General features: G+C 50.3%; 184 protein-coding genes (2 of these 184 cut by a window edge). 98 read left to right on the top strand and 86 right to left on the bottom strand.

Annotated features, from left to right (window positions below):
• From K3T82_RS23565 to K3T82_RS23545, 5 genes are all read right to left on the bottom strand, one after another.
• Window positions 1-432, bottom strand: the beginning of a protein-coding gene (locus K3T82_RS23565) for a universal stress protein (protein ID WP_220196002.1). 588 nt of this gene lie to the left of the window's left edge; only the first 432 of its 1,020 coding nucleotides appear in the window; it begins with the start codon at window positions 430-432; the stop codon falls past the left edge of the window.
• 219 nt (window positions 433-651) lie between these two features.
• On the bottom strand, window positions 652-1,686 hold the full coding sequence (locus K3T82_RS23560; RefSeq protein ID WP_220196001.1) for an LLM class flavin-dependent oxidoreductase: 1,035 nt from the start codon (window positions 1,684-1,686) through the stop codon (window positions 652-654).
• A 270-nt stretch (window positions 1,687-1,956) separates the two neighbouring features.
• Window positions 1,957-2,349 (bottom strand): response regulator, encoded by a 393-nt coding sequence (locus K3T82_RS23555; protein WP_220196000.1) that lies wholly within the window; start codon window positions 2,347-2,349, stop codon window positions 1,957-1,959.
• A 212-nt stretch (window positions 2,350-2,561) separates the two neighbouring features.
• Window positions 2,562-2,867, bottom strand: a complete 306-nt coding sequence (locus K3T82_RS23550; RefSeq protein ID WP_220195999.1) for a TrkA C-terminal domain-containing protein — start codon at window positions 2,865-2,867, stop codon at window positions 2,562-2,564.
• Window positions 2,855-3,613, bottom strand: coding sequence for a potassium channel family protein (locus tag K3T82_RS23545; RefSeq protein ID WP_220195998.1), 759 nt, complete (start codon window positions 3,611-3,613; stop codon window positions 2,855-2,857). The genes K3T82_RS23550 and K3T82_RS23545 overlap by 13 nt, the downstream gene beginning before the upstream one ends.
• 153 nt (window positions 3,614-3,766) lie before the next feature.
• Between K3T82_RS23545 and K3T82_RS23540 the strand changes: the two genes are divergently transcribed.
• Entirely contained in the window at window positions 3,767-4,540 is a 774-nt protein-coding gene (locus K3T82_RS23540) for an acyl-[acyl-carrier-protein] thioesterase (protein WP_220195997.1), read from the top strand.
• Window positions 4,541-4,715: 175 nt separating this feature from the next.
• On the opposite strand, the gene K3T82_RS23535 is transcribed toward K3T82_RS23540, so the two are convergent.
• Window positions 4,716-5,600 (bottom strand): alpha/beta fold hydrolase, encoded by an 885-nt coding sequence (locus tag K3T82_RS23535; protein ID WP_220195996.1) that lies wholly within the window; start codon window positions 5,598-5,600, stop codon window positions 4,716-4,718.
• Between the two features lie 85 nt (window positions 5,601-5,685).
• Here K3T82_RS23535 and K3T82_RS23530 point away from each other — a divergent pair, with 85 nt between their 5' ends.
• The gene (locus tag K3T82_RS23530; RefSeq protein ID WP_220195995.1) at window positions 5,686-6,765 is read left to right on the top strand and encodes a DUF4037 domain-containing protein; all 1,080 of its coding nucleotides are present in this window, start codon (window positions 5,686-5,688) and stop codon (window positions 6,763-6,765) included.
• A gap of 69 nt (window positions 6,766-6,834) precedes the next feature.
• Here K3T82_RS23530 and K3T82_RS23525 read toward each other — a convergent pair whose 3' ends face one another.
• Window positions 6,835-7,797 (bottom strand): LLM class flavin-dependent oxidoreductase, encoded by a 963-nt coding sequence (locus K3T82_RS23525; RefSeq protein WP_220195994.1) that lies wholly within the window; start codon window positions 7,795-7,797, stop codon window positions 6,835-6,837.
• Between the two features lie 159 nt (window positions 7,798-7,956).
• Here K3T82_RS23525 and K3T82_RS23520 point away from each other — a divergent pair, with 159 nt between their 5' ends.
• The 8 genes from K3T82_RS23520 (at window position 7,957) to K3T82_RS23485 (ending at window position 15,790) form a co-directional block, all read left to right on the top strand.
• The gene (locus tag K3T82_RS23520; protein WP_220195993.1) at window positions 7,957-9,174 is read left to right on the top strand and encodes a threonine synthase; all 1,218 of its coding nucleotides are present in this window, start codon (window positions 7,957-7,959) and stop codon (window positions 9,172-9,174) included.
• A gap of 505 nt (window positions 9,175-9,679) precedes the next feature.
• Entirely contained in the window at window positions 9,680-10,642 is a 963-nt protein-coding gene (locus K3T82_RS23515; protein WP_220195992.1) for an aryl-sulfate sulfotransferase, read from the top strand.
• A 36-nt stretch (window positions 10,643-10,678) separates the two neighbouring features.
• Window positions 10,679-11,248 carry an adenylyl-sulfate kinase gene (gene cysC, locus K3T82_RS23510; protein ID WP_220195991.1) on the top strand — a complete coding sequence of 190 codons (570 nt, stop codon included), beginning with the start codon at window positions 10,679-10,681 and terminating at the stop codon, window positions 11,246-11,248.
• Between the two features lie 51 nt (window positions 11,249-11,299).
• Entirely contained in the window at window positions 11,300-12,466 is a 1,167-nt protein-coding gene (gene sat, locus K3T82_RS23505; protein WP_220195990.1) for a sulfate adenylyltransferase, read from the top strand.
• Between the two features lie 37 nt (window positions 12,467-12,503).
• Window positions 12,504-13,556 carry an ABC transporter substrate-binding protein gene (locus K3T82_RS23500; RefSeq protein WP_220195989.1) on the top strand — a complete coding sequence of 351 codons (1,053 nt, stop codon included), beginning with the start codon at window positions 12,504-12,506 and terminating at the stop codon, window positions 13,554-13,556.
• A gap of 117 nt (window positions 13,557-13,673) precedes the next feature.
• A complete protein-coding gene (locus K3T82_RS23495; RefSeq protein WP_220195988.1) occupies window positions 13,674-14,519 on the top strand; it encodes an ABC transporter ATP-binding protein in 846 nt (281 codons plus the stop codon).
• Window positions 14,512-15,336: an ABC transporter permease gene (locus tag K3T82_RS23490; protein WP_220195987.1), complete on the top strand. Its 825-nt coding sequence runs from the start codon at window positions 14,512-14,514 to the stop codon at window positions 15,334-15,336. Before K3T82_RS23495 ends, K3T82_RS23490 begins: the two co-directional genes overlap by 8 nt.
• 13 nt (window positions 15,337-15,349) lie before the next feature.
• The gene (locus tag K3T82_RS23485) at window positions 15,350-15,790 is read left to right on the top strand and encodes a hypothetical protein (protein WP_220195986.1); all 441 of its coding nucleotides are present in this window, start codon (window positions 15,350-15,352) and stop codon (window positions 15,788-15,790) included.
• 113 nt (window positions 15,791-15,903) lie between these two features.
• Here K3T82_RS23485 and K3T82_RS23480 read toward each other — a convergent pair whose 3' ends face one another.
• The 4 genes from K3T82_RS23480 to K3T82_RS23465 all read right to left on the bottom strand — a co-directional run bounded on the left by K3T82_RS23480 (window position 15,904) and on the right by K3T82_RS23465 (window position 21,185).
• Window positions 15,904-17,307, bottom strand: a complete 1,404-nt coding sequence (locus K3T82_RS23480) for a GH1 family beta-glucosidase (protein WP_220195985.1) — start codon at window positions 17,305-17,307, stop codon at window positions 15,904-15,906.
• Window positions 17,308-17,357: 50 nt separating this feature from the next.
• Window positions 17,358-18,359 carry an ABC transporter permease gene (locus tag K3T82_RS23475; RefSeq protein WP_220195984.1) on the bottom strand — a complete coding sequence of 334 codons (1,002 nt, stop codon included), beginning with the start codon at window positions 18,357-18,359 and terminating at the stop codon, window positions 17,358-17,360.
• Between the two features lie 3 nt (window positions 18,360-18,362).
• Window positions 18,363-19,358: an ABC transporter permease gene (locus tag K3T82_RS23470; RefSeq protein ID WP_220195983.1), complete on the bottom strand. Its 996-nt coding sequence runs from the start codon at window positions 19,356-19,358 to the stop codon at window positions 18,363-18,365.
• A 108-nt stretch (window positions 19,359-19,466) separates the two neighbouring features.
• Window positions 19,467-21,185 (bottom strand): ABC transporter substrate-binding protein, encoded by a 1,719-nt coding sequence (locus K3T82_RS23465; protein ID WP_220195982.1) that lies wholly within the window; start codon window positions 21,183-21,185, stop codon window positions 19,467-19,469.
• Window positions 21,186-21,534: 349 nt separating this feature from the next.
• Between K3T82_RS23465 and K3T82_RS23460 the strand changes: the two genes are divergently transcribed.
• From K3T82_RS23460 to K3T82_RS47805, 3 genes are all read left to right on the top strand, one after another.
• A complete protein-coding gene (locus tag K3T82_RS23460; RefSeq protein ID WP_220195981.1) occupies window positions 21,535-22,389 on the top strand; it encodes an ATP-binding protein in 855 nt (284 codons plus the stop codon).
• Window positions 22,373-24,748 (top strand): tetratricopeptide repeat protein, encoded by a 2,376-nt coding sequence (locus K3T82_RS23455; protein WP_476630040.1) that lies wholly within the window; start codon window positions 22,373-22,375, stop codon window positions 24,746-24,748. The genes K3T82_RS23460 and K3T82_RS23455 overlap by 17 nt, the downstream gene beginning before the upstream one ends.
• Window positions 24,749-24,985: 237 nt before the next feature.
• Window positions 24,986-26,686 (top strand): LuxR family transcriptional regulator, encoded by a 1,701-nt coding sequence (locus tag K3T82_RS47805; RefSeq protein WP_236031462.1) that lies wholly within the window; start codon window positions 24,986-24,988, stop codon window positions 26,684-26,686.
• 16 nt (window positions 26,687-26,702) lie between these two features.
• Here the strand turns inward: K3T82_RS47805 and K3T82_RS23445 are convergent, their stop codons facing one another.
• The 5 genes from K3T82_RS23445 to K3T82_RS23425 form a co-directional block, all read right to left on the bottom strand.
• The gene (locus tag K3T82_RS23445) at window positions 26,703-27,533 is read right to left on the bottom strand and encodes a GNAT family N-acetyltransferase (protein ID WP_220195979.1); all 831 of its coding nucleotides are present in this window, start codon (window positions 27,531-27,533) and stop codon (window positions 26,703-26,705) included.
• 110 nt (window positions 27,534-27,643) lie between these two features.
• Complete coding sequence (locus K3T82_RS23440) at window positions 27,644-28,861, bottom strand: MDR family MFS transporter (RefSeq protein ID WP_220195978.1); 1,218 nt, start codon at window positions 28,859-28,861, stop codon at window positions 27,644-27,646.
• A 251-nt stretch (window positions 28,862-29,112) separates the two neighbouring features.
• Window positions 29,113-29,439 (bottom strand): hypothetical protein, encoded by a 327-nt coding sequence (locus tag K3T82_RS23435; RefSeq protein ID WP_220195977.1) that lies wholly within the window; start codon window positions 29,437-29,439, stop codon window positions 29,113-29,115.
• A 119-nt stretch (window positions 29,440-29,558) separates the two neighbouring features.
• Window positions 29,559-29,870: an AzlD family protein gene (locus K3T82_RS23430; RefSeq protein ID WP_220195976.1), complete on the bottom strand. Its 312-nt coding sequence runs from the start codon at window positions 29,868-29,870 to the stop codon at window positions 29,559-29,561.
• On the bottom strand, window positions 29,860-30,597 hold the full coding sequence (locus tag K3T82_RS23425) for an AzlC family ABC transporter permease (RefSeq protein ID WP_220195975.1): 738 nt from the start codon (window positions 30,595-30,597) through the stop codon (window positions 29,860-29,862). The genes K3T82_RS23430 and K3T82_RS23425 overlap by 11 nt, the downstream gene beginning before the upstream one ends.
• 113 nt (window positions 30,598-30,710) lie before the next feature.
• On the opposite strand from K3T82_RS23425, the gene K3T82_RS23420 reads away from it, so the two are divergent.
• On the top strand, window positions 30,711-31,265 hold the full coding sequence (locus K3T82_RS23420) for a CGNR zinc finger domain-containing protein (RefSeq protein ID WP_220195974.1): 555 nt from the start codon (window positions 30,711-30,713) through the stop codon (window positions 31,263-31,265).
• Between the two features lie 121 nt (window positions 31,266-31,386).
• Window positions 31,387-33,126, top strand: a complete 1,740-nt coding sequence (locus K3T82_RS23415; RefSeq protein WP_220195973.1) for a PAS domain-containing sensor histidine kinase — start codon at window positions 31,387-31,389, stop codon at window positions 33,124-33,126.
• Here the strand turns inward: K3T82_RS23415 and K3T82_RS23410 are convergent.
• Window positions 33,123-33,947 (bottom strand): hypothetical protein, encoded by an 825-nt coding sequence (locus tag K3T82_RS23410; protein WP_220195972.1) that lies wholly within the window; start codon window positions 33,945-33,947, stop codon window positions 33,123-33,125. The genes K3T82_RS23415 and K3T82_RS23410 overlap by 4 nt on opposite strands.
• 382 nt (window positions 33,948-34,329) lie before the next feature.
• Between K3T82_RS23410 and K3T82_RS23405 the strand changes: the two genes are divergently transcribed.
• A complete protein-coding gene (locus tag K3T82_RS23405; protein WP_220195971.1) occupies window positions 34,330-35,916 on the top strand; it encodes a beta-N-acetylhexosaminidase in 1,587 nt (528 codons plus the stop codon).
• 77 nt (window positions 35,917-35,993) lie between these two features.
• Here K3T82_RS23405 and K3T82_RS23400 read toward each other — a convergent pair whose 3' ends face one another.
• On the bottom strand, window positions 35,994-36,950 hold the full coding sequence (locus K3T82_RS23400; RefSeq protein WP_220195970.1) for a DUF4383 domain-containing protein: 957 nt from the start codon (window positions 36,948-36,950) through the stop codon (window positions 35,994-35,996).
• 126 nt (window positions 36,951-37,076) lie between these two features.
• Here K3T82_RS23400 and K3T82_RS23395 point away from each other — a divergent pair, with 126 nt between their 5' ends.
• From K3T82_RS23395 to K3T82_RS23370, 6 genes are all read left to right on the top strand, one after another.
• Window positions 37,077-37,442 (top strand): DUF952 domain-containing protein, encoded by a 366-nt coding sequence (locus K3T82_RS23395; RefSeq protein WP_220195969.1) that lies wholly within the window; start codon window positions 37,077-37,079, stop codon window positions 37,440-37,442.
• Window positions 37,443-37,477: 35 nt separating this feature from the next.
• Complete coding sequence (locus K3T82_RS23390; RefSeq protein ID WP_220195968.1) at window positions 37,478-38,554, top strand: hypothetical protein; 1,077 nt, start codon at window positions 37,478-37,480, stop codon at window positions 38,552-38,554.
• 199 nt (window positions 38,555-38,753) lie between these two features.
• The gene (locus K3T82_RS23385; protein ID WP_220195967.1) at window positions 38,754-39,389 is read left to right on the top strand and encodes a TetR/AcrR family transcriptional regulator; all 636 of its coding nucleotides are present in this window, start codon (window positions 38,754-38,756) and stop codon (window positions 39,387-39,389) included.
• Between the two features lie 28 nt (window positions 39,390-39,417).
• Window positions 39,418-41,148, top strand: coding sequence for an MDR family MFS transporter (locus K3T82_RS23380; protein WP_220195966.1), 1,731 nt, complete (start codon window positions 39,418-39,420; stop codon window positions 41,146-41,148).
• Window positions 41,149-41,553: 405 nt separating this feature from the next.
• Window positions 41,554-41,928 carry a hypothetical protein gene (locus K3T82_RS23375; RefSeq protein WP_220195965.1) on the top strand — a complete coding sequence of 125 codons (375 nt, stop codon included), beginning with the start codon at window positions 41,554-41,556 and terminating at the stop codon, window positions 41,926-41,928.
• 14 nt (window positions 41,929-41,942) lie between these two features.
• Entirely contained in the window at window positions 41,943-43,013 is a 1,071-nt protein-coding gene (locus K3T82_RS23370; RefSeq protein WP_220195964.1) for a DUF4097 family beta strand repeat-containing protein, read from the top strand.
• 55 nt (window positions 43,014-43,068) lie between these two features.
• Here K3T82_RS23370 and K3T82_RS23365 read toward each other — a convergent pair whose 3' ends face one another.
• Together K3T82_RS23365 and K3T82_RS23360 are read right to left on the bottom strand one after the other, a co-directional pair.
• Window positions 43,069-43,497, bottom strand: coding sequence for a DoxX family protein (locus tag K3T82_RS23365; RefSeq protein ID WP_220195963.1), 429 nt, complete (start codon window positions 43,495-43,497; stop codon window positions 43,069-43,071).
• 76 nt (window positions 43,498-43,573) lie between these two features.
• Window positions 43,574-44,338 carry a TIGR01457 family HAD-type hydrolase gene (locus K3T82_RS23360; RefSeq protein ID WP_220195962.1) on the bottom strand — a complete coding sequence of 255 codons (765 nt, stop codon included), beginning with the start codon at window positions 44,336-44,338 and terminating at the stop codon, window positions 43,574-43,576.
• A gap of 407 nt (window positions 44,339-44,745) precedes the next feature.
• On the opposite strand from K3T82_RS23360, the gene K3T82_RS23355 reads away from it, so the two are divergent.
• The 7 genes from K3T82_RS23355 (at window position 44,746) to K3T82_RS23325 (ending at window position 49,002) form a co-directional block, all read left to right on the top strand.
• Window positions 44,746-45,663 carry a cation diffusion facilitator family transporter gene (locus K3T82_RS23355; RefSeq protein ID WP_220195961.1) on the top strand — a complete coding sequence of 306 codons (918 nt, stop codon included), beginning with the start codon at window positions 44,746-44,748 and terminating at the stop codon, window positions 45,661-45,663.
• A gap of 376 nt (window positions 45,664-46,039) precedes the next feature.
• Window positions 46,040-46,204, top strand: coding sequence for a lmo0937 family membrane protein (locus tag K3T82_RS23350; protein WP_220195960.1), 165 nt, complete (start codon window positions 46,040-46,042; stop codon window positions 46,202-46,204).
• 264 nt (window positions 46,205-46,468) lie between these two features.
• Window positions 46,469-46,963: a hypothetical protein gene (locus K3T82_RS23345; RefSeq protein WP_220195959.1), complete on the top strand. Its 495-nt coding sequence runs from the start codon at window positions 46,469-46,471 to the stop codon at window positions 46,961-46,963.
• Window positions 46,936-47,238, top strand: a complete 303-nt coding sequence (locus K3T82_RS23340) for a hypothetical protein (protein WP_220195958.1) — start codon at window positions 46,936-46,938, stop codon at window positions 47,236-47,238. Before K3T82_RS23345 ends, K3T82_RS23340 begins: the two co-directional genes overlap by 28 nt.
• A gap of 19 nt (window positions 47,239-47,257) precedes the next feature.
• A complete protein-coding gene (locus K3T82_RS23335) occupies window positions 47,258-47,476 on the top strand; it encodes a hypothetical protein (protein ID WP_220195957.1) in 219 nt (72 codons plus the stop codon).
• A gap of 92 nt (window positions 47,477-47,568) precedes the next feature.
• Window positions 47,569-48,201: a Chromate resistance protein ChrB gene (locus K3T82_RS23330; RefSeq protein WP_220195956.1), complete on the top strand. Its 633-nt coding sequence runs from the start codon at window positions 47,569-47,571 to the stop codon at window positions 48,199-48,201.
• Window positions 48,202-48,411: 210 nt separating this feature from the next.
• Window positions 48,412-49,002: a hypothetical protein gene (locus K3T82_RS23325; protein ID WP_220195955.1), complete on the top strand. Its 591-nt coding sequence runs from the start codon at window positions 48,412-48,414 to the stop codon at window positions 49,000-49,002.
• A gap of 80 nt (window positions 49,003-49,082) precedes the next feature.
• Here K3T82_RS23325 and K3T82_RS23320 read toward each other — a convergent pair whose 3' ends face one another.
• Window positions 49,083-54,524, bottom strand: a complete 5,442-nt coding sequence (locus K3T82_RS23320; RefSeq protein WP_236031460.1) for a type I polyketide synthase — start codon at window positions 54,522-54,524, stop codon at window positions 49,083-49,085.
• Window positions 54,525-54,839: 315 nt separating this feature from the next.
• Between K3T82_RS23320 and K3T82_RS23315 the strand changes: the two genes are divergently transcribed.
• Entirely contained in the window at window positions 54,840-56,003 is a 1,164-nt protein-coding gene (locus K3T82_RS23315; RefSeq protein ID WP_220195954.1) for a hypothetical protein, read from the top strand.
• Between the two features lie 157 nt (window positions 56,004-56,160).
• On the opposite strand, the gene K3T82_RS23310 is transcribed toward K3T82_RS23315, so the two are convergent.
• Both K3T82_RS23310 and K3T82_RS23305 read right to left on the bottom strand, forming a co-directional pair.
• A complete protein-coding gene (locus tag K3T82_RS23310) occupies window positions 56,161-56,697 on the bottom strand; it encodes a hypothetical protein (protein ID WP_220195953.1) in 537 nt (178 codons plus the stop codon).
• Window positions 56,698-57,527: 830 nt separating this feature from the next.
• Window positions 57,528-58,559: a LacI family DNA-binding transcriptional regulator gene (locus K3T82_RS23305; RefSeq protein WP_220195952.1), complete on the bottom strand. Its 1,032-nt coding sequence runs from the start codon at window positions 58,557-58,559 to the stop codon at window positions 57,528-57,530.
• Window positions 58,560-59,055: 496 nt separating this feature from the next.
• Between K3T82_RS23305 and K3T82_RS23300 the strand changes: the two genes are divergently transcribed.
• From K3T82_RS23300 to K3T82_RS23290, 3 genes are all read left to right on the top strand, one after another.
• A complete protein-coding gene (locus tag K3T82_RS23300) occupies window positions 59,056-59,670 on the top strand; it encodes an NUDIX hydrolase (RefSeq protein ID WP_220195951.1) in 615 nt (204 codons plus the stop codon).
• A gap of 127 nt (window positions 59,671-59,797) precedes the next feature.
• Complete coding sequence (locus K3T82_RS23295; RefSeq protein ID WP_220195950.1) at window positions 59,798-61,606, top strand: glycoside hydrolase family 2 protein; 1,809 nt, start codon at window positions 59,798-59,800, stop codon at window positions 61,604-61,606.
• Window positions 61,607-61,912: 306 nt separating this feature from the next.
• Window positions 61,913-62,794: a sensor histidine kinase gene (locus tag K3T82_RS23290; RefSeq protein WP_220195949.1), complete on the top strand. Its 882-nt coding sequence runs from the start codon at window positions 61,913-61,915 to the stop codon at window positions 62,792-62,794.
• An 8-nt stretch (window positions 62,795-62,802) separates the two neighbouring features.
• Here the strand turns inward: K3T82_RS23290 and K3T82_RS23285 are convergent, their stop codons facing one another.
• On the bottom strand, window positions 62,803-64,395 hold the full coding sequence (locus K3T82_RS23285; protein ID WP_220195948.1) for a Na+/H+ antiporter: 1,593 nt from the start codon (window positions 64,393-64,395) through the stop codon (window positions 62,803-62,805).
• Between the two features lie 114 nt (window positions 64,396-64,509).
• Window positions 64,510-65,061, bottom strand: a complete 552-nt coding sequence (locus tag K3T82_RS23280) for a DUF4334 domain-containing protein (RefSeq protein ID WP_220195947.1) — start codon at window positions 65,059-65,061, stop codon at window positions 64,510-64,512.
• Window positions 65,062-65,443: 382 nt separating this feature from the next.
• On the opposite strand from K3T82_RS23280, the gene K3T82_RS23275 reads away from it, so the two are divergent.
• The 9 genes from K3T82_RS23275 to K3T82_RS23235 all read left to right on the top strand — a co-directional run bounded on the left by K3T82_RS23275 (window position 65,444) and on the right by K3T82_RS23235 (window position 75,920).
• Window positions 65,444-66,697 (top strand): MFS transporter, encoded by a 1,254-nt coding sequence (locus K3T82_RS23275; protein WP_220195946.1) that lies wholly within the window; start codon window positions 65,444-65,446, stop codon window positions 66,695-66,697.
• 108 nt (window positions 66,698-66,805) lie between these two features.
• The gene (locus tag K3T82_RS23270; RefSeq protein ID WP_220195945.1) at window positions 66,806-67,219 is read left to right on the top strand and encodes a MarR family winged helix-turn-helix transcriptional regulator; all 414 of its coding nucleotides are present in this window, start codon (window positions 66,806-66,808) and stop codon (window positions 67,217-67,219) included.
• A gap of 86 nt (window positions 67,220-67,305) precedes the next feature.
• Window positions 67,306-68,277 carry a ring-cleaving dioxygenase gene (locus tag K3T82_RS23265; protein WP_220195944.1) on the top strand — a complete coding sequence of 324 codons (972 nt, stop codon included), beginning with the start codon at window positions 67,306-67,308 and terminating at the stop codon, window positions 68,275-68,277.
• 472 nt (window positions 68,278-68,749) lie between these two features.
• Window positions 68,750-69,394 (top strand): RNA polymerase sigma factor, encoded by a 645-nt coding sequence (locus tag K3T82_RS23260; RefSeq protein ID WP_220195943.1) that lies wholly within the window; start codon window positions 68,750-68,752, stop codon window positions 69,392-69,394.
• Window positions 69,395-69,645: 251 nt separating this feature from the next.
• Window positions 69,646-70,710, top strand: coding sequence for a WD40 repeat domain-containing protein (locus K3T82_RS23255; protein WP_420799318.1), 1,065 nt, complete (start codon window positions 69,646-69,648; stop codon window positions 70,708-70,710).
• 164 nt (window positions 70,711-70,874) lie between these two features.
• A complete protein-coding gene (locus K3T82_RS23250) occupies window positions 70,875-72,266 on the top strand; it encodes an ABC transporter substrate-binding protein (protein ID WP_220195941.1) in 1,392 nt (463 codons plus the stop codon).
• A gap of 201 nt (window positions 72,267-72,467) precedes the next feature.
• A complete protein-coding gene (locus K3T82_RS23245; protein ID WP_220195940.1) occupies window positions 72,468-73,373 on the top strand; it encodes a carbohydrate ABC transporter permease in 906 nt (301 codons plus the stop codon).
• Window positions 73,370-74,296 (top strand): carbohydrate ABC transporter permease, encoded by a 927-nt coding sequence (locus K3T82_RS23240; protein ID WP_220195939.1) that lies wholly within the window; start codon window positions 73,370-73,372, stop codon window positions 74,294-74,296. Before K3T82_RS23245 ends, K3T82_RS23240 begins: the two co-directional genes overlap by 4 nt.
• Window positions 74,297-74,678: 382 nt before the next feature.
• Window positions 74,679-75,920 (top strand): MFS transporter, encoded by a 1,242-nt coding sequence (locus tag K3T82_RS23235; protein WP_220195938.1) that lies wholly within the window; start codon window positions 74,679-74,681, stop codon window positions 75,918-75,920.
• Window positions 75,921-76,101: 181 nt separating this feature from the next.
• Here K3T82_RS23235 and trmB read toward each other — a convergent pair whose 3' ends face one another.
• From trmB to K3T82_RS23220, 3 genes are all read right to left on the bottom strand, one after another.
• Complete coding sequence (gene trmB / locus K3T82_RS23230) at window positions 76,102-76,707, bottom strand: tRNA (guanosine(46)-N7)-methyltransferase TrmB (RefSeq protein ID WP_220195937.1); 606 nt, start codon at window positions 76,705-76,707, stop codon at window positions 76,102-76,104.
• Window positions 76,708-77,606: 899 nt separating this feature from the next.
• Window positions 77,607-78,338 carry a DUF2071 domain-containing protein gene (locus K3T82_RS23225; RefSeq protein WP_220195936.1) on the bottom strand — a complete coding sequence of 244 codons (732 nt, stop codon included), beginning with the start codon at window positions 78,336-78,338 and terminating at the stop codon, window positions 77,607-77,609.
• Window positions 78,339-78,356: 18 nt separating this feature from the next.
• Window positions 78,357-79,088, bottom strand: a complete 732-nt coding sequence (locus tag K3T82_RS23220) for a TetR/AcrR family transcriptional regulator (RefSeq protein WP_220195935.1) — start codon at window positions 79,086-79,088, stop codon at window positions 78,357-78,359.
• A gap of 260 nt (window positions 79,089-79,348) precedes the next feature.
• Here K3T82_RS23220 and K3T82_RS23215 point away from each other — a divergent pair, with 260 nt between their 5' ends.
• The 3 genes from K3T82_RS23215 to K3T82_RS23205 all read left to right on the top strand — a co-directional run bounded on the left by K3T82_RS23215 (window position 79,349) and on the right by K3T82_RS23205 (window position 82,826).
• On the top strand, window positions 79,349-79,858 hold the full coding sequence (locus tag K3T82_RS23215; RefSeq protein ID WP_220195934.1) for a DinB family protein: 510 nt from the start codon (window positions 79,349-79,351) through the stop codon (window positions 79,856-79,858).
• A 142-nt stretch (window positions 79,859-80,000) separates the two neighbouring features.
• Window positions 80,001-81,956 (top strand): FAD-binding oxidoreductase, encoded by a 1,956-nt coding sequence (locus tag K3T82_RS23210; protein ID WP_220195933.1) that lies wholly within the window; start codon window positions 80,001-80,003, stop codon window positions 81,954-81,956.
• 117 nt (window positions 81,957-82,073) lie between these two features.
• Window positions 82,074-82,826, top strand: a complete 753-nt coding sequence (locus tag K3T82_RS23205; protein WP_236031457.1) for a YqjF family protein — start codon at window positions 82,074-82,076, stop codon at window positions 82,824-82,826.
• Window positions 82,827-82,828: 2 nt separating this feature from the next.
• Here K3T82_RS23205 and K3T82_RS23200 read toward each other — a convergent pair whose 3' ends face one another.
• A complete protein-coding gene (locus K3T82_RS23200; RefSeq protein WP_220195932.1) occupies window positions 82,829-83,728 on the bottom strand; it encodes a LysR family transcriptional regulator in 900 nt (299 codons plus the stop codon).
• A gap of 166 nt (window positions 83,729-83,894) precedes the next feature.
• Between K3T82_RS23200 and leuC the strand changes: the two genes are divergently transcribed.
• Together leuC and leuD are read left to right on the top strand one after the other, a co-directional pair.
• Window positions 83,895-85,328 (top strand): 3-isopropylmalate dehydratase large subunit, encoded by a 1,434-nt coding sequence (leuC, locus tag K3T82_RS23195; protein WP_220195931.1) that lies wholly within the window; start codon window positions 83,895-83,897, stop codon window positions 85,326-85,328.
• A 76-nt stretch (window positions 85,329-85,404) separates the two neighbouring features.
• A complete protein-coding gene (gene leuD / locus K3T82_RS23190; protein WP_220195930.1) occupies window positions 85,405-86,022 on the top strand; it encodes a 3-isopropylmalate dehydratase small subunit in 618 nt (205 codons plus the stop codon).
• Between the two features lie 137 nt (window positions 86,023-86,159).
• Here leuD and K3T82_RS23185 read toward each other — a convergent pair whose 3' ends face one another.
• The 3 genes from K3T82_RS23185 to K3T82_RS23175 all read right to left on the bottom strand — a co-directional run bounded on the left by K3T82_RS23185 (window position 86,160) and on the right by K3T82_RS23175 (window position 89,046).
• Window positions 86,160-86,795, bottom strand: coding sequence for a hypothetical protein (locus K3T82_RS23185; protein ID WP_220195929.1), 636 nt, complete (start codon window positions 86,793-86,795; stop codon window positions 86,160-86,162).
• A 95-nt stretch (window positions 86,796-86,890) separates the two neighbouring features.
• Window positions 86,891-87,550, bottom strand: coding sequence for a response regulator (locus K3T82_RS23180; RefSeq protein ID WP_220195928.1), 660 nt, complete (start codon window positions 87,548-87,550; stop codon window positions 86,891-86,893).
• Between the two features lie 53 nt (window positions 87,551-87,603).
• Window positions 87,604-89,046, bottom strand: coding sequence for a HAMP domain-containing sensor histidine kinase (locus K3T82_RS23175; RefSeq protein ID WP_220195927.1), 1,443 nt, complete (start codon window positions 89,044-89,046; stop codon window positions 87,604-87,606).
• Between the two features lie 282 nt (window positions 89,047-89,328).
• Between K3T82_RS23175 and K3T82_RS23170 the strand changes: the two genes are divergently transcribed.
• Window positions 89,329-89,910 carry a TetR/AcrR family transcriptional regulator gene (locus K3T82_RS23170; RefSeq protein WP_220195926.1) on the top strand — a complete coding sequence of 194 codons (582 nt, stop codon included), beginning with the start codon at window positions 89,329-89,331 and terminating at the stop codon, window positions 89,908-89,910.
• 73 nt (window positions 89,911-89,983) lie between these two features.
• Complete coding sequence (locus tag K3T82_RS23165; protein WP_220195925.1) at window positions 89,984-90,712, top strand: SDR family oxidoreductase; 729 nt, start codon at window positions 89,984-89,986, stop codon at window positions 90,710-90,712.
• Window positions 90,713-90,831: 119 nt separating this feature from the next.
• On the opposite strand, the gene K3T82_RS23160 is transcribed toward K3T82_RS23165, so the two are convergent.
• A complete protein-coding gene (locus tag K3T82_RS23160; RefSeq protein WP_220195924.1) occupies window positions 90,832-92,007 on the bottom strand; it encodes a YCF48-related protein in 1,176 nt (391 codons plus the stop codon).
• A 270-nt stretch (window positions 92,008-92,277) separates the two neighbouring features.
• Between K3T82_RS23160 and K3T82_RS23155 the strand changes: the two genes are divergently transcribed.
• A complete protein-coding gene (locus tag K3T82_RS23155; RefSeq protein WP_220195923.1) occupies window positions 92,278-93,378 on the top strand; it encodes a diacylglycerol/lipid kinase family protein in 1,101 nt (366 codons plus the stop codon).
• 5 nt (window positions 93,379-93,383) lie between these two features.
• Here K3T82_RS23155 and trhA read toward each other — a convergent pair whose 3' ends face one another.
• The 4 genes from trhA to K3T82_RS23135 all read right to left on the bottom strand — a co-directional run bounded on the left by trhA (window position 93,384) and on the right by K3T82_RS23135 (window position 96,949).
• Window positions 93,384-94,079, bottom strand: a complete 696-nt coding sequence (trhA, locus tag K3T82_RS23150; RefSeq protein ID WP_220195922.1) for a PAQR family membrane homeostasis protein TrhA — start codon at window positions 94,077-94,079, stop codon at window positions 93,384-93,386.
• 187 nt (window positions 94,080-94,266) lie between these two features.
• Window positions 94,267-95,625, bottom strand: a complete 1,359-nt coding sequence (locus tag K3T82_RS23145) for a serine hydrolase domain-containing protein (protein WP_220195921.1) — start codon at window positions 95,623-95,625, stop codon at window positions 94,267-94,269.
• A gap of 38 nt (window positions 95,626-95,663) precedes the next feature.
• Entirely contained in the window at window positions 95,664-96,212 is a 549-nt protein-coding gene (locus K3T82_RS23140) for a hypothetical protein (RefSeq protein WP_220195920.1), read from the bottom strand.
• A 128-nt stretch (window positions 96,213-96,340) separates the two neighbouring features.
• Complete coding sequence (locus K3T82_RS23135) at window positions 96,341-96,949, bottom strand: transglutaminase-like domain-containing protein (RefSeq protein ID WP_220195919.1); 609 nt, start codon at window positions 96,947-96,949, stop codon at window positions 96,341-96,343.
• A 135-nt stretch (window positions 96,950-97,084) separates the two neighbouring features.
• On the opposite strand from K3T82_RS23135, the gene K3T82_RS23130 reads away from it, so the two are divergent.
• Window positions 97,085-97,930, top strand: a complete 846-nt coding sequence (locus tag K3T82_RS23130; RefSeq protein WP_220195918.1) for a hypothetical protein — start codon at window positions 97,085-97,087, stop codon at window positions 97,928-97,930.
• A 323-nt stretch (window positions 97,931-98,253) separates the two neighbouring features.
• On the opposite strand, the gene K3T82_RS23125 is transcribed toward K3T82_RS23130, so the two are convergent.
• The 4 genes from K3T82_RS23125 to K3T82_RS23110 form a co-directional block, all read right to left on the bottom strand.
• Window positions 98,254-98,874, bottom strand: coding sequence for a lysophospholipid acyltransferase family protein (locus tag K3T82_RS23125; protein WP_220195917.1), 621 nt, complete (start codon window positions 98,872-98,874; stop codon window positions 98,254-98,256).
• Entirely contained in the window at window positions 98,871-100,028 is a 1,158-nt protein-coding gene (locus K3T82_RS23120; RefSeq protein WP_220195916.1) for a glycosyltransferase family 2 protein, read from the bottom strand. The genes K3T82_RS23125 and K3T82_RS23120 overlap by 4 nt, the downstream gene beginning before the upstream one ends.
• Window positions 100,029-100,155: 127 nt before the next feature.
• Window positions 100,156-101,190 (bottom strand): NAD(P)/FAD-dependent oxidoreductase, encoded by a 1,035-nt coding sequence (locus tag K3T82_RS23115; protein WP_220195915.1) that lies wholly within the window; start codon window positions 101,188-101,190, stop codon window positions 100,156-100,158.
• Between the two features lie 131 nt (window positions 101,191-101,321).
• Window positions 101,322-102,095 (bottom strand): class I SAM-dependent methyltransferase, encoded by a 774-nt coding sequence (locus K3T82_RS23110; protein WP_220195914.1) that lies wholly within the window; start codon window positions 102,093-102,095, stop codon window positions 101,322-101,324.
• 147 nt (window positions 102,096-102,242) lie between these two features.
• Here K3T82_RS23110 and K3T82_RS23105 point away from each other — a divergent pair, with 147 nt between their 5' ends.
• Window positions 102,243-102,788 carry a hypothetical protein gene (locus tag K3T82_RS23105; RefSeq protein ID WP_220195913.1) on the top strand — a complete coding sequence of 182 codons (546 nt, stop codon included), beginning with the start codon at window positions 102,243-102,245 and terminating at the stop codon, window positions 102,786-102,788.
• On the opposite strand, the gene K3T82_RS23100 is transcribed toward K3T82_RS23105, so the two are convergent.
• The gene (locus tag K3T82_RS23100) at window positions 102,746-103,279 is read right to left on the bottom strand and encodes a hypothetical protein (protein WP_220195912.1); all 534 of its coding nucleotides are present in this window, start codon (window positions 103,277-103,279) and stop codon (window positions 102,746-102,748) included. The genes K3T82_RS23105 and K3T82_RS23100 overlap by 43 nt on opposite strands.
• Window positions 103,280-103,750: 471 nt before the next feature.
• Between K3T82_RS23100 and K3T82_RS23095 the strand changes: the two genes are divergently transcribed.
• The 4 genes from K3T82_RS23095 (at window position 103,751) to K3T82_RS23080 (ending at window position 109,485) form a co-directional block, all read left to right on the top strand.
• Window positions 103,751-104,617 (top strand): GNAT family N-acetyltransferase, encoded by an 867-nt coding sequence (locus K3T82_RS23095; RefSeq protein ID WP_220195911.1) that lies wholly within the window; start codon window positions 103,751-103,753, stop codon window positions 104,615-104,617.
• Window positions 104,618-104,758: 141 nt separating this feature from the next.
• Entirely contained in the window at window positions 104,759-105,646 is an 888-nt protein-coding gene (locus tag K3T82_RS23090) for a cyclase family protein (RefSeq protein ID WP_220195910.1), read from the top strand.
• A 211-nt stretch (window positions 105,647-105,857) separates the two neighbouring features.
• The gene (locus tag K3T82_RS23085) at window positions 105,858-108,302 is read left to right on the top strand and encodes a sensor histidine kinase (RefSeq protein ID WP_220195909.1); all 2,445 of its coding nucleotides are present in this window, start codon (window positions 105,858-105,860) and stop codon (window positions 108,300-108,302) included.
• A 265-nt stretch (window positions 108,303-108,567) separates the two neighbouring features.
• On the top strand, window positions 108,568-109,485 hold the full coding sequence (locus tag K3T82_RS23080) for a class I SAM-dependent methyltransferase (protein ID WP_220195908.1): 918 nt from the start codon (window positions 108,568-108,570) through the stop codon (window positions 109,483-109,485).
• A gap of 64 nt (window positions 109,486-109,549) precedes the next feature.
• Here the strand turns inward: K3T82_RS23080 and K3T82_RS23075 are convergent, their stop codons facing one another.
• From K3T82_RS23075 to K3T82_RS23055, 5 genes are all read right to left on the bottom strand, one after another.
• Window positions 109,550-111,298 (bottom strand): peptide ABC transporter substrate-binding protein, encoded by a 1,749-nt coding sequence (locus K3T82_RS23075; RefSeq protein WP_220195907.1) that lies wholly within the window; start codon window positions 111,296-111,298, stop codon window positions 109,550-109,552.
• Window positions 111,299-111,717: 419 nt separating this feature from the next.
• Window positions 111,718-112,878 (bottom strand): glycoside hydrolase family 172 protein, encoded by a 1,161-nt coding sequence (locus tag K3T82_RS23070; protein WP_220195906.1) that lies wholly within the window; start codon window positions 112,876-112,878, stop codon window positions 111,718-111,720.
• Between the two features lie 163 nt (window positions 112,879-113,041).
• Window positions 113,042-114,553: an FGGY-family carbohydrate kinase gene (locus K3T82_RS23065; protein ID WP_220195905.1), complete on the bottom strand. Its 1,512-nt coding sequence runs from the start codon at window positions 114,551-114,553 to the stop codon at window positions 113,042-113,044.
• Between the two features lie 46 nt (window positions 114,554-114,599).
• Entirely contained in the window at window positions 114,600-116,012 is a 1,413-nt protein-coding gene (locus K3T82_RS23060) for an L-fucose/L-arabinose isomerase family protein (RefSeq protein ID WP_220195904.1), read from the bottom strand.
• An 81-nt stretch (window positions 116,013-116,093) separates the two neighbouring features.
• Window positions 116,094-117,110, bottom strand: coding sequence for a LacI family DNA-binding transcriptional regulator (locus K3T82_RS23055; RefSeq protein WP_220195903.1), 1,017 nt, complete (start codon window positions 117,108-117,110; stop codon window positions 116,094-116,096).
• A 742-nt stretch (window positions 117,111-117,852) separates the two neighbouring features.
• On the opposite strand from K3T82_RS23055, the gene K3T82_RS23050 reads away from it, so the two are divergent.
• The 4 genes from K3T82_RS23050 (at window position 117,853) to K3T82_RS23035 (ending at window position 121,910) form a co-directional block, all read left to right on the top strand.
• Entirely contained in the window at window positions 117,853-119,232 is a 1,380-nt protein-coding gene (locus K3T82_RS23050; protein WP_220195902.1) for an ABC transporter substrate-binding protein, read from the top strand.
• A complete protein-coding gene (locus K3T82_RS23045; protein ID WP_220195901.1) occupies window positions 119,229-120,185 on the top strand; it encodes a carbohydrate ABC transporter permease in 957 nt (318 codons plus the stop codon). The genes K3T82_RS23050 and K3T82_RS23045 overlap by 4 nt, the downstream gene beginning before the upstream one ends.
• 103 nt (window positions 120,186-120,288) lie before the next feature.
• A complete protein-coding gene (locus K3T82_RS23040) occupies window positions 120,289-121,020 on the top strand; it encodes a carbohydrate ABC transporter permease (protein WP_420799337.1) in 732 nt (243 codons plus the stop codon).
• A gap of 200 nt (window positions 121,021-121,220) precedes the next feature.
• A complete protein-coding gene (locus K3T82_RS23035) occupies window positions 121,221-121,910 on the top strand; it encodes a type II toxin-antitoxin system HicB family antitoxin (protein WP_220195899.1) in 690 nt (229 codons plus the stop codon).
• Between the two features lie 55 nt (window positions 121,911-121,965).
• Here the strand turns inward: K3T82_RS23035 and K3T82_RS23030 are convergent, their stop codons facing one another.
• From K3T82_RS23030 to K3T82_RS23000, 7 genes are all read right to left on the bottom strand, one after another.
• On the bottom strand, window positions 121,966-123,078 hold the full coding sequence (locus K3T82_RS23030) for an S-adenosylmethionine:tRNA ribosyltransferase-isomerase (protein ID WP_220195898.1): 1,113 nt from the start codon (window positions 123,076-123,078) through the stop codon (window positions 121,966-121,968).
• Between the two features lie 2 nt (window positions 123,079-123,080).
• Complete coding sequence (locus tag K3T82_RS23025) at window positions 123,081-123,791, bottom strand: SDR family NAD(P)-dependent oxidoreductase (RefSeq protein WP_220195897.1); 711 nt, start codon at window positions 123,789-123,791, stop codon at window positions 123,081-123,083.
• A gap of 282 nt (window positions 123,792-124,073) precedes the next feature.
• The gene (locus tag K3T82_RS23020) at window positions 124,074-124,430 is read right to left on the bottom strand and encodes an ester cyclase (protein WP_220195896.1); all 357 of its coding nucleotides are present in this window, start codon (window positions 124,428-124,430) and stop codon (window positions 124,074-124,076) included.
• Between the two features lie 18 nt (window positions 124,431-124,448).
• Window positions 124,449-128,060 carry an adenylate/guanylate cyclase domain-containing protein gene (locus tag K3T82_RS23015; RefSeq protein ID WP_220195895.1) on the bottom strand — a complete coding sequence of 1,204 codons (3,612 nt, stop codon included), beginning with the start codon at window positions 128,058-128,060 and terminating at the stop codon, window positions 124,449-124,451.
• Between the two features lie 147 nt (window positions 128,061-128,207).
• Entirely contained in the window at window positions 128,208-130,097 is a 1,890-nt protein-coding gene (locus tag K3T82_RS23010) for an ABC transporter ATP-binding protein (protein WP_220195894.1), read from the bottom strand.
• Window positions 130,094-131,821 carry an ABC transporter ATP-binding protein gene (locus tag K3T82_RS23005; protein ID WP_220195893.1) on the bottom strand — a complete coding sequence of 576 codons (1,728 nt, stop codon included), beginning with the start codon at window positions 131,819-131,821 and terminating at the stop codon, window positions 130,094-130,096. Before K3T82_RS23005 ends, K3T82_RS23010 begins: the two co-directional genes overlap by 4 nt.
• 30 nt (window positions 131,822-131,851) lie before the next feature.
• Entirely contained in the window at window positions 131,852-132,304 is a 453-nt protein-coding gene (locus K3T82_RS23000) for a MarR family winged helix-turn-helix transcriptional regulator (RefSeq protein WP_236031566.1), read from the bottom strand.
• 417 nt (window positions 132,305-132,721) lie between these two features.
• Between K3T82_RS23000 and K3T82_RS22995 the strand changes: the two genes are divergently transcribed.
• Window positions 132,722-134,959 carry a serine/threonine-protein kinase gene (locus K3T82_RS22995; RefSeq protein WP_220195891.1) on the top strand — a complete coding sequence of 746 codons (2,238 nt, stop codon included), beginning with the start codon at window positions 132,722-132,724 and terminating at the stop codon, window positions 134,957-134,959.
• Between the two features lie 128 nt (window positions 134,960-135,087).
• Here K3T82_RS22995 and K3T82_RS22990 read toward each other — a convergent pair whose 3' ends face one another.
• Together K3T82_RS22990 and K3T82_RS22985 are read right to left on the bottom strand one after the other, a co-directional pair.
• A complete protein-coding gene (locus K3T82_RS22990) occupies window positions 135,088-137,010 on the bottom strand; it encodes an endo-1,3-alpha-glucanase family glycosylhydrolase (protein WP_220195890.1) in 1,923 nt (640 codons plus the stop codon).
• A gap of 231 nt (window positions 137,011-137,241) precedes the next feature.
• Entirely contained in the window at window positions 137,242-138,294 is a 1,053-nt protein-coding gene (locus K3T82_RS22985; RefSeq protein WP_220195889.1) for a RodZ family helix-turn-helix domain-containing protein, read from the bottom strand.
• Between the two features lie 959 nt (window positions 138,295-139,253).
• On the opposite strand from K3T82_RS22985, the gene uraD reads away from it, so the two are divergent.
• From uraD to K3T82_RS22940, 9 genes are all read left to right on the top strand, one after another.
• On the top strand, window positions 139,254-139,784 hold the full coding sequence (gene uraD / locus K3T82_RS22980) for a 2-oxo-4-hydroxy-4-carboxy-5-ureidoimidazoline decarboxylase (protein ID WP_220195888.1): 531 nt from the start codon (window positions 139,254-139,256) through the stop codon (window positions 139,782-139,784).
• A 52-nt stretch (window positions 139,785-139,836) separates the two neighbouring features.
• The gene (gene pucL / locus K3T82_RS22975; protein WP_220195887.1) at window positions 139,837-140,793 is read left to right on the top strand and encodes a factor-independent urate hydroxylase; all 957 of its coding nucleotides are present in this window, start codon (window positions 139,837-139,839) and stop codon (window positions 140,791-140,793) included.
• Window positions 140,790-141,152, top strand: coding sequence for a hydroxyisourate hydrolase (gene uraH / locus K3T82_RS22970; protein ID WP_220195886.1), 363 nt, complete (start codon window positions 140,790-140,792; stop codon window positions 141,150-141,152). Before pucL ends, uraH begins: the two co-directional genes overlap by 4 nt.
• A 128-nt stretch (window positions 141,153-141,280) precedes the next feature.
• On the top strand, window positions 141,281-142,549 hold the full coding sequence (locus K3T82_RS22965) for an allantoate amidohydrolase (protein ID WP_220195885.1): 1,269 nt from the start codon (window positions 141,281-141,283) through the stop codon (window positions 142,547-142,549).
• Window positions 142,542-143,891 (top strand): allantoinase, encoded by a 1,350-nt coding sequence (locus K3T82_RS22960; RefSeq protein WP_420799336.1) that lies wholly within the window; start codon window positions 142,542-142,544, stop codon window positions 143,889-143,891. The genes K3T82_RS22965 and K3T82_RS22960 overlap by 8 nt, the downstream gene beginning before the upstream one ends.
• 80 nt (window positions 143,892-143,971) lie before the next feature.
• Window positions 143,972-144,847, top strand: coding sequence for an FAD binding domain-containing protein (locus K3T82_RS22955; protein ID WP_220195883.1), 876 nt, complete (start codon window positions 143,972-143,974; stop codon window positions 144,845-144,847).
• A gap of 8 nt (window positions 144,848-144,855) precedes the next feature.
• Window positions 144,856-145,365, top strand: coding sequence for a (2Fe-2S)-binding protein (locus K3T82_RS22950; RefSeq protein ID WP_220195882.1), 510 nt, complete (start codon window positions 144,856-144,858; stop codon window positions 145,363-145,365).
• On the top strand, window positions 145,362-147,572 hold the full coding sequence (locus K3T82_RS22945; protein ID WP_220195881.1) for a xanthine dehydrogenase family protein molybdopterin-binding subunit: 2,211 nt from the start codon (window positions 145,362-145,364) through the stop codon (window positions 147,570-147,572). The genes K3T82_RS22950 and K3T82_RS22945 overlap by 4 nt, the downstream gene beginning before the upstream one ends.
• Before the next feature lie 13 nt (window positions 147,573-147,585).
• Window positions 147,586-148,002, top strand: coding sequence for a DUF3830 family protein (locus tag K3T82_RS22940; RefSeq protein WP_220195880.1), 417 nt, complete (start codon window positions 147,586-147,588; stop codon window positions 148,000-148,002).
• A gap of 98 nt (window positions 148,003-148,100) precedes the next feature.
• Here K3T82_RS22940 and K3T82_RS22935 read toward each other — a convergent pair whose 3' ends face one another.
• From K3T82_RS22935 to K3T82_RS22915, 5 genes are all read right to left on the bottom strand, one after another.
• Window positions 148,101-149,462 carry a sigma-70 family RNA polymerase sigma factor gene (locus K3T82_RS22935; RefSeq protein WP_220195879.1) on the bottom strand — a complete coding sequence of 454 codons (1,362 nt, stop codon included), beginning with the start codon at window positions 149,460-149,462 and terminating at the stop codon, window positions 148,101-148,103.
• 285 nt (window positions 149,463-149,747) lie between these two features.
• Window positions 149,748-150,623: an alpha/beta fold hydrolase gene (locus K3T82_RS22930; protein ID WP_220195878.1), complete on the bottom strand. Its 876-nt coding sequence runs from the start codon at window positions 150,621-150,623 to the stop codon at window positions 149,748-149,750.
• Window positions 150,624-150,667: 44 nt separating this feature from the next.
• Complete coding sequence (locus K3T82_RS22925; RefSeq protein WP_220195877.1) at window positions 150,668-151,498, bottom strand: ABC transporter permease; 831 nt, start codon at window positions 151,496-151,498, stop codon at window positions 150,668-150,670.
• Between the two features lie 110 nt (window positions 151,499-151,608).
• Window positions 151,609-152,595 (bottom strand): ABC transporter ATP-binding protein, encoded by a 987-nt coding sequence (locus tag K3T82_RS22920; protein ID WP_220195876.1) that lies wholly within the window; start codon window positions 152,593-152,595, stop codon window positions 151,609-151,611.
• Window positions 152,596-152,847: 252 nt separating this feature from the next.
• Complete coding sequence (locus tag K3T82_RS22915; RefSeq protein WP_220195875.1) at window positions 152,848-156,075, bottom strand: winged helix-turn-helix domain-containing protein; 3,228 nt, start codon at window positions 156,073-156,075, stop codon at window positions 152,848-152,850.
• Window positions 156,076-156,530: 455 nt separating this feature from the next.
• Between K3T82_RS22915 and K3T82_RS22910 the strand changes: the two genes are divergently transcribed.
• The 4 genes from K3T82_RS22910 to K3T82_RS22895 all read left to right on the top strand — a co-directional run bounded on the left by K3T82_RS22910 (window position 156,531) and on the right by K3T82_RS22895 (window position 165,383).
• Window positions 156,531-157,997 carry an AAA family ATPase gene (locus tag K3T82_RS22910; protein ID WP_220195874.1) on the top strand — a complete coding sequence of 489 codons (1,467 nt, stop codon included), beginning with the start codon at window positions 156,531-156,533 and terminating at the stop codon, window positions 157,995-157,997.
• 195 nt (window positions 157,998-158,192) lie between these two features.
• The gene (locus K3T82_RS22905; protein ID WP_220195873.1) at window positions 158,193-161,207 is read left to right on the top strand and encodes a winged helix-turn-helix domain-containing protein; all 3,015 of its coding nucleotides are present in this window, start codon (window positions 158,193-158,195) and stop codon (window positions 161,205-161,207) included.
• Between the two features lie 116 nt (window positions 161,208-161,323).
• On the top strand, window positions 161,324-162,988 hold the full coding sequence (locus K3T82_RS22900) for an FAD-dependent monooxygenase (protein ID WP_220195872.1): 1,665 nt from the start codon (window positions 161,324-161,326) through the stop codon (window positions 162,986-162,988).
• Window positions 162,989-163,400: 412 nt separating this feature from the next.
• Complete coding sequence (locus K3T82_RS22895) at window positions 163,401-165,383, top strand: aldo/keto reductase (RefSeq protein ID WP_220195871.1); 1,983 nt, start codon at window positions 163,401-163,403, stop codon at window positions 165,381-165,383.
• A 110-nt stretch (window positions 165,384-165,493) separates the two neighbouring features.
• On the opposite strand, the gene K3T82_RS22890 is transcribed toward K3T82_RS22895, so the two are convergent.
• The 5 genes from K3T82_RS22890 to K3T82_RS22870 all read right to left on the bottom strand — a co-directional run bounded on the left by K3T82_RS22890 (window position 165,494) and on the right by K3T82_RS22870 (window position 170,880).
• The gene (locus K3T82_RS22890) at window positions 165,494-165,997 is read right to left on the bottom strand and encodes a ClbS/DfsB family four-helix bundle protein (RefSeq protein WP_220195870.1); all 504 of its coding nucleotides are present in this window, start codon (window positions 165,995-165,997) and stop codon (window positions 165,494-165,496) included.
• Window positions 165,998-166,518: 521 nt separating this feature from the next.
• Window positions 166,519-167,457 (bottom strand): threonine ammonia-lyase, encoded by a 939-nt coding sequence (locus K3T82_RS22885; protein ID WP_220195869.1) that lies wholly within the window; start codon window positions 167,455-167,457, stop codon window positions 166,519-166,521.
• A 156-nt stretch (window positions 167,458-167,613) separates the two neighbouring features.
• Window positions 167,614-168,189 carry a GNAT family N-acetyltransferase gene (locus K3T82_RS22880; protein ID WP_220195868.1) on the bottom strand — a complete coding sequence of 192 codons (576 nt, stop codon included), beginning with the start codon at window positions 168,187-168,189 and terminating at the stop codon, window positions 167,614-167,616.
• Window positions 168,190-168,296: 107 nt separating this feature from the next.
• Entirely contained in the window at window positions 168,297-169,412 is a 1,116-nt protein-coding gene (locus K3T82_RS22875) for a D-alanine--D-alanine ligase family protein (RefSeq protein WP_220195867.1), read from the bottom strand.
• 37 nt (window positions 169,413-169,449) lie between these two features.
• On the bottom strand, window positions 169,450-170,880 hold the full coding sequence (locus tag K3T82_RS22870) for a UDP-N-acetylmuramoyl-tripeptide--D-alanyl-D-alanine ligase (RefSeq protein ID WP_220195866.1): 1,431 nt from the start codon (window positions 170,878-170,880) through the stop codon (window positions 169,450-169,452).
• Window positions 170,881-171,313: 433 nt separating this feature from the next.
• On the opposite strand from K3T82_RS22870, the gene K3T82_RS22865 reads away from it, so the two are divergent.
• Window positions 171,314-172,486, top strand: a complete 1,173-nt coding sequence (locus K3T82_RS22865) for an alpha/beta hydrolase family protein (protein WP_220195865.1) — start codon at window positions 171,314-171,316, stop codon at window positions 172,484-172,486.
• 72 nt (window positions 172,487-172,558) lie between these two features.
• On the opposite strand, the gene K3T82_RS22860 is transcribed toward K3T82_RS22865, so the two are convergent.
• The 5 genes from K3T82_RS22860 to K3T82_RS22840 form a co-directional block, all read right to left on the bottom strand.
• Entirely contained in the window at window positions 172,559-174,835 is a 2,277-nt protein-coding gene (locus K3T82_RS22860) for a WD40 repeat domain-containing serine/threonine protein kinase (RefSeq protein WP_220195864.1), read from the bottom strand.
• A gap of 4 nt (window positions 174,836-174,839) precedes the next feature.
• The gene (locus tag K3T82_RS22855) at window positions 174,840-175,346 is read right to left on the bottom strand and encodes a WD40 repeat domain-containing protein (RefSeq protein ID WP_220195863.1); all 507 of its coding nucleotides are present in this window, start codon (window positions 175,344-175,346) and stop codon (window positions 174,840-174,842) included.
• A gap of 302 nt (window positions 175,347-175,648) precedes the next feature.
• A complete protein-coding gene (locus K3T82_RS22850) occupies window positions 175,649-177,016 on the bottom strand; it encodes a serine/threonine-protein kinase (RefSeq protein WP_220195862.1) in 1,368 nt (455 codons plus the stop codon).
• Between the two features lie 3 nt (window positions 177,017-177,019).
• Window positions 177,020-179,410: a WD40 repeat domain-containing serine/threonine protein kinase gene (locus tag K3T82_RS22845; RefSeq protein ID WP_220196505.1), complete on the bottom strand. Its 2,391-nt coding sequence runs from the start codon at window positions 179,408-179,410 to the stop codon at window positions 177,020-177,022.
• Between the two features lie 28 nt (window positions 179,411-179,438).
• Window positions 179,439-181,625, bottom strand: coding sequence for a WD40 repeat domain-containing serine/threonine protein kinase (locus K3T82_RS22840; protein WP_220195861.1), 2,187 nt, complete (start codon window positions 181,623-181,625; stop codon window positions 179,439-179,441).
• A 250-nt stretch (window positions 181,626-181,875) separates the two neighbouring features.
• Between K3T82_RS22840 and K3T82_RS22835 the strand changes: the two genes are divergently transcribed.
• The 4 genes from K3T82_RS22835 to K3T82_RS22820 all read left to right on the top strand — a co-directional run bounded on the left by K3T82_RS22835 (window position 181,876) and on the right by K3T82_RS22820 (window position 187,408).
• Window positions 181,876-182,418 carry an RNA polymerase sigma factor gene (locus tag K3T82_RS22835; RefSeq protein ID WP_220195860.1) on the top strand — a complete coding sequence of 181 codons (543 nt, stop codon included), beginning with the start codon at window positions 181,876-181,878 and terminating at the stop codon, window positions 182,416-182,418.
• Window positions 182,415-184,052: an outer membrane protein assembly factor BamB family protein gene (locus K3T82_RS22830; protein ID WP_220195859.1), complete on the top strand. Its 1,638-nt coding sequence runs from the start codon at window positions 182,415-182,417 to the stop codon at window positions 184,050-184,052. Before K3T82_RS22835 ends, K3T82_RS22830 begins: the two co-directional genes overlap by 4 nt.
• Before the next feature lie 243 nt (window positions 184,053-184,295).
• Window positions 184,296-185,357, top strand: coding sequence for a nicotinate-nucleotide--dimethylbenzimidazole phosphoribosyltransferase (gene cobT, locus K3T82_RS22825; RefSeq protein ID WP_420799335.1), 1,062 nt, complete (start codon window positions 184,296-184,298; stop codon window positions 185,355-185,357).
• 359 nt (window positions 185,358-185,716) lie between these two features.
• Window positions 185,717-187,408: a S8 family serine peptidase gene (locus K3T82_RS22820; protein WP_220195857.1), complete on the top strand. Its 1,692-nt coding sequence runs from the start codon at window positions 185,717-185,719 to the stop codon at window positions 187,406-187,408.
• Window positions 187,409-187,509: 101 nt separating this feature from the next.
• Here K3T82_RS22820 and K3T82_RS22815 read toward each other — a convergent pair whose 3' ends face one another.
• Complete coding sequence (locus K3T82_RS22815; RefSeq protein WP_220195856.1) at window positions 187,510-188,649, bottom strand: enolase C-terminal domain-like protein; 1,140 nt, start codon at window positions 188,647-188,649, stop codon at window positions 187,510-187,512.
• A gap of 190 nt (window positions 188,650-188,839) precedes the next feature.
• A complete protein-coding gene (locus K3T82_RS22810; protein WP_220195855.1) occupies window positions 188,840-190,450 on the bottom strand; it encodes a penicillin-binding transpeptidase domain-containing protein in 1,611 nt (536 codons plus the stop codon).
• A 271-nt stretch (window positions 190,451-190,721) separates the two neighbouring features.
• Between K3T82_RS22810 and K3T82_RS22805 the strand changes: the two genes are divergently transcribed.
• Window positions 190,722-191,729, top strand: a complete 1,008-nt coding sequence (locus K3T82_RS22805; protein WP_220195854.1) for an alpha/beta hydrolase — start codon at window positions 190,722-190,724, stop codon at window positions 191,727-191,729.
• A gap of 112 nt (window positions 191,730-191,841) precedes the next feature.
• Here K3T82_RS22805 and K3T82_RS22800 read toward each other — a convergent pair whose 3' ends face one another.
• The 5 genes from K3T82_RS22800 to K3T82_RS22780 form a co-directional block, all read right to left on the bottom strand.
• Window positions 191,842-192,375, bottom strand: coding sequence for a GNAT family N-acetyltransferase (locus K3T82_RS22800; protein ID WP_220195853.1), 534 nt, complete (start codon window positions 192,373-192,375; stop codon window positions 191,842-191,844).
• Between the two features lie 118 nt (window positions 192,376-192,493).
• The gene (locus K3T82_RS22795; RefSeq protein WP_220195852.1) at window positions 192,494-193,456 is read right to left on the bottom strand and encodes a D-alanyl-D-alanine carboxypeptidase family protein; all 963 of its coding nucleotides are present in this window, start codon (window positions 193,454-193,456) and stop codon (window positions 192,494-192,496) included.
• A 96-nt stretch (window positions 193,457-193,552) separates the two neighbouring features.
• A complete protein-coding gene (locus tag K3T82_RS22790) occupies window positions 193,553-194,848 on the bottom strand; it encodes a phospholipase D-like domain-containing protein (RefSeq protein ID WP_220195851.1) in 1,296 nt (431 codons plus the stop codon).
• Between the two features lie 261 nt (window positions 194,849-195,109).
• Window positions 195,110-196,330 carry a 6-phosphofructokinase gene (locus K3T82_RS22785; RefSeq protein ID WP_220195850.1) on the bottom strand — a complete coding sequence of 407 codons (1,221 nt, stop codon included), beginning with the start codon at window positions 196,328-196,330 and terminating at the stop codon, window positions 195,110-195,112.
• 346 nt (window positions 196,331-196,676) lie between these two features.
• On the bottom strand, window positions 196,677-197,591 hold the full coding sequence (locus K3T82_RS22780) for a DUF4097 family beta strand repeat-containing protein (RefSeq protein ID WP_220195849.1): 915 nt from the start codon (window positions 197,589-197,591) through the stop codon (window positions 196,677-196,679).
• Window positions 197,592-197,915: 324 nt separating this feature from the next.
• Here K3T82_RS22780 and K3T82_RS22775 point away from each other — a divergent pair, with 324 nt between their 5' ends.
• Together K3T82_RS22775 and K3T82_RS22770 are read left to right on the top strand one after the other, a co-directional pair.
• Complete coding sequence (locus K3T82_RS22775; RefSeq protein WP_220195848.1) at window positions 197,916-198,248, top strand: PLD nuclease N-terminal domain-containing protein; 333 nt, start codon at window positions 197,916-197,918, stop codon at window positions 198,246-198,248.
• Between the two features lie 135 nt (window positions 198,249-198,383).
• Complete coding sequence (locus K3T82_RS22770; protein ID WP_236031455.1) at window positions 198,384-198,920, top strand: PLD nuclease N-terminal domain-containing protein; 537 nt, start codon at window positions 198,384-198,386, stop codon at window positions 198,918-198,920.
• Window positions 198,921-198,941: 21 nt separating this feature from the next.
• Here the strand turns inward: K3T82_RS22770 and K3T82_RS22765 are convergent, their stop codons facing one another.
• The gene (locus K3T82_RS22765; protein ID WP_220195847.1) at window positions 198,942-199,829 is read right to left on the bottom strand and encodes a tetratricopeptide repeat protein; all 888 of its coding nucleotides are present in this window, start codon (window positions 199,827-199,829) and stop codon (window positions 198,942-198,944) included.
• Window positions 199,830-200,052: 223 nt separating this feature from the next.
• Here K3T82_RS22765 and K3T82_RS22760 point away from each other — a divergent pair, with 223 nt between their 5' ends.
• Together K3T82_RS22760 and K3T82_RS22755 are read left to right on the top strand one after the other, a co-directional pair.
• Window positions 200,053-200,649, top strand: a complete 597-nt coding sequence (locus tag K3T82_RS22760) for a TetR/AcrR family transcriptional regulator (protein WP_220195846.1) — start codon at window positions 200,053-200,055, stop codon at window positions 200,647-200,649.
• A gap of 218 nt (window positions 200,650-200,867) precedes the next feature.
• Window positions 200,868-202,493, top strand: a complete 1,626-nt coding sequence (locus K3T82_RS22755) for a thiamine pyrophosphate-binding protein (RefSeq protein WP_220195845.1) — start codon at window positions 200,868-200,870, stop codon at window positions 202,491-202,493.
• 65 nt (window positions 202,494-202,558) lie between these two features.
• On the opposite strand, the gene K3T82_RS22750 is transcribed toward K3T82_RS22755, so the two are convergent.
• The gene (locus tag K3T82_RS22750) at window positions 202,559-203,332 is read right to left on the bottom strand and encodes a YjbE family putative metal transport protein (protein WP_220195844.1); all 774 of its coding nucleotides are present in this window, start codon (window positions 203,330-203,332) and stop codon (window positions 202,559-202,561) included.
• A gap of 147 nt (window positions 203,333-203,479) precedes the next feature.
• Entirely contained in the window at window positions 203,480-204,625 is a 1,146-nt protein-coding gene (locus tag K3T82_RS22745; protein WP_220195843.1) for an AI-2E family transporter, read from the bottom strand.
• A gap of 377 nt (window positions 204,626-205,002) precedes the next feature.
• Here K3T82_RS22745 and K3T82_RS22740 point away from each other — a divergent pair, with 377 nt between their 5' ends.
• The 7 genes from K3T82_RS22740 to K3T82_RS22710 all read left to right on the top strand — a co-directional run bounded on the left by K3T82_RS22740 (window position 205,003) and on the right by K3T82_RS22710 (window position 214,888).
• The gene (locus K3T82_RS22740; RefSeq protein WP_220195842.1) at window positions 205,003-205,404 is read left to right on the top strand and encodes a DUF3224 domain-containing protein; all 402 of its coding nucleotides are present in this window, start codon (window positions 205,003-205,005) and stop codon (window positions 205,402-205,404) included.
• Window positions 205,405-205,962: 558 nt separating this feature from the next.
• Window positions 205,963-206,457 carry a hypothetical protein gene (locus K3T82_RS22735; RefSeq protein WP_220195841.1) on the top strand — a complete coding sequence of 165 codons (495 nt, stop codon included), beginning with the start codon at window positions 205,963-205,965 and terminating at the stop codon, window positions 206,455-206,457.
• 1,365 nt (window positions 206,458-207,822) lie between these two features.
• Complete coding sequence (locus K3T82_RS22730; protein WP_220195840.1) at window positions 207,823-208,680, top strand: hypothetical protein; 858 nt, start codon at window positions 207,823-207,825, stop codon at window positions 208,678-208,680.
• A gap of 128 nt (window positions 208,681-208,808) precedes the next feature.
• Window positions 208,809-210,881 (top strand): hypothetical protein, encoded by a 2,073-nt coding sequence (locus K3T82_RS22725; RefSeq protein WP_220195839.1) that lies wholly within the window; start codon window positions 208,809-208,811, stop codon window positions 210,879-210,881.
• Between the two features lie 79 nt (window positions 210,882-210,960).
• On the top strand, window positions 210,961-212,556 hold the full coding sequence (locus K3T82_RS22720; protein WP_220195838.1) for a tetratricopeptide repeat protein: 1,596 nt from the start codon (window positions 210,961-210,963) through the stop codon (window positions 212,554-212,556).
• A 14-nt stretch (window positions 212,557-212,570) separates the two neighbouring features.
• Window positions 212,571-214,097 carry an amidohydrolase family protein gene (locus tag K3T82_RS22715; protein WP_220195837.1) on the top strand — a complete coding sequence of 509 codons (1,527 nt, stop codon included), beginning with the start codon at window positions 212,571-212,573 and terminating at the stop codon, window positions 214,095-214,097.
• 113 nt (window positions 214,098-214,210) lie between these two features.
• Window positions 214,211-214,888 carry a hypothetical protein gene (locus tag K3T82_RS22710; protein WP_220195836.1) on the top strand — a complete coding sequence of 226 codons (678 nt, stop codon included), beginning with the start codon at window positions 214,211-214,213 and terminating at the stop codon, window positions 214,886-214,888.
• Window positions 214,889-215,020: 132 nt separating this feature from the next.
• On the opposite strand, the gene K3T82_RS22705 is transcribed toward K3T82_RS22710, so the two are convergent.
• The 3 genes from K3T82_RS22705 to K3T82_RS22695 form a co-directional block, all read right to left on the bottom strand.
• Window positions 215,021-215,980: an NAD-dependent epimerase/dehydratase family protein gene (locus K3T82_RS22705; protein ID WP_220195835.1), complete on the bottom strand. Its 960-nt coding sequence runs from the start codon at window positions 215,978-215,980 to the stop codon at window positions 215,021-215,023.
• 65 nt (window positions 215,981-216,045) lie between these two features.
• Window positions 216,046-216,663, bottom strand: a complete 618-nt coding sequence (locus K3T82_RS22700; protein ID WP_220195834.1) for a TetR/AcrR family transcriptional regulator — start codon at window positions 216,661-216,663, stop codon at window positions 216,046-216,048.
• A gap of 235 nt (window positions 216,664-216,898) precedes the next feature.
• A complete protein-coding gene (locus K3T82_RS22695) occupies window positions 216,899-218,686 on the bottom strand; it encodes a peptide ABC transporter substrate-binding protein (RefSeq protein ID WP_220195833.1) in 1,788 nt (595 codons plus the stop codon).
• A gap of 454 nt (window positions 218,687-219,140) precedes the next feature.
• Between K3T82_RS22695 and K3T82_RS22690 the strand changes: the two genes are divergently transcribed.
• Entirely contained in the window at window positions 219,141-219,431 is a 291-nt protein-coding gene (locus tag K3T82_RS22690) for a SoxR reducing system RseC family protein (RefSeq protein ID WP_220195832.1), read from the top strand.
• Window positions 219,432-219,549: 118 nt separating this feature from the next.
• Here K3T82_RS22690 and K3T82_RS22685 read toward each other — a convergent pair whose 3' ends face one another.
• Window positions 219,550-220,023 (bottom strand): DUF1579 family protein, encoded by a 474-nt coding sequence (locus tag K3T82_RS22685; protein ID WP_220195831.1) that lies wholly within the window; start codon window positions 220,021-220,023, stop codon window positions 219,550-219,552.
• 395 nt (window positions 220,024-220,418) lie between these two features.
• On the opposite strand from K3T82_RS22685, the gene K3T82_RS22680 reads away from it, so the two are divergent.
• The gene (locus tag K3T82_RS22680) at window positions 220,419-221,720 is read left to right on the top strand and encodes a hypothetical protein (protein ID WP_220195830.1); all 1,302 of its coding nucleotides are present in this window, start codon (window positions 220,419-220,421) and stop codon (window positions 221,718-221,720) included.
• A gap of 178 nt (window positions 221,721-221,898) precedes the next feature.
• On the opposite strand, the gene K3T82_RS22675 is transcribed toward K3T82_RS22680, so the two are convergent.
• On the bottom strand, window positions 221,899-222,666 hold the full coding sequence (locus K3T82_RS22675; protein ID WP_220195829.1) for an SDR family oxidoreductase: 768 nt from the start codon (window positions 222,664-222,666) through the stop codon (window positions 221,899-221,901).
• A gap of 2,190 nt (window positions 222,667-224,856) precedes the next feature.
• Between K3T82_RS22675 and K3T82_RS22670 the strand changes: the two genes are divergently transcribed.
• From K3T82_RS22670 to K3T82_RS22650, 5 genes are all read left to right on the top strand, one after another.
• Complete coding sequence (locus tag K3T82_RS22670) at window positions 224,857-226,953, top strand: hypothetical protein (RefSeq protein WP_220195828.1); 2,097 nt, start codon at window positions 224,857-224,859, stop codon at window positions 226,951-226,953.
• Between the two features lie 166 nt (window positions 226,954-227,119).
• Window positions 227,120-227,971 (top strand): ATP-binding protein, encoded by an 852-nt coding sequence (locus K3T82_RS22665; RefSeq protein ID WP_220195827.1) that lies wholly within the window; start codon window positions 227,120-227,122, stop codon window positions 227,969-227,971.
• 11 nt (window positions 227,972-227,982) lie between these two features.
• Complete coding sequence (dnaB, locus tag K3T82_RS22660; protein WP_220195826.1) at window positions 227,983-229,368, top strand: replicative DNA helicase; 1,386 nt, start codon at window positions 227,983-227,985, stop codon at window positions 229,366-229,368.
• Between the two features lie 102 nt (window positions 229,369-229,470).
• Window positions 229,471-229,770 carry a hypothetical protein gene (locus K3T82_RS22655; protein WP_220195825.1) on the top strand — a complete coding sequence of 100 codons (300 nt, stop codon included), beginning with the start codon at window positions 229,471-229,473 and terminating at the stop codon, window positions 229,768-229,770.
• Window positions 229,771-230,109: 339 nt separating this feature from the next.
• Window positions 230,110-230,686, top strand: the 5' portion of a protein-coding gene (locus tag K3T82_RS22650) for a ParA family protein (protein WP_220195824.1). It continues 182 nt past the right edge of the window; only the first 577 of its 759 coding nucleotides appear in the window; the start codon lies at window positions 230,110-230,112; its stop codon lies off the right edge, out of view.

The following is a 230,686-nucleotide window of genomic DNA, read 5'->3' as shown; positions in this document are numbered from 1 at the left end:
CGTGACCAGGGTAGGGATCGGGCTATAGCGTACAACATGCTGGGCAACACTACCCAGAAGCCAGCGTGCATGCGCAGCCTGCCCATGACTGCGCATGACGATCAGTTGCGCCATATGCTCCTGGGCAGCGCGCAGGATCATGTCACCGGGATTACCAATAACAGCGCTGGCAGTGGTTGGGATACCTCGCAGTTGTCCCTCTTCGCCGATGCGCTTAAGATAATTCAGGGCCTCTTCAAGACATGTTTCACGTAGATGCTCGACCTTGTGACTCTCTACATGCGCGCGTAAATGCATATGCATCTCCTCGGGTAGCAGCACTCGCAACAGAATCAATGAGGAATTCATCGCGCGCGCGAGTCGAGCTGCCAGTGGTAGCGCTTCCTCCGCGCGAGTCGAGCCATCAAGCGGGACGAGAATGGACTGAAACATACGTAGGCTCCTTTCAAACTCAGCCAATCGGCAAGTGAGTAGAGATAGATGCATTACTACTTCTAGAGTACCTACTACCTCTACACATGAGCTCTCAAGGAGGCGCAACGTCAGCTAAAATTCAAAGCCTGCATATGAGGGATTGGGCTTGAATGAGTATTTATGGCGCTAGGAGATGCTAGCAAAGGAAGGGGTTGACGTCAACTCCTTCCCTTATCATTACTTTGCGGGAATGGGTGATTTTAGATCGAAAGCCTTGGCAAGCAGCTCATAGGTGCGGGCCCGGTTCTCGTAGCCGTAGATCATTGCGGAGATCATCAGTTCGTCGGCCTCAGTCTCCTCTACGAGATTGATAAGCCGCTCGCGAACGACTTCGGGACGCCCAACCATCTGTCGCCGATTGTGGTACTCACGGAGAATCTGTTGCTCAAAGGCGCTATAAACATGAGCCTTCGCCTCTTCAGGGCTGGGCAGGGGCGCGGGCTTACCGCTGCGCAGGCGCACCCAGGCTAGCGCCATTGAAGCCGACAAATCCTCAGCCTCTTCATCCGTCTCGGCACACACAACCGTCGTCGTCAGGATAACCTTCGGCTCCTTGAGGTGCTCGGAAGGCTCGAACGCCGTGCGATAGAGAGAAATAGCAGGAACGGCAAAATTGGGGTTGATGTGGTGCGCGAAGGAAAAACCAACACCCAGCAGCGCTGCCGCCTGGGCGCTAAAGTCACTGGAACCCAGGAGCCAGAGGGGAGGAAGTTCAACATCATCAGGCGTTGCCTTCACCGAACGGAAGGGATGGCCCTCTGGGAACTCATCTCCGGCATTGGCGAAAGCGCGCAACTCGGCGAGCTGCTCAGGGAAGTCATCGGCGTTCATGGCATCGCGCGAGCGGCGCAAAGCCAGGGCGGTCTTAGGATCAGTGCCTGGCGCACGACCAATTCCCAGGTCGATGCGTCCGGGGTGAAGCGCTTCCAGAACGCGAAAGGATTCAGCCACCCTGAGCGGCGAATGATTGGGAAGCATCACGCCACCGGAGCCAACACGAATATGCTCCGTAGCTTGTGCTACATGCCCAATCATAATCTCTGGCGATGAGCTTGCCAGCATATTTGTATTGTGATGCTCCGCCAACCAGTAACGCGTAAAACCTAAACGATCCGCCAATTGTGCCAGCTTAATTGTGTTGTATAGTGCCTGAGTGCTATTGGAGCCGGAATCAATCATAGAGAGATCCAGCACAGAAAGTGGGAATGCCATAGCTTCTATCCTTCAAGATGTTGTAGATATATTCCGTCACTATACACAACAAACGCCAAGCATAAATTATTCGTGTCTGTGGAGAAGCGCTGCACTGGCCAATGGAGTGAAAGCGTGGCTACAACCTATGGAGGTAGGGCAGGATATTGCAAGAAGCATCATTTAGAATGACGATATTAACGAAGTGCAGGAGGGCTCCCATATGAACTTATGGCATGTAGGAACCCTCCCTTGTACCCATGATATCAAGATGCATGAAGAAGCAAATGATTACACGTGATTATATTTAAGCAGGGCACCAATAGAGGTTAGTAGCGCCTGCTCCTTGAAAGGCTTCTGGAGAGAAACAGCGCTCCGTGGGAAAGGAAAACAGAGTGAATTGTCATCTGACAGGAAGATGATCGGAATTCGCTCACGAAGCGACAGCAAACGCAGGTGCTTGATGAATGAATTTCCATCGCTGCCAGTAAGATGAGCATTCACCAGAAAGAGGTCGGGCAAAGTGGTCCCTATGATCTTAAACGCTTGAAGCGCGCTGGTAGCGAAGATAACCTGACAGGTAGGCTCGGCTTTCAATGTTTGCACAAGAGCAAATCCCGCATCAATATCCTCTTCTACTACCAGGACCTTTTTACCTGCGAGAGCGATGTCTATTGTAGCCATACTATAGCCTCCCTCAAAGTTCTAGAGAATCGCATAGCCTACCTGCCTTTCAAACAATAACGCTCCACATATCAGCACCAAGGACCCTCGCACCCATGCTCAATTTTGATATTCTTGATCTACAATATCAACTTATAACTATAATAACGCGTCCAGGGTAGTTTTGTCAAGAAGAGAACAGACAAAAACGGCGGGGCGATCGTGAGGCGATACTAGCTAGCGCCTTGCTTGGAGCGAAAGGTAGCCAACTGGTCTGGCAAGCCGGTTATCACCCCCACGTCGCCTCGCTTGATAGTGAGATCAGCGGCGGTCCTCATCAACACTTGCTCTCCACGCTTGAGCGCGACAAGAACCATACCGCTATGCAAAAGCTGGTTTTGCGCATCCGTCATAGCCATGCCAATAAGGCGCGAGTGGGGCGAAAGCGCGATCTCTTCCACCTCTAAATTAACTCGACCGCCACTCATTACCGTATCAAAAAGCTCAAACATCGCGGGTTCAAAAGTCATATGAGCCATATAGTGCCCACTGATAGCATAGGGGAGAGGACGCGATCAGCGCCAGCGAGCTTAAGTTTGATCACCGTCTCGTCATGGTTAGCGCGCGCGACAATCAGGAGTTTATTGTTGAGATGTCGTGCGGAAAGGGTAATAGAGATATTATGCGCGTCATTATCGGTCGCCACCAGCACACACTGCGCATGAGCAATCCCCGCCTCACGCAGTAAATCATCGCGTGTAGCATCACCTTGCAGGGCCAGATAACCGCGCCGCAGACACAAGTCAATATTGCGCTCATCACCATCGAGCACAATAAAGGATCTCTGCTCACTGACAAAGTCTTCCGCGATTTGCACGCCGACGCGCCCGAAGCCACAAATAATATAATGCTGACGCAGTTCCGCGATCTTCTTATCCATCAAACGCCTCCTGACCGCCTGATTAAAATGCCCTTCTAATAAATACTCCATGCCAACCGCGAAGGTATAAAGCATTGCACCAACGCCTAATACAATAATCAGAAGCGTAAAGATCCGACCCACATCAGTAGTAGGGTAGGTACCACTACCAATCGTCGTCATCATATCGACCGTGGTATAGAGCGCGACAAGAAACGAGAGATGCTCGATGAGCATATAACCAATTGTGCCAATAACCAGGACACTCAATACCAGTGCGGTCGCAATGCGCAGATGGCGAAATGAGGTTGGCTCAAGCGTGGATGGAGTGCCTCCCTGTTCAGATGGCAGAGGTTTCTTAATCATGGCATTGCTTGAAAGCTGTGTGACATAGCGCTTCTCTCTGAGACTTAACATCCTCACAGTTGTAATACTACAGCCAGCGCCAAACGCGGGGCCGCATCCAGATTAATGCTATAATCTGAAACAGAACAAAAACTAAGGATAAAGGACGGGGGAATGAGACGCGAGTTTCATCAAACACACACTGTACGCTATGACGAGTGCGACTGCTATGGGAATCTCACACCGGCGGCATTCTTGCGCTATATGCAAGATATCGCGGCCCTGGATACAGAAGATGTGCAGCTAGAGGCAGAGGGTTACTGGATTGTAAAGCGGACCATTATCTCTTTCACAGCTCCAATTAAGATCCATACCAGGCTTGATCTGAAGACGTTCGGCATTGGCTTTACACGCATCACAGCCCAACGCGGTTATGAAGCCTATATCGCGGGGGAAGCACAAGAAGAACCAGTTGTGAGCGCGAACTCACTCTGGGTCTTCGTTGATAAAAATGGGCGACCGAGGCGTCTACCAGAACGCACCGCTGAGATCTGGCATCTCGACAACGCGCGTCCCCAGGAACCTCTGGTCGCTATGCCGCCAACACCTGAGAGCGAGCCATATACAACCGAAGCTACGGTTCGCTTCTCGGACATGGATGTCGCCATGCATATGAACAATGCCGCGTATGTCGAGGTGCTTGATAACGCAGCCTGGGAGGCATATGCACAGAACGGATTGAAGCCCGAAAAGACTATACCAACCGCGCGCTACTATGACATTGAGTACGCGGAGAGCATGCGCTTTGGCGAGAAGCTTGAGATCCAGAGTTGGTTCGAGCCTCAACCCACGACAGGGCAGGAAGCGAGCCGTATACAGAGCATCACCCATAATGGCAAGGTCGCCGTACGCGCTCATTCACGTTGGCACTGGCAGGGTGAGGAGTAGCGCATAATTGAAGGACATTCGCCAGGACGACCTCTTGGCAGCTTGTTCTGAAAAGCATTTGCCAGCGCCGCCTATGCGGCGGCTAGCTTCGCCGCCACATAATTCCTCTTCAGACTGAGTTGGTGTTATGTGATATCTGAGCATCTCAGGCGCCTACGCTCAGGCAAATGAATGGCTAGCTATGAGCATGAAGCCAGGAGGCGAGATCGGCGTCCATTTGGGAGCGGTCCGCTTCGAACTGGCTGTCATGATGGTAGTCTGGATAGTTCTTCCAGTTCTTATCTTTGCTCGCAAGACGCTCAAAGAGAGTTCGATTAGTCTGGATAGAAACGGCGGCATCGTCGTCAGCCTGAATCACCAGAGCAGGCAGGCTGATTCCACTCGCCTTACCAAGCGCGGCAAGGCGCATCATAAGGACCTGGAAGAGCATACTCGCTGTCTGCCGTTTCCCCCAGAGAGGATCGGCTTGCAACATCTGTATCGCTTCAGGATTGGTGGTCATGGTACGAGTATCGGCGGCAACTGTCCAGTAGCGGCGAGAGCGCATAAGACCACCAATGGCGATCCCAAGCGCGATAGAGAGAGGGATGCTTGACGTGTCCTGAATCCAGGCGTTGAGCAGGATCAGGCTAGAAAGTTTTGAGCCATAGCGAGTAGCTGTATGAACGGCGAAGAGGCCCCCCATGCTATGCCCAAGCAAGTGGAGACGCGCATTTGGATGGCGCTGGCGAATAGTATCTAGCACAAAGATAATATCGTCAACATAAGTAATATAACGGTCGATGTGTCCTGACATGCCACCAGAGCGTCCAAAGCCCCGGTGATCCAGCGCGTAGACCGTGATGCTCTGTTGAGAGAGCACGTTTCCCAGATCGTTATACCAGGCGCTATGCCCACCTAATCCATGCATAATCAGGAGGACACATTCCGCATCTGTAACCCAACTACGCACAAAGTGAGAGCAACCATCGGGTGTAGTTAGCTCTTCGGTCCCTACGCGCACACCTGGAGTTGCCCGCATCTCGCCCCAATCGCCAGGGGCCTCCGTTTGGTACAACATACACATCTCCTGAAGTGACGATACTCGCGACAATCATGCACTTTATCATATGCTTTCGGTCACCACCGCCGCAAGAGGAGTAGATATGCCTGCATTTATCACAGGGATTGACTTGAGCCGCCGTTTCTATAAAGAGGCTGTGCTCCCTCTGCTGGACACATCCTTTCCCAGCCTACGCTATGCCACTGCGCTGATCGGTCCAGGAAGCGAAGTCCTTGGCTTCGACACCGAGATGTCAATCGATCATGACTGGGGTCCACGCCTGTTCCTCTTTCTCAAAGAGGAGGACATGAAGCTTGGTGACGCCATCGCGGATATGCTAAGCCATAAACTACCAGCAACCTTCGCCAGCTTCTCCGTTGCTTTCACTATGTCAAAAGAGCCACGAATCGCAAGGCGACCACTAACAGGGCCAATCAAACATCATGTTATTCCTATCACCGTGCGCAACTTTGTACGCGTCCAGCTTGGCTATGATCTTAACCAGCCACTAGAGGTCGCTGACTGGCTAACCTTTCCATCGCATGCTCTCGGCGAACTCACCGCTGGCGAAGTCTATCATGATAGCGTTGGAGAGCTTACCAGGATACGGAAGCGCTTCTCCTGGTATCCTGCTGATATCTGGCTATACCTGATGGCTGCGAGCTGGCAGAGAATCGGGCAGGAAGAGCATCTGATGGCCCGCTCAGGATACGTAGGAGACGAGCTGGGGTCAACACTCATCGGCACGCGCCTGATTCGCGACGTGATGAATCTGGGCTTCCTGATGGAGAAGCACTACGCTCCTTATGCCAAGTGGTTTGGCACAGCCTTCAAGCGCCTTCAATGTGCGCCAGAGCTCTCTCCTCTACTCTGGCAGGCTCAACAGGCGGTTTCCTGGCGGGAGCGCGCAGAGGCTCTAGCGCGAGCGTATGAACAAATGGCACGCATGCATAATGCTCTGGGAATCACAAATGCACTACCGGAACACTGCTCAGACTTCTATGACCGCCCCTTCCCAGTCATTCATGGAGAGATCTTCGCACGCTCACTGGTAGAGCAAATCAGTGACCCAGAAATGAAACGGATAGCTGAGAAATGCCTCATAGGCAACATCAACCAGTGGAGCGATAACACAGACATTGAGGGGATTGAACGGGAGAGGCTGCGCCAGTTATACAAGTAGTCTGCGACTATCATAGGTTTGCGCGACAAGATGATATACTACCTTGTCGCGCAAATCTATAATGGAAGGTTAGAGTTGCCCTATGAAGCGCATCAACTGAACCTGTTCAGCACTAACATCTTTGATCGTAATGGGGAAGAGCATAACCTCATCCAGGCCCGCATCCAAGTACCCACGCACACGTTCAGCAATAGTCGCATCATCGCCAGAGAGGACCAAACTCTCAACTAGATCCTCCGGTAGTTCGCCACTTGACGGAATGGTAAAGCCTGCGCTCGCGAACATTTTCACATAGAAGGGAAGCTTCCCATAGCGACCTAGCTGCTGGCGAGTAGCAGCAAGGACAGCCTGCTTATCTTGGCTGAACGCAACAGGAATATGCGCGACCAGGGGAGGCACTGAGCGTCCCACTTCAGCAGCTCCAGCACGCTGAGCTGGCAGAGACTTCTCTAACAGATAAGGTGGCGGACATACCCAGGAGAGCGATCCATCAGAAATCTCACCCGCGAGATGAAACGCATTCTCGCGTAGCGCAGAAACGAGGATAGGAATACGTGGAGGGCGAGGAAATGTAGATTTAACAGTGTAGTATTTTCCCTGGAAATCAACCTTTCCATCCCAGAGGAGAGCGCGCAACACAGCTACATATTCGCGCAAATGCTCATGCGGGCTCTCCATAGAGAGGCCATATACGCCTTCCATCACAGGACGATGGCTCGGGCCAACACCCAGACGTAAGCGATCAGGAGCTAAATCAGCGATGGTCAGTGCCTGCTGCGCCAGAGCTAGAGGGTGCCGGGGATAGGTTGGCACAATGGCAGTCCCCATACGAATACTGCTTGTTTTCATCGCCGCTGCTGTAAAGATACCCAGTGTATCGGGTAAGGGGGTGGATTGGGTCATCCAAATTTGGCGCACACCTGCTGACTCAGCCTTCCCAATCGCGTCGACCGCTGACACAGTATCTGAGCCAGCCAGAGCCAATCCAACTCGCTCACGCGTTGATACTGAAGATTCATTATTGGTTTGCATAGTAAGCCCTTTCGTCAAAAATGACAGCTTCTTCTATCCAGGGAACACCATGTCGTTTCGGGTTATTCCACTTGCTCTATAGTGTAGCTTTGTTGTATGTGTGATAGATTGACAATACTATTTCATGTACACGCCTAGATAGAGAGGATGGTTCTCAACTTGCCCTTCAGTTACCTACAGCACCTCGAATGCCCTCGTTGCCACGCAACCTACAATGCCGATACCCAGGCACACTTATGTACCTGCGGTTCGCCACTCCTGGCTCGTTATGATCTTGAAGCCGCGCGTGAAGGCTTCACCAAGGAAGAGCTTCAAACGCGAGAGCCCTCACTGTGGCGTTACCATGAACTGCTGCCAGTTCGCGCGCCAGAGAGTATCATCACACTAGGCGAGGGCATGACACCACTGGTACCAGTTCCACGAATGGGAGAAAGCATAGGAATACCAGGGCTCTACGTCAAGGACGAAGGAGTCATCCCAACTGGCAGCTTCAAGGCGCGAGGAGCCGCCGTGGGCGTCTCACGGGCTCGCGAGTTGGGGGTCAAAACGCTCGCCATGCCAACCAATGGCAACGCCGGGGGAGCATGGGCGACATACTCAGCGCGTGCTGGAATCAAGGCCGTGATTGTCATGCCTGAGGGCGCGCCAATGATCACCCGCAACGAATGCGCGATCAATGGAGCTCAGCTCTTTCTCGTCAATGGGTTAATCAATCACGCTGGAGCGATTGTCGCCCGTGGGGTGCAGGCTCACGGGTGGTACGATGCCTCAACGCTCAAAGAGCCATACCGCATCGAAGGCAAGAAGACTATGGGCTTTGAGATCGCGGAACAATTCCACTGGAACGTACCTGATGTGATTCTTTATCCAACCGGGGGCGGTGTGGGTATTATTGGCATCTATAAAGCCCTGCGCGAGTTACAGAGCCTGGGCTGGATTGGGAAACGCTTGCCCAGGCTGGTAGCTGTCCAGGCGACAGGGTGCGCACCCATTGTCGAGGCATGGCGCGATGGTAAACTCGATTCGCAACTCTGGCCCAACTCGCATACCGTTGCCTTTGGCATCAATGTCCCCAAAGCACTTGGTGACTTCCTCGTACTTGAAGCGGTTCGCGCAACTGATGGCTGTGCCATCGCCGTCGACGATGAAGAGTTGCTGCAGGCACAGGCTCGACTCGCTGCTCACGAAGGACTATTTGCCTGCCCCGAGGGTGCCGCCACACTGGTAGCGGCTGAGCGCTTGCGCGCTGAGGGCTGGATAAAAGAGGACGAACGAGTTGTCCTCCTGAATACTGGCAGCGGCCTTAAATATCCAGATACGGTACAGATCGATGCCCCAATACTCCAACCACAGGATGACTTGCCTGGTACACTGTAAATTATACACAGGTCGATTGAGTTGCCAGCCTTGCGCAGGCTTAAGCTCTGCGCTTACATATAAAACTTTTTGTCAATTACATCCGGAGGAGGAGCAATTAAGGCTCTACGCCTCCGGATACAACCACTAGTCCCCATTAAACCCATTCTCCCACTATGTACATGTCTTATACCATATATTCCATTTTCTTTATATAACCGACGCATGTTCGCAGCATCCACCAATCCTCATAAGTAGCCGTAACGCTCTATCTTCATCGTTAGCAATACTCAGGTTGCGATAGGCTCCTTAGTGGCTAATCTGCTTTTTCGTGCATTTGACATTGCTCAGGTTCGTAGGGTATAGTTAAATTGACGCTCTACTATGTTGATCAACTAAATCAACTTTAATCGGCGACAATGGCTATCTTTCCATAAGTATAACGGTCATAACACAGGTCAAATGAAAAGTCCCAGGTGGGTCATATTGATGACCGACTATATGCACAACGACATGAGAGGTTGACATGAAACTGCTGCTCAGTTGTATTTCAACTCAGCATTCTAGCTTGAAAAAGCACTGGAAAGAGACGCGGGAGCAGACTTCATGCCCGCTAACTGTGATTGGGAGCATGCGTAAACCCGATGGAGATCCTGGTGGTTTGCTCTGCCTTATTGATGATCTGGGAGCTTCTCGTAAGGAACTTGCACTGAGCCTGGCTGCCGGGATTACTCCATACGACCAGGAGCATATGCTAGTTACGGCGTTCAATGGTATTCACCGAGTTGGCATTGACTTAGAGTCAATTCATTATGATGCCATCAGTTCCCCGCTCTTCAACGCTTTACATTCGCTCTCGCGGACACGCAGTGGCTATCTTGTCGCCAGCACCGGTCTTGATCTGCTCATCGAATTTAGTCCAGCAGGGGATGTGCTCTGGACATGGTGGGCAACCGATCATGGCTTTACGCATACGCCAACTGGTGAGATCCGCGAGCTAGACAAAGGAGCCGACCATCGCGACATCAAATATGGCACGCTCCAACAAACCACACATGTCAACTCGGTCGCCGAATTGCCGGACGGTCGCATCCTGGCAACCCTCTTCCACCAAGGAACCGTTATCGCCATTGACCGCGAAACTGGCAGATGGGAGACGCTACTTGAAGGGCTGGATCATCCTCACTCGGTACGCATTTTGGATGAGCAATACTTCACCGTCGCAGACACCGTTCACGGAAAAGCGCTACTCGCGCAGTTCAAGCCTGACGGCAAGAGCGTCAGCGTCGTGGAAGAGGTCGATGCCGAGACAAACTGGCTTCAGGATTGCAGCTATGACCCACACCATAACACCTGGGTTCTGGTAGATGGAAAGAACACTCGCGTCACACTTCTTCCCGGACGCGCCAACGGTGAGACTGCCAGGCATAGCATCACACAGTTTAACTTTGATCCAGAGTGGCGACTATACGAGGCCTATACTTTTTAGCTGATTGTTTGTTTAGCGAGAGGGAACACAAGCACAATGGTAAGTACGGGGCAAACAGGTTTCACAATCTGGTTTACAGGCTTGTCGGGGGCAGGCAAAAGCACGCTTTCAGAGGCGGTAGAGCAGCGCTTCAAGCAGCATGGGCGCAATGTTGAAATTCTCGATGGAGATATTGTACGCACACACCTCAGCAAAGGATTAGGCTTCAGCCGCGAGGACCGCGACACGAATATCAAACGTATCGCCTTTGTGTGTGGGCTCCTCACGCGCAATGGAGCCGCCTCGATCTCCGCCGCCATCTCACCCTATCGTGAGGCACGGGAGTGGGCTCGTCAGGAGATTGGTAATTTCGTAGAAGTGTATGTTAAATGTCCCCTCGATGTGTGCCGCCAACGCGATGTGAAGGGTCTCTACAAGCTGGTTGATGAAGGGAAGATCAAGAATTTCACAGGTGTAGATGATCCCTATGAGGAGCCAGAGCATCCCGAACTTATCATTGAAACAGACAAAGAGACAATCGCGGAGAGTGTGCAACGCCTCGTAAGCAAGCTTGTTGAGCTAGGGTACCTCGATCCCACCTATCTCGAAGAGCCAGTCCAGGCTTGATTGAAAACGGTATTTACTCTTTATAGAAGAATAAGCAAAGGAAGTATAAACATGACAGATGGCCTGATCGCGCCTCATGGTGGTCGCCTGATCATCAATCTTGCAACCCCTGAAGAACGAGAAACGCTTTTGGAACGAGCGCCTACCCTTCCCCACATTGTACTTGGTTCGCGCCAGCTAGCCGACCTTGAACAGCTCGCAAATGGCGCATATAGCCCCCTAACGGGCTTTCTTACGCAAGCCGATTACCTCAGCGTTGTAAACAATATGCACCTGGCAAATGGTCTCCCCTGGTCAATTCCCATTACACTCTCAATAAATGAGCTGGAGGCCGCATCTCTCAACGAGGGGCAGGAAATTGCTCTGGTGGACCAGACAGGCGATGTACAGGCTGTACTTACGTTACAGGAGAAGTATCACTACGACAAGCACCACGAAGCCCGGCAGGTCTATCGCACCGAGGATGAGGCCCATCCAGGCGTCAGAGTTATCTATCAACAAGGCGAGATCCTCCTGGGTGGTCCAGTGCGTATTCTGGCAGTGCAAGAGCAGCATTTCGCACGCTATCGCTACACACCTACCCAATCTCGTCAACACTTCGTCGAGCGAGGATGGAAGCGTATCGTTGGCTTCCAGACGCGCAATCCCGTCCATCGCGCGCATGAGTATATCCAGAAGTGCGCTCTGGAAACCGTTGATGGACTTTATCTACATCCGCTGGTCGGAGACACCAAGAGCGACGACATCCCCGCCAATGTGCGCATGCGCTGCTATGAGGTATTGCTCGCGAACTACTATCCGGCTAATCGCGTCTTGCTGGGTGTTCTTCCTGCCTCGATGCGCTACGCGGGACCGCGTGAAGCCATCTTCCATGCTCTCATGCGTAAGAACTACGGCTGCTCGCACTTCATCGTAGGGCGCGATCATGCCGGTGTAGGAAACTATTACGGAACTTACGACGCACAACACATCTTCGCCGAATTCGATGCCGCGCAACTTGGCATCACACCAATGTTCTTTGACAACACATTCTTCTGTCGTTCCTGCCAGTCGATGGCATCGAACAAAACATGTCCGCATGATAGCGAGCATCACGTCACCTTGAGCGGAACCAGAGTACGCCAGTTGCTCCGCGAGGGTACATTACCCCCACCTGAGTTCTCGCGACCAGAGGTCGCACGTATTCTGATCGATGCCTTACGCGAACCCGTTGCCTGATTAAGTCTTCGATTATTTTAAGGAGTTTTCGCACGATATGAAACTCGCGCTCTCGAAGTATTGGAGCTTGCTCGCGCTCTTCGCGCTGCTCGCCGTGAGCCTCATTAGTTGCAGCAATCCCGCCAGCGCTGATAGCAATGGCAAAGTGACTGTTCACCTTGGCTATTTCCCCAACGTCACTCATGCCGTGGCTCTCGTAGGTGTGCAGAGAGGCACATTCGCCCAGGCATTCGGGGACAAGGTTTCGCTCAAGACAACGACGTTCAACGCGGGTCCCGCACTGATCGAGGCACTTTTCGCCAACAGCATCGACATCGGCTATGTTGGCCCCAATCCAACTATTAATGGTTACACCCAGAGTAAAGGAAGCGCCCTACGCGTTATAGCTGGAGCCGCTAGCGGTGGAGCAAGCTTTATTGTCAATCCGCAAGTCATTAAGACGCCTGCCGACCTCGCGAATAAAAAGCTTGCGACACCACAGCTCGGCAACACTCAGGATGTCGCGTTGCGCTTCTACTTGCAACAGCACGGCTTGAAGACCTCAGATAAGGGTGGCAATGTCCAGGTTGTACCAACCGACAATGCCAATATCCTGAATCTCTTCAAGCAAGGCAAAATCGATGGTGCCTGGGTTCCCGAACCCTGGGCGACGCGTCTGGTAGACGAAGGCAAGGGTAAGGTTTTCCTCGATGAGCGCACGCTCTGGCCTAATGGGCAATTCGTTACCACCAACGTGGTTGTACGCAAGGCCTTCTATGACCAACATCCTGATATCGTAAAGAAGTTCCTTGAAGCGCACGTCGATACCGTCACCTATATTCAAAATAATCCGGATGACGCGAAGAAGATTGTGAACAACGAAACCAAGCGCATCACGGGTAAGGGGCTAGCTCAGGAGGTACTTGATCAGGCGTATCAGAACCTCAATATCACCTATGATCCATTGCCAAGCGCGCTCTTCCAGGCCGCTGACCAGGCATACGCGCTTGGCTTCCTGAAGGAGAAACCCGATCTCAAGAACCTGTATCAACTCAATGATCTCAACACGATCTTGAAAGCGAAAGGGCTAAAGCCCATCGCCGTTCCATAATACACATAGCGATTACTACGGTGTGAGGACGCTATTAAAAGCCCTCATGCCGTAGCAAGCTATGGGCATTCCATGTTGTTCGTGATAGCAAAAGCGCATGTTGGGAGGAGACTATCCATGCCTCACCACTCGACAGTTATAGAAAATCAGAACTCTATAAAGGATGAGCACCGCACTCATAACGGTATTCCGCTCAGGATTACGGATGTAAGCAAAATCTATAGAGGACGCACCCAGGACGTTGAAGCACTGCTCCCGGTAAGCCTGGACGTGGAGGCGGGCGAGTTTGTCTGTTTTGTAGGACCGAGTGGATGTGGCAAATCAACGCTGCTCAGTATTGTCGCGGGTCTGGAAACAGCAAGCGGAGGCGAGGTGCAGGCTAATGGGCAGATAGTTAGCGGACCTAGTTCAGACCGGGTTCTGCTCTTTCAAGAAGCGGCCCTCTTCCCCTGGCTTGATGTGCGCGGCAATATCGAATTCGGCCTGCGCCAGATTGGAGTACCGAGACAGCAAAGGGCGGCAATCACGCAACACTTTATCAACCTTGTACATCTGACCGGCTTCGAGAAAAGCTATATTCACCACCTCTCGGGCGGAATGCGTCAGCGGGTTGCAATCGCGCGCGCCCTGGCGACCAATCCCTCGGTACTCCTGATGGATGAACCATTCGGCGCGCTTGACGCTCTAACGCGCGACCGCATGTATGCGGAACTTGAGGCCATCTGGTCCTCAACTGGCAAGACTATTCTTTTCGTCACCCATAATGTGTATGAGGCCGTAGCGCTTGGGGGCCGCGTAGTTGTCTTCTCACCCAGACCCGGCGAGATTGTGCGCGACTTCCGTATTGACCTGCCCAGGCCACGCTCACTTGAGGATCATCGACTCGTCGACCTCTCAGCCGAAATTCTCTCGGTACTCAAGGAGGCAATGGGCGAGGTGCCACAGGAGGTAAGTAATGGCTAGAGCCGTAGCAAATATACCTACACCCGCCCGACCCACACGACTGCGCTCAACCTATAGTGTACTCAGTGCCTGGCTCAGGCGCTTCATCTTTTACGCGCTTCTCTTACTAGTCTGGCATATCGTCGCCAACCTGAATATCTGGCCCTCCTATGCCTTGCCAGGTCCGCTCACAGTCCTGGCAGCCCTCGCCGATGGCTTTCAGAGTGGTCAATTTGGGCTTGGAGCCTTAGCAAGCCTGCAAAGCCTTGTCATCGGCTATGGCATCTCGCTAATCATTGGTGTTGTTCTCGGCTCACTCATCGGACGCTTTAAGCTCCTGGAAGAGACCGTAGGTTCGCTTATCCTGGGTCTACAGGCTCTCCCAAGCGTGTGCTGGCTACCACTCGCTGTCCTCTGGTTCGGGCTGGGCGAAGAGGCCATTCTCTTTGTGGTCGTTATGGGCGCGCTCTTCTCAATTACCCTGGGAGTGGTCAACGGTATCAAAAACACACCACCACTCTATCTCAAGGCCGCGCGCTCACTCGGCACGCGTGGTCTCGCGCTGGCAACTGACGTCATCTTACCCGCCGCCCTACCATCCATTCTAGAAGGGCTAAAGCAGGGCTGGACCTTCGCATGGCGCTCGCTGATGGCAGCGGAACTACTCTACATCACGCTCAGCCTGGGCAATCTGCTCAACACCGGGCGCGATCTCAACGACGCCTCGCAGGTCATGGCGGTCATGCTCATCATCATCGCCATTGGGGTCGCCATCGATACATTCATATTCGCGACCATCGAGCGCCGCATACGCGAACGACGAGGGCTCCAGAGCTAACGAGGATGATGATATGAATCAAACATTCAATATCGTTCGCGTCGTCCGCGACTGGTATGTCGCGATAAGCGCTGTGCTCACATTCGCCTTTGCCATCAGCTTGCGCTTTTTCGCAGCATCTCCGGAAACATGGTTCAACCAACCAGGGCATATTATTGGCACCCTGATCTTGATTGATAGCTTGCTTGTCTGCTGGCAATTCACCGAAGGCATCGCCCATGAGCGGCGCGAGGCACAGGCCGGGCTTCTCTGGCCCTCGGTTGCGCTGGTTCTCGGAGCGCTGTTAGCCATGATTGGAGTCGCACTCACGCTATATACCGCACCGATAACCTGGACAAGCATGCTCTTTATCATGGGAGCATCCAGGCTCCTTGTTATTGTTATCCCCTTCCTTTTATTCGCGCTCCAACGTCGCGTAGAGCAAGGTTTCACCTCACAAAGGAAGAGTTCATAACCAAAGATAAACAGAGAAAAAGCGCTTCCCAAAGCAGGGTAAAACTGCCAGGGAAGCGCCATCTCATAAACCGGCAAAATCGGAGGGGAAATAATGTATATTACCTCCAAGCCTTACAACGTTGAGGCATCTCGATGAGCACTGAGGAGCGCTTTGTACCAATGACCGCTATCCTTGATAATCCGTCTCTGCGTTTGATAATCGACATAGACAATACCAAAGCGCTTGCTATATCCCTCGGCCCACTCAAAATTATCCAGCAGTGACCACGTAAAGTAGCCACGTAAAGGCACACCCTGCTCTACCGCTTCAGCGGCGGCTTGTAAGTATTCTTGTATATATGCGATACGGCGAGGATCGTGTACAACCCCATCGCCATTCCAAGTATCCTTGAAGGCTGCGCCATTCTCAGTAATGTACAGCGCCTGCATGCCGTATTCATGATATAGACGTAGCAGCAGTTCATTGAAGGATTGCGGATGGATCTCCCAACCCATCTCGGTATAGCAAGCGCCAGGAACAGGGCCGACCTTTACTGACTCATCTGGACGCGCCGGTATAGTACCACCACGTATCACATCGCGAGTGTAATTATTGACACCCAGGAAGTCGATAGGAGCGCCTATCAACTCTAAATCGCCATCCTGCATAGGTGGAGGAGTAACTTCCAACGCTTCAAACAGGCCCTCAGGATAGCGGCCGTGCGCGATTGGTGAGATAAACCACTGATTGACGAAGAGATCTGTCAGTTCAGTATCGCGCTTTGTCTCCTCACGCTCATCAGAGGCATAGGTTGGCGTAAAGTTCAGCGAGAGGCCCACCTGAGCGACAGACTTGATGTTCGCGCGCATACGAGGGAGGGCCAAGCCATGCGCCAGAAGGAGATGATGTCCCGCCACAAAGGCCGCCTGCCGATCCTGAATACCAGGGGCATGGATGCCACAACCGTATCCCAGATAGGCTGAACACCAGGGCTCATTGAGTGTAATCCAGTTCGCGACCCGATCTCCCAGGCGTTTTGTCACGATATCGGCGTAGTCCGCGAAGGCATAGGCCGTGTCACGATTGGTCCAGCCTCCAACCTTATGCAATGACAAAGGCAAATCCCAGTGATAGAGTGTCACAAACGGGGCAATACCATGCGCCAGTAACTCATCAACGAGGCGTTCGTAGAAGTCCAGTCCAGCGGCATTGATAGCTCCACGTCCTTGAGGAAGCACACGCGGCCACGCGATAGAGAAGCGATACGCGCTCAAGCCAAGTTCCTTCATTAATACGATATCTTCTGGTACACGGTGGTAATGATCGGTCGCCACTTCACCTGTGTGTCCCTGGAAGACCTTTCCAGGGGTTGCCGAGAACTCGTCCCAGATAGACGGACCGCGCCCATCTTCCTTGATGGCACCTTCAATCTGATAAGACGCGGTCGCCGCACCCCAGAGAAAGCCTTTTGGGAACGCCCGAACTAGATCCAGATCGGCGCGCGAAATTGGGTATATCTCTTCAATACTACTCATGCCAACTCCCGTTTTTCTTCGCATGGCCCGTGCCATCCAGGTCTGCCACACTAGATAATCGCTTTTGTCTTCTTTATATGTTTGAGCAATTTGCGCATCCCCCGCTCGGTACGCAGGGATGGATTAGCGATCTCATCAATGCCGAAATTGATAAAGGTCAGACCCGCGCACAGTACCGCGACACAGAGGCCTGGAGGGATAAACTGCCACCAGCCACCCGCGAGTAGCGCGTTCTGCGACTGCGCCCAGTAGAGGATGACTCCCCATGACGGCTTGCTTGTATCGCCCAGACCGAGGAACTCAAGCGCGACCTCGGTGAGCGCGGCATAAATGAAGGTACCAACGAAGCCTGAAGAGACAATCGCGATCTCATTAGGCAGAATCTCAGTAAAGATGATGCGTAAGGGATTCTCACCCATCAATCGTGACGCACTCACAAACTCACGCTGGCGTACCGTGAGCGTCTGTGCGCGCAAGACACGCGCGCCCCAGGGCCAACTGGTAAACAGAAGGACCGCGATCACAGTCCAGACACCTTTGACAGCGAACGACGCAATTACAATTGCTAATGGCAATCCCGGCAAGACCAGAAACACATTCGTAATGAATGACAGCACATCATCTATCCAGCCACTAAAGTAGCCAGCCGTGAGGCCAATAATCATCGAGAGCAGTGTCGAGCCAATTGCGGCGGCAAAGCTGACAAGGAGCGAGGTGCGCGTTCCATAGGCCAGTTGTGAGAAGATATCTTCTCCCCTCGGCGTAGTCCCAAGCCAGTGTGTCGCGTTAGGGGCCTGAAACAGGTCATTGGTGAGAGTCGAAGGATCATAGCGCGCCAGGAGAGGCCCTACCAGGCCAAGCAAGACAAAGAAGCCAAGGATACAGAAACCCGTTAGCATTCTGGGATTGGCTGTAATAACGGACTTAAATGTCTCCCACGCACTCTGCTTATGCGCTGGAACTACCGCCGCGTCCGCTGAGGTCATCACGCCCGGCGCGACAGGCTGTTGCACATCTCGCGTGGATATCGGCATCTGTGGTTCAAGACCCATCGACTAGCCCCTTTCATTCCTTACACGCGGATCCAGCAACATATAGGCGATTTCGGACAGAAAGTTCGCCGCTAGCATCGCGACAGCGATAAACAGGAAGATACCCTGAATGAGGCTGTAATCCAGATGGTGAATAGCATTAAAAAGGTCGAAGCCGACGCCCGGATAAGAAAAGACCATCTCGGTCAAGAGCGAGCCTCCGACGACATAACCTAACGACATGCTAAAGCCAGTGATGTTAGGCAGAATGGCGTTACGCGCGGCATATGCTATCATCACCCGGCGCTCCGTCAGGCCCTTAGCCCGCGCCATATGCACATAGTCTTCAGAGAGCGTGGTTACCATCGCATTACGCATACCAAGCATCCAGCCAGCGACGGAACTGATGACAATTGTCGCTGCTGGCAGGATCGCATGTTGAATAACGCTCAACATAAAGTCTGGGCTCCACTCGGGCACAATGCCGCTCAGGGTATCGTAGCCATCACCAAGTGGGAAAAAGCTTTGCTGAAATGCCAGTAGATAGATTAGACCCAGCGCCAACCAGAAGTAGGGAATCGCGGAGAAGAAGGTAAGCAATGGGGCCGCGACTGTATCCAGAATGGAGCCACGCCGCCAGGAAACTACAATCCCCAGGAGCGTTCCCAGCACAAAGCTAATCACCGAGGCAACACCAACCAGACCAAGCGTCCAGGGAAGATCTGAGGCCAGCACAGCCGTCACATTAAGAGGATAGTGGGAAATTGAAGTCCCCAGAGAGCCATGCACAAGATTCCCTAGATACTGAAAATATTGGACCAAAAATGGCGCGTCACTGACTCCGAACTGCGCGCGAATAGACTGTACGGCGGCCTCAGTAAGATTCCCCTGCCCACGTAATGAAGTGATATACGCCTGAACGGGGTCGCCCGGCATCAACCTGGGCAAAATAAAATTGATCGTTACCGAGGCCCACAACGCTGCTACATAGAAGATGATGCGGCGAAGTAGGTGGCGCATCGTCTCCCTCTCTTTCTAGGCTAGGTGCAAGAGTGGTGAGAGCATAGCGTACCCATTAGTGGTAGGCATACACCTTCCTCTCACCATTCATTGCAAGCTCTGTCAGGCTTAGCTATTTGCTGGCGTCAGGTGGAGAACGATATTCTCACAGTCTGGAGCATCGAACGGCGAACCGTACGCGTAATCGTTGCTCTTTTCGGGCCAACCAACAGCATTCTTCGTTGTATACTGGAACCAGCCTACGTTGTAGTCCAGCGGAATGACTGGCAACTGCTCAACCATGATCTTCTGCAAGCCATAGATGGCTTCCTTCTGCTTCGCCACATCACTGGTAGAAACATACTGATCCAGCAATTTGTCGGTAGCAGCGTCCTTCCAGTGCTCCCAGTTCGTGGAACCGGCGAGAATGGTCTTGCCTGTATCCCAGGTCTTGGTGCTGCGCAACAGATCATTGAACGGGAAGTATGGCGTTGGGCCCTTATCCGTCCAGGAGATAGCCGCATCGTAGTTACCAGAGTTGAGAGCCTGGGTATAGACATCCGGGGTCGCCAGAGAATCAGGCTTGGCGTCAATACCTACCTGTTTCAGGTTATCGGAGATCACCGAGAGGGTCGACTCCCAGTCAGCCCAACCACTAGGAACGATCATCTTAAAGGAGATCTTTTTGCCTCCCTTTTGATAGATTCCGTCGCTCCCCTTGGAAAAGCCCGCCTGCTCTAGCAGAGAAGCCGCTTTCGTCAGGTCTTGCGTGAACTTGGCGCTCTGATAGTCTGGCGAGAGCCAATCCTTCTGGTTAGAAGGCAGGACAGCCGTTGGATGCGCTGGCTCCGCATAAAGAGCGGCCTTCTGGTGAATCTCGTCGCGGTTGATAGCCAGACTAATTGCCTGACGAACCTTTAAATCATCAAATGGTGCATGTGTAAGATTTAGGTATAGATTGACCGTATTATTACCAGGGTACCACTGATGATTATGCGCAGGGTCTTTCTTGGTAAAGTTGGCATCATACTTGGGATCCCAGCCCACACCTGCCCAGTCAATTTCGCCTTTGGAGATCTTCAACTGAGCGGCGGTATTATCGCTTGTCGCGATATAGCGTAACTGGTCGATCTTTGGTAGGCCAGCCTGCCAATACTTGGTATTCTTCTTCAGGGTATAAACCTGAGTCGAGAACTTATCAAGCATGTAGGGTCCGGTGCCAACTGGCTTGTCATTGGCGTACTTCGCAGGATCAGAGACAGTCGACCAGATATGTTTCGGGACGATGTACAACTGACCGAGGTATACGGGAGCCGTGGATGTTGGCTGCTTAAAGGTGATCTTGATGGTGTCCGCGTCAGGGGTGGCAACATCCTTGATCACGCTCGACCATAGGCCCTGCGAATCGAGAGCAGGAAATTGTTTCAGTAGGTTCAGTGTAAAGAGAACGTCGTCCGCCGAGAAAGCCTGACCATCGTTCCACTGAACGTTCTTGCGGACAGTAAAGGTAATGTTCGTCGCATCATCCGCAAGCTTATAATCGGACGCGAGCATGTTCGTGACCTGACCATTGTAGCGATTCACATAGATCAAGGATTCGTAGATCATGCCTTGTGCCCCAAACATCGAGCCGTTATTTGGATCGATATAGGGGTTAAAGTTCGCGGCCTTAAAATTGCCATTCGGCGATGCCAGAATGTTCAGGCTCGATGTCTTAGAGCCCGAACTACCAGAACCGCCACAGGCCGCAAGGAGCATGGCAACAATTGCCAGCAGGGAGAAAACAACCATCCTGGTTTTGCCTCTGCCCGCTTTACGCCTGGCCTTCGGCAACGAATTGGGAGTCATACAACCTCCTCACACAAAATAAATCAACACTGATTTTGAGCACTGTTTGGGAAAAGTCTGTGCTGCGATGAAATTGGTAGAGATAGTGTAACCTGAGGGCTAAGGGATACACAGGAGACAAAAGTAGTATATAGGGGTTTATTTTTGCGGCGTACTTCTCGCCATCAACATAACAACAAAAGCGGTTCGCAAAGTGCATAAATGCGCTTTAGATGCCAAATTACAGCCAACTAGACAGATCTATGGATGTGTATTATAGTATACAGGTGTTAGGTAACCGTACAAGCCCCTCTATCATGCGGCAATACATTGGTCAAATCATAATAGTATTTACGATAGGTAGCCCATCATGCCTGATCCTTCTACTTCAGCAGCCGCGAAACTGAATAGAGCGCTACCCGAAACGGAGAGCAGAGATGCTTTCCTGATGCATGTGACCCCTCTGATTGGACGTGAAAACGAGGTAGCAACGGCTTCAGCACTCCTTCGAGAGCCAGATGTACGCCTGCTAACTATCATTGGTCCAGGTGGAGTAGGTAAGACCCGCCTTGCCTTGCAGGTCGCGCAAGTACTAGAAGACGCCTTCCCAAATGGCGTGCGCCGCATCGCTCTCTCTTCGATTACCTCACCGGGACTGATCATGCCTACCATTGCTCAGGCACTTGGCCTCGTAGAACTTGACGATATAACACTTTTCGAAAGCGTGAAGCGCCACTTACGCGATAGGCGCGAACTCCTGCTACTCGACAACTTCGAACAGATCGCTTCAGGATCACCTCTGATTGCCGAATTATTGGGAGCCTGCACCTCACTCAAAATCCTGGTCACCAGCCGCGAAGCTTTACATATCCGTGCTGAATATGAATTCGCCCTCCATCCGCTGGCCCTTCCTGACCTCAAACAGGCAGCAAATCTGGATACGCTATCACATAACGCGGCGGTCAACCTCTTCCTGCAACGGGCTCGATCCGTGAAGAATGACTTCCAACTTACCGAAGAGAACGCGCTTACAATTGCGGAGATTTGCACGCGGGTAGACGGCCTTCCCCTGGCTATCGAGCTAGCAGCGGCACGTATTAAGCTCCTCACCCCAAAAAAAACTACTTGCGCGTCTAGAGCACCGTCTACAGGTACTCACCCAGGGCGCGCGCGACCTTCCTCGGAGACAGCAAACGTTACGAGAGACCCTGACGTGGAGCTATGATCTCCTCGATCAGCGTGAGCAAAAGCTCTTTCGTAGCCTCTCTATCTTTGTGGGTGGCTGTACACTCGAAGCGGTCGAGTACCTCTGCCGGGTCATTCACTTTGATGAGGTCGATTCCCTGACTCTGGTTTCATCACTTGTGGATAAGAACCTGCTGCAAATCGTCGAGCGTTCAAATGACGAAGCACGCCTATTGATGCTTGAAACGATCCGCGAATATGGCGAAGAATGCTTGCATACCTCCGGTGAGTTTCAGGCCGTCCGCGAGGCACACACCAAGTATTATCTACAATTGGTCGAAGAGGCCGAGCCAGAGCTTCGTAAGGCGAATCAGGCTCAATGGCTCGAACGCCTGGAACAGGAGCACGATAACTTACGCGCAGCCCTCAAAGGTTTACTTGAACGGCAGCATGCGGAGAAAGCTTTACGCCTGGCTAGCTCGCTCTGGAACTTCTGGCTTATCCGCGCCCATCAGAGCGAAGGTTATCAATGGCTTGAGGATGCCTTGAATCTAGCGATATCCAATGAAGTGCCTCCACCTGTTATCGCTCGCTCCTACTACGCAACTGGTATTCTCGCTGAGAGTCAGGGCCTCTATCAACGCAGTACCGAATGCTGGGAAAGGGCATTGGAGCAATATCGCGCCGTCCAGGATCAGCACGGCATCGCTGCGACACTTAATAAGCTTGGCGGTGCCTACGCGCGCACGACTCCCACAGAAGCTCATGCTCTATTCGAGCAGAGCCTCGCTATCGCCCGGCAGGAGCAGGACCTCTATATTATCTCCGACGTGTTAGCTTTCTTTGCTGCCGAAGAATTCGCGCAGGGCTATCATCTTGAGAAGGCCCGCGCCTACTGTGAAGAAAGCCTTGAGATTGTAAGGAACTTGCAGGATCGCCGCAGTATCGCTTACCGCCTAAGTGACCTGGGCCAGATTCTCACGCACCTGGGCAAATATTCAACTGCCTATCAATATCTCACTGAGAGCCTGAGCATTTATCGCGAGGTGGGAGACCGTGTGAGTATGGCCTTTGTCATGATCTCATTGGGCATGGCGGCTCTCTATCTTGGTGATTATTCAGCCGCGCAAACCTGGCTCTCCGAGAGCTTTACCGTTTCCCGCGAACTGGGTAACCAGAACAAGCTCGCGCAATACCTGGGTACTCTGGGAGAGGCCGCGCTCTATCAGAAGGGAGAAGAGCCGCCAGCTCGTGCTCTGATTGAACAGAGTTTGGCGATCTTCAGCGAGACGGACAACGAGGAGGGTATCGCCTCTAAGCTTCATAGCCTGGGCTGCATCGAGTTCAACCAGGGCAACTATATGCTCGCACGTACACTCCTCTCCGAGAGTCTAACGATCATGCGCCGCCTGGAAAACCGCGCTATGACCGCGGCCTCGCTCCATATGCTTGGACAAGTGGAGGCACATATGGGCAACCATGCCATAGCACGCACATCTATGGAAGAGAGTCTGGCGATTTCCCGCGCCCAAAGCGACCGTCAGGTGCTACCCACACGCTGTATCCAACTTGCCCTCGTTGAACTAAACGATGGCAAGAACGAGCGTGCTCGGGAACTCTTCAATGAGGGAATTCAGGTTGCCAAAGAGATTGGCGACCGCAGGCAACTCGCGGACGCGCTCTGTATGCAGGCCCTACTCTATCTGAGTGAAGAAGACTATACGACAGCTCAGAAATTGCTTGAGGAGGGCTACAACGATACTGATATTCAGACCAGCTTCTACCGACTGGCGGATATGGGGCGGCTCGCCCTTATTCAGGGGGACCTCACCAAAGCACGCCAGTTGATCGAGGAGAGCCTGGCTACCTCACTTCAAATTCGCAACCGTTGGTTCGTCGCCTCATGCCTGGAGCGCCTGGGGGAGGTCTTCGTAGCCCAGAGCCGCTATACACAAGCCGCTCGCTTCTGGGGTGCGGCATCGGCCATTCGCAAGGCCATTCAAGCCCCCATTCCCCCTATTGAAGTCAAGCAATATGAGCGTGCCCAGGTCCAGACACGCCAACAACTAGGAGAGGCTCGCTTTCAGGCCGCATGGCTTGAAGGGGAGCAGATGACCCCTGAAGAGGTGCTTTCTCAGGAAAAACAGGATGAAGCCCACAAGCACAATAACGAGAAGGCCGCTCCGACTCCTGAATCTGCGCAACTCGACGACTTGACCGAGCGCGAGATCGAGGTCCTGCGCTACGTGGCAACTGGTCTGACAAACGCGCAAATCGCGGAACAACTCATCATCAGTCCGCGCACTGTTCAAGCCCACCTTACCTCAATCTACAGCAAGATAAGTGTCACCTCGCGTAGCGCCGCCACTCGCTATGCGCTCGAACACCATCTCACCTGAAGCGCATAAATGCTTAGCTTAACCCCTTACCGCAATATCCATTTTCCGCGCGTAAGCATTTATGCGTATATGCTCGTTCGCGCGCCCTTATTGTCCACGCCACAGAAGATACGCATATTGTCTGATGCCTCATAGCCCCATCATCGACTATAGTTTATGTAACGACTTCGAACTGTAGCAATGACACCCGTGGTTATCTCAGTTCCCAGCTTCTTCATAGATGAGGAGTTGCAGGCTATGATGCACATGCCCATCCCCCAGGTCCTGGGCGACCATTTGCTCTTACATGAAAACTCTCAGGCTACTCCATCCGTTCCTGTAGGCTCATCTCACTGGTATACCTGGCTCGCGGATGCTCAGAACCGATCATTTTCCTTTAGAAGTCATGCAGGGGCTTTTACCGCTCGCCATGAACGCCAACGTAACAATTGGTATTGGTATGCTTACCGCAAACATCAGGGCAAAATTTATAAAGCCTATCTGGGGAAGCCACAGGAACTCACCGCTAATCGGCTGAATATCGTTGCCAGCACCCTCTCCAGAAAGCGCCCCTGCCAGCGAAGCCAGCAAACCATCGTCTCTAAGCTGACCATACCAGCCTTACCGTCTCACGTGCTCGCACGCCCACGCCTGATTATGCGACTACAAGAAGGAGTTCAAGGTCGTTTGACGCTGCTCTCGGCTCCTGCAGGTTGGGGCAAAACGACACTTCTACGCCAGTGGTGTGGCGAGCGCATTACTCAACATTTGGCGCTTAGCTGGCTTTCACTCGACACAGAAGATAATCAGCTTACTCGCTTCTGGTCACACCTGATCGCAGCCCTTGATACCCTTGTGCCAGGGTTGAGCGAGGCTGTGTCGCCAGACCTATTCACACTATCGTCACTCCCTGAGCAGGGCTTGCAAACCCTGCTGAACAAGCTTTCCAGTCTCTCGAAGCACGCAACACTGATTCTTGATAACTATCAAGCACTCACAAATCCTGCTATTCACCATGCGCTTACAATACTTCTCGAACTGATGCCTGCTCAACTGCACATTGTAATAGCTTCACGCATAGATCCACCTTTGCCCCTGGCTCGATTTCGAGCTCAGCGCCAGCTTACAGAAGTGCGGCTAAAAGACCTGCGTTTCTCGCTACAGGAAATTATCCAGTTCTTACCACAAATTACGAAGAGCCCCTTTACTTACAACCAGTATGCGAAGTTAAGCACGCGTACTGAAGGCTGGATTACGGCACTACATCTCATCACCTCTGCCATCAATGAGGGGGTAGCTATCGATGAGGCAATAGAGTTACCACAACGCTACATCACAGACTATATCCTCGAAGAGGTATTGCCACAACAACCAGAACCAGTACAGAGCTTCCTGCTCTCAACTTCAATCCTCGATAGCTTCTTTGATGCCTCCAGCGCGGAGGCTATCAGTGAACAGCCCGATTGTCAGGCGATCCTTGAGATGCTCGCCCACGCCAATCTGTTCATTGAGAAGCCCGAACTGCCAGGGGATCAGTATCGCTACCACACACTCTTCGCGGAGGCTCTACGCGTGCGGTTAGGCCAGGCCCACCCCACGCTCCTCCCCGCGCTATATCTGCGCGCATGTAGCTGGTATCAGCAAAATGGCTTACTCAATGAGGCTCTACAATACGCGCGTAAGGCCACTGGCGATGATACACCCATCGTACACCAATCCGTTCCTATATTACAGCAGGAAACGCCAACACCCTCAGTGCTCGATGGCGTATTTACCCAACGTGAAAACGACGTTATCCAGTTCTTACTACATGGCGCGTCTAACCGTGAGATTGCTTCACATCTGGTTATTAGCGAGGGAACTGTGAAAAAGCATGTTTCTAATATCTGCGGAAAACTTGGGGTCAGGAGCCGCACACAGGCTATCACACATATTATCAATGCAAGTATTCCAGCGTGATAGCCTGGAGCAGGTCTTACAAGCGGATAAACATTTCGTGCTGGGTAAAGAACTCTGTAAAACCAAGCCTGAGATAGCGCTTCAACAATGGGCTATCCTCAGGCTCATTGTAGATCTGAATACCACTACAATCGCCTGCGACTTCTCGCAGCAAACCAAGCAATTCACTATCGGTTAGCGCACTCTGAACTACCGCAGCCTGAATGCGAGCTTTACCTCCGCCGCGTTGTATGACCAGGCCGTTCATCCCGCCACCAGGGCCTGGTGCGACAAAGGTCTCAACCTCCTGTACAAACAACGTCGCTAACTCGCGCTGCCAGGATTGTGTGACATCATTTTGACCTAGCCAGGGAAGCAGCGTCTCCAATGGAACGCGCTCCACATGCAAAACCGGCGCTTCTGGCAATTTCTCTAAAGCGACCTCCAGCCCTAGCAAGCGCCGTCGCGTGGTAAATCCAGCCTTTTCATAGGCCTTAATGGCGGGTGTGTTCTGTGTCAGAACCTCAAGTTGGAGCGTCTCCAGGCCAGCCTCACGCGCCGTCTCTAACATGCGCTTCGCCAGCAACCCACTCAAACCACGCCCCCGAAAGGCAGGCGCAACACCAAAGCCCCCGCACCAACCTCGCTTACCACGCCTCGCGAGTCGGACCTGTCCCACGAAAGCCCCCTCCTGGTCATGCATATTCACAGAGCTACAAGCGTCAACTTGATATATGCGCCAGAAATCGGCAAAAACCTGAGGAGTAGCCTGATTTGGCACAAAGTAGCCACTAAAACTACTATTATGCATCTCACAGAGTTGCGCCAGAGTATAACCTGTAAAGTCAGTAAATAGATATTCGCTCATGTTATCTTCCCCATTGTGTACGCATTCGAATCGCTCGTGTTAGTGTAGCACACGAACATAGCTGGTGTCTGGGATGCGCATCCTAACCCTGTCACACTCTCTGTTAAGGCTTATTCCCGCACACCCACATCTACCAGAGAGGCAGGTGAATCATTGTTAGCCTGCTCCGGCGCTATCTTAGAACGCACGGTGAGCAATACAATCATGGCTGCTACCATTCCTAGCAGAGCGCAGAGAAGCCAAAAACCGCTCGCGCTCCAGGTGTAGACAAAGGCTCCAAGCAGAGGAGCAAGAACCAGACCAAGGCTCCAGGTCATTCCCCATGCACCTTGATAGCTCCCTCGTAAATGCTCAGGTGAGAGATCCGCCACATAGGCTGACGCGACTGGTCCCTGCACCATTTCACCAAGCGTCCAGACGATAACCGCAAGAGCGAGCAATGGTATTGTGGACGCGAACGCGAACATCCCAAAGCCCAGGCCAATCAATAGAAAACCTAGTGCGGTCATGGTTGCTCTGGAGAAGCGGCTTGTCAAAGCACTAATTGGTAGTTCAAGAAACACAACAGCGAGGCCATTGATTGAGAGCAACAAGCCATAGACAGTATTTGATAAACCAAGCGCCTTTACCTGGAGTGCCAGGGTAGAGAGCTGTTGCAAATAGACAAAGGCTACAGCAACACCCGCCACCAGGAAAAGGAGAAAGCGGCGATCGGGCAACACTGCCTGGAAAAAATTACTCTGCCTGGATGATAACTCGACCTGTTTGCGCCTATCGGAGGGGAGCGCGAAGAGGATGAGCAGACCAAAGATCGCTGAAGTCAAGGCATCACCAAGAAAGAGCATAAGAAATGAGCTGCTAGCAAGGATACCCGCAACCACTGAGCCTACAGTCACACCCAAATTAATTGCTAATCGATACAGAGCAAAAGCCCCTACCCGCTGCTCAGGTGGAACAAGATCGGCAATCAATGCGCTGGATGCAGGTCGATAAAGTTCTGTTGCCAAACCCGCAAAAACCACCAGAACAATAATCAGCCACAACACATTGGCTTGCGAAAGCGCCAGCATAGCGACGGCTGATGAAAACATCGAGAGCATAATTGTATTGCGCCGTCCCAGGCGGTCAGCAAGATAACCACCAAGCGCGGCGGCGCTAATGCTACCAATACCATAAGCGCTGGCTGCAATACCTGCCTGAGCAGGAGTATAGCCTCTGCTCGTCATATAAAGAACAAGAAAGACACTAACAAATCCGCCAATGCGGTTGAAAAAGGTCCCAATACAGAGAACCCAAAGAGAACGGGGATAGTTGAGCGCTTTTTGCATTTAAAGATATTTCCTCAATTCTCTATTGCTATCGTGTACATGATCAATGAGAATATGCTACATAGCTGAAACATGCGCATAAATATGCATGCCAATCAGGCGACATTGAGGGTTGGTATACCCTCTTCCATGAATTGCCCAGGTTAGTGTAACACATGAACACGGTGATCATCTGGAACAGGGTGCCGCGGTTGAAGCGACACGGCTACATATGAGCACTGAGAGTAAGGTGGTTGCATTATCCTATGAGGCTATGCTTCAATTTGAACTTGGTCAGCCTGGGATACCAGTGGAGATTCCTCTGTCATCTCTATACTTGCGCGGTCAGGCAATGTACGCAGATTGCGTATACGTGCGCCTAGCACCCAGAGAACACCAAAGAGCAGGCCAATGGCCTCACAAACCAGCGTCCAGCGTAAGCCTATCAGACCTTGTAAAGCGCCAGCGGCTGCGGTGTCAATAGGCACCGCTCCCAATATTAACCAGGAAGTACTCGCGGTAACACGCCCCAGGTAGGCATCTTCAGCCAACGCCTGCCGTAAACTCGGATAGTAGATATTCGTGCACGCTAACCCCAAACCATTCCCTAGGAAAACTCCCACCAGGGATACAACCTTTAATACAAAGGGGCCAGCAATAAAGGGATTTAAGTGTGAGGCCCTAGCCCGCGCCACACCCTCCACTATAAAGCTCTATATCAGAAGTTCCCTTGTAACCAGCGAAATCCTAGCACAGAGATCCATCCGACCAGCATTGCCAGTAATACATTGCGCGTCTTCACAGCTATAAACAGAGTCACCAGGGCTGCTCCCATATCCGCGATGTTCGTTGTAAACACCGACGGCGCGATAAGAGCAACGAGGATAGCTCCTGGTAGAGCATTCATCCAGCCCTTCAGCCGTCCAGACAAACGTATGTATGTCATTAGCCAGATACCACCAATGCGCGTCAGGTAAGTAGCCACTCCCATGCCCAGGATTGTGAGAAACGAGATCAAACTAATCTCCATTGCGTACACCTCCCACAAGACTTCCAGCCAGCGCGCCCAGTAAGATATACCATTTCCCAGGTAGGAAGTGTGCGGATACTACAGCTACAACAGCCGCGACCCCCCAGGGGAATAGATCGCCTTTACCTTTCCAGAAGCCCGCTAACAAGGCAATAAAGACAGCCGTGGTCAGAAAATCGAGACCCCAGCGTGCTGGATCGCTTATACCTCCCCCCAGGATTCTCCCCAGGGCAGTGGAGGTTATCCATGATAGAACCATCACCACCCCACTACCAAACAGAAAGGCTGCGTCCCGCTTCCCCTGCACAAATTCGTTTATGGTCAGAGCCCAGCTTTCATCATCCATAAAATGAAGCAAGGGATATAATAGAAGCGGTGGGAGGCGCTTGAACCAGGGACTTAGAGCCACTCCCATGAGTATATGACGCGAATTTACCAGCAATGTCGTAAAGATGATCGGCCATACAGCGAGAGGCAGACTCCACATACTTAACACTATAAGCTGAGATGAGCCCGCACTGACTAATCCACTCGTCAAGATTACTTCTAGCAAACTCAGGTGAGCCTGACCCGCCAACATGCCATAAACAAGGCCAAAAGCACTACCTCCCGCTGCCAATGGAAGCGCCTTCTTCATCCCATCCAGAAAACCAGCACGGCTAAAAGTAACCAGTTCTTGATCCTGCTTCTGCTGGATCGGCTCCGCCGTTAGAATATCCTCAGACATAGATCACCCCCCTGACCTTTTCAGTTACTCGTATGTAATGGTATCATAGTTAATGATACCATTACATACGTTACAATAGCAAGCATAAAAACAAGTTATTGGGAGAACTGGCGATGGATATGTCCTGGGAAACACTTATCAACACGGATTGGCACGACTATCGCGGAGTAGCAAAAGACGAGGATCGGCTTCTCAACCTCCTCAAACCAGGCTGGAAAACGCTACTAAGAGAATGGTGGAATATTGAGGGGCTAGATCAACCTACGCCGGAGGCTATTGAAGCACTGCAAATGTTGCGCACGCTCCTGCAACGAATCACGAGAGATATTATTAGTGAACGACAGATTGCAGAGCAGGATCTTGAAGAACTTAACTCGTACCTGGAACACTCACCCTCACGCCTTCTACTCACTCAAAACGAAAATGAGTTTACCCTACAACGAATTCCATGTACTTTTGACTGGTCATGGCTACAGGCCCAGATCGCAGCCTCGTTCGCAACACTACTGGCTGAGTACGATCTCACGCGTGTCAAACAATGTGCGAACCCCGATTGCCGTTGGACGTACTACGATGAAAGTAATAGCAAGCGCCGTCGCTGGTGTGACGAAGATTGCGCTAATATCATGCGCGTACGACGCTTCCGTGAACGCCACCACTATCCATAGAACATAGTACTTCTATCCATATTCCAGTATGTCTATGCTCATCTGCCGATACTTATAGCTACAGGACGAAACACATCAGGAAAACGCATGGAGAGCGTGAGGAAAAAGGAAGACATACCTAATGATTACATCACGCAAGCGCGATGGAACTTCAACACATATACAACAATACACGATCTTTCCTGCTCCCAGTCAAGAGCCTGATCATAAAACAGGAAACCCATTCCAGCGACGAATTCAATCTTTCTTGGGCACGTCCTCTTTTTCGCCTGAGTTTTTACCATCTATACTGCGCTGTCGTGGCATAGGCTACATAATTGCCATCATGTTGCCACTTATCACTCTTTTCTTCGAGTATATCCTTAAGGATATTTCGCCATATTTTACCTTCGCCAGCGCTCCTATCATGCTTATCATAGTTGTGGTCTCGCTCTGTTGGGGAGCTATCCCCGGCCTCATCTCAACTATCATTAGTACAATTATATTGGTAGCGATGGTACTGCCTGCTTATGCGCCAACGACACTTGATCACGACGCCTATCTGTACAGCACAACGATGCTTGGTCTGACAGGCATTGGCCTTTGCCTGCTCAGCACGCGCTTGCAACATGCACGTCTGCAAGCACTTCAAGCACAGAAAGAAGGGGAGAACGCCCGCGCAAACCTATTCCGTGTACTCATGCAAGCCCCTATTCCCATCAGCGTTGTGGATGGGAAAGAGTTTCGCTTTGTTCTGGTCAATCCTTATGCACAATGCTTTACAAGTGGACGCGCACAGTTGGGACAAACTATATATGAGTCCGTACCCGAGTTCGCGGAACAAATTACTTATATGCTCAAGCGAGTACAAGAGACAGGCATTGAGCAGTCCATTTCAGAAAAGAGAATTCTACTCAATTGCGGGCAGGGGGAAGCGCCTATCGAGAAGTTTGCGAACGTTGTGCATCAGCCCATGTTCTCTGCTAATGGAGAGATTGATGGCATCATCATAATTGCGACTGATGTCACCAAACAGGTACAGGATCGCCAGAAGATAGAAGGCCTTTTGTCCGAGCTTGACAACTGTGTCAGTGTGGTCGCACATGAATTGCGCACCCCAATTACCGCCGCGAAGACGAGTACCCAACTTTCACAACGTAGAATGAGACGCATCCTCGATATTCCGCACTCAATCGAGCCCGAAGATTGGACGAAAGTGTTAGCTTCTATTATGAAAAACTTGGAGCGCACTGGGCAACAGCTTGAAATGCAAAACCGCCTGGTTCATGATCTACTCGATGCGTCGCGTGTGCGCGCCGATAGCCTGGCTCTCCAGCCCAAACGCTACGATCTGCTACCCGATATCACGGAAAGCATCGAGGTACAACGCAGCCTAAATCCTGGTCGTGTGATCAATTTGAACCATTCGCAGGCAACCAATATGGTCATCGAAGCCGACCCTGATCGTGTGCAACAGGTCGTGATTAACTATCTGACCAATGCGCTCAAATACTCTGACCTGGAGAAGCCCGTGAATATTGAGGTTTCGACGCGAGAACACGAAATCTATGTCGCGGTACACGACAAAGGTCCAGGCTTGAAACCTGAGCAGCAGCAACGTGTCTGGGAGCGCTTTTATCGTGCCCCTGGAATCCATGTACTGAGCGGATCTGGTATGAGTCTGGGTCTTGGCCTTTTCATCTGCCGCTCGATTATTGAGCGACAAGGTGGGCGCGTAGGCGTTGAGAGCACTCCCGGTCATGGCTCAAGCTTCTGGTTCACTCTACCACTAGTTGACATAGGAATAGGCCCCTCCGCTCCTCTGAGCCATGTTGATGGCTCAGAGGAGCGGAGCAAAACTCACGCTCTCATAACATCCTAATCATCATCGCTGTGATCATGTCGCTTCATGATGCGTTCATTCGATTTCATGACCTTCTCAACCTCCTCCTCGTCGGCGACTACCTGATAGCCACCATACAAGAAGGGTTGCACGAAGAAATCTTGAGCCAGCACATGATGAATACCATAATTGGGATGACGGTGATGAATATCGCATAGGACCATCATATTCTCTTCCGAGTCAATGAATTCCTCCAAGGAATCGTAATCCTTCACCTGGGGAAAGATATGGTGCACCTTCCGAGGATCGCAGGCATTAAGCAAGCTACGCTCAATCGGATAATGATGCGTCTCCAGAGCTTTCGCGCCATAGGGATTCTCTTTCGGGTCATCTATGGTCGAGTGACGTACACCGCAGATCGCGCATGGCGTATCGAGCTTAAAGATCAAATGGTTATGAGTCCTTTGATAAATGGGCGTATCCTCACGTGGGTCATGAGGCGGCGTCATCTCCACACGCGTAACATCTATCATGGTAGCATGCACATGCATTAATGTTTCGCTAGGCTTATCGTCGTCATCACGCTCAACCTTCTTCACTCTCACATCTTCAGTGATGCGCTCATGCACTTCAGTTGTTGTGCGACCCCTCTTCTTCTCTACCGAGACATCCTTGTGGATGTTCTCACGTACATGCGTCTCTTTGATCCCCTTCTCCGTCTCTTCCACGCGCTCAACATCTATCTCCTCATCCACATGAACGCGCTTCTTCGCGTGATGCGCTGCTTGAGGAGTCAAACGCAGGTGAGAGAGACCAGGAATCGCCTTGAGGATCGGGTCAAAACGTAGCGGTTTAAACATGTTACCTTCTCCATAAGTCACCACACCTCACGCCAATAGACATATATCTATACATTGACGTGCAACTGGTAATAGTGAACAGTTATGTATCAAAGCTTAAAAATAATAAACGACAGGCTCATCTATCATAGGGTGATTGGATAAGCCTGTCAAGAAATTCATGCTTTGATTTTTCAAGGCAATGTGAAGGTAGGTGAAATCCATACGCCATTGACAAGCAGACATTTAACCTTCTACAATTTCAGGAATGGAGCGCCAAAGAGGTCGCGATACTCCTGCTTCGAAAACCTGAATCCGCGCGAGCCGCGAACAGCGGCGCCGTACCCTCGAATGAGGGTTGGTTTTCGTATAAGGCCTTAATCAAGGAATGGAGCCAACTTAGATGAACGATCAGGGCACACTGACCCAACCAGTACTCGCCATCCTGCCACGCCCGGCAAGTATCAGCTATGGAAGCGGAAACTTCTCACTGACACATGAGACACTCATCATTACAAATCAGGAAACAGCCAATATAGGCAAATGGCTGGCAGGCGAACTGCTTCCCGGTTCTACGCTGCAAATGTTCATAGACAAACCTTCCTCGAACCAGCCTGCTATTTCGCTACATCTCGATCCTAATGACGGACAATTTGGGCAGGAAGGCTACGCTCTAACAGTTGCGGAAGAAGGCATAGAGCTTCGAGCCGCTACGCCTGCGGGTATATTCTATGCGGCACAGACGCTCAAGCAAATGCTACCCACTGGAAGCACAGAGAATTCTTCGTGGTCTATTCCAGCTGCTGCTATCAACGATGCTCCACGCTTCCCCTGGCGCGGTTGTATGCTCGACCCTGCGCGCCATTTCATTCCCAAAGCCGAAATCTTGAAGTACATTGATATTCTGGCATTGCACAAAATGAATGTGCTACACCTCCACCTTACGGATGACCAGGGCTGGCGTATCGAGATCAAGCAATATCCCGAACTGACGAAGGTGGGAAGCCAGCGTAAAGAGACTATAATTGGGCATGCCCGCAACTCAAATGCGTACGATGGCAAGCCGCACGGAGGGTTCTATACGCAAGATGAGTTGCGCGAAATCGTGTCTTACGCGGCGGAGCGCTTCATTACGGTAGTACCAGAGATTGATATGCCGGGCCATGCTCAGGCGGCGGTGGCATCTTACCCTGAAGTTGGCGTCTTGCAAGAGCCTGTCGAGGTAGCAACAACCTGGGGCATTCATCCCTACCTGTATAATCCAACAGAAGAAGTGCTTCAATTTCTGCGCAATATCCTGGACGAGGTTCTGGCGATCTTCCCAAGCATCTATATCCATGTGGGTGGCGATGAAGCACGGAAAGATCAATGGCAGGCAAGCCCAGCAGTGCAGGCCCGTATTAAAGAATTGGGTCTAAAAGACGAAGACGAACTGCAAAGCTGGTTTCTCTCGCAAATCGGGGCATACCTTGAGAGCAAAGGGCGACGCATGCTAGGCTGGGATGAGATTCTAGAAGGTGGGCTACCCGCCGGAGCGACGGTCATGTCCTGGCGTGGGATAGAAGGCGGTATCGCTGCCGCCCAGGCTCACCACGACGTGGTAATGACGCCTCAATCGCATGTATATCTAGATCACTATCAATCAAACGATCCAGCGGAACCGCTTGCTATTGGTGGTTATTCACCTCTGGGCAAAACCTATGCCTTCGAAACAGTACCAGATGTGCTCACCTCTGATCAGAAGAAGCATATTCTTGGTGCTCAATGTAATATCTGGACCGAATATATTCCCTCAGTCGAGCACCTGGAGTATATGACGTTCCCACGCCTGATCGCCCTGGCTGAGGTCGTGTGGACGCCAGAAGCGCAACGCGACTTCTCTGATTTTTGCCAGCGCCTCGCGTTACATGAACCCCGTCTCACAGAGCATAACATTAGATTCCGCCCTGTAGCCACTCTGACACAAGAAGCGTCCTTCCCTCTACGCTAGCCAACTTTACTATATAGAACACAAGGGAGCCAGAGCGCGCTGAATGCGTACTCTGGCTCTCATTTCCAAACCATTGCTTACAAATTCGGATGATCTCGGTCCCTGCCGTGATCTATTTTGTCTTCCGCGCGATTGATCCCGCGTTCCAGATCATCTTTCGCTTGATTGATTCTACGATCAATCTTGTCTGACAAGCGGTTAGACTCACTAGGCCGATCCCGATCAAGAGGATTGGGGCGATCTGTACTCCCATATTTATCGCGGTCCATATTGGTCGAAGGCTCTGTCTTACCATACAATGGCTGATCACGATCTACTCCAGTAGGCCTATCAGTCCTACTATACTGATCACGATCCAACTGCGAGGATGGCGGTTCCGTCTTGCCAAACTGTTGTTGATCCCGATCAACTCCTGTCGGGCGATCAGCTCTACCATACGTTGACTGGTCTCGATTAGCCTGAGTAGAGCGACCATAGGGCGGCTGGTCCCGATCAGTAGAGGTAGAACGACCATAGGGCGGCTGATCTCGATTGACCTGAGTTGACTGCTGTGTACGGCCATGCGACGACTGATCTCGATCAGCGTACGGAACCCTATTTCTGTCAGCCGTAGCAGTCATTGGCTCACCTGTGTAATCACGCACAAAGTAACCGACGCACGCCGCAATTGCACCAGTCACCAGATGTAATATGTGGTCTCCCACATTATTGTGCATCATACTCAGGAATAGACCGCGTGAATAGAGACCTGGATAAACTAATCCCGCCAGTCCTATTATCAGGTACACGACACCGAAGATCTGGTTAAAGAGGCGCGACCAACCGGTGAAGGCAGCGATCAGCCCAAGTAACCCTGTGACAAGGTGAAAGATGCTGTGTACAATGTCAACATCAAAGCCGAGCATATTCCTTACAGCCATAGTTGGCGTAAGAATCAGGCCAGCGATGCCAAGAATCGTAAACACGATACCAATGATAAGCGCGATTGTACGATTGGCTGTCCAGGCGGTTCTCTGAACCATAGGTGCTGCCATACGTTCTCCTCCCTCCTAGAAGGGTTATCTATAACGACACACTTTACCGAAAACACACGCCTGACAACAGCAGAAAGTTGACTGTGCTATATAGCTCACATTTTTGAACAGGGAGGCTATGTTATAATGGCTGACAATTACGATGAACATCAGGGGAAAGACCCAATGCCAGTGATCTATCATATTACGACCGCTACTGCATGGAACACCGCTCAGGCAGTGGGAATCTATCGCAGTCCATCGCTCGACATGGAGGGCTTTATCCATGCCTCATTTGAGCATCAAATAGACGAGGTGAGACAAAACTTTTACCGCTCTGCCTCAGACCTCGTACTCCTTTCTATTGATCCACAACGCCTGACAGCAGAGGTACGCTACGAGCCTGGAACAGGCCGAGATATCAGAGATCCCCAACTGTTTCCCCATGTTTATGGCCCACTCAATCTCGAAGCAATCATAGATGCCGCTCCCTTGCCCTCAATAGAAGCATAAGAGGGCCAAACTTTACCCACAGAAAGGATTCGCTTATGAACGGAAAAGAACGCTTCGTCGCCTTCCTACAACAGCCAAGCACTCTACAGGAATTACGCGAGGGACAGGAGATATTTAGAGCAAAGGAGATACAGGACTACCTCTATTTCGTGCGCGACCCAGACACAGCTCTGCGAGAGATGGCACCCCTCCTAAACACTATTGATGGCTTCCATGCAGGCGCATTAGCGCTGCTTTGTGGTTCGCGCGTGGAGAATGGAGGCGATGTCTCTATTCCTTTGGATGCAACACTGACGCTGATGATCCGTCAGTTAGAGCAGGCCTTTAGCTATCAGAAAGTTTGCCGTGAACTAAGCGACGAAGAGCTCATTCAACACTTTCCCGAAGCCACACAAGCGCATTATGGGCTTCCCTATACTCTACTGGCAGCCATGACAATGCTCTCACGCGATGTACAGGCACGTCAGCAACTGCAGCAACGTCAGGACGTGCGGAAACTCATCAACGAGCTAGAAGAGCTAAGCTCCGACTATGAAACTCTCTACTATATCAAAGAAGCGCTAGCTCTACTGGATAACAAGGAACTTCTAGTGCTCGATCCCACAAACGAGCGCGGTTTTCTGACACGCCTGGTTGGCGTGCAAGATCGCATGTACCACTGCTATGCCCTGCTTCAACATGCCATTTTAGAGCATACTGGTCCCGGCTATCTTAACGCCGACCCAACCGTTCCTGACGCAGTACGCTACGCGCAGAACCGCGATCTGACGCGTGACGATTACCAGAGCCTCAAGGATATTCATGATTATCAACGCTTCTCGTTCTGTTATCCTGCTGTATCCAGATCAGAAGACGGTCATTACTCCTTCGAACCACTTGGCTTTTTTCCTGGTTCCGCAAGCTTTTATGACAATCCAGCAGTAGCACTCTACGATCCACCAGTAATCCTCATTGGCGAAAAATTTATGACCTTCAATTGGACTCCCTCTAATATGTATCCTGTTCTACATAGCGCGTTAAACTCAAGCGTCGAGATCATACGTGAGTTATCAAGCGAAGAAGTACAAAACTGGCTTCAAAAGCTCTCTCAGAGGAACAAATCTCCTCACTAATAGATCCCATCGCTTCGCCCAATCGGAAGGTCTGGGTGTAGAAATCCCCCTCTTGACAAGCGAGTGACCATAGCGTAAAATAATGACTGTAAAGTCATAAAAATAGTAACGAGTCATAGAACATCTTAATGGTCAGACTTTTACTATGGCGTCGAAAGACAGAGCGGTCGCTCGACATTAGCTACTCCGAGAACCATTTATGCAGACACAATCATCGCACCTTACATTAAAAGAGCGCCAGCGGATGGAGCGAGAGGACTTAATTCTTCAAGTTGCCGAAGACGTGTTGGAAGAAAAAGGCTACTATGATACCTCGATGGAAGAAATAGCCACACGGGTTGGTATCGCCAAAGGCACCATCTATACGCACTTTTCCAGCAAAGAAGAACTGGTCGCTAGCATTTTCGCGCGCGATATGAACAAGTTCATCCAGGGCATTGACAAGCTTCTAGACTCGGGGCAATCACCCCGGAGCCGTTTGGAAAGCCTACTGAACTACTTCTACGACGGCCTCTACAGCCGAAGAGCAAAGTTGCTCACTTCTACATTTACCGGAGTGGATTTAAAACGGTTGATTAGCTCAAAAAATGGGTCAGTTCATCAAATGTGGGATTGTATCGTCTCGAAGGTTGCCAAACTCATCGAAGAGGGAAAGGTAGCGGGAGAATTTAGAAACGACGTATCCACACAGGCCATGATCTTTATGATACTCAGCATCATTTCGCCACGCGTCTATGACCACGTTCTGATAGGAGATAATTTCACGGCCAAAGAACTGCATCAACAACTTATATCCCTATGTTTCAATGGAATAATATCGCCTGAAGACAAGTAATAACCTCTAACGAAGAGAAGGACACCGTATGGAGACTATCGCTTACGACGAGCAACAATCCGAAGCCATACAGAACACAGCCCAGAATGATGACGCGCCCCAATTTACGCGCCGCGAGACCATTCTGACCATGGTTGGCGTTTTGCTGGTCATGCTTCTAGCCTCGCTTGACCAAACTATCGTTTCAACGGCTATGCCACGCATCATCTCAGACTTGCAAGGCATTGATCGTTATACCTGGGTTACTACCGCTTACCTGCTTACCTCGACTATCATGGTACCTATCTATGGTAAGCTTTCAGATCTGTTTGGACGCAAACCAATCTTCCTGGTTGGTGTCGTCCTCTTCCTGGTTGGGTCCGCGCTATGTGGTGCCTCGCAATCTATGACAGAGCTTATCCTCTTCCGCGCCTTCCAGGGCCTGGGAGCGGCGGCCCTGATGCCTATCGCTATTGCTGTCATTGGCGACCTGTTCAGCCCGCGTGAGCGCGGTAAGTGGCAGGGTATTACCGGCGGCGTCTTTGGTCTCTCCTCAATTCTAGGGCCAACAGTCGGCGGCTGGATTACCGACAATGCGACCTGGCGCTGGGTCTTCTACGTCAACCTGCCTGTTGGTATCGTCGCACTGCTGGTGCTCATCTTCTTGATGCCAGCACTCAAATCCAAGGCTACCAACGCGCGTATCGATTATATCGGTGCGGCTCTGCTCGTACTGGGTACGGTGCCCTTGATGCTTGCCCTGACCTGGGCTGGCAATGACTATGAATGGCTTTCCTGGCAAATTCTGGGCCTCTTCGCGGTCTCTCTGGTCTTCCTGGTCTCTTTCTTCGTCTATGAGTCCGTGCTGGAGAAACGAGAACTACAGCCCATCATTGAACCAAGCATGTTCAAGGGCAGCATCTTCTCTGTATCTATCGCGGTCACGATGATTATCAGCGTCGCGATGTTCGGCTGCATCCTCTTCCTACCACTCTTCGCACAGGGTGTCCTGGGAATCACAGCCACTAATAGCGGTCTGTTGCTCTCACCCTTGATGCTGTCACTCATCGCTTCCAGCGTCATCTCTGGTCTGCTAGTCTCGCGCTTCGGTAGATACAAATGGGTTGCCTTACTTGGTATGGCGGTCACGATTGTAGGCATTCTACTGCTAGTGCGCCTGGATGTGCATTCTACCGAGACCGACCTGGTCCTGGCAATGATCGTGCTTGGGCTTGGGCTTGGCTTCGGTATGTCACTCTACACTCTGATTGTGCAGAACTCTGTGCCGAACAGCAAGATTGGTCAGGCAACCTCGTCACTGACCTTCTTCCGCCAGATTGGCGCATCAATCGCGAGCGCGGCTTTAGGTTCAGTAATGCTAAACACCTATAAGCCAGCCTTCCATGACGCCATTCCAAATGATGCCAAGCTCTTCTTCCAGATGATCGACGGTCAGGCCAACGGTGCAGGTCAAAAGATCCTCTCGGGCTTCGACAATCCAAATATCTTGCTCTCAGAGGAGGCGCGTCAGCAGGTAAGCCACTTCTTTGGGCAGTTTGGAGCACCAGGCACCACTGTCTACAATCAGGTACTTGAAGCGGTTAAGGTGGGTCTAACACAGGGCATTCACAACCTCTTCGTTATATCGGTTGGCCTAGCAGTTGTGGGCTTCATCCTGATCTTCTTCCTGAAGGAAGTGCCACTACGCACACGTAGCAAGCCTTCCGCGCAGGCAGTAGAGGCAGCGGATGAGATCGTTAGCCCCGTACCTATGCACTAAACGATACTCTCATCCATAGGTTGGGCATAAACAGAACAGGAGAGCGATGACACATGTGTCATCGCTCTCCTGTTCTGTTTATGCCATTGAATTACGCAGATGAAGGTGAGAAATTGAAAGAAATCCTAACTTTTGCAGTGCCAGGAACGTAAGACTTTATGTAGCCTCAGTTACAGTGTGCCCAAAGGGAGGACAATACTCTCTAATACATAGCAATAATGTTGTTTGACTTCTGGTGGTAGCAAGCGTCAAAGGGGTCAATAAGCAAAATATTTTGGATGTACTGTCGCTAAAGATAATCAACGAGGGAAAGGGTATAATATCGGTTAGTGGTCACACATGAGTTACATATATCATCATATACCCCCGAGTTGGAATAAAAAAATAAAACGATGAGGAGCGAACATGAGTCAGGAACAGACCTTCGGATTTCTACGCACCTGTATGGATAAGCGCTTTGTCGCCGCTACACGCGTAGCCTTTGAGCGCGCCAGCGGACTGAGCGAAACAGGCTACTGGCACGAATCGTACGCTGGTGGATCGGCGGTCCCGCCTGTGAGCGGCATCGGAGAAGAGTATGCCGCCGCGCATGGCGCGCGCGTATTTGGCTGGCAGGCCCACATCAACAACTGTGGTGGACAGCCCGGAGCCAGTGATGAGGAGATCGCGAGTCACCTGGATAGCGTTATCGCGACCAAACTCAAACAATACCCTAACGCACGACACTTCCGCATCCTTGCTTCAGAGCAAGGCATTGATATTCGCGAGGTCACACCATGAGCAGCCAGGAATCCATGTATCAACCTCCTGAGCAATCACAAGAGCGACGACCATATAATGACGATCCCTACGAACAGCCCCAGGCTTCCTACGAAGCGTATAAGTCGCCAACGCCTGAGCAGCCAACTCAGGGGCAAGAGCAGGCCTATCAAAAGGGTTATGGAGGCGCAAGCTACTACCAGCAAAGTCAGGGAACATATACGCCTCCTACGTCCTTCCCGCGCCAACGCCTCTCTAGTAAACAGATTTTTCTGCTCATCATCGGTATTATCATTGCAGTTAACATTCTGGGAGGCCTGATCGCAAGCACTGGCGGTATCTTCGCTCTGCTGATTATAGCCGTAATAGCTATCACTGTTCTCAAATTTGGCTTCGATCAGGCCACACCTGTAGCGCCCCAACAGTTTGCTGTCTCGGAGCAGTCCACAATTAATATTACCAATCCCTTCGGGCGCATTCGTGTCCTACGTGGGGAAGGTGACAAAGTTGTGGTTCAGGGAGTCAAACATATCAGCAGTGTGCTTGGTAAGCAAGAAGATATGGTCATTGATTGCCGACAGAACGATAATACGATTAGTGTCAATAGCCGCAATATCGCGACAGGTGGCATCAGATCAGGCCATATGGATATTACCGTTTTTGTACCCGAGAAGTGCAATCTAATCATTAACAGTGCTGCAGGCACCATAGACATTCAAGGCATTCATGGGCAGGCCAATGTCATGACCAATGCAGGCTCGATTAGCGCTGGTCAAAGCACATTCACGGCGGGAACAAACCTGCACACAAATGCGGGTACGCTACACATGGAGCAGGTGAAACTTGAGGGCAGTGCGAGTCTGGACACAAACGCAGGCACCATCCATTTCGAGGGTGAGTTGGATGGCGCACACGACTATATGATGTCCACCAACGCGGGTACCATCCATGTCGAGCTACCTACCACCAGTAATATTGCTTTGCAAGCAAAGACAGACCTGGGTACTGTCAGTAATGATTTCGCGCAGCCTCCCACAAGTGATGGTCAACAGGCACGCCTCAATCTGCGCACCAATCTAGGCACCATCGCCGTCCGGCGCGTATAACAAAATGAAAGAACGGGGTCATGCCTTCGCATTCTTCCCCGTTCTCTACTAACTTTTATGCACCTACAGATCTGCGCCGCTTCCAGCCTCGGTTTCGCCTGCCAAGATTTGGTTGCCACAATGTCCATTTTCCCGGCCCGGAGAGAAACAAAGACACCAGGGCCGCGATTATCAGCAAATCAAACTCATAGCCACCGACAAAGCCTGCGTTACGTTTGGCGGTCCATATCGCTACGATCATCATAATCACCAGCAGGATCGTGAAGATATTCACGGCAAAACCCGCCAGCAGCGCCAGCCCACCGATAACTTCTAGAGACGCGACCGCGGGAGTAGCGACGGCAGGCAAGGGGATACCAAGCTGAGCGAAAACTCGGGTAGACATCCCCAGGTTCAGCAACTTTATCGTTCCATGAACGATAAAGATCAAACCGAGCAGCAAGCGCAATGCCAGAGGTGCCAGACGTACGGTTGATGCTAACACGTCTTGCTACCTCCCTTTCTACTTCCAGCATAGTCCCCTCCCTAACATATATGCGTCAACGTCAATAGAGCAATTACTAGATTTCGATGTCAGCGACAGACTCACGCACCCAGGTGGGACGATAGGGAAAACGCTCAATCTGCTCGCGCGATGTGACACCGGTGAGCACAAGAATGGTGTGCAAGCCACTCTCGATGCCAGCCACCATATCGGTGTCCATACGATCTCCGACCATAACCGTCTCCTCGGAATGAGCATTCAGAGTACGCAGGGCACTACGCATCATCAGGGGATTTGGCTTACCAATGAAATAGGGTTGCACACCAGTTACCGCGCTAATAAGGGCCGCGACAGCGCCAGTCGCAGGAACGGTCCCCCCCTCTCCTGGTCCCATCACATCAGGATTGGTGGCGATAAAGCGCGCTCCGGCAGCGACAAAGCGGCTAGCACGCGTGATACGCTCGAAACTATAAGCCGTTGTCTCACCAATGACAACGTAGTCCGGTTCCTGGTCAGTGATAATATACCCGATATCGTGCAATGCGGTCGTAAGGCCCGATTCACCTATGACATAGGCTCGACCTCCTGGGCGCTGGGAATGGAGAAACTGGGCCGTCGCCAGGGCCGAGGTAAATATCGATTCCGCACTGACATGCAATCCCATATAGTTGAGGCGCATTTGAAGGTCACGTGGCGTATACTGTGAATTGTTTGTCAGGACCAGGAAAGGAATACCCTGATCTCTCAGGCGCTTGATAAATGCGTCCGCGCCAGGAACCAGGGTCGATCCCCTCACCAGCACGCCATCCATATCTGTCAGATAATTCTTTATACCTTCCATTAGAGAAAGACTCCAATCTGCAACGAATTGCCATTTTCCTATACGCTACCAATACCACACTTTGCCAGATATTACTAGTAGCTCAGCAACATCCCTTGCTATCAGCGGCGACTCGATTGGAGGTCATAAAATCAACCTATAGCATAGTAAAAAAACTATGAAAGTAATGCGTTATACTTGGCAGTCCAAACGTTTCATGTTATGCTGTCAAAAACACTCATCAACACCGCTCTATCGAGGCTAGAGGTAATTTCATCAGGGCAAATCTTTCTGAACTCGAATGCTGATCAGGGCGGAGGGCAGATTGAGCTTGGGCTTTGCGCAGGCAAAAACACCGCGCCTACATCTAAAGCCCTCAAGCCATCTTAAACGTTCCGTAAATAGCATGCATCATTGCTGGGGAAGAGATGAAACAACAGTCGCCGCGCTTCTACATCATACTCTCAATCATTGCCGCGCTCGTCACGATGACAGTCAAATTTATAGGCTATTTTCTCACGGGCTCTGTTGGCCTCTTTTCAGATGCCGCCGAATCAATTGTGAACCTGGTCGCAGCCCTCGTTGGCTTCTGGGCACTCACACTCGCCGCCCGACCAGCGGATGATGATCATGCCTATGGTCATACAAAATCGGAATACTTCGCCAGCGGCGTAGAGGGCGCTCTGATCCTGGTCGCAGCCATAGTGATTATCTTTGAGGCAATTCCACGCCTCCTTCACCCTGAACCAATTGAGCAAGCATGGCTGGGATTGAGTTTCTCAGTGTTTGGCGCGCTCATCAATGGCGCGTTAGCCTGGTTTATGTTACGCGCGGGTAAGCGTCAGCGCTCCATTACGCTTGAGGCCGACGCTCATCACCTCTTCGCAGATGTAATTACCACAGTGGGTGTGCTGGTTGGTATTGTCCTGGTTGCGCTGACCGGATGGTACATCCTTGATCCAATCATCGCGATTGCCGTAGCAATCAACATCATCTGGACGGGCATTAAGCTGCTGAGAGAGACAGGCCTTGGCCTTCTTGATACAGCGCTACCAGAGGAGGATCAGGATATCATTCACCAGGTAATGAAGAGATACGAAGAGCAGGGAGTCGCCTTCCATGCCTTACGAAGTCGAGCGGCGGGCCATCGGCGCTTTGTCTCTTTCCATGTCCTGGTACCAGGTAGTTGGAGCGTACTCAAAGGACATACCCTTTGTGAAGAGATCGAAAAGGCTCTACGTTCGGAACTGGTCGACACCACCATCTTTACTCACCTCGAACCCAAGGAAGATCCTATTTCCTGGCAAGATACAACCCTTGATAGACTCGATAGCGCCCCACGCTAACAGCTATTTATCTTGCCATCCAAGCCCATGAAGCGTACCAGATTGGTACGCTTCATGGGCTTCGCAAGGATATCAGTTTTGCATCCTCTCTGATCACTGATATTAAGTTGCAAATGTTGCCTCCCATCGTCATTTAGAAATGGCGAGCATTTTTCTTCTTATCTAAAATTTATCCATTATTTAGCAAATACTTATCCTTAAGCGTATCCTCAATTCATGTTTAACTCGTGTACATACTAGAAGATCAAGGCATGATCTCGCTAGCAATTACAGCTATTATTAGTAATTCGAGCAAAGATCACGTTTGAATCTATTTGGGAATAGCAGGCAAAGCGCCAGAGCCATCCCATAAGTTTGAAGAAAGAGGTGCACTGTTATGGTAAACATTCTTTGGGGAATCGTCGTCATCCTGTTCGTGCTCTGGTTATTGGGCTTCGCGCTTCATATGGCAGGTGGTTTCATTCACATTCTGCTCGTAGTAGCGCTTGTCGTCTTACTATATAACCTTTTCGTAGGGAGACGCTCACGCGGAACCCTCTAAGGCATATCCAATAGAGAACCCAAAACAGAAAGCGAGATCCCACCGATTTGAAACTGGTGGGATCTCGCTTTCTGTTTTGTTCATTGCTAACTCCTTTTTCAGCAAACCTCTCTCAAGAATGTGCTAATGTAACAAGCGCCAATTTGTAACACTTGCTACTAAGATAAACATGTTACATAATTTAGGTAGAGGAGAGAAGCGCCAACCAGGAAACCTTTATTAAAAAGCGTTCATTATGAGCAGCACGCATGAAAGGGACTCACTATGCAACTGGCCGTCACTATCTCGGCATTTCTGGCTTCAGCGGTTGAGTTTGTCGAAGCATTTACTATTGTCCTTGTCGTTGGTGTCACTATTAACTGGCGAAGCGCACTCATGGGTACACTGATCGCTATCATTGCTCTGGCGGTTGTCATCGCTATCTTTGGGGTTACGCTCGTTCAATATATTCCTCTAGATATCTTACGCCTTGTTGTTGGCTGTATCTTAATCCTATTTGGCCTTAAGTGGCTCAAGAAGGCTCTGTTACGCTATAGTGGCCTCAAAGCGTTGCATGATGAAGAGGCAATCTTCGAGGAAACTATGGCGGAACTGAAGGCCAAGGGAGAGGGCATCGCATCGCGTCTTCAGCCTACAGCGGTCGCCCTAGCCTTTAAGTCCGTCTTTCTTGAGGGCTTGAGGTGGCCTTCATTGTCATTACCTTTGGCAGTAGCGCCACTACCCAAGGTGGCATGGGGGGTATCGCATCAGCAACCATAGGGGCCACCTGCGCGGGCTTACTGGTTATCATCGCTGGAGCGCTCATTAAGGCTCCATTGACACGCGTACCCGAGAACACTCTCAAATTCATAGTAGGCATCATGCTCACCACCTTTGGTACTTTCTGGGCTGCCGAAGGTTTTGGCTTTAGTTGGCCCCTTTCCGACACGTTCATTATTATCCTGGCAGCACTTTATTTGCTAGCCTCGCTTCTGATCATCCTCTGGCTCAAGAGTATCCGCCAGCGTCAGTTAGCCACAACGTCCGCCAGTTAGCCGCACAGGAGGTTAGTTTATGTTTATCGTCAACGCTATCAAGGCTATTTATAACTTTATTGTCGGCGATATGATCATATTGCTAGGCGTCCTGATCGTCATAGCACTGCTCACACTTATCTATGGCATTAGTGCCCTGGAACCATTACGTGCCATAAGTGGCTACATTCTAATTGCTGCCACGCTTATCGTGCTCATTGCCACGCTCAGTCGCGAAGCATACAGCCGCCACCGCTAGCCTGTGATACAATGATGGGTAGTCATGCCAGGGCACGGCTACCCAACTCACGTCTCGCCCATACTGTGACTTCAGCTAGAGAGAATGTATCTATGGCTTCCCACCTGTATACCCTGCTCATCTACCAGGTCCCCAGTCAACCCTCGGCGGCAAGGGTCGGCGTGTGGCGTGAACTCAAACGGACAGGCGCGCTCTATCTACAACAAAGTGTCTGCATCCTTCCACAAACTGAGGCATTGCTGGCAACCCTGCACAAAACCTGCGAGCGTATCACAGAACTGGGTGGCAACTACCATCTACTCCCTATTCATTCTCTTCCCGAGGAGGAAGAGGGTAAAATCATCGATGGTTTTCTAGCGCAAAGCAATCTACAATACGATGAAATCATCGAAAACTGCCGGGTCAACTTCACGAAAGAGATCGAGTTCGAGACCTTCCGTCAGAACTTCACCTACGCCGAAGCCGAGGAGATACGCCAGGAACTCGACAAGATCCGTCGCTGGTATGATCGCGTCGTTGAGCGGGACTGGTTCGGTGCAGTAGGACGAGATGAGGCATTGCGCTGTATTGAGAATTGTGAGCGCCTGCTTGAGGCTTTCGAGGAGAAGGTCTTCCTTAAGCAAGAAGAAGATGAAACCCATGATGCGCCACTCATGGAGGGTAAGAGGCGCCTACACCCGCGCCGCCTCGAACGCCGCCCCACGCCACCAATATCTGAGCAGTAGTACTACGACATAATGGCACTTGATATCTTTACATATTAGCGAAGTAGGGCATTCCCAAAACCATCTACTAACGACTCCGCTGCCAATAAATAGTGGTCGCGGACCACTCATCGAGAGCACCCAGAATCTAGACGGTAGAAATACATATCGACTATGCTACTCCTAGGAAGCAATGATGGTACTACTTATGGCAATAGCAGGAGGAATTTGATGCTCAAAACTGTGCTCAAGCATTGGTTACTTGCGGCGCTGATTGTGACAGCGCTCTCGGGCCTTATTTATGTTGTAGCACAACAGGGGCTTCGTCAGGGAGCAAACGATCCCCAGATACAGCTTGCTGAGGATACAGCAAACAGATTAGCTCAGGGACAAACAGCGCAGCAGGTCATACCTACCGAAAAAGTTGATATCGCGCATAGCCTGGCTACATATCTTATCGTATATGATCGCGACGGCAAGGCAGTTGCTTCATCGGCACAACTCAATGGCAAAATTCCAACCGTTCCTTCTGGAATCATTGCCAACGCCCACCTGAATGGCGAGGATCGCATTACATGGCAGCCACAGCCTGGTGTTCGCAGCGCAATCGTTGTGGTACCTATTCAAGGTGGTAATCAGGGCTTTGTACTTGCAGGTCGCTCACTTCGCGAGGTAGAGATGCGTACAGAGAACCTTTTTCAGCTTACGCTCCTTAGCTGGGGTGGGACACTACTCATTACCCTCATCGCTTGCGTGCTTCTCTTCTGGCGCAGACCTTTACGCATCACGCACCATTCAAACAAGCAGCAAGTCGCAGCATAACCTCTTGTAGAATAAACTACGATCAGCCTCGCACATCAAAGACTGCGAGGCTGACCATGCCTGATTACCAGACTTATACCTTAAAGTTGCTCATCAACAGATGTGATAAGGTACTTAAAGGGAACACTTTGTAAGAAAGTAGACACAGGTATCGTCACACCTAGATCGGCAACAATGCGATTCTTAAGCTCGACGGCCATTAGCGAATCAATGCCGAGGCGATTGAGGGGCTGGTCAGCCTCAAGTGACAATGAAGTATGGCCCAGAACACGCGCGATCTGGTCGCCCAGGTAGCGCGAGAGGGCTGAAGGGCGTTCATCAATATCCATCTCAGCGAGCATATCCCGCGTGAGGCGGAATGCTCGCGCCTCGCTCTCCTCATGAATCTCAACTTCAGCAAACAACCGAGCGAAAAGTGATGAATCTTTGAGATTAGGATAGAACTGGCTCCAACTAGGCAGATTAAACGACATGACACCTATCTGAGTCGGGCTCTGCCGCAAAAGGCTTCCCAGAATTGCCAGGCCATCCTTTGGCTTCATACTCGCAAAACCTCGCGCATCTAGACGCTCACCTCGATCTCCTTTCATAGCCTGCCCAACCTCTCCCCAGCGGCCCCAGTTGATACAGAGCGCGGGGTATTCTTGCTGCTGACGATAAAAGGCCAACATATCCATGAAAGCGTTCGCGGCAGCATAGTTGCCCTGCCCAGGAGAACCAATCAAGGACGCCGCCGAGGAGAAGAGTACAAAGTAGTCCAACGAATCAGTAAGTGTCAGGCGATGCAAATTCCACGCCCCATCTACCTTAGGCGGCATCACGCTCAGGAAGCGCTCGCGGTCAAGTTGAGAGAGCGTTCCATCATCCAAGACGACCGCTGAATGGAAGATGCCTCGCAAGGGTGGCATCTTTTGGCGAATCTCTGCCAATACAGACGCCAGTTGTTCCTCACAGGCAACATCGGCTTGCATCACACGCACATCAACACCTGTCGAGCACATGACATCAATGGCTTGCTGTGCTTCCGGGCTCGCGCCGCGCCTGCCGAGCAACACAATTGAGCGCGCTCCTTCATCCACCATCCATTGCGCAGTGCGCAGACCTACTCCTCCCAATCCACCCGTGAGCAGGTAGGTTCCATCCTCACGGAAGAGTGGTTGTTGACCCAATACCTCTTCCTCCGGCAATACCTGATGCGCAAGTCGTGCCACATAACGCCTATCGCCACGTAGCGCGACTTCATCGGCAATATTGTCAGCACGGATTTCACGTGCCAGGGCCTCAATTCCGCGTGTAGTTGGCGCGGTCTCCAGGTCAATCAGCGAGCAATGCAAATCTTGATATTCATAAACCGCGACGCGCCCAAGGCCCCATAGTTGAGCCTGTGATAACGCAAGGGTTCGATCATGCTCCTCGATACTCTGCACACCATTAGTAACCAGCCAGACGCGCGGTGCTGGCTCAGACTTGAGCGCCGCCACAGCCTGGAACATATGGAGCGCGCCTACGCCCACTAGTTCAAGATTATCGCTCAACGTGCGCGTTGTGCTCTCACTAGTAAATGTCGTAGCCATCCCCCAGAGATAGACAACTCCCCAGGATTCGGAAGCATCACCAATACTAGCAAGTTCACTCAAGAGTTGTTGAAAATCCTGTGGCGAGCCAGGGTGAAGCACAAAATCCCGCTCCGCGAGGCGGCTATAAGCCAATCCTGGCATTACGTTAACAACGGTATCGCCGGAGGTCCGCAGTTGTTCGGCGAGCCAGGGACCCAGACCCCTCGGCTCACTCAAAAGTAGCCATTTCCGACGCGTTGGAGAGGGTGAGGCTATTTCGCCGAGATCCTGGCGCTCCCAGTCAACCGCGTAGAGCAACTGATTGAGGCGCTGACGTAGCATATCATGTGTGCCGCTCTCAAGCGATTGCAGGCGTAAGCCCAGCACCTCAAGCATAACCTGACCATCCTCATCAAGCAGGAAGAGATCGCCCTCAAGTATTCCGGGAGCATCAGACGTCTGAGGATTTACCAGAGCATGCGTCCACAGTGTCGCTCCGGGCATAGGTTTCTGATGATACTTCACCCGCCTCACGCCAACTGGCACATAGCTATCATCATTCTCTTCCGGTAGGAAAGGCGTAATGCCCTGCCAGAAAGCATCCATGAGAGCCGGGTGTACCTGATAACCATGCATATTAGAAGCCACATCATCCGGAATCGTCAGGCGCGCCACAACCTCACCTGCCCGCCGCCAGACATGCGTGATCCCCTGGAAGAGTGGGCCATGTTGAATACCTCTAGCACGCAGACCAGCATAATAAGCGGAAGCCTCTAACGCCAGTTCCCATGAATCTGCTACCTCGGCGAACACAGGATGAGCTATCTGCTCTGGCTTCAATGCTTCCCCAATACGCTGAATTCTCACGCTGGCATGCTGAATCCAGGCACCACTCTGCTTCTCCTGCCCAAGCGGCGCACTGAAGAAGCGCAGAGTCATATGCTCGATGTCAGGCTCAGGTGTCATGATTAACTGAAGTGTCTGCGTAGCTCCTCCCGGTGGGAAGAAGAGCGTCTTTGTGAGTTCCAGATCAGAGACCACAAAGTGATGTGTCCCAAATACCTCGCTTGCCGCAGCCAGAGCCAGTTCGACATAGGATGCTCCCGGCAGAACCGGCACATCATAGACACAATGCTCACTCAGGTAAGAAAAGAGCCGTGTATCTACGCTTGTAGTCCAGAAATGGGTAGAGGGATGGAGCGCTGATTGCGTACTCAACCCAAGCATAGCGTGTGCCTCCAAACCGTCGGCATGCTGAAGCAAACGCGATGGTGAGGCCAGGGCATGCGCGCGCTCAAGGCTCACATTCCAGTGGCGTTGGCGCTGCCAGGGATAGGTAGGCAATTGGACATATCTCTCATTGCCCTGGAGGAGCACACGCCAATCCGGCTCAAGACCAGCAGTAAAGAGCACACCAAGCGTGTTGAAGAGCGCTGAAGACTCATCCTCTTCGCGCCGGAGCGAGCCCAGCGTCACCCCTATGCGACCATCCTCCTGTAGTGTCTGCCTGAGCGCACCAACCAGCACAGGATGAGGGCTCATTTCCATGAATATATCAATACCCTCATCTGAGAGTGTGCGAGTAGCATCTAGAAAGAGCACTGGCTCACGCAGATTTTTGACCCAGTACTCAGCCATCAACTCGCGACCATCCGCATAGGAGTTGGTGACGGTTGAAAGCATCGGGACACGTACCTGACGCGGCTGAATCCGCTCCATAAGGGCAAGAAGATCATCATGCAGTGGGTCCATTTGCGGGCTATGCGAGGCGATATCTACCCGCACAAGACGCCCAAAGATGCCATTCTGCTCAAGCAGCACGAGTATTTCGTTCAGCGCCTCTGGTTCGCCCGAGATGACCGTTGAGTGTGGACTATTATTCACTGCCACAGAGACGCGGCCCTGATAATCGCGTATCAGCGCTTCAGCCTGTGCAGTCGAGAGTTCGACAACAGCCATAGCCCCTTTGCCGCTCACATTCAAGAGGAGTCGACTACGCGCACAGATAATCCAGGCCGCATCCTCCAGGCTCAATACCCCGGCCACATAAGCGGCTGCAACCTCACCCATTGAATGACCTACCACAACATCGGGCTTGATGCCCCACGAACGCCAGAGAGCTGCCAGAGCAACCTCAATGGCAAACAGCGTTGGCTGAACAACATTGATGTCGTTCAGATGAGAGTGGGCTTCATCTGCCTGAAGTTCCTGCAAGAGCGACCAGTCCGTATGCTTATAGATCGCCGCGTCGCACTCCTCAATGGCGGCACGGAAGACTGGTTCGCTTACTAGCAGCTCACGTCCCATACCCAACCATTGTGATCCCTGTCCCGGAAAAATCCAGGCAATCCGTCGCGCCTGCTCGCTCTTTCTGCCATAAGCTACATGTGAACTAGTCTCACCACGCAAATAGGTACGCAGGCCAGCACACACATCTTCACGTGAACGACCGACAAGAGCCAATCTATGCTCAAAACGCGCGCGGCGCAAGCTGGTGCTATAACAGAGATCGCGTAGCTCCTGATCGAAATGGTGCTCATCTTCTAGATGACGCAGGTAGCTCGCAGCCAGTTCCTTCAAAGCCTCTGGCGAACGGGCGGAGAGAGGGAACAGATGCATAGCACCTGGCTCGGCTTCTCGACGCACACCTGACTGGCGCGGAGCTTCCTCCACAACCACATGGGCATTGGTACCCGCGATACCAAAACTACTCACACCAGCCAGGCGCGGACCTTCGCACTCCGGCCAGTGTTGTAGACTAGTTGGAATCGATAGCGCATACTCGTCCCAGGGAATACGCGGGCTAGGCTCATGAAAATGCAGGTTCGGCGGAATCATGCCGTACTTGAGGCTGAGCGCGACCTTAATCAAGCCCGCAAGCCCAGCGGCTCCCTCGGTATGACCAATATTCGTCTTTACAGAACCCACCAGCAGCGTGTGCTCACGCGTACGACCAGCGCAGAGTACACCTCCCAGGGCATTAATCTCGACAGGATCACCTGCCAGCGTACCAGTACCATGAGCCTCCACATATTGCACGCGACGTGGATCAATACCGGCATCCTGATAGGCCAGCACCAGGCCAGCCTTCTGCCCCTCAACACTTGGAGCCATAAAGAGATCACAATGCCCATCATTATTAGATGAACTGCCACGGATCACCGCGTAGATAGGATCGCCATCGGCAAGCGCACGCGTGAGTGACTTCAGCACAACCACACCAGCGCCCTCACTCCGCACGTAACCATCGGCACGCGCATCAAAAGTTTTACAATGTCCATCCGCAGCCATCATGCGCCCCTGCGAGAAGCCAATCGTATGATCAGGATTGAGAATAATATTCACGCCACCCGCCAGCGCCATCGAACACGAACCCGTACGCAAGCTTTGACATGCCAGATGGACCGCCACCAGTGAGGAAGAACAAGCAGCATCTACCGCTACGCTCACGCCCTTGAGACCAAGCGCATACGATATGCGACCCGCCGCGCCACTACGCGCGCTACCAGCCGTACTATAAACATCTAGATCAGCCGGATTATGGAATTGCCGATCCCAATAATCACCGGTAATCACACCGATAAATACACCAGCGACCTCACTTGAGAGCCGATCCACGACCAGGCCAGCATCCTCAATAGCCTCCCAGGCCACTTCAAGCAAGAGGCGATGCTGTGGATCCATACGCGAAGCTTCTCGTGGCGAGAGGCCAAAAAAAGACGCGTCAAACTGGTCTACGTGATCGAGAAAGCCGCCAAAACGGCTCATTACCTTGCCTGGAGTAGCAGGGCGTGGATCATAGACCGCGTCAACATCATACCTATCAGCCGGCACTTTGGTGATCGCATCGGTACCATTACACATCATTTCCCAGAACGCGCGAGGATTAGGCGCGCCCGGAAAACGACAGCCTATACCCACAATGGCAATAGAGTCTTCGCTTTTCCTGGCCGAAATAGTGCTCACTCTCTTCTACCTCCCAAATTCTGCAAATCCACTTGACAACTACCATTTCTACAAGACAAATGCACTACTATGCACTACACAACATGAATGAAATGTAATGTTATTTTTACGATATTTTTATAGCTAAATGCATGCATGTGTGTTACTGTGTACATACAATAGATTTAGGTAATCATAACATATCATACAGGAGAAATAAACTTCTCACGCCAAAACATTTCAAATACTTTTTTGTTGGTAGGGTAACATACTACATGTTTTGAGGAGACTTTTGTGCTTCTTTTCAGGCATGTATGCAACGACGAGGAGGTTGTCGTGTCGATCACCACTAAGAGTTCGTCAGCTCGCAATCGTTGGTCGCCTTCGGACCTGATGGAACCTCAGAAGCGGCAAGGAAACGGTTTGATCCAACGCTGGAACGAACTTACCGCCATTCCAGAATCTAGATCCAATGCAGACTTTGCCCAGCGCGAAACGGCGCGCAAGTCTCAAATGAGCAGCAACATACTCTTCTTCTTCACCATTATGGTTGTCTTTCTCTTACCAGCCTGCTACTTCGCGCCTTATCCATCATACTTCTGGCTCGATCTGGGATTGGCTATCTCCTGTGTCATCGCGCTAATACTAAATCGTCAGGGACAGACACTCGCGGCTGGTATTCTGGTAAATGTCGCTGGCTTCATTGCTCTCACAGTGGCTCTCTTTTCAACTGTCCCTTTTGATGAGACAACGTTACAGGGCTACGATATGTATGTGATCGTAGAATTGCTGGCGGTCTCGCTGTTACCGACACGAAGCGTCTTTATCGTTTTCGTAGCCAGCGTTGGCTGCATTCTGGGCACCTTGCTCTATATGCCCCATACTGTGGTCCTACAAAACGATTTACACGAACGTTTCTTGATTATCGTAGCTCGCCCCATAGGCACTCTCCTGCTTGTCGCAGGGGTAGCCTATATCCTGGCAACCACAATGACAAACGCGATCAAACGCGCTGGTCAGGCTGAGATGATCGCGACTCTGGAACATGAACTAGCTGACCAGAAGCAGGAGCTTGAAGAGGGTATTCAGCAAATCCTTAGCACCCATGTCGCCGTTGCTAATGGTAATCTGAGCGCTCGCGCCCCTCTCAATAAGGACAATATGCTCTGGCAGATCGCTCGCGCGCTGAATGTGCTCCTGGTAAGGCTCCAGAGAGCATCACAGGCCGAAAAGGAACTGCAAATGGTGGAGCAAGCAATCGGACACTATGTCGGGACCATTCAACAGGCAGAGGCACATCACCAGGCCCCTAATCTGACTCTGGGTCATACGAAGCTCGATCCGTTGATCGCCGCGCTTCAGGGTCAGACCATCAACCGCGCGCAGCTTCCACCACCACCACTACCCTCACAACGCTCATCCCAGGACGGTGGGGGCACCCGTCCCTTCCCTGGACTCAATAGCTCCAACCCTCTCTATAAGGCCACTCCCCGTAGATAAACAATATTAGTAGCGGAATATAAATAAGGCGAAAAAGTCATGCGCATGACTTTTTCGCCTTATTTAGCATTATGAAGACCATTCCATTGCCTCCATGAGAATGAAGGGGACGAGGTTGCATGTACAACCTCGTCCCCTTCATTCTAAGAAATATACGTTAATCAATACTCACAACTTGCAGTGAAAGCAAAATACGTATGGCCTCCTCAGTGACATTAGGCGCAAGCGGAACCTCTTTTTTGATAGTCTCGATATCCTTCATACCATTGATCGTTTCATATACTGTCGATAGCATCAATTTCTGTCTGGAGGTCCAACCCCGCAATAAATCAATATCTAATGGCGCTATGATCCGCGGAATAGGCGTACTCTCCTCCACATGAACGAAGGTATCGGGCCGCAACGCCGGTGATGGGGGCGTAGGAAGGGCCATCAAATGCCAATCAAAAGGGCCTCGCTCATTGTCCACTGCAACAAGAACACTAGGCGAAATCTGGTGGCGTCGACCATCCTTATCTTCAACATAGCAAGTAGTAACTTTGCCTTCAACCAACTGCAAAAAACCCTTACAACGACCGCGTATACCCGGCACATGTGTAAGCTCTGCCTGAAGGAGGCCGTTTTTTCGATATCTCTCAAAGAGCGTAAGACTAAAACCCAGGCCAACGCTTGCGTCAAAATGTTCCTTACCCATACCAAACCCTCAAACCCAAACTTTTCATCACTACAAACCAGTCTGTACCACAGATATGTTTCCTGACAGCAAAGTGTCTAATGCTGCCTGCTTCCCCTGAACAGACATCAATAGTATTGAGGCTAGCTCTTCGATAGGCACTTTTCCAGTCTCGCCTACGATGAGTAAGTTCTATCATTGTTAGCCGCCATGCTAGCGGCGTTGGCAAATGCTGAGCCACAGCATGCCAACTAACTTATTTGCACAGAATGTAACACATTTGTATGTATAAGTCCATTAAACATTGATGAATTCAGCGTGACCACTATTCATTCAGAGCACTTTAAGAAAATAAAAACAAACTATTTGATAGCAATATCGCATAATCTATAACCTTATCAATCCTCTCTACAAGCCATTTCACCTATATTGCTACACCCCATTGAGCTCTATCCAGACCAATACAACCACCTGTAAAAAATTTCATTTAAACACTTTATGAAATGCCAAAAACTGTTTCCCATCTCTTACAAAAATAGCAAAAAGGTACCTTTAATTGAATTGCTCTTCAAGTGTATTTCCTGTTTAACATCAAAAGCTCTTATCGTGTCAAAATCTCCTATAAGAAAAGCTGATTTTGTCTTACAATGTTCATAATTATGAATATTCTGTAATAAAAAACAGAATTTGCGCCATGAAGATTAAAAATGCAGGTGCAGGGGTTGAACTTGTAACATGGACATACAGGCGTTTACCTCGAATCCACGGAAATTCTTCCATGAATTCCTCTGACGCTTTTCCGAAAATTCATGCTCTTGATTTGAATTGATGCTCTACAGTGAAGATGAACTTCACATCGCGGTAGAGTTTCGTGGGGCAGCGGTCGATGAGCGTACTCGAAGTTCAAGGGGCATAACTTCACGATGAGGCTCATGGGGAATCTGGAAGTCCGCCAGGAGTATCTCAGTTGCACGCCGACCAAGCGCGGTTGCTGGAACCGCTACGGTTGTGAGAGCGGGTGTGAGTGTCTGAGCAATAAGGCCATCGTCAAATCCAACCACAGAAAGATCGTCCGGTATCTTTAACCCGGCTTCCTGGGCTGCCTTATACGCACCTATCGCCAGAATATCATCGTCACAGAAAATGGCCGTGGGCGGATCTGCGACCTGAAGCAGAGTTCGTGCCGCCCGTTGAGCAGCACCAGACTCCAGCGCCGCGTATGCTGTATAATCATCTCTTACCAACAGGCCCGCACCCAACAATTCCTGCTTATACGTATCTCGCCGCTGATGAAAAGTCTCGGCGTCAACTGTTGTTGCCAGATGCGCGATCTTACGGTGACCCAGGCCAAGCAAGTGGCGCATTGCTGCCCGCGTTCCGCCAACAATATCCAGAAGCATGGATGAGATTTCAGGATGCGTTACATCAACCATTACAGCCCGATATCGTAATAGCGTGAGGTCAACATCCTCGGAAGGACGTACCGAACATAATACAAATCCTCCAATGGAGTGTGCAGTCAATGCATCCATCACAACTCCCTGCCAGCTCAAATCATCCTCTATGTTGACCAATACAACGGCGTAATTCTGCTGGCGCGCGGCCTGCTCCGCTCCCTTGAGAACAGCAGCAAAGAAGGGATTACTCACATCGGGAATGACCAGGGCAATAATGTTGGTGTGCCCCAGGCGTAGCATACGCGCAACTGTATTAGGTCGATAGCCCAACTCCTGCGCAACACGCAAAATCTCACGCTGAGTCTGCGCTGAAACACGCCCCTCAGCTTTACCTGCGAAGACGAGTGATACCGCCGATTGTGATACGCCAGCCTTCCTTGCAACGTCAACACTGGTAACGCTTCGGTTTCCTTTTCCCAACTCCATAAATTCCCCTTCGTCATAACAGATTCACTTCCAATACAAAACCTCAGCACATCATAGCTCATCATGACACACGACGGCGTTGTTCCTTATAGAAATCTCAGGCTCATTGTATCGCAACTGCGCAACATCCTCTCTATTGGATTCCGCCACGTTCAAGATTTAGGCATCAAGAATGTAACAAAATGCAAAGACAAACGATTATATAGATGTGGTGTGTTGAGCGAAGGGAAATAACATAAGAACTGATATTGTGGGCACTAGCTGTTCTTATGCCCTGCGCCTACACGTCACCCTTCCTTTTAAATATTTCCACCAACCCAGAGGCTAACCTTCTCAATCTACCACACCTCCATTTGCTTGCTTAAGATCTTTCTACTTATGCCAATGCTCTGTGAAGTGTCAAATGGAGCCACATCCGCTAGAATATGATAGTCACCACTGTGCGACGCCACTAGATAGTTAGAATTCAAGCAGAAAGCATTTGGGAAAGTAAGATATGGATCAAGAGTTACTGACAATATTCAATGAAGAAAGGCAAATATTGGGCACACGCTCTCGCGCCGAGGTACACACGCATGGCTACTGGCATGAAACCTTTCATTGCTGGTTCTTCCGCCGCGAAGCTGATAAGATATACCTCTTATTTCAGTTGCGAGCAGCCAGCAAGAAAGACTACCCCCTCAAACTCGATATCACTGCCGCTGGACACTTGCTCGCGGGCGAAACCCCGGCTGATGGCATTCGCGAGATCACGGAAGAATTGGGCGTGGTTGTGAACTACGATGATTTGCTACCAGTGGACATTATCCCTGTCTCATTTGAGATGGAAGGTTTTATCGACCGAGAATTTTGCCATATCTATCTCTACCACTATCAAGCTCCGATCCCTGGCTTCGTTCTGCAAGAAGAGGAGGTTGCCGACGTCGTCTCAGTCGAGATCAACACCCTGACAGCTTTATTGAGCGGCGAGAAACCTCGCATCAATGGGCTTAGTTGCGTGCGCTCATTCTCCTCAGGTCAGCTCATAACATTTGACGAGCATGACCTTGCTCCATACACACACACATACATCACAAAGTTATTACAAGCGCTCAGACAATACCAGATTTAAAAGCTCTTCGCAAACACCAGCTAATCAATAAGTGGTATAACATGAGGGCAAAGTCAACTTTTACAACGTTGTAATTACTTGACACAAGATTGCTTACAAAGCAAGAGAGGATCAACACATTTCACGCATGAACGAAAACATCCATCCACGCCCACAACTGGCACGCGGACAGTGGCTCGATCTGAACGGGCCATGGGATTTCGCCTATGATGACCAGAACGAGGGCCTTGATAAATGCTGGCAGCTTCGCGAAGATATCTATAATAAAACCATTCAAGTGCCTTTCCCGCCCGAATCTCAGGCAAGTGGCATAGCGGATACAGGCTACCATCCCTATCTCTGGTATCGGCGCACCCTTAACTTACCCGCTGCCTATAATGGCAAGCGACTCATTCTGCACTTCGGAGCAGTCGATTACAGCGCTCAAATCTGGGTCAATGGTCAGCTTGTCGCGACCCATGAAGGCGGGCATACTCCTTTCAGCGCGGACATCACCTCGGTCATTCAAAAAGAAGGCAAGCAAACCATCGTGGTGCGCGCCGAAGATCAACCTAAAGATCTCGCGCAACCTCGTGGCAAGCAAGACTGGTTAGAACAGACGCATGATATCTGGTACAAACGTACCAGTGGTATCTGGCAGCAGGTCTGGCTTGAGCCAGTCTCACAGGATTACATCACGAACGTACGCTGGACTCCTAATTTGAGCCAAAACACACTCACCCAGGAAATTACTATCCAGAGTCATACGAAAACACCTCTACGTGTACGTACACAACTCTTTTTACGCGGAGAATTACTGTTAGACGATACCTATCTCTTACAGGGTCAAACACTCAAGCGCGACTTATCGCTCGCCTTCGCGAATATCGAGCGTGGCGACCTCCTCTGGTCCCCTGAGCATCCCAATCTGCTCGACGCCACAATCACATTACTAGAAGACGACAAGATTGTGGATCAGGTTCAGAGCTACGCAGGAATACGCGGAATTGGCACGCAGAACGGTCGCTTCCTGCTCAATGGTCATCCCTACTATCTACGCCTGGTTCTACAGCAGGGCTACTGGCCTCAATCCCATCTGGCCTCTCCCAGCCAGGAAGCACTTCGACGCGAGGCGGAACTGGTCAAAGAGCTTGGCTTCAATGGTGTACGCATCCACCAAAAGATCGAGGACCCACGCTTCCTTTGCTGGTGTGACCGATTGGGTATTATCGTCTGGGGCGAGATTGCCAATGCATACACTTTCACACGCGAATCACAGCTTCGCCTGACACATGAATGGTTGGAAGCAGTAGAACGCGACTATAGCCATCCCTGCATTGTGGCCTGGGTGCCTATTAATGAGAGTTGGGGCGTTCCGAACCTCCTCAACGATCCAGCACAGCGCCACTTCTCTCAGGGTCTCTATCACCTCACGCGTGCCCTAGATCCTACGCGTCCAGTTATGGGCAATGAGGGCTGGGAACATGTCGAGAGCGATATCCTTGGCATCCACGATTACGCCTTCTTCGGCGAGACTCTCCAGAAACGGTACGGCGACGAGGAAGCTATAGATAATACATTCGCCAGCGACCAACCTGGAAATCGCGTGCTCCTCTTCGCCAATGAGCGAAACTCCGATGCCCCCATCATGCTCACGGAATTCGGTGGCATCAGCTACAGACCCCAGGAGGGTGAAGCCTGGTACGGCTATGGTACGGTGACGACCAGAGAGGCATATCTAGCAAAGTATCGAGAACTGATTAACTCGGTCCTGACCAGCCCGGCTATCGCGGGCTTCTGCTACACCCAGTTCACTGATACAGAACAGGAACGCAACGGACTCTTGACCGAACAGCGCGAATCGAAGTTTGATATTTCAACAATCAAACAAATTAATCAGCAGCCAGCGGCACAGCTTTCTGGTGATGCCCCCATTCGTTTACGCGAAAATCAATAATATGCTTGCCAGAGAGCTATGGTGAGTGCACTAACTATAGCTCTCTAGCGCCTTCGTAACCTTTCCATAAGAGTATTCGTGCCATTCTATACACTTAAATGAAAATTACTTCTTATACGGAAACCCTAGCGCGCCGTGCCCCTGCATGGGGTCAGCGCTAGCCGCTCTCAGTGGCATTAGTTTTCAAGTAAGACCTTTGTTGATATCGTCAGATGATCCTTCTGTCTGCCCACTTCTCGCCCGAGGGACGCCCCCTGAGAGAGAGCATTTGCAAGCAGACATACCATAAACGAATGCGAGGATACTATGGGTAGTTCCCATAAAAGACGTACTGGCACCAAAACCCTAGTGCAAGCCATCGAACAAGAGCCAGCACAGAATGGGGCATCCGAAGAGATAGCGCTGCAAACCCTTGAGCGTGCTCTACAGGAGACACGCGAGCGCTTTGAATCTTTTATTAGTACAGCAGGTCATGAATTACGCACCCCACTTACCACCATCAAGGGCAACGCTCAACTTGCCCTACGCCGATTGGCGAAAATCCAGCGCACTACCGTGCGGCAGGAGCCCATCGATAAAGAGGCGCTCATGACCGATCTCGAACGCCTGCAACAGCCACTTGACTATATCGTGTACCGCGTGGACATGCAGGATCGCATGATAAGTGACCTGCTCGATGTATCACGTATCCAGTCGGGGAAGCTCGCCATCTCCGCTCGCTCCTGTAATCTCAGGCTCCTCGTTCAAAACGTGGTGAATACCGCTCGCCAGCAAACACCCGAGCGGCAGATCCATCTTAACTTACCAGCTGAAGAAGAGATACCCATCAAGGCAGATCCAGAACGCGTTGAGCAAGCCATCAACATCTTTCTTTCCAATGCCCTTAAATTCTCCACACTCGAACAGCAAGTCGAGGTCTGCCTGACTCTGGAAGAAAATCAAGGTCAGCGCATCGCCCGCCTACAGGTACAGGATCATGGGACGGGTATTCCAGCTGACGAGCAGGAACGCATTTGGGATGTATCCTATCGCGTGAAAGAAATTCAAGTACAGGATGGCTCACATGTAGGGCTGGGGCTGGGGCTATTCCTTTGTCGTACGATCATAGAACGCCAGCAAGGACAGGTAGGTATGTGCAGCGCACCCGGCGAAGGTTCATGCTTCTGGTTCATACTCCCACTTGAATAAACAGCCAATCATAACCTTCTCAGGCGCACATCTTCCAGGTCAAGTTCGCGCTCAATCTGGTGGAATACATTGTCGTCGATAGTTCCGCTGTCCCTCAAGTCAATAAGAGCTCGACGCTCAAACATATGAATATCATGAGTCAACTGCTGCAAACTTGCGAGCCGAGTTCGTTGAGATCCCAGCTCATCCCCTTCATCCTCTATCAATGCATTCAGCCGCTTCTCATAGTATGTATGTAAGCGTTCTATGGCCGATTCAGGCGCCTCACCATCCAGTTTTAACTCCTCCAGGCGAGCCAAAGCCGCCTGTGTGACTGCCTGCAAGGCCAGGTGTCTTTCTTCCTGCCCTGCTGGATCATCGTGCAGATTGAGCCAGCGAATCAGAGGACCAAGGGTAACTCCCTGAAACAACAAGGTAAAAAAAATGACTCCAAAGGCAATAAGAACAATGGTATCACGCCCTGGAAAGGGGATGCCAGACGCGGTAAGCGTGGGGATAGCCAGAGCCGTCGCCATGGAGATACCACCCCGCATCCCGCTCCAACCAATTACCAACAATGCAGGCCAGGGTAACATCTGTTGATATTGCAATACATGTATTTTATCTAAAATACGTAATATAGAACCAAAAAGGAATCCCCAGATAAAACGCACAACAACGACAGTCAAGCTCACCAGGGCAGCATATCCAATTAATACAAACAGCGACAGCTCACCAAGATTGAGATGCCCCAATTGCACACCAATCAAAAGGAAGATCAGAACGTTAAGTAAAAAGACAAAAACGTGCCAGAAAGCGTCCGATTGTAGCCGTGTATTGGAAGTAAAAAAGTTAGCCGAATGTCTCCCCAGATACATACCACCCGCAACCACGGCGATCACTCCCGATACCTTCAAACCTTCAGCACTCAAATACATAGTAAAAGGTGTAATCAGCGAGAGCGCGATCTGACTGAGTGTATTATTAGCCCAGCGATGAAGCCAGACCGCCAGTACCGCGATTCCCAGTCCCACCATGGTGCCGCCTATGCTCACTAGCAAGAATTGTACACCTGCATCCACCACGGAGAATGATCCTACCGAGACTGCCGCAATCGCGAGGCGATACGCCACCAGAGCCGTTGCGTCATTCACCAGGCTCTCTCCACTGATAATAGTGGCGATCCGTCGATTAAGACCCAGACTCTGAATAATGGATTCAGCAGCAACTGCGTCAGTTGGCGAAACCACCGCCCCCAGCACAAACGCCGAAGCCCACGGCAGGCCAGGCACAAACGCGTGCGCGATCGCCGCCACACTAACGACCGTCACCAGCACCAGTCCTATAGCAAGCGAGGTGATAGCCCGCCACTCCTTGCGAAAGTTGCGCCATGACGTAAACCATGCGGCATAATAGATCAGGGGAGGAAGAAAGATCAACAGTATGACATCTGGCAACAATCTCACATAGGGCAGGTTCGGGATAAAACCAATAATCCCTCCACCTACTACCAGCAGAACCGCGTAAGGAATCCGTAATCGCGCGGCAACAACTGTCAGAATGGCTGCTACAACCAACAATACCAGCATGAGATAGAGTAATTCATGGATAGGTCCAGTCACAGCCCTCTCTCCCTATGAGAAACTTTCAGAACAGAGATACATACCCCACTTTTCATAGTAGCAAGCTGCCTCGAACACTCTTGCGCTTGCTCAATTCTCAATGGCAGATTGAAACTACTTATCGCGATGCAGTTTGAAGAAGTAGGGCTGCTCCATACCCTTGAAGTCCATAATACCCAGGAGTGTATCCTGATCAATAAGACGAAAGGCATCACAAATCGGCACGTTGTCATAGAGCATAGTAGCGCTCACCTTGCCACGATACTCCACCATCCGTAGACGTGCCTTCGCATGGCGGGTCTGCAAGATGAAGCGCAACAGAAGCAATATCTGCCGTACCAATTTATTTCGTAAAAAGGGCCATTTGAATCCCAGCGAGAGTGGCAATCGCTTGGGATCAAACGCAAAGAGCCGATTATGTCTATCGAAAAACAAAAGAGGATGTACATGATCGCGATCAAGAAACTCTTTGCCATACCAACCAAAAATCGTTAACAGCCCATCCATTGGATGGTGGGTAGAAACTTCGCTTCCATGCCACCTGCCGAACAAAGTCTCAATCTCGACACTTGGAAGAGCATCACAGAGCTCAAGCGCCTCTTGTAGGCTCATGCTATCCCGTAGGGCACGCGCTCGCAGAACCTCCACCGAATTAATCTCCGACATACATAGATTCCTTTCCGCTCGCTTTCGCGAAAACAAATAGACAGTGACTGACCCCCCACCAAAAACATTAACATATCTTTGGCAATGAAGAACCTGATATGCTATACTTAAAATAACAGAGCATTATCTATGCCAGTAGAAAGGGAGGCACTATTATGCGGCAGATCATAACCACAAAAATTTGGTGCATCCTTTCCCGGTTGAGACTGGAAGCTTCCTACTAAGACGTCACCATACGTCCCCTCCGGCGTCCATCCTATAACCTCAAAAAAATCAGCCTTCATACCTGGCCTGATTTTGGATGCCCTACCTTCTCTTACCAACCATTCATAAACAAAATCAGTATATTTTTGTGCCATTCAAACGTTGAAAAGGATTTATTGTGCTAGATAATCAAACTCAGGCTGTCAGCAACGAACAAACATCAGAGGTTCATAAGCCCCTTCCTCTGTGGCGTAATCGAGACTATCTACTGCTCTGGAGTGGTCAGGTGGTCTCGCAAACAGGCGCGCAGGTGTCGCAACTGGCCTTTCCTCTGCTTATCCTTGCCCTCACACAATCACCAACGCAAGCAGGCTTCGCTGCGGCAATGCGTACAATTCCCTATCTACTCCTTAGTTTGCCCGCTGGCGCGCTTATGGATCGCTGGGACCGTAAGAAGGTAATGATCTTCTGCGACCTTGGGCGCTTCTTGAGTATGGCAAGCATCCCAATGGCCCTGTACTTTCATCATCTGAGTATCATCCAACTATATCTGGTATCCCTGCTTGAAGGAATTCTCTTTGTCTTCTTCGACCTCGCAGAAGTCTCCAGCTTGCCCCAGGTCGTCTCAAAGGAGCAGCTGCCAGCAGCCAGCGCCCAGAATATCGCAACTTTCAATATCGCGATGCTGCTCGGATCACCACTAGGTGGTTTCCTTTATAGTGTTGGTCAACTCTTCCCCTTTCTCGCCGATACCTTCTCATATTTCTTCTCCGTTATTTCGCTCCTCTTTATCAAAACGCCATTCCAACAGGAGCGCGCGAAGACCTCACGTGCGTTGATTATGGAGGTTAAAGAGGGATTACAGTGGTTATGGAGACAGCGCTTTATTCGCTCGCTAGCGCTATTGCTGTGTGGCATGAATCTCATGACAGGGGGTCTAACATTAATCGGTATCGTACTAGGACAGCGTATACATGCCTCAACAGTCGATCTTGGTATCCTGTTCGCAATCTCGGGCATCGCTGGTGTTCTAGGTTCACTGGTAACGCCGCTGCTCCGCCGCCATATGAGCTTCTTCGCGCTCACTATGAGTACTCTATGGATACAGGCCCTTATCGCGCCATTACTCATCCTGGCTCCTAATCTACCCCTCCTCGAAGCGACCTTCGCTCTCCTCTTCTTCTTGTTTCCCATTTTTGATGTCGCGCAGCGCAGCCAGCGTATGGCTATCATTCCTGATGCCTTGCAGGGTCGTATCAATAGCGTGTATCGGTTGATCGTCTTTAGTGGCAATCCGGTCAGCCTGGCTCTAACTGGATTTCTGCTTCAGAACGCTGGAACAACGCCTACCATCCTCATCATAACAGGCGGCCTACTGCTCATAGCGCTCTCGGCTACACTCAATCCGCACGTACGTACGATGAAAGCCTGAGAATCGGCCCCACTAAGATTGACTTAGTGGGGCCGATTCAACCCTTGACATACCTATGGTTTAGTGCTAAACTGTCGATAGTCAAACAGAAAGGATATTGGCACAAGGATGTTAAGATCTTCAATATTGACATGGCTTCGGCTTTACCGAACCTTTCAGAAGATTGACCGTGCTCAGACCATACACCTGCGCACCTGGGGCTTGAATGTCGCGCAGTTCGATGTGCTGGCTCGCGTGGGCGCGCATAAGGGCATGACACAGCAAGAACTTGCCGATAGCCTTCTGGTAACCAAGGGTAATGTCTCTCTACTACTCAACCGTATGGAGAGCCTGGGGCTGCTAAAACGCTATCAGGAAAAGCGCAGTAATATCCTGGTCTTGACCGAAAAGGGGCGCGAGCTTCACGATCGCGTCGTTCCAGCGCATGAAGACCTGATTGCCAGTCTTATGACCGGCCTCACCGCTAGCGAAAACATGGAGCTACAACGCCTCTTGCGCAAGCTTGACCATTCGCTACGCTAGCAGTCAAATTTTTTACGCTTTAAGTTTAGTGCTAAACAATAGCACTGTTTCTATAGATTGAAATAGACACAGAAAGGATATGTCTCATGCAGTTAGGTGGATTACATCATATTACCGCTATTACGGGAAATGCTTCGCTAAACGTCGCCTTCTACACCGATATTCTTGGGCTACGACTGGTAAAGAGGACCGTCAATCAGGACGATGTCAGCGCCTATCACCTCTTCTACGGTGATGAGACTGGGAAACCAGGCTTCGACATGACCTTCTTCGAGTGGCCCACTGCTAACCTCAATCGTGATGGAGTAGGAACTGTCTCTAACATCGCCTTTGGCGTCAACAATCGCGCTGCCCTTGAATGGTGGGTTCAGCGCCTCGATAAATATAAAGTTCAGCACGACGGCATTCAAGAGCGCGACGGGAGAGCTTTCCTGCACTTCCAGGATCATGAAGGGCAAAGCCTGGAACTCGTCGATGCTGAGGGGAAACTGACCAGCACCTACTGGCAGGGCAGTACTGTACCCGCCGAGATGGCAATTCAAGGCTTCTATGCTGTACGCCTCGTCGAGCGCGATCTCGAACCATCAACGACGTTCTTTACTGAAACCCTTGGCTTCCGCCAAGGCGGAACCTACCAGACGGACTCAGGTCATACTGTTCATATCTTCGAGGTGGGACCAGGCGGTCCAGGAGCAGAAGTCCATCTAGAAGTGAGACCAGATGCTAGAACTGGGCGTCCTGGCATCGGTGGTGTCCACCATGTCGCCTTCCGCACACCTGACGCCGAGGAGCATCGCCAATGGCGTGAGCGCATCAAGCCGAAGAACGCCACCGTCACCAATGTCATTGACCGCTTCTACTTCCGCTCGATCTACTTCCGCGAGCCCGGAGGCGTCCTCTTTGAGATTGCGACAGATGTGCCCGGCTTCACAACAGATGAAGACCTGGAGCATCTTGGCGAATCGCTGGCTCTTCCGCCATTTCTGGAGGGACACCGCAGTGAAATTGAGGCTAACCTGCGCCCCATCATTCCCATTAAGCTCGCCAGCCTCAGATAAAGAAAAGACAAGGAATGAGGGGTTAAATCGGCATTTTGCCGATTTAACCCCTCATTCCTTGTCTCCCAGAGTAGATGGTATATTCTTCCTAATATTCTCACAACACGCCATAATTATCCTCATTCGTCTAATTTGGGGTCCTTTGGGGTCGCAGAGGTGTTGCCTCCGGAATACGAAGGGCGTATAGTAAAACATCAATGTATCCCTCTCTGGTGTTATACCTCATGACATCCGCAAATCATCAATTGTTGGAGGCCCATCGACCAAGAAATTGAAAAGATTCGCGAATTTATGGTCTCGCCGGAATTTGCTGTCAGATTTTCCATATATTGAGAGTCTTTACTAATGAGAGGGCAATTAGGAGAGGATACATATCAGGTAAGCATTCTCATTAACGCAATAATTAAACATAAATGCACTAATTGAACGAGGAAGAAAAAGACGAAGGTGTCTGTTTGCAAGGAGCGTAACAATGTCGTATCTGATCGAGGATCGCACATTCTCGGGCGCAAATCAAAAGGTCGAAGCGCCCACTGACGATGCCGAGATGGAAATTCTCGTTGTCCAGGCTCAAAGAGGAAACATCAGGGCCTTTGAGGCACTTTATGAACGCTACAACAGCCAAATATGCAGATACTTGAGTCGCATGGTAGGCAATGATGGTATTGGCTGCGAGCTGACTCAAGAAACCTTCGTTAAAGTTTGGTCATCTTTGCCTGGGCTGCGTTCGCCAGTCAGCTTCGTTGGCTGGCTATATCGCATCGCGACCAATTGTGCCTATACTTACCAAAAGAAATATGCAAAACGCCAGAAAGAGATATCACTAGAAAACTACCTGGAGCAGGCGAGTGAACCATATGTAGAAGGGCCGGAGAAGAGAGTCGAAGACATTGAACTCTTACGGGCCGCACTCGTAAAAGTATCCCCGACCTATCGTCCTTGTCTTATTTTATATCTTATCGAAGATCTTCCACAGAGTAAGATCGCAACCTTGTTAGATATGAAGGAAACCAGCGTGAGTAAGTATGTAAGTCGAGGATTAGAAGACCTGCGCCAGATATATCTCAAGCATGAAGGGTCTGCACGTCCAGTACGCAAAGGAGGAAAGAAGCGATGAACGCGCAAGCCCCATGTGCCAGATGGGCGGAACAATTGGCGCGCAAACGCGAAGATCTGTCCGCCTGCGAACGGGAAACGCTAGACGCTCATGTAGCAACTTGCGCGGCCTGCCGAGAGGCGCAACACGATTATCAGCTGCTCGTAGTCGCTCTTAAAAGCCTGCCAGAGCCAGCGGTCAAGCCAATCCCACGCATATCTCTTCTCATTGAGCAATATAATAACAATGAGAAAATACATGCATCGCCAGTGATGGATATTCGTCGCTCACGAATATCTCGACACGATTATCCAATCCAACGCCGTTCATTTTTTCGTACCATACAGAAAACTTTTCCGTTACTCACGGTAGCAAGCATCCTGATTTGTGTCGTTCTACTGGGACAGCTCTACTACGCATCGGTGAGCCGCGCCAACCAGTCAGGTACAGCCTCACTGATTTACCGCCAGCACAATGGTTTCGTAAGCGTGGTCGCGTGGTCCCCTGATGGACAATATGTCGCTTCGGGCAGTTGGGATCACACAATTCGAGTCTGGAAAGCCAAATCGGGCGAGCTTGTCAACATCTACGCAGGGCATAACGAACTGGTTGATGCTCTGGCATGGTCTCCCGATGGAAAATATATCGCCTCGGGCAGTTGGGACCGCACGGTCCAGGTCTGGAATGCCTTTACCGGCAAGACGATGCTCACCTATACCGGACATCGTGAAGAGGTAAGCACTGTGGCATGGTCTCCCAATGGGCTATATATTGCTTCGGGCAGCTGGGATCATACCGTCCAGGTCTGGCAAGCTTTTACCGGGCAGCGCCTCATCAACTATACAAAACATGTTGACTTTGTGAATACCCTGGCATGGTCTCCTGATGGCACTAAGATCGCTTCTGGCGGTCGCGACACGAATGTCATGGTCTGGGATGCGAAAACCGGTTTCACTTATCTCAACTACAACTACATTACCACACCGGGACATCCTATAAATGCTCTGGCATGGTCTCCTGATGGCACTAAGATCGCTTCTGGCGGTCGCGATAATTCAGTACAAGTTTGGGATGCCACTACAGGCAAGCTCTACCTGACCTATACAGGGCATTCAAAAGAAATTAACGCCCTAGCCTGGTCTCCCAATGGCAACGAAATTGCCTCTGGAGGATTCGATAATCTGGTTCAAGTTTGGAACGCTGATGACGGCACTACACGCCTGACCTTCAACGGCCATACTGATATCGTCACTACCCTGGCCTGGTCTCCAAATGGCAGGCAGATCGCTTCGGGCAGCTGGGATAAAACCATCCAGATTTGGAAGGCCGTTGGATAAATAACACTACACTAGCAATCATTTCCAACTTCGACATTCAGGGTCGTAAAAGTCCCTGTCGCGGATTCTTGTTGACACTTTTCTGGGTCAGTATCAATGATTGATACCAACCCATTTACGAATATATATTTACATGATGCGCTCTTTAGCGCGAGGAGGGTCTAATGGCAATCTTCAACCGTCAAAAACGGAAGGACCTGGATCAACTCGTCGAGAACTTTGCTACGCAGAGTATGCCACGTCGCGAGTTTCTACAAAAGGCTACGGCAGCCGGTCTCAGTGTCAGCGCGGCCTCAGCCTTGCTGGCAGCCTGTGGGGGTGCTCCTAACACAACCAATGGTACACCTGCCAAAGTCAGCAGCATTGACATTTTGGGGCAGTGGAGCGGTGAAGAACTGGATTCCTTCAAAGCTATCACATCGGCTTTCACCCAGAAAACCAACATCAAGGTCAACATTGAGTCCACTCGCGACACCAATGCCGTCTTGACGACTCGCCTCAAAGGCAACAACCCACCAGATATGGCTGGTATGCCTAGCATCGACAAGTTCCATGAACTGGCGGGCCAGAACAAGCTGATAGCATTTGATCCGTTCATCGACATGAACAAAATCAAAGAGGAGTACTCGCAGACCTGGATCGATGTGGCCTCATTCCAGGATCACCTCTACGGTGTGCTTCCCAAGGCCAACACCAAGGGCACCATCTGGTATAGCCCCAAAAGCTTCAAGGAAGTTGGCGGCACTATTCCCGAAACCTGGGATGCTATGATCGCCCTCTCTGACAAGATCGCGGGTCAGGGCAAATACCCCTGGTCAATGGGCATTGAGAGCGCGGCCTCTAGCGGTTGGCCTGCTACCGACTGGGTCGCAGAGATCTACATCAACAAGTATGGCCCTGAGATGTATGACCAGTGGACCAGCCATAAGATCCCCTGGACACACGCCAGCATTAAAGACGCTATCTCGATGTTCGGCAAGATCGTGACTGGCAAGCACTACATCAACGGTGCTCCTCAGGCCATTGTGGCGACCAACTTCCAGGATGCTTCTTACCAGCCATTCTCAAGTCCCGCGAAGGCTTACATGTACTACCTGGGCGACTTCGCCTCTGGTTTCATCAGCGCACAGTATCCGAAGCTGAAGGCCGGCGAGGACTTCACCTTCTTCAACTTCCCCACCATCGATCCCAAGTACAAGGGAGCCGTCACTGGTGGCGTCGACATCCTGGCAGCCTTCAAAGATAACGACGGCACACGCCAGTTCGCGGAATTCATGTCATCGGCTGAAGGCCAGTCCATCTGGGTCAAACGCGGCGGCGCGACCTCCGTCAACAAGAAAGTTGATCTGAACCTCTATCCCAATGATGTCGTTCGCCTGGCTGCTCAGCAGATGCTCAATGCCACATCCTTCAGGATCGGCGCTGGCGACCTGCTACCCGCCGCCCTGCAAACTGCGTACTGGAAGGGCATGGTCTCGTTTGTTAGCGATCCATCACAGTTGGATAGCATTCTACAGTCACTGGAAAGCACAGCACAACAGGCTTACGAGTCCTAGTTGGCTTTAGTTGGTCGGAGGAGTTAGGCTCATCTATAAGCTGGCTTCTCCAGCCAACTCAGGATAGTGAAAGGGTCGATAACGCTCCTCGCTTTCTCGATCCCTTCACCTGGCGACTTAATAGTTAAGAAGTGAAGCTGGTTGTGTGGAAATAGCATAGGATGACTGCACAACCCTTGCAATAGCAAAGGATGCAGGGAAATGGCAAAACAACTAGCCGTGGCCCGCTCACAAAAGGGCCGCAGCCCCATCTATTGGCCGGCCTGGATCTGGGTCGCGCCCGCTCTGATACTGGATCTTACCTTTTTCATCTATCCTTTACTGTACACCGTCTATCTGAGCTTTTTGGATAAAAATTCCATTGAGTTTGTCGGTCTCAGGAACTATCAGCGCATTTTTACCAATGCAACCATGCTCGAAGTGTTGAAAAACAATTTGATCTGGTTGGTTCTGGCGACCATCCTGACAGTTGGATTGGGCCTGATCATCGCTGTCATGGTTGATCGCGTCAAGGTTGAGAGCGTTGTCAAATCGGCTCTCTTCCTCCCAATGGCGATCTCTTTTGTAGCTGCTGGCGTTATCTGGCGCTTCGTCTATAAGTTTGACCCGGCAGGTCAGACACAGACTGGCTTGCTCAACGCTATCACGACTCTCTTTGGTGGGCAGCCACACGCCTGGCTACAGGACCCCAATATCAGCAATTTTATGCTGATTATCGTTTACACCTGGATGTGGGCAGGCTTCTGCATGGTCATTCTTTCAGCAGCGCTGAAAGGTATTCCCGATGAGATCATTGAGGCCGCTAAGATTGATGGCGCTAGTCGCTTCGTGATGTTCTGGCGCATTACCATTCCAATGATTCAGGGTACAATGGCTGTCGTCGTTACGACCATGATTATCAATATCCTCAAGATCTTTGACGTGGTATATGTTATGACTGGTGGCAACTTCAAGACCGATGTGGTGGCATTGGAGTTCTATAATCAGTTATTCACATTCAGTAATTATGGCCAGTCAAGCGCGCTAGCAGTGATCCTGCTGATCACGATTATTCCCGTCATGTATATTAATGTCCGCCGTATGAAGGCTGAGGAGGCAATGCGATGAGCATAACAAAATCAGAGCAGATAACAGTTCCTTCGCGCGAAGCCCAGATACGGGATCTTGAGCGCCAGAAGATGAGCCGCTATCTGGTCCGAGGCGTGAGCAATGGCCTCTTTACGGCGCTCGCGGTAGTCATTGGACTTCTGTGGTCCGTCCCCACTTTTGGACTCTTTGTGAGCTCATTCCGACCCGGTACGGATATTAATACAAGTGGCTGGTGGAGCGGGCTGGTTCCTCCCTGGGCCTTCACGCTTCAGAATTATGCGGACGTTATTCATGCTCAGGGCTTCGGTCAGGCATTTCTCAATAGCATCATTATCGCGGTACCGGGAACCATTTTGCCTTTGATTCTAGGGGCTTTCGCGGCATATGCCTTTGCCTGGATGAACTTCCCTGGCCGTAACTGGATCTTCCTGGGCATTGTGGCCTTACAGATTATTCCGCTCCAGATTTCGCTGGTTCCAGTCCTGTACCTGTATACCGACCTGGGATTGACGGGACAGTATGCCGCTGTCTGGATCGCGCATACCGCGTTCGGTCTGCCCTTCTCCATCTACCTGCTACGCAACTTCTTCGCCGCGCTTCCTGGCGACTTGATGGAGTCGGCACATATCGATGGCGCATCACATGTGCGCGTCTTCTTTAGCATCATTCTCCCGCTCTCGGTTCCAGCTCTGGCTTCGCTAGCAATCTTCCAGTTTATGTGGGTCTGGAATGATCTATTAATCTCTCTGATCTTCCTGGGTGGTAATCCACAGAGCGCACCTATGACACTGTCGATTGCTAACCTTGTGAACACGTACGGCAATAACTATCAGGTTTTGACCGCAGCGGCCTTTATCTCAATGGCGCTGCCCCTGGTAGTCTTCTTCTCAATGCAGCGTTTCTTCGTTCGCGGTATCCTGGCTGGCTCCGTCAAAGGTTAGTCTCCAGGCGAAACGCTCTTACGCGTGATAAATATGCCGCCAGATGTGGCCCGGCTCACCAAACAGCCTGGCCGCATCTGGCGACAGTATATTATCAATTGGGTTCATTGTTTCTATAGCCATTCCAGCCGGGAAACGCTCCTGATATCAAAAGCGCTTATCCCAGAGCATTTATAGCGCTAAATATTCTTATAGAGCGATCTCTCTTGTGGGTGTTACCCACTTTCCTCTGGCTTCTTAACGTGTCAAACACATAAGAAGCACCGAAATCTAAGCAAGCATCCTATATTTCAAGGAGCTTGTTTTCTAAAGAAGAGGAGCTGGCAAGCTACCAAAAAGGTAGCCGCCAGCTCCTCTTCTTTTCGTTTGGAGGAGAAGATATATGAGCAAATGGAAAGACCACTTTGGTTTTCCGGAAACACGGGGTAAATACGGATTTCTGCTAGTATTGATCGTTGATGCATTTGGAGCGGGACTCTTTCTACCGCTTTCAGTTCTCTACTTTCAAGTCACAGCCAACCTACCATTGCCAGCCATCGGGCTAACCCTGACTATCGCTACTGTCTGCACACTTCCATTGTCGCTGATTACAGGAAATCTGGTAGATCGATTTGGCGCTCGACATATAACCGCTATTAGCCAAATCATCCAGGCGTTCGGTTTTCTTGGCTATCTCTTCGTGCATACGCTTTCTTCCTTGTTTGGTACGGCATTTCTGGTAACAATGGGGAGCAGAGTATTCTTCGCGGCAAGTGCCTCGCTTATCGTGGATATAGCCTCTCCTCATGAGCGGGATCGCTGGTTTGGACTTGTTGGAGCCATACGTAATATCGGCCTGGGCATCGGAGGGTTTCTAGCAGGCTTTGTCATGGCAACGAATAATCCAGACATGTATCATCTACTGATAGGGTGTAGTGCGCTCTGTTACCTGGTGGCAGGTTGTCTTTTGCTGCGTTTGCCAGAGCCAGAACAAAGACATCATATGCAAGTAGCAAAGGAACCTGTTGGAACCATCTGGCAAAACCACCTGTTCCTTGTTTTTTTGCTTTGCAATGTCACCTTTCCTCTCTGTGCCTTGATGCTAACGATAGCTCTCCCAGTCTATGTAACCGAAGCAGTTCATGCCCCAGGCTGGATACCGGGGTCTGCTTTGATGCTCAATTCGCTCCTGATCATCGGCGGTCAAACGCTCGTTGTTCGAATTCTGGAACCATATCGCCGCACCAGATCTATAGGAGCGGCTGCACTTACATGGGGAGTATCATGTAGCTTTTTTGCAATAGCACTGCTCATCTCTCGCACTATACTCATACCCTACCTCTTCCTTGCCGTAGCTATTCACACCCTGGCATCTTTACTGTATGGTCCAGCCGTAAGCGCTCTGATTGCTGATCTAGCTCCAGCAAGCCAACGTGGGCGCTATCTGGCAACGTACGAATTCGTATGGGGGATTGCCAGTGCCTTGGCACCAGCACTCTTTTCACTCCTATATGTGGTAACGCCTACTCTACCATGGATACTGTTGGTGATATTGATATCCGCTTCGGGTATAAGCATGCTCTGGCTCGAACGTAGGTTGCCAGCACGAGCAGTACGAGCCAATAAGCCATCAAATAATTCCTGAGAATTATGAGCCTTCGCGTTGTAAGCACTTTATGAGCCTTCGCGTTGTAAGCACTTATAGAATCGGTTGACTGACACTTACCAGTTCTTAAAGCAGTATTAGGCACAGGCTGAGAAGAGGCGGAGCATAGCGGAGTGAGTGTAAGTCCCTCCGCTATGCTCCTGGCTATATGTATCATTGACTACAAGCGCCTACGTACTTCAAAACGCAGGGTTGGCAATCCATGACGCTCCCAGAGGCGTTGGTAGCGCGATATGATGGGTGCGCCAAAGCCAGATAGGTACCTCTCAGCATGAGTCTTCTCAAAGCGATGATCCTGCTCTATGAGTTCGAGCATTTCATGGAAGTACTCGCTATGATCCGTCATCACACTTAAATAACCATCTGGGCGTAAGGCTCGCGAGACAGTATCCAGCAACACCGGCGTAAAAATTTGCCGCTTGCGGAATTTGCGTCTCCGGTTGGGATCGGGGAAATGTAGATAAACGGCCTGCAAGGAATCAGGTGCAAACAGCGGATAAAGCTGGCGAGCATTGGCAGCAATAAACTTGATATTCATCAGGTTAAGCTTTGCAGCCTGAGAGGCTGCTTGCAGGAGCGATGACTCTGAGATATCAATGCCAAGGAAATTGGCGGTAGGGTTGGCCTCGGCAAGTGCGCAGAGGAATTCGCCGAAACCGCAGCCAATCTCTAACTCCAGGGGCCTCTGATTACCGAACAGCGCCTCGGAGGTCAACATAGGGAAGTGCTGGATATGATGATAGAGCCAGCGCGCAGAGAACGTCATCAGATACCGTTCCCTTATCTCTTGGTTCAGCGATATATGGGCTAAACGCCGGAAGACGGTTCTTCTAGGCATCTTCGCCCCCTCTCAACAAATGGCAATTCAGCAAGAGGTAAGACTGAAGGCTTACTATTTGACAGCGCATAGAGCGCTCCTTTCACAGCAACAACTGCTACGGGTAGCGCTCGACCGTAATCAATAAGAGCATCACATTAGGCGTGATACGCTAAGGGAAGCTATATCACCGCGAGGATGATGGGGATAAAAAGACCACGGGCGAGGACCACCCGTGGCTGGTGATGACAAAAAGCTATGTTTAAACGGTAACATTCGACGAACATTTGGGGATGCAGGACAATATTAAACTAACCGTCATCCAGGGATAGACACGGTTTTGTTCGTCGAGGTTGCAATCTATCAGTCCACAAGGGTACTCACATTAGAGGATGTGGGTATACACCTTGTTCACATTATTGTGCTGTGAGTTGAGGGGTAACATGCGTCTCTACTCTCTTTACTCCTTACAAGAAAACCTGAGTGCTTTCGTCTTGAAACGACCCTCAACGCTGCCTGGACGGCAGCTAGCGCTGCGCGCTCAGAGGATCGATAAGGAGTTCACACTAGCAGCGACAGCGGCGCTATGCCCCCGTACGGGGGTTGGTTTTCTCATAAGACCTTAGAAACTATCTGAAGCAAATGCAGATTTAAGTATATCACAGTTTGGATCAGAGATACGAATGTGAACGATTTGGGAATCAAGCTCTTTGCTTCTGACACTTTAACACTACCATCACAGACAACGAGGAGAGCAGGAATCCATTCTCAACATTTGTGAGAGGTTCAGGAATCACAATATTGAAAAAGCCCTAGTTAACACGCTTTTGATAGAGATGAGGGGGATTCTACCGATAGATGCCGCGATATGTCCATTTGTAAAGTCCTCCGGTCGCACGTACAGCACTGTCAAAGATCAACTCAGAATTGGGCCAGGCAGTATCTGGTGAGCTATGAATCACAGTGGCATTAATAGCTTCATACTGTGTGCCTTGCTCTTGCAGGTCAATTCGTAATAGCGCTTCTCCGCTGCTTGAGGATGCATAGCTTGTCAGACCTAGCTCTATGAAACGAACGAAAGATTCAAGGGAAGCGAATACCTGGGAATTCCATTCGCTCTGGGAGGCGGTTGGCTGGATCGAAGCGGAAAACAAACACTGTTGATTGTTATCAGATACACGAAGAGTTCGGACATTATCATCCTCAGAGAGAGACACATCTATATGGGGAAGAGTACTTGAGAATACACATGGCCCAAGGTGGGAGATCAAGGCATGATCCGCATATCGCCCAAAAACATAGACAGATGGCACAGGCTCACTACCAAAAGTATCACGACTCCAACTAACTCCACAACGATACGCGCAGGATATCGTCTTTAAGCCAAGCCATGATGGCAGTGATGAGATCATAACATGCTCTAGCTTCAGAAAACAGAATGACACTACACTCCAGCCTTGTAAGACCTGGGGGTGGAGATAAGAAACTGGTAAATGGGAGGCAAGAACATCAGGTTTTACCCGGAAGTTAAAGATGAACCGTTCAACGAGTTGAGCATGCACTGAGCGAGAGAAGAGCATAAATCGAGTCCTTTCTCTTTACAACTGTGGGTCACCCTCATCCGAAGGCTGAGAGAACAACGCTGTTTGCCTCTTGTCACCTAACAATGGACCAAGAATGGCGGCTAGCCGCGCCAACGCCTGGACAATGGGGGGAAGCCAGAGAAGCGGCTGCATTAATTTGAGCATATCGCGCAGGAACGCAAGCAGGAGACGAGACCTCCATGCACCCCGACTTTCATCGATGAGCCAGAAAAGCACCAGCGCCAAGTGTGTGCCATAGAGTATGGTCGCCAGATCTTCACACTGAGGCTCCTTTGGCGCATCTTTAGCCTCTTGAATAACAATCAGATAGGTTTCTCTGCCACGGAAACGAATAGCTTCCGTATTCTTACTAAACACACCTACACTGGAGCGTGTATTGAGAGCGGAACCAAAAAGGGCGCTTAGAGCTTCACGATAGGGAGTCATCAATTCCATTTGTTTAGTCACCATCATATGAAACCGCTCAGGGAGCGGGCAAATAGGCAAGCTATGTGTGAAGAATTCCAGATCTGTACACAGATTTTTATAGAGCCCCAGCACAAGTTCTTCCTTGCTCGCAAAATAGCGGTAGGTAAGCCCTGGTGAATAACCCGCCGCCGCCGCGATCTCCCGCATTGTGGTCTCTTCATATCCCCTGGATCCAAACAAGGAGAGAGCACTTTCCAGAATACGCTGGCGTGCATGTTCACCCTTCCTCGTCCTTTTGCCATCTGGCTCTTCTTGCATACCACCTCCATTAGTGCCGCTCTGTTTTGCTACCATATCAAAGTAAACGCGTTTACTTTTACTAGTATAGTTCGCACATTCAAAATAGTCAAGAAAAAATAAACAAGTTTACTTTTGTAGAAAATAATTATGCCATCAATAATAATGCTCTCATTTAGAAACAAGCTAGAATCAAGAGAAACAGGTCGGATTTCAACCGCATTCGCTGTTAGACTAAGAGAAACAAGAGGAAGTCTATGCATCACAAGGAGAAATAGCTCATGGCTGAAGACAATTTTACGGTCTCAACGTTCTATAGCTCCTGGAAAGAGTATCAGGACCGTATCAAAGGAGCAATCGCCCCCCTTACCTCCGAACAGCTTGGACTACGAACCGCGCCGAACCTACGCTCTATTAGAGAGATTGCTATGCATGTCGTCAGTTGCCGCGCCTACTGGTTCGCCGCTTTCATGGGTGAACCCCGTGGCATAGAGCTGAAGATGTACGCGGATTGGGATGATGATGCGCTGATGAAACAAGGCGCTAATGCCCCAACCGCCACAGAGATAGCTCATGGCCTTGATCACACCTGGCAATTCATGGCGGACTGTATGGCTCGCTGGAGTTCAGATGAGATGCAACAAACCTTCCCTGATGAGTATGATGGCAAACAGGTTGAACTGTCACGCGCCTGGGTTGTGTGGCATGTGATGGAACATGATCTGCACCATGGCGGCGAACTCTCGCACACGCTCGGTACGCACGGAATACCAGCGGATTTCCCTGGCTAGAGTCTGATAAAACTCGATAAAGAAATGGGACAGATGACACCCCCTTACCTCCTGCATCCCTGTGTATATTCTACAGAGAATAAATTTGGATCGCCTCTATCAGCGACTGGATCGCTAATAGAGGCGGAGGAAGGGACTTCCGATGTCACTACGCTCGTTGTTTCCTCGTATTCATGGGCTGGCTAGCTTTACCAAGCAAACGATATTCAGCCCTCCCGTCTGCATCTTGCTTGCTATTGGCTCAGTTGTTCTGGGTATGGTCTGGTTTTTCCTGGATTTTTTCGCCGGTATGGCCGTCATAGATATCTACTCCTGGCTTCCATTGATCGTCGCGCTGGCAGTGATAGATCTATTGATAAGCGAGAAATGGATAACGGCAGTAATCGCCTTTCCACTAGTGATCATTACCCTGGCTTGTCTCTACTATGTTCTCTTCTGGCTGGGAACGCTAGTGTGGCTACCAACACCCGCCATCGGAACAAGTGGCATGATCCTACTCATGTTGATTAATGGCTCAGTGCTCTGGGTAACTTATGAGGTTCAACTAGTTAGAAGCCATAAGCAGCAAGATGTGCAACGACGAAGACGCTTTTTCAGAATGCTCCCACAAACCGCTCTTGCACTGGCGGCAGGAGGGCTCTTTATTAAAACCTATTTCTGGGATGATCCATCTCGACAGTGGTGGTTAAGCGATCTGTTACCCTCTAACGGCGCCGGGCTAAAACTGACACTTGCGCCTCCTATCTCTCATCACCTACAGGACGCTAGCCATCTGACAAGTAGTATCGTCAATGAACTACGCTCTCCCAGGGCGGTTGCCGAAGTTATCCAGGCTGTAAGAGATGCACGCTTGAGTGGACGAAAGATCTCGCTCTCAGGTATCAGGCATAGTATGGGAGGACAGGCCCTTGGCTCAGGCACATTGCATCTTGATATGACCCATATGGATGCGGTGCGCTACAACAACTCTGACCAAACGATCACAGTCGGCCCTGGTGCTACCTGGAAGCAAATTCAAATGACCCTTTCCCCACATGGTCGAGCCGTAAGAGTTATGCAGGATTCTAATATCTTCTCAGTTGGTGGTTCTCTAAGCGTTAATACTCATGGCAAAGATCCCCGCTATGGGTCGTTGATCGAAAGCGTCAATTATGTGAAACTGGTGATGGCAGATGGAAGAGAAATCCGATGTGATAGGACACAACAAAGCAATTTGTTTGCAGCAGTGATTGGCGGCTATGGAATTCTGGGGATTATTACCGAAGTTAACTTGAGAACCACCCAAAACAACGGCTACGTATTTTCGCTCATTCCAACTCAAACCGACTCAGTCATAGAAAAACTGGAAGAACTGGGGAAAGATCCCGCGAATCGGCTGATTGAGGCACATCTTTCGGTTGATCGTGAGCACTTTCTCACCGAGGGCCTTATCTATAACTACTCAGAGTCCAAATCACTACCCCAACCAGCAGATGATCTCCAGGGAGAGAATAGCATCTGGTTGCGTAAAGTCGTCTTTCAGGCATCTAGAGCAAGCAACATGGGAAAGATCTTACGTTGGGAGTTAGAAAAGCGCCTCACCCCGCTGGTTGATCCAAAAACAGTGAGCAGAAATACGGCTATGGCTGTTCCTGTACGTTTTCTACAGAATCCTGATCCCCAGACAACAGATATTCTCCAGGAATACTTTATTCCCACCGAACAGACCAGGGATTTTCTTGAAAACTATAAAAGACTCTTACACAAGCACAACATAAATCTCTTGAATGTTACGATCAGGAAAGTAACCCAGGATACGAATGCGTTAGTTTCTTATGCCCAAACTAATATGTACGGCTTTGTAGTCTATTATAAAGTATCTCGAAGGAGCAAGGAGATCCAAACACTCCAGGCATTCACCAGCGAACTCATAGAGTATTTAATCTCGATCAAGGCCAGATATTACCTATGTTACGGAAGCTATTATTCCCAATCTCAGCTGATAAGCATGTATCCTGAAATCCACACGTTATTCACACGAAAATCTCAATATGATCCACAGGAGTTATTTACTAATGAATGGTACGAAAAATATCATGAAGCCTTCCCGATTCGATGATAGAGTTACCATTAATGTCATTTTGAAAATCTCTCTACCCGTAGTTTGACGCCTGGACATCTCTTAGGCATAATACTTACACAAAAGATAATCACTTATATAAAGGTAGAGATTGACGTGAATCAACGCAGTGTACTTCAGGAGATAGCGCATCGTCCTTATCCTCTGCCCAGTACAGATTGGGTAATGACGCAGGATTGGAAGGATTTGCTCTTCTCACACTGGCCCATCGCGCCAGATAAGCTACGTCCGCTAATCCCTCCGGCACTGGAATTAGATACCTTTGGTGGTGAGTGCTGGATAGGCATCGTGCCTTTCTCCATGGCACATATTCGCTTGCGTGGGCTACCGGAAGCTCCCGGCCTTTCAGCGATGATTGAACTGAATGTACGTACCTATGTGCGCGCGGGTGATCTGCCTGGTGTTTATTTCTTCAGCCTCGATGCCAGCAATCCCATTATGGTCGCGACCGCACGCACCTTCTTTCATCTTCCCTACTTCAACGCACACATGAAGGTTGAGCATAGGGGTGATACGACGCACTACACCAGTGTCCGCACCCATCGCGGAGCGGCACAAGCCGAGTATGAGGCACGCTATCGTCCCCTGACCCGTGAAGCAAAGACCCAACCAGGCTCTGTAGAGGAATGGTTCACTGAGCGCTACTGCCTCTATGCCCAGGATAGACATGGACATCTCTATCGCGGCAACATTCACCACCTACGCTGGCCCCTCTGGGAGGCCGAATTGGAAACCATTCGCGATACGATGACGAAGCCACACGGTATTACCCTTCCCGACACTCAACCAATCCTGCATTACGCACACCAGCTAAGCGTGCTGATCTGGCCCCTTCAACACGTAATATGAACCTACTCCGTGAGGGTCTTCGTCTTAAGCACGATATCAATAAACTGGCGCGCCAGGAGCGAGAGGGTACCGAAGCGACGGTAGACAAGGGCATAGATAAATTCCTCTTGTAGGTCGGAGATAGGTAGCAGAGTCAGACCCTCATGGTGCGCCGAACGCATCAGAGCCGGCGAGATAAGAGTAATGCCACTCCCATGACGCACCAGTTCCTTGAGCCCTTCTACAGAACTGATCTCGACGCTGGGACTGATAACAAATCCACGCTGCAAGAAGATTCGGTCGAGTACTTTGCGCAGGCGTGCAGATTCGTCGAGCAGGATGAGAGGCTCTTCCAGGGCACGACTCAATGTGATCTCTCGCGGCTCCTGACGAGCCAATGGATGCTCTGATGAGACCAGCACTTGCAATTGCTGGCGAAAGAGTTCCTGTAAGACAACAATCTCAGAGCGCACATCGGGGTCGAAGATCAACCCCAGATCAACTTCCCCCTGTTCAACCAGAGAGATAACCTCATCAGTACGGTTGACGCTAACCTTCATACGGACATCGGGATACTGACCACGAAAGCGCGAAAAAACTTCAGGCAAGAGAGCCGTAGCCAATGATTCATTACAGCCAATGCTCAGAGTGCCACCCTGCCCTTGCTGTAAACGCGACATCGCGAACTGCCCCTGCTGTAAGGTATCAAGGGCACTCTTGACATAGTTGGCGAATTCTTGCCCGGCGGGAGTCAGAACAACGCGCTGCTTGACACGCCTGAAGAGTGTGATACCAAGCTCTTCTTCCAGGGCAGCAATCTGCCGACTAAGCGCGGGTTGTGCCACATAACAGAGGTCGGCAGCCTTGCGAAAATTCTGTGTCTGCGCCGCCGTGAGAAAATATGTTAATTGACGAAATTCCATGCTGCTCCCTGAGAGCTCATATAGCGAGCCCATCCATGCACATTCAGACTTGATGCCTTAATGTTATCACAATTACGAAATTTAGGTATTAGACATATCATACCAGCCCCTGTATACTACTATGCAAAGCACGTATCCACAGCAGGAAAGAAGGTTTTATTTGCTTATGGATCAGGCCACATCTTCACGTCCACGCACACTCTTCGAAAAGATATGGGAAGCGCACGCGATCAGCGAGGAACCCGGACAGGGCACACTTTTATACATTGATCGCCACCTCGTACATGAGGTTACCTCTCCCCAGTCCTTCGCGGCACTCTGGCAGGCGAACCGACGTGTACGCCGTCCAGACGCTACCTTCGGCGTTGTCGATCATAGCATCCCTACTACACCAGTACAGGCTCAAGGCAAACGCAGTAGCATACCCGTCCTCGATGCCAAGGCCGCACTTCAGATTCAAACTCTTGAGAAGAACGTCAAGGAAGCTGGCATCAACTTTTTTGGCGTTGACGACGCGCGCAATGGTATTGTTCATGTTACCGCGCCTGAACAGGGCATCACTCTACCCGGCATGACAATTGTGTGCGGCGACAGCCATACCGCCACACATGGCGCGTTCGGCGCGCTGGCTTTCGGCATTGGCACCAGCGAGGTTGAGCATGTGCTTGCTAGCCAGACCTTGCGCCAGAGTCGTCCGAAGGCGATGGAGGTACGTGTCGAAGGCGAGATTCCCCAGGGTTGTACTGCTAAAGACCTTGCCCTCTTCGTCATTGGTAAGATTGGGACAGGCGCAGGGACGGGTCACTGCATCGAGTTCACGGGTTCAGCCATTCGCTCGCTCTCGATGGAGGGTCGCATGACGCTCTGCAATATGGCGATTGAGGCTGGCGCGCGCGCTGGCATGGTCGCGCCGGACGAGACGACCTTCCAATTCTTACAGGGTCGCCCCTTCGCTCCCAAGGATGAAGCATGGGAGAAGGCTGTCGCTTACTGGCAGATGCTCAAGACTGACGACGGAGCATCCTACGACAAGCAATACAATCTGACAACTGAGGGTATGATTCCCCAGGTGACATGGGGCACAACACCTGCTATGGTCTCACCTGTGACTGGCATCGTGCCTGAACCCGAAGACTTCTCCGATCCTGCCATCGCGCGCCGCGCCCTGGAATACATGGGGCTAAAGTCTGGAACACCTATGCAAGAGATCAAGCTTGATCGCGTCTTCATCGGTAGCTGTACAAATAGCCGCCTCGAAGATTTGCGTATCGCCGCCACAATGGTCAAGGGCAAGAAGGTTGCAGAACATGTGCAGGCGATGGTCGTGCCAGGGAGTGGACTGGTCAAGCACCAGGCAGAACAGGAAGGGCTAGACCAGATCTTTAAGGATGCAGGCTTTGAGTGGCGCGAGCCCGGTTGTAGCATGTGTATCGCCATGAATGGTGACCGACTCGCCCCTGAAGAGCGCTGCGCCAGCACCTCGAACCGCAACTTCGAGGGTCGCCAGGGTAAAGGTGGTCGCACCCATCTCGTCAGCCCCGCTATGGCAGCCGCAGCCGCTATCGCGGGCCATTTTGTCGACGTTCGCACGTGGGAATAGGGTTGATACGAAAACCAACGTCGCTAGCGCGACTAGCGCTCACGCGCTCAGGTTTTCGAATAAAGGAGTTACAGCTATGCAAGCATTCACCGAACACACTGGCATTGTGATGCCACTGGAACGCGCTAATGTCGACACCGACGCGATCATTCCCGCACAGTACCTTACCTCCGTCGCACGTACAGGCTTCGCGGAAGGACTCTTCTCGCACTGGCGCTACCTGGACGAGACGCTCAAAACTCCCAATCCCGACTTTGAGCTGAATCGCCCACGTTATCAGGGAGCGAGCATTCTGGTAGCTCGCGAAAACTTCGGCTGTGGCTCATCTCGTGAGCACGCCCCCTGGGCGCTGGCGGAATATGGTTTCCGCACCATCATCGCGCCAAGCTTCGCCGATATCTTCTATAATAACTGCCTCAATATCGGTGCCCTACCAATTGTTCTGGATACAGAGACAGTACAATCGCTCTTTGAGGAGATCAATGCGAACGAGGGCTATACCCTCGCTGTCAAGCTTGAGGAGCAGACCATCACGACGCCTTCCGGGCGCGTCATCTCTTTTGAGATCGATAGCTATCGCAAGGAAGCGCTACTGCTAGGGCTCGACGCGGTAGGCCGCACGCTCCACATGCAGGATAAGATCGCGGAGTATGAGCGCCAACGCGCCCTCATCACCCCCTGGCAGTTTGCCTAACTACCACGCTTCTGCGTATGTAGGTGTAGGCTGAAATGCTGCGTCTACATTTGAAAGAGAGGCTGTAATCTACAGGGCTTGTAGATTATAGCCTCTCTTTCATTCACTCAATGAATTCTCACAGTGGGTTGAAGCAATTATTCTAGCCCGCCAAGCCAGGCACTAACCTGGAATAGGATGCCGCCCGTTAGCCAGATTGAGCCGTAGAGTAAGGCATAGGGTGCTTGCAAGAAGCTACTGGCACCAAAAAGATGCCATAGTGGGATACTACAATACCCACAACCATAGAGTGACATTCCAATACCAAATGCCCAGGTCGCAAAGAGGACCATCCACCGCGATACACTCTGGTTCCGTGGGCGCAAGAGACCAACTATTATACCAAGCGCACAGACCCCTAGAGCTAGTAGACATCCAGAAATCTCATGGGCAAACAACAAGCTGTCCATCGCGAACAAGATCATGCCTACATAGCCTGCGATCAGCGCTACCCATTGGGATTTTCCCGACCAGACCAAAGTCAGGGGAAACAGGGCCTCGATAACAAATAGAGCAATATTCAATCCCCATCCGACAACATAGAGCCAGGGATTGGCGCTAAACTGTACACTAGCCTCTTGACTAGTTTCAGGGGCAAGACCAATGTTACCTCCACAGGCCCAATAGACATGAGCAGCCGCGAAGAGCAGCGCCCAGGCACAGGCAGCATATCCTGACCATCTTCCCCATTGCAGAGAGGTATTGAATGTACCTCGCATAGCTTTAGATTTCATTATCCTTCATTCCTCCTTTGAGGAAAGGATAAGGCAAACAGGCGTTATATGGATGCGTCTGTGGTCTCGTTGTAGGCAAGTCTTAGGAACGATACTCAATCGCGGTGAAGGAGGCCCTGTTGCCACGCGAAGACGGCAGCCTGGGTGCGATCCATTACGTGAAGTTTGCTCAGGATATTGCTCACATGCCCCTTGACTGTCTTCTCACTGATAACAAGTTCCACCGCGATATCGGCATTAGAACGTCCATTAGCAATCAGGCGTAAGACCTCCAGTTCGCGCTCGCTCAGTTCGACAAAAGGATTGGGAGCCTCTCCCCTGGTTCCACGGACCTCCTGTACCACGCGCGCGGCAACACGAGGGTGCAACATAGATTCTCCACGCACAGCCTTGCGCACAACCTCTACCAGTTCATCAGGCGAGATCTCTTTGAGGACATAGGAGAGCGCACCCGCGCGCAGAGCAGGAAAAATGTGCTCATCATTATGGAAAGAGGTCAGGACAATTACCTGTGAATGCGGGCTTACCTGCTTGAGGCGACGCGTGGTTTCCACGCCATCAATGCCAGGCATCATCAGGTCCATGAGGATAACATCAGGAACTAGCTCTGCTGCCATACGCACCGCGACTTCACCTGACTCAGCTTCCCCAATAACGCTGCAATCAGGTTGAATGGACAGAAAGGCGCGTATACCCTCGCGCACGATGGCATGATCATCCACAATGAGAATAGTAATGGATTCAATCTCTGACATACTCTAATTGCTCTCCCTTTAAAGTTACCGCTCAAGCGATGTGGCTACATATACTAGTAAGATGCGGTATGATCACATTGAACTATGATCGTGGTACCCTTGCCAATCTCGCTCTGAATCTCTATATCACCGCCAAGGACCTGAATGCGTTCGCGCATGGAGGAGAGGCCGATGCCAAGAGAGTCTCGCTCCCGAACAGCAAAACCCTTTCCATTATCGCGAAGAGAGAATGTGACAGTTGTATTGCAGTCCAGGCACAGAGTGACCTCAGTTGCCTGACTATGGCGCGCTACATTCGCCAGCCCTTCCTGCACAATACGGAAAAGGGCATCCTCAAGCGCCGGAGATGGCTCCTCGTCGCCGCTTAACTCCAATACAACGGAGACGCTGGTTTGCTCTTGCCAGGTATTCACATAAGTCCGTACAGCCTCCGCCAGGCTTCTCCCCTCCAACGCCACCGGGCGTAGCTCATGAATAAGGGTGGTCAATTCGCGTTGGGCCTGGCGCACCAATCGCTCAACAGATGCCAGATGTGTCTTCGCGACAGACGTGTCACGCTCTACAAGTGCCCTTGCTGTACTTACCTGCAATGAAGCAGCGAAGACTTGCTGTTTGACACTATCGTGCAGGTCACGCGCTAGACGATTGCGTTCTTGAAGTGTCGCCAAATCCTGGCGCGTCCTGAGCAGGCGTTGCAACTGTTGCGCCATATAGTTAAGGCGACGTGCTAACTGCCCCAGTTCATCATTAGAGCGATCCCGCACAAAGGTCGAGAAATCCCCCTGACTCCAACCATCAACCGCAGTCACTATACGCTGAAGACGCTTTACCAAACCGCGAGCGGTAACGACACCGAAAGCAAGGCCCACCACACCCGCGCCAAAAAAGAAGACCAGAGCGCTTACACCAAAGAAGAGTAGGATGTTAAGGCCTGTAGTGAGATTCGTTCGCATATATTGCGCTTGTATCACAAGCGCTTCATGGCCCGAAAGGCTCCCTGAAAGAGGAGCCACAATGTACACTCGATCCTGATCCGACAGAGTACGCATTGCATTACTCGTGGATATCGAGGAAGGGGAGAGCACGTCCTGTACATTATGCTGGATGGTGACTGGCAGATCAGGGAGCAAATCTTGCCCCAACACGGTATTATAATCACCTGCCACAGAAACCACTTTCCCGCTAGCATCGACAGTGGCAATATAGCCTCGAAATGTCGAGTCGCTCTCCTGGCACAGCGCCCACGCCGCCTGTAGTTGTTGCTGACGCGAACTCGCTGGAGCCTGCGAAGAGGTTACAATGCGCGCAAGAAGCTGAGTTCGTTTTACAAGCGTCGCATGGTCATTACTCACGAAAAGGATCATACTTATGAATAGAACCAGCATTTCCATCAGGCACAGGACAATCACACTCGTTAGAAGATAGGATATCGTCAATTTCCATTGCAGGCGATGGAAGCGTTTGAATAAAGTGACTGGAAAACTCGCTGTTGTCATCTCGCTCTCCCAGGTAAACATTTAGACCAGGTAGCGCCAGTAATGGCGAGCCGCGCCACGACTATAATACTTCCTTGCTCGCCTGCACGGGTTTACACACCCTAAAGAACATCCACCCGTTGCCCTCCATCACAAGCATACATCAGAACTCTTTATCTGTCATGCGCCTGAAGACCTATTGCAGGCAAGGCTGCAGACCTGGAATTTAGTCTCATTATTCCTTGACTAATCGTTCCAAGATAATATATACTAGTGAAAGAGAAAGGGTATTGCAACTATACAATGGCAGGAAAGAAATCGTTTCAACCAGAGCTGGTACTTGATAAAGCCATGGGCCTGTTCTGGAAACAAGGTTATGAGGCATCTTCCATTGAAGATCTTGTACAGTGCACGGGCCTGGGGCGCGGCAGTTTGTATGATACCTTCGGTGGCAAGCATGAATTATATCTTGCTGCTCTGAAACGATATTGCGCAAAATACGACAAGAATATCGAAGAGCTTCGAGAACCAACGGAGTCTCTTCCGGCCTTTCTTGAGCGCTTTTTTCAAGCCTGTATTCAAGATTTGCTTAATGATCCAAATCGTCGCGGCTGCTTTCTCGTCAATGCAACCATAGAAATGGCTCCACAAGATCCAGAGGTTAAAGATTTTGTGCAAAAAGCGCTTCAAGATATAGAAGAAGGGTTTTACCGTCTCCTTATCAAAGCACAGGTCGCAGGCGAATTCGCCTGGACTCATGAGCCACATCAATTCGCGCATTTCTTAATGGGATCCCTGGTCAGCATTCGCGCCCTGGCACGTGGAGGTCAGGATCGACGTGTGCTAGAGGACATGGCAAAGACTGCCCTAATGGTCTTCCGTTAATTTTTTTTACTATAATGTTGGAATGCTTATTCCAACATTATTCGTGCCAACTACTTCATAAAGGATAATAACAATGGAAATTAAAGATTCGATAGTACTCGTCACTGGTGGTAATCGTGGACTGGGAAAAGCACTTGTCGAGGCTTTTCTCGCAGCCGGAGCACGCAAAGTCTATGTCGGGAGCCGCACCCCAATTGAGTCTGCAGATCCTCGCCTCCACCCAATCAAGCTCGACATTACGAATGAGCAGGAAGTCGCCGCTGCCGCTCAGGCATGCCAGGATGTCACCATCCTGGTGAATAACGCCGGTGTTGCATCCTTCGCTTCATATGCAGGGGCTTCATCGCTGCATGGAGCACGCCAGGAGATGGAAACAAATTATTTCGGCCCCCTCGCTATGGCCCAAGCATTTGCCCCAATCCTCAAGAAAAATGGGGGAGGAGCTCTCGTCAATATGCTCTCTGTTCTGAGTTGGTTTACGTCACCATCTCTCGGATCATATAGTGGCTCCAAATACGCTGCATTATCATTGACTGAGGGTATTCGTGTCGAGCTACGCGCGCAAGGAACACGCGTGATAGGTGCCTTCGCTGGCTACATAGATACCGACATGACAACAAAAATTAATGCTCCTAAGGCTAGTCCGGTGGATGTCGCCGCCAACATCATTGAAGGCATCCGTAATGACAGCGAGGAGGTGCTCTCAGACCAATCTAGCCACAGGGTCAGAGCCGCACTTGATGGCAGCCGTAAAGCCTTCTACCAGAACATTCAGCAGGAATGGGATAACGCTCAGCATTAATCCACACGGTCTCAAGTTCTGTGCAGGCTAAAGCTCTGCGCATACATATAAAATCTTGGGCCTGATGAGAAATAGAAGAGGATCAGCATTTTCTAAAACTGATCCTCTCTTTATGTTTGCTACTGGATAGTATAGTTGACGCTAGTCCAGGTCTGACCGCCATCGCTGGTATGAAGCAGCTTGCCGTCAGTCGTGGCCCAGCCATTGCTGGCGTCGATAAAGCTCATTTCGTTGACCTTGCCAGTCTGTGATTGAGATGCGGTCCAGGTCGTTCCCCCATCGCTGGTGTAGTAGAGTTTGCCACTATTATTATCGGAGACCCAGGCATGAGTCGGGTCAAGGACATACACGCTATCTCCCTCAAAATCACCAACCTTCATGCTAGTCCAATTCGCGCCGCTATCGGTTGAGCGGTAGAGGACAAAGCGCTGCTGTCCCTTCGAGTCAACTATATAGACTGGTAAGATGCCAGTGTTACCGAAGAAAACCGGAGGAGTCGTACCCATTTGCTCAACAGTCAGGCCAGTTGGAGGCGTCAGGCTCCGTTTCTCCCAGTTCGCGCCACTATCACTGGTCCTGTAGAGGCCTGGATCACTCGGCTGTCCAGTAGTGCTCCGGGTCGTAGCAAAGCCGGTTTTGGCATTCATGAATGAGATGCCCGACTTAAAGCCACCATTGCCAATACCACCATCACTACCAGACTGTGAAATTTGCTTCCAAGTCTGACCACCATCGTTGGTACGGAAAATGTAGGCGCCCTGACTACCCGCGCCCGGCGAGGCAGTGACCTCAAGCCAGCCGTCGGTACTAATCAAGTGAAGCATATCCACACCTGCTGGATCACTCACATTGAGCGATGTTGCCTGCCACGTCTGCCCGCCATCGGTTGTATGCTGAATAGTAACCTTATTCTCAGTTTGCTGAGCGCTGACGATCCAGGCATTGTTCATATCGATAAAGGTGCCCTTCGCCTGAGCGTAAGAAGGAGCATTTTGCGAGGTCATGCTCATCCAGTGCTGACCGCCATCGGTTGTCTTGAGAACTTTATCTTTAGTAAGTGCCCAACCTTGTGTACTTGTGACCATACGGATCGAGGTCAGCGGCTCAGATGAAGTGGCTGTATCACCACTGCTACTGGTGCTAGCTGTTGTAGTTACCGAAGCCGAAGTGGTATCAGTTGGTGTACCGCTAGCTGTTGTGTCTATCCCGCCGCTACTACCACACGCCGCGAATAGGCATAGGCAGCTAAAACATACAATTATGGACACAATCTTCTTCAATCTGCTTTTATGCATATGCTTCTCCATTATTTATTTCACATTAGCATAAAGGGTCTTGGTTTATATAATAAATGGTCGAGTTTTTCTTAACCCCGTCATCTTATATAATGCAAAAGAGGTCGGAAAAGTTCCACTCTCTTTTTATCGAGCCTCATTTACGTCTAGATAATCAGGCACTGGCAACATATGCTCGCCATGCGTTTGCCAGGCTCCCTTGCCGTGCGCTATACTCTGCTTAGAATAGGTTTCATATCGTATTTAGAGCCGCATAAAGAGATAATTGATATGGAAAACGAAAGCACATTTGCACGACACAAAGCGCTTGTCATTCATAGCCCGCGTTCTGGCCGATCCGAGCAATTAAGTCAAGCGTTAGAGCAGCTTCAGGCCAGTGGCATCGAGATTGTCGACTCCATCTCGATTGCTGAACTTGACGGTCAGTCAGCCCAAGGCGCGAACTGGCACGAGCAAGGCATAGAACTGGTGGTGGCAGCAGGTGGAGATGGCCTGGTTGGTGGAGCAATCGCGCATACAGCGGAAGAAAAATTACCAGTAGGCATTTTGCCACTGGGGACCGCAAACGACGTTGCCCGGACGCTTCAGATTCCCCAAGATATTTCTGGGGCTGTCAAGACAATCGCGCGTGGAAAACAATTCGACATGGATCTGGGGCAGGCACGCCCGGCTGAACAAGCCCCTCATACCGCGCAACCAGACGGCGAATCACTTGTCCATATCCCGGCAGCACGCGCTATGTATTTCGCACACGCCTTGACTGTAGGCCTCAACGTCCAGTTCGCGCGTCTGGCGACCGATAAAAATATGCGCGAACAGTATGGTTCTATGACATATCCGATGGCGGTCGTGGAAGCTTTACGCAACTATAAACATATCGAATGTGAAATTACACTTGAAGGTCTGCTTACACGTACAGATGAAGGCAAGCAGAGCATTAGCGACCAGCCAGTGACCTATAGAGGCAAATGTGTCCAGATTACGGCTGCCAACGCTCCTATCTTCTGGGGACCGCTTGAGGCATCAATTCCTGGCGTAAAGCTTGATGACCGCCTCCTGGACATCGTTATCATTGAGGATGCCGATATAAGCCAGGTCATGCTCAGGGTCTTACGTTTCTTCGGACGGCAGGCAGAGCGCGAAGCAACGGATGCCAGCTGGCACGCGCAGCATCCGCAACTACTATCAGCGGCCCTGACCGATATTCCAGGCATCCATCATGTCAAGGCTCGAACGCTCTCTATCAGGACTCCCGACACCAGGCAAGACGCGACCCTCGACGGTGAGGTGCGTGGACAAACGCCTATTCACGCCCTTGTCGCTCGCGAGCGGGCACGCCTCCTGGTACCACAGACCTTTAGAGGGCTCTAGCCAGACTACTGGCGAGGAAAGGGTAGCGCCCACTTCCAAACGCAGAAAACAAAGATGATACTACCTGCGATCACAAACAGGTGGAAGATCTCATGAAAGCCAAAAACGCGTGGAAAGGGATTAGGGCGCTTCAAGGCATACACCACCGCGCCTATGGTATAAGCTAATCCGCCAGAGATAAGCGCCAAGGCAAATTGCCAGGACGCGGCACTAATAAAGGCCGGAAAAGCCAGGACCGCGACCCAGCCCATGAGGATATAAATCGCGGTGCTCACCCATCGGGGCAGGCGCAACGTATAGGGGAAGATGGTCAAAGCCAGCCCTACTAACGCCAGCGTCCAGATAGTAGCGAGCAAGGCGATACGCACCCAGCCGTTGAGGATATTGAAGCAGAGCGGCGTATAGGTGCCTGCGATGAGCACAAAGATGTTTGAATGATCGAGCGAGCGCAGAACCTTACGAGTGGCAGGCTGCCAGGTGCCAATATGATAGATAGCGCTCACTGTGTAGAGCTCTACCATGCTCAGCCCAAAGATAAGCATGGACCAGAGGCGAGGCCCATCCTCGCGACTAAGCCAGCAAAGTGTAACAGTAAGGGCAACCGACGCAATAGCCCCGAGGGCATGGGACCATCCTCTTAATAGAGGTTTTTCTATCTTATCTTGTAGGTTTTTCTCAAGGTGTGAGACATGCTGTACCATGATACTACCATGTTCCTTTTCCCGACAATACGGAGATGCATGGCACCCCGAAGCCAGGCTTTTATGACGCTTTCTACTCCGTTTAGAGGGTATTTATAAACAGATTGTTTCAGCAAGAGGGGCGGCACCCGCGTTATGGTGGATGCCGCCCCTGGCTAATTAGAAATGCTAGCTATTTGAAATGGATTTAAATGGTAAGGTGAGCGCTGCGCTCAGGTCCAACACTAAAAGAGAGTGGTAAACCTTGCTCATCAATCTCAAAGTGTGCTGGTTCGCCAACATTGCCAAAGGAGTCGCCACTCACAATAGTAAAGGTATCGTCCTGAAGATGTTTAAGGCATGAGAAATCGCTGGATGGTGTATCCAGAGAGGGATCGTAGAAAACAGGGCCACCATTGATGAGCGAAGTCGCAAGATCACCCCAAATGCTGCGGAAATAGCTCTCATAGCGCTCAGGCGCGAGCGATGTGGCAAGCGTGCCATACTTGTCGTAATGGGTAATTACTTCGTCGAGAATGTGAAACGCGCCATCTGCCAGGGCTTTAGCAGAGGCATCCATGGCGTTGACAAAGATGACGAGGCCAAGGCCACGCTGCGGATCGATGCCGAAGCGGGAGCGGTAGCCCTGATAGCTGCCACCATGCCCATAAATGCGTTGGGTGTTAATTTTCCAGGTTTCATAACCCAGACACCAATCGGTATTGCTTCCCTCGCGCAACCACTGAATACGACGCATTTCACGTTTCGTCTCATCCTTAAGGAGGCGCGGATCACCATCGAGATGTGCCATCATAAACTGGCAAAAATCGGAAACATTGGAAGAGAAGCCGGTCGCGGATGCCATGACACGCGCGTCGATAGAGGGGAAGGGTTCGCGCCCCTGTCCGGGCAAATCGCGGCTATAGCCCACAGCCAGACGCTCAGTAATGGCATTGGTCAATTCCGGGGCGGTATGCGTCAGACCAAGTCGCTTGATGATAGATGTGGTAACGTAGTGCTCATAGCTGCTTCCCGCTACAGCTTTCACAACTTCGCCGAGTAAGGTATAACCGAAGTTGGAATATTTCCATTGCTCAGCCGGATCGAAGATCAGTGCCCCCTCTTTGATATGCTGCTGAATCTGAACCAGGGAGGGAAAATCAAACGTGTTCCAATGCGGAGTATCGCCATCGCGATCTAGACCGGAGGTATGGCTAAGAAGTTGCCGAATCGTAATGTGCCCAATTTGGGGCTGACTCTCAGAGACACACCATGGCAGGTAGCGCGACACGGGATCATCAAGATGTAGTTTTCCTTGCTCGAAGAGTTGCATAATGGCGAGCGCCGTGAAAATCTTGGAGAAGGACGCAATACGGTAACAGGTTGTATCCTGAGTCACCACCTTACGCGCCAGGTCAGCGTATCCATAGCCCTTGCTGAGCAAAACCTGATCCCGATAAATGAGACCAACAGAAAGGCCTGGAAGACGGTTAGCATAAACCTTATACGCCAGCCAGCGATCAATCAAGCGGGTCGCGTCGGTAAGTTGTGCTGTAAGATCCTCCATCGCAAAGCTCTCCTTACTTGAAATAAGATTGCATCGGCTCAAGGTATGGGCGTTGGTTCCACAACAGTAACATGCCCGGAAAGCACAACGATCTGATCGGCATGTATGAGGAGCGCGGGTGTCATCTCGCCTTCCAACTGAAGAATCGCACCTGGACGCAGGTCGCCAGTGTTACCAAGAGCGATAGGAGTTGTCCCAGGAACCCACTGAAAGCGAATGACCTGCTTGGTACGCGTGTAAAGCAGACCACTCTGCTGCGTTAGCAGAGTAGCATAAATAAAGTAGTCTGTATTGTCATACTGGGGACGGCGATCAATTGCCTCGACGCGGGTCACTTCACAATAGACCTTAATGGGCATATTAGGAATGGTGGTAACTGAAGGGGTAGGGGTAGGCGTCGTACGCGTGGTTGGCGTTGGAGTTGGGAGGCCGCTAATCCACGGTCCAGGTGTTACATTGCCAGTTATCATGGCCTGCTGAGTTCGACTCCAGGGCATATAGAGCACCCAGCCGAGAATAGTAACCATGACGGCCAGAATACACAGACTGACAACTAATTGCCACCATTTACCACGCAGGCTCTTCAAATTGCTGCAACTCGCTTCCCATTATGTCCAGAAGAGAGATTCTTCCCTGGATGCCTACAATGTCCTATGGTACCGGAATGTAGCACAGTGGCACCAAAATTGCAAATCCTGCCAACTATAGCCTGGAGCTATAGCCTTTCAGGTAAAGCAAATTGATACATGGTCAGGCTGTTTCTATACCGCCGAAGCACATCGACAACCACAGATTGCGGATGAGCAAAAATAGTCGGATAATCGATTTCATCGAGTTCAGGACGCACTATAAAAGCCAGGCATTCCTGGTCCAGGGAGAACTCCGCCTGTACGCCTGGCTTATTGCCCCTGGCATCAATTCTCACCCAGCGATTTAAAGAGGAAATATAGGCAGCATTGAGCGCATGGAGCGCGTAGCCGCTCTCCGGCGTCTCACCCAGAGTCAATCTTTGATAGCAGATACCAACTGGGATGCCTTGAGCACGTAACAAGGCGGCTAGCAGATGAGACTTGGCATAACATATGCCAGTTCTATGCTCAAGGACCTCTGAAGCATTGCAAGTGACGCGCGGATTCTGGGCATCCCATGAATGGGTAATCATATCGCGAACGAACTCGAATGTCCTATGTATACGCTCTATCTCTGACTCAGTCCCCGCACTCAGGTCTCGCACTTCCGCCTGAATGAGAGGATGGGAATAGTCAACAACTTCGTCTTCATCCAAATAATCTTCTATGCGCGTTGATTCACAAACTAGTTGCATAAACTCACCAATATCCTTTCAATTCCTGACTACTAGATTACGCCTCACCTTGGCTCGCCTTATATATTCTAACTGTAACCCTAGATTCTGCTCTTCTGGCAAGTGTTCACGACATACGAATATCGAGAGGCATATATGCAGTTCAATTCCACACTAAAACAAAGATTACAAGACTGTAGTAGCACATACGCGGAGTTGAGCGCACGCCTGGCATGCGCGAGCACGCTTTGCATCTATGAGGGAGCAGAAATGCTCAATGCTGGAATCCCCCTGCTGATGGGATCTGTAGCAAGTGCGGCTATCTGCGAGGAGCAATCACATCTCCCTGATAAGGTTACACCCATTGAAATGTATGATGTCGCATATACTGAGCCAGTCATCTTCGCCAAGGTATCATCCGAAACACCATTTGAGAGCGTCTTTCGCCCGTTCACGCAAATGCTCTTGCAATTAAAATCCACCCTGTATAATTACCATCTCTCCCTTATACGCCTAAACGCGACTGAGCAAGAAATGCAAACCAATCTGAGCGATCCCAATAGTGGCGAATACCAGGATGCCAGTATGTTTTCAATCTTGCATATTCAGGCACTCTGGCGTAACCTGGACCTGAGCTCTCAGCTTCTAATGCGACTTCTAACTGGCGCGCCACGCGTAAACATCTCCTGGCACCGCGCCCGGCAGCACATTCCCATGCAACAGCGCTTCAACTTTCCCGATATCAGTAAAATCATTACAAACATCTGGAAGGATCAATCCAAAATTGTAGCGACCTATCAGCTCCCCGCCTTCAAAATCGATGGACCTGAAATGGTACTCAAACTGCTCTCGATGCGTAAGGACCTGACCACTCCGTCCCTACTCATCGATAACCAATGGCACCGCAGTAACTTTATGCTGCGTCAGGAATTGTCACAATCTATCGAGCACTTCTACGAGTCACAGGAAGTCAGGTTTCACCCACTTACACAAAAAAAATAAGTGCTGGCGCCCGCTAAAGGTGAGCGCCAAATTCACAACTCTATCCTTCAGTCCTCCACAAGAGACAGATGCATAAGTGGGAAGGAGACAGGGCAGGCTGAAGCTCTGCACCTACATTTAGATTGGCTTTGATGGTGCTTGTGAGAGTGTACGAACCTGTTGTTCGATAGCCTGAACTAGCGAGGCAGCGCTCTCATACTCAGATCGGTAGAGCAGCACGCCAAAACGCATCGTCACATGCCAGCGTCTCCTTCCTCGTTTGTAAAAAAAACCAGCGGGGATAACCGCAACACGTGTCTGCTTATCTCGCTCAGCCAGTTCAATCAGACGCGCAAAACCTGTGTGGAAGGGAAGAAAGCCCTCTCCATTAGCTTTTGCATTTGGCTCGGATCGATATTAGGATAGGCCTCGGGGAAGATAAGCAACGCCTCCTGTTGGCATAGCAACATTACTGAATTTTGCATGGCGCGCCTGAGATAACTCCTCACTTCATCAGCTTTATACTGAAGAACAGCATCCCGACGTCGTAAGCGCTCGCCACGCAGGATCACAGGCCATGTCAATGCGGCACAAGCTTGCTCTATTAACATGCGCTGCCATCGGCTCCCAACCCAATCCAGCGCGACAAAGATACGCAGGCGACGACTCAGGGTACGCAGCAAAATACTACCATCATAGAGATGATGATAGTGCCGGGCTACGATAAGCAGAGGACCATGTGCTGGCACATGGTCAAGCCCCTCAACCCGAACGTATACACCCAGACTTACAATGAGCAAGGCACCTATTTTAACAACACGATGCGAAATAGCGCGAATACTATTTGCGATCCAGGCAGCACGCTTCTCTCCCCACGATGCTTGCCATATCCGCATTCGGGGAAGCACACCGAGCATAATACCACACCTGGGTGAGCGTGCTAAGGGCCACCACTGTGACTTCATACCGAGCCCTTTCGTACTACCTTGCGTCCCCGCCAGATATGTTCACGGCGCAGAGCCATCCGAGCAAGTTGGAACGCTACTGGTAGATCACATAAGGGCGAGAACCAGTAGGACCAGGGACGTAATGGATAGGCACGCGCAGTCCCAATAAGGACACCCAGACGCATCGCAGCCAGTATTCCATTCAACGCCAGGGCAAGCCGAGAGCGGACGCGCACCAGGAGCAGAGTGATGAGCAGAGGCAGAGGTAGCGCCTGCACTAATGTGACCTCCAGCCAGCTTAGCAGGCTCTGCTGTGGAGACTGATGATCAGAGAGAGAAAGTGAGCGCGTCCAGTTCTTCCACATCTCGCGCCAGTCGTCATACATACGTACAGATACCAGATCATCCGTCTCATAGAAGCCTATGGCATGTCCTGCCCGAACCATAAGTCGCGCAAGAGTAACATCCTCGCTCAGTGAATGGCATGTCTCATTTACACTAAAACCATCACTTACTTCCAGCACCTCTCGTCTAAAGAGGAAACATTGACCATTAGCCTGCACCTCATCGACGTCCCGAAAACACCTGCCGGGCGCTCCAAAGCGATACACCAGTGTCGTCAACAGGCTGGGGTGGAGCAAGCCCTCACCCGCACTACCTAGCTCCTGCCGCGTTGCTACACTTAGCGCATCCAGATGTTCTTTACGGGCAAAACCAAGCATGGAGCTAACAAGCAGGGGTCGAGGTCGCACATCGGCATCGATAGTCAACACCCAGTCAGGTTGGTCCCAAATCGCCTGCCAACCTACTTGTAGGCCCCAAACCTTCCCATTCCAGCCAGAGGGAATAGGGCTGGCATCTACCAGACGCAAACGAACATCACGGTGCGCGAAGCTGGCGACAAGCTCACGCGTACCATCAATCGAACCACCATCGATGACTATGATCTCTGCGACCTCGCGCCCCTGCGCCAGTAAACCCTCCAGGCAAAAAGTCAGGCGTTTATATTCGTTTAGGACAGGTACCAGTATTGTTACACATTCATCTACTGCATGCTCAGCATCCTGGCTCTCAATACGTACACCTTTCGAGGTATACAACAGACGCAAGATGACGCGCAGAGCAAGTAGAGTCTGCGCACAAATCAACAGTTTCCATAAATATGCTTTCATTTGCACTCTCCTCACCCTACGACGCCAGCGCACCCCAAAACAGGGCAAAGCCATTTCAAGGCTAGCCAGATAATGTGAGACCTGGATAAAGCTCAGTATCGACTTCTATCTAGCATTCCATACATCGCTACGCCTCATCAGCCATACGTCGCGCTACCCGCATACCATGCTCCAACGCCAGGTGAACGCGTCCACCCACAAAGCCGTCTCCGCATAGCGCTAAACCTAGAGGAAGAGTCAGATCAAGCAATGGTGCGTCATCGACCAGAACAGATGGAAGAGCAAATTGCCAGCGCTGGACGTCGCTAAAATAAGGTGAGGACAGATCTTCGTCCAGTAAACGCGAGACACGCCCGGTACAATCATCGATCAGTTTCGCGTCAGCGCGTCCCCAGGCTTCGGCACTATACGCCGGCGCCATCTGCGCGATCAGCAATCCCGCCCCCTCAGGAACTCGCTCAAGCGACTTCTCATGCTCCCAGGCGAGCCATGAGATAGCGTGCCGTTTATCGCTATTCACCAACGCATAATATGGACGCGTGCGCGGCGTGGGACGATAGCCCAACATAATCGAGAGCAGAGGACGATACATTGACGTTCCCAGTACCGTTCTCACCGCCCCACACACCTCCGGCTCAAAATGGCTCTTGCCCAAAAACTCACAGACCTGAGGAAGAGGGAGAGTCAACAAGAGACGATCAAAGGTACCAATATTCTGCCCCTGCTCGCCTACAAGGTTCCAGCCATGCTCATCATGACGCGCAAGCTCAATAGGAGTTGAGAGATGCACATCCAGGCTCTCTGCCATTCGCTTCGTTAGCATCACTAGACCTGAGCGATAGTTCCACTTCTCTTCCGCGTTTTGCGCTGAATCGCCTTCCTGAATGCTCCCTTTTCCATCAAATGTCCACACTGGCTTTACGATATCAAGCAAATCGGAAGCACGAAAACGCTCAGTAATCCAGGCGACGCTCTCAGGCGAGCCACGCTTGATATATTGTGCTCCATAATCGTACTTAAAGCCTTCGCGAGCGAGCGTAGTGGCTCGTCCACCAACTTCATGTTCTCGCTCAAACAGAGTCACGCTCCAACCTTTATCACGCAGGATATGCGCCGCAGCCAGACCACTACAACCTGCGCCTAAAATCGCTACCGAAGACATACTGCCCTCCTGACAATGTAATCTGGAAACAAATATATTGTATCCCATATCACACACTCATCCGATGCATAGTCCTCGGTTGTGAACAATTCTGTTTTTATCAATATTGTTGTGAACAATCCCGGAATTGTTTATGCAGCTTCATAAGTTATTTGGCGCATGCCCCATGCTATCTCCCCTATAATATCTGGTCCTTCGGCAAGAACACTTAATTCCTGGTCCAACTGGTTAATATCGTCAAGTGAATAATGCGACCGTACATAGGAATTATCGCGCCACGTGCGCAGGTTTGGTAGAAACATACGCGCGGCATCTCTTGTGGTAACCGAGTGATGATAGAGTCCACTGCTATGACATTTCAAAGTAGGAGGCACAGGCATTGACTCAAGGAACACGCCAATATAAAGCTGATTTGCCTGTTGCCGAAGCATCTCCTCCACAATCTGTAGGTAGCGCTTTAAGGTTGGCTGTCTCACATCGATCCACTCGACTTCCTCCAGGCACAGCAAACCACCAGAGCGCAATTGAGTCGCCCAGCGCGCAATCACTTCGGGCACCTCTGTGAGATGCGTCAGAAGCATTCGGCAATAGACAAGATCAACCTTGGCGACAGGAAAGGGTACAGAGGTAATATCATGGCATGCAAAAGAGACACGCTTGGTAGAAGTTTGTTGCGCATACGCGATAAAGGATTCTGAGATATCCAGCCCAAACACATGGTTGGCTGATAACTGCTCCGCGAGTAGATGTGTTGTATAGCCAGGACCACAGCCCAGGTCTAATACAGAATGGGGTTTACTCTGAATACTCTGAAGAAAGTGGCAAGTGGATAGTGCGAAGACCTCTGCGAGTATCTGTAATCGTTGACGCGCAAGTTCAGTATCTTTAAAGAGGTAAGAAGACAATATTAAACGCCTTTCAACTATATCATGCTAATACGTCGATTCATTGCCATAGAGTTTCTACGGTTGCAAGTGCTTCCAGGTTATCATGCTTATGATGATTTTCCATGTTAAAATAGCATTAAGATATATTGAAGGAGGAAAATCAATTTGGAAATAACAAATGATCCAAAGAAGATCGGACAGGCACTTAAATGGATAACAGGCATTCTTAAGCAGCATAAAGTGCCGTACCAGATTGTAGGGGGATTAGCGGCGAAAGAATATGGAGCGACACGGCCTCTGGTAGACATAGATATATACGCACCTCTAGACACTGAGAAAGTTCGGGTAGCGCTCGCAGAGCTACAGCCATATATTATACGCCAGGCATTACCACATCGTAGTGACTCCTGGGACCTTGTCTACCTGGCACTTGACTACCAGAACATTTATATAGAGATCGGCGATACCAGCACCAATCCACGCTTCTACAACCGCATTGACCAGCGCTGGGAATCACAGAATATTGACTTTACGCACTCCGTTGAGCTCGAACTTTATGGGGTTAAAGTCGATGTCATGCCAAGAGCCGAACTCATACGCTACAAAACCATGCTTGACCGAGAGGTTGACCACCAGGACATCAAAGAGATGCAGCAGCAGCCATGGTCTTATTGCTTCATCGGCGGCATTTGTTCAGGATATTCAGTTTGAGGGCCCTCATACTCCTGCTCCTGGTATTCCACGGACGAGTACTGACGCTGTGAGCCTCCCTCTGTATAGCTCTTACTGGGTGTTGGCTGATAGCCCTGCTCATAAGGCTGATAGGGCTGCTCTACATCCTTAGGTCCCTCATAGGGCTGATAGTAGGGCTGCTCTGCCTCCTGAGAGGCTCTATAAGGAGTCTGCTGCTGATTCTGTGGCGGCTGATAATAGGACTGTTGTGAGCCCCACCAGTTCTGACTCGAACGCCTCATGACACCTGAAAAGATCGCGAGCACAATAAAGCCCGCCACGATCCAGGTCCAACTATGTGAAAACATAAAAATACCGAAGAAGATAAAGAAAACTACGGTGAGTCCACCCCATGACCTACCACGACGATAACGTTGCTGTGCTCGCCACATGTCTCGTGAGTAACGCTGGGAGGCCCTTTGCGCATCGCGCGCCGCTCTTCGAGCGTCTCTAGGATCTTCATATTGCATTTATAATTTCCTTCATTCTCTCAATAAAAGCGTAATTTCTTCTCTCAACACATATACGTAGTTCTTAACACTGAGTTGTGCTATTTATAGGCATATGGTATACTCAGTCTGTCTATAACCACGTTCTTATGAATGAGAGGAGGCCGATTCATGCAAACAACAACAAAGTTAAAGTGGCAGCGCATCCCTACCGCGAGGGGTTTACAGATCACTCTCTAAACATGAGAGGTCTTCCTGTGTACAAACCCTGTTATTAGTTACCTGATTTTCGATAACATTTTACTACCCACACCACCTCGCAAACAATCTCATCAGTGCAAAGCAATCTTTCATACACCAATTACCTATTAAACCAGACCTTTGCCTTCTTGAGACCTTCTGATGCGCCCCTCATCACCATTACTTCTATTAATAACACTTTATATTAACGGCATAAGGACAGTATGCGCCTTTGCACGCGAGGTTAAATATATGTCACAAGTCGAACCACACACTATCATCAAAGAAGAGATTACCAAGGCAGACCACGCCAGTGTACGCGACCTGCTATCTATCTGCGAGCAACATGACGGTCAGGGCATCCCTATCAACCTGGAAACGCTCAACGACGGCCCTGGCAACGGTCTACTCTATTATCGAGACGCGGTGCTTGTCGGAGTCGCCTTTATCTTCAGCATGGATACAATAGAGACTATTGGAAGTGTCCATCCCTCATATCGCCGCCAGGGCATAGGCAGTGAACTACTCAAGGCACTGAAAGCCTACAGCCAGTCCCAGAACAAGCAAGGATTGACGCTCATGTGCTCAAACGCGCTTCCCGGCGGTGAAGAGTTCGCCAGGCACTTTGACGCTGAGTATTGCTTCTCCGAGTATCATATGGAGCTGCAATTACCACTTAACGGACAACCCACCACAAAAGATAATGCACTAAGCTTACGTCAGGCTGAGCCCTCCGAAGCGTCCCTCGTCACTGATATTAGCGCTCAAGCCTTTGGCGATGATCCGAACGACTTCGGCCCCTGGATTCAGCAAGCGATTCTCAAACCTGGGCGACGCTTCTTCTTTGTCAGACACCATGACAATATAATTGGCGTCATCAGCGCGGTACAAGAAGATGAGCAAAGCGCAGACATCACCACCTTCGGTATTCTCCCAGCATATCGTAAGCGTGGTTATGGTCGTCAGGTGCTCACACACATGGTCGAGATGCTGCTGGCTGAGGGCTGGCAGAAGATCGCCCTCGACGTCGAAACTGAAAATAGTAACGCGCTCACGCTCTACCAATCCTGCGGCTTCCAGCAGGCACGCGTGTATAGCTACCACAATATCCCACTCTAACAGCAATATATCTCCGTAAAGCACGATACCACTCGGACGTCCGAGTGGTATCGTGCTTTACGGATTGGTGACTTGCAATGGGATATACTTATCCATACTATGGAAGCTTCTCATGCGGAAAAGGATCAAGGAAAGGACATTATGCAGAAGAGAGTACAGTTCGACTTTGAGATCGAGTTTACAAATAGTGGCGGGATACAGGGGCAGGGTTTTCGATTGGATATCACAGGTAATGACATCACGGACCAGGAATTAGCCGACTATATCATCGAAGATATGCGCTTATTAATGGTTGGCAAAGTGAGCATCCTTAATAAGCTGATCATTGAGGAGAAACATAAACGCATTCCTATAGATGCCCGGCAAGAGACTCAGAAACTGATCGACCTGAGTCACATTATCGAGAATGGGCTCATCACATATAAGGGGCTACCTGCTCCCATCATCTGCGATTATCTCAGTAGGGAGGAATCGAAGAAGCAATACGCCGAAGGAACACAGTTTCAGATTGGCAAGATCGAAATGGTCACCAATACCGGCACCTATCTTGATTGCCCATTTCATCGTTACGAGCACGGCAAGGACCTATCAGAAATAGGTGTGGAGCGTCTCACAGACCTGGAAGGCATCGTTGTGCGCGTGGACCATAACGAGACGCTAGCAATTGACACTAGTTTTTTTCGCGATAAGGAATTACGTGGACGCGCCGTACTAGTACACACAGGTTGGGATGCCTACTGGCAAGCTGATCGCTATTTCGAGCACCATCCACACCTGACAGAAGACGCAGCCCACTATCTAGTAGAATGTGGTGTCAAGCTAGTTGGTATCGACTCGGTAAATATTGATGACACCAGGACCGGCGAGCGACCAGTTCATACAACGCTACTTGGTTCGGAAGTGCTAATTGTGGAGCACATGTGCAATATGGGTCAGCTTCCAAACGAAGGCTTTACCTTTAGCGCCCTCCCGCCTAAATTCAAAGGCGCAGGCACCTTCCCCGTCCGCGCATTAGCGAAGATTTACTAATGAGCCATCTCTTAACATTGTAGGGACAAAGGCCAGGGGTTATACAAGTATTTGAAATACTTGTATAACCCCTAAAGCATTTTTTATCACTTATTTTATGGAAGAGTAAATCCAAAACATCTTATAGATGCTATAATAGTACTTGTATGAACTAAATAATCAGGAAATGTAAACTCTTCAGGGACGTTGTTGGGAGAAAATGGACTCCGTTATGGAGAAACAACGATCAACGTCTAATAATCAATCGAATAAACAGCAGTCAGCCATTCAGCTCCCTACCTCAGTAGAAGAGTCATCCTCAAATACCTCATCAGCATCAGAGCAGCCCGAAAAAGTTGAAAGCGCACGCATGCTACATGAAGCAGCACAAATCACCGCGCAAAGCTTTGGCAGTGCTCAGGAAGCAATAAGTGCTGCCCTCGATACTATTGGACACGTCCTGAATTGCCAGACGCTTTATCTCGCCAAAATTGAAACAAACGAACTTGGAAAATCTCTCCAGTCGCGTAATCAAAATATTGACAAACGTATCATATCTATAGTAATAGCGAATGAACCATCGCTATCGGGAAAGCCTTTAGGGCCAATAGACACGACCTATTGTCAGACCATTCTACACACCAAGCAGCCACTTCTCATCGAAGATGCCAGGCATGATCCCAGCTATCAGCATTTACCAACAACTGACAAGATGGACATCGGATCATACATTGGCGTTCCACTGCTCTATAGCAACGGTCGCGTATTCGGAACATTATGTTCCATCGATCCGAAACCACGCCCCCTATCAAAAGAACCCGAGAAGATGGAGCTTATGCAAATTGTAGCCCGCTTCCTCGTTTCGTACATCGAACGTGAAGAACTTACAATGCAACTTCGCGAGGCAGGGCGTATACAGACAGAACTGGCTCTCAAAGAGCAGCAGGTACGGATAGAGGTGGATATGCGTGTTCATGAGTTGGAGGCTATCTTCGATTCCATAGGTGATGGAATCTTTGTCTGTGACCTGGAAGGACATATGCAAATGAACGCCGCAGCGCACAGTCTCGTACCTCCAGACTTTACCTCCAAGGCATTCACAGATGCCTTCGCACATAAATACGGACTACCCATCTTCACAACCGAAACTGACGAACTTCTATCAGTAGACCAGTGGCCTATTAAACGGGTCTTACGCGGCGAAAAACTTACGGGAGATAATATAGCTTATCTTAAAACAGAGAATCAGCAGAAACAGAAAAGATTTCTCAGCATCTCTGGCATGCCCATTTACGATAATCAAAACCAGATTAGTGGAGGAGTACTCGTCTGTCGAGACATCACCGAACAATTTCTACTCACAAAACGCACACATGAAACATTGGACGCACTTATCGCCTTAGCCGAATCGCTAGCCTGGCTACCAGGGAATGTAAGCGAATTCTTCAAGACGAGCACGAATGACCAGGCATCACAAACCAGACTTACAATTGAGCAGCTAACACAACTTATATGCGCCGCATTACAGTGCAATCTGGTGGGAATACTCGTCTTCAGGCCGGAAACAACAGATCTCCAACTGTATGCTTGCAATGATACAACGTCACCATACAGGGAAATTTGGTGGGAAACAATAACACAAACCTATTTATCCGACTCATCTCATCTAAACAACAATGAGGTCGTGACTCATAAAATATCATCTCAAATAGATGGCAATAGCCCAAACTCACAAGAGCTTGTAGAAGCCCCTATGTTTCTAGGTAATAAGCTACAGGGTATTCTAGCTCTCATATATAAGCAAGAAGAATTTGCATTTACAGAAGCCGAGAGCGTCCTGGCGAAGGCGGTCGCTAAACTGACCGGGCTGATAATCGAGCGGGAGCGCCTTCTAAAAGAACAGGCAGAAACCAGAGCTCACACATTAGCATTGCAGGAGACAAACCAGCGCTTCAATGAGTTTCTAAGTATCGCCAGCCATGAATTAAGAGGGCCACTCACTGCAATTAAGGGTAATATCCAACTGGCGAAGAAGAAGCTAAATGCCCTCTCATCTGAGCGGACTTTGGATAATAAAGACCTCTCTGCCAGAATCGACAAAATTCATCAGTACCTTGAACGCTCAGAACACCAAATAAGTACCCAAAATCGCCTGGTCAGTGACTTACTGGATGTCGCACGTATTCGCTCAGGTAAGTTAAATCTTCACATTCAACAGTACAATCTAAGCCAGATTGTGCGGGAGGTCGTACAAGACCAACAACGAATTGCGGAGGATCGCCTCATTCGAATACACATACCTGAAGAGGGGATATTGGTCGATGGTGACACAGACCGTCTGGGGCAGGTTGTCAACAACTATTTGACAAACGCGATAAAGTACTCGCCCGCCAATGAACCGATTGATGTTACGGTTTCCATTGAGAATTCATGCGCACGTGTCTCTGTCCAGGATCGTGGGCCAGGCCTGACACTAGAAGACCAGGAGCATATCTGGGAGCGCTTTTACAGGGCAAAAAATGTGCAGGTTCTCTATGGGCATGGTATAGGGTTAGGGCTAGGGCTGCACATATGCCAAACCATCATCGAGCAACATGGTGGTCAGGTCGGCCTATATAGCGAACCTGGCAAAGGATCAAACTTCTGGTTTCTACTCCCACTGCTTACTACAAAATGAATGGCTTGCTCTAAAACCATTTCACTCAAATCCATAATAAAGAGAGAAAAATCTACCCTTAAGGGCAAAGGTGCAAATATATGCCTTCCTGAGAGAACCTCACATATTACAAGCATATACTAGTAAACGAGCTGTTTAGTAAGGTATGATAGAAGCCATGATAGAGCAAACAGCCAGGAAGCCACACATGCTAGCTTCTCTGCCCACAGGAAACAGAATCAGAGAACACATTCTCTAGCTTCATATTGTTCGCATGGAGGCATTAATGTCTATATTTCAGTCTCTTGCACGCTTATTTGGGAACCATGCTTCTCAAGTCAAAGCGCAACCATCGGGAGTATCCTCGAAACCAGCCTATCTAGATAGTGCTGGACGCAGGCGACGAATAGATGTCCCTTATCTTCTACCGAAAGATGATCAGGAAATCCAACGCCTGGATTATCAGCATTACATTCTACGTCAGGCGCTGCATGGAAATATTGCCGCGCCACTCCCCGCCGACATCCAACATGGGCACATTCTGGATGTCGGATGTGGCACAGGTCGCTGGGGAAGCGAGATTGCAGCGCTATATCCTCAAGCTCAGATTATAGGTTTGGACCTAGAAGACAGCACTCATATGAACTCCAAACCAACTAATTACCAATTTGTGCAAGGAAACATTCTGCAGAGATTGCCTTTCAACGACAGAAGTATGGACTACGTCCATCAGCGTCTGCTGGTCGCTGCCATTCCTTCACTCAAGTGGCCCTGGGTAATACAAGAACTCATTCGTGTAACCAAAGTAGGAGGGTGGGTAGAATTAGTAGAAATGGGAGATGGCTTTAAAAATGAAGGTCCAGCCACCCAGCAATTCATGAATTGGTTCGCGCGTTTGAGCCAGATGAGAGGCATTGACATGGCAATAGTCTCTCATTTAGATCTACCCCTACAACAGGCAGGTATGATAAACGTTAACCAGCAGGTCATCAATATTCCAGTTGGAGCCTGGGGTGGACGACTCGGCGATCTGCTAGCCCGTGATATGCTCTCAGGATGGCCGAGTTTACAGCCCTTATGCGAGGAGCATTTGCAGGTCCCCAAATCCGCATTTGAACAAATTATCAGTCAATTGTCAGATGAATGGAACAGGCGACAAACCTCATATGAGGTCTATGTCACATACGGGCAGAAAGTAGTTTGATATCAAAAAGTGCCCTCCATAGTAATAACTATGGAGGGCACACGTGTTATATGCGGGAGATTAATTAGAAGCCGCTTGAGTTACCGCAAGCACCATTGCTGGACTTGTAGACATTGGCCCAGTCGCCAGGAGGAATGAGACTCTGAGCGTTATCCACGACACCCTGAACACAGGGCTTGAGGACATAGCTGGTCGCACGCTGGTCGATAGGAATCCAGGCCACGTCGTTTATCATCTGCTGCTCAATCTTGTTGTACTGAGCGATGCGCTCGGTGGCATTCTGATTCACATCAGCCTGCAACATGAGCTTCTGCATATCCTTCTGGGTCGCGACGGTTTCGGAATTGCCCATGCCGTAGTTCGTCGAATTGTTCGGCGAGCCAGCGCCAAAGAGCAAGGTCGTCCAGTCCTCAGGATCGGGATAGTCCGCACCCCAGGCCGCGAACCACATCTGGAGCTTGCCGTTACCAACTGTACCCGAAACATCATCGAGGCGCTTGTTGAAGTCCTCGTCATTGATGCTTACATTCACGCCCAGAGTCTCTTTCCACTCTGACTGAGCGAACTGGAAGAGGTTCTTAGCGCTCTGCGAGCCACCTGACGCAACTGTCACGGTAATGGCGGGGAAGTTGGAGAGGGTATAACCAGCCTCCTTCATACCGGCAGCAAAGAGTTCCTTGGCCTTGGCCTTATCACCCTTGGTTGAAGTCACTCCAGCGGGGGCGGTCAGATTCTCGTTGTAACCAGGCATACCCTTAGGAATAATATGATTGGTCGCGAGACGCGCGCCCTTCTGGATGCGCTGCTCAATGATATCTTTGTCAACAGCAAGCGCGAAAGCCTGACGAATCTTGATATTGTCGAAAGGTTTCGCCAGATAGTTCAACGCGAAGTAGTCAATGGTCAACTGAGGAACCTGGCGATACTGCTTGTTCGGCAGAGCGCGAGCGCTATCCAGGTTCGCGGTTGGGACGCCAGCCTGGTCGACCTGGTTGGTCTGGTAGGCTTTGTAAGCTGTCTGTGGATCTTTGTAGAAGGCGTAGACCAGTTTCTTCAGCTGTGGCTTGTTACCCCAGTAGTTGCTGTTAGGCACAAAACTGACCTGCTTGCCAGAGATATGCTTATCCAGAATGAAGGGACCAGAGCAGCCACCCTCATTGAGATGCTTGAGGAATTCGACATCGCCATACTTCTCAACAAAGCTCTTCTCCACAACATATGAAGTCGTGTAGGTAAGAGACTGAAGGAAGTACTGCGCCTTCGAGGTAGTAATAATCTTGACAGTCGTTGGATCGGGAGCGTAGAGGCTATCATTGATAAGGGTTTTCACCTTGCCTGAGAAGCGCTTATCCGAATCCTTAATCAAGCTGAGGTAGGATGGCGCAACAGTTGACTTGAGCTCTGGTTTGAGAGCGCGGTCAATGCTGTAGATAACATCCTCAGAAGTGATGGGGTTGCCATCGCTGAACTTAAGGCCCTCGCGGAGGTGGAAGGTCCAGGTCAGCCCATCGGATGAATTTTCCCAGGACTTGGCAAGTTCGCCATAGACCTTGAGGTTATCGTCGAGCTGTACCAGACCTGTGAACATCAAATTAAGAGCATTGATCGAGGGTGCATCCGTCGAAAGCCCTGGGTCGAGCGTCGCAACATCCGAAAGACCGCTAAGGGGGATGACATAAACCTGTTTGTCATCTGGAAGCTTACTCCCTGTGTTGCCATTGCTCTGAGAACCGCCACACGCTACAACGAGCATGGCAATCAATCCGAGCAGCAATGGCAAGAGAAGAGCGACGCGCTTTCTGCTAGCCTGCATAGATATTGATCTCCTTGTACTTAAGACAGTACCAGATTCTACCGAGTGTTAATAACATAAAGTAGTCTTATCAAATGGTTGTCAAGATGAATGGATCACCTGCACCAATGCACGGAATTATCTTATTCTCCCTAGAACTCGCTTATAACTTCGCTTTCAGGGAAATCCAATGGTGACAATAAAAATGCTATTACCCTCACCGTATGCTTACTATCCGTTCAGGTGACTTTTATGATTACTAACAGCATAATATATATACGTTATCTTTTTTGGTAATCTCTCATCTTTATATGGCGTGTTTCTACAATTGGCTGGGTTTATCAAAAGAAAGCGTTGCGTATCTGATGAATTAATGAAAAGACGCCACAGAAGGAGAAACATGTCTCCTTCCGTGGCGTCCTTCACAACTTGATAATAGCTTAGATAACCTCTAGAGCATCGATATCTGGCATGGGAGGATGGGCGACATGAGGCTCGGTTTGATACCAGAAAGCCACAGATGCAATATCATCTTGCAATGGCAAGTAACGTCCGCCACTGCGCCAGCCCAACGCTTGAATGGTGACGCTCAGATTCTCTTCAAAGCGAATCGGGTCCATGATATGCCAGCGATAGAGGCCAAAGCGCTGCTGGCTATAATATACGCCGTCAGGCTTGATGACCTGTGGCATACCTAGAAAAGGAGTTGAATAGGGACCATATTCCATCTCTTTAGCATTGACGTTGGATATAAAAATGGAGCGCTTTAGATTTCCACCATCAAATTCCACAAAGTCCTCGCGCGGCCTCAGGAAACACCAGGCGCCGCCAAAGTAGTCCTCAGTACCGGTTCCACAGATTGTAGGATATTCGCTATCACCATCCAGATAAAACTTCATCTCACCTTCACCCCACCAGCCTGAATTGTTGGCCTGCCAGGCGAGATAGGTGCCAACATAATGGCCCTTCCCTTGAATGTTATCCACCAGTGTATGCACATCTTTATACGCCACGGGGTTGCTTCGACGCCATTGCGCATGAAAATAAGCCGCATCTTCTGGGATCTCTGTCAGAGCGTAGGTTATCTGGTAGTAGAGCACCACTTCTTTATCGCTCAGATTCTCAAGCGTGATAAGAGCACTCTTGCGGAAAGGCATCTCCCAATAAGAGTTCATGCCACCAGATGGGTTGACCGCAATAGGCATAGAATTGACCTGGCATGGCTCACACCAACCATTGGCAAAAAAATCTCCATATGGAGTCTCAATTGAGGCATTCTCTTCATGATCCCAATAGGCGCGTAATATCAGGCTGCGGAAATGGGGAGAGAAAGTGGTCATCCACATGTGTTGGATCGCCCCTGGCCCCTCGATATCGGCCAGGGTGACGGTACTCTTTGGAGCAATCACGATAGATGGCGAGACCTTCCAGCCCTGACCAAGTTCGCGGGCAGGGCCAGCCCCTGTCCCCTCAGTCGCCATCCCAGCTTTGCCCTTTTCGCCCTTAAAATTTTCAGCGTTTATCGAACGCGTCTTCGCATTTGAGAGCCGTGAGAGATTCCCCAAACCCATACCTAGACCGTTAAATTCATAGTTCGCCATGCTTGACAATCCTTTCTATCAGAAAGAAAATGCAAATCAACAGATCTCAGAGAGCAGAAGTCCTGTAGAACAACAACAATACATCTTCAGGATACTCTGATATACCACTTAGAGTAGCGAGGCAAGAGAGCACAAAAGGGGTATGCTCCACTCCATTCCCTGCTTAATGGACGCGTTGGAAGAGTGGGCGAAGCGCAGCATAGGTCTCTTTATAGAGCGCATACCCTCTGTCGTACGTTGCGCGCGTTGAAACGTTGGGGGCAACCGTCTTGCCTGGATGGACCATAGTGTGAGCCGCCAAGCGAATATCGCTAAAAGCCCCCGCCCCTACCGCGGCACAGATGGCGCTTCCCAGAGTTACCGCATCAGGCTCGGTCGTCAACATAATAGGAACACCAGCGACATCGGCCAGAATTTGTAACCACAGGGCGCTTCGCGTACCACCGCCACATGCAACAATGCGTTGTGTCTCAACACCTAGCTCCGCCAGTTTCTCCAGAATGAGGCGATTGCCATAGGCAGTTCCTTCATACACAGCTCGCAGGAGGTGTCCTAGTCCATGGGCGGGTGTCAAACCCCAGATCGTACCGCGTGCCTGGGGGTCTTTGATAGGAGTGCGGCTCCCTTGCCAATAATCCAGCAGGACCAGCCCATCAGAGCCGGGAGTCACTTGCGCAGCCTGCTCTTCAGCAACTGAGTAACGGTCAGCGCCCTGAGACAAGGCTCCTCCCAAAGTGTCGAGGAGCCAACGAACCGTCCCGCCTGTACTCGCCTGCCCCGCCTCGATGGTCCACTCGTTCGCGACCACAGCATTCTCAAAGGGGCCCCAGAGTCCAGGGTCCACAATGGGTATAGTAGATTGAACAAGTTGACAGGTTGAAGTACCTGTAATCAGAGCCAGAGTTCCAGGAGCCAGCACATTCATACCGATCATGCCTGCATGGGCGTCAATGCCACTCATCGAGACCGCGACACCTGGACGCAGGCCAAGTTCTGCCGCAGCCTGTTCCGTTAGCTCGCCCGCCTTTGCGCCCATGGGCAAAACTCGCGTAAAGAGCTTATCGCGCATAGATTCCAAGCCCACCGCTCGCAATAGACTTACGGGCCAACCATCCTGCTCATGGGTACGATAATGCCACTTGGCTGCCGCGCTATTGAGTGGGGCTACTTGCTCGCCTGTCAAACGCCATGTCAGCCAGCTCATCTGTTCGATAAGGTATGTTGCCTGCCCCCACAACTCAGGCCGATGGCGCTTGAGCCATAAGGCTTTGGGTATAGGCCATTCGGCTGGCACTTCTCCTCCACAATAACGCAATACAGGATCATGGGTCTCGGTAAGCTCCCGCGCCTCATCGGTTGCTCGTAGGTCCATCCACATCAAGCTTGGGCTCAGGGGATTCCCCTCACCATCCGTCAGCAGAATATCACAAGGGGCGTCAATCGCCAGACCAATCACGTGCGCAGGATTAACGCCACTCTTTTGCAGACAACCACGTACAGCAGCGACCAGCGCCTGCCACCAGTCCAAGGGCTGCTGCTCAGCCTGGCCTGGTTGTGGATAATGCGTCTGGTAGCCCTGGTCATAAAAACCCAGTGGACTACCCGCGAGATCGAACAAACCCGCACGCAAACTGCTTGTGCCAGCATCAATACCTAAAACTAGCTCTTCACGCATAGCAAGCACATCCTTTTAGTCTTTCAAAAAGGCAAATGACTACCAACTATTCGCCGTAGACGCGAGCCTCAATACCAAGCAAGTCAGCGACCTGGCGCAGTTCATTGACCCAATCGCCATAAGCGGCATGAATATGGTTGCTGGTATAGTTAGCGATGAACTCTTCGGCAGAGCAGTCGAAGCGTGTGAAGGCATGAGGCCAGGCCAAATCAGTCTGCTTCATGAGATCCATGTTCTTCGCCTCATCATACTGCACAAACTCGCCGCGCAGGATCGCCATTGAGTATTTGCCATCCAGGCGTGTAAGGCGCGCGAACGTCGCGTTGCCAGGGTGCGCAAGATGATGAACGCTTGCACCACCAGCCGGAAAGTAGAAGCTCTCAGGATAGAAGTGAACATGGGGCAGGTTGTCTTTGGGATCGAAGGAGCGACCAGCGAAATAGGTTGCATGCTCGCCAGAGTTTACTAGATCCCAGATCCCCAGGTCAGCGTGATAATGGCGTACATCAGCAAAAAGAGCAGGAGTATGGGAAAGATGCTTGAAAATTTGCATAGTAAGTGCAGCATCCATGTCAGCTTCAGTCGAGCAGACGTGTGGCTCATGCGGACCATCCCAGTCATAAGGATCATTCAAGAAAGCTTCCGTCACATCCATTGTACAGAAGTGATTTGTTAATTCGGGCTGGGCCTTGATGCCAGAGAAATCGAGGCGATACTCCTCAATGATCTGCTTCATAGCATAGGTCGCGCGGACCTGAGTTTTTAATTTGTCGGGAGTAAGCTGTTTGCCATCGTAGTGAATGTGCCCAATATTCTCTTCCAACCAGGCAAATGCGGCGTCAACTTGCTTCTGAGGAACCTCAGAGGCGAGGCGAATAATCTCACCCTGGTCTACATGCTCAACATCTACACCAAATACCTTCAGCCACGTTGCAGGATCAGAGGTAGTTGTATACATACCCATCGGACGTCCACCAATCAAGCCAAAGGTCTGACCGCGTAAGGCTGAAACGGCTCCAGCAGCCCGTACAAACGAGCGAACTTTCTCGTAGGTCTCTTCGTCCTCAATATTGCCATACGCGCGTGAATACTTAGTTCCGGCCTGACTCAGACCACCTGCACTCGCCAGCATGCCAACCAGACCGGGATACTGAGGGTCAATGTTGCTGAAAAGGAGCAAAGGTCCGGGAGTAAAGCGCGAAGCCAGGGCGGGTAAATGAGGGAAAGCCCAAACAGCGAAATTAAATATTGTGCAATCACAGCCCAGAGCCGTCAGGCGTTTGCCCTCACGCACAGCATCTTCGTTCGTGCAAATAATCGACTCTCCAGCGATAACCTGATAACCATCCTTCTCCAGACGCTGCTTAATGCGATCTTGATAGCCCTGGTTGAAAGCTTCGACCTCTTGCGCCACAAACGGTCTTCCATCAGAAAATGTTAAAATACCAATCTTTGTCATCACGAGTTACCTTTCCATTACAAATTGCCTGGCCTCACCCTTGAGCCAACTCGTCCTGACGTGCATCAAAAGAAGCACGAATCAAGCCAGAAGAGGTTGCCGTGGCTGCGATGAATTTCGCACATGAAGCGTTGGAGAGAGAACGATCTCCTGCCTCGTAAATGAAGCCCCTTTTTGCATACGCTGGAACAGGCGTAAAGCGGCAGTGCTTCCCAGTTCATAGACTGGCTGTGTGACCGTTGTTAATGAGACGGAACCCAGGGCGGCCCAGGGAATATCGTCAAAAGCGACAATCGCGATATCCTCGGGTATACGCATATTGCGCATACTGATAGCCTCCAGCGCACCTATGGTCAACAGATTATTGGCAACAAAGAGAGCGTCCACTGGCTCATCAAGGTCTAACAACTCACCCGCGAATTGTTGACCAGCCGCCATTTTGAACGGCCCTTGACGCTCTAACTGGGGATCCGGCGTGATTCCAGATTCGATCAACGCCCGGCGATATCCGAGCAAACGTTCACGTCCAGTAGTCGTCGTCTGAGGACCCGTAACCACTCCTATGCGTTGGTAGCCATTCGCGCAGAGATGTTTGACCGCTTCATAAGCTCCTCGCTGGTTGTCCACCACAACAGTATCGATATCAGGATCTTTTACCCGCCTATCAACCGCCAGAGCTGGAATACCTAACTCGCGAAACGGTTGCAGCGAATGAGCCTGCTCACGTGTAGGAACCACAATAGCTCCCGCTACGCGCTGTGAGCACAGAACCTCGATATATTGCTGCTCCTTGAGTGGATTTTCGTCGGAGTTGCAGAGAATCAGGCTGTAGCCATTGCGCTGCGCGACATCCTCAACCCCTCGCACCAATGCAGTGAAGAAAGGGTTCTGAATATCCGTAATCAATAGTCCAATGATCGACGATTGGTTTGAGCGCAAAGCCCGAGCCGCTCGACTGGGCTGATAATTAAGTGCCTCAATCGCAGTGCGCACGCGAACCATCACATCCGGATTGACACGTGCGGTTCCGTTTAAAACACGTGAAACTGTTGATATTGAAACACCTGCATATTTAGCTACATCTTGAATTGTGCTCATGGAACGTTCCCTCTACCCTCTTGAAAACCACCCATTACTCAGAAATTCGGCAGGCGCGAACGCGCTCAGGTTTTTCGGAAGGCATAATTCAATTACCCGCGACAGGTTCACTTACTCCTTGTACGAAAACCTGAATGCCCTCGCATGAGGGTTGGTTTTCGCATAAGACCTTGCGGCGCAAACCGTTGTCATCCTGATTGCTATCATACAGGTATAGCACATCAATCGCAAGATTTGCAGCTCATGAAGGCAATCTGGATGCCTTGTGAAATCCTTTTCAGATTTAAACCCACTATGTTCAAGTTATTAAAATCTGATGTGAAAAGGATTTCACATGTCAGCGGCTAATTGTTTCAACAATTCAGAGTATAATCACGTACTCGCCTAGCTGTCAAGTCAGAAATATGCACATTACGCGCCTAATTTAGGCCTTAATGCGATAAATACCTGCAATTAATTCCACTTGATTCTCAGTAAATCAGACGAACAAGCCTTGACAAAGATGGCAGAGGTGATTATTATCATCTTTGTAAATGTATTTATGAAAACATTTTCACAGCTTTTACCTGATGCTAAAACATGTCATGAAAATGTTTTCTGGCACACTGTAATGGTGCAGTGCTTATTTCTTCACCAGCAGAGGACCTAGAGGTTATATGGCAAGCCTCTCTCAAGGGTCACATCTGTTACGTCTTGGGGTACTTTGCGGAAAGAGCCGCAAGAGAAAGGTATAGGTAAGTACATGGACATTGATCGTCCTTTGTTGAGCGAGCTGACAGATACTTCAATATCACGTCGTGGTTTCTTGAAGCGCGCAGGCTACGGTGGTATGGCTGCTCTTGGCACAACCAGCATTGCAGCATTGATGAGTAGCTGTGGCGGCAGCACGTCCTCTGGACCTATGAGCTTCTGGCAATTCTACGGACCTAATGGAACAGTCAAATCACAGAGCCAATGGTTTGTAGATCTGGTGAACAATTGGAATAAGTCTGAGAAAGCCCAGATCAAGCTGGAATATATCCCGAACACAGACTATATCAGCGGCTCTAAGCTACAAACGGCGTTCGCCTCTGGACAAGGACCCGATATCTTCATCATCAGCCCTGGCGACTTCCTGCGCTACTACAATGGTGGCGTGCTCCAAGACCTCACACTGCACATTGATAAAAATGCCCAAAGCGATCTTTACCCAGATGTCATGAGCACACGCACAATTGACGGTAAGATCTATGCCGTTCCAATGGAAGTCGAGCCAATGGCTTTCTACTACAGCATCGAAGCCTTTGAGCAAGCTGGACTGAACGAGAACGACGTTCCTAAAACCTGGGATGAACTCCTTGAGATCGGCGATAAGCTTAAAACAAACAAGCGCTCAGGTATTATCTTTGAGCCCACACCTGGATATTATCAGAACTTCACATGGTATCCCTTCATGTGGCAAGGCGGCGGCGAAGTCGTCGATGCCGGTGGAAAGAAGAGTACCTTCAACTCTCCAGCCACAATCCAGGCCCTTCAGTTCTGGCAGGACGCGGTAAAGCGTGGCATTACACCGCGTACAGTTGTTGGTGGTGGTGGCGATACAGTAGCCAACCTGGCTGCCGGACGCTGTGCGATCCAGAACGCTGGTATCTGGGGCGTCTCCGATTTGAAAAATAACGCACCCAAGTTTAAGTACGGCGTCTTCAAGCTCCCCATACCCACTGGTGGAACATATAAGACGGTGCTTGGTGGCTGGGCCTTTGTGGCGAATGCCAAGGGTAAGAACCCAGACGAGGCCGCTCGCTTCTGTGCCTGGGCACTCGCCTCTATGCAGCCAGATTCCATCCAGCGAGGCGTGGACTGGATATCAAAGGCAAAATCGGATGTTGGCCCACGCAAATCGGTAATGGATCAGGCTACAAAGGACAATGCCTTCGCTGAGGGTGCGCTAAAGACCTTTAAAGAAGAGATCTTCCCTGGTGGTCGCGCCGAGCCTCGCTTCCCACCTGAAATCTATAAACCCATCTCGGACGCAATCCAGGCATGTATGCTGAATGGCGCAGACCCACGCCAGGAGGCCGAGAAAGCCTCAAAGGCTATCGATACCTTCCTCGGCAGCTATAAAGGAGGATCTATCGTATGAGTGCTGGCTCGCTTGCAAAGCACGCAGGCGATAGTTCCGCGCAGCAGGGGAGGCCCGCAAAGGGCCTCTCTAGACGCCAGCGAGAAGCTTTCGCCGCGTATCTCTTCTTACTTCCTGATGTACTCGGGCTCACAATCTTTCTAGCGGTTCCGATGCTGTTCTCGCTTGGGCTGGGCTTCTTCGAGTCAGATGGATTTGGCAACTTCGCCTTTGCTGGGCTGGGAAACTATACCCAGATGTTTAGCGATGAGCAGTTTCTTGCAAGCCTACGCACAACTTTACTCTATGTCTTTGTGCTTACACCGCTCCTCTTCATTGTGAGTCTAGCCCTAGCTCTACTTGTACGGCAGAAAATCCCTCTGATTGGCGTGTTACGTAGCATGCTCTTTATGCCTTATGTAATAAGCCTGGTTGTGGTAGGATTCGTCTGGCGCTTCATGCTGACGGATCAGGTAGGCATTGTCAATCAGCTTCTCCAATTTCTGCATCTTCCTACTCCTTCATGGCTTGGTGATCCGAATGTGGCCCTGTGGACAGTCATTCTTGTAAATGTCTGGTTTGGAATGGGCTATTACATGATCATCTTTGTAGCAGGCTTGCAAGATATTCCTCGCGAATATTACGAGGCGGCTGAAATCGATGGTGCTGGCGGCTGGAATGCCTTCTGGAATGTGACCTGGCCGCTGCTCAAACCTACCAGTTTCTTTGTGTTGCTCGTCTCCATAGTTTCTTCTGTCTCTGGAGCGCAAGGCTTTGACCTCATTTATGTCATGACCAAAGGGGGCCCTGCTCAGTCGACCTCACTGGGCATCTTCTACATTTATCAACAGGCATTTCAGTTTGGACATTATGGGTATGCCGCCGCAATGGCATCTTTCCTGGTCGGAATTTTGCTGATCGCTACTCTGATTATGTTCGCACTCACAAAGGGAGGTCGCTTTGAGTCAGATTAATCGCTCTCCAAGTGTCAGAACTTTCAAGCGCTACTCGCGCAAAACCATTACCTTCGTCATCACAGCAGTGATCGCCATTCTGACGGTCTTCCCGTTACTATGGATGCTCTCTAGCTCCTTTAAAGGGCCTACAGAAGTCAACAATAATAATCTCATTCCCTCAGCGCCGACACTGGACAACTTCACGTATGTCTTTACACAGGTCCCCTTTCTAAGCTATATGCTCAATAGCTTCATTGTCGCAGGAGTGGTCACAGTTGTTGCGCTTCTCTTCCACTCAATGGCAGCCTATGCGCTAGCAAAACTCAAGTTTCCAGGCCGCGAGGTTATCTTCCTGGCGATCTTCTCAACCTTTCTCGTCTCATTACCAGTCATCCTGGTGCCGCTCTTCATTCTGATTAAGAGCCTGGGCATGCTTAATTCATATGCGGGCTTAATCATTCCAGCATTGTTTAATGCCTTTGGCATTTTCCTGCTGCGACAATTCTATATAGGTATTCCAAATGAGCTTTCAGAGGCCGCCATCCTCGATGGCTGTAGCTACTGGCAAACCTACTGGCATTTGATTTTACCCCTCAGCCGCCCAATTATGGCCGCACTGGCAGTCTTCTTCTTTCTGACAAACTGGAATAGTTTTCTCTGGCCCTTGACCATCACGACTGATTCTAGCCTATGGATGGTACAAATCGGTATCGCAAACTTCCAATCACAGTATTCCGCCACCTGGAACTACATTATGGCCGCATCAACAGTCGCGGCACTACCAACCATCATTCTCTTCTTTGTCTTCCAGCGTCAACTTGTAGAATCCATCAAATCCTCTGGCTTGAAATAAACCAACGAAGCATCAAAGGGGCGATGAAGATGTTCGCCCCTTTCCTCACCATAATTACGCATCTCATTATCTTTAATCTTGATCAAAATGCAACCAGATGATGATACAATTGTTCTACCAATGCAAGATATTGGCAATCGAGAAATATCTTGCACACGCTACCATGAACATTGTTTGAAAAGAAGCAAGGAGGCACAAAGATGGAATACTACGCGCTAGTCGAGGAATGGAAAAGTGAAAGTATGGTCCTTTTTCGAGAGTTGCCGGGATGTCTAACAACTGCCCCAACTTATGAGGAGGCGCTACAAAAGGCACCAGCCGCTATTGCGGAATATTTACTCTGGCTCAAACAGCATGACCTCCCCCTCCCGCAAGGGGATATCGAAGACATCAAAGTGGTGGTCCGAGAGCGCATTCAGGCTAAGAATGTTGGACCGCGCTTTGAGTCCGACTTGCCCGCACCAACGGACGAGGAAATTGAAAAGGTATTTCAGGTGGCGAATACCGCACGCACACAGCTTGTCAAACTCTATGAGAGTGTTGCACCAGACTTGAGAAGTAAATCTCCCGGTCCAGGCGAATGGTCGCTCTCAGAACACTTACGCCATCTGATTGAATGTGAAGCTTACTACGTGATGTGTCTAAATGAGAAGGAACCACCCACTACGCCAGATGTAGCTGACACCGTTCTCGTCCACACATTCCTGGAGAATGGGGCAAACTATGAGAGGCTCTTGTGCGGATTCACAGAAGAACAACGCTCGCATATTTATATACAAGGAGGCGGTGAGTGGACTATGGCAAAGACCTTCCGCCGCATGACAGAGCACTTGCGTGAGCATTATCCCTGGATGCAGGATATTACGCAACGGGTATCATCTGTAAAATAACAGGGCTGGTAGATATTGCCCAGCCCTGCAAGTAATCCAGAATACGCACCCTCACTCATGGGAGCATCAAATGCAAATCACCAAACTCATGCCAGAGGTAACGCTGACTCAGGGCTTCGCGATAGGTGACCTGAAGATGCTCACTACCCGCCAATGCTTCAAGCATAAGCAGATGTGAGGCACGCGGCTCATGTAGGCCTGTCAGCAGAGCATTGACCGCGTGAATGCCTCGGCCAGGCGTGATAACCAGACGCGTCCAGCCCTCGCCTGGATGCGTTACGCCATCTCCATCCGTCACTGTTTCCAGGGCGCGCACGACTGTAGTTCCAACGGCAATAATGCGCTTTCCGGTCTGACGAGCAGCATTGACACTCCGGGCCGTCTCGACTGGCACACGATAAAACTCCTCATATGGTGGCTCATGCTCCTCTAGACTGGATACACCTGTATGTAGGAGCAGCGGCACAATCTGAACTCCGCGCGCGACCAGGCGTGTCAGAAGTTCAGAGGTAAAGGCCCGACCTGCCGAAGGCATCTCGGCGCTCCCTTTCTCCGTCACATAGACAGTTTGATAGTAGTGAAGGGGCCATTCCTCCTGTACATAGCTATAGCGAATGGGAAAGCCATTCAAATCAAGGTAGGGCTGAAGAGATTGAGCGAGATCCAGAGTCGCGATCCAGAGGCGTGACTTTTGCTGAACGCGACCGCCAGCATCGTCGCGATAAGGGGTCAATATATTAAGAGAAGCTCCCTGTGGCAAGCGTAAAGACTCTCCTGCTTTAAGATCGAAGAAAGGGCGCGTGCTCTTTCCATGTGGTTGGCGAACTTCGACGATCCACAATCCCGCTGGTAGACGAGTTGAGAGATGCAGTTCAAGCGGAGTGCCATCCACACGCGTGGTCTTCAGAGCAGCATTCATCGTACCACTGGTATTGATGACCAGCATATCGCCGGGCAGCAGCGCGTTCTCGATATCGCGGAAACTGCCATGTACGACATGGTTATCGGAGCGATACGAGACCATTAAGCGAACGTCATCGCGAGCTAGCCCACGCGCTTCAGGCGGCATTGTGGCCTCTAGCTCAACAGGCAACTCAAAGTCCAGGCTACTGGGGATAGGCTGAGTTGTATTGTGTAATGGGCAGGTAAGGATTTGTGATTGCGTCATCGCTACACTTCCTTTAATAAGGCCTGAGCCTGATAGCGTCCACTAGGATAAATCCCTTCAATCAATTTGAGCAGACCGGGGACACTCTCTTCTGGCAATGGACGGTCACTAATGTCTTCGCCAGGGAAGGCTTCTTGATGCATCTGGGTACGCATATCGCCGGGATCGACCCAGTAAACTCGTAACTGTGAGTTCTCCGCTGCCAGGATATGTGAGAGTTGTTCAAGCGCGGCCTTGCTTGAGCCATAGCCCCCCCAACCTTCATAGGCTTCAACGCCTGCGTCGCTGGTAATGTTAATGACAACCGCTCCAGGTTGAAGGTATTGCTGTAGCGCCTGAGTTAGCGCAAGGGGCGCAATGACGTTGGTACGATACACCTGCTCAAGCGTTTCTAGTGGATAGGCGAGTAGAAATGGCTGTGGACTGGGGCCAAGGATACTAGCATTGTTGACCAGAAGATCAAGCGACCCAAATTCCTGTACGGCGCTTTCGATGGCCTGACGATGACTGGCATTGGTCACGTCACCCGCCAGGGCAACGACGTGACCAATGCCAGCACAAACAAGTTCAGCCCGCGCCTCTTCCAGGGCATCAGCACCGCGGGCATCGATGATGAGGTTCCAGCCTTCGCGAGCGAGGTGGCGCGCCAACGCGAGACCCAACCCACGCGAGGCTCCAGTAATCACTGCGGTACGTGCTTGTGTTGTAGGCATAGTATCTAATCCTTTCGCACAGTAGCCAAATCTGGCATTGTTATCTCTCTGCTACTTCTTTAAGAAAGACTTTATCAAATCGAGCATGGAGAGACATTGTGCGAGAGGACAGTATAGGCTGTCCAAAGGGACAGCTTTTATGTTACCCACAATAATAAAGAAGAAAGTGTGTAAGGAGCAGGTGCTTATCTCTGAACATTTATGATGGCGTTCGGAAGGCTTATGTCCTGCATCTGTAGGCAAAGAACTTTAGCCTGTGCAAAGTTCCTTCCACGCACCATTTCAGAGTAGATCAGCGCCTTCATTCCATTCTTCGAGGATGAAGCCTTGATGGATACGGAAAATTTGCATCATAGTTCGATGAACCTCGCGACCACTCGCGAGCGTTCCACGCCAGGTTGTGCGGACAGCAACCCTATTGTCTTCTGCAAATAGATCGTCAATAGTGATGGTAAGGTCCGGCAGGGCGGCACGAAGCTGAGAAAAATATGCTCGCACGCCCTGCGGTCCTGGTATCTGCTCAGAAGTTGAGCGATCAACGAAGTCAGGCGCGAAGACTTCATCTATACGCACCAAATTTCCAGCATTGATTGCCTCGTAAAGCGAACGGATAAGGTTCTTCTTCTCAGAAGATGACATAAACTCTTTACTCCACACTCAAGCGCGATGAGTAGTGATGCCTTCTGAAATCTCCTGAAGGCGGCGCAATCCCTGACGATCACCGAGGCGTTCGAGAACGGGACGGGCCCGCTCAAAGTGTGTAAGATCACCGCAACGTTGAGCGAGAACAAGTCGCATACGAGCTGCATGTGGAGCGAGACCATTCGCCTCGGCCTCATCAATCGCTTGCGCCAGACGATCATTATCGTTTGCGGTCAGGGCCTGAGCGATCTCGCGCCAGCAGCGATAGCCGCTCCCATCCTCGTTGACACGCGAAATTTCCTCCTCAGAAAGGGCGACTCCACGCTCGTTCAAGATCAGTAGAGAAGCAAGGCGAAGGACATGCCCCGCAAGTCGAGGGTAATCCACACGTATCTTTTGCGCATCGCCTTCCAACAAACCATCAAGGTAGCGAGCAAAACCGGGTCCCAGAAGCTCCCCATCCCTGCGGACCCTGGCGGCCATTTCAGCGATTAAGGTACTATCTTCACGCGCCATAGCTAACAGGAGAATCGAATGATAGGCGCGTACAAGCGAAACCAGTGCACTCTTGTCCGTCTGTACAAGTGCATGTATTTCATCCATCTTCGAGCGAAGTCTATCCAATTCATCCCATCGACCAGAGTTAAAAGCGCAGAACGCGGCGTTACCTACTACCTTCTGGAAACCAATCACTGATTGACCGGGCTTAAGATGCTTGAACGCGTCCCAGGCATCAGAGATGCAAGCATCATAGTCTCCCATCAAGAAGTGGCAATCAGCGAGCGAGCCAACAGCGTCCGCCCACTCACCGGCAGGCAGATTTGGGATAGTCAGGCGGCGCTGCATAGCATTGAGGGCTTCAGGCAGATCATGGACATGCATTGACAGTGCGCCATATGCATCCAAAGCCTCACTAAGCGCCTCCCATGACTCATGCTGCTCAAAGTAAGCGGCAGCCTCCTTAGCTAATACACGTTGCTCTGCAAGTAAGGGTGCCAGGGACATATGTTGCTCCGAATCACAATAGCGGAGATCGAAGCAAGCAATCAGTCGAATGCGCCAGCGTTCCTCCTCATCGCCACTCTGCTCAACAAGTGCGAGGGCCTCCTCGCGCATAGCAGTCACCTCTTCAAAGGTGAAGCGAGGGAGGAAAGAATGACGCGTAGCCGCGATCAGGAGTTTGCGCAAGAGGCGCGCGCCGATTAGCGGCAAACGCTCCTCAGTAGAACGCCAACAGTCCAGCGCCTTCTGATAGGTATCACAAGCCATTTCCCCATGTGGCGTGCTCTCTGCTAACTCCTCATAAAGGCGCACACATTCAGATTCAGGAGCAAGATCAATCGCCAGTTGCAAATACATTCTGGCTTCCTCATATGAACCGGTTCGACCAGCCAGCAGCCCTGCACGCTCTAAAGCGCGTGCAGCCTGTTCTGCCTGGAAAGGCATTTCAATGGGCACGGCGGACTGACGTGAGCATTGAATTGCTTCTCGATAGTGATAAGCGATCAGGCCAATATATTCGTCAAGATGGTCAGTGGCAGCGGCCTCCATCCAGAGTGCGCTCTTGCTATGCAAACGGACACGCTCGGCACGCGAGAGTGTACCGTAGGCCACATCGCGCACAAGAGCATGGCGAAAGGCATAGCGACCGCTCTCCAGCGCTACCAGCATATCGCGACCGAGCAAGTCATCAAGTGCCTCGTCAACATCCTGCTCACTCGACTCATCGAGGAGGGAAGCCAGCCACTCCCGGCTAAAAGAGCGGTTAGCGGCTGACGCACTCTGGAGAAGCGTACGCTCCTGGGGAGCAAGCAAATCGATACGCGCGAGAACAGCGGCATGAACGGTATCAGGAAGAGCAATAATATCAGTAGCTCCACCACGTTGTACATGTTCAACGTAGCCACGCATCAGCTCGAGAGCGAAGAAGGGGTTGCCGCCAGAACGTTCGATAACAAGTTGGCGGACATTCTCAGGTATGGTTACTGGCATACGGTCCAGCAGTTCTAGTGTTTCGGCATCGCCGAGCGGCTGCAAGTGCATGGTAGTAACACCTGGAACCTTCCCACCCCAGGTTGCGCTACGGTCCTGGAGCTCAGGTCGACCTGTCGCGATAAAGAGCACAGGTACATCTTTCAAGGCGTGGATAAGATGCTCAATGAGCTCAAGCAGAGCATCACTGGCCCAATGCAAATCCTCAAAGATGAGTATGCGTGGGGACTGGCGTGTCAGAGCTTCAATGAGCTTGCTCCAGGCGTCAAAGAGACTACTACGATCGGGTGTATAGAAGCGTGAAGGGACTATCTCTTTAAGAGAGCGATAGATATTCGCACGAATTAACTCTCCAAGCTCATTCCCTTGCCTATCTATTTCATCAATATTACCAGAGAGCGGATTGAAATCGGGTCCAGGCGTCAAACGTCGCGCCAATTCGTTGATAGATGAAGTCAGAATGGACCTCACTTGAGGCGTAGGGATGGACAGCGGTTCCTGAGGTGGAGGATTAACCGTGCCTGGAGCATCCGAAGCCGCGTCTCTCTTCATGCTCGTGCGCTCATCTGACCAGATTGTATGACCAGAGTCACTGGTACCTTCTCGTTCAAGCCCCACAAACTTTAGCCAACCATCAATTTTGCCCAGTTCTTCCGATGTGGGGACAGAAGTCCCACTATCGGCGTCAGAGGGGGCGGATTTTCCCTCTTCCATACCTAGAGTCGTTAATATGTGCTCAGTAAGACGACTTGCATTCTCTTCCGAGTACCCTCCCTGGCGAAAAACGGAGCGAATCTGCCCTCTATCAGGCTCATGACCAAGCAGGTCAGTGAGCATACCACGCAAAGGCCAATAGGTAAGGGTCTGCCCATAGGGGAGGCAACGTGCATACGCAACCTGGAATTTGTCGGATGGCTTAAAGCGCACGACAAACTCCTCCAACAAACGCGATTTGCCAGTACCAGCAGGAGCAATAAGCGAAGCCAGGCGCGATCGTTGACCATTGCGCACATGCAATTTCAAAATCTCGAGATGCAGTAGGTCATCGAGGCGACCTACAAAGGGAGGGCGTTCAACTTGCCGACTCGGACGACGACTAGTAAGCGGAAAGACGCGCAGAGGCAAAGGCTTGCCCTTAGCCTGTAACATACGCTCTTCGCCAAACAAAAATGCCTTGCGCGCGGCTCGCGCCGTGCGTTCGCTCACGATAATCTCGTCGGGCTCGGCTCCCTGTTGCAGACGTGCGGAGACGTTCACGGCATCACCCGTCACAAGAAAATCAAGACGCTCAGGGTTGCTTGTAGCGACGACCTCACCAGTGTTAACGCCTATCCGCAGACGAAAGAGAGGATGCAGGATCTCATCAGAGGCAATGGCATCACGCAGAGCCAGGGCTGCGGCTAGCGCGCGTTCAGCATCATCCCCGTGTGCCTGGGAGAAGCCGAAAATAGCCATTACAGCATCGCCAATAAACTTCTCCAACTTGCCACTGTAAGCGGTAATGATGCGGTGAGCATGCTCATAGTAGCGGCTCATAAGAGCTCGGACATTCTCAGGGTCCATCGAATCCGCCAGAGCGGTCGATCCAGTAACGTCTGCGAAGAGAATCGTAACCAGTTTGCGTTCGTCGGGCATGGGCCTCTCCTTGAACATGCAATGCCATCTATTTAGGCATTATCTTAACGCAATCAAGGGGAAAAGAGCAAGTGTTCAACCCACAAAAGAGGTTTCCAGATTTCAATCTGGAAACCTCTTTTGTGGGTTGATTGAATATCGAGTTAGCTATACGGCTTCCTCTTGCAGGGCACGACCAGTGAACTGGCTATTGTAGAGATCGGCATAGAAGCCATTCTGCTCAAGCAATTCTTTATGTGTGCCTTGTTCAATAATGGTACCGTGGTTCATAACCAGGATCAGATCAGCATCACGAATAGTTGAGAGGCGATGAGCAATCACAAAGCTTGTACGACCCTTCATCAGTTCACTCATAGCAGTCTGAATCTGCATCTCAGTACGAGTATCGACACTGCTGGTAGCCTCATCCAGAATCAGAATTTCAGGATCAGCCAGGAAGGCGCGAGCGATAGTCAAGAGCTGGCGCTGGCCCTGCGAGATGTTAGTCGCCTCTTCATTCAGGATGGTGTCATAGCCATCGGGTAGCGTTCTGATGAAGTGATCAGAATACGCAGCCTTCGACGCCTGTACAATCTCCTCTTCTGAAGCATTATCGCGACCATAAGCAATATTATCGCGAATAGTGCCATTGAAGAGCCAGGTATCCTGCAGTACCATACCAAAGGTTCGGCGCAAGGCCCCACGCTTCAGCTCTGTGATGTCTACACCATCGACCGTGATACGACCTCCATTGAGTTCGTAGAAGCGCATGAGCAGATTGACCAGGGTCGTTTTACCCGCGCCAGTCGGGCCAACAATAGCAATCATCTGCCCAGGCTGAACATTGATATTCATGTCCTCCATCAGGATCGAGTCCTCATTATAGCCAAAGCGGACATGCTCAAATGTTACCGCGCCCTGTGAAGATTCGATCACCTTGGCTTCAGCAACTTCCGGTATCTCCTCCTGCTCGTCGAGCAGCTCAAAGATGCGCTCAGCCGAAGCCATTGTCGACTGGATTACATTGGCAAAGTTGGCAAGCTGGGTGATAGGCTGGGTGAACTGCTGGGCATACTGAATGAACGCCTGCACATCACCAATCGAGATTGTACCCTGCGTAACCAGGATTCCACCAACCACGCTTACAAAGACATAACCAATGTTACCAATGAAGCGCATAAGTGGCATGATAATGCCCGAAGCAAACTGTGCCCTCCAACCCGCCTCATAGAGCTTTTCATTCAACTCGGCGAAGTGAGCCAGAGACTTCTTCTCGTATCCGAAAGACTTCACGATCTTGTGGCCCGTGTACATCTCCTCAACGTGACCATTGAGGATACCGAGCGAACGCTGCTGATCGCGGAAGTAGGTCTGTGAACGTTTCGCGATACCCATCGTGACCACCAGGCTCAATGGAAGCGTGAGGATCACAATCACGGCGAGCAACCAGCTAATCGAAAACATCATCACAATCACGCCAACCAGGGTGACGACAGAGGTAATCAACTGCGTCAGGCTTTGCTGAAGCGTCGTGCTGATATTATCCATATCGTTTACTGCACGGCTCAGGATCTCACCATGAGGACGTCCATCGAAGTACTTCAGAGGCAGGCGCGAGAGCTTCTCATCAACCTCTTTACGCAAGCGATACACGGTCCTTTGCCCAACGCTTGCCATCACGTACTGCTGAATATAGCCGAAGATGGAGCTCAAAACATACAGACCCAGCAGGAACAACAGAACGGTGCCGATATAGGTAAAGTCGATGCCCGGCGCAGGCTGGTGCATCATCAAAGCTTTATATTTACCGATCAACCCCTCAAAGAGTTTGGTTGTCGCCATACCCATAATCTTTGGGCCAACGATCATAAAGACTGTGCTCAGGATAGCCGTAACCAGCACGACCGCAAGTTGAAACTTGTACGGAGCAAAGTAGCCAGTAAAACGCCGAAGAGTACCCTTGAAATCCTTCGCTTTCTCTACTGGTCGCCCCAACGCACCCATAGGGCCACCTGGACGCATAGGGCCACCCTGATTGTTATTGCGTTGCATGCTCATGCGATTTCCTCCACAGAAAGCTGCGAAGAGACAATTTCGTGATAAACATCACAGGTCTGTAGCAACTCCTTATGAGTGCCAATACCAGCAATATGGCCCTCATCGAGGACAATAATGCGATCCGCATCCATAACCGTGCTCACACGTTGGGCTACAATCAACACTGTCGAGTTCTGCGTCTCTTCCTTGAGCGCGCTTCGCAGACGGGCGTCGGTCTTGAAGTCAAGCGCGGAGAAGCTATCATCAAAGATGTAGATCTCAGGCTTACGCACAAGAGCGCGAGCTATCGAGAGGCGCTGCTTCTGTCCGCCAGAAACGTTTGTCCCGCCTTGAGCGATAATGGAATTGTAGCCATCAGACATCCCAGTAATGAACTCTGCGGCTTGTGCCACCTCCGCCGCATGGCGCATCTCCTCATCAGTGGCATCATCTTTACCATAGCGAAGATTCTCAATGATGGAGCCAGAGAAGAGCACAGCTTTCTGCGGCACAAAACCAATCTTCTCGCGCAGATGTTCCTGCGACATCGCCTGCACATCGACGCCATCAACCAAAATCTGGCCACTATCTGTGTCATAGAAGCGCGGAATCAAATTAACTAGAGTCGATTTTCCAGAGCCAGTGCCACCAATAATGGCCGTCACCTCACCAGGGAACGCACTAAATGTAATATTCGAAATGGCTGGCTCTTCCGCACCAGGGTAACTAAAGGTCACATCCTGGAACTCTACATACCCGCGCTTCTCATCGGCGCGTACCACCTGTTCAGCATCGACAATCTCGGGTTCTGTCGCCAGCACCTCGTTGATACGAACAGCGGAGGCTGCTGCACGAGGAAGCATGATGAACAGCATCGCCACCATAAGCAGGGAGAAGAGAATTTGCATAGCATACTGTAAGAACGCCATCAAAGCCCCAACCTGCATGTCGCCATTATCGATACGAATACTGCCAAACCAGATGATAGCGATACTTGAGACATTCAGTACCAACATCATGACAGGCATGAGGGCTGCCACCAGACGATTCACCTTAATACCAACTTCAGTGAGATCGAGATTGGCCTCATCAAAACGCTCTTCCTCATGGCGTATGCGATCAAAGGCCCGAACCACGCGCACGCCAGTCAACCCCTCGTTCAGGATGAGGTTCAGCTTATCGAGCTTGACCTGGATCAAGCGGAAGAGAGGGATAGCCCGGCTCATCATCAGAGCAATCGTGATAATGAGAACTGGCACGATCACAACCAGAATCCAGGAGAGTCCCAAATCCTGTTCGAGCGCCATGATAATACCACCGATACACATTAGAGGCGCGATAATCAACATACTCAGGCTAATTACCATGACTTGCTGCACCTGGGTTGTATCATTCGTCGTACGGGTAATGAGCGAGGCAGTGCTCAACGTATCGAACTCATGCAGCGAGAACTGCTCGACACGACTGAAAATGCTTGCGCGAAGATCGCGACCAAAGCTAGTAGCGACGCGGGAGGAGAAAAACATGCCCACTACAGCGCAGATCGTACCTCCCACAGCAATCAAGAGCATCCAACCTCCGGTGCTCCAGATGTAATTCGTATCTTGCTTCGCAATACCCTTATCCACGATATCCGCCATTAATGTTGGCAGATATAAATTCGCCATTGTTTGAGCAAAGGCGAGCACCAGCACCAGGATGAGTGTCATGCTATACGGCTTTAAGAACCGCAATAACTTGATCATGAATTCTCATCTCCATTCATTCAAAAAAGATTAATCCGCTTCTCTCTCAGACTCAGAAAAGTAGTAGGAAACTCTGGTTAATAGTTCGGCTAATTGATCGCTTTGCTCCTCACCGAGGTATTCGATGAGTCCCTTGATAGAAGAAGTGAAAGCCTCATGAGCCTCTTGCGCGACCCTTTCACCTTTTTCGGTCAAGCGCACGCCAACAGCTCGTCGGTCAAAAGTATCGATATGACGTTCGATTAAATCGTGCGCTTCCAGGCTCTTTAGCAGTTGAGTGACGGTTGGAGACGTCACCTGGAGCATCTTACTGATCTCCGACACCTTTAACTCAGAACTCTCTGCTGCTGTGCGCCTCTTTACGCAAATCAGCACGCGTATCTCGCTCGGTTTCAGGCCGGCAATAGTCTGTGGATACCAACTTAACCGCCTAAAATGCATCATGGCGCGCATGAGTTTCTGCTCAATAGCGGGAGTAGTCATGCTCACTTACTTGCCCCCTTATAATAGGTTCGATCTTCCGAAAACCAGAGCGCGCCCTCTACTGTGGCTATGGTTTTCATATACTTAGGTTGCCAACTATATTGTCTACTAAATTAGTTGGCAACCTAAGTATATAGTGAAAATGGCGTCATTGTCAATACTATTTTTAGCAGGGCCGAACTAACGACTAAAACATTCTATATTTTCGATGGATCGCAATTAGTGAGATGAGCGAGAGGGAGCAAGGAAGAAAACAAGCTCTGCTTTTGATGGCGTCGAGCTTCTGACGTATATCTATATACATACATAACAGCACCCGCGCGCTATCTGCCATATATGCCATTGCAACCGTACCCGCGCGCTAATAATTTATACAGAATCATAGCTCACTCATATCGAGCAAGGAGCATCGTTACGATGTTATTCTGTGATCATTGCGGGGCCGAAAATAGTAACACCGCAAGCAGTTGTGTCTACTGTCATCAGTCGTTACCTAACAAGCCCATAATCTCCACGCGGCAGGGTCAACAACAAGTCCAGGTCGCGCGTGTTCATCCACCACGTCAAACAGTAACCTCTTCTCCTTCACTGACTTACCAATCGAATTTGCTACAACAACGTTATCGCATTGTAGAAACCATTGGTGAGGGAGGCTATGCCTCTATCTATAGGGCGTTTGACAGGCAGAACAAACATCGCTCTGTCGCTATCAAGGCCATTAATCTCAAAGGACTGAGCGCGGACGAAATGATTGACGCTACCGCGACATTCAATAGCGAGATCGCGATCATGAGCACGCTTCACCACAAGGCGGTACCACAGCTTCATGACCACTTTACTGATTCCGAGCACTGGTATATTGTAATGGATTTCATCGAGGGGCAAACGCTTGAGCAATATTTCTCAACCCTGACAAGCTCGAGCTTTCGCGAGGTTGGAACCACTCGCACCTTTCTCCATATAGCGCTCGAGCTGTGTGAAGTACTCGCCTATATGCACAATAAGAGCCCACGTATCATTTATCGCGATCTGAAGCCCTCTAACATCATACTTAAGAAGGATAATCACATCGCCCTGGTTGACTTTGGCACAGCGCGCTATTTCAAACGAGGTAAAGCACATGATACCTTGCCACTCGGTTCTCCTGGCTATGCCGCTCCAGAACAATATGGCAAAGCTCAAACGACGCCTAAATCAGATATCTATAGCCTGGGTGCTCTCTTGCACCAGATGTTAACAGGAGAAGATCCCTCGCAGAGTCCCTTTAGCTTCTCACCTATTACCAGACAGACTCCAGGTCTTTCCCCAAAACTGGTCGAACTTATCGAGCGTATGACCTCTCTTGACACCAAGTTGAGACCCGCGACCATGCGCGAAGTCAAGATGTATTTGCTAGGTGCGCTCTCAACTCTTGACAGCTCGAATCCGCCTGCTGCGCCTGTGCCACACTCACTAACCACTCGACCAGCCTGGAGCAATATGAGGGCACCTATCATTCCCATGAAGCCTGTAGCTTCATCTCCACAGCAACAACCAGCGAAAATCAATCGAAGAAGGGTGCTCATCTTAGGAGGAGGAGCTATTACTCTGGCGGCATTCTTTGGGGCCCAGTATCTGGGAAACTCACATGCCTCCGCACCCCCAGCTATCACCTCAACACAAAATACGGATTCAAAGATAATTGATGACGACAAGCCCGATGATACAATTCCAATGACGTCCAACTTTACACGCATAGAAAAGCTCGCGACATGGACATTGCCTGCGACCGCGACGGCCTTCGCAGACGCCGAAGACAGCGCCTTTAGTATAGTGGCTTGTACGGATAATACTATCTATGTCTTCTATTCTCATCACTCGATCACCTATACAGGACACGAATCTGGACCAATCAAATATATCTCACACTCGCATCATGACACTTACATCGCTTCCTGTGCCGAGGGTGACGCTACAATCCACGTTTGGGATGCTACAACGGGTGAGCTATATCGCAAGGTGAGGGCTCCGGCTTCCGTCACCGCACTCTCTCTTTACGGCGATGTTCTCGCCATCGCCTGCAATGACACAGTGTATACCTATAATCTTTCGAAAATCGATAATAGCAATAACGCGACCGCTTCACCAAAGCGTATCTATCACGAAGCAGGAAACCACATCACAGCACTAAGATTGCAAGTCCCATCTGATAACAACCAACTTTACCTCTGCTATGGTTGCGAAAATGGAAGTGTCAGCGTCTGGCAAGATGACAAGATCACCACACAATACAAGCACACAGGCCAAATTAACGCTATTGCTTGCTGGGATTCCTTCATGGCTAGCGCCAGTTCTGACTATACAGTGCAAGTATATAATCTCACAAATACCGATGGCCCTGTTACAATCTATCATGGACATGCGCCACAGAGACGAGCGGTGCAGAAGGTTACCTGGCTTACTTATGATATGCTCGCCTCCACTGATAGAAGTGGCTCAGTCCATATCTGGTCATTACGATCCCCAATCACAAACCCCAACGATCCGGTAAAAGAGCCACTGGTCATAACCAGAGCTGACCCGCGCTTTGATATCAACGCCTATATTGTCAATTGTGATTACTTTCTCACCTGCATTACGTCGCCACAAGAATACTCAATCTATAGAATTTTCTAAATCTTAAATAATCACATGAAAGAGCCATCTCACTAGCTGAGCAAGTGAGATGGCTCTTTCGCGTTTCACACAGGCTATCTACTTAGAAACTTGAGCATATCAGCGGCGTGTTTTTTTGTTCTAAGAGCTTAGACAACCTGCAACTGCCATTGTTGATTTGCACCCTGGTGGTAAGCATATTGAATTACGTTGGCTCCAGCGGTTTGGGATGCGCCACGAACATCAAGGGCATAGCCTGACTTCTTATTGGTAAACACACAATAGCCATCACCTGTAGGTGTAATCTGCCAGAGCTGGCTATCCGAGGTGCTCGAAGGTGTAGCTAGTGTAGCGAAAGCGCTTTGCGAGGTTGAGGGCATATCGATAACCAGATTATTCGCCTTACATTGAATCTGGTAATAGCCGTCTGGTCCTGGAACAAGTATCCACTGCTGCTTCGTCGCTCCATTACTGGTTTGCTGCAAGAGCGCGGTACCAGCCCCACCACCGTTGGTATCATCAAGCACTTGCCCACTATTGTGGTTGACAAGCTTAAAGTAACGGCGCGTCATGATGGGAGCACGCGAGCTTCCACCACTATGGTACATGAGATCCTGATATGTAATGCTGCTTGCAATTGGGAAGGCGCTGGGCATTGAGATTACCGACGCGCTACTGCGTGTAAGTCGAAAGGAAGGAATACCAGCAGCAAGGGGAGCTGTAAAGGATGTCATACCAGCATTCGCTTGCTGCTGATATATATTGCCGGCAACACTTACTTCCAGCGTACCAGAGCTCTTAAGGAAACCCAACAGCTCAATTTTATCGATGGCTGGATCGCTGGCAGCGCGCAAAGTCATAACCTTCGTCTGCTTCGTCGTATCTGGCTGTGCATTGGCAAATTGGGTCCGATGGAAGTAGTAGAGCACATCACGTGTAATCGCTGGCTGTACACCCGTCTTAAACCAGGCTGTGTAATACGCTGTAAGGTCATAGAACGCGTACTGAGTCTCAACAGAAGGTGCAAACTGTGTGGATTCAGAATAGTCATTCCAGGTCAACATCAATGCCCATTCAGCATTTGTCTGAATGGCCGAGGTCCAGGAGTTACGCAGAAGCTGACTATTCGACCCCTCCCAATAATTTCCCTCTTTAGGGCGCGTATCCTGTGTCGCGATGGGAGCGACCCATATATTATTGTGGCTATGAGCCAGTGATGCATCGGTTGTATAGCTGCCCATACCAGACGCTTTACGCGTTCCCCAGGAAGAGACACCATAGGTAAAGCTCATCCATGATTGATAAGATGAGACATTCGTGCTCAAGAAGAGAGGAATAAACGCGATGTCGGCTCCACCTGCCTGGACAAGAGTGCGTAACTGCTTCCACCAATCAAGTGGCTTTCGCTCCGGATAGAATGGCGCAACCACAATCCGTCCATCATCAAGGCGCAAAAGTGAGGGATGATTCTTGAGCGCAAGAATCGTATTCGCCATGTTGTTCGGCGTAGAGTCTGCCGCTGTTGGAAAATCAATACTCAATCCAACACGGAATCCAGGGTCAACCGCTTTTGCGGCGTCGAGCATAAGGTTAATACGATTCCAGCGCTGATCAACCGAAGTGTGATCTGGCATCTCGTAGATGAAGCCATCAAGCCCAATATCGATGGCGCGCTGCACCTCGATTTTATAATCAGTCTGGAGCCAGGAACTCTCTGCGCGTGGAGCACGACCCAAAGGTCGGTCACGCAAATAGCCGCCAATGGAACGATACTCGCCATTTTTGGCATCTGGATCAAGCCAACGCGCGTAATAATCTTGCGAGGGAACCACGTTCTCAATCGAAACAGGATATGGAGGGAAATAATACGCGAAAGCTTTCTTCTTTGACGCGCGCAGGGTAGCAGTCGAAGGCATATCAAAAGGGAAAGGGTTAAGGATGGGGGCAGCCGCATGTGTTAAACCAAAACTTTCGGGGCTGAAGAAGCTCAGACCAGCTCCGGCAGCAAATAAAACGCCTGCTCCGCTGGCAGACAAAGTCAGGAGTTGTCTTCGGTTCATTCGAAACTTCATATGTACGACGGCCTCTTTAATCTAGATTTTTAGATGTTTCATGCTAATACATCTAAATGATGGTTCCCATTAGTGCCGATTATAACTACCAATACCCACCTACTTGTCTAAGATACGCAAAATCATTGCTGGCAATTTAATGGATGAAAATAGCATAACATAGGCAAAAGTAAACTACACTTCTATTGCTTCTAAAATAGTACTTGCATGCTACTTTCTTGCAAAATGCGATCACCAATTGACTGAGTCAACGTAGACAACGACATTTGAGCCAGAGAATTCAAAACCAACACGGGTCGAGGACCCCTGAGCCCAGGAACCAATTTGATAACTTAAGTAATACCATGATCCCGTTGGCAATGATATGAGATCTTGTCCACCAATAAAGCCATTCATATTCTGATCCAGTATGTACATTCGACCTCGAACATTACTCCCAGCCGCAACATATACATAACCCGAAACAACCTGACCTTTATAGGGAGGATTATTTGTGGGTGTTGTCGAGATATGAGGATAGTTGTCCGAACTGGCAAAAGTTACCATCAAAGAATGGCTTCCATCTCGCGCGACATTGGTGCTGTTTTGTACATATACATTTGGGCTGCTACGTGGTGCCCAACCTTCAAGTTGCCCATCCTCGAAGGAGCATTGGTAGAGCGAAGGAGGAATTGGGGCTTTAGTTGGCACAGGTGTAACCCCCTGTGTAGGGACAATAGTTGGTGTAGGCTGAGAGGTACTGACAGGCGATGGTGTTACCTTCGGATTTGTGGTTGCGGTCTGTCCAGGTTTAGTAGTCGCGGTATGCCCAGGTGTGGGTGACGACAGTATAGTAGTATTCTCAAATGTCACTATAGGCGTTGACTGCTTCACTTCCCTGGGCAAACCCTGTGTCCTCTGTTGCAAAAAGAAGGTCGTGCCAAGCCCACCAAGCAAAAGTAAAATTACCACTGCGGCGATGAAGATAGAGTATAGCGGCCTCTTCCTCTTAGCAGGCTTATTATGGGCAAGCGGAATAAAGCCCAGAGTTTGAGGTATGTTATCCGCCATCGCTGGTATAACAACATCGGTCGAACTGTCAGTAGATGCTGTTTCTTTAGAGGAAAATGTAGTGCCACCAGATTCAGGCTCAGCATCCTCCAAAGTCTTTGAAAGATCGCCACGCATTCGTGTGCTCAGCAAGTTACGTATAATCGAGCCTGGAACAGGCAAGTCATGATCAACCACAAAAATAGAGGGTAGAGCAGCTTCAAATTTATCGTCTTCTATCTTTTCTGTCGACAAAGGTTGAACAATTTTTTTGTCACTGGTTTTGATATCCTGACCCAAGTTCAAAATAGGGCCACGCGACCTGGAAGATCTCACCTGAGGAGCTTTAGAACTTTCAGGAGTTCCCCATATATAGGGGGTGATAGAGTCTTTAGATGCAACAAGAGAAGTAGCAGGCGATACATCTTTTTTCTTAGAAGATTCAGGCACCTGAGTTCCAGCAGGCTTCGCGTTCTTATTCTCATCCTTCGCCTGGGCGAGACTCTTAGACCACTCCCTCACCTTTTCCGATGGGAAAAGATCTCCCTCCCACTTCTTTTCTGGGGCATTCTCTTCGCTCACTTAGGGCCTCCTTTCGGTCACACACAAAAGCCAGAAGAAGGTAGGGTAAATAGAGTAGTTATAAGTAGATTTAAATAGCACATATGATGAGGCCACCTCACCTGTCTCTGGGCATGGACTTGTTCCAATAGTAGCATGAGTGGTAACAATATTCTAGTATTCTGTTACCTTTGTGCAGCAGTTTTTGATACCAAAAAGGCGAATCAGGAGCATAGCTCACACAACCTCAAATTGTGCGACTTCGCACAAACACGCTCCTTGAATTTAACTTGCCTGGCCAGACCACATCAATGCTCAACAGACCTGGGCTTCCATATGGAAACTCAATGCTTTAGCCTGCGCAAAGGATTTACTATTTGATCCACCTCTTCTCCCTAATAGCTAGCACGCCATCACGAATGTGAATCCATTGCGGACTCATCATTACAATGGTGACATTCATTAATAGCATTATTTCAATATAAATACATGATTCGTATTTTATCACCAACCAATATCATTAATTCATAATTACAAATCTATAATTATTTCAAATGGCAACTTGACATTGATAACGCTTTCAGACATAATAGTAAGGCCTTCTTTTTTCATGTAAGCAGTTTCGGCGATTGCATTGCTAGCAAAGGATTGAGATGGCATCACTAACAATAACCCTTCAGGACATCAACACCTACGAGAAAGAAACCTTCATAAGCGCATTGGCAAACCTTTTTGAGGGTCCACCCTGGATCGTCACCAACGCCTATCCTACCCGTCCATTCGCAAGCCTCGATCAATTACATCAGGTTCTCTGTTCCATTATGTATGCCGCTCCCCTGGATCAACAGGTTGCGCTTCTGCGTGCCCATCCTGACCTCGTCGGGCGTGCGGCATTGATAGGCAGCCTCTCACCAGCGTCAAAGGGAGAACAGGCTGCTGCTGGATTGGACCAACTTACTGGCGAGGAGATTGCAACCTTCCAACACAACAACAAGCTTTATCGTGAACGCTTCGGCTTCCCATTCGTCATTTGCGCCCGCGAGAATAAGAAGGAAAGCATTCTGGATGGCTTTGACAAACGGTTGAATCACACCTTTGAGCAGGAGGTTACCCTGGCTTTAACAGAGGTTGCAAAGATCTGCTCTCTACGTCTACGTGATCTTGTGGTAGATGATTCACTCTGATGGCGTTTACACCAGCGTGCACACCTAGCGCGACGCTCTAATGGAGAAGGGTATGCATAGGAACTACAGATGTACAATCAGTTATGGGAAGCTCAATATTCCGGTCTATCGGGTATATGCACAACCACTTACAAACATTACACCAATTCCTGAATCACGTTTCAAGGGTCGGCCAAATACGCTCTTCGCGCTACTCATCGATGTCGAGGTCTTCGGCAACAACTTCCTGCCCGCTTATACCGAAGGTGATAATCGTAATGTTGTTGCAACTGATAGCATGAAAAACTTTGTGCTACGCCAGGCACTCAACTTCGAGGGGTCAACAATTGAAGCTCTGCTGATTTTCCTCGGTCAACGCTTCCTCTCCACATACACTCAAATGGAGCAAATTCGCCTCACCACCCGCGAATTACCCTTCTCCCCCGCACAACTACCAGAGAAGGCAAGCACTATACTCTTCAGGCGGGAACATGGTGACTTCACGACAGCCACAATGGACTTTACTCGGGACACGAACCAACAGCCTGTTATCACAGCCCATCAATGTGGGCGGCTCCAAATGGAATTATTCAAGGTCACAGGAAGCGCCTTCACACACTTTGTGCAGGACGAATACACAACGCTTCCTGAACGCATGGATCGCCCCCTCTTCATACGCCTGAATGTATACTGGACATATACGGATGTCACATCTCTCCTGACCCCTGATCACGCGGCATATGTAGCTTCTGAACAGGTGCGCGACCTCATACAATTTGTCTTCGATGAATTTGTTAGTGAGTCGATCCAGCATCTCGTCTATGAAATGGGGTGCCGTCTGCTAGAACGTTTCCCCCAGTTGGCAACGGTTACATTTGATGCCCAGAACCATACGCGTGATCTCGTCGTGGCGGCACAAGAGGAGGAGCAAATTAAGGTCTACACAGACCCCTTTACCGCTTTTGGCAATATTCACCTGACTCTCAGCCGAACATCCGAGGAGAACCAGTCAGAGGAGCCACGTTTATGACAGGTATGCTAACAACACATGTTCTGGACACAATGCATGGTTGTCCTGCCACTGACATGAACATTGAATTATGGCGCGTCAACGTTCAGGGTAAGCGACTTGAATTACTCAAACGTACCAACACCAATGACAACGGGCGTACTGCCGAACCACTTTTGCAAGGCGCGGAACTGATTGTAGGACACTATGAGCTAGTTTTCTCAGTTGGTGACTACTTTACTGTACATGGCAGCAGCCTACCTAAGCCTGCTTTTCTAGATAAAGTACCTATCCGCTTTGGCATCGCCCAGACTGAAGATCATTATCACGTACCGCTACTGGTATCACCATGGGCGTACAGTACATACCGAGGTAGCTAGCTTCATTACAATAAACAACCGAATATCTTCTTTTTGGGAATTTGAGCGTGGTAGCGTCAGTCATCGCAATGGAATTGTGATGGATAGCAAGTGACCAGGTCCACATGAGACTGTAGGAGCCAGAAATTATGGAAACGCGACAGACATACGCGAGCGCTGCCCGCACCATAATAGATCGCTGTGAACTACTGGCGACATTCAGCGAGATACCAGGCCAGATCACACGCCGTTTTGCCACTCAGCCCATGCGCCAGATGCACGAAGTAATTAGCAATTGGTTGCGCGCGGCAGGCATGGTAGTTGAGGTCGATGCCATTGGCAACCTTATTGGGCGTTATGAGGCAAATAAACCCAACGCCAAAACGTTACTACTTGGTTCACACCTGGATAGTGTTCGTGATGCAGGTAAATATGATGGTCTGCTTGGCGTCATGGTCGCGCTATCTTGCCTGGAACGACTTCATCAAAGCAATATACGTCTCCCCTTTGCCATTGAGTTGCTTGGCTTCGCAGACGAAGAAGGTCTGCGTTATCAAAGCGTCTACATGGGAAGCAAGGCTATAACAGGGGCATTTGCTCCTGACCAGCTCACGCTTCAAGATGAGGATGGCATTACGATTGCCGAGGCTCTGCGCGCCTTTGGTTGTAACCCTGATCCCACGAACTTTTCTGTGTCACGCTGGTCTCCCAGAGAACTGCTAGGCTATTGTGAGGTACATATTGAGCAGGGGCCAATCTTGGAAGAGCGCGACATGCCACTTGCCGTTGTCAATTCCATCGTGGGGCAACAGCGCCTGCTCTTCCAATTCCACGGCGAACAAGGGCACGCCGGAACACTCCCCATGAACCTGCGACACGACGCACTTTGTGCCGCCTCTGAGTTCATATTGGCTGTTGAACAGCTCGCCGGTAGCGTCGAGGGATTGGTTGCGACTGTTGGGCAACTTGAGGTCCAACCCGGAGCCAGCAACGTTGTGCCGGGTCAAGTCCAGCTCAGCCTTGATATTCGCCATGAAGACAACACGCGACGCGCCAAATGCGCCTCCCAACTTCACGTAGTTGCTAAAAACATCTGTGCGCGACGCGGTATAGCACTCAACTGCCAGCTTGTACAGGACAGCCCAACCGTCTTCTGCGCTCAGAACCTTGTCCAACGCTGGCAAGAGGCGCTCATAGCAGAGGGTTACCCGGCTCCCCTGCTCGCTAGCGGTGCCGGACATGATGCGGTAGTCATAAGCACGCTCACAGAGATGAGTATGCTCTTTGTGCGCTGTACAGGCGGGATCAGCCATCACCCATCTGAAGCAGTACGTGAAGAGGATGTGGAGGCAGCAGTGGCAGCCCTTGAGCGTTTCCTGCTGCTCACAGCGAAGGAGGTGGAAATTGAGCCTGTATGACCTACTTATACATGATGGCATATTGGTTACATCAAACGGAGCGAAGTATGCTGACCTCGCGATCAGTGATGGTAAGCTAGTCGCCATCTCCCCACAGCTTACTGGCTCTGCGAGCGAAGAAATTGATGCTACAGGATTACACATCTTCCCCGGCGTGATCGATGCTCATGTTCACTTTAACGAGCCAGGGCGCACCAATTGGGAAGGCTTTGCCACGGGCTCACGCGCCCTGGCTGCTGGTGGCACAACCACCTTTTGCGATATGCCACTCAACGCCTCACCACCTACATTGGACGCTGCTAGCTTCGCCCTCAAACGCGAGGCGTCTGAGGCAGCCTCACTGGTCGATTTCGCGCTCTGGGGCGGGCTCGTCCCATCAAACATTGAACAGCTCGATGAGCTTGCGGAATGCGGTGCCATTGGTTTCAAAGCTTTTATGAGCAATAGTGGCATCGATGACTTCGACGCAGTCGATGACGACACACTCCAAAGGGGGATGGAACGCGCCGCCCGCCTCGGCAAGTTAGTCGCTGTCCATGCCGAGGACGACCATTTGACGACTAAACTGGCACGTGAGGCTATTAAAAAAGGTCAAACAAGCGTGCGTGATTATCTGCAAGCGCGTCCAGTCAGCGCCGAATTAGACGCAATCCAACGTGCCATTGGCATAGCAGAAGCTACAGGATGTTCCCTACATATCGTACATATCAGTTGTGGCGCGGGTATATCCCTGGTTGCTGAAGCACGAGCTCGCAATGTTGATGTCAGTTGTGAAACATGCCCACACTATCTGGTGCTGACAGAGGAAGACATGGAGCGCATGGGAGCAGTCGCAAAGTGCTCGCCACCCCTGCGTATCAAAGCGGAGCAAGAGATGCTATGGGAACATTTGCGCATGGGACATATCCAGACCATTGGTTCAGATCACTCACCCTCACCCACAACTATGAAGATAGCCCAAAGCTTCTTCCAGGTCTGGGGAGGCATCTCGGGCTGCCAATCACTACTCTCTCTCTTGCTTACAAAAGGACATCATGAGCGCAACCTACCCTTATCTCTGCTCACGACTCTCACTGCTGAAGCGGTCGCACGTCGCTTCCAGCTTCCAGGTAAGGGTAAGCTTGTAATTGGCGCAGACGCAGATTTAGCCCTGGTGGACTTACAAGCACAAACAATCTTGCACACTGAAGATCTTCACTACCGCCACCAACAAAGCCCATACATCGGTATGTCCATGCGAGGACAGATCACACAGACACTCTTACGCGGTAGAACGGTCTATAAACAAGGCCAATGCTCTACACAGGCGCATGGTCAACTGCTCACCCCTCAACGTCGATAAGTTTCTACCAAAAACACTACTGTTTGCGCCTTCCAGGCAGTTTTTTTAGGTGGAGAGTAACATTTAAGAAGAGGACATGTATGATGTGGCAAAACTGCATACAACCTACAAGTCTACCGGAAGCACTCGAACTAGTGCGCCGTTATGGTGCCAGTGCGCGTATCGTCGCAGGTGGCACCGATGTGTTAGTAGAACTTCAACGAGGCGTAAAACCAACCCAAACGCTAATTGATGTCAGCGCTTTGCCGGATCTCAAGTATGTTCGTCTGGTAGGGAACTATCTGACTTTAGGCGCTCTGGCAACGCATAACGATGTTCTCCGCTCATCGCACTGCCGTAATCACGCACCCGCGCTCGTCCAGGCATGCTCACAGGTAGGCGCACCTCAGATCCGCGCTCGCGCAACCATCGCAGGAAATTTGCTTACAGCTTCTCCTGCCAACGATACCATCCCTCCCCTGCTGGCGCTCGATGCGGAACTGGTTCTTGTCAATGAAAGGGGCGAACGGAATGTACCTCTGAGCCGCTTCTATCAAGGTGTCCGAAAAACAGAACTGCAAACGGATGAATTTCTACGCGAAATCCGCATCCCTCTAAGCAAGATAGAACGTCGGAGTCACTTCTTCAAGCTTGGACTGCGCCGTGCCCAGGCTATCTCAGTCGTTAATGCCGCATTGGTACTCATGCTGGAAAATAACATCGTCAGTGAAGCACGCATCGCACTTGGTTGTGTAGCTCCCACGGTTGTACGCGCTACGCACGTAGAGACTTTTCTCATTGGCAAACACCTTGACACGGAAACTTGCCATGAGGCAGCTCAACTCGTTGAGCGCGACTGCTCCCCATCGATGATATACGCGCCTCCGCATCCTATCGCCTACGCTGCCTCACTAACGTACTCGCTCATGGTCTTATGCAACTGGCTCATGAGGGTTTCACGCGCCCTCTTAAAATAAATCCAGTTTTGCTCGAAACAGCTAGCCTACCACCTGCTCCCCAATCCTCCTTTACAGGTGTAGTACAAACCACCATCAACGGCCAACCCTATGCTATTGCAGACGCTCAACAGAAGACGCTTCTCAATATGCTACGTGAGGACGCCAGGCTAACTGGCTGCAAAGAGGGTTGCGCGGAGGGAGAATGCGGAGCTTGTACTGTCTGGCTCAATGGACAGGCTGTTATGTCCTGCCTCGTTCCAGCAACTCAGGCTCACGGAGCGCATATTACAACTATCGAAGGGCTAGCGGACGCATCCGAACACCTTCATGCTCTTCAGCAAGCCTTCATTGATCGCGCGGCAGTGCAGTGTGGTTTCTGCATTCCAGGGATGCTCATGGCAGGCGCAAAGCTTCTGGAGGAGCGCCCACAGCCCGATATTGAAGAGATGCGAAGCGCCCTTAGTGGCAACCTCTGCCGCTGTACTGGCTATAGCAAGATTCTGGAAGCATTGATTCAAGCAGGAGAGAAGGCATGACAGAGATCGTAGGCACCTCCTTACCGCGCCCAGACGCCACTGGTAAGGTCACAGGCACCACCCGTTACCCAGCAGACCTTATGCAGCCAGATACGTACCATCTCCAGGTGGTTTTCGCCGGTCGGCCCCACGCACGCATCCTGGCGATAGACGCCCATGAGGCCCTGAACCAACCAGGGGTAATCACCGTACTTACTGCTAAAGACGTACCCTACAACGCCTATGGGCTAATCGATTCCGACCAACCTGTTCTGTGCGATGATGTGGTACGCTTCGAAGGGGATAAAGTCGCCCTGGTCGTGGCGCGCACCAAAAAAGCTGCGCTCGCGGGAGCTAGCGCAGTCAAAATCAGCTATGAAGATCTACCCGCCGTCACCGATGCGCGCGAGGCTCTAAAAGCCGAAGCCCCTCTGGTACATGCCGGGCGGTCCAGCAATCAGCTCTTCCATTTTCCCTTGCGCAAAGGCGATAGCCAGCGCGCAATGGCAGAGGCCGATATCGTGCTCGAAGAGAGCTTCAGCACCTCCTGGCAAGAGCACGCCTTTCTACAACCCGAAGCTGGCATCGCCTATATCGACGCTCAAGGTAAACTTGTTGTAGAAACCGCTGGACAATGGCTACATGAAGATCGTCGCCAGATAGCCGCTATGCTTCAACTAGCTGAAGAGGAAGTGATTGTACGCTACGCCGCAATTGGGGGCGCTTTTGGGGGGCGCGAAGATCTCTCTATTCAACATCTTCTCGCCCTGGCTGCCTGGAAACTGAAGCACGCAGTCTCTCTAGTCTGGACACGCGAAGAGTCGATCATCGCGCATCACAAGCGACACCCTGTCCATATTCACTGTCGCTGGGGAGCCAAACGCACTGGTGAGATTGTAGCTGTAGAAGCTGAGGCTGTTGCCGATGGCGGAGCCTATGCCTCGACCAGCGTGGAGGTCGTCAAGGTTATCGCACTCTTCATGACCGGCTCTTACGAAATCCCCAATCTTACCGTTGATGCCTATGCCGTCTACACGAACAACGTCCCATGCGGTGCTTTTCGCGGCTTCGGCGCGCCACAAGCTCATTTCGCCTGTGAAAGCATGGTCACGCGCTTGGCACTAGCTCTGAACCTCGATCCCATCGAGATCCGACACCGCAACCTTTATCGTGAGGGTAGCATCGAACCAACTCAGCACCCCGTCCCAAGCGGCGTGAGTGCCATACCAGTTCTTGAGCGCTGCGCCCAAGAGATCCATACAGGCTGGGGCTATACCCAGATTGCGGGACAGTGGTTCTCACCTGAGCAGCCTTCAGAGCCACACCTGAAACGAGGTATCGGCATCGCTAGCGGCATCAAAAATATCGGCTACTCTTTCGGTTTTCTAGAGAAGGCAACGGCAACAGTTGAGATCTATGGTGAGGCCGAGCTTGAGCGTGCTGTAGTGCGTATTGGCGCGGCTGATGTTGGGCAAGGTAGTCATCTCGCACTCCGCCAAATAGCTGCCGAAGTCATCAAAATAGCTCCCGAAAAAATTACCATGATCTGTGATGACAGCCAAGAAGCACCCAACGCAGGGAGTGCATCCGCCTCACGCCTGACCTTTATGGCGGGTCGCGCAGTACATGACGCAGCCCTGGAAGCACGCGAACGCTGGAGCTTTACTGACGAGTACCAGGCTTACGCGACCAGCACCTATCATGCCCCAACCACGACTGCCATCAATCCGAGCACCTTTCGAGGAACGCCTAACTACTGCTATGGCTACACAGCCCAGGCCGTTGAAGTAGAGGTCAACACACTCACAGGGCAGGTGAGTGTCGAGCGGGTCATCAGCGTCCACGACGTGGGCAAGGCCATCAATATGCAGCAGATTACCGGGCAGGTCGAGGGCTGTCTGGCTCAAGCTCTGGGTTACGCACTACTTGAACACTTCCAGGTACGTGATGGACGCGTGCAGACCTCACATCTCAGTACCTACCTTCTACCCACCGCACTCGATATGCCGCTTGACATCACTTCGGTGATTCTAGAATTAACGGACCCAAACGGAGCCTTTGGCGCACGGGGCATGGCTGAGATGCCACTCATCCCCTTTGCCGCAGCAGTAGCCCACGCTATCTACGATGCTACTGGCATCTGGCTTACCCAACAACCAATGACACCAGAACGCGTCCTTAACGCGCTCACTAGCTCGCGCCACTCCGATAGCATTTCGCACGACTAAGGAGGAGAAACATATGAGTGAAGTACACATTACCGTTGGCAAGCAGTTTGAGTTCATTGCTCGCCTCGAAGAGGAGGACGCGCCCAAAACTTGTCGAGCCTTCCTCGCCCTACTGCCTTTCCACAACAAACTCATTCAGGCCCGCTGGAGCGGCGAATCAGCCTGGATACCACTGGGTGATTTCAAAGTAGGGGTTGAGTTTGAGAACCACACTTCACACCCCGGTGCAGGCCAGATCCTACTCTATCCTGGCGGCTTTAGCGAAACCGAAATCCTCTTCCCCTACGGCTCAACAAGTTTTGCCAGCAAAGTCGGGCAACTTGCGGGTAACCACTTCCTAACCATTATCTCAGGTAACGAACAACTCAAAACGCTAGGGCATAAGATCCTCTGGGAGGGTGCACAGGACATCATCTTCGAAGCCTACTGATACGAGGTTTGGGGCGTGTTAGCACGCCCCAGTAACGTTAAACGCTATATTCGCAACATATACCCCATTCTATCTTTTAGAAATGGCAGCAACGAAATTTACCACCACTCAAGCACGGACTCCATCATTTCCAGATGAATCCAATGGGCAGCGTAGGAACGGAAAGGTACTTGTGTCTTCAATCCAAACTTGTGAATAGCATACGTGAGTCCTCTATTGCCAGCTTCAAGCAATTTCCCAACATCTTTCCCAGGAGCCAGATACCCCTTTGCGGCAGAGAAAACCAATTGCTGGCTCGCCATAAACAAGCGAAAGTAAGCTAATTTTCCCTCCTCTACAACATGACTATCTGGGTTTTCGTTGTAATACTCAGCACGTTTATTTTCCCTCTCCCGACGCGCAACCATGTGCGCCAGTTGCATCTCTTCCTCCGGGTTGAGCGCAGGATAGAGTTCAACAAGAGACTCTGTCAGTATCAGAGCGCTTTCGTTCGCCTTCTCATCAGCAGGCGACCTTTGCTCTGACACTCGCTCGACTCCCAACGATTGCAGCAGCCCATAAGTTATTCCATATTCGTTCTCGGAGACCTGCAAGGCACATAAGATATGTTGAGAGCTAATCGCAGCCTTTCCACCATTTCGCGCTTCCTGTTCCGCCCTTCCCAAAGCGTTGAGCGCCTGGGGGGTAAAGGGAGTACCAGATTCTGGATCGCCTTGATCTTTTCCGACAAGAAAAATCAGTCCCGCTCGAACATGCTCAAGGGTTGTTCCCTGCTCAATCAAAGAAGTCGCGGCACTCCCTTCGGCTAGGACACCTAACAGGAGGTGCTCAGTTCCAATGTAGTGATGCCTCAAAGAGAGCGCCTCTTCTTTAGCTAACTCAAGCACTCGTTGACCTTGCTCGGTATAATTGAGTTCCTGCTCATTCATCTGAAAAAGCTTCCTTTCTTCCGTATCAATAAGGGCTGCTTGTCGCAAGGCGCGCAATTGTAGTACTCGCACATGCACCGCGCTCAAACCCATTTCCTGACCAACCTCTGCCGCTGTATATCCATGCAGGAAACGCAAGAGGAGCACTTCACGCTCACGCGCTGGCAGCAAAGAAAGCAAATGTTGCACTCGTCTCTGCATCTGCTCATTCTCAAAGTGCTCAAAAGAGGCAGGCGCATTGTACTCTATGGTCTCTAGAGAAAGAGGAGCGAATTTCAGTTGCTCTCGCCAGTAGTCGGCGATGGTAGTACGAGCGGCGGCATAGAGCCAGCTACGAACTTGCCTCATACCACGATCTTCAAGCAGCCAGCGAAACGCTTTCAGAAAGACCTTACTGGTCAGATCATCGGCGACATCAGGCTGCTTAACCTTGTTGGAAATGAAGGAATGAACCCCTTTATAATGCTCACGAAAGATAGTCTCCATAAGAGCACGTCGCTGTTCACCCTGTTCCGAAAAGGATAATTCCATTGCTACTTCGTATTTCCCTTTTCTGTTATATACATGCAACATATATAACAGTCAGGCGTTACAAACTCCCAATCATTTACACATGCAACCTCAATGACAAACCATGGGAAAACAAATACCTACAAACCAGGATACTCTTAATTAGATCAACCCATCTATATGTAGTTCCAGCCTGCATTGAGCCTTAAACATCAACAAACAGGCCAACCATTATCCCTGGTTGGCCTGTTTGAAGAATATAGTATGCGATATGAGAATATCAATTGTGCTCATTCAGATGCTAGACTAGTCAGCGTTGTCAGCGACAAAGAAGCGACGCAACTCCTCGCCAACGCGCTCGGCTCCATCTTCACTCGGCGCAGTATGCCCAAAGCCTGGGAACTCAACACGTTCTGATCGTGGCAGGACCTTTCCTAATGCATCCATCTGCTCCCTCAAGAAAGCTGGACTTTTCTCGCCACTGAGTAAGAGCACATCAGCTTTCATATCCTTAAAGCTCGCAAGGGTTTCTTCCATCTCATCTACCAGCATCATATCTAGTCGCTGGGTAGGAATAAGATCCCACATAGAAACATCATCTGGCCTTCCTGACAGATCCTCCCCTCGTAATCGCTGCTCTACCAAAGGCTCAAGCACTGCCCTAGGAATATCGGGCAAATCCGTATCCATTTGCAAGCCCTTAAGAACAGTTATCAGCGCCGCAGTGAACCTTCTCTCAGCAATCTCTTGCAGATACTGAGGCACCCAATCTCTCGGTATTGAATGATCAATGGAGAGAGGAGGCTCATATAAAGCCACCTTCTCTATCCCTGAAAGAGTCAGAGCAGCCTGAAGGCTAATCAGCGCGCCAGAACTGAGGCCGAATACCAGATGCGCACCAGTCTTCTTTAGTAATGCTGCTAAATCCTCACACTCCTTCACCATACCATAGCCATCCCCTGGAGCGCCACTCATTCCTCTCCCTCGTCGATCGGGGATATAAATTGTGAATTTGTCAGCAAGGGATATGCCTAAGGCCATCATAAGTTGTGAGGCTTGCATACCACCGTGCATAAGCACCACACCCGGACCACTACCAAACTGTCGATATCCTATCACAGTCCCATCCGCAGAAATCACAGTACTGGTTGTATATGGTTGTAAAATCTCTGGAACGTTCATCTATCTCAAACCTTTTCTACTTGCTAATAAATCGATAATTTGTCTTAGCGATTCCGCTCGCCGCGCACAAAGAGGATAGTACCGATAACCAGGCAGAGTACAAAGAGCACAGCAATCACTATCAGATTAAGCAATGGATTAGCCAGAACAACCTGAGAGTACTCTGGTCTGCCGATATAGAAGATGCCACGCACCAGATCCACAGCATAGCGCAAGGGCACTATCCTTGCTATAAGATCCAGATACCAGGGCAATGACCGAATGGGTAGAAACACCCCTGAAAGCAAAAGTTGCGGAAAGATCAGGAACGGCATAACCATATTGGCCGTACGTTGTGTGCTAAAGATTGATGTTACCAGGACGCCAAAAGCGCCCCCGAACAGACAAATGATCAGCGAAGCTGGGATAATTAGCAATAGACTAACTAGCGATACTGGGACATTGAAAATGAATATACCAATGAGCACCAGCACAACGCCCTGAACCAGGGCGACAAGCGATTCGCCCAGGATCTTGCCAAAGACAATTGCATAGCGCGAAATTGGTGCGATAAACATCTCCTGGCTGAAATCGCTCGCCTTATCTTCAATAAGCGATACAAGACCGCTCATTGTACTTTGAAACAGAGACATTGCTAGCAGGCCAGTCATACTAAAGGTCATCAAGTTATACCCAGCGGCCTGACCAAAGCTACTTTGTAACGGTCCAGCAAGTCCACCAACCAGGATGATTGGCATAATCAGAGAAAAGATCAGGCGCATTGGTTCGCGCACGAAGCGCATGATATCGCGTCCAGCGATAGTCATAATAGCGTTCCACGTTTTATTGATATGCTTCGATTTATCTGTACGTGCAAGCGTAGATGAAATGCTCATAATAGTTCTCCTACGGCTTTTTACTCCTTATCCACAAACCTGAGCGCGCCATGCCCCCGCATGGGGTCTGCGCTAGCCATGTTCAGCGGCCTTGGATTTCGAATAAGCCCTTAGTCTTGTTTGATAATATTCAGGTAGACATCCTCCAAAGAGGGCGAATGCGTTTGCACCACACTCAAAGGCGTCGCTAACGATTTCAAGAACTGATGCACAACCTGATTTTCCATATTGATAGAGAAAAAGGCCCCTTCCTCGAAGGGCTGCCCAATTTGTTGGAGCTCCGCGCGTAGGGAATTGCGGTTTGGAGCATCGATCAGCAGGGTAGGTTGAGCCAATTCAGCTTTCAATTGCTCCGGGGTACCTGAGCTCACAACACGACCATGATTGAGGATACACACTCTATCAGCCTTCTCAGCTTCTTCCAGGTAATGCGTGGTCAGAAAGACGGTTGTGCCACTCTCAGCACGCACCTGGCGCAGGTACTCCCACAAACCCCGACGGCTCTCCGGATCCAACCCCGTCGTTGGCTCATCCAGAAAGAGTACAGCAGGCCTATGAAGCAGGCTACGCACTATTTCTAACTTGCGCTTCATACCACCTGAAAAGGTCTTAACAGGCTTAAAGAGGCTCTCCTCGATTCCCAACAACGCTGCCAATTCGCTGACCTGTGTACGATAGGCTTGTGGCATCATGCGATAGGCAAGCCGGTAAGGATAGAGTCCATATAGAGTTGCGTGCAAACGTACATTTTCTTCAGCTGTCAAATTAAGGTCAAGGCTGGGTCGCTGAAACACAATCCCTATCTGTTGACGCACCTGGAGCGACTGCGTTGCCAGATCGTAACCCGCGATGCGAACACTACCTGATGTCGGTGCCAGGGTAGTTGTCAAAATTGAGATGGCAGTGGTCTTACCCGCCCCATTGGGACCAAGCAAGGCAAACATATCTCCTTGCGCCACCGAGAATGAGACGCCATCGACTGCGTTTTTATCAGCTTTTTTATAACGCTTCACCAGATTATCAACACTGACAATGGGAGTAGCAGGCGACACCTGTATGGTATTGATATCAGGCAAGGACATAACTTCTTGAGACATCTTGCATACCCCTTTCACACAAAATGATATCTATTAATCTTTAATCATTGCAAAACGCATGGTAAACATGAATCAGTTTGTTTGTTTCATTGGGATCAGTATAGAGAAAAAAAAAGCGGTATACATCATCATTAGAGATGATTGAGAGGATGATTCCGAGAACGTCAAGAGGATGATAATCAGCTTCAAGAGGTTTGCGAAAGGGATTCTATCTCATCAGTTGAGCAAGAAGGCAAGTATTCTACTTATATGTTAAATGAGGCGCAGGTCACGCGCGATCTCGCAGGCAGCATGCCGGTTGTGCACATGGAGCTTGTGGTAGATGCTTTGTATCTGCGAACGCACTGTATTAACAGACACAACCAGTTCGCGTGCGATCTCGTGGTTGGATCGTCCACTTGCTAGCAAACGCAAAACACGTAACTCTTGTGCGGAGAGAGGTTCAAGAAGCGCTGTATTGACCGGAGTAACAATAGTAGTTGAACGCACATGTGTAAAGGCTTGCAATAGTGTCTGTACATACCCACGCAGGAGTTGTGTTCGCAAGTGAGGAAACACATCTCGTAGCAATGGGATCAAACCCTCACCCTCATCTAGAAAGATACGAACAAAACCCTCTGCGTACCCCTGCTCGAGCCCTTCCAGCAAGTAATGACGCGCCTCTGGTAATTCCTTGCGTGCAGCATATGCCTGAGCAAGAAGTAATTTAATCTGAAGCAATATCCGCCCATGTCCTGTTGCTTGCGCCAATGAGAGAATATCGAGAAGCGACATCAACGCAGTCTCAATTTCACCATGAGCAAGATTCACTCGAGCCCTAAGCAGTTCTTTACGATGATGAAAGGTTGGAAGGAAGCTTTCTATCTGCTGCTCCCGGGCAGAATTATCCATTGATTTCTCATCAGCATCTGGCATATTAAGCAGAGGCGTATTGGTACTGGGCAATCCCTGCGATCTATATGTGACATCATTCACCCAATTCTGCGCAGTCACATGATCACCTTGTAAAAGGGCAAACCGAACTAACCATGATTGAACTTCCTGATAGAAATAAACCATGACTTCGTTATCGTATTTATGCCAATCAGATAAAAGATTGACCAGGAGTTGGGTCGCAAGCGTTGTTTGTCCTTCTACATGCAGGATGCATGCCCGGGCTAATGTCAAAGGTACTTGCATGATGTCACGAAGCATTTCAGGAGCGAGATCATAATGATGTGATGCCTCTTGCTCCAGCTCACGCATCCGCTCAAGGTCGTTCCACTCATAATAGACCTGAGCCAATCCTAGACGTGCAGAAATTGCCGCGAGCTGCTCTTCCGAGAGGGACCTTCTATCGACGTTCACATCAAAATGCTTCCTTGCCTGGCGTAATAATCCTTGCTCATAACAAATAAGCCCCAACAACAGCGACATACCATTAACTGCCTGATCATGTCCTGCCGCTTTATAAAAGCCAACCACATCCACAAAAATGCCTCTGGCCTCGTTCAGTTGGTTCGACTGAAGAGCATGAATTCCCAGCACACTCATGCTTATACCACGCCAGATAGGCTCCGTTTCGGGCAACCAGGCAAGGGCTTGGCGTGCCCATGCAACTGCTTGCTCTCGTGGACCCCACCTGAACATTCTAAAAGCCCTTAGCGCCAGAACCATTCCCAGCCCCTCAAGGTTATCATTTGTACGCCAAATCTCCTCAGCTATTCGCAGCAGATCTTCAAATTTAGCTGTGATAGCCTGAGAAGGTTCTTGCTCATCATAGCTAAACATAAGCACCACAGCGTAACTAAAACACAAACGTGCGCTTTGTCGCAGGATCCCTTCTGGTAGTTGTTTTAGCCAACGTTGTATTGTCTGATGCTCCTGAACATCATGAAAGCGTGTGGTATCAATTTGTAACTCGATTAAAAACGCAGCACGATTATAGTCTTCGGCTTTAAAAGAAGCCTCAATGGCCTCCGTAAGTAAGCTATGCTCCTCAAACCAATGGCTAGCAACACGCAAAAGTGAATGCCATTCATCCTCTCCTAAGCGCAAGCGTGCCTCCTGTTGCATAGCTTCAGCGAAAAGAGCATGATAACGGTACCATTCACCACTCCCCTCAAACGCTTCGAGGAAAAGATTCCTACGCTCAAGACTCTCCAACAAAACTGTGCTATCGCTGCATCCTGTAATGGCCTCGCAGAGCGAAGGGTTCAAGCGAGTAAGTACACTGGTTCGTAACAGAAAATCCTGAAGCTGCCCAGATTGTGCATGTAGCACCTCGGCGACAAAATAATCACGAATGAGGCGATGCCCTCCACGGAAGTTGGCAAGCACCTGTTCTATCTGGGGCGCAGTTCGCTTGCCTTGTAATGAGAGAGAAAGCAATCTCAAACCAGCAGGCCACCCCTCCAGATGCACACTCAGGCGCTCAAGCGCTTCATCAGGAAGAGGCGTATCTACTGTTTGTTGCAGAAAAGCAAGCATTTCATCATGAGAAAAACGTAGATCATCTGCCTGAATGTCGTTGATTCCTCCATTCGCTCGCAATCTTGTCAACGAGAGTGGCGCTTCATGGCGTGTCATCAATATAATATGCAGCTTTGCGGGCAAACGTGAGATAAAGAAGGTGAGCATCTCATGTATTCGAGGGTCATCAATCAGATGATAATCTTCCAGAACAAGCAAGCGATGCTCAGTTTGATGATTTATTTGATTCAGAAACGATATTAAGACAGTCTCTAGCGTAAGCTGTTGTAAAGCTGGATACGTGGTCACAGGGAGCAACGAGAGTGTATGTTGATTCAGGCTAGAATCCCATTTCTGACAGGCAGTAAGCACGTAACGCCAAAAGCATATTGGGTCATTGTCATTACTATCGAGTGAGACCCAGGCAACATCCATTGAGGACTGATGCTTTGTTAGCCAGTGGCTAACCAGAGTCGTCTTCCCAAAACCGGCAGAAGCACAGAGCAATGTAAGAGTATAATCTCTCCATACATCAAGCCTAGAGTACAATTGTGGTCGCTCAACCAATGCAGGAGGAACACGTGGAGGATGTAACTTGGACTCAAGTAGCGGCATAAATTTCACCTTAGACTTCTCTATGGAACTTCCCCGCTCTTCTTTAGCCCTGGTTTTATTACGATCTACATCCACAAATAGACCCTCTTGAGCGCCAATAAAACGTGCGGCGATCTCCTCTAAGCGCTGCAAAGTCAAATCTGATGTCCGACCAACATAATGCTTGACAGTTTTCTGCTTTAGAGAACGATATGCATACCAGTAAGCCCCACTTTGCTGAACGCTCTCTTTACGCACAGTACAATGCAATCCATGCTGGCTGTAGAATGCAAATGAGCCGATTTCATCCAACCATACAAACCAATTCGAGCTCCCTGGTACTAACTCGCTTAAGACCACACTATCTCCCTTGGAGACTTCATAGGTTTGCGTTTGTGACGACCAGCGCAGTAGGTAGGGCGCGCGTCTTGGCATTGACACTCCTCAAGGGTCAATAAGTTCAGGTATTACCTAAAGCAGTATATCACATAGGCAACCTTTAGGTAATACATTGATGAAACGAGCGGCAATCAATCATTTGGTACCAAACTACATATAAGTTATTTCTTAAATTGGAACAATTAATCCATCTTATTTTTCTTTTGCTTGTTTACTTATTAAATTCTTTTTACACACAATGAATACACTTTATTCGATAATACCGATATGTAACATGCATCTTGACAAGTAATATAGAAATATTTTATAGTTCCATCAGGAATATTGATAATCTTTTTGATCCTTATTCTTCTATCACCCACATAATCACTTTTGTGATATTATATTGTTGTATTGTATATGTCATTGTAATGCGTCTCATCTAGCCGCACACCTTCTCATCTGGTTGCCTTCTGGTCTTTGTGGATGTTCTGTTGTGTTTTGGAGGAGATATGACCACCCTTAACCCTTTCTCGCGCCTTTCCACTCCGTTTCTCGACCTCGCCGACCTGGCCCATGAGCCTGCCGAGCCTACTCCCTGGGCCTTTGCTAACTTGCTTGCTCCAGGCCTCACCTTGCTCACAGGCGATGCCTTCTCGGGCAAAACCTCCCTTGCCTATCATCTAATGCTACGAGTAGCTTTAGGGCTCAATGCCTTCGATGGAGCCAGCGACATGTCCTCAAACTCTGGGCGTGCCACCTTCCTTGGTCTCGACTCCTCGTCCAACCATCTCAGCTCACTCGCCAAACGCTTCCTCGCCGCTCATCCAGGTATATCCCTACCCACTAATATTCGCATCAACAACACTCAGAAGCCTCTCACGACAGAAGAGGGCCTCCAGGAGCTCTATGAGGAATTCATCTCTCATCCAGATCAGCGTCTCTTTGTCATCGATAATCTGACCTCCCTGCGCCACCTCTTCAAGGGCAGAGACCGCAAACTCTTCGCCTTCCTGCGAACTATCGCAGAATCCCAGCAGGTCTGTATCATGATTGTACACACTAGCCGAGTTACCCCCTCATTGGTCTCTGCAGTCGATACACACCTGCACCTCAAACGCTACGCCATATCCAACTTCTATCAACTCACCATCCGAGGCAAAATGCTGACTAGCACCACACGTCAGCTCTACTGCCCGGTATCCGGCATTAATTTCCGCCTGCTAACCACCCAGGAGCTATTCGGACTGACAGCTCATAGTGCGCAACGCTCCATGCGACGCGAGCGAGTAGAAGTGTTACGTGTCTTCGCCGCCTTTGGACCAGCAGCCTTGACCCCTTCACAGATCGCGGCAGCTCTAGATGTGGACATCGAAACCATCAAGATCATCCTACGCCCGATGGTCCGTACACACCTACTGGTCTCACCCAAACGCTTTCACTACCAACTCAGTCCTACCATCAAACCATTACTCAACGCTATTCTAGAACAACATACCTTCTTGCAACCTCTGGCCGTTAGCATGCTTCCCCAACCATCAGAATCCGAAATTCAGGCAGCTAAAAAGCTTACAGCTTCCATCAGCGCAAAGCAGACTAGCGCAAAAACGCGCAACAAACGAAAAGCTGCCGCGCTAAAACTTGAGAACGCTAGCGAATCTCCAATGGCTGGAAGCGTTCCTCCAGGAACACACCGTAAGGACGCACAAGGTGATATGCATCTCCCACACTTGGAGATTGCCACTCAAGCACATGAGGACTACACTATCAGCGAATCACCTTCTGAGGAACCAATCCTTTCAGAGGCCGACCCTAGAAACCAATCAGCATCAGATGTATCCAGGCACACCCGTGACCAGCAACGCAAAGACAAACAAAAAGGACAACAAAAGAACTCTCGTCAGGGGAGAAAGCAATCGAGTCTGCGACGCGCAAACCGAGTCAAACCGGTCCTCATCCTCGCACAACCAAATCAGTAGGGCTCTTTGAAGCTCTGAGCACATTCACCTGTTCTTTTCCAATTGAAGACTTAGTATCGTAAGCCGCTATGCAAGAAGCGTCGGCTATATGTTTCAAACTCAGTTCAGGTTTGCTTGTGCACTGCTGAGGTATAACATATAATCACCCTATATATGATTTTTGGGGAACAAAACTTTACAGAGATAGGGGGCTACATGCCTGTACCTACTTTATTCACCCTCAAATGGGCAGCGGAGCATAAAGAATACGCACTATATGAGCAAGGTAAATTAGTCTCTCTTATTGAAGATGATAAACAATGGCGAGACTGGATAACAAATCATGCCTCCTTCGCTTTTCAGGGAAAAGAGACACGCTTCAATTTGCTCAAAGAAGCGCGTAAGAACAAGGGTGAAGGCTATTGGTACGCCTATCAGCGTCAGGGGAAGCGCACAATCAAACGCTATGCAGGTCGCAGTGCTGATTTGACTATCAAGCGCCTGGAGGTGCTTGCCAGCACAATACAAACTCAGCAATCACATATTCCATTGCTCGAACCAAAACTTCAGCCTCCACGCTTACATTCGGGACTAGTTCGACGAGAGCGTTTGCTTTCGTTACTCAACACAGGTACGGAAGGGTCTCTCGTCCTCCTCTTATCTCCCGCAGGAAGCGGTAAAACTACATTGATAAGTCAATGGTTAGAGGAGCATCAGAAAGACCCTCCAGTCACCTGGCTTGCGCTGGATAAAAACGACAATGATCCCATCCGATTCTGGCGCTATGTAATAACCGCTTGCCAGAGATTTCAGGCCGATTTGGGAAATTCCGCGCTTGAGAAGTTAAAGAAGGCACCTTCCTTCCCGCCTGAACTTCGACTCTTTGAAACAGTTCTGACACTGTTTCTGAACGAATTAGGACGTGCTCCGCACGGCGGCATTCTGGTGCTAGAGGATTATCATGTCATCACTTCTCCTTCTGTCCATCAAAGCCTGTCTTTCTTCCTCGAACACCTTCCTGTTTCCATCAACCTCACCATCACAACGCGCAATGAATTACCTCTATCTTTGACGAGACTGCGAGCCAGAGGTGAGCTTTGTGAGATCATGGGAAGCGATCTCCAGTTCTCTCAGAAAGAGATGATAGCATTCTTTCAAACGCTTTTTCCATCTCAGACTTCCCTGGAGATAGCTCTACACATCGGCACACAATTGGAGGGATGGGCTGCCGGACTGCGTCTTTGCGCACTCTCCATGCAAGCGTTACCTTCGGAGCAAACTATACAACGTCTACTGACAAATTTCACACTCGAATATCATCCCCTTCACGACTATATACTTGAAGAAGTCTTTAGCACACTTCCGGAGCAACTACAAACCTTTCTACTACAAACCTGTATGCTGGAACGTTTAACACCTGATCTATGCAATGCTGTCTGCGAGATCAACAATAGTGCATCCCTACTAGATTCGTTGGAACGCACCGGACTCTTTTTAGATCACCTGCATGGGTCAGGCACATGGTATCGCTATCACGCACTCTTCGCCGATACTTTACGCGCTGAGGCCCGCCGCCGCTTCGGGATGGAACGACTACATACTTTATTACACAAAGCCAGTACATGGTATGAGCAACAAGGCATGCACCCCGAAGCAATTGAGACGGCTTTACAGGGGCAAGATCTGATAAAGGCAGCAACGCTCATTGAACAGCATCTTGCGGCCCACAGCCACAACGAGATACAAGAACCGCATACACTACGCCGCTGGCTTGAACAGCTTCCCCACACCATCATTTCCTCCCATCCAGTCCTTTGCTTTGCCTATGCCCAGTCTATTTCTTTCTGCTTTGTACCAGGGCAACCACCACCTGATGCACTGGACCAGATCGAAGAACTACTATCCATTGCCGAACAGCAATGGCAATCCACCAATGATAACACTATTCTTAGTGAAATTGCTGCCTTCCACGCCTATATCTCCATGCGTCGAGGTGACCATGCAGGAGTCTTTGCATTCGCCAACCAGGCGTTAAGAGGTTTGCCCACAACTGCTAAACACTGGCGAGGTGTTTGTCTGGCATTATTAGGAACTAGAGAGCTTCAGTACAGCCAGCTCCACCAGGCACATGCACATGTTCAGGAAGCGCTAGCACTCTGGGTTGAATTGAATCATAAACATGGAGCCCGAAGTGCCACACTTACCCTAGGTGCTATCTATCATGCTCAGGGAGCTCTGCTGGCAGCAGAGGCATGCTACCAACGCGTCATTCAGGAGGCGCGAGAGGTTGGTGATAATGAAGATCTAATCCCTGCCCTCATCGCACAGGCTCGCTTAGCTTATGAATGGAATAAGCTCGATATAGCCGAACACATAGCCCAGGAAGCCTGGAGCCTGGGAGAACTGTCACAGAGTCAGGAAACAATGGCTCATGCCTCACTTGTCCTCATACTAATCTGGTTCGCTCAAGAACGCATCTTGCTTGCCAAGCAACGCCTCTCCATCCTCATCACACAATTGCATTTACCTATTTCTATCATGAACGAGATCAGGCTCCATCAGATACATTTCTTGCTCACCGAAGGCAACTATATGCTGGCTAACCATCATCTCCAGAATCTACTCACGAATACAGAGAGATTGAACACATTTACAAAAGAGCGCTTAACCTTGCTTGAAGTCCGTCTTCTTCTCACTCAGAAGAAACTAAGAGAGGCCAATATCCTACTGGAACCTATTCAGTTGACCGCAAGCGAAGCTGGACATGGCATGATCACACTTGAAGTCTACCTCCTCAAAGCCAGGATATATGGTGCTGAACAGCATATTGATGATGCCTGTGATGCACTGATTACAGCACTCTTGATAGCTCATCCAGAGGGTCACATACGACTCTTTCTGGATTATAGCGGGGAGCTAGCAGAGGTGATGCAAGCTACACTTCCACGCATTCAGGACCCAACAATCGCGAGCTACCTACGCTCCATCTTACGCGCCTCGGATCTCGAATCTGGAGCGCTCTCCCAGCTCCCCAAGAGCATTGAGCCACTTTCACGACAAGAAGAGCGCGTACTGCGCCTGCTCATAGCTGAGCGTTCTTATGCCGAGATTGCGAGCGAACTCGTTGTGTCAATCAATACCATTAAAACACAGGTAAGCAGCATCTACCGCAAGTTAAATGTGCATAATCGCCGAGAGGCACGAGCCGCAATACAGCACCCACATCTCTAAAATTCTTAATGGCATAAATCACGAAAGAAGGTGAAGCGGTATCACCCTCTTTCGCTCTATACTGCGAACTCCACACTCAAAATAGTTTATAACCCAAATCGCAAGGAGCATGCAGTATGAATAAACCAGAAATCATAGAAGAAAATATTCCTGTCCTGATCGTAGGGGGGAGCGTAGTAGGGCTCTCAATGGCACTATTTCTAGGTTGGCATGGTATCCCTTCCCTCCTGATCGAACGTCACCATAGCACATCAATTCATTCACGCGCGGGAGTGATGAACGCACGCACAATGGAATTGTATCGTCAGGTTGGTCTAGAAGCAGATATCTTCCGGCTCGAAACATCTGCTGAGCAACTTGGCGAAATGGGCCTGCACGTTGAAACACTGGTTGGCAAGGAGCTTGCCACTAACGAGGCAGCAATGCATCAACGCTTTCAACAGTCTGATCCATTTGCCAGTCCAACCCGCCGCTCAATGATTGGGCAAGATAAGCTTGAGCCGCTTCTGCACACACGCGCGGCTGAACTTGGTGCTAACATTCGCTTTGGAACAGAGATGCTCACCTTTACACAGGATAATGACGGTGTGACCGCGTACATACGCGAGCTTGCAACGGGGGCTGAGCACCTCATACATGCACACTATCTCGTAGCAGCTGATGGAAATCGCAGTTCCATTCGACAGCAGCTCGGTATCGCATCCCACGGCTATGGAACACTTGGGCATTGGGTAAGCATCATCTTTCGTACTGACCTCAGTAAGTATCTACCAGGACGCACCATTTCTCTCTGCTTCGTAAACAATCCAATCGTAGAAGGTATCATGGGGCAATCAGGCGATCACTGGGCATTACTTGCCAACCTCAAGCAGCACAAGGGAGAACAATCCGACTCACTCTCGCAGGAGCGCTACCTTGAACTTGTGCGCGCTGCGATAGGAGTTCCCAATCAGCCAGTTGAGATTATAAGCACCCTCCACTGGGAACTAGCCTCGAGAGTTGTGGAGCATTATCAGCATGAACGTATCTTCCTCGCTGGCGATGCTGCACATGTCATGACAACTATGGGTGGCTTCGGCGCGAACACTGGCATCGCAGATGCTCATAACCTTGCCTGGAAACTGGCTGCTGTACTCAATGGAAGCGCTCAGCCTAACCTTTTAGCAACTTATGAGACTGAGCGGCTGACAGCAGCACATCTAGCTGTGGCAGTATCTACCGGGTTGTATGCTTACCGCCTGCCCAATCATGAGCGAAGAGAGGCTATCATGCAAAGCGCAACAGAGATGTTGCAACTCGTACGCACCAATTCGGATGCTCCTCAACCCACTGGCTATAGCGTCGCGAGTGGCTACCGCTATAGCTCAACTGCGATTTACTCAGAACAAAAAGATACAGGCACTGGTTTCGAGAACGAGCCTTCCGCCGCCCCAGGAACCCGTGCGCCTCACCTCTGGCTCACACATGGCGATAAGCGTCTCTCGGTTCTCGATCTTTATGGGAAAAACTTTGTCTTGCTCACATACTCAAATGGGGATTTATGGGAAAAGGCAGCATCCAGTGCAAGCCAGAGATTAGATATCACCCTAGATACTTATTGCATTGGACCAGACGCAAGTTACGCCGACGACGATCAGAGCTTTCTCGCTACTTATAGAATTTCTCAATCTGGAGCGGTCCTGGTTCGCCCAGATGGTTTCATTGCCTGGCGCGCACACGAAGCTATGGTAGATGCACCTACTACGCTACAGAACATCTTAAGTCATCTCCTATCACGCTAAGCTCAGCTAATTGACCGGCCTAGAAAGCGAGATGTGATAATTGCCGCATCTCGCTTTTTGCTTGAACCTCTATCCCCTAAACCGCAGATACCAGATGCCACAATTGTGTGAGAATTTCTCCTGAATATATCTGAAAATTCGTCAGAGATAACGACTTCGACGTTAACTCGTTGTTCAGATCTGATAACTATCACTGACAACAACAATATTCTAAATGAGGAAGAGTACTGACTTCACAGGCATTTTCTGATGAATTGTTATCTCTATAAGACTGAGAATACATTATAAAGGTAACAATTCATCAGAAAATACGACATAACTGTCTCTGCGCTCCTGGTGAGGCGGTAGGCAAGCGCCCTTCATCGATGATAAACTATAAAGTAGAAATCCAATCACATTGAGGAGGGGTTTTATGAGCCACAGACTGAATTGGGGTATTCTAGGCACAGGCAATATTGCCAATACCTTCGCACGAGGGCTGGCTAATTCGCAAACTGGCACGCTCGTAGCCGTTGGGAGTCGCAATCATGAGTCTGCGAACACCTTCGGCGAACGCTGGGGAGCCACACACAGCTATGGTAGCTACGAAGCAGTTCTGGCTGACGAGCAAGTCCAGGCCGTCTATATTGCTACACCGCATCCCATGCATGCTGAGTGGGCCATCAAAGCAGCGGAAGCTGGCAAGCACATTCTTTGTGAGAAGCCAATCACACTCAATCACGCACAGGCTATGGCTGTCATAGAGGCAGCACACCGTCATAACGTCTTCCTGATGGAAGCATTTATGTATCGCTGCCATCCTCAGACAGAGCGCCTGCGTTCGCTTCTCCAAGAAGGTATTATCGGACAGATCCGCCTTGTACAGGCAACATTTAGCTTCAATTCTGGCTTCAATCCCGAGGGACGCCTATATAGCAACAGCATGGGTGGCGGCGGCATTTTAGATGTAGGCTGCTATTGCGTCTCTATGGCGCGCCTTGTTGCAGGCATTGCCAATGGCAAGGATTTCGAGGAGCCGATTGAAGTAACCGCTGTCGGGCAGGTTGGCGAGACCAATGTAGACGAATATACTAGTGCCTCTCTGCGCTTCCCTGGTGGAGTTATCGCACAACTCTTCACTGGCATTCGCGTCAGTGGCGAGAATATTGTGCGTATCTTCGGCAGTGAAGGCGATATTACCATTCCAGCTCCCTGGCTTCCCACACGCGGTCAGACACGTCTACTCCTCCACAAGAGTGATACAACCGAAGAGATTATTGTCGACAGCGATGCGGATCTCTACGGGAATGAAGCTGATACTGTAGCAGCCTATCTCGAACAACGTCAGGCTCCCGCCATGAGCTGGGCTGATACCCTTGGCAATATGCAGACACTTGATCGCTGGCGCAAAGCCATTGGTGTTGTTTACGAAGCGGAACGCCCCGAAGATAAGACGCTTACGGTCAGCCAGCGCCCGCTCAGTGTCACACCCAACGCACCAATGAAATATGGTCGCCTACCCGGTGTTGAAAAGCCTGTATCGCGCCTCGTCATGGGCGTAGATAATCAGACTGAGTGGGCGCATACATCAGTCATGTTGGATGACTATTTTGAGCGTGGTGGAAACTGCTTCGATACGGCCTTTATCTATGGTGGTGGTGCATGCGAGAGAATGCTAGGGCAGTGGGTTAAAAATCGTGGCTTACGCGAGCAGGTTGTGCTCCTGGGCAAAGGAGCGCACACCCCTTATTGCACGCCTGAATGGTTGGTAAAACAACTCGAGATCAGTCTGGACCGCCTGCAAACTGATTACCTGGATATCTATATGCTACACCGCGACAATCCAGAGATTCCAGTTGGCGAGTTCATGTCTGTCCTCAATGAGCAAAAGCAGGCTGGACGCATGCGTGCATTCGGAGCTTCTAACTGGTCTATTGAGCGCGTACAGGAAGCAAACCGCTGGGCTGAAGAGCGTGGTCTACAAGGCTTTGTCGCTGTCAGCAATAACTTCAGCCTTGCACGTATGGTTAACCCGGTATGGAATGGCTGTATCGCGGCTTCCGATCCAGCTTCACGCGCATGGCTGACTGAAACAGGGATGGCACTAATGCCCTGGTCCAGTCAGGCTAGAGGCTTCTTTACAGGGCGAGCAAAACCCGAAGATCACTCGGATGAGGAGCTCGTTCGCAGTTGGTATAGTGATGACAACTTCCAGCGCCTTGAGCGGGTCAACCAGCTTGCCGCACGTCGCGGTGTGCTCCCAATCAATATCGCACTGGCCTATGTCCTCTGCCAACCCTTCCCAACATTCCCGCTCATCGGCCCACGCGCTCTCTCCGAGACTCGTACCTCATTCCAGGCGCTCTCGGTAGACCTCTCGCCCGAAGAGCTTTGCTGGCTTAATCTCGAAGATTAAACATACCAAGAGAGGCTACATCCCGTTGAATGTAGCCTCTCTCATATATTCAGTCAATAGACACCATATATCTTCATTACAACAGAACGAAGATATATGGTGTCTATTGACTATCTACGGGCTTCTAGCCAGCGCCGAATGATCTCACCATGTTCCTCATAATGCTCAATGGTGTTTCCCATTGTGTAAGCACCTACAGGAATATCGTTGTTATACCAAGGGAATGGTCCGTTCAAATCCTCCCAGCTTAGTGCCTCTGTCGCGGCGAATACGCGTTGATACGCTGAGCGGAAATCCGCCAGCACATCCGCCAGGGAACGACCCTTGTTCTTCTCGTAGAAATATGTATTTATTGTGTCCTCTGTGTCCAGACCGGGCGCAGGGTCTGGTGGCTCCTCTCCTCTATCCAAAAATGCTTCCATTCTGGTCGCATGATAAGTCTGCCACGCAGCCAGATGAGCAATGTTGTCCTTAATAGACCAGGAGTCATTGACACCAGAAATTACCATCTCTTCTTCGCTTAATGAATCTAGCAGAGCTTCAAACTGATCGTAGCCAACCCGTATACTAGCAAGCAAAGCTGCCTTATCAGCAGGCTTGTGAGGTTCTGACATATTGATTACTCCCAAAAGCTGTTAGTGACACATCTCGTTACTGTCAGTATCTCATAGAATACGGTTAATGTCATTCCTGATTACATGCCCATTGCCATTAATACACTAATTTGCAAAGATTATCCCATAATTAACTGCGCAAAATTAAAAGAGCAAAGGCTTGGCGGCACAAATGACTTTACGGATCAATAAAACTGCCTGATCGTTAACTTGACATCTCTAGCAAGGCATGTTATAGTATCAACAACGAAAGGAGGTGGTGTGAATATGTATGAACCTACATGCTGCGCAAGCAGCTTCCACACCTTCCAGGGAGGTCTAGTTCGCTAGACTTTCTGACGGGGTATACTCCGGGCAGGTGTGTTACCTGTTTGTGCAGTATTTTACAGAGCATTAGGATTGAAGAATTGATATTCCTGGTGCTCTGTTTTTTTATGCCTTTAAACACGAGAAGGGAAGGTGGAGGGGCAACCCCTTCCGCCTTCCCCTCTTTCGCACTTTTGTCCAGGGAACGGCACCTACTAATGGGCCTCTGCTGCCATATAACCGCTAATCGCAGACTGGAAGGTATCTTCATCTATGTTACCGCCAGTAATCACAGCGGCGGCACGCTGATTGGCGTGTGTCTCTAGATAGCGCAGGGCCGCCCCAACGGCGGAACCGCCCGCACCCTCCGCACGAATTCCATTGTGTTTCCAGAGCAGATGCAGAGTATGACGAATCTCTTCTTCGGAGATAAGCTCAACATCAAAGCTTGGATAGGCTCGAGCACGCTTGAGAGGCAGAACACCAGCCTGGCGTACTAGCATACCTTCAGCCATGCTCTTAGCCGGAGGTAGCAATACGCGCTCATTGCTGGCTAGCGCGATCTTCATCGAAGGTACACACTCCAGTTCAACGCCTATAATATGTTGTCCTGAGTTCTCGTATGCCTCTAGACATCCAGCGAGTAGCCCACCGCCACCAACTGGAAGATACAGCGCGTCGAGAGGCTCTTCAGTCTGCTCACGAATTTCGCGGAAGAGGCTTGAATGCCCATGCACGACAGAGGGATCGTCGAGACTAGAAATATAGGGCGCTCCGGTCTCTCGCTCAACACGTAGCGCTTCTTGAACGCACTCATCATAACCACCTTCAACTTTCACGACCTTCGCTCCCAGTTCAGTGAGCATTTGAGCCTTGACAGTCGAAATATGTGCCGGAACAAAGACCTGAACTTTCAGGTTAAGCATCTGTGCCGCGAGCGAAACCCCCATACCATGGTTACCAGTAGAGGCTGTGACCACAGTGGTACCTGGAGCTTCTTCGAGCAGGCGATGATAGGTACCACGAAACTTAAAAGACTTCCCAACCTGCTTCGTCTCGTCTTTCAGCCAAAGCTCGCTCCCAGGAGCAAGGGGTCCCTGATAACGCACAAAAGGTGTGCGAATGACATGTTGATAATACTGATCTGGAAACAAGATATACCCTCTTCAATCTATGCAGAAGGATGAATGCCAGTGCGTTTGGGAGCAGGGCAACGCTCCTCACGAAGCCCCGCTGTAACGAAATCACGCTGGCATATCGAGTCTGCTTTGATGCCTGATAGCGAAATGCTTACTCAACAATAGGATTTACTATTTGCTTTGATTCGCTTGAAGCTCAATAAACTCATCACGCAAAATACTGTAGACACGAACATTGTGATACTTGCCAAAGCGTAGGATTGCCTCGCGAAGCGTTCCTTCCAGGCGGAAACCAGCTTTCTCATCCGCGCGCCAGCCACCAATGTTCTCCTCCATATCCTGCGTCTGGATACGATTGAGATTGAGTTCCATGAACCCATACTGGATCATAAGTTTGGTCGCTTCGGTACCATATCCCTTACCTTGCGCGGACGGATCAATCTTGATATAGAACTCCGCAGTCTGGTTAAGAGTGTTAATATCTTTCAAGCCCACAAGACCAATAAGCGTATTGTCTTCCTTCAGCGCCACCCCCATCAGGATATGGCTAAAACTACGGTACATCTGATCCAGGCGCTCTTTTGAGCGGGTATCGCTAGTAGGATACACATTGAAATAACTGCGCATTTCCTCACCATTGTGCCAAAGTGCGACATGATGATAGTCCTGCGCGGGCTCTAATGGACGCAGGTAGAGGCGGGGACCAACGATAAAAGGATTTTGCATCTCTGCTACGGTGTTACTCATTCTCTATCTTTTCCTTCCAAGCCAGGCTTTAGGCTCTCGAAAACCTGAATACATTAGCCATAATAGTGGCTCTAAATTCCACTTAGGGATGGTTTCCATTAGAGAGTTTAACGATAAGAGCGCAACTTCTGACGCACCTCATATTGTTGAAAGGCCAATTCAATGAGCTGGTCAAGCAACTGGGGGTACGCCAAACCACTGGCGGCCCATAGCTTGGGGTAGAGGCTCTGATCGGTAAAGCCAGGTAGCGTATTTACTTCGTTAATGTAGAACTGGCCGTCAGCCTTGTCCTGGAAGAAGTCTACACGAGTCAGACCTTTGAGGTCAAATGCCTGGTATGCCCTTAAGGCCATACCGCGCAACATCTGTGCGGTATCCTCGGGAATCTGCGCGGGGATAACAAACCTGATGGTATGGTTGACATACTTATCTTCGTAATCACTGAACTCACCACCAGTGAGGATTTCGCCAACAACCGAGGCGCTCAACTCATCATTACCCAAAACCGCACATGAGAACTCACGGCAATCAATACCTTGCTCGACACTTACTTTACGATCATAAGTAAAGGCTTCGTTAATAACTTTGGTAAGCTGCTCGCGGTTGAGAGCCTTACCAACGCCAACACTTGAACCGAGATTGGCTGGTTTGACAAAACAAGGATAGGTAAGCTGCTGTTCAATCAGATCGAGAATTCGCTCAGGAGCCCGCTCCCACTCATACAACTTGTAGTTCAGGGTTTTAACCACAGGCAAGCCAGCGGACTGGAAAAGTTCCTTCATGATCTCCTTATCCATGCCAGTCGCCGAGCCAAGTACAGTACACCCAACGTAGGGGATATTCGCCATCTCAAAGAGGCCCTGAATAGTGCCATCCTCACCGTATGGTCCATGCAGCACTGGGAAGAGAACATCTAGTTCGCCATTGCCCGGCAGAGGGCTAGCATCATTGGTGCTAATAAAGCGCTTGCTGTGTCCATCAATAACCAGAGTAACAGCGGGCGCGGCTGTAATCTCAGCCGCGATGGCGGGGTCACTGGCATTGAGCAGTTGGCTTGGTGTCACGCCCCAACGCCACGTTCCTTCCTGGGTGATGGCTATCGGAATGATGTCATATTTCTGCGCATCTAAATTCTGTACGACGGACGCCGCAGAGGCCAGTGAGACTTCGTGCTCACATGAGCGTCCACCGAAAACGACGCCTACACGCTTCTTTTGTACCATTACTATATCCCTCTTTATTTCTTTAGATAGGCCAGTTTTAGAACAGTGATAACAAGGTTTCCATACGCACACCACGCGAGCCCTTGACCAGTATGAGATCCTCAGGGCGCACATGCTCCTTGAGGAATTGCGCAATCTGACGCTTCCCCTCTTCCACCTCAATACTATTCGCGGGATCCACCGAGAAAAGATGGATTTGTTCTGCTGGCATCCCTCCCTGGATAGCCCCCTCCACAAAGTAGCGCGCGAAGTCACCCAGCACGACCAGGTGGTCTACATTTCCAGCCAACCCTCGGCCAGACTCGACATGTTCGTACATGGTATGCTCGCCCTGCTCAAGCAGTTCGCCCAGCACAGCCCAGCGTCTTCCCTGTGGAGCTATTGGTGTTGCCTTCAATGTCTGTGTCATGGCAATGATCGATTGGCGAATGGAATTATAGGTATCATCGATCAAAATGCTCCCATTAGGACCAGCACCAGTTTTGACCTCGCCACGATGCAGTACAGGCCCAAGGTTCTCTAACGTCTCGCATATCTTAGTGAGCGGGATATTCGCCGCATAACCAGCCGCCGCCGCTGCGAGAGCGGTAGTAATTCCATGCGAACCTGGGAGGCGGAGGTCTACTTGCATCTCCTGTCCTTCTACACGCAGGGTAAATTTGGAGCCGAAAAGGCCACGCTCTTCGATATCGCAAGCACGTACTGTCGCGCCCTCTCCACGCCCATAGTAAATCACGCGAGCACGAGTCTTCTCATTCATGGCTCTGACTACGGGATCGTCATAGTTGAGGATAGCAATGCCTTCAGGTGATAGAACCTGAACAAGTTCGCTCTTAGCGATAGCAACATTCTCCACAGAACCGAAGTGCTTGAGGTGCGCAGCCCCCACCGTTGTAATCACGGACCAGTCGGGACTAGCTATGGTCTCGCAGAGCCCACGTAGTTCGCCAACCCATTCAGCGCCCATCTCAAGCACAGCGTATCGGTGCTCGTCTTCTAGACGCAGAAGTGTCAGTGGATAACCCAACTCGTTGTTATAGGAAGCGTAGGTCTTGAGCGTTGGCGCAACACTCCCTAGCACGGCGGCAATAGCCTCCTTGGTAGTAGTTTTACCACTACTGCCTGTAATCCCAATCTTGATGGTTTCTCGCTGCCGCTGTACGCGCGCGCGCGCTGTGGCTTGCAAAGCCTTCACGACATCTGGCACAACCAATTGGAGAAATTTTTCGGGAACATCATCGGAAGGTACGGTACAGAGGGCTGCCGCAACTCCGGCACCCGCCAGATCAGGAATAAAACGGTGTCCATCTACACGCGCCCCTGCGATTGCAACGAAGAGGTCATTTGGTCCACATTGTCTGCTATCATGCTGCGCACTCTGGAAAACCAGATCGCGTGTACCTGGTATAGAGCCATGGATGGTAAGGCTCTCCTGGTTTCCAGAAATGATATCTTGTAATTCAAACATTTTTCGGCATACTCCGCATTAGAAAGCCTGAGCACTCCTGCGCTAGCCGCGACCCCCATGCGGGGGCACAGCAACGCGTTGGTTTTCACATAAGACCATACTCCCGGCATGTGTGAAAGTTCTATTCACCTGCTGCTCCGCTTATATTATATTAAAAGTTTTCGATACACAAGGCAGGCACGTAATCGGGCTAGCCAGGGATATTCAAACAGCACTCAGACGAAGATCGTTTATTCTTCCTGGGTGGATTGCCTCTACTCACTAGATAATTTTTATTCTTTGTACTCCACCAGAGCGAGAGCTTCCTTACAAGGCTGATGTTATTGCATAAAAGGCAAAATTTACAATATTCATGAAATCCTATATACTTGCGGTAATGGTAGCCAAATCCTCTTAACATTGAGGTTTTTAGCAAAGGCACAGGAACATATTCATGAACATACTCACCAGCAGCACCCCATACGCCAAGACAAATACACCAAAGAAAAGCCGCGTCTTTAGCCCTCAAGGTATTTTATTGACCCTGCTCTCGCTAATTCTCCTATGTGTGATTGCTGATGGTGGTATTGGTTTTTACTTCTCCAATGTACTTTTAGAGCCAACTCATCAAACAAGTTTTACATTGGAGGCAACCAATGTAAGTACACACACAATAACACTCCCCCATAACCTTGATACAGAACAACCTGGGACATTTGGTCTCACCTGGCCCAATGGACAGGCGATAGTTGGTGGGATAACATCTGAGACGCAAGATACGGTAACACGCGAGTTAATTGAAACGACCGCGCCTCTAACTGAGCATACGATGGTCGCTTGGAATCGCGAGATTTACCTTGGTAAACTCAAAGACAAGCTCAATTTAGAAACAAGCACAGTCCAGGTACCCGCTCCACTGGGGTCAATGCCAGCAATATATGTTCCTGGTAAGTTGGACACCTGGGTAATTATGGTACACGGCAGGGGTGATGCCGCCAATTCGGGACTCCGCTTCTTTCCACCACTTGTGAAACTGGGATTCCCCGTGCTCAGCATCTCATACCGCAATGACACAGACGCACCAGCCAGCCCAGATGGATCTTATCATCTAGGTGATAGCGAATGGCAGGATCTTGAAGCGGGTGTTAAGTATGCTCTCAGTCATGGAGCACGTCACCTCGTCCTCTATGGCTGGTCTATGGGTGGCTCGATTATAGAAATGTTCCAGCATCACTCTAGTTACGCGAGCAATGTGCAAGCTCTCATCCTCGATGCTCCCGTCCTCGATTGGCGCACTACGCTAACATTCCAGGCTAACAACCGCAGCCTGCCTAGTATAGTTGCCAGCACAGCCGAGTTCATCGCGACACTACGCACCGGGATCAATTTCGACCATCTTAATCAGCTCAATCAGCCTCAAGGAGAGACACCTATTCTGCTCTTCCACGGCACTAGCGATACTTCTACACCCATTTCGGTCAGTGATACTTTCGCCAAAACACATGCCAATATCGTAACCTACTATCGTGTAGAGAATACCAATCACGTTCAGTCCTGGAATACCGATCCCCAGAAATATGAAGCGGAATTGAGCGCCTACCTTATTAAGGTTCTGCACCTGGGATAAAGCTTTTGCAATTCCCCTCACACGACATAGTGGGATAACATCAGTCATGTGGGGGAAACCTCCAGTTACACATCAATTCTCTAGTTTGGCATCTACCTGCCAGACGATAACAGAAAAGTCAGCGGAAGCCGAGGCAAGATACCGACCATCAGGAGACCAAGCTAGATCAATGATGACATCGCTATGTCCGTTGGTCTTACCAAAGGAGAGTGTGGGCAATATGAATCCCTCTCCTGTCTTCTGAGGAGAGGGATTGGCCAGATCCCAAATGTATATCAGCTTACTGTTGAGATGGCAGCCTGCAACATAACGTCCATTTGAGGACCAGGCCAACGCACTGAGGCTGATAGGCTCTTTCTCAGGTTCAGCAACCGCTAGCAATGTCGTCGCCTTTTTTTGTGTGAGGTCATAGACTATCGCGAGATCCACATCATCTACAAGCACCTGCTCTGGCCTGGTTGGTATAATCTCCAGGCTACGCGAGTCAGAAATGTCAAGCAATAACTTTTGTCGTTTTGCTATAATTACAGAGCGATCAGGGAGCACAAAAATGTTCTGTTTGCCCGTTTGAGCGTCCCAGATCAACAGGTGATATTTGGTGTCCAAACTTAAGATGCGCAAACCATCCAGAGACCAACGCACAATTTGAAGGCCATAATAGTTATTATCAGTTGGTTTAATCGTACTGTTAAAGACCTTCACAATTCCCCGTTCACTATCTGTTCCAGGAGAATTCCAGAAGATAATAGCACCTTCATAATCCCTAGATAGGCTATTGCTGGCGGCAGCAGCGATCAACTTGCCATCTGGCGACCAAGCTGGTGTGAGGAAAACATGTAGGTCTTTGTATTTACTATTGCGATCCACATTGTTGGTTATTTGAGAATTAGGCGTGAAGACATCGATAGTTGAGAGTATGCCCTCGCTAGACCGTGCATTAAAGTCAGCACGAGCCTCTGTAACCAAAAAACGACCATCGGGTGACCAATTGAGATCGCCCTGGAAGATCTCGCCGGGCATTTTCCATTGCACGGAAGGATGCGTCAACACCTGCAACTTACCCGAAGCATTCATCAAAGCGGCATTGGTATCCCAAACCATAACATGTGTATCCCTTCCAGCACTTGCCAGAAGACGGCTATCGGGTGACCAACAGACATTGCTGACGTCATTTGAGTGGGCTGTCATCTTGAGACGTGGCACTCCTGGCATGAAGCTCTGCGGCCCCCTATGCGTAGGAGGCTGATAGAGCGCATTAGCGAGAGCGTAGCCCCCGCCAGCAAGCAGCACAACCCCAGCGACCCCTCCCAACAAGAGAGAGCGGCGCGAGATGAGAGATTGCGACTTCTCTGCTTTCGTCGCCTCTCTCTCTGATATCTTATCTTTGGCTTCAGTGTTGCTCACCATTGTGCTCGCTGATTGCAGTGTATCGTTCAGTTCGCTACTTCTAATTTTGATAAGCGTAGAGGCTGGATCGTCCTGGATATGTGGTATGAGTGTTTCAGAAGCCTGGATGCGCTCCAATTCGCGTACAAAAGCCAAACATGAAGAGGGTCGCTGTCCAGGGTCTTTCGCCAGGGCTTGCAAGAGCGCATCCGCTAACTCTTGCGAGAGACGTTGGTTGAACTCGCGAGGCGAAGGTGGCTCTTCTTGAATATGCTTGAGCATAACTTCCAGTGGCCCCCCACCCTCGAAAGGAGTAATACCAGTCAGCAACTCATACGTTACTACAGCCAGGCTATAGAGATCGCTAGCCCCGCTCGCGCTCCCCTGGCACTGCTCAGGGGACATATAGAGTGGTGTACCACCGCTCATCTTTGCCTGGCTACGAAAGGTCTGAGTTGAGAGCAATGTCGCGATTCCAAAGTCACACAAAAATACCCAGTCATCCTGAAGCAGGATATTAGCAGGCTTAACGTCACGATGCAGCACGCGCTTACTGTGCGCAAAGTCGATGGCTTCAGCGACCTGTCGTATATAGTGGAGTGCCTTCTCGACTGGCATCATTCGTTGCTGCTTGTTCATAAGGTCAAGCAACGAGCCACCTGAAATGAATGGCATAATGAGGTAGGTGACAATATCATCACCGAACTCGAACTCACCGAAATCATGTATAGAGAGAATATGTGGATGCTCAAGGGATGCGACCAGGCGTGCCTCCCGATTGAAGGCTTGCAGATAATCTCGCTGTGAATTCAACACTGGAGGGAGCAGTTTAACAGCGATCTCGCGCTGGAGGTCCGTGTCATCAGCAAGCCAGACCTCACCCATACCACCAAGGCCAAGTAAGCGCTTCAGATGATAACGCCCCAACATCTGATCTTGCCATTGCGATTGTTGCACTGGCATATGCCTAACCTCTCACTTTCCAGATAAGAATAGAAGCATTCACATCCGCGTAGCTTGCTGCCAACCACTTGCCATCGGGTGACCATGAGAGGGCCTGCACCTTACGCGCGCCAATGGAATTGCTGGTCAAGGGCTCACCAACTGGAAGTGAGTTCTCCTGTAGATTCCATAACCAAATTTCGCCACCAGAGGTCCCCATCGCCACCATTGATGGAGTGGGGCTACATGCCACACTGCTAACTCTTACATCATCATCCACCACCGACTTGCGGAAACTACTAGGCATCCGCACCTTGCGCAGTTTGAGCGTCTTCTCCAATGTAGAAAAAAAGTATATACCGGGAGTATAGCTATTGCTTCCAACCAGAGATTCGCCATCACTGGCCCAGGTAGCACCATACAAGCTCACGATGTCGCTATTCTCACCTAGCGTAAAGGTACCTTCAGGCTGCCAACGCATACCATTGCTCGATGATTGGAATGTGCCAACTTTAAAAGTTTTCTGGCGCAAAATTGCTAACCGCCCACCTTTAGCAGAATATGCGAGGCTGTTAGCTTGAAAGAAATCACCCTTAACAGCGTCAGTGCCAACTACTTGCAAAAGGCGACTGTCTGTATCCCACAGACAGAGCTCCGCGCTCTCTATGCTAGTCTGTAAAGCATCTTTCGATGAGTCCCTCATCATAGCGAGAGAATTATTGGAAATCCAGCCCAGACCAACGTAAAATAGATACTCCTTCGTTATGGCTAGCGGTTGCCCAACTGCTTCAAAATATGATGTAAAAATATTCAAAAGCATAGTTCCACTGCCATTTAAATAGTTGGCAATAGCCAATTTCTGCCCATCGGGGAGAGTGCAAGTATCATACTGCGGTTCTGGAAGAGCAGGCTCTGGCTATAGAGAGGCGAGGCATCAGAACGCGCAGGTGAACGCAACAGGCTGGCAATATCCCAACGAAAAATTTGTCCATTGGAACTGGCAGTTATCAGAGCCGAGCTATCTGGAGACCAAAGCATAGTATCGGGCGCGAAGTTATGTCCTGTCAGGACGAGAGAGAGGTTAGTAGGCTCAGTTGAACCTGGGCGAGCCGAGAGTGGCAACTGTAGAGGCACCTGACGCGGCAGGGTAGAGAGATGACGCAGCCAGCCCCATCCACCAAGCACTCCACCCGCTACAAATGCTGAGGTTAACGCAGCACCGAAGAGCACCTGGCGACGGTCAGGCCGCGCCAGTTTATGACGTGGCTCTTCATCTCTTAAAATCCGATCCTGAAAGGCGAGCGATGGCATCGCTTTCAGGGTACGCAACCCTTCATATCGGCGCTCAGGATACGTATACGCAGCTTCCAACTGGTCTATTAGATCAACTGCAAGAGCTGGTCGCACCTCAGGGTCCTTTGCCAGCCCTTGCAACAGGATACGTTCAAAAGCAACTGGGAGCGTGGCGTTTAACTGACTCGGCGGAGGCGGCTCCTTTAAGATATGTTGCACCATGGTCGCGAGAGCAGTCGAGCCCTCGAAAGGGAGCTGACCTGTAAACATCTGATACACAATAACCGCAAGGCTATAGATATCGCTGGTTGTCGAGACTCGACCCTGAGACTGCTCGGGAGCCATATAGGCAGGTGTCCCCACGTCGCTCACGGTTCCCGGTTTATCGGTTGCCAGGAGGCGCGCGATACCAAAGTCCGAGAGAAACAGCCAGCGTTCATCGCGCATGAGCATATTGGATGGCTTAATGTCGCGATGAATAATGCGCTGTTCGTGGGCATAGTCAATGGCCTGGGCAGCCTGCTTGAGCAGTCTGAAGGCTTCTGCGGCGGGATAGACCCTACCTGTAGTCAGGCGCTCCTGTAGTGATCCCTCCTTGATAAGGGGCATAACAATATATGGCAACAATTCGCCTGAGGCGAGGGATTGTTTGCCTGTATCATGTACCTGGAGGATATGTGGATGCGAAAGAGTGGATGTGATGCGCGCTTCATGCTCGAAGCGCCTCAGAAAGCTCTGGTCTTGCTGATGCCGGAGAGAGAGCGTCTTAATCGCGACTTCGCGTTCCAGGCGTGGATCCCAGCAGAGCCAGACATCGCCCGCACCACCACGTCCAATCCGGCGTATGATATTATAGCGCCCCAGCGAGTTCACGTTGAGGCGCTGTAAAGTGACATATGTGCTGCTCATACTTTACACTTCCTCTACTTGCCAAATTAAAACCGTATAATCGTCAGCAGAAGAGGCCAGATAACGCCCATCAGGCGACCAGGTAAGATCGCTGATAAGTGTGCCTTTAGGATGTCCATGCTCCTTACCAAAGGCTAATTCGGGCAGATGATGCCCCTCAGAATCGCGACGTGGGTGCTCATTGTTAAGATCCCATACAAAAATCTGATTGCTACTCAGGTAGCTTCCCGCAACATAGCGCCCATTGGGTGACCAGGACATAGGCCCAATTTGGGGGCAGAATCTGTCCCAATCGCTATAAGAAGTGAGCAAGTAACTACCTTTGGTTTCAGGATCAGAACAGCCAAGAGTTGAGATAATCTTCTTACGCTCTATATCAAAGATCACAGCGATATCAACATCGTTAGCAAGAAACTGTGTCGCGTTTGTGGGTGAATTTAGCAACGACAGGAAGAAGATAATGCCATTCTGCGACCGGTTTTCAGGCAAAGCGAGCGAGCGTTGGGGAAGATCCAACAATTTTGTTTTCCGCTCCTTCTCCACATCCCAGAGGTAAATAGTAAAGGGCTGGAAATAGGCCAATAACTGCTTCTCATCTTGTGTCCAGCAGAGATATGGATTCGCATTAAAGACTTTGGTTATCTCATTCTCCTGCGTCTCATCTGGATTTTTCAGGCGTTTAAAAACCTTGTGAGACGCGGACGCGTCTAAATGCCAAAGTGTAATATCACCCGTTTGATCGGAAGCGATAGTCGCAAGAGTCTGACCGGACGGCGACCAGTTCAAACTACCATAGAAATGAATCGCATCGGCATCCGAGTCGACGGTGAAACGTAAGGTGGCATTCGGGCTAAAGACATCAATTGTTCCAACCGCTGCGTTTTCACTGTCAAAACTCCAGCCCTTCATAGATCCTAAAAGTGCTAATGTACGTCCGTCAGGAGACCAGGCCATTTGCTGCCTGGAAACTCTATTACCCACCCTCCAACCAAGAGGCGCAGGACCAAGTGTACGGAGTGAGGTCGTCCGCTCAGCCAGGGGGGCGGCTAGATCCCAAATCTGGGCATTCGCGTTGTTGCCAAGTGTCGCCAAATAGCGCCCACGTGGATTCCAGCAAAGATTCCAGATGAGGTCATTAAAATCATTCAGCCTTAACACAGGACGACCCGCACGTAACTGGCGCGGTCCAGGAGTCTGCTCATATGAGCGATAGAGTGTACTACCCAACGCCAATCCAGAGCCAGTCAGGAGAATAGCGGTGGACGCCGCTCCAAGCGCGAAACCACGCCTTTTCAATAGCGGCACCTTTTGCTCTTTTTGCCCCATTTGCGTCTCAGAATCTTTAACAAGAGTTGACTTCTTACTCACACTACTTGTGAGTTTTGGGACATCAGACGTTGCGTATGAAGCATTATCAGTATTAAGATCAGAAAGATCTGGCTCCGTAGCTCTATTCTCCATATTTGCGGCGAGAGCTTGCGGATTCCAGGGCGCGATAAGCGTAGCATCTGGATCATAGACATCGCCTGAGCGTGAACGCCGGCCGGCCTGCCAACCACGCGTCAGAGCCTCGACAAAAGCCATACAATTCGCTGGGCGCGCTTCTGGCTTCCTGGCGAGACCATCCAGGAGGACACGCTCCACTGCTTCAGGCATCTGAGGAACAAACTGGCGCGGAGAAGGTACTGGCTCCTGAATGAGCTTGAGAAGTATCGCAAGATCTTCTTCCCCATCAAAAGGCAACCTGCCAGTAAAAAGTTGATAGGCGATAACCGCTAAGCTATAGAGGTCACTAGCGGGCAGGGATCGCTCTTGTATGCGCTCGGGAGCCATATAGGCAGGAGAACCAATAGCGGCGCTGGTCCGGCTTCGATAGGTTGAAGTCGTGAGCAGGCGCGCGATACCAAAGTCAGCGAGATAGAGTTGATCCTCTTGCAACAATATATTAGCAGGTGTGATATCGCGATGCAGGATGCCTTGACTATGAGCATAATCAATGGCGGAGGCAGCCTGCTGAAGATAACGCAGGCTCACATCCAAAGGCAAGCGCCTTGATCCGCCCTCGATGCGCTCGCGCAGGGTTCCTCCTTCCAGGTAGGGCATGATAAGATAGGTAACTACATCATCGCCCTGGCGTAACTCACCATAGTCATGAACAGATAGGATATGGGGATGATCAAGAGATGCAGCCAGTCGTGCCTCACGATGAAAGGCTTGTAGATACTCCTGTTCGCTATGCAGGACTGGCAACAGAAATTTGGCCGCAACCTGGCGCTGGAGGTCTATATCCTCAGCCAGCCAGACCTCACCCAAACCACCACGTCCCAGCGACTTGAGTAGACGATAGCGTCCGACCAGGCTCCCCGGCCCTAATTGTGCTTGATTTACCAGCATCTATCTATCATTCTCCTCAACGAGTTGATTACAGTTTCCAGATGAGAATTGAGAGCTCACGATCAACCAGGGTAGCAGCCAGCCACTTACCATCCGGCGACCAGGATACAGCATTTATCATTGATTTACTCCCCAGAGTATCAAGCTTGCGCACAGGTAGGCTATCCGCCTTCAAATTACAAAGATAAACCTCGCCTGCACTCCCGCCAACAGCCAGCATAGGAGTAGTTGGAGACAAACTGCTAGCCAGGCTTTCGATATAAAAGCTCTTGCCATCGTCGCCCTTCTCTGGTAGCTTGAGGCCCTGCTGACGCGGGGACACCGCCTGCCAATCGTAGAAGAAGAGGGTATTACCCTTCTGGTATTCCGCATGAACAACTATATGTTTGCTGTCAGAGGCCCAATATACACCATGAACTGTACTCCCCACACGGTCAGGGTCTGATGGCGGAACATCAAGATGCGCAAGCGGCTTCCACCTCGCCTTGCCCGCAAGCTCAAACTTCCCGACTTCAATACTTCTTGCCCGTGCAAGTACTTGAAGCGTGGGATGCGTGGGTTGGTTTGAAGCGAATAGGTCGCCATACATGCCTTCATCCTTGTCCGTCAACGCAGCTATCAGGTGTTGAGGAGCTTTTACATCAACCACATAGAGTGTGAAGGTTGTAGGTTCAAGTGGCACACTTGTATAACCCTCCAGATGCAGAAGGGCGAGATGTGTATCTGAGATCCAGGCGGCACCTTCAAGTAAATTCTGATTTCCAGGTATCCAGACCTCACCAATCACACGCAAATCTGGTTGGCAGAGAAGCACCTGTATCCCACGCTCATCCCAACGGGAATTCACCAGGGCGATAGTCTTACCATCTGGCGACCAGAGGGGGGTTATGTTTCCACTAAAATAGGGAGGCGACTTTGTTTTATATAGCGGAACACCAGAGGGGCGATCAGGTCGCTTCAAGAGATCCGGAATATTCCACTGAAAAAGATAGCCATCGTTGGCGCTCGTAAGTAATGTCTGACTATCAGGAGACCAGACGAGATGTTGAACCGGCAACTGATGACCGCCAGTCAATACCAATGTTGGCTTATCGGAACCAGTAGAAGAGGGGCGAGCTGAGAGCGCACGTGGAGGCGGTAGATCCGGCAGGCGCTCACCTATGATATTATGCTCATAGCCCCAGGCACCCAGTGTCACACCACCGAGCATCGCGGCCCCTGATGCGCTCCCCAGTAACAAACCACGGCGAGACAGCCCACGCTTCCGCTCCTCAGGAGTAACTGGCGTCACCTCTTTTCGAAAAGCCAATTCAGGATGCTCGCTCAGGGTACTCATGCTCTGGATGGTAGTAGCTGGATCGCTCAGGGTACGCTCTAGCTGCTGAACGAATTCGCTCGCCAGTGCCGGGCGCTTCTCGGGGTCCTTATTCAAGCCCTGTAGTAATACTTGCTCAAAAGCGTTTGGCAATTCGGCATTCAATTCACGAGGCATAGGTGGTGGAAGCGTTAGGTGTTGCATGATAGTCGCCAGGGCCGTCTCGCCCTCAAATGGAAGTTGGCCTGTGAAGAGCTGGAAGGCAATAACAGCCAGGCTATAATTATCGCTAGTTATCATGGCCCGTCCACGCGCCTGCTCGGGGGCAATATATTCAGGCGTACCAAAGCCAAAATTCCCCTGTGACACATGCTTGTCGTTCGTCAGCATACTCGCGATACCAAAATCCGCTAGGAGTAACCACTGTGGGCTACGCAAGAGCATATTATCTGGCTTGATATCGCGGTGAATAATCCCACGCTTATGCGCGTAATCAATAGCTTCGCCAGCCTGTTTAAGAAACATCAAGGCTTCTTTATGACTAATTTGCCCTTGCCGCTCCTTGAGATAGCTTCCCAGCGAACTCCCCTGGATATAGGGCATGACAAGGAAAGGAATGAGAGATCCATTGGCCAACTCTTCTTTTCCGTAATCATGCACCTCCAGGATATGGGGATGAGTCAGAGCGGCGGCGGAACGAGCTTCCTGCTCAAAGCGCTGAACAAACTCCTGGTCCTGCTGCCCATGTACAGGCAAAGTCTTGATCGCGACTTTGCGGCCCAGGCGGGGATCATCGCACAGCCAGACTTCACCCATGCCTCCACGCCCAATACGGCGTCCAACTTGGTAGCGCCCCAGCGTCTTCACATCGGTTGACTGTAAAATTTCCTGCTTTTCCATGCAGCGCTGGTTCCTTCACAATAAATATACAAACATTTATCAATGCATTCACTAGCATAACAGAAAGTATGCCCAATGAACATGGAGTGACTCACATTTTACATCCCCATATTCACCGGGATGTAGTGACTAAAATAAGGAAATATCCATTACCATGCTAAATATTAGGAGAATTACACAGATGTGTTATGTTTGGTAAACCCATGCGAATATATACGCGAGATCTCAAATGACAGCATGAGGGGATAACATGCAACAACCATATATGGTTTCCCAGGCAGTGGACGCCGAACTATATCAACAATATGCTCCCGCTCTCTTCGCATACTTGTTACGCAATGTCAGCTCACGTGAGGACGCGGAAGACTTGCTACTCGATATATTCATGGCCGTTTTAGAGAAAAGGTCGTCCAATGGACTAGATGATCAACGATTGCCAGCCTGGGTCTGGGCTGTCGCGCGAAATAAGGTCGTGGATTACCACCGACGTAACAAACATCGGACAAAGGTGCAGATTGAGAAGGTAGCAGGTATGCTCTTTGAAAACGAGGAGCAAGCACCAGACCATGTAGCGCTCAAGAACGAGGAGTACCAGCAGCTACATAAGACATTGAAAGAGTTACCAGAAACACAGCGTGAAATAATACAGTTGCGCTTCGGGCATGGCCTGTCATGCGGTGAGATAGCAACCGTCACTCAAAAGAGCGAGGGAGCTATACGCATGGCACTCCATCGTACTCTCAAACTATTGCGCACACTCTACACCAGGAACGAGAAAGGAGGCATGCTGTGAACCACGACGAAACAAACTTTACCCCTGAAAATCTGGACGACCAGATTGAGCATCCTACCAACTGGCTAGCACCAGATGAACGACGTATGCTATGGGACCTGAACCAGACCTACAAAGAACAGCAAAACGCGAACGCGCAATCTTTGCAGCATGTCTGGACGCGCCTGGAACGAGAGCGGCAGGGACAGCATGCTCGAAACGCGCCTATAGATTTGCAACAAAGGAAACGCACGATGAAGGATACATCGTCCTTAGATGGCTCCTCAAGGGGCAACATCAAACGCACCCTCAGCCTGCTTGTAGCGGTATTAGTGGTCGCAATCGTAGCTGGTAGCGCGGCCCTCATCTTCAACTCAGCCAGTAACGCACACAAGCAAGGTGGAAACACTGCTAACAAGCCAAAACCAACGAGTACACCTGTCGTCAATGCCTCTGGTATATACATTACCTACATGAATAAGCAAGGTAGGTATGTAGCGAGTAAGATCGACTCGAAGACACATAAACCCGTCTGGACCTATGAGCGGAAAGATCTCAACGATACCGGCGATCCAATCGTCTACGGCGATACAGTCTACTTGAACGCCTCTGATGATATGGCGAGTAAGTCGCATCTAATCGCGCTCGACGCTACGACGGGCAAGGAACGCTGGGACGTAGAATTCAAGCCAAACCTTTTCACAGACGCTAATGGTAGTGGTCCCAACAATATGGGTTACCTGACACCTCCTGTCATCTCCGATGGGCAGGTCTTTGTTGAGGATCGCACGGGCACCGTGTTCGCCTTCAATAGCAAGACAGGCAAGCAGAACTGGACCTATAAGTCCGGAGCATCCGCCCTGGTCTCCACATACTTCACCGACCCCAATACAGGTAAGAAAGATTTAGCAGGCTCAACCATCTACACAGGAAGCATCCCAACAGTCAGCAATGGTGTACTCTATAGCGCGCAGCACAACATTATATTCGCCGTCGACATCAAGACTGGTAAGCAGATCTGGAAACTCAAGCCCGTATCTGACGACCAAGTATTCAACGACGCACAGGTTATTGATGGCGTCATCTATGCCATCTCATGTTCGATAAGTGAACACCATGCAGGCCAGGTCTACCAGAGCTATGTCTTTGCCTTTAACGCGACGGATGGAAAACAGAACTGGAAGAATGCTGTCGATGGCATGGCTAATGGTGGGCTTGCTATTGATAGTGGGCGCATCTACGTTATTGCCAGTCCAGGGCCTATGACTGATAATGGTTCGACGCTCAATGTCGTTCACGCGATCAATATGCAAGGTAAAGAAATCTGGCACCGGGATTTCAGCGATCCCGTAGTTTATACGTTGAGCGCTGGAAGTGGCTACGTCAGTGTTAGCGGTGGCACCTTCGCTCAAGGCAAAACCCTTTCGTATACACTCTTCGTTCTGAACGGCGCGGATGGGCATGATGCCTGGAAAAAGGATATAATCGCTGATCCCGCCTCCATCGTGGAAGGAGTACTTTACGTAAAGGGTGAACGAGAAGTCATTGCCTACGATCTAGCGACACATGCGGAACTCTGGCGCGCCAAATGTGGCTCTGACCTTGAGGAAAGAACAGATTACTCCTTTCCTGGCCTTGTCAATGTCGTCCCATAACCTCGTCTAACCTGATCTGATCCAACTATTCAGGACTGTTCACAAAGAGAGCCTCACGCGGGAGGAGCAATGTTCTTCCGCGTGGGGCTCTCTTTCTCTGCTATCAGCAGGCCCTTGCATCAATACTCCCCATACGTAGCTTCGTCACTTTCTCTGAGACACTACCCATGCGCTATAATACCCACGGGCAAGCGCGCACCATCTGGATGTTCAGCGCGCTTATAGAAGGGGAATATTATGTCAATGGAACAACTTCGAGAGCAACTGACGCGGATACAACCACTTGACAAGGACGCGATACAGCAGGCAACACAGAGACAGCAACAGCTTACTAAGCCTGCTGGGAGTCTGGGACGGCTTGAAGAGATCGCTATTCGCCTCGCTGGTATTCAGGGAACACCAATACCGAAAATCCAGCGACGGGACGTGATTGTAATGGCAGCCGATCATGGTGTCACACGTGAAGGTGTGAGTGCCTATCCCGCCGAAGTCACACCACAGATGGTACTCAATTTCCTGAGTGGAGGAGCAGCCATCAATGCCCTGGCGCGTCAGGCTGAAGCTGCCGTCAGCATCGTCGACGTTGGTGTCGCCACCGAACTGCACCATCCACAGCTTATAGAGCGGAAGATAGCCCTTGGTAGCGCTAACATGGTCGAGGGGCCCGCACTTACCAGTGAGCAACTCTTTAAAGCAATCCAGGTTGGCTTTGACGTTCTTGACGAGATCGCACACCAGGGCTCCGACCTCGTAGCAATTGGCGAGATGGGAATCGGCAATACCACCGCCGCCAGTGCCATCAGCGCAACCCTCCTGCAACAACCTGTTGAAGCGCTCACAGGCTATGGCACCGGCATCAACGAGCAGCAACGCCAACATAAGATCCAGGTTCTTCAGCGTGCTGTACAACAGAATCAACCAGATCCTCACGATCCTCTGGATGTCCTGGCAAAGGTTGGGGGATTAGAGATTGCCGCGCTGACCGGCGTCGTCATAGCCGCAGCCGCGCACCGCATCCCCGTCCTCATTGACGGCTTTATCTCCAGTTCCGCAGCGCTGATAGCTTGTGCGCTTCAGCCACGAATTACAGATTACCTTTTCGCCGGTCATGCCTCAGTTGAGCCCGGTCATCGCTTGATTCTGGCTCAGCTTGGGCTTACCCCTCTCCTGAGCCTTGATATGCGCCTTGGTGAAGGTACAGGCGCGGTCCTAGCAATGCACATTCTGGAAGCAGCCCTACGCACACACCGCGAGATGGCGACCTTCGCAGACGCAGGCGTAAGCGAGCGCACAGAAAATACTTAATTACATGTATATTTGCATATTGACTTTGAAGTATGCAATACGTTAAACATACGCGATAAAACTACTCATTCTCAACCAAAACTCAACTTTCGATCCTTGCTCCTGACGCATCTTTCGTCAATAATAGTTAGGATGTAATTATTCAGGACCCCTCACTACCTACAGTAGTTCGTAGGGGTCATAGGATGTGGGCAGGATTGCCAATGGTAATCCTGCCCACATCCTATGACCCCTACGAAGCGCTCTCGCGCTGAGAAATACCAGACCTGGGTAGCTACAGTAGACATTTATTAGCACCCTTTAGTTGGGAACGCGCTATTACTATTATTCGCGCGTTAATGGACGAAAGGATCGAAGCCTTGCGTATTCTCCGACACCGCCTGGCTCTTCCAGTACTTGTAGGACTACTTGTGCTCGGACTCATCATCGTGTTTGCCCCCAATATTATTTCCAGGGCGGAGCAACATCAAGGGGACGCGAACTATATCGTTGTCTTCCAGCCGAAGATGCCTATCGACACCCAGCAGATATCCAACCGTGGGCACCATATCCTGCGCGACATGAGCAAAGCGGATATCATGGTTGTGCGCTCGAACAATCTCTCAGACCTGGAGACACTACCCGGCGTCAAGAGTGTCGCGCTCGACACCTTCGCCTTCGCAATGCCCGATGAGCGCCCCGTCACCATTACTCGCAATAGCGTATCGGTCGCGGCGGATGGCACCAGCTCAACCCAGGGCTGCGCCTCCAATAGTCAGACCTGCCCCTTGCAGTGGGACCTGAGCCGCATCAATCTGGCCCAGGCATGGCAGACGACCCAGGGCTCAGCGAGTGTACGCGTTGCCAATCTGGATACTGGCCTACGCTCTACACATGAGGATGTAGGGACGAACTATGATCGTGCTCATAGCCGCTCATTCGTCGAGCCTAGTTCATCGTGCACAAAAAAGGACGATGTGACCAGTATCGAAGATTTCGATGGGCACGGCACCTGGACCGCCACACATATCGCTGGTAAGAACGGTCCCCAGATGAGCGGTATCGCTCCCAACACCACACTTATCAATGTGCGTGTACTCAATGCCTGTGGTAGTGGAGCGCTTAGCTGGCTACTCAACGGCATGTACTATGCCAACAACATTGGTGCGCAGATCATTAACATGTCCATGGGAACCTATATCTGCGCTGACGGCGTCATTCCCGGTTCCGCTCGCTGCGGCAATCAGCAGGCTGTAGGCAACGACCAGGCTACCTGGGATGCCTTTACCAATATGGTGAGCTACCTCAAACAAAATGGCACTACTGTTATCGCAGCCGGCGGTAACGATCATGTGGAAATCGACCAGAACGGGCGTGTTATGAGCGCAAATAGCCTGCCCGAGAGCGGCAACGGCACTACTAACAATGATCTACGTGGCACTAGCCTGGTTCCAGGTGGCGTACCTGGTGTCATCTCCGTAGGAGCGGTCAATCGCGTCACCAATGCCGCCAATTCGGGTTCAACCAAATATGGGCAATATGGCGCATCACAACGCGAGCAGATGGCATATTATAGCAACTACGGACCGCGCATTGACCTTTCCGCGCCCGGTGGAGCACGCAATTATAATGTGCCTGTAAACGATTGCGTCTCTAGCGACTGTAGCCGCCTGGAAGCAAATACCTCACTCATTGGCGCAAGCGATAATCCTGGTGTCTTCGGGGCATATGGCGTCGATAGCAATGGTCAGGGTTGCGACAACTGCTACGCCTATATCCAGGGAACATCGACCGCTGCGCCAGAGGTAGCGGGAGTTGCCGCGCTTGCCCTGGCGGCTCGGCCCAACATGAACCCAAGCGAATTGATCTCCTGGCTACGCCAATCGGTAACACCATTCGCTTCTACCAATGATACGCCCCCGGTCACCAGTGATCCCAACAGCCCATACTATAACGTCACGCTCGACTACAAGGGGACACCAATCCCCAACAACGAAATGGGTACGGGTATCATCGATGCTGCCGCCGCAGTAGGCACTGATGATCAGTTTCAGGTAACATACCAACCATAGGGTTGCTAACAGAACGATACTTTGGTGCACATCAAAAAGAGCAGGGAACCTCTTTCGCGAGAGGTTCCCTGCTCTTTCCACTTAACTTTTATAGAGTACAATCACAAGCGCAGAGCAAAGCCGCTTTCAGCTATTGCTTGCGTGAAGACAGCTTCATCTACTGTGATACCAAAACCCGGTACGGATGGCACGCTTACCCGACCCTCTACCAGCTTATAACCCGGCGCGCTTAAACCGGGAGTCGTTGCCTCGTCCCATTCCAGATAGACAAAACCTCGGATCGCGCCCGCCAGATGGGCGGCGACATAGTTACCATAGTGAGTGCCATAGTGATGAGGAGCCATGCGCGCTCCCCAACGATCAAGCTCACGACCAGTAGCCAACCAGGAAGTGAAGCCATGGCTGAAAATGTCGTATTGTACAACATCCACCAGACCAATACGAGCCCACTCCAATAGATGAGGATCAGCCGCACCCTCGCCATCACTAATAAACGTCGTCAACTGCTGCGCCTCAAGCCATTCGCGTAGATCTTCGTACAGGATGGCATCTTCATGGAATGGCTCCTCAATCCAGAATATACGGTCGGAAGCAGTCTCCCGCAAAATGCGCTTGGTAATGTTCAAATTGTATCCATTGTTCGCGTCTAGCATAATAGGTAGATCGGGGCCAATCTCTTTACGAACAGCATGAATGACGGCAATATCGCGCTGGATGCCCTGCTCCAATGGCATATGGCGCGCACCTCGACCAATCTTAATTTTGAAGGCACGGTGCCCAAGCTTATATCCCTCAGCCGCTTCGCTAGCTATAAGATGAGCCGCCTCTTCGTCATTGGTCAGGTTCAGGTCATCCAGGTACAGCGAGGTATCGTAACATGGGACACTTAAAGGCTCCTCAACCGTCATTTCATTCACCGCCGCAGCCAGAAGATACACCGGCTTCTGCTTGCGTTTACCCGCCAGATCCCATAAGGCATAATCGAACGCCAGCCAGGGAATCGCGGTCCCCTGTTTCAGGTCAAAAACGTCATCAAAGCTTCTCCCTAACAGGGCTGAAGCCTTCTCTTCATTGGTAATACAAAGCCCAATACCACTCTGTCCATCTTCTGTAGTCAGGCGAGCAAGAGGCAAACGAATAGTATCTCCATGAGGGCCTAGCCGGGCATTACTCCCCACCAGACGCGGGCGCTTCCCCTCCAATGTTCCCCACTCGATAGCCACAATGCGCGAGCTTCCCATAATGTATCTCCCTTGTTACATATCGAATATTGTCAAAAGAGGTTTCGAGCAATATGTTTAGTATAGAACACTGCCTGCCAGGGCATCAAATGGCGAAAGCGACCCGTCATCACCTCAAGATGATTACATTTGAAAGGGATGGGCTCTTTGCTCATCCCTTTTCTGCTTCATCTCATTTGTTCACAAACCTCTAACAACCAATCTGCAATAGCTTCGCGGTACAGCAGTAGCTTGAAGAGGCAGATATAGGGCGATCAGCTTTGACATAACCCTTGTTAAAGATATCGTTATAAATGGAGGCAACTATAGGGCCAACCGCGTAACCGCCCTCACCGCCATTTTCCTTCATCGCAAGAATACTCAGTGCAGGAAGCTTCTCCGGATGTTGCCAGTCATAGGGAGCTTGGGTCATCAGCCAGCTATGGGCAGGCTTGCCACCTCCTAACTCCGCGCTTCCAGTTTTGGCAATAATGTTCCACGGTGATTTGTTGAGGTCAACACCATCTAATGAACCGGAACCACACTGATCTACACCGAACATGGCCTTACGTGTGTCGCGGGCAGCCTGCTGGCTAACTTGTTGCTCACCCAATTTCCGAGGCTCAAAAGTTTGCACAGGGCTACCATCGCGAGAAGCAATCTTGCTAACGAGTGATGGTTGCATAAGCTGACCATTGTTAGCAGCAATGTTGTTAATCATTTCGATCTGCATAGGTGTAGTAAAGTCAACTCCCTGACCAAAGACATTATCAACCAGCATATTCTCTTCAAGCGTGCCATCAGGTCTGGTAACACTGCTCTTGGCGATTGGCAGATCAAAAGGAATGCTCTGACCAACATAAAAGCGCTTGTTGTACTCCAGCCATTTGTCGACTCCCATGTCGACCCCTATCTTGGCAAAGAGAATATTATCTGAATGTGCAAAGCCGTAGTTAGTCGAGACATGGTAATCCTTTGTAAAGGGGTCGAGATTGCTCAAGTGACGCTCGAGAGTATGCTGTCCCAGCACGACAGGGCCATGCGTATACAAAGGGTCATAGACACGTTCCAGGGATGTAGTACCAGAATCAATGCCCGCCAGAAGCGTCATCGTCTTATAGGTTGATCCGGGCGCATAAAGCCCCTGCGTTGGGCGGAAGAGGAGTGGTTGATTTGCGTCTCCCGTCATCCGTTCGAAATAACTCTGGTCGTTTTTTGATAGTGTCTGCACCATCTTATTCGGATCATAACCTGGGCTACTTAGCATAGCAAGCGTCTGACCAGTCTGAGGGTCCATAACAATTATCGAACCACGATTGGTCGAAAAAGTATTATAGCTATCGATGTGTATAGGATCTTTAAAATGCTGTGCCACTAGCCGCTGTATACGCACATCAATGCTAAGATAGAGATCATCTCCAACTGGCGCACGATGGAGCGTCTTATTCACCTGATTATCCAGCGAAGTCAGACCAATAAGACCAGATAAGTAGTCGTCATAAGCAGCCTCCAGACCAAGCGATGGGAAATTGGGGCCTGGATAGTATCCAATCAGGCCAGCAAGCGAAGGTTCATAATAATGGCGCACATAGCCACCGCAGGCATTCGGATCTGGGCGTGAATCAGCCAGCAGGACCCCATTGCGGTCGAAGATGCGCCCACGCTCAGGCATATTATACGAAAGACACCGACGCTGGTTACGATCATTCGCCGTCACCTGGTTCGCCACTATCACCTGCCAGTAGACCAGTCCGGCACTGGTAGCAATAAAAATCACCATAAAGAGTTGCATTAAACGCCGAATATGTTTTTCAATATACATATATTCCCTATCAGCAAGCATACAAGTTTTATTGACCAATGTTTCCAGCATAACATAACAAATCACAGGAATGGAGAGGAAAAGAGATACTAAAACTGATACTTATAGCGAAAGGCATAGGAAGCTACGCCAGGCAGGTTTAGTTCTCTCTTTACGGCTATATGGCATGTTGCTCATTTGCCTCTTCCGCTGTGAGCTACCTTACAGCCCCCGGTTACAAATCTAGGAGATAATCAGCTCAGCAAAGCACTCAGAAAGGCACATATGAACCATGCCCGAACAGACTCTACATCATATGCACTCACCAGCTCCTAAACACGAGCAACCCACACCAAGACGCCGCCTCTCATGGCGCTGGCTGATCCTGACCCCACTTATATCGCTCATTGTCATCTGGGCATTAATCCCTGCGGTGCGTGGCTACACGTTGTTGGCAAATAGCAATCGCCAGATACCTCCTGCCTCTTCCGCTGGCATACCTGTACAGAGTGTAAGTTTTTCCTCTACGGACGGCATTAAACTCTCTGGTTGGTTAGCTATCGCTAATCCCAAAGCCCCCACCATTATCCTTGTTCATGGCTTCAAGACGAACCGAACCGATATGCTACCAGCGGCACGCATCTTATTTGGAGGTGGTTATAACGTTCTGCTCTATGATAGCCGTGGCTGTGGAGCAAGCGAGGGCTGGGGCATTACACTAGGCGTGCGTGAACCTGAAGATGTGCTTGGCGCGGTCAAGTATCTGAAAGGGCGCTCAGATCTAAGCAATAAACATTTTGGACTGGTTGGCAATTCACTGGGGTCAGGCATAGCGCTTATGGCAGCGGCTCACGAGCCTTCGATACTGGCAACAGTCGCAGATAGTGTCTGGATTGATAGCCATGACCAGATTCAGCGCATGGGCAACATGAGGCTGGGACCACTCACACTACCTCTGCTCCCCTATGAGCCAACTCTGGTCGATCAGCTTATCGGAGCACACCTCGCGGACACCCGTCCCATTGACGTCATTCACCAGATTGCCCCCGAGCAGTCTTCCTCATTCATTCAGCCGACGACCAGAATACAACAACCCCTCCCTCGGGCGAGCGTCAGCTCTTTGAAGCTGCGGGTTCGCCCAAGCAGGAGTGGATTGTCCCCAATGGAGGCCATACTGGCGCAGTCCGGGCGCATCCAGCCGAATACACTCAACGCGTGCTCACCTTCTTCAAGCACTACCTTCGTTAACGCTACTTGCGAGCCAAGACCCAGTAGAGTACATCGATGGTATGACGCATGAGACACCGAGTGCCCCTGGTTAATCCACATAAAGAAGAGGAGTTGCCATCAGACTCTATCAGGTCTAGCGGCAACTCCTCTTCTTAAAAATACCTTTCTTGCAGAGAAGTCTACTAATCACCTGCAAGAAGATCAAATCGCCAGTCATTGCATTGCATAAAGTGACCCTTAGGGTATTCAAACTCGCATTCCTCAACCAGCGTAAACCCTAGTTTACGACAGAGAGCATTTGATGGTGGATTTTCAACAGATGGGAAGGCATGAAGAAATCGATGCTTGCCATCTTCTCTGGCTCGGGCAATAGCCAGAGCAGTCGCGGCGCCTGCGATACCTTTTCCCTGGAATGCTGGGATTACAAACCACCCCGCCTCATAGATCTCTTCGCCATTATGGATGCTATCCCAATAGCCAACTGATCCAGCGGCCTCACCTGTAGCAACATCAATTATCTTAAACATGCGACCTGTCCCCTCTTCCGCTATCCGCTCGAATTTAGCTTGCCGCTTGATGAGTTGCTCATCACTTTCAGGGCCGCCAACAAATCTGGTCATCGCTGGGTCACCCAGCGTCTTCTTCAAAATATCCAGGTCCCCTTCACCCCATGGCTCAATACGTACGGCACTCTGTGACTTGTTGCTTGAACTCATCCTTATCTCCTTGTCCGTAGAGAGGTCTTTCCCACATAAAGTACAAAAACAGGGGTAGCACTCATTTCAAATATGGGAGTAGCGTTTGCACCCAGAAACACTATCCGCTTGCTTATCTCTATGATTTGGGCGCAGGCGGCGGAAGCATTGGTAGGGCAAAGCCCCAGTCGAGTAGCGCTTTGGCATCTTTGACACGCTCAACATCATCCTTTGCTCCCAGGATCGCACCGATGAGGCGATGACCTGAGCTATACGCGGAGAAGACGAGACAATAACCAGCCTCACCCGTAAATCCGGTCTTGATGCCAGTCAACCCGGCATAACTGCTCAACATATTATTCGTCGTCTCCCACACATAAGCATGGTGTTCACCGCTCGCAGGAAGGATATAGCGCTGTAACTCAACGATCTGCGCGAAGAGTGGGTTGCTCATAGCATAGCGCGCCAGCTTTACCAGATCTTCACCCGTTGTATAGTGATTGGGGTTAGCTTTGCCGTCCGGGCCTACGTAAGTCAAGCCGTCGGCGTTAATATAGTGGGTATTCTGAAGTTTGAGCTGTTTCGCGTATGAGTTCATCAAATCCACAAACTTCTCCTGGGAGCCTGCGACCGTCTCCGCGATAGCCATTGCCGCATCATCACCAGAGGGCAGCATCAGAGCATAAAGCATATCTTTCAAGCGAATTTTGTCCCCAACGACGAGTTGCGCGTTACTACCGTTATTCTTCACAGCCTCATCAACGTCCTTCTGCGTGACAGTCACAATTTGATTGAGGTTGGCCCGATCAATTGTCAGAATAGCCGTCATAACTTTGGTTGTGCTCGCCATGGGCACACGTGTCTGTCCATTGATATTCGCCAGCATATTTCCCGTATCGCTATCCATTAAATAAGCGATTTTGCTCCCGATGACAGGCGGAGTACCGCGTACCGTCAGGACTGGTCGTGGCGTAGGAGTCGGCTCAGCAAATAACGAGGTAACAGAACTACCTACTGGTGTAAAGAGACCTACAGGAATCGCCACAATAATAAGTAAAGCCAGCAATAAGAGGATAAAAGCCAGAATACGCCGTCCTGTCATACCTTATCCGCATCCTTCAAAATTGTTTTAAAGAGAAAATGTTGGCTACACTATAATATAGATCTTTCATCTCAACAAGTGCTCTACCATCTATTTCTACATCATAAAACGCCAGGGAGCCAGAATCCGTTCGCTCGCCTTAGTGTACCACGGGCGTCTCTGCCAGGCATCGAGCGTAAGCTCAAAGGTATCTGAGGTGTCGCACTCAAATAACTCCCGCATCTGCAACGCCAGTTCCTCGCTATAGATCTCGACATTAAGCTCATAGTTCCCAATAGAACTCAAGCGGTCCAGATTCGCAGTACCAATTGTTGACCACTCGTCGTCAATCATACATGTCTTGGCGTGCAGCATCGCATGTCGATAACTAAAGATGCGTATACCCGCCTCCAGGCACTCCTGAAAATATCCATGCGAGACCCAGTCCGTCAGGATATGATTAGAGACCCAGGGAACCAATACCCGTACATCTACACCACGCCGAACCGCAGCCTTCAACGCATCCAGCAGCGCATGATCCGGCACGAAATAGGCATTTGTTAGCAGAATGCAGCGTTGGGCTTTGTCGATAGCGTCAATATACATATCGCGAATGGGAAAAGTGAGGCGTAGAGCATTATTCTCATGGAGATCGATAAAGGGATTAAAGCCTGTGGGAAAATGACGCTGTATCTCTTGCGTGCGAGGCTTATTACGATTCCAGAACCAGATAAAAGAGTTCGCCAGATGTCCGGCGGCTGGCCCTGTAATGCGCAGATGTGTGTCTCGCCACTCAGTCGCATACAAGCTACCAATGTTGTAACCACCAATAAAACCAATTCGACCATCAACGATCAGGAGTTTGCGATGGTCTAGTGAGTAGTAACGTGGGTCGAAGACATACCAGGGACGCCGAATCGCTGTATATTCGAGCACGTGGATACTCTTATGAAATGAGTGCTTGAACTCGCGCGGCACAACGAGATTGCCAAAGCCATCAAAAATAACATAGACCTCTATCCCCTCCTCCGCTTTGCGTGCAAGGTGCTCCTTGAATTCCTGCCCAACCTCATCATCCTTCCAGATAAACGATTCAATAAAGATACATTCACGTGCCCTGTCAATGGCTTCCAACATATCATCATATAGCTCACGCCCAAAACTATAGAGTTGCAAGCCATTATCTCCCAGGCGCACCTCGCCTACCTGGAAATGGGGAAAAGCCTTTACATGTTGGCGACGGTTTCGCCAGGAAGATGCGATGAGTAGCAGCAAGGCGGTTACAAATTGGAGCAATAGCAAGCCTATACCCGCGCGTTTCCCCAGTTTAAAGAGCGAGGATCGCCAATGCCAGCGCGTGACGCGCTTGAGAATGTTTTCTGGTTCTCTAGATACCTTTTTTAAGCTGGACATAAATACACCTGCCTCCACTCGATATAACGAAATATTTTATTGATATATCTCAATATATCCTCTATCGACAAAAACACTTGAATGCTTCAGCCTATACCCAGCGACCCGCCTCAGGCACTATATTACATACGTTTTATCCAGCCTTCTAGCTCCATATCATCCAATACATTCGTTGACTTCTATTCTGACGCATTCTTGAGAGAGTGAGCGCGAACGCACACCTACTCATCCCTGAGCAAGTGTGCCGCTTTGTCGCATCGCCTATAGCTTTACCTGGGGTCGATACTCACCTGTTATGTGTTCAAAACGAGGGCGATAGCGCTCTGTGTGATAATCGACGGGATCGACACGACGCGCGACAAACTGTTTACTCGGAATGTCGGTAACGATAAACTTTCCATCCCGATGCGCGGCCATTACACCATGCTCACCCTGCTCAACCAAACTCATGACGAGATTCGCGAAGAAGGTGGCAGCATGCTTATCGTAAGGCTCGGGCTCACCACTGCGCAAGATGTATGTCAGGTCCATTGGCAGGAAGCGAACGCCAGCGATGCGCTGCGTCAATTCATCAGCCAAAAATTCTGCGACATTAACCTTCTTACGATGTCCATAGGCATCAGCGGGTCCAACCTCTGGTACAGGAACGCCTAGATTAGCTCCCTCCGAAAGCAGGACCATAGAGTAATGCTGTGGATTATGGCGATCATGCTCCACCAGTTCCGCAAGCCGATCAATATTTACTGGCACCTCAGGAATCACCACGCGATCAGCCCAGGTCACAATCGCTGTTTCCAGGGCTGTGAAGCCAGCGTCACGCCCAAAAAGGCGGAAGAGAGCGGTCTGACTATGAGAACCAATCGTTGAACGGGTACGGTTAATGAACTCAGTCGCGCGACTGACAGCGGTCTGGAAGCCAATACAGTAGTCGGTACCAGGCACGTCGTTATCCATGGTCTTAGGGATACCCCACACAGGCACACCATGCTTGACCAAGTGAGCCCCATAGCTGAGTGTGTCATCGCCTCCAATCACAACCAGACCATCCAATTCAAGGAACTGGAGATTAGTGAGCACCTCCTGGGTCAGGTCCACCCGATCTTCTGGCTCATGCCCTTCCCCATATGCCTTCAGGCGATCTGGTAGATCCTTCGCACGCATACGAGCAGGGTTGGTACGTGTTGACTGCAAGATAGTGCCACCCTGGCGATCAATGTCGCGAGTATTCAGCCTGTTGAGCGGCACCACATAGCCGTTATCCCATGTGCTAGCATCATCGACACGAAAGGTTAGCTTCTCTAGCCCACGATCACGCTCAAGCAGAGTAATACCTTCCCAGCCCGCACGCAAACCAACAACACGTATGCCCATTGTTTCCGCACGGTATACAAGTGCTTTAATCGCGGAATTTAACCCTGGCACATCACCACCGCCAGTCAATACTCCCAGTGAACGAATAGGGCTTGTAACCCTGGTAGGCATAGATTTCCTCCTTTGGTATTCATGCACCTGAGCCCGCTAGCCGCTCACGATGCGGCCCTAGCGTGCACTTATGTAACATGTAGCCCGACATACTATTTTCGAACTCCATATGAGTCAATACATCTTCATGAGTTTTCAGCATATCACACTCTTACCACAACTGAACTACGCACCATGGCTCCTCTAGCCCTTATGTCTTTACCAATCTAGCTCACACTTTTATTGTAGCTCAAATTTCACACTTGCCCAAAAAGAAAGCGCCCTGCTCCTCATAATATGGGGAGCGAGGGCCAATAACTGTTGGAGGGTAGATGTTTTATTTCATTTTCGCAATTGATCGCACTTCCTATCCGCGAGTGGGGCGAATATCACCATTTAGCGCGACTCTTCCACCTGCTGTTACAAAGAGAGAGGCTCGACCATCACCATATACAACATTCGCCATATGGTTATAGCTTCTATTCAGGGCAGAACCACCTACAGAGCCACCCGCTACAGCCTTTACGGATACATTACTCTCCGCTGGTAAGGTTAGGATCGCGCTGCCACCCGCCGCGACTTTATGCAGGTTTCCCAACGCGAAGAGGCCCTCTAACTTAGCGCTACCACCCACTGCTATCGAGTGTAGACTCGCCGCGCCGTCAATATTCGCGCTACCACCAACGGCAGTTATCTCAACCTCGGCCTGGTGACAACCAGTCACCTCCGCGCTACCTCCAACATGCTTGCAGAGAAGCTTTTCCGTGATATCTTGCGCATTGAGGCTACCACCGATATTATCAATATCAATCAAACGCGCGTTCCTGACCAAGACACTTCCTCCAACCGCACCCCAGGCCCGCACATAGGGAGCATTGATAGCAGTCAGGCTACCACCCACAAAATGTAGCTGAGCCTGCTCTCTTAATTCTTCCAGGCGCACACTTCCATATGTCTCTTCCAGGTAGACATTCCCGCTCACCTGACGCAACTCGACACTTCCAACCTTCTCCATCTGAACATTCCCGCTCAGCCTCGAGGCAGAGATGGAGGTCGTCAAATGATTCAATATCACACGGATAAAGGGTACGCGTAACGTAATATGGCTACGATAGCCTTGAATACGGATTGTATCGCCTTCCTGTCGTATGTCCTGGATTGGCTCCTCTGTTTCGACTGCAATTTCCCTGCGCTCCCATGGAAGCACAGTCAAATTCCCTTCAATATTCTCCAGAAAGACCCAGGGTTGCTTACCCATAATGGGAAATGTCTGCATCGCCATATGCTATCCAATCCTTTCCGTATGTAACTATCAGCTTTTCATATGCAGGTGTTAAAAATTTATTATTAAACTAGCTTTTATTACCATCACAGAATGATATTACCATACAACAATTCAAAAAGTCAATATACTTTGCACAAAATCGCCAAATATTTACAGATTATTTCCATTTTTGCGATAATTATGTATCTTTGAACCATCACCAATCCCTGGCAAGGCTGAGAAAAGAAATGAGCACACTTCAGCAAGTTTTGAGTTTCCCTCGGAACCAAAATAGAGTATAGTAGAACAAGCATCACCAGGCGGAGCAAAGGAGCACAAAACATGCAAAGCGACACTGTTATGGGCTACATCATTCTAGGGACAGCAGTAGCTCTCTGGATCTGGGTCTTACTGGATTGCATTCGCGATACAACGCTTGAACCTGTTAGTCGCAAACGCTGGATCGCATTTGTCGCGCTTGTACCAGGCATTGGCGCGTTCTTCTATGTCCAGCACCGCCGCTCAACACACAAGGCACTCAACTACCCGCGTAGCGAGAGGCCCTCAACACCTTTTCCCCATTTGCCGCATCTCTCGCTATCTGGGCATAACCATGAACCAGACACCGAAGATTTTGTCTCGCAAGAACAGGAAGAGCCGCACCGCGACCTCTAAACCTTATCCGTTGCTGTCTAATTTTATATAGCTTGATATCGAGGCATTATGCGATATATGAAGGCATTGAGCTAAAGCCTGCGTCCAGGACTGTGATATCTAAACCGATCTTTAGCATGGATTGAGGAGCTAGACATGACGTCACACAAAGAAATCCTTTACGCTCTGCCAGGGATATCAGGTAACCTTCCGTTAATGTGGATAGATCCCTTGTTCGCGGCAACCATCTTCGGTATTGTGTCCCTTGTAGGGGTTCTTCTGGCAATGGGATCAATTGTTTTTTGGATCTGGATGCTTGCGGATTGCATTAACAATCGCCGTTTGAAGGATGATGCCAAACTCATCTGGGGCTTAATAATCTTCTTCACGCATATCATGGGAGCTATTGTTTACTACTTCGCAGAATTTATTCCTCACCGAAAGGCCGAGCGCTCAATATCCCCCCCGATTTACGCCCCAACCTTCCCGCCACCCATGACACCATATCAGCAGGGCTACCACCCTTCACAACCAAACGCTCAGCCACGCGAGGGCACAAGCCAGAAAGACTATCATTCTACTATTAATGAGCCCACACACCTAACAGATCCTTCGCCTACCGCCTGGAAGCACTACGAAGAGCCGCGTGCATCCTATCCCGATCACTTCGAACCGCCACTGCAACAACAGTAGCCAGATAGCATCCCTTTCTGTCTACTGTCCTTTCACATAATTGCGCAAATTGGGCATTGAAGAGACAAGAGTGAAAAGTCCCATCTCTTCCGCAAGCTCTATGGCTCGTCGTTCATGCAAGCGCGCGTTGGTATCATCGCCTAGCAACGTGTACATATCCCTGACAAGAAGGTGATCGAGCGGTAGATAGGGTCTGAAGCCAGACTCCTCGCGTAGCTTCAACGCTTCCAAAGCCAGGGTTAACGCCTGATCCAGGTTGCCTAGTCTTAGCGCATTGATGGCGACATGGCGCGCGGGCTCAGTCTTCTCAAACATGTAGCCATTCTCGTCGGCAATCAAGCGCGCCTTGTGGTAATACTCCTGAGCCACATCGTGCTCCTGCCAACGCTCATACACCAGACCAATCTGGAAATATGATTCGCTCATCCCTCGCTTATCACCTAGCACTTCGCGCAGTTGCAGAGCCTGCTGCTGATAGTTCAAGGCTTCAACATATTTCCCCTCTGCCCTGGTGCTATTGGGTGACTCACCTCGTTTCAAACTCTCCACTGTGGTCACAAAATTATACGCCTGTCCGAGCAAACTAAACATATCCGCAATCCCCTGATTGTCTCCTATTGCCTCAGCAGCTTGCATTGCCTGCTGGCAAATCGAGAGTAGCTCGTTGGGATCTCCTCGCTTGAGCAAATGATCGACGACAAGCACTTGCCCATAAAGATGCAGGAGTTTGAGACGCTGCTGAAGAGTTGCCTCGCGAGCCTCTAGCAGAGGAAGCGCGGTCCCAAGTAGACGCTGGGCATCTTCCAGGCGTCCAGACATAAAGTAGGTGCGTGCTATCTCGCTGAGCGCATCATTGGCGGTGGTATAGCAATATGCAAGTTCTTCGGAAGTAGGTAGGATAGCTGGCATTGTATTCCCTTTCTATAACAATCGCAAGCTCAAATCGCCTGTTTGTTCGAGCTTGTTTGTTCTATAATAGTAGGGTTCAACATACTGCCAAACAATGCGCAAATCACACGTTCTGTTCAATATTAAACAGATATGCGAAAGTGTTCAGGAATAAGGAACAAGTTATCAGCTCATAATAAACACATTCAGGGTGTTGGCAAATGAAAGGCAAAGGGATCAGGTAATGGCAACCACGATCAGAAAGGGAGACAGGCGTATCCAGCGCACTCGTCAGGCATTAATACAATCTTTCAAGGATATTGTCCGCGAGAAAGGTTTTACCGCGACAAGCATCCAGGATATTACCGAGCGCGCCAACGTCAGCCGTGGCACCTTCTATCTCCACTTCACAGACAAATACACCATGATTGATGAATTCATCCGTGAAGACTTTCAAATCCATATCGCGAGTGCGATCCCACCAACATCTCAATGGAAACGAGAAACACTCTATCTTCTCATTACCACCATGCTAGACTACTTTGAGCACAAGTATAATCATCAGAAACGACTCACACCCACAATCGCTCCCCTGATTGAGCGAGCCATGCATGAAGAACTAACCGCCCTTCTATTAACCTGGCTTAATCAAGATGCTAGACCCTATACGCGCGTACCAGTAGAGACCATCGCCCGCATCGCAGGCTGGGCCGTCTTCGGAGCAGCCATTGAGTGGAGCCAGGAAGAAAGTGCAATTCCACTGGACCGCATGGCGAACGATATTCTGTCAGTCATCCTCGATGGCATTACGCGCATTGCCCCCAGTGCACTTCCAGCCTAGCCATAGCCGTATGCAGGCATATTGCTTTGGCCTGTGCCATCCACTATCCGCCGTCGACACCTCTATCCATTCGGTATGAATGGTTGCTTTCCTTCGCCCTTTAGCGCTAAGATATAGTGACTAGAGAAGGGGCGCGTACTGCGCTAAACACGAAACAGGACCGAAACACTCCCCCTTACCTAATGTCTTATGCGCGAAACCAAGGAGGACCCCCTAGCGTGAACAACAGGCAGCACCTGACCGGTGCGCAGGCGATTATCGCAACCTTACAGGCATACCAGGTCGATACGATCTTTGGCATTCCCGGCATTCATACCCTTCCCCTCTATGATGAAATTCAGCGCACGCCCAATATGCGCCACATCCTCGCCCGCCATGAACAGGGCGCAGGCTTCATGGCAGAAGGATACGCCCGCGTGACTGGTCGACCCGGTGTCGTCAGCACCATTACCGGACCCGGTTTGACCAATGTAGCTACCCCCGTCGCCAGCGCCTTCGCCGACTCCATTCCGCTCTTCGTCATCAGCAGTAGCGGACCACGCGCTACTGCTTCACGTGGTCGGGGCGAATTGCATGAAGTTAAAAATCAGCTAGGGGTCATGGAATCGCTAGCGGGATGGGCACGCGCCGTTGAAAGCGTCGAAGAGATACCTGCAGCCGTTCAGGATGCCATGCGAGGTATGCTGGCTGGACGATCCAGGGGAGCCTATCTACAGGTGCCTCTCGACTTACTGCGCGCCAGTGCTACAGTCACGCTGCCCTCCCCTGAAGAGCTGATCTTCGAACGCCCACGCCCCTCGAGCGAAATCCTCACTGAATCTGCCCGCTTGCTACGAGAGGCGAGCAAGCCCGTCATTCTCGCTGGCGCTGGTGTTACCATGTCTGGGGCCAACCAAGAGCTTATAGCACTGGCAGAGCGTCTTCAAGCACCCGTGATTGTTGGCAGCAAGAGCCATGATATCATACCCAGCGACCACCCGCTCGCCATACCCACGACAACCTATACCAATACTGAGCTTCATCCTTTGCTCCAAAGTTCCGATCTGGTTCTCGTCGTAGGCAGCAAGCTCGGAGCCGAACGCGTAGCCTATGGGCAATATCCCTTACCCACACGCCTCATTCATATTGACATCGACGCCTCGGTAATCGGCCATATCTATCCCGCCACGCAGGGCATCGTCGCGGACGCACGCGAAGCCCTGCGTGCGCTCCTTGCGCAATTGGAGGATTTTGCCCCGACACGTCCTGAGCTAGAGACAGAATTGGCACAGGTACGATCCGCGATCCGCCAGGAGACGCGTGAGCGCTTTGGCGAGGGTGTCGCGCTCCTCGATGGTGTGCGCGCGGGAGTGCCATCGGACGGCATTATCGTCGCCGATATGACGATGCTCGGCTATGCCAGCACCGTCTATCTCCCTATTCAGGAGCCAGGAACCTTCATCCATCCCTGCGAACTCTGCACTATTGGCTGTGGTCTCCCGCTGGCTCTCGGCGCGCAGATCGCAGCGCCAGACCGCGCGGTAGTCACCCTTGTCGGCGATGGTGGTTTTCTTCTCAACTCCAGCGAGCTCGCCACTGCCGCTCAAGAGCAGCTCCCTGTAGTCATCATGCTATTCAATGACTCCACCTTTACCGCTGTCAAGACGGAACAACACGCGATCTACGGAAGCCGCTATATTGCCACCGATGTCACTGAGCCCGACTATGTAGCTCTGGCTCGCGCCTTCCACATCCAGGGTATGCGCGCCGAAGGCCCCGATGCTCTCCGCGACGCCATTCAAGAGGCTCTCGCCTCTCGTCGCCCCACTCTTATCGAAGTTCCCCTTCCACCTAAGGAGTGGTAAGAAAAAATAGAAGGGCTGGGAGGTCGCCGCGCGGCGACCTCCCAGCCCTTCTATTTCCCTTTACGCTACTTCGTAGTCTGTTCGGCTAGGCGAGCATTCGCATTGCGTCGCCAGAGGAAGATATCAGCGATGAGGACAACAATGATTGCTGCTATAGGAAATGCGAAATCAGCGTAGGGAACATGTGTCAAGATGGGTCCGAGTTGGCGATCTTCGACGAGCATGCCGCCCGCAGTCCAGGCTAATACAAGGCTCGCAAGATCCAATAATAGAGGGAAGCGAGACATGAGGGCTGAGATCAGAGCGCTACCTAGCAGCAGCAAGGCAATACTAATTAATAGACCAATAACCAACGTGGGAATATGTCCCTCGGCGATGCCTGCCACCGCCAGCACATTATCCAGGCTCATCGTTGCGTCCGCGATCAGAATAGTCAGAAGAGCATTGGCGAAGGTGTTACGCTTCTTACCCGCTTTTTTCTGCTCTTTGACAAGCTCTTCCTGCTGCTCCTCAGGCAATTTTGTCTTATCGCCTTTCTCCATCAGTAATTTTATGGCGATATAGAGCAGAACAGCCCCACCTATAGCCTGGAGCAGAGGCAACCCTAGCAGAAACGAAGCGATCACGGTAAACAGGATACGTAGGACAATCGCGCCACCACCACCCAACAGGATAGCCCACCAGCGCTGTTTCTTATCCAGCCCCGCCGCAGATGCGCCAATGACCAGCGCGTTATCGCCGCTAAGTGCCAGATCCGAAAGCACAATTTTTAGGAGTCCGATAAGACTAAAACCAGCCAGTAATGCGCCCACTTCTTCTATACCTTTCAGCATATTCATCTCGCAAACCTGAGCGCGCCGTACCCCGCATGGGGATTAGCGCTAGCCATACTAGTGATACCAGGTTTTGCGTAAGAAGAATTTGTTGTTGATTATGTGATATGACTATTTCTTACCCTGTACTTACTAACACGACCCTAACCACTGTCAAGCCTCAATTGAGGCTTGTACCTCCCTTTCACGCTCCGGAGGCTCCGTGGGGAACTCTTCAGGATGCCGCTCGCGCCAGGTAGTCCAGGCAGCGATAAGGAGAGCTTGAATGATACCCGCCGTAACCGAGGCAAAGAGTGCCCCTGTAGCCCCAAACAGCTCACCACCCGCGATCAACGCCAGTAAGGAAACAATAGGGTGTAGTCCAACCGCCGGGCCCACAATACGCGGCCCTAGAATCTGGCTCTCCAACACCTGCAAGAAGAGCAGGAAGCCCAGAGCCAGTAGCGCTGTAATCCAACCCTGTGTCAAAGCCAGAATGATGCAAAGTGCACCTGTGATGAACGCGCCAACCACTGGAATGAACGAGAGGATAAACGCCGTGACACCCAGAAAAACAGCATAGGGCACCCCTATAATGGCCATAAAGATACCCGTAATAGTGCTCAAAATGGTGGATAGAAGCAGTTGACCACGAATATATCCTCCGCCCACACGCTTCAAGGTATCGAGCAGAAAGTTGATATTACCACGCTGACCGGCGGGAGTCTTTTCGCGCAACCACTTTACCGCGCGCGGACCATCGAGCAAGATATAAATGCTCAGCGTCGCCACAACCAGCGTATTAATAACCACGTTAAACAGGCTGCTCAACAGAGGAACAACCCTGCTTGTCAAACCCTGTAGCTGCGATACAAGTCCCTTTGTAGCGTCTTGTATCTGCTCCTGGCTGATCCCAAACTGGTTCAACACATCCTGGTAATACTGCAACGAGCCATCATTGAGCACCCCCTGAAGATAATGGATCAGAGAGGTAAGCTGGCTGACAGCCGCGCGCCCCAAGAAGAAGAAGAAAACACCCAACGTAACCATCGCCAGCAAGTACACCGAGACAACCGCGATTGGGCGCGGCAGTGCCCGTTGAAAGAGTTTGACGGCGGGATAAATCGCGTACGAAACCAGACCCGCTATCGCCAGCAAGATCAGCGCTGTCGCGAAGTAGGCGAGCAAGCGTCCTGCAATAATCGCCAGTACTACCCACACCAGGATTGTTAGTGAAATAACTAAGCGTCTCGTCCAGAGTGTAAAAGGAGTCGTTTCAACCCTATCAGGGCTGTTTGTCTTTACCTGCTGAACTTCCATAACGCGGCAACCCTCCTATTGCTATATAATCGACACATACCACCACCATCATGAAGAGCGTTGAAGAACGCAACAAAGGAAACCAGCGCCTCTAGCGAGGTTTCCACATGTGTTCTCCGCCCATATCTCCAAAAGCATCGTCCGAGGTATCTACTATCCCTCCTCTGCGGCCAGAAGGGATTTGCCTCAGCTCTCTTACTAATAATCATTCATACCCACCTAAACGCAACCTCATCAGGATTATCAAATCGCCCACCAAAAACGCATAAAGCGAAGAGTTAAGGACCGAAATCGACCGGAATAGGAAATAGAATAGAGATGTCATGTATAAGACAACAATACGTAAGCTACCATCCAGAAAGAGGAGTGTCAGTGCTATGAATATCCAAACAAAATCTCATTTCAAGATTGTATCCTGGGAACAGAGCTTTTATGACGAACCTGAAGCGGGAGCCAAACTGGCGCGAGCCGATGTGAAAAAGGTCTTTGAGGGAGAGATTGAGGCTGAGGGTAGCGCCGTCCTACTTCTGTGCCAGGGTGAGAACGATGGGAACGGGTATGTAGCGACAGAGAAGATTACAGGACGCATCGGAGAACGTTCGGGTAGTTTCGTTATTCAGCATGGAGGAGCGATAGCGGGCACCACAATAACCGATTCATTTGGATATGTGGTGCCCGGTTCTGGCACGGACGAGCTGCAAGGAATACGCGGTCATTGTTCATGGCAGCACGATGAGCAAGCCGCAACCTTCACCCTGGACTACGAGATTGAGCAGTAGCTTAGGCAAACAAAACGGAGTAGAAGCGAACATGGTGGGTGTCTTATAATATCCGTCATGTTTGCTCATCTTTTTTTGCCAAATCCTAAGAGCGAAGAGGAGATTGATTAAACTATGAGCATCGCGCAGACTGAAACTCTGCACCAACATATACAGGACTCAAGCCTTCTGAATGCCGCGATGAAAGCCCAAACAAAGTATTTACAACCTCTCAACATGGAAATAAGCAGTTATAACAGATTTATCATTACCTAATCATACTTGCTTTTACACGAAAAAGCCTTGATTTATAGCGTTGAATTAGGTAATGTGTAATTTACGACAATGTCTTATAATGTCCGCAATCAAATGGGAGGCGTCTATCGAGAGAAGCGTTTTTCACACATCGATGCCGCTATCCACACGATGTCGGCAAGGTGCGAAAAGCATGTGCTAGTATTGCCTGAACGGCAATTCACATCGCTCAGGCACATGCATAGCATCCAACGGAAGCAGAAGATGTATCCTTAGCCGCTTTACATCTTGTAAGCAGTCACCACCCAGACAAGGAGCACCAGTATGCAAAAAGTATCCCTGCGCAAGGTAAAAACACCGTTAAGTTATGTGCAGGATATCGATGAGGAGGTAATGCACTTCTCATTACAGGGACTTCTCGCGCCCGGCCACACGCTCGCGCTCAATACAACCCTCGGCACCCTCTCTCACCTCACCAGTAAGCACGATCTGCCCTATATGTTGATGGAGCAACAGTTCACCACCAGCGAGATCTGTGTTTTACTCCCTCTGCTGGAATCGTATCCCTACTACTGCCCTTATGAGGTGCTACTGGCTAGCTTTACCAGTGGCAGGGTAACTGAGACGACTATAGAGCGCTGCCGATTACGTTTGCAAGAAGCCCAGGAGGCTGGCGTATGGGATCAGGAGATGCGCCCGGTTCGGAATGTGCTCTCACGCACACGTATCAAGACCCGACCCTTCGGCATTGAGATTTCATCAATTCTGGAAACTGGCTACATCTTGATGTTCGCCGCTAAACGGAGACAGGCTCAATAAAGCGTACCGACAGAAGACATTGTGAATACAGGTAACATACATCTGGCTCACGCTTATAGACACAAAACAATCACAAACCTGAGCATGTTAACTCCAGTCACATAGCACCCATCTTGGGAAGGCTTAGCAGGCAACTCTTCAGGTTTGTATAAGACAGGAGTATATTAAACAGCGCGGTAATAGCCTGCCAGCTCTTAAGACTGGCAGGTAGCCGTTTCTTGCGGAAAGCCTAACACTTACCTGCCTGATATATAGCTATGCCCCCAACAATCCACCACCTCATTCTATACGAAAAGCGCGTCCCAAATTCAACAATCCTGGTCGCGCTATGATGGCATCTTCATTCGCTTCGATGGCTGTCCTGCCGCGCCACCGCAACCCACCCAGTTCGCTCGCTATTGCGGTGACGCAACAAGTACAAACCCTGGAACAAATGAAACATCGTCCTTCTTCAAGGTAACACATTTTAGCCAACAATACCATAAAAAAGGTATAAAAATTTTATAAAAAATGTGGTTCATATGTCTACAGAAGACTAGTATAAGACAATACAAAGCTTATGTAAAAGATCTTTTCTAAGACTTCCTGTCGCCTACCGCAGCTCACAATGTTGAAGGGATGAGGCGGCAGTGGCGCGTACGCGCCACTGCCGCCTCATCCCCCGACCCAAAACAGAAGCTTGCATCACGAGAAGTTCCACTCCCCCTTCCATGCTCCCTTCACACATACAGGAGCCACACTTTCACCTACCCCATCCTCCTACACCCCACGCGTACGACGGTCTTGCCTGTCTTACAGCGCATCTACAGACTTTTCCAAGGATGAGAAGACAGCTAGGAGATAGTAAGAAGCCAGGATACGTATACTTCATCCAGTGCAGTGCAATAGAGTGCTTGTTCATCATTGTTCGCGCGGCAAGTGCTCACACGGATATTGGTCTCGTACTGCGTCATTGTAGGGATATCGTGCCGGGGGAGCCTCCCTTTCGAGGCGAGCGTTCCTGAGCTGGTTGTACGCTTCGCTTGCCTGATCTGCGACTCGGGCTGCGTTACCGCACAAAGCGGTAGGCGCTCTCTCTATGGGTGGAGAGAGAGCGCCACGTTTAACCAGATCTGAACCCTCCTCGCCACACGATAATAAGCACAAACACAAACGTGCATATGTAAGCACGTACAGCGAAGGCAGGCATATGTAGCCGTCGCTCCTAACTGGGAACGCGCCTACATATGCCTGCCGGGCACCGCCTTCCATATGTAAGCACGGAACTTTCGTCCGCAGCAGGCTTTCAACGCGCTGTATGTCCAACTCGCCTACATATACACATCTCCCCTACACAGCAATTATCTATTCAGGAAGAGCAACTAGATGAAGAAAGCGCCTAGCAGGATGTTTGAGTTCATACAGAGCTCACGTCAAGAGCATATAGAGCCAACTCCTCTTCCATATTACCTCTCACCACTGAAGCTCTGGCGCGTAAGAGGGATCAACGCCATTCGCTCTATCTTTGGCCTGCTCTGGCTCATCAATGCCTGGTTCGCTTGGCAACCTGGCTTTCTGACTGGTATTACTGGACATGCGGTAGAGATGCTACCCGAACAACCATTTCTCATGGCTAACTGGACGCGCCTCTGGCTAGATCTGCTCAACCTCAACCCGTCTCTCTTCTCCTGGTTGATCGCTCTGCTAGAGACAAGCATCGGCCTTGGCTTACTTCTGGGTGCCTTTACCAATCTTGCCTGTGTGGTTGGTCTGTTCCTTTCACTCTTTCTCTGGTCCACGGCAGAAGGTTTGGTCCTTCCCTATGATACCGTGAGCCTGGGTGCATCTCTCACCTATGCCCTGGTCTTCTGTGGCCTGATCCTGGGAAACGCAGGTTATCCCCTTGGGCTTGACCGCACCATCAGCCCAAAGCTGGGCATCTTCTACTTTCTGGCCTCGGGACCCGAGAAGCCAGCCCACAAACGCAAAAACAAAATCTATATTCACCAGGGAATCTTACAAGATCCATACAATCAGATATTCTGGCTACCTCCACGCGGCTCAGACCAGATAAAAACCCAGAACCTCCCTGTGGCGCACAGCCTTACATCAGATGTGACTACCAGTGAGGCTAGATCTAATACCAATACACAATCACGCCTGAACGCCATTCGGGGCCAGCGCCTCTCGCCCATGAAAAACAGTTCCAACGGGCCCAAGAAACCCATCAAACAATTCCGTTGACGAGATCGGCGACGCCTATGTAATCGCAGCGAAAGGGGATGCGAATACATATACACGACGAAGCCCTTTAGCTAAGATGCGGGGATGTCCAGCACGGCATCGCTCGCGAGAAGTGGAGTGTGTAAACTATGTCGTCATATCAGAACGCTGCCCGCTCGCTTGGAGGGCTGAACCCACCATCGAATATTGGCCTGGGAAATACCGAGCATAAGATTAGTGGCACTTCTCAGGAGACTTTCACCTTCCACGGCGAGGCTCTGGCACGGGATACCTGGGGCGAACGCTATGGATTCTGGATTGTCCTTTGCTTTACCATGGCCTTCGCGCTCTTCCTGATCGTGATGGTGCTGCTGGGGAATGTACCAGGTAAGAGCTTCCCTCTGAAGAGTATCTCAGACATCTTGCAATTTGTGGGTGAGTTTATTGGCCTCTTCTTCTGTGTACGCATCGCCTTGCGCCTGCGTAAAGTGACTCTTCAACTCAAATATGAGCTGGCCCAGAAGGAAGCCTGGAAGCATAGCCCTAACGAGGCGGCTCAGGCTCGAGCCGCGTATCAGAGCGCACGACGTGCTTTCCTTGCCTGGACCTTCCTCTCCATCGCTATCACCTTCTATGCCAGCGGGCAAGTCGCCTGGACCAGCTATGATGTACGCATGAACTCTGCGGAGGTCCCTTTTCCCGGCATCTATGACATTGGTTTTGTAGGGTCTTACCCCTTCTTTCTGCTAGGCACTCTCCTGCTTACACGCCGCAATCGAGCAGCGGTAGGACGTGTACGACTGCTCCTTGATGCCCTGGCGGTTATCGGAGCCGCGCTAGCAATCTCCTGGTTCTTCCTGCTCAATCCTCTTATCGAGGGTCTCTCACAGCAGCCCAGCCAGGGCGCGGCCTTCCTTTCGGTCTACTTCCCCACTGGCGACCTCTTCCTGGTTGCCGTTGGCGCGCTACTGATGTTCAGCCCACTCTCGAACCGAGATCAACAGTCAGTCTTTATGCGCCTGTGCCTGGGTCTCTTTTGCCTGGCTGTAACCGATAGTCTACTCGCTTACTACTCACTCTCATTCAGCTTCAATACAGGAACACTACAGGATGTACTCTGGCCTTTGAGTATGGCTTTGATAGGACTGGCTGCGATTGAGTATCCGCTCAGTATCGCACGCGGTCAAGTACAGCAGGCCAGTTCGCTGAATGCACGCCCCAACGTGACCTCACTTATATCACGAAATCAGAACTCACAAACGACCGCTATTGCCCAGGCTATCGCGCCTTTCATCTTGATCCTGCTCACCAGTGCCCTACTCTTGACAGTCGTCGCGCCTCGCGGTGGTCTGTTACTGGTACAGGCCGATATGGCCGCGCTGGGTCTCGTTCTGATTATCATCGTTCGTCAGGCATTAACCCTGATCGAGAACAACCGCCTGACAATGCAGATGCGCGGCGAACTCGTTATCTCACGCCGTGAGCTCCAAGTTACCAAACGAGAGGCCGACGAGGCAACTCGTTCAGCCCAGGAGAAGCGCGTCCTCGAAGAAGGCATCGCTCTCTTGCGCGAGGTGCATGCACGCGTCGCCAGAGGCGATATCGCTGCCCGCGCGCCCACCGTACCCGGTCCCTTGCTACCCATCGCCATCAGCCTCAACCTGATGCTTGACCGCCTGAGTTCACTATCCGAGCGTGGCTCGCGCTACGACCGGCTTGTACAGGACTGCCGCGCACTCCAACTAGCGATAGAGCGCTTGGGTCAAGGCCAGCCTGTGCTCGCAAACAATCAGCCACCAGTAAACCATCCCGAATTGCGCGCGCTATTCCTTGGCCTGAGCCACCTGCAACGCGCTCAGGATAGCCAGCAGCGCCGCCAGGGCACCAGCATTACAACGCTGAACAATCTGATCCGCCGCTTCCGCGAGTCCATCTACGAGGTGCGTCGTTCACCATTATTCAAGGATACATCCCAGGTTAACTTCGAACGTATGCTTCTCGACCGCGTGATTCGCGAACTCGAGCTAATGGAGCAACAAATGCAAAACCTGCTTGGCAAGGGAGCCGCCAACCATATACTTACACCTGTACAAATTACCCTCCCCCAATCGCATCAGATCGCGTCGCCAGTGCCACAAAATAAAGGGGAGCAACCTAACAACGTATCGCAACGACTCCACAACCCATATCAACGTATCCGGAACACGCAGGAAGAACACTAAGCTCTTAAATGGCGCTAAGCTTGAGCTAGCGCCACATCCCCCATTCTGTTGACAGCGTCCGGAGAAAGGTTAGATCGAGATGGAATCACAATGGAACCAGACAAGCGGCATTCGCACCTCAGGCGTGCGCGACGGCGCGACCCTCTTCTGCCTGGGCAGTGAGCACCATCCGCTAAAAGCAGAGGAGGAAGTTTGCCCCCTTTGTGGCTATCTAGCTTCGGGCGCGCAATTGGGTATCTATCAGGTATTACGTTGCCTGGGGAGTGGGCGTAGCGGTCATGCCTACCTCGCACTACACATACGCTCGAAACAACAGGTCGTGCTCAAGCTCTTCGCCCCGGACCCAATGAGCATCATGCTATGGGAGCAGGCTCGCCAAGAGGTACGCACGGCCTCCCTGCTCAACCATAGCTCGATCTTACCTATCTCTAGCTGCACCCACTGGCAACCAAGCCATCAACCAGCACAGCAGCGCCCCTTACATGAACTAATTAACGCATATAGCAGTGCTGAACCGTACTTACTGACTCTCTGTCAGTACACCAATGCAAATCTCTCCCAGTTCATCGCCTACTATGAAAAGCCTGAGGCTCAGCAGGCAATACAGGAGCGCGGTCTCTCGCTTCGCGCCCACATCGGAAAACTCATTCAACAGATGGGGTCGGCCCTAAACGCAGCCCACGCCCGTAATCTGGTTCATGGTGCGCTGACACCGGGAAATATTTTGCTCGATGGGCGAGACCGCCTCTGGGTTGGGGATTTCGGCCTGGCCCGTCTTCATCCCCCATTCGCGCCATATCTCGCGCCCGAACTGGAAGGCATCGTACAGCACGGAACACGAATGGGTGACTGGCGCCAGTTCTGGCAAGCACTCTCGCCAGCCAACGATCAATATATGTTGGCCCAGATCTGTCAATTGCTCTTCACACGCCTGCTTCAGCCGAATGAATACGAACGAACACTGCCAATTCTACGCCACGCATCTCAAACTAGGCCCGAACAGCGCTTCGCCAGCATTGAGAGCTTCATTCACGAATTGCTGAACCAATTACAGGATTCAGGTTCTCGTCCAGCAGGTCGCATAAGTAGCCCAAACAACATCAGTTCCGCTGTCTACGCATCCCTTACACCATCAACAGGGAGCAATCCTGCTTATCCATCGCTCGCTAGCTCTGGCAGCTATGGAGGCTACAGCTCACCCTTTCAAGCCAGAAACACCACAGCGGGTTATCACAGTTCTAGCTCACCATCCCAGGTTAGAAACACTACAGCAGGTTATCACAGTGTGCCGGTCACAACCTCCAGCGATGCACGCTCGCAATACAACAAGATGCTCAACTACAGCCTCGCCGCCTCACAACCTGTCTCGCCTGCCGATGAATGGGAGAAGCGCGGCGGCAAACTCTTTACAGAACATGACTTTGCCGGAGCCGTGCGCGCCTATCGCCAGGCCCTTGCTCTCGACAACTACCGCTCAACACTCTGGCAAGCCCTCGGCGATGCCCACTTCGCACTCGAACAATACAAGGAAGCGCTCTCATCTTACGAGCAAGCACTTTCACTCAATCCCAACGACTCAGCCACATGGCTGAATCGTGGCACCGTTCTCGATTCCCTCGGTCGACGCCAGGAAGCTATCGAATGCTACGAGCGCGCCGACCAACTCGACTCTTAGAAACGAGGCACGTAATGCATAATCCAGCAACTTATACACTCATTCAGGGCTGTGCCCTGCTCGCGCCCACAGAGCCCAACCACCTGCTTTATGATCAGGATATCTTAATTATTGGGAACCATATTCAGGAGGTCGGACCCGCTGGCACCCTCTGCTATAATCCCTTACAGATCGACCGAGTGCTCGCAGGTCAAGATCGCCTGGTCATACCGGGGATGATTAATGCCCACACTCACTCGCTGGAGAATGTACTCAAAGCAACATCTCCATCTCTACCACTTGAACTCTGGCTAGTTCCCCTCTTCGGTAACACCTTTGAGTGGACGCCACGTATGGCCTACCTGAGTGCCGCCCTTGGCGCGCTGGAGATGCTTAAAAGTGGCACTACGACAGTGCTTGACCACCTCTGGACACCCTCGGGCGTCTCAGAACCCTTTCTTAACGCGGTCATGCAGGCATATGAAGACGTGGGCATACGCGCAGCGGTCGCGCCATCAATTGAGGACCAGGATCTCCTACTTACCAGTGGCCTACAGCAAGGTTTCGATTTTCCCGAGCATCCCTTTACTGATCGCTTTGACCTCTGGCCCCCTATTGAAGAGCAGCTAGACACACTTGAGCAGTTTATCGCGCGCTGGCATAATACCGCGTCTGGTCGCCTGCGCTGCCTGGTCGGACCCAGCGGTATCCACTGGTGTAGCCAAACGCTTCTAGCTCACTGCAATGATTTAGCTGATCACTACGAAACAGGGCTACATATCCATGCCGTAGAGACAGCCCTGCAAGCTCAGATCATCCGTGACTATCTTGGAAAAGATGGCATCGCCTATCTGGCGGATCAGAACGTCCTACGTCCTGGAACCTCGCTAGCGCACGCTATCTGGCTGGCTCCTGGTGACCTGGAACGCATCGCTCTCTCAGGCGCGACCCTGGTACATAACCCGGTAAGCAATCTGCGCTTAGGCAGCGGTCGCTTCCCACTCAAGCGCGCACTCGACCTGGGTGTAAGCGTATCTCTTGGCTGCGACGGCTCCGCTAGCAATGACAACCAGAACATGTTCAGTGTGCTCAAACTGGCAGGACTGCTCCACAATTATCCCAGGTTAGACTATAAGCAATGGCCGAGCGCGGCTGCGATTTTCTCGGCAGCTACCACTGGTGGAGCCTCCGCGCTTGGTCAATCCACAGAGTTAGGCACAATTGCGTCAGGGCAACTGGCGGATCTTGTAATGTTGGACCTGAGCAGTACGGCCTTCCTGCCCTTACGCGACCCCTATCTCCACCTCGTCTATTGCGAGCCCGGACCTGCTGTAGAAACTGTCATCGTGCATGGTGAGGTTGTTGTCGAACAAGGACATCTAACACGCCTGGACGAAACCGAACTGGCGCATGAGATTCGCGAACGCTGCCGCCACGATCTGCCCGACACACCCGCGCTCCCAGAGCCTGTCGCCAACACTCAGGCTGTCATGGCACAAATCGATACTTTACGCCGTCTTACTCTGCGTCGCGGCAAACCAGCTATTGCCCATCTCATGTAAATGAGTAAATTACTCACCCTTTATGAGTTAATATAGATAGTAGTATCTGTATCTTCACACATTATTGTGTTCCATCATTTACGGAAAGGACGCCTATTTTCATGGAAAACTCAATGCCTAAAGAACGCCTCGACGCCCCCGCAGACTTTGTAGCGGAAGAACAGCCTGCACGCGTAAGCTACAGCCTTCGCTACACTGGTCTTCCGGCATTGGGGCAACTGGTCGCCGTCGCCGTCGCAGCCGCCGTGTATACGGTGCTCTCATGGCTTTCAATCCCGATACCATCCGGTATCCCCCTGGTTTCAGCACTCTTCGTCGCCATAGGCTTTGGCATTCCTTTCGCGCTCTGGTTTGGCGGCTGGGCCTTTGTCATCGCCTATCTTGGCAACTTCCTGGGTGCGGGTCTACTCGCCCCCCAGCCACTTCCCCTGCCCGTCGCGCTCTGGTTTGGTACCGTTGACCTGATCCAGTTGGGGCTACCCATGCTGCTGTATCGCTTGTTCGCGTCTCGCTTCGGCGTTAGCTCCATTGGTAAAGATATCCTGACGCTGCGCGGCTTTATCTTCTTCGTCTGCTGCGCCGTGCTACCAGGTAATATCATCGGTGGCCTCTATGGTAACTTCATCCTTGTCGCCTCGGGCACTGCCCCCGCCGACACGCTCCTCCCTGGCTGGTTGGTATGGTCAATCTCCAACATCGTTGTCACCCTTATCATTGGCCCAATCCTTCTACGCACTCTCAGCCCTGTCGTTGAACGCTCTGGCCTCACCATCCGCAATCTCCTCAACTAGTCCTCTAATTTTAAAAAGGGACAGATATAAATGCCGAAAGATTTAGCACTTATATCTGTCCCTTTTCCATTAGAAAGTTCTGAGCGTCGCCTGCCTCCTTATGACAATCTACATTTAACTTGATATGTCGGTTTACCTATCTTCACCTGCCTGCTTCTTATACCAGCGAATAGTCGTACTCAGAGCTTCCTTAAGTGGTGTCGCACGCAAACCAAAAGCCTCCTCTATAGCATGGGAATCGACGATTTGCGGCTCTTTGTATTGGTAGAAGAGCTCCTCATACTCTGAGACAAAAGTTTCATCGAAAATCCTCTGTTCGCGTGCCTTCTCGATGGAATCTACTGTGAAGATCCCAAGAGGATATCCAAGCTCCTCCGAAATCAGCTTGAGTACTTCGCGCGTTGAGACAGCAGGAACAACTGGCAAGAGCCACTCCTTACCCAACGCCTCATCATTCTCACCTAACGTAGCCAGACCACGCGCGATATCCGGCATATAGCTATAGCTGTGGGGCAAATCGATATCTCCAAGCGCCAGAACAGGCTCACCCTTAAGCGCGCCAGGAAAAACAAACTGGCCCAGGGTTGAATTGAGTACACTCGGCCCGAAGAAGTCAGCAGCCCGTCCTAGAGCAACCCGTATCTTACCAACGCGATGTGCCTGTAGATAGCCCCAGGCTAATTGTGCTCGTAATCTTCCTTTACGTGAGGTAGCAACGTGAGGCGTATTCTCAGTCATAGGACGCCCATGGGTTTCCCCATACAGATAGAGTGTATCAATCACAACTAATTTTGCCCCGAAAGCTGCGGCGCTTTCAATCATGTTCTCCTGCAAGCGAGGTAGGATCTCAGGCCAAGTTTCATAGGGTGCATGGGTCGCGTTATAAATGACCTCTGCCCCCTGACTGACCTCCTGAGCAGTGGCCAACTTTGAGGCATCTCCAGCCACCAGTTCCGCGCCCTCTGGTACATTCCCTTTTCCACTCCGATTAACCAGACGCACATGCTTACCCCGAGCGATCAATTCTTCTGCCAGCGATACTCCAACCGGTCCTGTCCCAAAGATTACATGCAATTGATTCTCCGTGCTCATTTTCAAGCTCCTTTTTCTTAACGTTGATAAATTTTCTAACTTTGTTAGATTAAAAAAACAAGCTACTAGCCTGGTCCACCGGAAAAGCTCCATGTATTCAATAGACTGTGCCCAACTTGCCGAGCCATCAACTCTACACGGAGGCTCTCCTCCTGTGAGCGGCCCATAACATATAAGCTAACAAGCCCATGCAAACAGGCCCAGAGTAGTTCTACCGCCTCCTCTGGATTCTTCAACGTGACTTCCTTCGCTTTTGCCCACACCTCTAGAGCCTCTAATGTAATCTGACATACTTCATATGCTGCCTGCATACGTGCCTGCGAATCCAGAGGCACCCCTCCCAATCCATGCATCACCTGATAAAGTTCAGGGTACGCACGTGCAAACTGGCAATAAGCGTCGCCAATCCGCAAAAGATGCTCCTCGGGCTCCACCGCCGCCTGACTGGCATGCCGCATCGTCGCAGCTAGCTCGCTAAAACCCTCTCGTAGCAGCGCAAGCAGAAGATCATCCTTACTGGAGAAATACTCATACACCATAGGCGAACTATATTGTATCTGCTCAGCTATCTTGCGAATCGTGACCGCTGACCAATCCTCCCGCCGAGCCAAACGCCGCGCCGCGTCCAAAATCCCCCGCCTCATAGCCTGCTTCTCCAAATCACGCCGCTTCTTCAAATTCAATTTTTTACTCCTGTAAGAAAATCTAACTTTGTTAGAAACAATTGTAGCATCAGAAATAACAAAAATCAAGATCTCGTACCTCACTTGAGAAAGTGTAGGCTACCATTCATGATTGGTAGCAGCTTAAAACGGGGGAGCTAGTAGTCGTCTCTTTGTTTGAGAAACAACTACTAGCTCCCCAGTCACAAATGCCTGCATATCCAATCACACTTGAGCAAACACGTCCTTACGCTCCCTACACATTGTGCGCGCAAGCCCCATTTTTGCTCAGGTATACACCAGACCAATCATCCGGGGGAAGCTGATCGAGAGCACTGATATTCCAACCTTGCAGACATGGTTTGACTACAAAGGACTTCACGTTCTGAAATAGTGGTATCCATGCCACATCATTAATAAGGCGCTGCTCAATTTCGGCATACCGGCTATAACGCTGCTGCTGATCAGCAATACTATCAGCCTGAGCCATCATCGCCTGGGTCTCCTGTTGTTGAGAGGAGTCACTAGCGCTATTCTGACCATAATTCTGGGCGTTATTTGGCGTACCACGCCCAAACTGAGGCGCAAGCGTCGCGTGAGGGTCAGGATAGTCAACGTTCCAGCTAAGACGCCAGATCCCTAGTCCTTGTGGATTGTTCAGCGTATTCTGAATATCTCCATAATACTTCGCGCCATTGACATCATTAATCCTCACGTCAATATTCAGTACGTCCTTCCACATCGTACGGATAGCGTTGTACTCATCCTTGATATTCGCATCCGAGGGGATACCACTGTAGACCTCAAAGTTTATATTCCTGAACACATCACGCGTCAACCCCTCCTCCTGCAAACCCTCATCAAGCAACTGGCGAGACCTCTGCTCATTCCCCATAGTAGTGGTCACACCATCTGGCCCTGTCAGTGTAGGCGCATAGCCAGGAATGCCCGAGGGAATAATATTATTGGTCGGACGCATGGTTCCATCATAAATCGTGCGCGCTAGCACGTCTTTGTTAATAGCCAGAGCCAATGCCTGGCGCACTTTGATGTTATCTAACGGCTTCACAAGGTAGTTCAGCGCATAATAATATGTCAGCAAGCCCGGAGTTTGGCGCAACTGACTACCACCCAATCCCCGCGCACGTGCCATCAAGCTAGCGGGCACAGGCGCGATATCAACCTGATTGGCTTCATAGGCACGGTATACCGTCTGGGCATTGATATAAAAGGTCACAATAGCCTTATTCAGGCGTGGTTTAGCACCATAGTAATGAGAATTGGGCTTTAACACAATATAGCGTGTCGCCTGCTTGATTGAATGCTCAATAAACCAGGGGCCAGAACTTCCCCCCTCGCTCATATGACTGGTCCAGTCGGAGCCGTACCGCTCTACAAGCTGCTTCTTCACCACAAAGGCACAACTATTGCTCAGTGCCGATAAGAATGAGAGATCTGGTTGAGCCAGCTTGATAATCACAGTTCGCTCATCTGGCGCGAGTAAGCTGTCACCGATCAATGTCTGCACCTGCCCACTACGTAGTTTATCCGCATCCTTGATAGCCCCCAGGAAGGTCGAAGCTGTAGGTGAGGCGGTAAGAGGCTGGAGCGCCCGATTCAGGCTGTAAATCACGTCCTGAGCGGTAAGGTGAGAACCATCATTAAACATCAATCCAGGCTTCAGCGTAAAAGTCCAGGTCAGCCCACCATCTGTCGCCGTATAGCTAGTTGCGAGTTGCGGGCGAACCTGTAATTTATTATCCAGGCTCACCAACCCTGTTGATGTCATATTCGTTACCAGTAGTGATGCTCGATCACCCGCCTGCGCCGGGTCCAGGCTGCTAAAGTCTGTCTGGCTATTCTCGCCAACCGCCGGAATGATACCCGTCTGCTGATCCACTCCCAGCGGTGCATTGGGTCCACTCAGTAGACTTCCCTGCTGCGCGCACCCCATAAGCATGAATATAAGAAAAGCAAAGATACACAAACGCGACGAACGCGCTCGCCTAGCTGCGATTCCCCTGCACAAGAACTTTATCGCCATATACCGTCCAAACTCCATAAACCATTTTTACCCGCTGCGTAACACAACTAACATACCACTCTCTATGAGAGTCAGCATAACCATACAGCCAGGTATAAAAGAAGCACATCCATAGGCAAGATGCAAGCACATTATATTTGGCGCTAAGCTTTTGCTCGTACCAAATATAATGTGCCTGGACCTCGAATGAGGGCTAATACATATCTTTCAGCCTATCATCTTTAAGGAGATACCAGCCAGATTATAGCAAACATCCTCTCTCTGGCACACTCATACCTGAGCCTTATCTATTCCCAATTCCTCTTTGCTTAATGGTTCGCTTAATGAAGCAAAAAAAGCCACAGGATTATTCCGAGCTTTTGTTGTTTTGCCCACTTTTACGTCGTATTATAGTAGTAGCAAGCTTACAAGAAGCTTGGATAATTTCGCTTCATTCAAGCTAATGGAGTTTCGTATGAAATATGTCAATATCGCGATAGTCGTCCTGGGACTGATCGCCGGTGCCATCATCGGAAGCTTCATCCCACTTGGGAATGGGAATGCCGCCTTAGTAGGAGCCTTGATTCTACCCACGCTGGGCTTCCTGATTCTCTACCTTACCAGACATAAGCGCCATACTCTCTCCCTGGAAACACGCAATCAGCAAAACACGCTCGCACATCAACATGAGCTTAGGGCTGAGAATGGTCGAGCAGGCCTTATTCTCTATGCCATGCAGAAATTCACCAGAACCTCTCAGAATTGATAAATGGGGCATGCTCCTTCTAAGCGAGCATGCCCCATCGCCTCTCTAACCAACCTATCCCTGATAAGTAGTAAACATATAAATCGCGCATTTATGCGAATTTGCTCTAATCTCCTAACTATGCGTCCAGTATTCGAATCATGATCGCATCGTACCCCACATTTTCAGCACTTTCCTTGCCCTCATCCGGTCGCCAGCCTCCCTTAAGGACATTACCATCCTCACTGAATGTCCCGGTGTACTTTGATCCCTCCATCCAGTGCGTTACCACATCATCTTGAACATCCCACCAATAGGGCATTGGCACACCTCCCATGTCCGAATAGACAGTTGAGGAGAATCCCCTGGTCGTTGGATCATAACCGATGACTTCGAGACTCTGACTCTTAAAGCCCTGGAACTCTATTTCTCCACGCAATGCGAGGAAAAAGCCACCTGGCAACCATTCAATGGTAGTTCGCCCGCGAATATTATCTTCCTGGGCATCTAGTGTACGTCCCTTGAGACTCCATGTTCCGACTAACTTATCCAGGCGCCTGAGTGCGGGATCTGGTATAGGTTTCTCGGGTAGTATCGTCTCGTCGTTCGCCATTTGGAACTCCTTCCCTGCTTGCAATACCTTTAACACAGTATATAGACATAGTAGCCAGAACATCCAGTTTATAGCAAGAAAAGTAGAGAAGCTTCTCCAATCTTGCTCGCAACAAGAAGGCCTATCTCCTCTGATGAAGCAATCGCTCACGCCTCGCGCGACCATATGCGAGCCTGGCGCTTGCGCGACGATATTTGGTTGGCATTTCGCGTCAACCTGTTCACGTTCGCGTTTTCTAATGCTATACTGTTAGAAGTATTGGTCAGTGGCGTCACAATTCGCCCTGGCAGATGAAAGGCTCTCCACTCCGCCCAGTAAAGAAAAAGGAGGCTTGCGACAGGCTCTCATAATCATGAAGGATATCCTCCTTACACTTTATTAAGAGCCACTCGCAGATGCTTATGGACGAACACAAGCAACCAGAACTCGACCTGACTCCACAAAAAGCGGCTATCGTTGATACCGCTCCTATAACCGACGAAGGCGATGATGAGTACGATTCTGAAATTGAGGCCCTGCTCGATCAAACCTTCGCTGACGTTACGGATTATATGTCCGAGGAGGAAGCCACCGAATACCTGGCAAACATCCTAGAGGGCGGCGAGATTGAGCATGAAGCCTCGCTCTTTGACCGCATCACTCCCTACGTGATGGAGAATCTCAAGGTCACTAACTATCGACCTGATCAGGCGGTACGCGAAGCTTCACTGGCTCAGAAGAGCATGTGGCGACCCGGCGACGGTGAAATTTCCTATCTCGCCTCCAACATGCTTGAGGTTTATCTCGGCACTCCCGAACGTCCCCTGGAGATACCTCAAGCCCTCAAACAAATACGTCAGTTGAGCGAGAGCACAGTCCTGACCGCACGTATTCTGCTCGGCCTTTGGAACATTCGCCGTCATAACGACCGTGTCTCCAAAAATGGGAGCGTGCCAGTGCTACTCGACGAGATCCTACAATGGCAGGGACTCAAAAAACATAGTCGTGTGGCCCATCCTGGTACCGCCAAACGCTATACTGATGGCTATCGAACGGAGCAGAAACGCCGTGTGCTTCAAGACCTGACACTGCTGGCATCCTGTAATGTACGCGGGAACTGCACGATTACTGTACGTGGCAAATCCGTTCCTATACAGGTCGATGGTCCCTATATGCGCTACTCGGTCGTCAGCCGCAAGGCCCTTACGGATGACAAGATCATCATTGGCTTCCTTGTCTCACCTGGGGATTGGATCAGCACTTATGAAGAACATCAGAACTATTACCTGGCTGAGATTGATAGCCAGATCTTCAAGCTGAACCCACAAAATGATCGCTACTCGCTACGCATCGCTCTCTACCTCACAGAACGCTGGCGTGAGCAGGCCAAACAAGGAAACTTTAGCGCTCCTATCGCCATGTCGGAGCTTCTGGCCGCTAGTATGATTGAGGTCGATGAGCGTCACATGACAACGCGCTTTGTGCCTAACATAGAAGCAGCCCTCGCCAAGCTCGAAAATATGGGCATCGTAGGCAAGCAGATTTGCCTGACGGAGGTTAACAAAGATCAGACACGCTGGAGTAAAGACTGGCTCGCCTCCCGCTGGGAGATTCTCCCCCCTCTTAAGCTTATTCAAGAGTATCAGGCTTTGAATAGCCCTCAGCGTAAGCGACCTCGCCGCGTTCGCGCCCGCGAGGTATCTAAAGAGAAGGAATAGGTATCTTCATTTACTATAAATGCGTGCTCCCTATCATTCAGGGAGCACGCATTCTCATTTCATCCACGAATCTTCACTTAGATACACATGAACTATGCTAAACAATCAGGCTATCAGGGTTGACGATCCATAAAGCCCATGTGACCCCGCTCAGAAACGTAATCAACTAATGTAGTATTCATCTCCCACCTCCAATTTCCAGAATTGTCCCAGTTGTGTATGATGCCGCTGGCGAGAGCAGCCATAGCACACCCTCAGCTACTTCCTCCGCTGTCCCAGCCCGTTGCATAGGTACGGTTGGACTCATGCGCTCAACACGATCAGGAGCTCCACTCAAAGCGTGCAATTCGGTTTCTATGAGCCCAGGAGCGACAGCATTGACACGAATACCTTCCTGGGCAACCTCGCGCGCCAACCCAATAGTAAAGCTATTAATCGCTCCCTTAGACGCAGCATAATGGACCCACTCACCAGTTCCACCAAGACGCGCGGCAAGCGATGAAATATTAACAATCGCTCCTCCCCTGCCTCCACGACGCAATGACATGTTTTTTACGGCCTCACGCGCACACAATATTGCTCCAGTAATATTGACTTCTAGTACGCGCCTGATTGTTTCCGCCTGTACTTCCTCGACACGCGCAAAACCACCAGTAATCCCAGCATTATTAACAAGACCTTGTAACGGTCCCAATTCACTCATGGTTGTCTCGAAGATGCGCATGACATCATCTTCACTCGCAACATCTCCTTGAATAGCGATAGCCCGACCACCAGATGCTATGATCTGCAAAACCACTTCTTGAGCGGCGGTTTCGCCCTTCGCAAAGTTCACGGCTACAGGAAAGCCATGCGCCCCTACAAGTCTGGCTACAGCAGCACCAATACCCCGACTGGCTCCAGTTACAATGACTGCTCCCTGCTCTCCTTTATTCCATTCGCCCATATGCATTCTCTCCTCAAAATTAGCGTTAATTGCTCTATTTCAAACCCACCGTTACCATACACGTTGTTAAGGTAATCCACAAGCCTATACTCGCCCAAAGCTAACCCTTACGTGAGAAAACCCTTCATTCTCTATTAGGCAAAAGAGATTCCAATCCCCACCAGGGTCGGGTGCATTGTATTAATCAGTAATACAATAATCATACAGCCATAGCGGCTTGTTAGTAGTACAAATGTACTTCGATCGCATATATGTTTGAAAGATATTTTGCTCTACAGATACTCTAGTACCAGGATTTTTGGTTAGCCAAATTACCCCCATTTCGAGCGAAATCCCCACCAGGGTCGGGTGCATTGTGAGGTTAAAAGTGGCGTTTTCGAGGTATTGAGACATGCTATTTTCTATTACATTTTTACGATTGTTCTACTTACTTTTGGAAAATTCCTGGCTTTTCTTTTAGCTTCAATCGATAAAATTCCCCCACCACCGTTGGGTGCATTGTGAACTCTTTATATCGCTTGCTATGTGCTATAACATAGCTCTTTTCAGCTCTCGTTTTGTGCTCTTACCCCCACCACTGTTGGGTGCATTACAGCACACTTTTCATGCTCTTACCCCCACCACTGTTGGGTGCATTACAGCACACTTTTCGTGCTCTTACCCCCACCACTGTTGGGTGCATTACAGCACACTTTTCGTGCTCTTACCCCCACCATCGTTGGGTGCATTACAGCCATCTTCTTGCACTTTTGGCCCCACCATCGTTGGGTGCATTCCAGCTCTCGTTTCGTGCTCTTCCCCCCACCATCGTTGGGTGCATTCCGGCTCTCGTTTCGTGCTCTTCCCCCCACCACTGTTGGGTGCATTACAGCACACTTTTCGTGCTCTTACCCCCACCATCGTTGGGTGCATTCCAACTGAAAGCTGATGCATCGTTGTGAAAGCATATATTATGTTTACCCCATCGTAGTTAGGTGCATTTCACGATTGGAGTAGGACATAAAAACAACTACAAAAAGCCATTTTGACGCTCACTACCCCACCACTGTTGGGTGCATTCCGTCCCTCACTTCACTGCCATGTTACACATCAATATATATTTTCTACCCAATCTTCCCCACCACTGTTGGGTGCAAATCATCTCTTGCTTTGCGCTCCTTCCTCCACCGATGATGGGTGCATTCCAACTCTCGTTTCATGCTCTTCCCCCCACCACTGTTGGGTGCATTCCGGCTCTCGTTTCGTGCTCTTCCCCCCACCACTGTCGGGTGCATTCCAGCGCATTTTTCGTGCTCTTACCCCCACCATCGTTGGGTGCAAATCATCTCTTGCTTTGCGTTTTTGCCCCCACCACTGTTGGGTGCATTCCAGCTCTCGTTTCGTGCCCTTACCCCCACCACTGTCGGGTGCAAATCATCTCTTGTTTTGCATTTTTGCCCCCACCACTGTTGGGTGCATTCCACAATAATATTGTTCATTTGTAGCAAGCATGCCAAAGGGATGTTTATCGCAACCGATCCCCACCGCTGTTAGGTGTATTTCTCAGTTCACGATTAGCGTAAATAAACTAAAAAACGATTCTTTATCTTCGTTTGCATTACATTTCCCTCTTCTTTTTATCCAATCATGTAAGTGATTACCCTCTCCCAACCTCCATATTATTTATATTATTTGTTAAGTCACATAACATTTGCGCTTTTTTTTCCTGGCTCTTGACATTGCTCCTAGCATTGTGATACTTGGCCATTTGCGGCCTTATGAAGCAAAAAATAGCTCATACCCAAAAGTCATAACGCGACCCCCACCGGAGTGTGGTGAAAACCCCACCAGAGTGTGGTGAAAACCCCACCGTCTGATGGTGCAAATTTGAGCTCAAAAGGCAAACACCAGAAAACGACTAAATAGCAATTACTGCACTAGTAAAATTCTTCTTCAGAGTGTACTATGTGTTTTACACAAAAGTTGAAGGTCCGGGGAGCATTTTGCTTTCTGCGAGTCGATCAATGCTTAAAATTTTTTAAAGGTGAAGGGTTTGAAAATTATTCTCGCCTTCACTTATTTACACAACCCAACATAAAGTCACAATGGCTTATCAGGCCATTGTAAGCAAACAATTAGCAGGTAATGCAGCCTGCTTCACGATACTGGCCCATTCATGGTTATTGGTAGATAGTGTTTTAGGGGGTTTGTATGGCCGAGCCATATCCGTCCAATCAAGTGAATAATTTGCAAGAAACCTTTGACCCTCCAGACCTGGACACACAGGTGGGAGTAGGTACAATTTCACCCACTGGCGTTGATATTCAGCAGGTGAACCCGGCAATCTTTCACGTTGTGGATAAAATCTTCGCCAAACCCTTAAAGGGGCTAGAATTTCTTAGCCTGATCCTGACACAGGCTGAGGTCAAACAAGAGGCGCTCACGGATGCCACAACGCAAACACCAATAGCTTACGCAGTTATTACACTACAAAACATACGAGAGCTCGCGCATCGCATTCATTGGGGCTATGACACAACCCATAAGTATGTGATAACTTTTTGCGCACTCAATCTCTTATTTAAGCGCCGTTTCAGCAATCATATTGAGCTACTTTTCCCATTACAGCACTATAATCTGCCTTCATCACTTAATGAGCTTGATCGCTTGCTGCTAAAGAGCCGCCCTAAAGTTCAGCAATTTGCTCGGCGCTTACGTGAACGTTGTGTTTTGTATAACACCTTCGCCCCTTTAATCAATGAGGATCCTAAATCTGGCATCGTTTCCCTATCACCTGAGCAAGAACTTGTGTCTCAGCTTCATTCCATCTTATGCGCTGAGAACATCGAGGTCGAACGCCGCCAACGCCTGGTCAAGCGCATCTCCAGCGAGATTGTTAGCAAGCTGCTAACGCACCCGACTGTTCAGGTCTCATCCTCTCCCAAACAGGGTAGACTCCGCGCAACCAACACCCAAATAGCCCCAACAGTCGTAGAGTCTACTTTTTCCGGTAGACTTTTACCCAAAACTAAAACAGCAAATGAGCATGAGTCTACCATTACGGTAGACTCAGCTCCTTCTCGCGTTGAAAACTTTGTTAGTGAGTCTACCACATCGGTAGACTCCATAGCATTAGAAATCATTGATCGCGATGGCAATACTCAAAAGTCTACCGATGTGGTAGACTCTAACCCTTCTCAGGATAAAAAACAGGCTCATGAGCCTACCACATCGGTAGACTTTACGCCTCGATCCTTGGATATTTCCGAAGAACACTTCTCAAAGTCTACTCCGCTGGTAGACTCTGTACCTTCTCGCATTGAGAGTTATGCCCCAGAGTCTACCAGCCACGGTAGACTCATACAAAAAAATATTGCACCTGGGGCGTATGAGTCTACCAAGCATCATATGGTAGACTCTCCTTCCCAAGCACATAGAACACACAAAAAGCCCACATCTCTTCACGATTTAATCAAAAACGCGCGTACTCAGGGCGCACCAGTAGACTTCACACCACCTTCCGAGCTTGAGTCTACCTCGCACCTTGAGTTGCAAGATCCTGCTTCCAACCAGGAGGTAGCCTCCCTAACAACGGTAGACTCTCAAACCTGCCGACCAGCTCAAAATCTACCAGCCACAGTAGACTCGAAGAACGAGGCAAACACAGAGATTGAGAATATCATCACCGAGTCTACTACCGAGATACTCAACACGGTAGACTTTGAGGGCAATAAGGCCATAAAACTGCTTAAAGACCCATCAGCTTACTCTCGCGAATTCTTGGCACTATACGTAACGTTAAACGTAAACGAATTTATTACAATAATTTATAAAAATAATAATAATACTAACGTTACGTTACGTAAGGACCTACAAATGTTTCTAGCTGAGGTTTTCGAAGGTAACCGATCAGCCTGGCATAATCATCAGAAACTGCTTAAGACTGTAAATGCTCATGCGCTTGCTTCTGGTTTTGTGTATACCTTGCTCTGTCTTATTAATCCCAGTGGTAGAACTATTCACAACCCCGCAGGGCTCTTTACTAGCCGTTGCAAAATGTTCATGGAGAACAAGATTAATGATAGGCTGGATGAGGTAGAGCATCTATTGCAAATGACCTGTGAGCAGATATGTGTCTATCTCGAAAATCCATATGTGAAAGCGGAAGGACTTAGCCCATTCTTGCAGAAGCTACATCAGGAAACCAAGGCAAATTCAGGTGCGAAAGTAAAGAAAAGGGGTGGAAAATCATTTTATCGAGAAGACAATTTTTCTTCAACAAAACTTTATGGATTAGAGAAAAAATAAACATGAAAAGTAAAAGACTTATTGTCGGATTGTAAAGAGAAAGTTAGCGTGTAAGATGTTTCATAGGCATCTAGCAAATTATAAACGACCAACTCACCTACCAGGCCAGCGTAGCACCGTTTTTGCCAGGCATATAGCTTCACTTGCGGAAAATGAGCGAACCCTTATGCAGGAGCGTTTGCTTGCTCGCCATCAAGGTGGTGAATGTATTGGTTGCAATCATCAAGGGGTACCACTGGGAGTCGATGGAAGAGAACTACCTGTCATACGTGAGTTCAATGGCTTCTTTGCTCCAGCTGAATACTGTGATTGCGAACTGGGAGTACGTTATCAGCATCTTATCAAACGCGAGCGTGAAGAGTATCGCAGACAGAGCCTACTTGATGATTATCATTATGCTTGTAAGCTCTTTGAACCAGCCCTCCTTACCCCCTCGAAGACAAAAACTGGTTTACCTTATACTCTTGAGAGCTGGCCACTTCACTTTGGTAGCTCACGCGTAAAAGCAAACGAGGAATATCAACCCGCCTACGAGGCACGTGTCAAGCTTTTAGAGGCTGCTAAGAACTTTGTAAAAGATCAGCAGCTCGAAGATAAAGTGAGCTGCTATGGTCTTTGCCTTCAAGGCTATCCTGGCGTTGGTAAGACTGGACTTATCCTGGGTCTTGCAGCCTCCCTAGCCGAAACTGGGCAGCATATGCTCTCACTTTACACACCTCTCCTGCTCTCTCACTTTCAGGCGACGGATCAACAGGAAAAAATGTTGAGCACACTGCGCAGAATACCTTTGCTGTTTCTGGATAATCTTGGTGATTCTCAATCAATGGATCCTGCCCCTTACTATATTCGCAAATTTCTTGAGGACATTTTTGATGCTCGCTACACTACCCACCTACCTATCATGGTTACGACTAACCTGGATGCCGAGCAGCTTGAGTGCCAATTCGGTGACGCGGTTGTCTCACGTTTGCGTGGTTTGTGCAGATTGGTGGAAGTTCCCGGAGTCGATTTACGTTAGGAGGATACCTTATGGAGCGGCTTTTACCGCAGAATGTAGAGGCTGAAGCAGGTGTGCTAGGTAGTTTGCTGATTGATCCTGAAGCTAGCTCTTTGATCGTTGGCTTTCTACGTGCCGATGACTTTTATCGTGATGCTCACCGCTTGATCTATGAGGCGATACTTCGCCTGTTTGATCAGCATGAACCTGCTGACTTTGTTACGGTTTGCCATGAACTTGAGCGTCAAAATAAGCTTGAGGAGGCAGGTGGTGAGGATTATATTATTTCGCTGATCAATCGAGTGCCTACTAGCGGAAATGCCGAGTTTTATGCCCATATTGTTGAACAGATGGCTCTGCTTCGACGCTTGATACATGCGGGAGGACAGATAGTCGCAACCGCCTACGGTGAAGAAGATGCTGAGGCTGCCCTCGATCAGGCGGAACAATTCCTTTTCACTATCCGTCAGGGATATGCGCATAAACGCTCTCAGAGCCCACACATCCGCGATGTAATCACAAACTACATGGAGAGGCTATCCTCCCTTTCTGAACGCCGTGACGGACTTGTAGGAGTCCCTACGGGCTTCTTAGATCTAGATCGCATCCTTGGAGGCCTTCAGGCATCGGATTTAATCATTCTGGCTGCCCGTCCTGCTGTGGGAAAAACGAGTTTTGCTTTGAGCCTGGCTTACAATGCGGCTCTTGATCATAAACGCACCGTAGGTATTTTTAGTCTTGAGATGAGTCAAGATCAACTTGTGCAGCGTTTGATCTCTATGGATGCCAAGATTGATCAACAACGCCTGCGTACAGGTGATCTCTATGATGATGATTGGGAGCGCCTTGAGATCTCCATGACGAATCTTTCAAGCACAACAATCCTCATTGACGATACTCCGGGGGTGACTGTAACGCAATTGAGTAGTAAGGCTCGCCAGTGGCTCACCGATTTCGATAGCCTGGACTTAATCATCATTGATTACCTTCAGCTTATGCAGCCGCCTGCTTCAGAGAAGCGTTCTGACAATCGGGTTCAGGTAATTGATGATATTAGCCGCCAGCTTAAAGCATTGGCCCGTGAGTTGAATGTTCCCGTGATCGCCCTGGCTCAGTTGTCGCGAGCTGTGGAGTCACGTCAATCGAAAATTCCAATGCTCTCGGATTTGCGCGAATCTGGCGGCCTTGAGCAAAACGCCGATATTGTGCTTTTCATCTATCGTGATGAGGTTTACAATCCTGATACTGAGCGAAAGGGCCTGGCTGATATCATAATCGCCAAGCATCGTAATGGGCCTACTGGTGAAGTATGTCTCGCCTTCAATCGCTCACAGACACGTTTCCACGATTTTGATACAAGTACTGCTCCTTCCTCTGTTGACAACTTGGAGAGTCGTGCTCTGACCTATGAAGGCTAGGTCTTAACCTTCAGTTCCGAACGAGTCCTTTTATCTGCGAGATATAAAATAGACCTTGATCTTTTTTATAATGCAGCATCATTGAAAAAGAGGAGTGCTTCAATGGATTTAATGCGCAAAGCGGATGAGATCATTTGCCAGGACGATTTTGAAGAGATGATGGTTGTTGCCGAAGCTGCGATTCTTCTTGGCGTGAAGACTGGTCGCATCCACGCCATGATCGAAGTTGGTGTGCTGCCCTCACGTTTCGCTACCCGCCCCGAGATTGCCCAGTTATTGACCACTGGTCGAGTAAAAGGCGTGCCTGGATCTGGTATTCGCCTGGTGCCTCGCTTTGCTGTAAATATGGCTCAGAATCGATCTGGTCGTGGATGGCGTAAAGGTCGGCCTCGCAAATCATAGTCCCAGGTCTTATGTGCCCATTTGGTGTATAAAAACATCTATGTATACGTAAACGTAGCGTATACATAGATGTAATATGGCATATAAGACCGTAAAATGCCTCTAAAACCGCATTTATTATGCCCAAGAGAGGGCAATTTATGTTACAATGTGGTCAAGTAGGCGTTCTTTTTTGTAGACGTCATGGTATACGCCAACAAAAACGTATACGTATACATTAATCTTTGATTTACCTCATATCACACAGGCGATGTGAGGTAAAAATGTGATTTGTCTTCTCGTCATGAACGACCCTGTCATGAGACATCAGCTATTTTCTTATAATAAGGAGTGCAAATTGTGAGAATTTTCAGTCTTGCTAACAATAAAGGGGGCGTCACGAAAACGACCACCACAGTGAACCTAGGGTATGGTCTGGCTCGTGCGGGTCACCGGGTATTGATCATTGATACAGATGCCCAGAGTAATAGCACATATAGCTTGTTGGGCCATCTTGATCAGGAGCCAACGCTTTTTGACGTCTTGATTAATGGCACTAAGATCAGTGACGCACTTGTAGCAACTCAACAGGAAAATTTATATCTGGTACCTAGCTCCATCAATCTGAGTGCGGCAGATCTTCTGATGGCATCGGCTCCTGGTCGTGAGCGAAAATTAGCTCGTGCGCTCGCTCAATTGGAGGATTTTGATTATGTTTTAATTGACACTCCTCCTAATCTTGGAGTGTTGACCGTGAACGCCTTTATGGCTTGCACTGATGTGATTATTCCCATCGCGCTTACCACTTATGCTCTCATTGGTATCAGCATCCTGGAGAATACTATGCAGGAGTTGCGTGATAATCTTGATGTAGAATTACCGATTTTTGGTGTTATTGCTAATCTAGATGATCATACTCGGTTGAGTGCTGACGTTC

This window comes from Ktedonospora formicarum (genome assembly GCF_016587355.1).
In the GTDB taxonomy this organism is placed as follows: Bacteria; Chloroflexota; Ktedonobacteria; order Ktedonobacterales; family Ktedonobacteraceae; genus Ktedonobacter; species Ktedonobacter formicarum.
This window is presented reverse-complemented; position numbering and strand designations above follow the sequence as displayed.

Excerpts from the sequence above, each read along its gene's own strand:
- K3T82_RS23560 (WP_220196001.1), bottom strand. The coding sequence starts at position 1,686 with ATGGCATTCCCACTTTCTGTGCTGGATCTCTCTATGATTGATTCCGGC.
- K3T82_RS23555 (WP_220196000.1), bottom strand. The coding sequence starts at position 2,349 with ATGGCTACAATAGACATCGCTCTCGCAGGTAAAAAGGTCCTGGTAGTA.
- K3T82_RS23550 (WP_220195999.1), bottom strand. The coding sequence starts at position 2,867 with ATGGCTCATATGACTTTTGAACCCGCGATGTTTGAGCTTTTTGATACG.
- K3T82_RS23545 (WP_220195998.1), bottom strand. The coding sequence starts at position 3,613 with ATGATTAAGAAACCTCTGCCATCTGAACAGGGAGGCACTCCATCCACG.
- K3T82_RS23540 (WP_220195997.1), top strand. The coding sequence starts at position 3,767 with ATGAGACGCGAGTTTCATCAAACACACACTGTACGCTATGACGAGTGC.
- K3T82_RS23535 (WP_220195996.1), bottom strand. The coding sequence starts at position 5,600 with ATGTTGTACCAAACGGAGGCCCCTGGCGATTGGGGCGAGATGCGGGCA.
- K3T82_RS23530 (WP_220195995.1), top strand. The coding sequence starts at position 5,686 with ATGCCTGCATTTATCACAGGGATTGACTTGAGCCGCCGTTTCTATAAA.
- K3T82_RS23525 (WP_220195994.1), bottom strand. The coding sequence starts at position 7,797 with ATGCAAACCAATAATGAATCTTCAGTATCAACGCGTGAGCGAGTTGGA.
- K3T82_RS23515 (WP_220195992.1), top strand. The coding sequence starts at position 9,680 with ATGAAACTGCTGCTCAGTTGTATTTCAACTCAGCATTCTAGCTTGAAA.
- cysC (WP_220195991.1), top strand. The coding sequence starts at position 10,679 with ATGGTAAGTACGGGGCAAACAGGTTTCACAATCTGGTTTACAGGCTTG.
- sat (WP_220195990.1), top strand. The coding sequence starts at position 11,300 with ATGACAGATGGCCTGATCGCGCCTCATGGTGGTCGCCTGATCATCAAT.
- K3T82_RS23500 (WP_220195989.1), top strand. The coding sequence starts at position 12,504 with ATGAAACTCGCGCTCTCGAAGTATTGGAGCTTGCTCGCGCTCTTCGCG.
- K3T82_RS23495 (WP_220195988.1), top strand. The coding sequence starts at position 13,674 with ATGCCTCACCACTCGACAGTTATAGAAAATCAGAACTCTATAAAGGAT.
- K3T82_RS23490 (WP_220195987.1), top strand. The coding sequence starts at position 14,512 with ATGGCTAGAGCCGTAGCAAATATACCTACACCCGCCCGACCCACACGA.
- K3T82_RS23485 (WP_220195986.1), top strand. The coding sequence starts at position 15,350 with ATGAATCAAACATTCAATATCGTTCGCGTCGTCCGCGACTGGTATGTC.
- K3T82_RS23480 (WP_220195985.1), bottom strand. The coding sequence starts at position 17,307 with ATGAGTAGTATTGAAGAGATATACCCAATTTCGCGCGCCGATCTGGAT.
- K3T82_RS23475 (WP_220195984.1), bottom strand. The coding sequence starts at position 18,359 with ATGGGTCTTGAACCACAGATGCCGATATCCACGCGAGATGTGCAACAG.
- K3T82_RS23470 (WP_220195983.1), bottom strand. The coding sequence starts at position 19,358 with ATGCGCCACCTACTTCGCCGCATCATCTTCTATGTAGCAGCGTTGTGG.
- K3T82_RS23465 (WP_220195982.1), bottom strand. The coding sequence starts at position 21,185 with ATGACTCCCAATTCGTTGCCGAAGGCCAGGCGTAAAGCGGGCAGAGGC.
- K3T82_RS23460 (WP_220195981.1), top strand. The coding sequence starts at position 21,535 with ATGCCTGATCCTTCTACTTCAGCAGCCGCGAAACTGAATAGAGCGCTA.
- K3T82_RS47805 (WP_236031462.1), top strand. The coding sequence starts at position 24,986 with ATGATGCACATGCCCATCCCCCAGGTCCTGGGCGACCATTTGCTCTTA.
- K3T82_RS23445 (WP_220195979.1), bottom strand. The coding sequence starts at position 27,533 with ATGAGCGAATATCTATTTACTGACTTTACAGGTTATACTCTGGCGCAA.
- K3T82_RS23440 (WP_220195978.1), bottom strand. The coding sequence starts at position 28,861 with ATGCAAAAAGCGCTCAACTATCCCCGTTCTCTTTGGGTTCTCTGTATT.
- K3T82_RS23430 (WP_220195976.1), bottom strand. The coding sequence starts at position 29,870 with ATGGAGATTAGTTTGATCTCGTTTCTCACAATCCTGGGCATGGGAGTG.
- K3T82_RS23425 (WP_220195975.1), bottom strand. The coding sequence starts at position 30,597 with ATGTCTGAGGATATTCTAACGGCGGAGCCGATCCAGCAGAAGCAGGAT.
- K3T82_RS23420 (WP_220195974.1), top strand. The coding sequence starts at position 30,711 with ATGGATATGTCCTGGGAAACACTTATCAACACGGATTGGCACGACTAT.
- K3T82_RS23415 (WP_220195973.1), top strand. The coding sequence starts at position 31,387 with ATGATTACATCACGCAAGCGCGATGGAACTTCAACACATATACAACAA.
- K3T82_RS23410 (WP_220195972.1), bottom strand. The coding sequence starts at position 33,947 with ATGTTTAAACCGCTACGTTTTGACCCGATCCTCAAGGCGATTCCTGGT.
- K3T82_RS23405 (WP_220195971.1), top strand. The coding sequence starts at position 34,330 with ATGAACGATCAGGGCACACTGACCCAACCAGTACTCGCCATCCTGCCA.
- K3T82_RS23400 (WP_220195970.1), bottom strand. The coding sequence starts at position 36,950 with ATGGCAGCACCTATGGTTCAGAGAACCGCCTGGACAGCCAATCGTACA.
- K3T82_RS23395 (WP_220195969.1), top strand. The coding sequence starts at position 37,077 with ATGGCTGACAATTACGATGAACATCAGGGGAAAGACCCAATGCCAGTG.
- K3T82_RS23390 (WP_220195968.1), top strand. The coding sequence starts at position 37,478 with ATGAACGGAAAAGAACGCTTCGTCGCCTTCCTACAACAGCCAAGCACT.
- K3T82_RS23385 (WP_220195967.1), top strand. The coding sequence starts at position 38,754 with ATGCAGACACAATCATCGCACCTTACATTAAAAGAGCGCCAGCGGATG.
- K3T82_RS23380 (WP_220195966.1), top strand. The coding sequence starts at position 39,418 with ATGGAGACTATCGCTTACGACGAGCAACAATCCGAAGCCATACAGAAC.
- K3T82_RS23375 (WP_220195965.1), top strand. The coding sequence starts at position 41,554 with ATGAGTCAGGAACAGACCTTCGGATTTCTACGCACCTGTATGGATAAG.
- K3T82_RS23370 (WP_220195964.1), top strand. The coding sequence starts at position 41,943 with ATGTATCAACCTCCTGAGCAATCACAAGAGCGACGACCATATAATGAC.
- K3T82_RS23360 (WP_220195962.1), bottom strand. The coding sequence starts at position 44,338 with ATGGAAGGTATAAAGAATTATCTGACAGATATGGATGGCGTGCTGGTG.
- K3T82_RS23355 (WP_220195961.1), top strand. The coding sequence starts at position 44,746 with ATGAAACAACAGTCGCCGCGCTTCTACATCATACTCTCAATCATTGCC.
- K3T82_RS23350 (WP_220195960.1), top strand. The coding sequence starts at position 46,040 with ATGGTAAACATTCTTTGGGGAATCGTCGTCATCCTGTTCGTGCTCTGG.
- K3T82_RS23345 (WP_220195959.1), top strand. The coding sequence starts at position 46,469 with ATGCAACTGGCCGTCACTATCTCGGCATTTCTGGCTTCAGCGGTTGAG.
- K3T82_RS23340 (WP_220195958.1), top strand. The coding sequence starts at position 46,936 with ATGGGGGGTATCGCATCAGCAACCATAGGGGCCACCTGCGCGGGCTTA.
- K3T82_RS23335 (WP_220195957.1), top strand. The coding sequence starts at position 47,258 with ATGTTTATCGTCAACGCTATCAAGGCTATTTATAACTTTATTGTCGGC.
- K3T82_RS23330 (WP_220195956.1), top strand. The coding sequence starts at position 47,569 with ATGGCTTCCCACCTGTATACCCTGCTCATCTACCAGGTCCCCAGTCAA.
- K3T82_RS23325 (WP_220195955.1), top strand. The coding sequence starts at position 48,412 with ATGCTCAAAACTGTGCTCAAGCATTGGTTACTTGCGGCGCTGATTGTG.
- K3T82_RS23310 (WP_220195953.1), bottom strand. The coding sequence starts at position 56,697 with ATGGGTAAGGAACATTTTGACGCAAGCGTTGGCCTGGGTTTTAGTCTT.
- K3T82_RS23305 (WP_220195952.1), bottom strand. The coding sequence starts at position 58,559 with ATGGAGTTGGGAAAAGGAAACCGAAGCGTTACCAGTGTTGACGTTGCA.
- K3T82_RS23300 (WP_220195951.1), top strand. The coding sequence starts at position 59,056 with ATGGATCAAGAGTTACTGACAATATTCAATGAAGAAAGGCAAATATTG.
- K3T82_RS23295 (WP_220195950.1), top strand. The coding sequence starts at position 59,798 with ATGAACGAAAACATCCATCCACGCCCACAACTGGCACGCGGACAGTGG.
- K3T82_RS23290 (WP_220195949.1), top strand. The coding sequence starts at position 61,913 with ATGGGTAGTTCCCATAAAAGACGTACTGGCACCAAAACCCTAGTGCAA.
- K3T82_RS23280 (WP_220195947.1), bottom strand. The coding sequence starts at position 65,061 with ATGTCGGAGATTAATTCGGTGGAGGTTCTGCGAGCGCGTGCCCTACGG.
- K3T82_RS23270 (WP_220195945.1), top strand. The coding sequence starts at position 66,806 with ATGTTAAGATCTTCAATATTGACATGGCTTCGGCTTTACCGAACCTTT.
- K3T82_RS23265 (WP_220195944.1), top strand. The coding sequence starts at position 67,306 with ATGCAGTTAGGTGGATTACATCATATTACCGCTATTACGGGAAATGCT.
- K3T82_RS23260 (WP_220195943.1), top strand. The coding sequence starts at position 68,750 with ATGTCGTATCTGATCGAGGATCGCACATTCTCGGGCGCAAATCAAAAG.
- K3T82_RS23255 (WP_420799318.1), top strand. The coding sequence starts at position 69,646 with ATGGATATTCGTCGCTCACGAATATCTCGACACGATTATCCAATCCAA.
- K3T82_RS23250 (WP_220195941.1), top strand. The coding sequence starts at position 70,875 with ATGGCAATCTTCAACCGTCAAAAACGGAAGGACCTGGATCAACTCGTC.
- K3T82_RS23245 (WP_220195940.1), top strand. The coding sequence starts at position 72,468 with ATGGCAAAACAACTAGCCGTGGCCCGCTCACAAAAGGGCCGCAGCCCC.
- K3T82_RS23240 (WP_220195939.1), top strand. The coding sequence starts at position 73,370 with ATGAGCATAACAAAATCAGAGCAGATAACAGTTCCTTCGCGCGAAGCC.
- K3T82_RS23235 (WP_220195938.1), top strand. The coding sequence starts at position 74,679 with ATGAGCAAATGGAAAGACCACTTTGGTTTTCCGGAAACACGGGGTAAA.
- trmB (WP_220195937.1), bottom strand. The coding sequence starts at position 76,707 with ATGACGTTCTCTGCGCGCTGGCTCTATCATCATATCCAGCACTTCCCT.
- K3T82_RS23225 (WP_220195936.1), bottom strand. The coding sequence starts at position 78,338 with ATGCTCTTCTCTCGCTCAGTGCATGCTCAACTCGTTGAACGGTTCATC.
- K3T82_RS23220 (WP_220195935.1), bottom strand. The coding sequence starts at position 79,088 with ATGCAAGAAGAGCCAGATGGCAAAAGGACGAGGAAGGGTGAACATGCA.
- K3T82_RS23215 (WP_220195934.1), top strand. The coding sequence starts at position 79,349 with ATGGCTGAAGACAATTTTACGGTCTCAACGTTCTATAGCTCCTGGAAA.
- K3T82_RS23210 (WP_220195933.1), top strand. The coding sequence starts at position 80,001 with ATGTCACTACGCTCGTTGTTTCCTCGTATTCATGGGCTGGCTAGCTTT.
- K3T82_RS23200 (WP_220195932.1), bottom strand. The coding sequence starts at position 83,728 with ATGGAATTTCGTCAATTAACATATTTTCTCACGGCGGCGCAGACACAG.
- leuC (WP_220195931.1), top strand. The coding sequence starts at position 83,895 with ATGGATCAGGCCACATCTTCACGTCCACGCACACTCTTCGAAAAGATA.
- leuD (WP_220195930.1), top strand. The coding sequence starts at position 85,405 with ATGCAAGCATTCACCGAACACACTGGCATTGTGATGCCACTGGAACGC.
- K3T82_RS23185 (WP_220195929.1), bottom strand. The coding sequence starts at position 86,795 with ATGAAATCTAAAGCTATGCGAGGTACATTCAATACCTCTCTGCAATGG.
- K3T82_RS23180 (WP_220195928.1), bottom strand. The coding sequence starts at position 87,550 with ATGTCAGAGATTGAATCCATTACTATTCTCATTGTGGATGATCATGCC.
- K3T82_RS23175 (WP_220195927.1), bottom strand. The coding sequence starts at position 89,046 with ATGACAACAGCGAGTTTTCCAGTCACTTTATTCAAACGCTTCCATCGC.
- K3T82_RS23170 (WP_220195926.1), top strand. The coding sequence starts at position 89,329 with ATGGCAGGAAAGAAATCGTTTCAACCAGAGCTGGTACTTGATAAAGCC.
- K3T82_RS23165 (WP_220195925.1), top strand. The coding sequence starts at position 89,984 with ATGGAAATTAAAGATTCGATAGTACTCGTCACTGGTGGTAATCGTGGA.
- K3T82_RS23160 (WP_220195924.1), bottom strand. The coding sequence starts at position 92,007 with ATGCATAAAAGCAGATTGAAGAAGATTGTGTCCATAATTGTATGTTTT.
- K3T82_RS23155 (WP_220195923.1), top strand. The coding sequence starts at position 92,278 with ATGGAAAACGAAAGCACATTTGCACGACACAAAGCGCTTGTCATTCAT.
- trhA (WP_220195922.1), bottom strand. The coding sequence starts at position 94,079 with ATGGTACAGCATGTCTCACACCTTGAGAAAAACCTACAAGATAAGATA.
- K3T82_RS23145 (WP_220195921.1), bottom strand. The coding sequence starts at position 95,625 with ATGGAGGATCTTACAGCACAACTTACCGACGCGACCCGCTTGATTGAT.
- K3T82_RS23135 (WP_220195919.1), bottom strand. The coding sequence starts at position 96,949 with ATGCAACTAGTTTGTGAATCAACGCGCATAGAAGATTATTTGGATGAA.
- K3T82_RS23130 (WP_220195918.1), top strand. The coding sequence starts at position 97,085 with ATGCAGTTCAATTCCACACTAAAACAAAGATTACAAGACTGTAGTAGC.
- K3T82_RS23125 (WP_220195917.1), bottom strand. The coding sequence starts at position 98,874 with ATGAAGTCACAGTGGTGGCCCTTAGCACGCTCACCCAGGTGTGGTATT.
- K3T82_RS23120 (WP_220195916.1), bottom strand. The coding sequence starts at position 100,028 with ATGAAAGCATATTTATGGAAACTGTTGATTTGTGCGCAGACTCTACTT.
- K3T82_RS23115 (WP_220195915.1), bottom strand. The coding sequence starts at position 101,190 with ATGTCTTCGGTAGCGATTTTAGGCGCAGGTTGTAGTGGTCTGGCTGCG.
- K3T82_RS23100 (WP_220195912.1), bottom strand. The coding sequence starts at position 103,279 with ATGCAATATGAAGATCCTAGAGACGCTCGAAGAGCGGCGCGCGATGCG.
- K3T82_RS23095 (WP_220195911.1), top strand. The coding sequence starts at position 103,751 with ATGTCACAAGTCGAACCACACACTATCATCAAAGAAGAGATTACCAAG.
- K3T82_RS23090 (WP_220195910.1), top strand. The coding sequence starts at position 104,759 with ATGCAGAAGAGAGTACAGTTCGACTTTGAGATCGAGTTTACAAATAGT.
- K3T82_RS23085 (WP_220195909.1), top strand. The coding sequence starts at position 105,858 with ATGGAGAAACAACGATCAACGTCTAATAATCAATCGAATAAACAGCAG.
- K3T82_RS23080 (WP_220195908.1), top strand. The coding sequence starts at position 108,568 with ATGTCTATATTTCAGTCTCTTGCACGCTTATTTGGGAACCATGCTTCT.
- K3T82_RS23075 (WP_220195907.1), bottom strand. The coding sequence starts at position 111,298 with ATGCAGGCTAGCAGAAAGCGCGTCGCTCTTCTCTTGCCATTGCTGCTC.
- K3T82_RS23070 (WP_220195906.1), bottom strand. The coding sequence starts at position 112,878 with ATGGCGAACTATGAATTTAACGGTCTAGGTATGGGTTTGGGGAATCTC.
- K3T82_RS23065 (WP_220195905.1), bottom strand. The coding sequence starts at position 114,553 with ATGCGTGAAGAGCTAGTTTTAGGTATTGATGCTGGCACAAGCAGTTTG.
- K3T82_RS23060 (WP_220195904.1), bottom strand. The coding sequence starts at position 116,012 with ATGACAAAGATTGGTATTTTAACATTTTCTGATGGAAGACCGTTTGTG.
- K3T82_RS23055 (WP_220195903.1), bottom strand. The coding sequence starts at position 117,110 with ATGAGCACAATTCAAGATGTAGCTAAATATGCAGGTGTTTCAATATCA.
- K3T82_RS23050 (WP_220195902.1), top strand. The coding sequence starts at position 117,853 with ATGGACATTGATCGTCCTTTGTTGAGCGAGCTGACAGATACTTCAATA.
- K3T82_RS23045 (WP_220195901.1), top strand. The coding sequence starts at position 119,229 with ATGAGTGCTGGCTCGCTTGCAAAGCACGCAGGCGATAGTTCCGCGCAG.
- K3T82_RS23040 (WP_420799337.1), top strand. The coding sequence starts at position 120,289 with ATGCTCTCTAGCTCCTTTAAAGGGCCTACAGAAGTCAACAATAATAAT.
- K3T82_RS23035 (WP_220195899.1), top strand. The coding sequence starts at position 121,221 with ATGGAATACTACGCGCTAGTCGAGGAATGGAAAAGTGAAAGTATGGTC.
- K3T82_RS23030 (WP_220195898.1), bottom strand. The coding sequence starts at position 123,078 with ATGACGCAATCACAAATCCTTACCTGCCCATTACACAATACAACTCAG.
- K3T82_RS23025 (WP_220195897.1), bottom strand. The coding sequence starts at position 123,791 with ATGCCTACAACACAAGCACGTACCGCAGTGATTACTGGAGCCTCGCGT.
- K3T82_RS23020 (WP_220195896.1), bottom strand. The coding sequence starts at position 124,430 with ATGTCATCTTCTGAGAAGAAGAACCTTATCCGTTCGCTTTACGAGGCA.
- K3T82_RS23015 (WP_220195895.1), bottom strand. The coding sequence starts at position 128,060 with ATGCCCGACGAACGCAAACTGGTTACGATTCTCTTCGCAGACGTTACT.
- K3T82_RS23010 (WP_220195894.1), bottom strand. The coding sequence starts at position 130,097 with ATGAGCATGCAACGCAATAACAATCAGGGTGGCCCTATGCGTCCAGGT.
- K3T82_RS23005 (WP_220195893.1), bottom strand. The coding sequence starts at position 131,821 with ATGATCAAGTTATTGCGGTTCTTAAAGCCGTATAGCATGACACTCATC.
- K3T82_RS23000 (WP_236031566.1), bottom strand. The coding sequence starts at position 132,304 with ATGACTACTCCCGCTATTGAGCAGAAACTCATGCGCGCCATGATGCAT.
- K3T82_RS22995 (WP_220195891.1), top strand. The coding sequence starts at position 132,722 with ATGTTATTCTGTGATCATTGCGGGGCCGAAAATAGTAACACCGCAAGC.
- K3T82_RS22990 (WP_220195890.1), bottom strand. The coding sequence starts at position 137,010 with ATGAAGTTTCGAATGAACCGAAGACAACTCCTGACTTTGTCTGCCAGC.
- uraD (WP_220195888.1), top strand. The coding sequence starts at position 139,254 with ATGGCATCACTAACAATAACCCTTCAGGACATCAACACCTACGAGAAA.
- pucL (WP_220195887.1), top strand. The coding sequence starts at position 139,837 with ATGCATAGGAACTACAGATGTACAATCAGTTATGGGAAGCTCAATATT.
- uraH (WP_220195886.1), top strand. The coding sequence starts at position 140,790 with ATGACAGGTATGCTAACAACACATGTTCTGGACACAATGCATGGTTGT.
- K3T82_RS22965 (WP_220195885.1), top strand. The coding sequence starts at position 141,281 with ATGGAAACGCGACAGACATACGCGAGCGCTGCCCGCACCATAATAGAT.
- K3T82_RS22955 (WP_220195883.1), top strand. The coding sequence starts at position 143,972 with ATGATGTGGCAAAACTGCATACAACCTACAAGTCTACCGGAAGCACTC.
- K3T82_RS22945 (WP_220195881.1), top strand. The coding sequence starts at position 145,362 with ATGACAGAGATCGTAGGCACCTCCTTACCGCGCCCAGACGCCACTGGT.
- K3T82_RS22940 (WP_220195880.1), top strand. The coding sequence starts at position 147,586 with ATGAGTGAAGTACACATTACCGTTGGCAAGCAGTTTGAGTTCATTGCT.
- K3T82_RS22935 (WP_220195879.1), bottom strand. The coding sequence starts at position 149,462 with ATGGAATTATCCTTTTCGGAACAGGGTGAACAGCGACGTGCTCTTATG.
- K3T82_RS22930 (WP_220195878.1), bottom strand. The coding sequence starts at position 150,623 with ATGAACGTTCCAGAGATTTTACAACCATATACAACCAGTACTGTGATT.
- K3T82_RS22925 (WP_220195877.1), bottom strand. The coding sequence starts at position 151,498 with ATGAGCATTTCATCTACGCTTGCACGTACAGATAAATCGAAGCATATC.
- K3T82_RS22920 (WP_220195876.1), bottom strand. The coding sequence starts at position 152,595 with ATGTCTCAAGAAGTTATGTCCTTGCCTGATATCAATACCATACAGGTG.
- K3T82_RS22915 (WP_220195875.1), bottom strand. The coding sequence starts at position 156,075 with ATGCCAAGACGCGCGCCCTACCTACTGCGCTGGTCGTCACAAACGCAA.
- K3T82_RS22910 (WP_220195874.1), top strand. The coding sequence starts at position 156,531 with ATGACCACCCTTAACCCTTTCTCGCGCCTTTCCACTCCGTTTCTCGAC.
- K3T82_RS22905 (WP_220195873.1), top strand. The coding sequence starts at position 158,193 with ATGCCTGTACCTACTTTATTCACCCTCAAATGGGCAGCGGAGCATAAA.
- K3T82_RS22900 (WP_220195872.1), top strand. The coding sequence starts at position 161,324 with ATGAATAAACCAGAAATCATAGAAGAAAATATTCCTGTCCTGATCGTA.
- K3T82_RS22895 (WP_220195871.1), top strand. The coding sequence starts at position 163,401 with ATGAGCCACAGACTGAATTGGGGTATTCTAGGCACAGGCAATATTGCC.
- K3T82_RS22890 (WP_220195870.1), bottom strand. The coding sequence starts at position 165,997 with ATGTCAGAACCTCACAAGCCTGCTGATAAGGCAGCTTTGCTTGCTAGT.
- K3T82_RS22880 (WP_220195868.1), bottom strand. The coding sequence starts at position 168,189 with ATGAGTAACACCGTAGCAGAGATGCAAAATCCTTTTATCGTTGGTCCC.
- K3T82_RS22875 (WP_220195867.1), bottom strand. The coding sequence starts at position 169,412 with ATGGTACAAAAGAAGCGTGTAGGCGTCGTTTTCGGTGGACGCTCATGT.
- K3T82_RS22870 (WP_220195866.1), bottom strand. The coding sequence starts at position 170,880 with ATGTTTGAATTACAAGATATCATTTCTGGAAACCAGGAGAGCCTTACC.
- K3T82_RS22865 (WP_220195865.1), top strand. The coding sequence starts at position 171,314 with ATGAACATACTCACCAGCAGCACCCCATACGCCAAGACAAATACACCA.
- K3T82_RS22860 (WP_220195864.1), bottom strand. The coding sequence starts at position 174,835 with ATGCCAGTGCAACAATCGCAATGGCAAGATCAGATGTTGGGGCGTTAT.
- K3T82_RS22850 (WP_220195862.1), bottom strand. The coding sequence starts at position 177,016 with ATGAGCAGCACATATGTCACTTTACAGCGCCTCAACGTGAACTCGCTG.
- K3T82_RS22845 (WP_220196505.1), bottom strand. The coding sequence starts at position 179,410 with ATGCTGGTAAATCAAGCACAATTAGGGCCGGGGAGCCTGGTCGGACGC.
- K3T82_RS22840 (WP_220195861.1), bottom strand. The coding sequence starts at position 181,625 with ATGGAAAAGCAGGAAATTTTACAGTCAACCGATGTGAAGACGCTGGGG.
- K3T82_RS22835 (WP_220195860.1), top strand. The coding sequence starts at position 181,876 with ATGCAACAACCATATATGGTTTCCCAGGCAGTGGACGCCGAACTATAT.
- cobT (WP_420799335.1), top strand. The coding sequence starts at position 184,296 with ATGGAACAACTTCGAGAGCAACTGACGCGGATACAACCACTTGACAAG.
- K3T82_RS22815 (WP_220195856.1), bottom strand. The coding sequence starts at position 188,649 with ATGGGAAGCTCGCGCATTGTGGCTATCGAGTGGGGAACATTGGAGGGG.
- K3T82_RS22810 (WP_220195855.1), bottom strand. The coding sequence starts at position 190,450 with ATGTATATTGAAAAACATATTCGGCGTTTAATGCAACTCTTTATGGTG.
- K3T82_RS22805 (WP_220195854.1), top strand. The coding sequence starts at position 190,722 with ATGCCCGAACAGACTCTACATCATATGCACTCACCAGCTCCTAAACAC.
- K3T82_RS22800 (WP_220195853.1), bottom strand. The coding sequence starts at position 192,375 with ATGAGTTCAAGCAACAAGTCACAGAGTGCCGTACGTATTGAGCCATGG.
- K3T82_RS22795 (WP_220195852.1), bottom strand. The coding sequence starts at position 193,456 with ATGACAGGACGGCGTATTCTGGCTTTTATCCTCTTATTGCTGGCTTTA.
- K3T82_RS22790 (WP_220195851.1), bottom strand. The coding sequence starts at position 194,848 with ATGTCCAGCTTAAAAAAGGTATCTAGAGAACCAGAAAACATTCTCAAG.
- K3T82_RS22785 (WP_220195850.1), bottom strand. The coding sequence starts at position 196,330 with ATGCCTACCAGGGTTACAAGCCCTATTCGTTCACTGGGAGTATTGACT.
- K3T82_RS22780 (WP_220195849.1), bottom strand. The coding sequence starts at position 197,591 with ATGGCGATGCAGACATTTCCCATTATGGGTAAGCAACCCTGGGTCTTT.
- K3T82_RS22775 (WP_220195848.1), top strand. The coding sequence starts at position 197,916 with ATGCAAAGCGACACTGTTATGGGCTACATCATTCTAGGGACAGCAGTA.
- K3T82_RS22770 (WP_236031455.1), top strand. The coding sequence starts at position 198,384 with ATGACGTCACACAAAGAAATCCTTTACGCTCTGCCAGGGATATCAGGT.
- K3T82_RS22765 (WP_220195847.1), bottom strand. The coding sequence starts at position 199,829 with ATGCCAGCTATCCTACCTACTTCCGAAGAACTTGCATATTGCTATACC.
- K3T82_RS22760 (WP_220195846.1), top strand. The coding sequence starts at position 200,053 with ATGGCAACCACGATCAGAAAGGGAGACAGGCGTATCCAGCGCACTCGT.
- K3T82_RS22750 (WP_220195844.1), bottom strand. The coding sequence starts at position 203,332 with ATGAATATGCTGAAAGGTATAGAAGAAGTGGGCGCATTACTGGCTGGT.
- K3T82_RS22745 (WP_220195843.1), bottom strand. The coding sequence starts at position 204,625 with ATGGAAGTTCAGCAGGTAAAGACAAACAGCCCTGATAGGGTTGAAACG.
- K3T82_RS22740 (WP_220195842.1), top strand. The coding sequence starts at position 205,003 with ATGAATATCCAAACAAAATCTCATTTCAAGATTGTATCCTGGGAACAG.
- K3T82_RS22735 (WP_220195841.1), top strand. The coding sequence starts at position 205,963 with ATGCAAAAAGTATCCCTGCGCAAGGTAAAAACACCGTTAAGTTATGTG.
- K3T82_RS22730 (WP_220195840.1), top strand. The coding sequence starts at position 207,823 with ATGAAGAAAGCGCCTAGCAGGATGTTTGAGTTCATACAGAGCTCACGT.
- K3T82_RS22725 (WP_220195839.1), top strand. The coding sequence starts at position 208,809 with ATGTCGTCATATCAGAACGCTGCCCGCTCGCTTGGAGGGCTGAACCCA.
- K3T82_RS22720 (WP_220195838.1), top strand. The coding sequence starts at position 210,961 with ATGGAATCACAATGGAACCAGACAAGCGGCATTCGCACCTCAGGCGTG.
- K3T82_RS22715 (WP_220195837.1), top strand. The coding sequence starts at position 212,571 with ATGCATAATCCAGCAACTTATACACTCATTCAGGGCTGTGCCCTGCTC.
- K3T82_RS22710 (WP_220195836.1), top strand. The coding sequence starts at position 214,211 with ATGCCTAAAGAACGCCTCGACGCCCCCGCAGACTTTGTAGCGGAAGAA.
- K3T82_RS22705 (WP_220195835.1), bottom strand. The coding sequence starts at position 215,980 with ATGAGCACGGAGAATCAATTGCATGTAATCTTTGGGACAGGACCGGTT.
- K3T82_RS22695 (WP_220195833.1), bottom strand. The coding sequence starts at position 218,686 with ATGGCGATAAAGTTCTTGTGCAGGGGAATCGCAGCTAGGCGAGCGCGT.
- K3T82_RS22690 (WP_220195832.1), top strand. The coding sequence starts at position 219,141 with ATGAAATATGTCAATATCGCGATAGTCGTCCTGGGACTGATCGCCGGT.
- K3T82_RS22685 (WP_220195831.1), bottom strand. The coding sequence starts at position 220,023 with ATGGCGAACGACGAGACGATACTACCCGAGAAACCTATACCAGATCCC.
- K3T82_RS22680 (WP_220195830.1), top strand. The coding sequence starts at position 220,419 with ATGCTTATGGACGAACACAAGCAACCAGAACTCGACCTGACTCCACAA.
- K3T82_RS22675 (WP_220195829.1), bottom strand. The coding sequence starts at position 222,666 with ATGGGCGAATGGAATAAAGGAGAGCAGGGAGCAGTCATTGTAACTGGA.
- K3T82_RS22670 (WP_220195828.1), top strand. The coding sequence starts at position 224,857 with ATGGCCGAGCCATATCCGTCCAATCAAGTGAATAATTTGCAAGAAACC.
- K3T82_RS22665 (WP_220195827.1), top strand. The coding sequence starts at position 227,120 with ATGCAGGAGCGTTTGCTTGCTCGCCATCAAGGTGGTGAATGTATTGGT.
- dnaB (WP_220195826.1), top strand. The coding sequence starts at position 227,983 with ATGGAGCGGCTTTTACCGCAGAATGTAGAGGCTGAAGCAGGTGTGCTA.
- K3T82_RS22655 (WP_220195825.1), top strand. The coding sequence starts at position 229,471 with ATGGATTTAATGCGCAAAGCGGATGAGATCATTTGCCAGGACGATTTT.